Source organism: Nocardia sp. NPDC050793 (assembly GCF_040654065.1).
Lineage (GTDB): Bacteria > Actinomycetota > Actinomycetes > Mycobacteriales > Mycobacteriaceae > Nocardia.
Genome location: NZ_JBFAHG010000004.1, coordinates 1 through 227,586 on the forward strand (window position 1 = coordinate 1; position 227,586 = coordinate 227,586).

Below are 227,586 nucleotides of genomic sequence, written 5' to 3' on the forward strand. Positions count from 1 at the left end.
GTGTACCCCGAAGGGCCTTACCGCTCGACTTGCATGTGTTAAGCACGCCGCCAGCGTTCGTCCTGAGCCAGGATCAAACTCTCCGTTGAAGACTCTCGAAACACCCGAAGGTGAATCAGAAATATCTAACTAGAGTCCGAAAACCTAGCAAAACAATCGCCAGCCGGAAATTAGCTGACTTAAATGTCCAGCCCTCCACACGGGGGGTGAAGAGCCGGAACCAAATGTAAATATTTGGCACTGACATTCATCGACACACTATTGAGTTCTCAAAGAACACACGCACACCCATCCGCGCCGGACTCATCCGGTGCTTCTGAGAGGCAACTTTTCCAGCCTAACCGGCCTCTCTCGCAGAGTCAAGTCTGCTCGATTGTCCTGGTCCTTGCGGGCCGTCAGGCGCTCCTCGTACTACCTCGTGTCCCGGTCCTCGCCCAGCCTCTCGGCTTGGCGTCTCGGCTCCGGGTCGGTGTCCGTGTCGCTCTGACGTTGAATAAGTTACGCGGCGGGGAACGCGGCGTCAAATCCGCACTACACGGATGTAATTCCGCAGGTCAGGGGCTTGCGATCGAGCCGAAAACGGGCTTGGGCCACACGAATGTGACCCAAGACACCAAGATCAACTTGCGGTGGCCCGCCTGACGCCCGCGATATTGCGCTTGCCTCTGCGCACCACCAGCCAGCGTCCGTGCAGGTAGTCGCCCTCGCCGGGGGTCCATTCGAGGTCGGAGATCTTCTGGTTGTTGACCGAAGCGCCGCCCTCGTTCACCGCGCGACGGGCCGCGCCGCGGCTTTCCGACAGGCCGGTGGCGACCAGCAGGTCGACGATCGTGTCCGGCTGACCGGGCCCGACCTCGGCCACCGCACCGTCGATCGCGGCTTCCTGCAGCGCGGAGGAGAGCGTCGCCTCGTCCAGCTCGCGCAGCTCACCGCGACCGAAGAGGGCCTGGCTCGCCAGCTGGACCGCGCGGGTGTGCTCCTCGCCGTGCACCAGGTCCGTCATCTCGGCGGCCAGCCTGCGCTGGGCTTCCCGCGCGTGCGGACGTTCCTCGGTCGCCTGCTCCAGCTCGGCCAGTTCCTCTCGGCTGAGGAAGGTGAACCAGCGCAGGTACCGGACGACGTCGGCGTCGGCGGTGTTGACGAAGTACTGGTACCAGGCGTACGGGCTGGTCATCTCCGGATCCAGCCAGAGGCTGCCGCCGCCGGTGGACTTGCCGAACTTCTTGCCGTCGGCCGAGGTCACCAGCGGCACGGTGAGCGCGTGCACCGACTCGCCGTCCACCCGGCGGTTGAGTTCGACGCCCGCGATGATGTTGCCCCACTGATCCGACCCACCGACCTGCAACCGGCACCCGTGGGAGCGCCGCAGCTGCAAGTAGTCGTTGGCCTGCAGCAGCATGTAGCTGAACTCGGTGTACGAGATGCCCTCGCCGTCGAGGCGGCGCTTGATGGTGTCGCGGGCCAGCATGACGTTGACCGAGAAGTGCTTGCCGATATCGCGCAGGAAGTCGACGGCGGTCAGCTGTCGGGTCCAGTCCATGTTGTTGGCGATGATCGCGCCGGTGGGCGAGTCGTCCAGGTCGACGAACCGCTCCAGCTGCGACCGGATCCGCTGCGCCCACTCGGCGACCGTGTCGGTCGAGTTCATGGCGCGTTCGCCGACGTCGCGCGGGTCGCCGATCAGGCCGGTCGCGCCACCGGCGAGGACGATCGGCCGGTGTCCGGCGCGCTGGAAACGCTTCAGCGCCAGCAGGGGGACCAGGTGTCCGGCGTGCAGGCTGGCCGCGGTCGGGTCGAAACCGGCATACAGCGTCAGCGGCCCGTCGGCCAGCGCAGCGCGCAGGGCGTCGAGGTCGGTGGACTGCGCGATCAGTCCGCGCCAGGTCAGTTCGTCGATGATGTCGCCGCTCACGCCGTCCCATCTTTCCGCACCGCTGTCCTGCGCCGATGCGCAGGTACCGGGGGCGATTCTCCTGGAGGTGCCAACGCCGGGCCAGGGAATTCCCGCGGCATGGGTCCCGTGCCGCGTGCCGGATCGGAATCAGCCCGACCGTCTGCACAACTGCCCACACGAGATCCCGTCATCTGCGGTTCCGCCCACGGAACAAAGTGTGGCCAGATCGTCGAGCACCGACGCGACGGATCGAGCACACACGCCTGCACTGCGGCCGAAGTCCGTGCCGACCGCCACGTTGGAATCGCCGCGATCTATTCGCCCAACTTCCCAGACGGGACCCCCACCTGCCGCCCACGGAAACTAGACGTGCTCAGAACATCGAGCAGATCGAGCCCGCACACCTGCACTGCGGCAAGCGTCCATACCGACCGCCACATCGGAAATCGCCGCGACCTGTTCGCCCACCAGGCAAGATCTCCTCATCTGTCGTTCCGGCCGCGCTGGAACAACCCGGGCCTGCGCAGGATCCGGTCCGAGGCGGCCTTTGTCGGCGTTTTCGACGCCCGCTGCCCCCAGCACGCGAGGCCATCGAGACGCCGCGCCGCATGCGGAGAAGCCGACTTCATCGGGTCGCCGAGGCACCGACAAGTCGAGCCCGCACGCCTGCGGCGAGCTCGCGGGCATGCTGAGCGGGCGAGAACCGCCACCGCCTTTCGCTCGGTCGTCCAGGCGAGGCCGCACACGCGGCGGACCCGGCGATCGGCAGGACGCACCTGCCGATCACCGGGTGGATGTCGAATCGCTCAGCGGGACAAGCGATCCCGCAGCGCGACGAGACCGTCTCGGCGCTGCGAGGCGAGCCAGGCGAACACCGCGGCCAGCACCAGCGGGAAGACGGAGTAGGAGGGGGCGTCGAGGACGAAGGCCTGGGTGGCCGCCGCGAAGACCATGGTGATCGACAGTCCGGCCGCTGCAGCGCCCGCGAGCCGCCCGATCAGCAGGCCGATACCGCCCGCCACCTCGACCAGGCCGGTGAAGTACATGAACCAGTCACCGAAGCCGATGGCGTCGAAGATCCGCACGGCGTCCTCCTGGCCGACGAACTTCGGAATTCCCGAGGCGATGACCATGAACAGGCCGAGCAGGACCTGCAGCGTCCACAGGATGCGATTGCGGATCGCGCCGGGACGGGTGGCGGTGGCCCGGACGGGGGCGGTGGTGGCGGTCATGTCCGTGTCCTTCGGTTCGGTCGCACCGGGCGCGGCGCGTTCTTCCTATATGACGGCGGACACGCGCCTAATTCATCGCACTGCCGCGACTGTTTCGCCGAACACGCCCACCCGCGCCGGGAACGACGGCGGGGGCGGCGGCGAGTGGCGCACGCGGACTCCGCCGGTACGCCGAGACCGCGGGCGAGGACGGCAACCAGAACCGCCACGGCCGATCGGCGGCCGTGCTGACGCCGACGCGCGGGCCGCTGGCGATCTGGGCGGCATCGATGGCGCCGTCCAGCTCCAGCCGGATCGGCGAGGCCGGATCGAACAGCGGCGTACCGTAGTCGGCCAGGGTGATGCCGAGGACGGTCCCCAGGTTCCCGGGGCCCCGGCCGAGATCGGTGTCGGAGCGCGCCGCGGGACGACGCGCACGCGCGACCTCCAGGCCGTCGATCACCTCACCGGCCCGGACAAGCACTGCGCTGGCCGTGCCGTCGGGTCCGCTGGTCACATTGATGCAGGTGTGCGTGCCGTAGCTGAGATACACGTACAGGACGCCTGCGGGACCGAACATCACCGCGTTGCGCGCGGTCCGTCCGCGTCCGGAGTGCGAGGCCGGGTCCGGCCACGGCCCCGCCGGGTCGCCGCCGTACGCCTCGGCCTCGACGATCCGGACGGCCACCGGCCCCGACCGCAGCGTCGCGCCGAGCAGGCGACGAGCGGCGGCGGGCGGTTCGACCACGAGATCATCGAAAGACACGCGGCCATTCTCCCCGGCCGCGCCGACGACCGCTCGACCGCCGCCCACCGCTCCCGCCCGAGACTGTGATCAACCCGGCCTCGAGTGCACGGTGCCGCAACGTCCGCGGGCGCCATTGGGCGCAGCGCCCCGCCGACCATTCAACCCACGCCCAGGTCCCCATCACGCCAGCGCGGAACCGACCATCAATTGGACGCCAAGCTGTCCAGTCAACTCATGGCCCGAGCGCCACCGACCCAGCGCCCGGCAGCCACCGGCGCCCCAGCTCCCACCGACACAGCACCCTGCAACCACCAGCGCCCCGGCACCCGCCGATCCTCAACCCAAAGCTGGAGCGACCCTCATCGACTCGACGCCGAGGCGACCACCAACCCAGCGACTACCAATCCAGCGCCGACGTCTCCATGGACAGTCCCTTCAACTTCCCCGGGTTGACCTGGAAGCGCAGGTTCTCGATACGGCCGTCCACCAGGTCGTAGGTGAACGCCGCGACCGGGGCCTCGCCGATGCGGGCGAGAGCGCCGACTTCGCCGTTGATGTGGGCGAGTTCGAGCACGATGCCCGCCGACTCGGGCTTGGCCAGCACGCCGAGGATCCAGCGGGCGACGTGATCGGGCCCGTGCAGCGGACGCCGGGCCGCGGTGACCACGCCGCCGCCGTCGGACCAGCACGTCACCTCGGGGGCGAGCAGGTCCATCAGCGCGTTCAGGTCGCCGCCCGCGCAGGCCGCCATGAACCGCTCGGTGACCCGCGCGCGTTCGGCGGTGTCGGTGTCGAAGCGCGGGCGGCGGGACTGCACGTGGTCGCGGGCGCGGTGCGCGATCTGCCGGATGGTGGCCTGCGGCCGGTCCAGGGTGTCGGCGATCTCGGCGTGGCTGTAGCCGAACACCTCGCGCAGCAGGAACACCGCCCGCTCGACCGGGGTGAGCGTTTCCAGTACCACCAGCATCGCGGTGGAGACGGTGTCGGCCAGCTCGGCGTCCTCCGCGGAATCGGGTGTGGTGAGCAGGGGTTCGGGTAGCCAGGGCCCCACATAGGTCTCGCGGGTGGCCCTGGCCGAGGTGAGCCGGTTCAGCGACAGGTTGGTGACGGTGCGCACCAGGTAGGACTTGGGATGACGCACCGCGGCCCGATCGGCGTCGTTCCACTTCAGCCAGGCGTCCTGCAGGACGTCCTCCGCGTCGGTGACGGTGCCCAGCATCCGGTAGGCGGTGGCGAACAGCAGCCGCCGGTGTTCGGCGAACGGATCGGATTCCGGGATCTCGGGCATCAGTCCATGCTCCTCGGTGACAGACCGAGTCGGCAAACCATCAGTCACCGACGCGGGTGGCGCGGCCACCGCGCGAAAGCTGCACCGAAACGGTCATCCTCTTGCTGAGCCGGAAGGCCTTCGGGGGCGTGCCGCTGACGGTCTCCTTGTAGAACGCCGCGGCGCGTCCGGTGAGGTGGAACCGGCCCGGGGTGTCGTCGGCACGGGTGAACTGGATGACCCCGTCGCGGCGGCCGAGGCTGACCGGCTGGTGGAAGTAGCCGAAGCGGAACGGGCGAATCTTCTTGCCGCGCAGCTCTTTCGCGATCGTGTCGGCGGTGTGGGCCGCCGTGGGCAGGCCGCTCTGACAGGTGCCGTGGATCGTGCCCCAGGGTTGACGCACCGCCGCGGCGTCGCCGATGGCGCGAATAGTCGGATGCGAGACCGACTTCAGCGTCCGATCGACGACGATCAGCCCGCGCTCGTCGGTCGCGATGCCCGCCCGCGCGGCCAGCGGAGGGACGCGGACACCTGCGGTCCACAGCGTCAGATCGGCGGGAATTAATGTGCCGTCGGCCAATTCGACGGTGTCGGGCAGTACCTTGGTGACCGCGTTGCCGACGCTTCGGGTGATGCGGAGCCGGTCCAGCGCACGGTGCAGATAGGCGCGCGCCCGCTCGCCCATCATCGCGCCGGGCTCGCCGGTGCTGATCAGGGTGACGCGCAGACCGGGGTGCTGTTCGGCGATCTCGGCGGCCGCCTCGATACCGGTGAGCCCGCCACCGCACACCGCGACCGCACCGTGCTGGGCGGCTACCTCTGCGAGACGTCCGGCGAACCGGTGCGCGGCGCGCGGATCGTTCAGGGTCCAGGCGTGCTCGGCGACGCCGGGCACCCGCTCGGTGTCGGTGGCGCTGCCGAGGGCGTAGACGAGTTCGTCGTAGGGCAGCACACGATGGTCGTCGACGGTGACCAGTTGCGCCTCGGGGTCGACGGAAGTGGCCCAGCCACAGATGAATTCGACGCCGGTGCCCGAAAGGATCTCGGGGATTCGGTGGTCGGCCAGCTCCTGCCCCGCGGCGATCTGGTGCATGCGCAGCCGCTCGGTGAACCGCGCGGACGGATTGACCAAGGTGATGCGCACAGGCAGGCGGCGGGTGCGCCGAGCCAGCCGCACGGCGGCCAGCATGCCCGCGTAGCCCGCGCCGAGGATGACGATGCGGTGTTCGGTGTTCATGGCGATTGCTCCGATCACTGGTTGGTGACGACCATGGGACAGACGACCCGCGCCGAACGTGACAGAGAGAGATGTGAGCCGCGTCACGCCGTGCCGTTCGGGTCGTCAGGGCGGGCCCAGGGTCGAAATAGGGGCCGTCCCGGATGTGGCCACCACCGCGAAATTCCCTACTGTCAGTGCATGTCTTCGGTTTCCCGTCCGCGCCGGTTGCGGCGGCTCTTCCTCGTTCTCGTATCGCTCGTCGCGGTGCTGCTCGCCGCGGTGAGCGGCTGCGTCGGCTGGGTTTACGTCGACGCGGCGGTCTCCACCGTCGGTCGCGCGGAGTTTCGCAACGAACTGTCCGTGCCGCCGCTGGCCGAGTCCCGCATCGAACCCGACGGGACGCGCCTGTTCGAGCTCGACATGCGCACCGGCAGCAGGGAATTCCGGCCGGGACAGGTGACGCCGACCTGGGGTTTCAACGGCGATTACCTCGGACCCACACTGCGCGCCCAGCGCGGTGAACAGGTCAGGGTCCGCGTCCGTAACGATCTGCCAGAGGCGTCGACGGTGCACTGGCACGGCATGCATCTCCCGGCGGCGATGGACGGCGGCCCGCACCAGATGGTCGAAGCGGGAGCGACGTGGACGCCCGAATGGACGGTGGATCAGCCGGCCGCGACGCTCTGGTACCACCCGCATCCGCACGGCGAGACGGAGGACCACGTGCGCCGCGGGCTGGCCGGGATGTTCCTACTCGATGACGAGCTGACCGAAACCCTCTCGCTACCAAGGAATTACGGCGTCGACGATCTCCCGGTCATCGTGCAGGACGTGACTTTTCGCGGCGCCGCCTTCGACGGCACGCACAGTATGTTCCGCGATGTCGGTTTCCTCGGCGAGCAGACTATGGTCAACGGCACGCTGACCCCCTATCGCGAGGTCGGCGACGAACTGATCCGGCTGCGGCTGCTCAACGCCTCCACCGCGCGCGTCTACACCTTCGGCTTCGACGACGCACGCGAGTTCGCTCTCGTCGGCACGGACGGCGGCCTGCTCGACCGCCCTGCCACCCTGCACCAGCTGCCGCTCTCGCCCGGCGAGCGCGCGGAGATCGTGGTGCGGATGCGTGCGGGCGAGCGAACCGTGTTGCGCAGCAACAGGTTGTCCGCCGGTCTCGACTTCTGGACCCAGCGCTTCAGCGGCGGCGACGACACCTTCGACCTATTGCAACTGCGCGCGGCCGCGACCCTTCGCCCCTCCCCCGCGCTGCCCGCCGCACTCGCGCCCTCGACCACTCCGGACGGCGCAGGCTCGATGACGGAGCGGCGCTTCGAGCTCGACCTGAGCGGCATCAACGGAGCGCCGATGGCGATGGACCGCATCGATTTCGCCGTCACCCGCGGCACCATGGAGACCTGGATCGTGCACAACCGCGACGGCATGCCGCACAACTTCCACATCCACGACGTGCAGTTCCGTGTGCTCGCGGTCGGCGAGAGCGCACCACCGCCGCACCTGTCCGGTCCCAAGGACACCGTCTTCCTCGCACCGAACGACACGGTGCGCCTGGCGGTGCGCTTCGACGGACCCGCCGATCCGGACACGCCGTACATGTATCACTGCCACCTGCTCTGGCACGAGGACCTCGGCATGATGGGCCAGTTCGTCGTCGTGGAGCCCGGCGGCACGGCCGGGCGGCCGACGCACCGCCACGGGCATTGACACGCCGCCTCTTGTCGCGCGAGGCACGACGCGGTAAATTCATCACGTAGTGAATTCAACACTCGATGAATTGAGGCCGTCATGTCTCATCCGCCGTCGTCCGCCGCGATCGAGATCCGGAATCTGACCGTCCAGCGCGGCAAACGCGAAGTCCTGCACGATATTTCGCTGACCATCCCGCACGGCTCGATCACCGGGCTACTCGGACCGTCCGGCTGCGGCAAGACCACCCTGATGCGCAGCATCGTCGGCACTCAGATCGTGGCGTCCGGCGAGATCACCGCGCTCGGCCTGCCCGCGGGTGCGGCCGAGCTGCGCGGGCGCATCGGCTACGTCACCCAGGCGCCGAGCATCTACCCCGATATCAGCGTGCGCGACAACGTCGCCTACTACGCGGCGCTGTACGGGCGCGACCGGGACGACACCGATATCGCCATCGCCGCGGTCGGCCTGCTCGACCACGCGGGACAGCGCGGCGACGAACTCTCCGGCGGCCAGCAGACCAGGGCGTCGCTGGCCTGCGCGCTGGTCGCGCAGCCGGACCTGCTCGTCCTCGACGAACCGACCGTCGGGCTCGACCCGGTCCTGCGGGTCGACCTGTGGAAGCAGTTCCACGAACTGGCCGCCAACGGAACGACACTGCTGGTCTCCAGCCACGTCATGGACGAGGCCGAGCACTGCGACCAGCTGCTGCTCATGCGCGAGGGGAACGTGCTCGCCCAGCTCAGCCCGGACGAGCTGCGCGAACAGACCGCCGAGCAGAACCTCGAGAAGGCCTTCCTCACCCTCATCACGATGGGACAAGTCGCATGACCACCACCGCCCTGCACCCGAGCGCGCGCCGGTGGACGCTGCGCCCCTACACGGCGACCACCACCCGCATCCTGCGCCAGCTGCGCAACGACCACCGCACCGTCGCCATGATCCTGGTGGTTCCCGCGCTGCTCATGACGCTGCTGTATTTCATCTACGCCGAGGCGCCGACCGCGCCGCACCAACCGCTGACCTTGTTCGACCGGGTCGGCATCAGCATGCTCGGCATTCTGCCGTTCATCGTGATGTTCCTGATCACCGCGATCGCCATGCAGCGCGAACGCACCTCGGGCACCCTCGAACGGCTGCTGACCACACCGCTGACCAAACTGGATCTGCTCGGCGGCTACGGCACCGCGTTCTCGCTGGCCGCGGCCGCGCAGGCGACCGTCGCCTGCCTGGTGTCGTTCGGGCTCCTCGACCTCGAGGCCGCGGGCAATCCGGCATGGGTGGTGCTGATCGCGGTCGTCGACGCCATCTGCGGCGTCGCGCTCGGCCTGTTGGCAAGCGCCTTCGCGCGCACCGAGTTCCAGGCGGTGCAGTTCATGCCGTTGGTCGTCGCGCCGCAGATCTTCCTGTGCGGCTTGCTCGTTCCGCGCGACCAGCTGCCCGGATGGCTGCAGCCGATCAGCGATTTGATGCCGCTGAGCTACGCGGTCGATGCGCTGCAACAGGTTTCGGCCTATCCGGAGGCGACCGCACAGATGTGGCGCGACGTCGCCATCGTCGCCGCCTTCGCCATCGTCTCGCTGGCGCTCGGCGCGGCGACCCTACGGCGGCGGACCGCATGAGCACCGGCGAACGCGCGGCGGCGCATCGCATCGCCGCGGCCTCGAAGCCCCATGCCACGGAAAGGGCTACGGCGCAACGACATTCGGGTCCGGAACACATCGACGCGGCCGGTGTCGCCGAACGGCAAGGTCGTTCAGGACGGCGACCGGGCAGATCCGGCGCGCGAGAGGCGATCCTCGCCGCCGCCCGCGCCCGATTCTCCGAGGCCGGTTTCGACAAGACCTCGATCCGTGCCGTCGCGGCCGACGCGGGCGTGGACCCGGCGCTGGTGCACCACTATTTCGGCAGCAAACAGCAGTTGTTCGCGGCGGTGGTCGAGTTTCCTGTGGACCCTGAGGCGACCCTGCGCGCCATCAGAACAGCGCCGCTAGACCAACTCGGCGCGACGATACTCGCCGCGGTGGTCGGTGTGTGGGACTCTCCCGCCGGGCCCGGCATCGTCGCAATGGTGCGTAGCATCCTCACCGGCGGCGACCCCGCCCTGGCCCGGACATTCTTGCTGGAAGTGGTGGTCGAGCGGGTCCGTCAGCGCATCGCCACCCCGGAGGACGACGGACGCGCCAGGGTCTCGCTGGTCACCTCGCAGATGATGGGCGTGCTGGTGGCCCGCAAGATCATCGGCGTCGAACCGATGGCGTCGATGCCGATCCCGGAACTCGTCGCCGCCGTCGGCCCGACCCTGCAGCGCTACCTGACCGGCGACATCGGCACGGCCGCAAGCGAATCCGGCACGATCCCCGACGCGCACTGACCTGTCGCACGCACTCGCGCGCCGACCCGCGTCGTGCATTCGAGCGCTGCGCCATGCAGTCGAGCGTCGCCTCGCGCCGTGCGTTCGGAAGTCGCCTCGCGCCGTACGCTCGAGCAGTCGACGTGCGCCGTACGTTCAGGCGGTGAATGCCTCGTGCTCGGCGTCGGTGACGTCGCGCGCCTCATCGATCAGCAGCACGGGAATGCCGTTCTCGATCGGGTACGCGCGGCGCAGGCGCGGGTTGTAGAGCAGCGCGGCGCCCGCGGCGTCGCGGACCAGCAGCAGCGGGCCCTTGTCCTGCGGGCAGGCGAGCAGGCTCAGCAGGGTGGCATCCAACGCGGTTTCCTCCGGCATGATCGTGAACCTACCCGACCGTGCCGTCGCTCTCGACGACCGGGCGACGGCGGAACGAGATGTGCCGGTGCCCGAAGAAACTCGCCACGGCGACCAGGCCCATCACGACCACAGCGGACGCCTGCGCGGGCAGATGCAGCACCGTGACGGCCAGATAGAGCAGCGCCGTATTCAGCGCGAGACCGCCGGAGTTCACCGCGACGAAACCCGCGAAATCGCGCAGCACGTGGCCGCGCACCCGGAACACCAGGGTGCGATGCAGCACGAACGCGACGGTGATTCCGAGGGCGTAGGCCAGCGGCACCGCGGCCAGCGGCGCCCAGCCCGCGTCGGGCAGCACGGTCAGCCAGGCCACCGTCAGCGCCATGCCGAAGACCGTGTTGAACGCGCCGATCAGCGCGAAAGCGACCTCTTGCCTGCGCACCAGCCGCAGCAGCAATCCGGACGCGGGCGCCACCTCGGTGGCAGCGTTCGCACGCTGGCCCGTGGTCACGCCCCCACCTCACCGCGCGCGCTCACGAGATCACGTCCGCGAGTTCGCGCTCCGGTTCGCCCGCGGGCCGCTCCTCGACGCCGGCCTCGTCGTCGCGCCGCCGGGACCGCAGGTACATCCACTGCAACACGCCGAGACCGGCGAGCCCGGCCGCCATGGCGGCGATGCCGATCTTCCAGCCCGGCGGACGCCAGGTCAGCACCAATTCGGCGTCCCGGGCGCCCGCGGGGACGTCGACGGCGACGAACGACTTGGCGACGGTGGTGATCGGAACCTGCTCGCCGTTCAAGGTCACCCGGTACCCCGGCCAGCCGAGGCGGGCGAAGACGACGCGTCCGCCCTGCTCGGAAGTCACCCGCACGCGGCTGGTGGTGTCGGTCTCCGAGATCGAGGTGGCGGTGACGTTCTTCGCGTCCGAGACCCGGCCGTTCACCGTGGAGACCGGCCCGCCGACCCGCTCCAGCACGGCGATGTAGCGCTCGTGCCCCGGGTAGTCCACCCACTTCCAGCCTTCGGGCGCGGCCTGCTCGCGCGCGTCGGGGAACAGCGCGCGCTGCAACACCACCCGGTCGAGCTTCATCAGGTCGACCAGCGGACGTCCGGTGCTCTGCTCCGGCGCGAACATCCTGCGGTAGGCGTCCGGGCAGACGCTGCTGTCCCAGCGCATACACAACAGCTCACCGAAGTAGAAGTGGCCGGTGGGCGTGTACCCGTTGACGTACTTCAGTTCCAGCGTCCTGGCGTAGTTGCCGAAGACCAGCGAACCGTAGGCGGCGTCGATGTCCCGGTCGGCGGGCTGCAACAGGCCGCGCTCGCCGAGCTGGAGGGTGGTGCCGGTGAAGTCGGGGAACTTCGCCATCGCTTCCGCGCGGTCGGCGGGCAGGTTCCACGGCATCGGCGTCGGCTGCGCGGCGCTCACCTGGAAGTAGGCGATCGGGAACATGGCGAGGATGGTCAGCGCGGCCGCGGCGGCGATGCCGCGGTCGCGGGCGAGCCACACCACTCCGGCGCCCACCGCCGCGATGCCGAGCGCCGCGACCACGTGCCAGAGCGCGTGATGCGGGTCGGCCGAGAAGGACCGCACCCACAGCGCCAGGATCAGCACACCGGCCGCGATGCCGCGGTTCTTCCAGTTCTGGAATGTGCCGTAGCGGCCGAGCAGCACGCACACCAGCACCAGCAGGCCGATGGCCAGCATCGGCAGCACCCGCACCGGCCAGCGCAGCGGACCGATCGAGCCGGGCCCCGCGGTCCACATCAGCATGATGACGGCGAACAGCGCGACGCCGCTGAGCTCGCGCCACGACTCGCGCGCCCGCTTCCAGTCGATGAACGCCAGCGCGGGGATCAGGAACCAGGCGATGTAGGTCAGCGGCATCGGCTGCACGTAGCCCCACCAGGAGGTGAAGGCGGGCAGCGAACTGGGCAGGCTGGCGTTGAGCGACTCCGACCACGGCACGGTCAGGAACTGATCGTTGTTGATCTGCGCCGTGCCGCGCCAGGTCACCTTGGCCGAGAGCATGCTGGGCAGGAAGGTCAGCAGACCGGCCAGGCCCGCGAACGCCGAGACGACCGTCAGCCGCGCGACGGGCTGCCACTTGCGTTGGTACACAAGCTCGCCGACCGCCACCGCGAGCAGCATCAGCGCGGCCTCGACGGCCGGGAAGATGTATTGGGTGGAGATCGTCAGATACAAGAAGACGAAGACCGGAATCGGGCCGCCCGTGATGATGCGGCGACGCGAGCCGGGCGCGTCACTCGCGCCGGGTCCGCGGGTGTAGTGCACCGCCGACGCCCACGCGTGCACCATCCAGGCGGTGCCGGTGAGCGCGGTCATCCAGCTGGCCTGATCGAAGAACAGGAAGAAGCCCGAGAGCGGGAAAGCCACGCCGGCCACCGCCGACCAGGCCGGGCGCGCGCCGTAGACGAGGCAGATCCGGTAGACACCCGTCGCGGCGATGATGGAGAAGATCAGCTTGACGACGGTCGCGTACAGCGCGACGTTGTCCACCGAGGGCGCGATCAGATCGATCAGCAGCTGCGGCGGATTGAACAGGCCCGCATCGTCCATCGTGTTGTTGCCCGACATCCACTGCTCCGGCACCATCACCGGGAACTGGCCGTCGCGCAGGGCCCTGCCGAGGCCGATCCACAGCGCGGTGTACTGCGATTCGGTGTCATCGGTGAAGTAGTGCCGGACGTTGGCCAGCAGCACCGCCGCGTACCCCGCGATCACCCCGATCACGGTGATGGCGCCCCACCGGTATACGTCCCGTCGCGAGTGCGGCCGCGAGTCGAGTACTGCACTGTCGGTCACGAGTTCCAAACCCTACAGCCCACCGCAGCGCTTGGCATCGGCCGCCGAGGTGTTGATGATGGTCTGATGATCAGCACCGGAAGGCCCTCTACGCGTCATGCTAGAGTTCACCGCGGCTCGGGCTCCGCTGTCCAGCGGGCAATACCGGCACGCACCGTCATCGAAAGTTGATCCAGCTGATGCCGATTCCCTCCGCTCGCCCGCTCCGCTCCGACGTCGTCGCGAGCGGACGCCCCGGCGTCGACCGGCCACACGGCATTTCCGTTGTGGTGCCGGTGTATCGGGGCGAGAACACCATCGGCGCATTGACCGCCGAGCTGCACGCGCTCACCGCGGGCTCCCAGACGCCCGGCGGCACCGCGTTCCGGGTCGAGGAGATCATCCTGGTGCACGACAACGGGCCCGATCGCTCCGACGTCGTCCTCCAGGAACTGGAACGGACCTACCCCGAGGTGCGCACCGTCTGGTTGAGCCGCAATTTCGGTCAGGACGCCGCCACCATCGCCGGAATGTCGGCCGCGCGGGGCGACTGGATCGTCACCATGGACGAGGACGGTCAGCACGATCCCCGCTTCATCGGCGCGTTCCTCGACGCCGCGCTCACCGAACGCGCCGACCTGGTCTATTCCAAGCCGACCAACACCCGCCCGCACGGCTTCCTGCGCAACCTGACCTCGCGCGGAGCCAAGATCGTGCTCGCGACTTTGTTCGCCTTTCCCGACTCGACCAGGTTCGAGAGCTACCGGCTGATCCGCGGCGACATCGGCCGCCAGCTCGCCGAGGTCGCCTCCAACGGCGTGTACCTCGACGTCGCGCTCACCTGGGTGGTCGGCACGGTGGCGCAGGAGCCGGTGGTGCTGCGCGCCGAGGGCCGCGAGGAATCCGGCTACAACTACCGCAGGCTGTTCTCGCTGTTCTGGAAGATGGTGCTGTGCAGCGGAACCCGCGGCCTGCGCCTGGTCAGCATGCTCGGCGTGACGCTGGCGCTGGCGGGCGTGGTGATGGCGGCCGTCGTCGTGTACGAGGCGCTCACCATGGACGGCTGGGCGCCGGAGGGCTGGGCCTCCACCATCGTGGTGCTGCTGCTGTGTTCCGGAGCGATTCTGTTCTCACTGGGCCTCATTGCCGAGTACCTCGGGGTCGCCCTGCACATCCTGGTGGGCAAGCCGCTGTATCTCACCGTCGACTCACCGACGCCGCGCCCAGCGCAGCCGACGGTCGCCGAGGACGTGACCGCGCGGGCGCCCGAGGCGCGGGAACTGACCACGACCACGAGCAGGGGGACCGACCGGGTTGAGCACTGACCGCGTCATCTTCAGCCGTCCGTTCCGGGCGAGCCGGGAACTGGCCAACCTCGAGGCCGTGCTGGCCTCCGACCACAGCCATGGCGACGGGCAGTTCACCGCGTCGGCCACCGCGAAGCTGAAGACCATCACCGGAGCGCCGCACGCGCTGCTGACCACCTCCTGCACCTCCGCACTGGAGATGGCGGGCCTGCTGCTCGAGCTCGGCCCAGAGGACGAGGTGATCGTGCCGAGCTTCGCCTTCACCTCGACGGCCACCTCGATGGCGTTGCGCGGCGCGACCTGCGTCTTCGCCGACATCGACGCGGCCACCGGCAATCTGGACCCGGAATCGGTGGCCGCGGCGGTCACCGAGCGCACCAAGGCCGTCGTGGTCATCCACTACGGCGGCGTCGCCGCGGACATGGACCGGCTGCTTGCGCTGGCCGCGCAGCACGGTTTCGCCGTCGTCGAGGACAACGCGCACGGGCTCGGCGGCAGCTACCGCGGACGCCCGCTCGGCACCATCGGCACGCTGGGCACGCTGAGCTTCCATGACACCAAGAACGTGCACTGCGGCGAGGGCGGCGCGCTGCTGCTCACCGACGAGATCCTGATGGCCCGCGCGGAGATCATCCGGGAGAAGGGCACCGACCGGGCCCGCTTCCTGCGCGGCGCGGTGGACAAGTACTCCTGGCAGGACATCGGTTCCAGCTACCTGCCCAGCGAGCTCAACGCGGCGGTGCTCGACGCGCAGCTCGACGAGTTCGACGCGATCCAGTCCGGCAGGCACCGGGTATGGGACGCCTACTCCGCGGGTCTGGCGGACTGGGCGGCGCGCAACGACGTCCGGCTCATGACGGTGCCCGACGACCGCGCGCACACCGCACACCTGTACTACCTGCGCACGCCCACCGAGCAGCGCCGCGACGACTTGATCGGCCATCTCGGCGGCCTCGGCATCTCGGCCCCGTTCCACTACGTGCCGCTGGACTCCAGTCCGGCGGGCCTGAAGCTCGGCCGCACGCCGCGCCCGTGCGTGCGCAGCGCCGAGTTCTCCGGAACCGTTGTGCGTCTTCCACTCTGGCCGGATCTGCGCGACGACCAGGTGGCCAGGGTGACCGAGGCGGTCACCGCCTTCACCGTCTGATCCACCCCGCGACCCGGGCCCGGCGCCACCCGCACCCGGTCGCGGGACGTTCAGGCGGACAGCACGTACAGCTTCTCGCGGCCGCCCGCGATCAGCGCTCGCTGTGCGACGCGCGACTCGTAGCGGCGGAAGAATTCGTCGAGGGTGGCCTCGGTGAAGCGGTGCGCCTGGCGACCGTCGCCCGCGTTGGTGAAGCGGCGGCCGACGGTGGCGAGCACCCGATTGCGGCTGGTCGCCAGGTTGCGGACCGGTTCGGCGACGATGACCGACTTGCGTGCCGCCGCGAGCATCCGGTCCAGCACCGGAGCGGGCTCGGGCAGGAAGTGATAGAGGCTGGCCTGCATCACCACGTAGTCCGCCTCGGGCAGCGCGGCGTCCGAGCGCATGTTCCAGACCAGTCCGCGCCCGCCCGCGCGGGAGACGTCGGCGACGAAACGCTCGTTCAAGTCCAGCCCGGTGTAGGCGACCGACTTGGCGCGCAGATAGCGGGTGTACAGCGTCGCCGGACCACAGCACACGTCGACCACCTCGGCCCCGTCGGGCACCAGCCCGGCGATCGCGCCGTACCTGGCCGCGTAGTGGCGGCCGTACAGTCCGCGCATCAGCAGCTCGTACACGGCGCGATTGCGATAGATGAGGCTCTGACTCACCAAGTACCCCTGAACGGTTGTCGGACGTCGGGTGCGGCCTCCGGCGCCGCGCGGGCTGACCCCGGGACAAACTATGCCAGCCGACGCCCGTGCGCGAATTGTCCGGGTGCGCGAGCCGGGGCCAATCCGACGGATCTACAACACGTTCCGGTTCAGTCGCCGAGCAGGTCGCGCGCCTCGGCCTCGGTGAGCACCTCGTAGTTCTCGGTCTTCCGGTCGTACCACCAGGTGAGCGGCCCCGGCTCCGGTCGTCCGGCCGCCTGCACCGCGCGGGTGGACGGGCGGTAGCTGGCGCTGCGCGGGATCTCGTCGACCACGTACACCAGGTCAGGGCGTTGATCGGGATCGAGGGCGCGGACCGCCTCGGTGACGTCCTTCGGCTCGAGGGTGAAACCCTTGCGCACCGAGACCGCCGCCACCGCGAGGCATTGACCGCCGACCGGCAGACCGTAGGCCACCTCCAGGTCGACCGCGGTGATGTCGTTGAGCACGTCCACGATCGGCTGTCCGAACACCGGGCCGCGCGCGGTGTGGATCACCGTGTCCTTGCGGTCAACCAGCCAGAAATCGCCGTCGCTGTCGCGGCGGAACAGATTCTCGGTCGGCATCCACGAGTCCCCCGCGCCGAACACGCCGCGCAGGCCGCCCGCGGAGATGTCGACGCCCTCCGAGGCCCTGCCGATCAGCAGGCCGACCTCGTTGTCCGCGCAGCGGCGGGCGAAACCGGACTCGTCGGCCAGGATGCGGCTCGCGACCGGGTCGTAGGCCACCAGTTCGACTTTGGCGGTGCCCGGCACCGGGCGGCCCTTGCAGCCCGCCTTCGCGCCGGTCACGTTGGCCAGCACCACATCGCCCTCGATGGAGGCGTAGAACTCCAGCACCCGCGCGGGCTCGAACTGTTCGGTGGTGCGCCGCCACAGCCCGGCGGGCATGCCGGAGCCGATGAACAGCCGGATCGGATGCCGGTGCCCGGCCGGGAACACGCCCGCGTCGAGGATGTCGCGCAGCATCGTCCAGGTGTAGGTCACCACCGTGACGCCGTAGCGGTGCACCTCCTCGGCGAACTGGGCCGGGTCGAGCGACCTGGCCAGCGCGATGCGGCTGCCGCCCGCGATGGCGCCGCCGAGGCTGACCAGCAGACCCGAAGAATGGTGCAGCGGCGCAAGGCAGTACACGGTGTCCTTGCGGTCCAGGTCGGCGCTGGTCGCGGTGCCGAAGGCCGACAGCGCCCAGCGGTGGTTGGTGATGTACTTGGTCTCCAGCCGATCGCCGGTGCCGGTCACCAGCACGAAGGCGAGTTCCCGCGCCAGGCCGGGATTCGGGCGGTACCAGGCGGGCACCCGCACCTGGGTCGGATCGATCTGCTCCAGATCGATCACGTTGTCGCTGACCGGGATATCCAGTCCGCGCGCGTCGCCGCCGCCGAGCACGAGCACCCGGGCGCCGGTTGCCGCCGCGACGCGGAGGTTCTCCGGATCCGTGATCACCGTCTCGGCGCCGGTCAGCTCGATGGCCTTGCCCAGCTCGCTGCCCGGCGCGAGCAGTACGGCCACCGCGCCGAGACGCGATAGCGCCGCCACCGTCACCAGGGCGCTCGGACGGGTCTCCATCACCACGCCGACCCTGGTCGCGGGGCGGATGCCGATCGAGATCAGGCCGCGCACCACGTTGTCGATGCGGACGCTGACCGCCGCGTTGGTGTGCACGCGATCCTCGAAGAGGAAGCACTCGCGCAGCGGCGCCCGATCGGCCTGCTCGGCGAGCAGCTTGCCGAGCGAGATGCGGGTGTTGGGCTGGATCATGCCCAGCCGGGTCAGCCTTGGCAGCGCCCGCGCCGCCTCGCCCGCGAGCTCGATCGAACCGCGCACGGTGTTGTTCGCGATGCCTTCCAGCGCCTTGCCCATCCCCGCGCCCGCCTCGGCGAGCGTCCCCGCGGTGTGCACCACCCGGGTGGCCGCCGAACGCGGCCGGTTGGCCGGCACGTGCTCGGTCATCCGGAAGATCTCCGCGGGCAGCGGCCTGCCGCCGTCCATCCACTCCACCCACTGCCGCACCAGCGGCCAGGTGTGGTTGGTGGCCATGCTGCCCGCGACGAGACCGAAGTGGCCTGCGACCAGGCTTGCCTCGAACACTTCCGCGTTCGGCGCCGCGCGCACGATGCCGCGCACCGCGGCGGGCTGGCCGATGTCGTCCACCTCGCCGACGAACGCGAGGATCGGGCACTTCAGCTCGGCCAGCGAGATCGGCTGATCGCGGATCACGAAGCCGCCCAGCATCATCCGGTTGTGCGCCACGAACTGCTTGAGCAGATCGGCGGCCGCTGGCCCGGCGTAGGCGATCCAGCCGTCGCTGTTCAGGAAGCGGCGCTGGCGCTCCTTGGGCAGCAGCGCCTCGCGGTCGTGCAGCTGGCGCAGGAAGTCGATCCTGGCCTTCGCGGTCTTGACCGGATCGAGCATCTGGAAGCCGAGACGCACCATCGAGTCGGTGATGGGCAGCCGGGTGACCACGTGGTCGGCCAGGAAGTCGGCCACATCCGAGACCAGCCCGTACGGCAGACCGAACGGGATGCCCGCGACGATGTCGACCGGGCTGCCGAAGGTCACGATGCTCGCCACGCCCTTGCCGTAGCGGTAGGCGGTGGTCTGGTAGGCGAACATGCCGCCCTGCGAGTAGCCCATCAGGTGCACGTCGCCGCCGGTCGCCTCGCACACCGTGTCGATGGCGCTGCTCACCGCGAGGACATGATCGGCGAGGTCGCGCTCCCAGCCGCCCTCCTCGCTCGCCGGAGAACCGAAGTCGACCACCCAGCAATCGATTCCACCGCGATGCAGGATGCCGACGGCGCCGCCTTCCGCGTTCACGTCCCAGATGTCGGCGTTGACCATGAGCGGCGGCACCAGCACCGCGACGGGACGGCCCGGCGTCGCGTCGTCGGGGAAGTAATGCCGCAGACGGTACATCCTGCGGCGCTCGACCACCTCGAAGGGCGACGACTCGACATCATGGGTGAGACCGCCGAAGCGGATCACCTCCAGGCCGTTCTGCGCGGTCGCCATCAACCGCTGCACCGAGCCCACCAATTCCTTACCGAAGTTCACCATCGCTCCTGGCCCTACCCTGCAATGTGCCCACACGACCTCCGCGCACTCGGCGCGAAGAGACCACCCTTCCGGCCCCCGAGAAGCATGCCGTCTATGCGTATAGACGAGCTTCCCACATCGGGTGTCCCCCATGTGTCGGCTGTGGCAGGTTCGATGGCAGGTGAGCGCGGTCATCGGCCCATGACGTTGATATACATGCTCTCGAAAGGATCGGGACTGATACTGAGATCACCGCGGAACGGATAGTCCATGGCGGCGATCAGGAAGATCATCGCGCCGAGGAAGAAGGCGAACAGTCCGCCCAGTAGCAGGTGCGCGTCGCGGTTCAGGCTGAACATGCACAGCAGCACCACGTTGATCGCGCCGCCGACCAGGATCACCCACCACAGCACGTCGGGCATACCGCCCGCGGTGGCGTTGATCCGATGCCTGCGGTCGGAGTCGAAGCGCGCGAACTGTTCGATGGTGGCGGCGTGCACGATCTCCTGCGCGGTGGTCTTCGGCTCGAAGGCAAGCAGGTTCACCTGGAACCGGGTCACCAGCGCGGTTCCGCCCATCGGCTCGCGACCCTCGCGCAGCGCGGGCCACGCCTCGGTGAGCACGTTGTCGGCGTAGTCGACCAGATCCTTCTGGAGCAGGCTGCGCTGCGGTTCCGGATAGGCGCTCACCTCTCGGTAGAGCGTGCCGAGCGAGGCGGCCTCGTCGGCGACCAGGCTCTGCGCCGTGTCGTAGGACTCGTAGGTGGCGGCCGTGATCAGGCCGAGTAGCACGGCGAAAGTTCGGCGAATCCGCGATTCATCCCAGGACGTTACCTGGCGTTATCTGGATCGAACGCATGTCGTAACCATCCGAATCCGATCGCGCCCATTCTGCGAATTCCGCTGCGCCGCAATACTTCCGCCACCTAACATCTATGCCGTCTGGAACGCACTGTCGCGTAACACTTTCCACTCGCTCGAATCGTCTCCTCGCAGGCCTCTTCCGGTCTGCTGATCTGTCGTGCCCAAGAAACACCATCGACCTGTCCCGGTGACCCCTCGAGGTGAGGACCACGCATGACCATAGAAATGCCAGTCCAAGCGGAAACCAACGGTCGCAAGACCCTGAGCACGGGCGCCGCCCATCAGTTGGCGCACACCACCAAATCCGAACCGCAGATGCAGGGCATCAGCTCGCGCTGGCTCACCCGCATGCTGCCCTGGGTGCAGGTCAACGGCGGTATCTACCGGGTGAACCGGCGCCTGACCCACACCATCGGAAACGGTGAGGTCGAATTCGTCGTCGACGGCGGCCAGGCCAGGGTGATTCCGCTGGAGCTGCAAGAACTTCCGCAATTGCGCGGATTCGACGACGAGGAAGCGCTGGCCGCGCTCGCGCAGCGTTTCGAACAGCGCGATCTCGAACCCGGCACTGTCGTAGCGGAATTCGGCAATCCGATGAATCAGGTCATCCTGATCGTGCACGGCAAACTGGCCAAGATCGGCTCGGGAGAATTCGGCGAGCAAACCAAAGTCGGCATGCTCGGCACCGGCGATTACTTCGGCTCCGAAACCCTGATCGATTCCTCCGCGATCTGGCCGGTGACGGTCAAGACGGTCACCAAGACGACCATGCTGGTACTCCCCCGGCAAACTCTCGACGAAATCGTCGAGAACGCGCCCGCGTTGCGCGAGCAACTCGAACGCGTCGCCGCGGCGCCCGCTCATCGGCAGAATTCCAAGGGCGAGGCCGACATCGAGATCTCCTCCGGCCATTCCGGCGAGCCGCTGCTGGAAGGCACCTTCGTCGACTACGACGCCTCCCCGCGCGAATACGAGCTCAGCCTCGCGCAGAGCGTGCTGCGGGTGCATTCCCGTGTCGCCGATCTGTTCAACGACCCGATGAATCAGGTCGAACAGCAGCTGCGCCTGACCGTCGAGGCGCTCTACGAACGCCGGGAAAACGATCTGGTGAACAACCCCGATTTCGGGTTGCTGCACAACTGCGACCTCAAGCAGCGCATCTACACCGAGTCCGGCCCGCCGTCCCCGGACGACATGGACGAGCTGCTGAGCATGCGCCGCAGCACGAAAATGTTTCTGGCGCATCCGAAAGCGATCGCCGCGTTCGGCCGCGAATGCACCAAGCGCGGGATCTACCCCGATCCGGTGGACATCGACGGCCACCGGGTGCCCGCGTGGCGCGGCGTGCCGATCTTCCCGTGCGGCAAGATCCCGGTGAGCGAGAGCGGGACCACCTCGATTCTCGCCATGCGCCTCGGCGAGAAGGACCAAGGCGTGATCGGACTGCACCAGACCGGGATTCCGGACGAGTTCGAGCCCAGCCTGAACGTGCGCTTCAAGGGCATCGACGACCAGTCGATCATCTCGTACCTGGTCAGCTGCTACTACTCGGCCGCCGTGCTGGTCCCGGACGCCCTCGGGGTGCTCGACAATGTCCTGGTCGCCCGGCAGGCGGACTAGCCGGGGTGATGACCGATGTCGGTGCTCTCCCGCGCCGCCGCGCCCGCCGCCACGCACGACCTTGCGGCCGATATCGCGGCGCTGCTCACCAACCCGGACAGCCCGGCGCCCGCCGACCTGTTCACCGAAGCGGCAACGGAAACGCCCGCGCCGCCCGATGATTCGGCTCCTCCCTCGAGAGCGGCCGGCCCGACGCCGGTCCGGCTGCTCGGCCCACGGGGCCTGGGAGCGGCCGCGTTGCGGCTGCCCGTATCGACCGATCACGACACCGGACCGACGACGCCGTATGTCGCGCCGGAGGCCGTGGCGATCGGACCGTCGAAACCCGGCGCCGCTCCGGTAGCGGACGGCGTCGAACAGCCTCCGGCCGCACGGCCGGACGGGAACGTCGCGACCTCCGTCGGCCCGGCGCAGGGGGCCGGCCCGGCGGAGTCGCGGCGCCCGCCGATTCCGTCCGGCCCCGCGGTGCCGGTCGCCGGACGGATCAACGGGCAGGTCGCCACACCGGAGAGCAACGGGCACGCCACCGTCGCCGAACAGGAGGCTGTGACGGGCTCGCTACGCACCCGGATTCCGTTGGGTCCCACCGGTTTGGGCACCGCGTCCACAACGGTACGGCCCGCCGCGTACGCACCGCCGGGTCCGTCCGGGCTCGGCACCGCCTCGGCAGAGATCGGCAGCGGATCGCGCATTCCGCCGCTGTACTGTCCGCCGCCGCTGCGCGACGATCCCGCGCTGGCGGAGGCGGTGAACGAAGGCCTGCTGGCCTGGGCCGAGGACATCGGGCTCTACGAGGGCAGGCTCGACGAGCTGCGCAAGGCCGACTTCGGACGGCTCATCATGCTCGCCCACCCCGACTGTTCCAACGCCGACCAACTACTGGCCGCGGCCAAATGCGCGGTCTCGGAATGGTCCGTGGACGACTACTACTGTGAGCCGGACGCCGACGACCGCGCTCCGGACGGCACCCCGTCCAGTCCGGAAGCCGAGCTGGGCCCGCGGCTCGAACTGTGCATGGCCGTCATGGATCCCGCTCATCTGCCCGCGCGCTACGCCCCGCAACTGGAGCGTGCTTTGCAGGCCGATCCGATCCTGCGGGCCTTCCGCACCTCGTTCGAGCACCTGGCCCGGTACGCGACCCCGGCGCAACTGGCCAGGCTGCGCACCGAGATCGGCGGTTGGTTCATCGCACTCGGCGCCGAGGCGGGCTGGCGCGCCGCGGGCCGGATGCCACCGGTCTGGGAATACCTCACCAACCGCCAGCCGCACAGCTTCCTGCCGTGCATGGCGCCGATCGACACACTCGGCGGTTACGAGGTCCCCGCCGCGGAGTACACCCACCCCGCCGTGCGGCGCGTCACGACCACCGCGGCGCTGGCCGCCCAGATGGTCAACGATCTGTACTCGATGGCACGCGAAGACCTTTCCAACGGAAGGGAATTCAACCTCCCCACGGTGCTCGCCGCCGAAGAGCAGTGTTCCCGCAGGGAGGCGGTGCTGCACACCGCCGCGGTCCACGACGAGCTCGTGCACCGTTTCGAACGCGAGGCCGCGCCGCTGGCCGCCGGCGGTTCGCCGGAACTGCGCCGCTTCCTCGTCGGCCTGTGGGCGTGGATGGGCGGAAATCGCGCCTGGCACGCCGACAGCCGTCGCTACAAAGATGCCGAATAGCCAGTACCGCAACGAGAGAGGATGATCACGCATGACCATGCTCAACCCCAAGGCCGAGGCCGTGCTGCGCACCAACTATCAGAAATCCGTTGCGGCGTACTGGAACGACAACCCCAACGACGACCGGGTCAACACCGTACTGGGCGAGGTCGACGGGCTCTACCACCACCACTACGGCATCGGCGATCCCGATCTCTCGGTGCTCGAGGGCCCCGAGAACACCCGTCAGCAGCGGATCGTCGAGGAACTGCACCGGCTCGAGACCGCGCAGGCCGACCTGCTGCTCGACCACCTCGGCGACGTCCGCCCCGGCGATCGGCTGATGGACGGCGGATCCGGGCGCGGCGGCACCAGTTTCATGGCCAACCAGCGCTTCGGCTGCCAGGTGGACGGGGTGACCATCTCGGAGTACCAGGTCGGCTTCGCCAACGACCAGGCGCAGCACCGCGGCGTCGCGGACAAGGTGCGGTTCCATTTCCGCAACATGCTCGACACCGGCTTCGACAGCGGCGTGATGCGCGGGATCTGGACCAACGAGACCACCATGTACGTCGACCTGTTCGACCTGTTCCGCGAGTTCTCCCGGTTGCTGGAGCCCGGCGGGCGCTACGTCTGCATCACCGGTTGCTCCAACGACGTGACCGGCGGGCGTTCCTCCTCGGTCAGCTGGATCGACGCGCACTACGGCTGCATGATCCATCCGCGCAGCGAGTACTTCCGCGCGATGGCCGAGAACAACTTGGTGCCCATCGACGTGATCGACCTCACGGCGGCCACCATCCCGTACTGGGATCTGCGCACGAAGTCCGAGCTCGCGACGGGTGTGGAAAAGCCATTCCTCACCGCCTACCGGGAGGGCAGCTTCCAGTACCTGCTCATTGCCGCCGATAAGGTGGGGCGGTGACCGAGACCCTCGCCCAGCCGCTGACCGACCGCGAGGCACTGCCCGTCGAGCTCGTGGACGAGGCGGGCCGCGCGGTCGGCGCGTGCCCGGTCTCGGAGGCGCACCAGGCGCCAGGGCGACTCCATCGCGCGTTCTCCGTGCTGCTCTTCGACTCGGCAGGCCGGGTCCTGCTGCAACAGCGGGCCGCCGCGAAGACCCGCTTTCCCCTGCTGTGGGCCAACACCTGCTGCGGGCATCCCGCGCCTGGGGAGCCGGTGCTGGCCGCCGCCGCGGTCCGGCTCGCCGAGGAGATGGGGCTGGCCACCACACTCACCGAGGTCGGCGTCTTCCGCTATCAGGCGCAGGACAACGTCACCGGCCGCGTCGAGCACGAGTGGGACCACGTGATCGTCGGACTGATGGACGCGGGAATGCCGCGGCCCGATCCCGCCGAGGTCGCCGCGTACACCTGGCTCCAGCCGGAGGAACTGCGCGACGCGCTGGCGGACGATCCGGGCAGCTACACGCCGTGGTTGGCGGATGTGCTGGAGATCGCCGACGCGGCACGTCACGCTGGGCATCGGTCCGCGCACTGATTCACGTCTCGGCCCAGCCCAGCGATTCTGCGGGCTGGGCCTTTTCGTCGTCGTCGGTTCAGGGTTGCCGTGTGGGCAGTCCGTTCGGGTAGGCCCATGCCAGGCGGGTCAGGACGAGTGCGGCGGCCATGAGCCCGAAGTCGCGCAGCGCGATGTCGCCGTACCCTCCGACGAGCAGCAGGTTGACGATGATGCCGCCCAGCCATGCCGCGACCAGTGGAGCACCCAGGCGCGGGAAAACGAGGACGGCGATGCCTGCGACGATCTCGATGATGCCGACGAGGTTCATCGCCGTGTGCGCATCGCCGGGGACGAGGTTGTCGAAGAACCCGGCGAGGTAGCGCGTCCAGTCGTCGGTGAGGATGTTGGCGAACTTGTCGAGCCCGAACAGAATGGGCAGGACACCGAAACCGAGCCGCAGCGCCCAGAACGCCTGGTAGCCGGGATCGGTGATGGTCGGCCCCGGCTGGGTGCGATCGGTGTGCACAGTCATCTTTTTCTCCTAGGAAGTGATGCGGGAGTCGATGAGTCCGGTCGGTCGGGGCCTTGACGCGGGTGCGCCGAGCTGCTCGCCGACCTGACCGGTTCACACCTGTTAGTGGCCGTGGCTGCGAAAGTCTTACCGGCGGAAGGAAAAGATTTCGCCTCGCGGTGTCTGTGCTGCTACTCCGACAAGTCGCGGTACTGGTCGAGCAGTTCCCGCAGGGCTTGTGCCTCTTCGGCGCAGGCGCCGCATCCGACCAGGTGCGTCTGCATGGCGAGGTCCTCGTAGCGAGGGTCGGCGATGCGGCGCTCGACGTACTCGTCGAGCCGAGCGAAGCAGTCGTCGCAGGACAGGTACGGGCTGGTGTCGGCCAACAAGCCGGCGATCGTTTCGGCGCTCGAAGCCGGTTTCGGATCGGTCATGAGATGCTCCGGTCAGGGCTGATGTCGAGATGCCCGCTGGCGATGAGCGCGGATCGCAGGCGACGGCGGGCATCGTGCAACGTTTTGTAGAGGGCATTGCGGGTGCTGCCAAGACGATCGGCCAGCACATCGATCGGCACCTGCTCGACCACCAGCGCCAGCAGGATGCGCCGCTGGTGCGGGGTGAGGTCCCGGGCGATCGCGGCCTCGACAGCGCGGGCGAGCTCGGTTGCGCCCACCACGGTTTCCGGAGTCGGTGATCTGTCGGCGAGCGAGGTCAGTGCGTCCGGCAACAGGATTTCCCGGTGCCGCCATGCCTGGCGGCGGACCGCCACACCGGCGTGATGCACCCCGAACTTGTAGGCCCACGTGGTGAAACGACTGCGCCCCTCGAACGTCGGGAGCCGGCGAAGAACAGACAACACGGCGTCGTTGGCACACTGCTGCGCCAAGTCCTCCAGATCACCAGCTCCCGCCCCTGGCAGCAGATCACGCAGGCGCCACACCTGATGCCGAGTGGCCCGCAGCAACACCTCGCGCAAACGCGCAACCGCATCACGACCGGCGGGGCCGTTGTCGGTCAGATCAGCCAGCCACTGCTCGTCGGCCTGCCTGTGCGCCACGCCGGAGGTCGTGGGGTTCACAGTGCTCACAGTAGCGTCTCCTGCTCGGGCATCGGCGCCAGAATGCGCACCGCCAACTCGGGCGGGCAGCCCAGGTCGACGAGCTGTAGCAACGCATGCATATCGAACCCAGGATCGGAGCTCACAGCCTCGGCCAATCGTGTCGGGAAGCCGGACGCCAGGAGCCAGCGTCTACGCCAATCCCGGACATCGGCTGACAACCCGGGTACGCCCGCGGGTGTGGTCCGCTGCCGCAAATGAACCATCATGCACAGTTAGTGTCGCTCGACGAGGGTTTCTTACCCGACGCCGAGCACGACTCGGCCGCGGCCTCCTCCCCGTCCTTGCCGGTCTTTTTGGGTGCTGGACAGGCTCGTCCTAGGTTTCTAACATGCATCAATGCGCATATCCATGTAGCGATATCTGCCAAGCCCGTCCGGAAGCTTGGGGAAATCACAGGATCGGCACAGGCTCAGTCCAGGGGCGGACTCCATGCTGGGTGCGTACGGAAGTCCGGGGGCGATTGCGAGGTGCGCGATGGTGGAGATCGAGGTCACGGGAACGACGGTGACGGTCCGGGTGCTCGGCCCACATCGGCTGCTCGCGCTGCGCGACCAGCTCACCTTCGACCTGCGCGACGTCATCGAAGTGGCCCCGGCGGAGGTCGATCTGCGGCCGCCGTGGGTGCGGGCGCCAGGCACCTTCTTCCCCGGTGTGATCGCCGCGGGCACCTTCCGAGGCAAGGGCCGCAAGGAGTTCTGGGACACTCGCTTCGAGGGCAGCGGCGTGCGCGTCGAGCTGAGAGGCTCCGAGTTCACCCGGCTCGTCATCGATGTCGCCGAACCCGCCGACACCCTCCGCGCGCTGCGCACCGCCGTGATCGCGGCCTGACGTTCCCCGCTCCCCCGCCGGTTCCCGAGCCCGGAACCGGCGGGGTCGACTCTGTCCGCCTCTAGTCTGAGAAGGACAGAAAGGAACCGACGATGCCGACACCTCCGACAACGCAGTTCGTGGATCGTCGCTTCGTCGGCCTGGTCGCCGAATTCGACCGGCTCTTCCGTCGTCCGAGCGACGGCGGCGGCGCGCTCACGGTCTACTTGCACGGCGAGCCGGTGGTCGACGTCTGGGCCGGGTTCGCGCGACCGGGTCTGCCGTGGCAGCACGACACCCTGGCCGTGGCGTACTCCACCGGCAAGGGTGTCGCGGCCACGCTGCTGCATCGTCTCGCCGAACGCGGACTGCTCGACTACGACCACCCCGTCGCGGAGTACTGGCCCGAATTCGCCGCGGCAGGCAAGGAACACATCACCGTGCGCGCGCTGCTGAGCCACCGCGCCGGACTGCACCGGCTGCGCAATCTGCTGCCCGGCCCGCCGGAGCGCTTCTTCGACGACGCCGCGGTCACCGCGGCGCTGGCCGCCGCCACGCCCGATCCGCGGCACCGCACGACCAGCGGCTATCACGGCATCAGCTTCGGGCACCTGGTCGCCGAGCTGGTCCGGCGCGTCGCGGGTGCGGATTTCACCGAGGTGCTGCGCACCGAGATCGCCGAACCGCTCGGCGCCGAGGAACTTTGGTTCCGTGTTCCGGAAGCCGAGCGGACGCGTATCGCCGTGAACTTCCCGAAACTGACGGTCGCCGGGATGAGCTGGGAGCGCGGCGCACGGATCATGGGGCGCAGCCGCCGGCTCGCCGCCGCCGTGGACACGACGCCGAGCGGTTTCGCCGAGCTGATGGAGGACCCGCGGCTGCACGATTCGGTGATGCCCGGCGTGAACGGGGTCTTCTCGGCGCGGGCGCTGGCCAGGCTGTACGGCGCGTTGGCGATCGGCGGCAGCCTCGACGGCTACCGGCTGCTCGGCGCGGAGACCATCGATCGGATGCGGGAGCGCCAAGTCTTCACCCCCGACTACGTGCTCGCCTTCCGCATCCCGTGGGGCCTCGGCTTCCACGGCGTGCCGATGATGCCCTCCAAAGCCGCGCCGATTTCGGCGTTCGGGCATTTCGGGCTCGGCGGTTCCGGCGCCTTCGCGGACCCGGCCACCGGGATGTCGCTCGGGTTCGTCACCAACCGGCTCGGCGGCAAGCTCACCCCGCTCGGTGACGCTCGCCTCGCCCGGCTCGGCGCGCTGGCCCACAACCTCGCGAAGAAAGCGAGCTGACCGCACCTCGCTCGGTGTCGCGCGAAGTCCTGGGATGTATCCGCCCGTGATGGCAGCATGAGCCCATGGATCTGATCGGGCTGGAGCGGATCGAGTCGGCCGCGGCGCTGCTGGCGCCGGTGATCCGGCGCACGCCGGTGGTGGCCTCGCGGGTGCTGTCCGAGCGTGCGGGCGCGGATGTCTGGCTGAAATGCGAGAACCTGCAGCGGACAGGCTCGTTCAAGCCGCGCGGCGCCTACAACCGGATCGCGAACCTGCCGTCCGCGGATCGAGCCCGCGGCGTGGTCGCGGCCAGTGCGGGCAATCACGCGCAGGGCGTCGCCTGGGCGGCCGCCACGCTCGGCATCGAGTCCACGGTGTTCATGCCGATCGGCGCCTCGCTCCCGAAACTGGCCGCCACCAAGGCCTATGGCGCGCGGGTGCGGCAGGTCGGCGACACCATCGACGAATCGCTCGACGCCGCACTGGATTTCGCCGCGCGCACCGGGTCGACGCTGATCCATCCTTTCGACCACGCGGATATCGTCGCCGGGCAGGCGACGGTGGGACTGGAGATTCTGGAGCAACTGCCGCGGGTGGGCACGGTGCTCGTGCCGACCGGCGGCGGCGGATTGCTCGCCGGGATCACGATCGCCCTGCACCGGCTGGCACCGCAGGTCCGAGTGATAGGCGTGCAGGCGGCCGAGGCCGCGGCGTGGCCGGAGTCGCTGGCGGCGGGCAAACCGATACGGGCGGAACGGATGTCGACCATGGCCGACGGCATCGCGGTGGGTCTGCCCGGCGAGGTGCCGTTCGCGCACGTCGCCGCGCACGCGCCGCGCATCGTCACGGTCGACGAGGAGGCGCTGTCCGAGGCTCTGCTGCTCTGCCTGGAGCGCGCGAAGCTGATCGTGGAACCGGCGGGCGCGGCGGCCGTCGCCGCGCTGATGAGTTATGCCCCAACCGAACTCGACCTACGCGGCCCGGTCTGCGCGGTGCTCTCCGGCGGCAACATCGATCCGCTGCTGCTGACCCGGATCGTCAACCACGGTCTCAGCGCCGCGGGCCGCTATCTCGCACTGCGCGTGACGATCTCGGATCGCCCCGGCGGGCTGTCCCGGCTGCTCACCGTGGTCGGCGAAACAGGCGCGAGCGTCGTGGACATCGTGCACTCCCGCACCGGTACCTGGCTCGCCGTCGACGAAGTCGAAGTCGCGCTGACACTGGAGACCCGAGGCCCGGACCACCGTGACGCCGTCCTCGGCGCCCTCACCGACGCGAACTACACAGTGCGCGTCCAGGATTGACCCATTGCTTCGCAGAGCTTCCGCACGCTTCGCAGGGGCTGTACGCGCTGCGAAGCGTGCGGAACGTCTGCGAGGACGTCACGGGTCAGTGGGGGCCGGGCTCAGTGGGCGCCGCCGAGTTCGAGGGCGAGGACGCCGAGGATGACCAGGGCTATGCCGCCGATTTGGGTGAGGGTCAGGCGTTCGTCGAGAAAGAGGACGCCGATTACGGCGATGGCGGCTACGCCGACCGCGGACCAGATGCCGTAGGCGACGCCGATCGACATGCCTCGCTTCAGCGCCTGGGAGAGGAAGAAGAACGCCGCGCCGTACCCGATGACAACCACGATGGAGGGGACCAGCTTGGTGAATCCCTCGGAGAGCTTCAGGGAGACGGTCGCGGTCACTTCGGAGGCGATCGCCAGGGCGAGTAACAGCAAGGTCATGGCGGCAGCCTAGTGATTCGGCGGACAATGGGGAGATCCGTCGTCCGAGGGATGTGATGACCTGTGGTGGAAGCGTTCCGGATCGGTCTCATCGTGTTCGTCGCCGTGCTGCTGACGGCGGGTTTCGGGGTGTTGCTGCCGCTGCGCGTGCGGACCAGACGGGAAACTGGTCAGACGTTCAGCCAGTGGGCCGCGCGGCACGGCTGGCGGTTCGCGCGCGCACCGCACGAGTCGTGGACGGCACGGCTGCCCGGCCACAATCCCGAGGGACTCGGCGTGACGCTCACCGGTGAGCTCGGCGGGCGCCAGGTCACGGTCGCCGAATACTCCTTCACGACCAACGCCTGGACCGGCGAGATCGTCGCCACCACCACACACCGGTACGTGGTGGTGGGGGTGCTGTTGGAACGCCCGTATCCGCCGGTCGCCGTCGTCGACGTCGCGGCGCTGTCGCAGCCGGGCACCGCCTTGTTCTGCGATGCACCCATCACCACCGGCCACCGTGAGTTCGACTACCGCTTCCGGGTCATGGCCGTCGACGCGAACTATGCACGACTGCTCGTCGGCCCCCAAATGATCGTCGCGCACCTCGCGGGCGTCATCCCCCGTTGGAACCTCGCGGGCCACGAACTGCTCACCTACCAGACCGGTCGCCTCGGCGACCCCGACGCGATCCCCGGCCTGGCCGCTCCCCTGCTGCACGTCGCGTCGCTGATCGAGAGCCGGGCCCGCTGAGCTCGAGATACGAGCGCACGCTGCGCAGGCTCGACGACACGCAGCGCACCCGCGTGCCGGAAGACGCGCCGCGCACCGGGCATGTCTCGGGAACCAGCAGCCCGCGAGCTTCGTCCAATACGACGCAGACATCCGTATCGAAAGGAGTTCCCCCATGGCGGTCTTCGTCGGACACGAGTCGCGCTCCGATCGCCCACCACCCCGTTACCCTGGGCACATGGGTATCCAGGACGCCGACGTGAGCCTCGCGGAGTTCGAGGTACTGGAGCGCGCATCGTCGGAGGAGGTATCGATCGAACTGATCAACGGGAGGATCTACGTGGTACCTGTTCCCGACGGCGAGCACGACGAATTCGCCGCGGAGATCCGCAATCAGATACTGCGCGGGTCGACCGGACTCGAGTTCTTTCACGAGCGCGGCCTGCGTGTCCCCGCGTATCGCGAGGGCCGGGCGCGAGCAGACGGCGCGGTGGCCCCACGAGGCTATTTCCGGGCGGAGCCGTCCTGGGCGGACCCTTCCGGCGTCCTGTTGATCCTGGAGATCACTTCCGGCCGCGACCGCGACGCGGAGATCGATCGCGTCGAGAAGCGCGACTCTTACGCGCAGGCAATGATCCCGGCGTACCTCTTGGTCGATCGCCATTACGGCGAGGTGACCGTCTTCTGGGCACCGGGCGAAGGCCGATATACCCAACAAGCCACCGCCAAATTCGGTGCGCCACTGCACCTTCCAGCACCGTTCGGCTTCGAGCTCGACACCGCCGAATTCCTCTGAACAGCAACAGCGGCGGGCCCCGGGGTTGAGAGCCGACGCTGAGTCGGTAGGCGCCGCTGGGTTCCGGGGCAGTCGAGGTCGCGACCAGTCCGTCTAGTACAGCGGCGATTTGGTGAAGTGGGCAGCTGCGGCCGCACGGTGTACCTCTGATAGGACCGTGCGGTGGTGGGAGAGGAATGGTTCGAGCAGCAGTGCTTCGTGCGCCGCCGCTGATCAGCCGGGGCTTCGGTTCAGTTCAGCCAGGTGCGGGCCGCTGCCGCGGCAGCGCGAACCTCGTCGATCTGCACGGCGACCTGGGTGCCCGCGGTGCCGCCGCGGGCGTTGCGGGAGGCGATGGAGCCCTGGACCGTGAGGACCTCGCGGACCTGGGGGGTGAGGGCCGGGTCGATGGTGGCGAATTCCTCGTCGGTGAGTTCGTCGAGGCCGACGCCGCGGACTTCCGCGGCGCGGACGCAGGCGCCCGCCGCCTCGTGCGCGACGCGGAACGGAACACCTTGGCGCACCAGCCATTCGGCGATGTCGGTGGCCAGGGTGAAACCGGCGGGGGCGAGTTCGGCCATCCGGTCGGTGTGGAAGGTGAGGGTGGAGACCAGGCCCGCGATGGCGGGCAGCAGCAGCTCGAGCTGGGCCACCGAATCGAACAGCGGCTCCTTGTCCTCTTGCAGGTCGCGGTTGTAGGCCAGCGGCTGGGCCTTGAGGGTGGCGAGCAGGCCGGTGAGGTTGCCGATCAGGCGTCCCGCCTTACCGCGGGTGAGCTCGGAGACGTCCGGGTTCTTCTTCTGCGGCATGATCGACGAACCGGTTGACCACGCGTCGGCGAGCGTGATGTAGCCGAATTCCGGTGTGCTCCAGATGATCACCTCTTCGGCCATGCGGCTCAGGTCGACGCCGATCATGGCGAGCACGAAGGCGGCCTCGGCGGCGAAATCGCGCGCGGAAGTGGCGTCGATCGAATTGGCCGCGGCCGCGGTGAAATCCAGTTCGGCGGCGATCGCCTCGGGGTCGAGGCCGAGCGAGGAACCGGCCAGCGCGCCGGACCCGTACGGCGATACCGCGGCCCGGCGATCGAAATCGTGGAGCCGGTCGATGTCGCGCAGCAGCGGGTGCGCGTGCGCGAGCAGGTGATGCGCGAGCAGCACGGGTTGCGCGGCCTGCAAATGGGTCTTGCCGGGCATCACCGCGTCAGGATGGGCGGCGGCCTGTGCGACCAGCGCGTCGACCACGTCCAGCACGCCCGCCGCGATCCGGCGCACGCCGTCGCGCAGCCACATCCGGAACAGCGTCGCCACTTGGTCGTTGCGCGACCGGCCCGCGCGCAGCCGCCCGCCGAGCTCGGTGCCGACGCGCTCGATCAGCCCACGCTCGAGCGCTCCGTGCACGTCCTCGTCGGATTCCGCCGGGCCGAAAGCGCCGGACGCGACGTCGGCGGCCAGCCGGTCGAGCCCGGTCAGCATCCCGGCGAGATCGGTCTCCGACAGCAGTCCGGCCTTGTGCAGCACCCGGGCGTGCGCCTTGGACGCGCGGATGTCGTAGGGAGCCAGCGCCCAGTCGAAATGGGTCGACTTGCTCAGCGCCGCCATCGCCTCAGCGGGTCCGGACGCGAAACGTCCACCCCAGAGGGCACCCTTGTTCGTGCTGCCGCTCTGCGTCATCGTGTGCTGTCTCCTCGGTGGGGTCGGTCGGGCGGTGCGGATCTCGAACACGTCGGTCCCTACGGTAGCCGGGGCCCACACCGCCTCGGTAGGTGCGGGTTGCCGGACCGGGCGCGGCACCGGGCCGCCCGCGTCTACGGGTTCGGTGCTGTGTGCGCAACGTCCATCAGACGCGGCATCGGCAGCAGGCGCCTGGGCTCACGACGAACGAGGGCCGACGCGTCGGCGTCGACCCTCGTTGCCGGGATGCTCGCTTACTTCTGGTTCAGGTCGCGCCGCGCGGCGACCTTCGAGGACAGACCGTGGATCTGCACGAAGCCCTTGGCCAGCGACTGGTCGAAGGTGTCGCCCTCGTCGTAGGTCGCCAGGTTGAAGTCGTAGAGCGACTGCTCGGAGCGGCGGCCGTTGACCACGGCGGAGCCACCGTGCAGCACCATCCGGATCTCGCCGGACACGTGCTGCTGGGTGTCCTGCACGAACGCGTCCAGCGCGCGCTTGAGCGGGGAGAACCACAGGCCGTCGTAGGCCAGCTCGCCCCAGCGCTGCTCGACCTGGCGCTTGTAGCGGCCCAGCTCTCGCTCGATGGTGACGTTCTCCAGCGCCTGGTGCGCGGTGATCAGCGCGATGGCGCCGGGCGCCTCGTAGATCTCGCGGCTCTTGATGCCGACGAGACGGTCCTCGACCATGTCCAGGCGGCCGACGCCCTGGCGGCCCGCGCGGTGGTTCAGCTCGATGATCGCCTCGAGCACGCTCACCGGGCGGCCGTCGATGGCCACCGGAACGCCCTTGTCGAAGGTGACGATCAGTTCGTCCGGCGCCTCGAAGTTGACGGTCGGGTCGGCGGTGTAGTCGTAGACGTCCTTCGTCGGCGCGTTCCACAGGTCCTCGAGGAAGCCGGTCTCGACGGCGCGGCCCCACACGTTCTGGTCGATGGAGAACGGCGACTTCTTGGTGACGTTGATCGGAAGGCTGTTCTCCTCGGCGAACGCGATGGCCTTCTCGCGGGTCCACGCGTAGTCGCGAACCGGGGCGATCACGTTCAGGTCGGGAGCGAGCGCGCCGATACCGACCTCGAAGCGCACCTGGTCGTTGCCCTTGCCGGTGCAGCCGTGCGCGACGGTGGTGGCTCCGTGGAACTTGGCCGCCTCCACCAGGTGCTTGACGATCAGCGGGCGGCTGATAGCGGAGACCAGCGGGTACTGGCCCATGTACATGGCGTTGGCCTGGATGGTGGGCAGGCAGTACTCGTCGGCGAACTCGTCGCGGGCGTCGACCACGATCGCCTCGACGGCGCCGCAGTCCAGCGCGCGCTGACGCACCACGTTCATGTCCTCGCCGCCCTGACCGAGGTCGATGGCGACCGCCACGACCTCGGCGCCGGTCTCCTTGCCGATCCAGCTGATCGCGACGGAGGTGTCCAGCCCACCGGAATAGGCGAGTACGACGCGCTCGGACATGTCTGTGTGCTCCTCGGTTCGTGCGGATATGTCTCGGGGCCGCGTTCGGCGGCCCCGGCCGGTCGCGCCGGCGCGCAGGTCAGGCGACCCGCGCCCGTCTGCAAATGATTATGCACGATGATGCAATCCCATTCAGAACCGGGGTGCCTACGCCACACCGGTCCAACATCGGCGGCCACGGCCGACGGTTGACTGGGGCTGTGCCTATCGCGCTCCCCGGCGGGGTGTGCGCCAGCGGTGCGACGCGGCCGGCACGCTTTCCATTGGTGGTTGCCGTTCGTCGGGATGGGACCGGTACCACTGGACGTAGCGGCCGGTCAGCGGGGTGGCTGTCAGGCCGTGGGCGTAGACGGACATGCCGATGGTGGCGGCGGCGGCCAGCAGCAGCGTCCGCTCGTTCGGCAGGTCGGCTTCTTGGACCAGCAGCACGCCGAAGACGATGGTGGCCAAGCCGCGCGGGCCGAACCAACCGACGAATGCCGTCGTCTGTCGCCGCGCTCCGGTCCCGAGCAGGGACAACGCCACCGGCAGCATACGGACGACGGTCAGGCTCAGTACCGCGTACAGCGCGAGCCGCCAAGTCATCTCGTTCAGGACGGGGCCCAGGATCACGGCGCCGAAGATGAGGAAGGTGACAGCGTTGAGCAGTTCGCCGCTTTGGTCGACGAGGTCTGTGACCGGCCCGCCGACGCTTCCCCGGAGCGTGCCGAAGAGCAGGCCGCCGACGAATGCGGCGATGAACATGCTGCCGTGCAGTGTGACGGCGATTCCGGCGCTCAGCAGTGCTGTGGCGACGGTGAGGATTTGCAGCCAGTACGGCTCGATCCAGCCGCGTCTCGCGCCGATCCGCAGCGCGAACGCGCCGAGCGATCCCGCGACGGCGCCGCCGACGATTCCGTAGCCGATTTCCTCGAGGATCATCTGGACCGCGGCATGCTCGGTGAGCGCGCCCTCTTCTGCTTGGGCCACCCCAAGGGCGATGAAGAACAGCGGTACGCACAGCCCGTCGTTGAGCCCGCTTTCGACATTGAGTCCCTGCCGGATTCGGGACGGTATCCGTTCGTCGGTCACCACGGCTTGACCCAGTGCCGCGTCGGTGCACGCGACCATCACCGCGAGCACCAGCGCTTCGACAACACCGACCCCCGGCAGCACCACGAATCCGGCGAGCGTGCCCGCCGCGATGGTCAGCGGCAGGCCGATCCCCAGCAATCGCAGCGGCACGGTGTGCTCGCCGCGAAGTCCGGGCAGCGAGATCCGGGACGCGTCGGAGAACAACACCAGCGTCAAGGTGACCTCGACGAGCAGCTTCAGCGTCGAGGAGCCGAGGTCGAGGTCGACGAGTCCGAAGACGGGTCCGGCGATCAATCCGGCCGTGGTGAAGAAGATCGCGGGAGTGATGGTGACGGCGAGTATGCGGGAAGCCGTCGCGAAGGCGAGCAGCAAGACCGCGATGGTCGCGAGGTCAACGGAATCCACGCGACCTCCTTCGTGCGTGCGTTGCTGGTCCGTGAGCTCGTCGCCACGGTCCGGCTCGACGAGGCTCTCCGACTCTCTGCTCGGAGTCTGACCTCCGCGGCGGCGGAATTCCTCATCCGGCGAGGGTGATAGCGCACGATCCTTCGCGCTTTCGCCGTGCGCCTCACCCGCTAGCGGTCGACCGGACATGAGGATGCGACTTCTCGGTGACGCACCACTTATCACCCGTCGCGGGTGAGGCGATCGTCTTCACTGCTGTTTAGGTTCGCGGCCGGGGGCCTACCTAGGGAGAACACCATGGCAATCCCATTCCGCGGTGTGGTCAACCTCGACATTCGCGACTCGATCCCGGACTGGGGCCCCTACGAACAGCCCAAAGCTCCGCCCGGTTCACCGAATGTGCTGTACATAGTGCTCGACGACGTGGGTTTCGGCGCGATGGGCTGTTACGGCGGCCCGATCGAAACCCCGAACATCGACCGGATCGCCGCGAACGGGTTGCGCTACAGCCAGTGGCACACCACCGCGCTCTGCTCACCGACCCGCTCCTGCCTGCTCACCGGTCGCAACCACACCACCAACGGCATGGCCTGCATCAGCGAGTGCGCGGTCGGCTTCCCCGGCGCCAACGGCCACATCCCGCCGGAGTGCGCCACCCTCGCCGAGATCCTGGTCGAGCGGGGCTTCAGCACGGCGATGGTCGGCAAGTGGCATCTGTGCGCCGAGGACGAGATGAACTTGGCGTCCACCAAGCGAAACTGGCCGATTGGCCGCGGTTTCGAGCGCTTCTACGGCTTCCTCGGCGCGGAGACCAACCAGTGGTATCCGGACCTGGTGCACGACAATCATCCCGTCGAGCAGCCTGCCACGCCCGAGGAGGGCTACCACTTCAGCGTCGACATCACCGACCGGGCCATCCAGTACATCGATGACGTCAAGGCGATCTCGCCCGATCGTCCGGTCTTTCTGTACTACGCGCCAGGTTGCGCACACGCTCCGCACCACGTGCCACGCGAATGGATCGAGCGCTACCGCGGCCGGTTCGACGCCGGGTACGAGGTGATGCGTGAACAGACCCTGGCCAGGCAGAAGGAGATGGGGCTCGTCCCGCAGGACACCGAGCTGCCGCCGCTCAACCCGATCGGCACGCCCGAGACCCGCAGCGGGCCCGACGGTCAGCCGTTCCCGCCGCTGGACTACACCCGCCCATGGGACAGCCTCTCCGCCGACGAGAAACGCCTGTTCGCCCGGATGGCCGAGGTGTACGCGGGCTTCCTCTCCCACTGCGACGACCAGATCGGCCGCCTGCTCGCCTACCTGGAGAAGATCGAGCAGCTGGACAACACCATCATCGTCGTGGTCTCCGACAACGGAGCCAGCGGCGAGGGCGGCCCGGACGGCTCGGTGAACGAGAACAAGATCGCCAACAGCGTCCCGGACGACCTCGCCGAGAACATGGCGAAACTGGACGAGCTCGGCAGCCCCAAGACCTACAACCACTACCCGAACGGGTGGGCGATGGCCTTCAACACCCCGTTCAAGATGTGGAAGCGGTACTCGTTCAACGGCGGCACCTGCGACCCGTGCCTGATCTCCTGGCCCGCCGGGATCGAGGCCCATGGCGAGACCCGCGACCAGTACCACCACGCCGTCGACCTGGTACCCACCTTGCTGGACTGCCTCGGCATGAAGCTCCCGGACACGGTGAAAGGCCATGCCCAGACGCCGATTCAGGGTGTGAGCATGCGGTACAGCTTCGACGCTGCCACCATCCCGACCGCCAAACACACCCAGTTCTATTCGATGCTCGGCGGCCGAGGCATTTGGCACGACGGCTGGAAAGCGGTCACCACCCACCCGACTCTCAGCGGGTGGAGCCACTTCCCCGACGACACCTGGGAGCTCTACCACACCGACCGGGACCGCGCCGAGCTGCACGACCTCGCCGCCGAGGAACCCGGCAAGCTCGCCGAGCTCATCGGCCTGTGGTTCTACGAGGCAGGCGCCAACCAGGCGTTCCCGCTCGACGACCGCTCCGGCGTCGAGATTCTCACCACCCAGCGCCCCCAGCTCGCGCCGCCGCGCAACCGCTACGTCTACCGTCCGGGCGGCGCCGAGGTGCCCGAAGCGGTCGCGGTCAACATCCGCAACCGCTCCTACTCGATCGGCGCCCTCGTCGACCTCCCCGGCCCGGATGCGGCGGGTGTGCTGTTCTCCCACGGTGGCCGGTTCGGCGGACATGCCTTGTACGTCAAGAACAATCGACTGCACTACGTCTACAACTTCCTCGGCAGCGAAGAGCAGAGGATCAGCGCGGACCAGGATCTGCCGACCGGTGAGAACCTCGTACTCGCCGCTTCCTTCGACAAGGAGAGCGAGGATCCACCCGGTACCGCGCGGGGCACCCTCAGCCTCTACTACGGCGACCGCAAGGTCGGTGCGGGCCGGATCAGGACCCAGCCCGGCAAGTTCAGCATCGCGGGTGAGGGCCTGAACGCAGGCCGTGACAGCGCGGAAGCCGTCACCGACGACTACCCCGGAACCTTCCCCTGGGAGTTCACCGGCACACTGCACCGGGTGGCCGTCGATGTCAGCGGCGAACCGTACGTCGACCTCGAACGCGAAGCCGCCGCCATGCTGTCCCGCGAATAACGGCGGGAGACCGCGCCTGCCCGGGCCATCTTTCCCCAGGGCAGGGCGGGCGCGGAGGCCGCCCTCGTCGCTACGGTTGTTCCAGTACGTCGAATGGAATGGTCGCCTCGACCGGGTCGTCGAGGAGCAATACACGTCGGTGGACCGTGTGGGCAGCGTAGCGGCGACCGGACCAGTCGAGACGGTATTCCTCGATCTCTTCGATGCGTTCTTCCTTCTGGTCCAGCCGGACGATCAGGTACCGAGGAATGCCTGCGGTCGCGTATTGAATGCGCTTGTCGTTGATATCTGCATCAATGGTCGATTCGGAGGTGACCTCGACCACCAACAGGATGTGCTCACGCACCGTGTTGATGTCGTAGGGTTCGCAGTCCCGGATCCAGATGTCGGGGTAGCGGATGTTCAACCGCCGATCCGCTGTTGCGGATTCCGCGTCGGCGAATCGTGCGGCAACGTCGGAGTCCACCACCATGCACGGCCCGCCGTCGCGCCGGGCTGCCTCCAGCATTCCTGCCAGCCGCCGGACCACGCGGCTGTGCACTGGGCTCTGAGCTATCAGCCGGACCACGCGCCCGTCGACGATCTCGATGTCACCGAGCTCGGCAGTCGCCCCTTCGGCGAACTCCTCGGCCGTCACACGCAGTACCTGTTGCTCGTCGGGAGCGCTCATGCCGGACATCATTGCAGCTCGAGCCGGACTCGACCACGGACCCGGCTTTCGTGGTGGCCCCGCCCGTTCCACGGTCCTGCCCGATCTGGCCGAGCGGACTCTCGCACACGGAAACGTCCTCGCAGCGCGCCGCATCGGGCCAGGCGGTCGACACCCTTCGGCCGACAGGCTCGCGGCCGCGAGCTCAACCGAGCGCGGCCGGTCGCGGGCGTCACGCCACTGGGCAAGGCACCCAACGATCTTCGCGACGGTTCGATCCGCCGCGCCAACGGCGTGGGCAGCGGCGCTCAGGCGAGTTGTTCGATGCGGGTGGCGAGTTCGGCGCCGGTGAGAGGCTCGCGGGCGATGACGGCGATGGTGTCGTCGCCCGCGATGGTGCCGACGACGTAGGGCAGGGCGGCGCGGTCGAGGGCGCTGGCCAGGTAGTGCGCGGCGCCGGGCGGGGTGCGCAGGACGGCGATGTTGCCGCTGGCGTCGGTGGAGACGAGCAGGTCGCCGAGCAGCTTGGAGAGGCGGTCGGTGCCGCCGGTCACGCCGCGAACGGGGCTGCCGTCCTCGGGCACCACGTAGACGCCCGCGCCGCCGTCGGCCGCACGCAGCTTCACCGCGCCCAGCTCGTCGAGATCACGCGAAAGGGTCGCCTGGGTGGCGTCGATGCCCTCCGCGGCCAGCAGCGCGGCCAGTTCGGTCTGGCTGCGCACCGAATGCGCGGAGAGCAACTCGATGATGCGCGACTGCCGACCTGCGCGGGTGCGGGCGATCGCGGGGCCCTTGCCGGGCACCGTCGCATCGATGCTCATGCCTCCACCTCGCTGGCGCTCGGCTCCGGCATGCGCAAGGCGCGCTGGCACATGATTCGCTCACTACGTTCGCTCATGCCTCCACCTCGCTGACGCTCGGCTCCGGCATGCGCAAAGCGCGCTGGCACATGATTCGCTCACTACATTCGCTCATCGTCGCCTCCCCCGGACCGGCGCGGTGCCTCGCCCGGTCACGCCGCACCGCCGTTTCGTCTGGCCAGCAGCCAGACCAGCAGCGCCTTCTGCGCGTGCAGCCGGTTCTCCGCCTCGTCCCAGACCACGCTGTGTGGTCCGTCGAGCACCTCGTCGGTGATCTCCTCGCCGCGATGCGCCGGAAGGCAGTGCAGCACAACGGCGTCCGGCTGCGCGTTGGCCAGCAGTGCGGCGTCGAGCCGGAACGGCCGGAACGGGCCGACCCGGTCGAGGCCGTCGTGCTCCTGACCCATGGAGGTCCAGGTGTCGGTGACCAGCGCGTCGGCGCCCGCCGCGGCGGCCACCGGGTCGCCGGTGACGGTGATCGTCGCACCGGTCTCGGCGGCCCGCTTGCGCGCGTCTTCCAGGATCCACGGCAGCGGCTCGAAACCCATCGGCGCGGCGATGGTCACGTTCAATCCGGCGGTGACGCCGCCGAGCAACAGCGAGTGCGCCATGTTGTTCGCGCCGTCGCCGAAATACGTGAGGTTGCGCCCGGTCAGATCGCCCTTGCGTTCCCGCAGGGTGAGCAGGTCGGCGAGCACCTGGCAGGGGTGGAACTCGTTGGACAGCGCGTTGACGACCGGAACCGTTGCCGCCGAAGCCATTTCGTCCAAGCGGACCTGCTCGAAGGTGCGCCAGACGATGGCGTCGACGTAGCGGGAGAGCACCCGCCCGGTGTCGGCGAGGGTCTCCTCGCGCCCGAGCTGGGTGTCGCGGCCGTCGACCACCACGGCGTGCCCGCCGAGCTGGGCGATGCCCATCTCGAAGGAGAATCGGGTGCGGGTGGAGTTCTTCTCGAAGATCACCCCGACCCCGCGCGGGCCGTCCAGCGGGCGGTGCGCGAACGGGTTCTTCTTGAGTTCCGCTGCCAGCGTGAGGATTTCGGCCTGCTCGGCGGGCGAGACGTCGTCGTCGCGCAGGAAGTGCCGCAGCTCGGTCATTACCGGGTCTCCTTCGCGTCCGCCGCCGCGCCGTCCAGAATTCCCGGCAGGTCGGCGACGAAATTGTCCGACTGGGTCTCGGTGAGCACCAGCGGTGGCGCCAGCCGGATGATGTTCGGTTTGGGTGCGTTCACGAGGTACCCCGCTTCCCGCGCCCGCGCTTCGACCTGCGCCGAAACGTCTTGGGTCAGTACGACTCCCAGCAGCAGACCGGCGCCGCGCACATGATCGATCAGCGGGTGCTCGAGCAGTTCGATGCCGTCGCTGAGCCGCTTGCCGACCGACTCGACGTGGGCGAGCAGATCGGTCTCGTCGATGGTGCGCAACACCGCGAGCGCCGCCGCGGCGCACACCGGGTTACCGCCGAAGGTGGTGCCGTGCAGGCCGGGGGTGAGCAGCTCGGCCGCCCGGCCGTTGGCCAGCACCGCGCCGATCGGCAGACCGCCGCCGAGGCCCTTGGCCAGGGTGATCACGTCGGGCACGATGCCGACGGACTGGTGCGCGTAGAACTTCCCGGTGCGGCCGATGCCGGTCTGCACCTCGTCGAGCACCAGCAGCGCGCCGTGCCGCGCCGTGATCTCGCGCGCCTTGACCAGGTAGTCGATCGGCGGGACCACCACGCCGCTCTCCCCCATCATGGGTTCGAGGAACACCGCGGCGGTCTCGTCGTCGACCGCCGCCTCCAGCGCGGCCGCGTCACCGTAGGGCACGTGCACCACGCCGGGCGGCATGGGCTCGAACGGCGCCCGCTTGGACGGCTGGCCGGTGAGCGCGAGCGCGCCCATGGTGCGACCGTGGAACGCCTCCTCGCAGGCGACGATCTTGGTCCGTCCGGTCAGCCGCGCGATCTTGAACGCCGCCTCGTTGGCCTCGGTGCCCGAGTTGCAGAAGAACGCCTTGCCCTCGCCGTCGCCGAAGTGCGCGAGCAGCCGCTCGGCCAGTTCGACGACCGGTTCGCTGACATACAGATTCGAGACGTGCCCGAGGGTGCCCAGCTGCTGGGTGACCGCCGCGAGGATCGCCGGGTGGGCGTGGCCGAGGCTGTTGACCGCGATACCGCCGAGGAAATCGACGTAGCGCTTGCCGTCCGCGTCGTAGACCACGGCGCCCGCGCCGCGCACCAGCGCGATCTTCGGCGTGCCGTAGTTGTTCATCATCGCGGCGGACCACCGCTGCTGCAATTCGTCGACAGTACTCATGATTTCGTTCCGTTCGGTGCGCCGGTCCCGGCCGGGACGGGCGTCACCATCGTTCCGATTCCTTCTCCGGTGAACAGCTCCAGCAGGACCGAGTGCGAGACCCGTCCGTCGATCACGTGCGCGGTCGGCACGCCGCCGAGCACGGCGCGCAAGCAGGCTTCCATCTTGGGCACCATGCCCGCATCCAGGCTCGGCAGCAAGGCGGCCAGCTCGTCGGCGTCGATGCGGCTGGTCAGCGAGGAGCGATCGGGCCAGTTGGTGTAGAGGCCCTCCACGTCGGTCAGCACGACGAGTTTCTCCGCGCCGATGCCCTCGGCGAGCGCGGCGGCCGCGGTGTCGGCGTTGATGTTGTGCACCACGCCGTCGGCGTCGGGGGCGATGGTGGAGACGACTGGAATTCGTCCGGCGCCGATCAGGTCGAGCACCGCCTCCGGGTTGACCTCGGTGACGTCGCCGACCAGGCCGATGTCGGTCGCCTCGCCGTCCACGTCGACGGTGCGCCGCGTCGCCGTGAACAGCCCGGCGTCCTCGCCGGAGATGCCGACCGCGTAGGGCCCGTGCGCGTTGATCAGCCCGACCAGCTCGCGACCGACCTGACCGAACAGCACCATCCGCACCACGTCCATCACCTCGGGCGTGGTGACGCGGAAGCCGCCGCGGAATTCCCCTTGCAGGCCGAGCCTTTTCAGCATCGCGCTGATCTGCGGGCCGCCGCCGTGCACCACCACGGGGTGCACGCCGACGGTGCGCAGGAACGCCATGTCCGCGGCGAACGCGCGCTTGAGGTCGTCGTCGATCATGGCGTTGCCGCCGTACTTCACCACGACGATCTTGTCGCGGAACTTCTGCAACCAGGGCAGTGCGTCGGCCAGGACGTGCGCCTTGTCCAGCGCCGAGAGCTCGTGAATCGCCGGACTCGTCATGAGCTGTAGGCCGAGTTCTCTTCGACGTACCCGTGCGACAGGTCGGTGGTGCGGACCACGGCCGTGCCGTCGCCGACGTTCAGCTCGACGAGCACGTCGATGTCCGCGCCGGACAGGTCGACCTGGCGGGCGCCCGGCGCGCCGACGCTGTCGACGCAGACCGGATTCCCGTTGAACGACACCGAGATCCGGTTCGGGTCCAACGTGATCGGCGCGATGCCGACCGCGGCGAGCACCCGGCCCCAGTTCGGGTCCGAGCCGAAAAGGGCCGTCTTGACCAGGCTGTCGCGGGCCACCGCGCGCGCGGCGATCAGCGCCTGTTCCTCGTCGACCGCACCGGTGACGGTGATCGTCACCCGCTTGGTGACGCCCTCGGCGTCGGCCATCAGCTGGGCGGCAAGGTCGTCGCAGACCGCGAGCACCGCGGCGTCGAGCTCCTCCTGCGACGGGGAGACCTCGCTGGCGCCGTTGGCCAGCAGCAGCACGGTGTCGTTGGTGGAGCAGGAGCCGTCCACGTCGAGCCGGTCGAAGGTGAGCCGGGTGGCGTTGCGCAGCGCCTTGTCGAGCTGTTCCGCGCTCACCGCGGCGTCGGTGGTCAGCACGACGAGCATGGTGGCCAGCGAGGGGGCGAGCATGCCAGCACCCTTGGCCATGCCGCCCACGTTCCACTTGTCGCGGTGGTGGAAGGCGGCCTCCTTGGGCACGGTGTCGGTGGTCATGATGGCGTGGGCCGCGTCCGCGCCGCCGGACATGCCGCCGCCCATCTCGTGCACGATCTCGGTGACGCCGGGCAGCAGCTTGTCCATCGGCAGCCGGTCGCCGATCAAACCCGTCGAGCAGACGGCGATTTCGCCGGCGCCGGTCTCGGTGCCCCAGTTGCTCAGCGCCTCGGCGAGCTTCTCGGCGGTCTGGTGGGTGTCCTGGAAGCCGCCGGGACCGGTGCACGCGTTGGCCCCGCCGGAATTCAGGATCACGGCGCGCAGCCTGCCCGACTTCAGCACCTGCTGGGACCACAGCACCGGCGCGGCCTTGACCTGGTTGCGGGTGAACACACCCGCCGCGGCGTATTCCGGGCCTTCGTTGAAGACCAGCGCGAGATCGGGTTTGCCGCTGGCCTTGATGCCCGCGGCGATGCCCGCGGCGCGGAAGCCGAGGGGCGCGGTCACGCCCTGGGTGCGGACCAGCTTGCCGTTCACGCTCTCAGCGGTTGTCGTCACGGTGCCACTCCTACGGTGGTGAGGCCCTCGGTCTCGTCGAATCCGACGGCCAGGTTCATGGATTGGACCGCGGCGCCCGCGGTGCCCTTGGTCAGGTTGTCGATCGCGCCGATCACCACGAGCTGTCCCGCGTCGGCGTCCACCGCGACCTGCAGGGTGACGGCGTTGGAGCCGAGCACCGAACCGGTTTGCGGGAGCACGCCTTCGGGCAGAAGATGCACGAAAGGCTCGTCGGCGTAGGCCTTTTCGTAGACGGCGCGGGCCTGAGCGGCGTCCACCGCGGTCGGCGCGGTGCAGGTGGCCAGGATGCCGCGCGGCATCGGGGCGAGAACCGGGGTGAACGACACCGCGACGTCGACGCCGCCCGCGGCCTTCAGGTTCTGCGCGATCTCCGGGGTGTGCCGGTGCGCGCCCGCGATGTTGTAGGCGCGGGCCGAACCCATCACCTCCGAGCCGAGCAGGCCGACGTCCAGTTTGCGGCCCGCGCCGGAGGTGCCGCTCACCGCGACCACCGTCACCTGCGGCTCGATGATCCCGGCGGCCACGGCAGGCGCCATGGCCAGGCTGGCGACCGTCGGGTAGCAGCCGGGCACCGCGATCCGGGTCGCGCCGCGCAGCGCGTCCCGCCCGCCGGGCAGTTCCGGCAGGCCGTAGGGCCAGCTGCCCGCGTGCGCGCTGCGGTAGTACTTCTCCCAGGCGGCGGCGTCGCGCAGGCGGTAGTCCGCGCCGCAGTCGATGATCACGGTGGATTCGGGCAACGCCTGCGCGATGGCGGCGGACTGACCGTGCGGCAGGCCGAGGAAGACCACGTCGTGGCCCGCCAGCTCCTCGGCGGTGGTCGGGGCGAGCACCCGGTCGGCCAGCGGCAGCAGATGCGGCTGGTGCTCGCCGAGGGTGGTTCCGGCGTTCGAACCCGCGGTCAGCGCCCCGATCTCGAGGCGCCCGGCTCGGTAGCGTGGATGCCCGAGCAGCAGGCGCAGCACCTCGCCGCCCGCGTACCCGCTCGCACCGGCAACAGCAACCCGCAACAGGGGCGCATCCGAATCAGCCATGAAATGATTATGCACGACTATGCAATCCCATTCATGGACGGGGTGCGACAAGCGTTCGAACTCGGGGTGGCGAGCTCCCGATCGACGGCGCGCGCGGCGGGAGGACCGACATCCCCGCCGCCGCGACGGCCAGCACGAACGACACCCACAGCGGTGGGGTTACCCAGCGCGGCGGAAATATCGATCCGATTCCGGAAACCACGATGAAGATCGGATCGGAAAGTCCGGTGCCGATGGCCCCCGGACTCGATCTCGGGACGGTCGCCGGCGCGCCGCCCAGCTGCCCGAGCGACCGGGCGAAGACGAGACCACGATACCGGCGCCTACCGGGTGGCGCACGTACCCGGATCCAGCAGTTATGTCGAACTCGAGACGGCACGGGCCGGTGTGCCGCACATCCCGGTCGTGCACCCCGGCACTAGGTCCCTCTGACGAAAGTGCGCGTGACGCGCTCGCCGCCGCGCCACGCGAAGCGCAGGCGTCGACGGCGAGGCGGAGGGACCGCGTGCCGAGTGTCAGGAACCTGTGCGGCTACGCATGGCGTCGATGGCCGCGATGATGCCCCTCCTGTCGTAGCTGCTGGTGGGCAGCGTGGCGCCGTGGGCGTGGCGGACGATGCCGTCGCGGTCGACGAGGATGCTGCCGGACTGCTGCATCGAACCGAAGACTTTGCGGGTCAGGCCGACCGACTCGTGCGGGGTTCCCGCCGAGCCGACCAGCACAGGGAACGGGATGCCGTGGTCGGTCTTCCACGCGAGCCCGGCGTCGCGGCCCTCGGGTATCGCGATGAGGACACGGATGTCGTCGACGTCGAACTCGTTCCGGCGCGCGACGAGGTCACGAACATGCCGGTTGCAGATCGGGCACGAGGTCGACCGCATGAAATACAGCAGCGCGCCGTGCGCGCCACGGTGGTCGGACAGACGCCAAGCCTGCCCGGCGGTGTCTTCGAGTTCCAGTTCCGGCGCTGGCGATCCGGAGGTGAGCATGGCGGGACTTCCCTTCGATTCAGGAGGGCGGAGTTGTTCTCGGGAGTGGCGGCCGCGGACGATCCGGCGGCGGCCGAGGTCATGGATGGTGGCCGAGGCTGTTCCGGATCGCGGCGCGTGCGCGGTGCAGCTGCGATTTCATCGCCGCGACGCTCAGGCCGAGCATGTCGGCTGTCGTCCGTCCGGGGTAACCCAGCACATCGCGCATGATCAGGACGCTGCGCTGGAGATCGGGCAACGCGGCGATGGCGTGGGCGAGCTCGTCGGCGTCGAGCCTGCGCAAGACCTCGTCCTCGGCGGAGGCGACGGCGTCTTCGGCGGCTACAGCGGTCTCCGGCCTGCTGACGAGCAGGTATCGGGCCCGGCGCAGGCATTCGTTGCGGACTATGCGGAACATCCACGACGCGAGGGCCGTGGTGGCGCGCAGCGTCCCGATCTTGCGATACAGGGTGATCAGTGCCTCTTGGGCGGCCTCTTCGGCGTCGTCGGAGGACGCGCACAAGTGGTACGCGAAGCGCCGCACGTGCGGATGAGCGCCGTACACGATCGCGGAGATCGCTTCCTCGTCACCACGCTTGGCCGCCGCCACGAGCTGTTCACCAGCCCATCCGCGTTCCACTCCATCCACCTCCCCGGCAGTCCGGCGCGGTGGTTGGCGAGTGCGCCGCGGGTAGGACCGCACCGACCTGGAGCGCGGTCCTTCGTCTCGGTTCGATTGTCACGACCATAAGAGCGTCCCCGGCCGAGAAAGGATTCGAACCAAGTCGCGGCGCCGCTCGGCGACGAACGGGATGAGCACACGCACGGCGGTCCCGTCGGTGCAGCCGGTCGGAAACACCGAGGTGGCCGCGTACTCGGCGACCCGCTGTTGTGAGCACGGCCGGTCGAGCGCACCCTGTGATTTCACGAGGGACAGCGTGTCAGGCGTCGGGGGCGACGGCGAATTCCGGCCGGAGCGGCGTTCGAGGGATACCGTCGGCGCTATGGACAAGGCGACGGCATTCCACGATCTGCACCATCGCTCGATCCCGCTGGTGCTGCCGAACGCGTGGGACTTCGCGTCGGCGGCCGTGCTGGCCGCCGAGGGGTTCCCGGCGATCGGCACCACCAGCCTCGGCGTCGCGGCCGCCGCGGGCGTGCCCGACGGCACCGGCGTCACCGGCGCGGAGACCCTTGCGCTGGCACGGCGGCTCTCGCGGCTCGCCGTGCCGGTGACCGTCGACATCGAGAGCGGCTTCAGTGACGAGCCGGGCGAGGTCGCGGAGTTCGTGGCCGAGCTCGACGCGCTCGGCATCGCTGGCGTCAACATCGAGGACGGGCGGGCCGACGCCGAACTGGCCGACCCCGAACACCAGGCCACGCTGATCGCCGCGATCAAGGAGCGCACGCCCGCGGTGTTCGTCAACGCCCGGGTCGACACGCACTGGCTGGGCATCGACCCCGAGTCCACGCTGGAGCGAGCCGACCGGTACGCGCGGGCGGGCGCCGACGGGCTCTTCGTCCCCGGGCTCACCGAACAGGACGCGATCCGGCGGGTGGTCGAGTCCGTGCCGCTGCCGGTCAACATCCTCTACGCCGTCGGCGGCCCCACGGTCGCCGAGCTCGCGGCGCTCGGCGTGCGGCGGATCAGCACCGGCTCCCTGCTCTACCGGGCGGCGCTGGCGGCGGCCGTCGACGTGGCGGACGCGGTGCGCGCGGGACGACCGGTCGCCGCGGGCATCCCGAGCTATCGCGACATTCAGGCCAACTCGCTGCCGTGAGGTGGTGTGCGAACCAATACCGACGGCGGTCGCCGCTCTGTCGATAAAGATGCCCGGCTGGGTTCGGCCTCGGATCGCCGAGGGTCGCTTCTGCGAGATTGCTTGCACCGCAACGTACTCGGCTCGTATCGACGCCCGCCCGCCGGAGTCGGCACAGCCGCGGCCGTTGCCATGAGCCTGCCGTCCACCGGCGCCGTGGGCCGACACAATCGCGCCCGCGCGGGGCGGTCGCAGGTTGTCGGTGCCGGAACACCGCTGACCGGCATCGCGCCGAAACCGACTCCTGTCCCGCTGTGGTCCGCACCGAAATCCACACTCCCCCAACGGCACTCGCCGACGCGAATATCGGCTTCGGCGAAATACCGCTCGCGCCAGGAGATCAGCGCCGATTCACTCGGCGGAAGCCGACCGAATCGAGGAGTCGTGCGCGCTCACATCCCGGCGATCACGACGACCCGACACGATGCCGACCACCCTTCACTGATGCGCGTACATATAAATCTGTGACCCCACTCTCTTTCCGCGACCGCCCGAATCCTCCGGAGGTGCTGTCGAGGCGTAAATGTGGATCTACCTGGCGTTTCATCGCAATTCCTGCGCGCCGATCGGGGGCCGACAGACCCCGCAACAACCCCAAATCTCGCAAATCGTTCCGCTGAACGAGACCGTTACCACATTTATTCTGTGATCCGAACCACATTTTCGTTTGAGAAACACACCGGCGCGATTACCCATTTCACCGGCCTCAACTGCGCGAATGCCGACTCGCACGACCGAGCGTTCTGGCAATTCGGACGTTATTGCCACGTGATCTGCCGAGATTTATTCGTTATCGTCGGTGACGGCCCGATCGAACGCGACGGGCTCGAGCTCGAACCGCCGAACACCGGCAACCCTGTCCCGCGGTTCGAGACCCCCGACATCCACTGGGGACAGGGACTCGACCGATCGCTGGTCGAGCCGGCGGGCGCAGTCAGGAAACCCATATGTCTCAGACCCGCAAGTTCAGCACCCGTGTCGCCGGCCTCACCGTCGCCCTCGGCGCCCTCGTTGCCGTCCCGTTCGGTCTGGCCACGGCCACCGCTTCCGCCTCCGGCCACAACTGGGACGCTGTCGCTCAGTGCGAGAGCAGCGGCAACTGGTCGACCGACACCGGTAACGGCTTCTCCGGCGGCCTGCAGTTCACCGACAGCACCTGGGCCGCCAACGGTGGCACCGGCTCCGCGGCCGACGCGAGCCGCGAGGAGCAGATCCGCGTCGCCGAGAACGTGCTCGCCACGCAGGGCCCCGGCGCTTGGCCGGTCTGCGGCTCCTACCTCTGAGCGTAACGCCGACTTCGACGGCCCTGTCACCCGCCCCGGGTGACAGGGCCGTCGCGTTATTTGCGCACCACGCGCTCGCCCTCGCCCGGTTTCCAGATCGTGATGGCGAGCTGGTCGTCGGTGATCTCCACGCACGACGCACCCGTGATGTCGGCGACATAGAAATGGTCGAACTCTTGGCCCCGGATATCGAAGCCGCTCTCCTCGAACAGGTTCTGCGCGAACCGCGCGTGGAGTTCGCGGTCCGGCAGGTCGGTGACGGCGCCGAACAGTTTCGCGTCGCCGTCACCGACCATCGTGTCCACCGTCGCGGTGTGCAGGCAGAACCGAGGATCGCGGGCGAGGTCCTTGAACTTGGTCGTGCCCGGCATGCCGACGATGACCAGCATGCCCTCGAAGATCCTCGGCTCAACGGGACTGATTCGCGGCGATCCGTCGGCGCGGAGCGTGGCAAGCATGCACAGGTTGCCGGTCGCTTTGTGGCGGCGGCTGAAGACGGTCGAGATCTTCGGCGCTTCTTCGGTGAACTGGGTCCAAAAGGTCATGCCGGGGACGCTACGCCGAAAACCTGACAGATCGCGTCAAGGTTTCCGGCTAGTCTTCTGCACATGCGAGCGAGTCGACTGGTGCAGCTGTTGTTGCTGCTGCAGACCAGGGGCCGGGTCTCCGCGCCCGAGCTGGCGGCCGAGCTCGAGGTGTCGGTCCGGACGGTGTACCGCGACGTCGAGGCGCTCTCCGCGGCGGGCGTCCCCGTGTACAGCGAGCCGGGCCGTGGCGGCGGCGTCCGGCTCGTCGACGGCTACCGGACCCGGCTGACCGGCCTGACCTCGGAGGAAGCCGACGCGGTCCTACTGGCCGGGCTACCCGACGCCGCCGCCGACCTCGGTCTCGGCACCGTGCTGGCCACCGCACAGCTCAAAGTGCTCGCGGCGCTGCCGCCCGAACTGCGCGGCAGGGCGACCAGGATCGCCGAACGGGTGCACATCGACGCGCCGGGCTGGTTCCACCGCCCCGAGGAGACGCCGACCTTGGCGAACATCGCCGACGCGCTGTGGCACGACCGCAGGCTGGACGTCCGCTACGGACGCAAGGACGGCGAGGTGCGCCGGATCCTCGACCCGCTCGGCCTGGTGTCCAAGGCGGGCACCTGGTATCTCGTGGCCCGCCAAGGCGCCGACATTCGCTCCTACCGGGTGAGCCGTATCCTCGATGCCGCACCGACCGGCGAATTCTTCAGCAGGCCAGGCGATTTCGAGCTGGCAACGCACTGGGCCGCGGCGCAGCACGAGTTCGCGCGGTCGATGCTGCGGGTCCGGGCGCGCTGCCGGATCGACGCGAGGCACGTGCGCCTGCTGCGGCTCGGCTTCGAACCCGCCGCGGTCGCCGAGGCGCTTGCCTCGATGAGCGAGCCGGACGCCGCGGGCTGGGTGATCGTCACGCTGGCCGCCGAGTCGTTCCCGGTCCTGGCGCACGGGATCCTGCCGCTCGGCGAGCACGCCGAGATCCTCGACCCACCCGAGCTGCGCGCCCAGCTCGCACGTACCGCGGCGGCGATGGCGGACCGCTACGGCCAGCGCGGATCCAGCGGTGCGATACAGAGCTGACCGGCGCGGCACAACACAGCACAGAGCTGACCGGCACAGCGCGCGGCTCGAACCAGCACAGCACAGGTCTGACCGGGCACCCAGCCCTGACCGCGCAGCGAAGCCGCGCAGTGCGAATACGGCACAGCGCCGATGTAGCGGATCAGCGCACGTCACGGAAGAAGGCGCGCACGTCAGCGGTCAGCAGATCCGGCGCCTCCATAGCCGGGAAGTGACCGCCGCGGTCGAACACGGTTCAACGCACGACAGCGCAGCTCTGACCGGGCGGCGCAGAGCTGGCTGGCGCAGCGCGAATCCGATACAGCGCCGATGGAACGGATCAGCGCACGTCACGGAAGAAGGCGCGCACGTCAGCGGTCAGCAGATCCGGCGCCTCCATAGCCGCGAAGTGACCGCCGCGGTCGAACTCGGTCCAGCGCACGATATTGTGCTGCTCCTCTGCGATCGCGCGGATCGACAAGTCGCCGGGGAAGATCGCCGCGGCGGTCGGGATGCCGGAGTTCTTCGCCGCGCTGCCCCACGCCTCGCCCTCGCCGTACAGCCGGATCGAGGAGGCGAAGGTCTTGGTGAACCAGTAGAGGCTGACGTTGGTGAGCAGCGCGTCGCGGTCTACCGCGTCCTCGGGCAGCTCGATGGCCGGGTTGGTCCAGCGCTGGAACATGTCCACGATCCAGGACAACAGGCCCGCGGGCGAATCGTGCATGCCGATGGCCAGGGTCTGCGGGCGGCCCGCCTGCACCATCGCGTAGCCGAAGCGGGTGAAGCTCGCCTCGCCGGTCAGCTGCGCCAGCTTCGCCTGATCCTCGGGGCTGTACCCGGACTGCTCGGCGCCCCAGGACGCACCGCGGCCCGCCTCCCAGGATTGATCGCCGCCCGCGGTCTTCGCACCACCCCACGACTGCTCGCCACCCTCGCCGCCTGACTGCGAGCCCGCCTCATCGCCCGCCGCCGAGGATTCACCGCCCCACGACCGAGCGTCCACACCGCCGCCCACACCGCCGTCGCCGCCCGCACCCTTCACACTGCCCGACGACTGGTCACCGCCCTCGCCCCAGGACAGCGCGCCCTCGTCACCGCCCGCACCGCCGTCACCGCCCGCGCTCTTTTTATCGCTCGCCGGTTGGTCGTTGCCGACGCCCCACGATGGCGCGCCGACTTCACCGCCCGCCGCCGAGGATTCACCACCCCAGGACTCGCCGCCTTCTCCGCCCCACGACTCGGCGTCCCACGAAGGCATCGTGATCGGTCCGTTGACGTGGATGCCCACGACATGCTCGGTCGCGATGCGGCCGAGTTCGGTCGAGACGAAGTACCCCGCGTCACCACCCTGCGCGCCGTACCGGTCGTAGCCGAGGCGCGCCATCAGCTTCGCGACCACCTGCGCGTAATGCTCGGTGGATCCCTCCCCCACCTTCGGCCCGACGCCGGAGAAGGCGAAGCCGGGCAGCGACGGGACGACCAGGTGGAACGCGTCGGCGGGGTCGCCGCCGTGCGCGCGCGGATCGCTGAGCGGGCCGAGGACGTCGAGGAATTCGACGAAGGTTGCCGGCCACCCGTGGCTGAGCACCAGCGGCAGCGCGTCCGGCTCGGGCGAACGCACGTGCAGGAAGTGCACTTGCTCGCCGTCGATCTCGGTGACGAACTGCGGCAGCTCGTTGAGCCTCGCCTCGACGGCGCGCCAGTCGTAGCCGGTGCGCCAGTACTCGGCCAGCGGCTTCAGGTAGGAGACCGGCATGCCCTTGTCCCAGCCGACGCCGGGCAGCTCCTCGGGCCACAGGGTGTCGGCCAAGCGGGTGTGCAGCTGGTCGAGCTGTGCCTGCGGGATCTCGATGCGGAAGGGGCGGATGTCCTGTTCGGTCGTCATGCGAGTCACGCTAGGAGCTGCTTAGGACAGTTCCATTCCTAAGTTGCTGGCATTCTTTCCTCATGTTGGAGACCTCGGCGCGGCTGCTCAAATTGCTCGCGCTGTTGCAGACCCACCGCGACTGGACCGGCGCCGAACTTGCCGAGCGGCTCGGCGTCACCGGTCGCACGGTTCGCCGCGACGTGGACCGGCTGCGCGAACTCGGCTATCCCGTGCACGCCACGCGCGGAACGGCGGGTTACCGGCTGGGCGCGGGCGCGTCGCTGCCGCCGCTGCTGCTCGACGACGAGGAGGCCATTGCCGTGGCGGTCGGGCTGCGCGGCGCCTCCGACGGGACGGTCGCGGGTATCGAGGAGGCGGCGCTGCGCGCGCTGTCCAAGTTGGAGCAGGTGCTGCCGCCGCGGCTGCGCCACCGCGTGCGCACCTTGCGCGCCGCCACCGTCCGGGTCGGCGCGCCCGCGATGACGGTCGAACCCGACACCCTTATGGCCGTCGCCGACGCCTGTCAGCGCAGGGAGCGGCTGCGCTTCGACTATCGCGCACACGACGGGTCGACGGGGCCGCGAGAAGTGGAACCGTACAGTCTGGTGCATTTCAGCCGCCACTGGTATCTGGTCGCCTGGGACGTGGCTCGCGCCGACTGGCGCACTTTCCGGGTGGATCGGCTGACTCCGCGCACCCCCACCGGCCCGCGCTTCACGCCGCGCGAACTGCCGGAAGGCGATGCGGCGGCCTATCTTTCGATGCGGCTGTCCGACCGCGCCTGGCCTTGGCGCGCGACCGTGTTGTTGCACGCCTCGGCCGAGGACGCCGGTCCCCGAATCTGGCCGGGCATGGGTGTCGTCGAGGCCGTGGACGAACACCGCTGCCGCCTGCACGTCGGCGCGGACACCCCGGAGGCGCTGACCTGGATGATCACTTCCGTCGATCACGACTTCACCTTGCTCGACGGCCCGCCCGAGCTGGTCACCGCCTTGCGCGCCCAAGCGGCGCGATGCACGGCGGCGCTGCGCGACTTTCCCGCCTGAGCAACTCCCGGAGTCATCCGGTCCAGTCCAGGGTCGGACTACACGTCTCGACGCCGACGGCGGTGTTGCCAAGATTCTGGTGGACTACCCCGACGGCGCGGCGCTCCACCAGTTGATCAGCCCCCCAGCAGATTTCGATCCCGACAAGGGCTGCGCCTCCTTCGAGCGCTGTTGTCTTGACGCGTGTGGTCAGAAGAAGGTGTGCACCAAGTCGATCACGCTCGGGCGTGCGGCGTCCGCGTCGTCGACGACCGGGATCAGGCGCCACTTGTCGAACGCCGTGCACGGATGGGAGAGACCGAGCCGCACCACCGAGCCGACCGGCAGGTCGTCGGCAGTGCCGCCGGGCAGGTGCACGAAGGCGTGCTGATCGTTGAGCGCGGTGACTGTCGCGCAGGGCGGCGCGGTACCGGTAACACGTTGCGGCACCGGAAGACCCAGATCGAACGGCAGGTCGCGCTTGCCCGCGTCGAGCAGCGCGAGCTCCGGCTCCGGGCGGGAGACGGTGCGGGCCCACACGTGCATGGCCGAGCGCAGCGGCCGGTCGGCGCGGTCGGTGGCAAGCGGGGAGATTCCCGCGTAGAAACCGTCGTCGTGGATCAGGTAGGCGCCGGAACGCAGCACCACCGTGGTCGGAACGCCTTGTGCCCCTTGCTCGTCCGCGAGCCCTGCCAAATACTCGACGACCAGGTCCTGGTAGGCGCTGCCGCCCGCGGTGACGATCGCGCGCGCCGCGTAGCGTCCGCCGTCCGCGAACGCACGATGCAGCCGGGCGAGCTCGTCGAGGTAGCGGCGGATCGTGGTGATGCCCTCCGCACCGCGATCGTGGGCCAGCGCAGCCTCGTAGCCCCCGACACCGGCGAGTGCCAAGCGGCGCGACCGCTGAACCGCGTCGGCGACCGCGACCGCGTCCGCGCCGGTGCGCGCTCCCGTGCGTCCGTGCGGACCGCCGAGCTCGACGACAACCGGAACACGGACGCCGTCCGGCTCGCCCGCCAGTATCTCGTCCATCAGCGCCACGGCGGCGACGTCGTCCACCCAACAGTAGAACTCGAAACCCGGGTCGCGCGCCAACTCGCCTGCCACCCAACGCAATCCGACGGGATCGACCAGCGAGTTCGCGAGCACGACACATGACACCCCGAACGCGCGCGCCAGCTGCACCTGCCAGACGGTGGCCAGCGTGATGCCCCAGCAGCCGCCCGCCAGCTGCTCCGACCACAGCTGCGGCGCCATGGTGGTCTTGCCGTGCGGGGCCAGCCGCACACCCGCCGCTCGCGCCCAGTCGCCCATGACGGACAGGTTGGTCGTCAGCGCCGCCCGATCCAGGGTCAGCATCGGTGTTTCGAAGCCATCGAGGAACGGCTCGGTCGCCAGGAACTCGCGGACGGTGCGCCCCCACGCGGCGGGCGGCAGCCCCTTGTGCTCCGGCCCGAGTACCCGATCGGACAGTGCGGCAACGGCTTTCTCGTCGATCGCCACGGTGTTCCTTTCCGCGAACCCGCGCCGTCGCGAATCCGCCGTGTTCGGAGCTGTGCTGCGCGGCCGCACCGTCGGCGGCCGCACGAGGCGACGCCGGTCGGATCCGCGCACCTCGCCTCGTCGCCGGACAGCCTCGCGCCGCGGTTCTTCGCGCGGACTGTTCGAGGTCGTCCAGACAGAGGCGGCTCCAGAGCCTCAGCGCCCTTTCGGCGACCCGAGTTACCTATCCCGAGTTTCGCAGCGCCGTGGCCAGGCCGTTCATCGTCAGCAAGATGCCGCGTTTGACCAGCTCCGAGTCGTCGCCCGCGCGCAGCCTGCGCAACAGCTCGACCTGCATCTGGTTCAACGGCTCCAGGTACGGGAAGCGGTTGTGGATCGACTCCGCCAGCGACCGGTTGTCCGCGAGCAGTTCGTCGTAGCCGGTGATGGCGGCGTGCATGCGCAGGGTCCTGGCGTGCTCGTCACGGATCATGCGGAAGATCTGTTCGCGCAGCGCGACGTCGTCGACCAACTCGGCGTAGCGCGCGGCGATGTCGAGATCGCTCTTGGCCATCACCTGCGCCAGATTCGACAGCACCGTCCGGAAGAACGGCCAGCGCCGGTACAGGTCCGACAGCGTCGCCAGCCGGTCCGGATCGCCGCCGACCCACTCCTCCAGCGCGGTCCCGGTGCCGTACCAGCCGGGCAGCATCACCCTGGCCTGGCTCCAGGACATCACCCAGGGGATGGCGCGCAGGTCGGCCACCGAGTTGGTGGGCTTGCGGGAGGCGGGCCTGCTGCCGATGTTGAGGTCGCCGACCTCCGCGACGGGCGTCGACTGCCGGAAGTACTCGACGAAGCCCGGCGTCTCGTGCACCAGCCGCGAGTACGCGGCGCGCGCCCGCCCCGCGAGATCGTCCATCAGCTCGTAGGACGGCTCGGCGTCGGCTCCGAGTCCCTCGACGTCCAACAGCGTCGACTCCAGGGTGCCCGCGATGAGCGACTCCAGATTGCGATGCGCCGCACCGTGTTCGGCGTACTTGGCGGCGATCACCTCGCCCTGCTCGGTGAGCCGCAGCGAGCCGTGCACCGCGCCCGCGGGCTGGGCGAGGATGGCGTCGTAGCTGCGGCCGCCGCCGCGGCCGACGGTGCCGCCGCGACCGTGGAAGAGCCGCAACCGAATTCCCGCCTTGCGGGCCACGTCCACCAGGTCCAGCTCCGCGCGGTACAGCGCCCAGTTCGCGGCCAGATACCCGCCGTCCTTGTTGGAATCGGAGTAGCCGAGCATGACCTCCTGCCGCATTCCCTTGGCGGCCACCAGCTCTCGGTACACCGGCACCTCGAGCGCCGCGGCGAGCGTGTCCGCGCCCGCCCGCAGATCCTCGATGGTCTCGAACAGCGGGACGATGTTCACCGAGCAGTGCGACGGGCCGTCCGGCTCGCCGGGATCGAGCAGGCCGCCCTCCTTCAGCAACAACGCCGCCTCCAGCATGTCGCTGACCGAGGTGCACATGCTGATGATGTAGTTCGGCACGGCCTCCGCGCCGAAGGTGTCGACGACGTCCTTGGCGGCCCGCACGATGGCGACCTCGCCGGCGGCCAGGTCGCTCAACCGGGCGTGCGGGCCGAGCAGCGGCCGCCGGGTGCGCAACTCGGCGGCGAGCAGGTCGACCCGCTCGTGCTCCGGCAGGCTCCGATAGTCGGCGTGCACGCCCGCCCAGGCGAGCAACTCCGCGACGACCTGCTCGTGCACCTCCGAGTTCTGCCGCATGTCCAGGCCCTGGAGGTGGAAGCCGAAGGTCTCGACGGCGTGGCGCAGGGCCGCGAGCCGGTCGTCGGCGAGCAGGCTGTCGCCGGTGGCCCGCATCGAGGCGTCGATGGCGTCCAGGTCGTCGAGCAGGGCGCGCGGTGTGGGGTACGGCGAGGCGTCGGTGTCCGCGATCCCGTCGGCGGGCGGCGCGCCGAGCCCGGCGGTCGCCGTGGCCGTCAGGCGGGCCCGAATGGCATGCAGCGCACGGCGATACGGTTCGTCGGCATGGGGGGCCGGATCCGGATAGCCCGCCTCCGCGAGCGCCGCCACCTCCGGGGTCACCTGGACCAGGCGCGCGGACTGCGCCAGCGTCTTCTCCAGTTCGACCAGGTCACGCAGGTAGCGGCCGAACGCCACCGCCGAGGCCTGCGCGGCCGCGTGCCGGACGACGTCCGCGGTGACGTAGGGGTTGCCGTCCCGGTCACCGCCGATCCAGGAGCCGGGCCGCAGGATCGGGCGGTTCAGCAGGTCGGCGCCCGGCCAGCGGGAGCGCAGCGCGGCGCGCACCTCGGCATTGATCGCGGGGATCACGTCGAGCAGGGTCAGCTCGTAGTAGCGCAGGCCGACGGCGATTTCGTCCTGAATCCGCAAGCGCGCCAATCGGATCAGGGCCGTGCGCCACAGGGAGAGCACCTGGCGGCGGATGCGCAGCTCCAGGTCGGCGCGCTCCGGCTCGGTCTCGGCGTAGCGCTGGCGGCGGCGCATCAGCTCGGTGATCTTGGTCTGGCTGTCGAAGACGGTGCGGCGGCGAGTCTCGGTGGGGTGCGCGGTGATCACCGGCGAGACCAGCGCGTCGGTCAGCAGGTCGGCGACCTCCGCGCGGTTCAACGCGGCGGCGTCCAGCTTGCGGTAGGTGGCGGCCAGCGAGGAGTCCTGCGGCGGTTCCCCTGCGCCCGTGTGCACGGCGCGGCGGCGATCGCGCTGGATGTCCTCGGCCAGATTGGCCAGCAGCACGAAATAGGTGAAGGCTCGGATCAGCGGCAGCGCCACCGCGATGTCCACCCCTCGCAGCATCTCCGCGACGGCGCTGCGCCCGACCTCCTCGCGCCGCACCCGGAACGCCTCGATGCGCACCCGCTCGATCAGGTCGAAGACCTCGGGGCCCTCGTGGTCGCGGATGGTGTCGCCGAGTACGCCACCCAGGAACCGGATGTCGTCGCGCAGCGGCCGGGTCGCGTCCTGTTCGGTCTCGATCCGCGGTTCGGTCATGGCATCGACCCTACTGCCGGGACCGGCCGGACAGCGGTACGAAGGTGCCCGGATCACAGTCACCCGGGCCACCGACGGCGGGCGGCCGAGAGGGGAGACACCGCGGGATCGCCCCGGTAGCCTGGGCGGCACGACGGCGCCGAACCCGAGGGATTCTGATGGCCGATCAGCCCCCGAGCACTCCCGCCCGGCTCAGCCTCAGCGGCCGGGTCACCCACTTCGGCTCCACCAGGTTGAACGCGCTCAGCAGGCTTCAGGGCCGCCTGCACAGCAGGCTCTACGCTCGATTCGGCGGCACCCGGTTCGGCAAGTGGCTGGGGCGGCCGGTGTTCCAGCTGACCATGCCGGGACGCAAGACCGGCGAACCGCGGTCCGTCGTGTTGATGTACGTCCCGGACGGTGACGATCTGCTGGTCAGCGGCTCGTTCGGCGGCCACCCGAAGCCGCCGAGCTGGTGGCGCAATATGGTCGCGGCGGGCGGCGGCCAAGCGCGGTTCGGCCACGAGTCCTGGCCGGTGACCGCGCGGGTGGTAACCGATGAGGACGAGTACGCGGCGCGCTGGCGGGTGCTGGTGGCGCACGTTCCGGACTTCGCCACCTACCAGGCGCTCAGTTCGCGACGGATGCCGATCGCGGTGCTCACCCGCGCTGCAGAGTAACCCGGATCGCCTGGTGTGGGATGGCGAGGACGGGCAGGCGGGCAAGCACTGGGACAGTGGTCGAGCTGGCGCGTCAGCGTGGCGTGCCAGTCGATGCCGTATGGCCGGAAGGCGCCGCACGGAGCGGCTAGAGCGAGCGGATCACCCGCGCCGGGTTGCCCGCCGCGAATACGCCGTCGGGCAGGTCGCGGGTCACCACGCTGCCCGCACCCACCACCGTGTTCGTGCCGACCGTGACGCCGGGGCAGACGATGACGCCGCCGCCGAACCACGCATTGTCGCCGATCGCGATCGGCGCCGCGGACTCCCAGCGCTGCCGACGCGCCTCGTGATCGGTCATCGGGTGCAGGGCGGTGAGCAGCTGGCAGCGCGGCCCGATGGAGACGTCGTCGCCGATGGTGATGGGAGCGCAGTCGAGCAGAATCGCGTCGTAGTTGAGGAAGCTGTTGGCGCCGATCTCGATGAGATAGCCGTAGTCGCACTGGAATCGGGGCATGATCCAGGACCCGTCTCCCAGTTTGCCGAGCAACTGCCGCAGCACCTGCTCGCGCCGCTCGGTCTCCTCGGGACCGGTCCGGTTGAACGCGTCGCACAGCGACTGCGCGCGCCGCCGCTCGGCCACCAGTTCCGGATCGCTGTCCTTGTACAACTCCCCGCGCAGCATCCGCTGCTTGTGCTCGCCCACCCGGACCACGCTAGCCCAGCGGCGCGTCCGGCGACTCAGCCGACTTCGCGCGCCGTCAGGTGCGGCGCCGAAAGACGGTGCAGCAGCACCTGTTCCAGCAGACCGACCAGCACCTCCTTGACCGAATCACGCTGCCGCGCATCGCATTCCAGGATCGGAATCCAGTCGTCGAGCCCCAGCGCCTCGCGCACCTCGTCGAGCTCGAAGCGCGGGCCGTGCTCGAAACGGTTCACCACGACGACGAACGGGGTGCCGTGCTCCTCGAAGTAGTCCAGCACCGGATAGCAGTCCTCGACACGGTCGGTGTCCAGCACGATCACCGCGCCGAGCGCGCCGTCCACCAGGTCGTCCCACAGGAACACGAAGCGGTCCTGGCCCGGCGTGCCGAACAGGTACAGGATGAGCGAGCTGTCCAGCGTGATACGGCCGAAGTCGAGCGCCACGGTGGTCTGCGTCTTGTCCGTGCGGTGGCCGGGATCGTCGACGCCGACCGCCACCTCGGTCATCGCGGCTTCGGTGACCAACGGCTCGATCTCGGAGATGGCCCCGATGAAGGTGGTCTTACCGACGCCGAAGCCGCCGCTGACGACGATCTTCACCGACGAAGGCATCGCCGGGTCGGCGGGCGGAACCCGCAAGTCAGAGTGCCCGTACAAGATCCCTGATCCTCTCGATGGCTGCGGTGGAGAGCTCTGGTGCGTCGCGGACGGTGACGTGGCCCGCGGTCGCGAGATCGCTGACGATCACCGTCGCGACGCCCACCGGCACCCGCAGCGCGGTGCCGATCTCGGCGATGGAATGCGGCCGCTGGCACAGCATCACCACGGTGCGCTGTTCGAAGCGCAGCGGGGCCGAGAGCGCGGCGGGCGGCGCCTGCACCAGGGTTTCGATGCGCAGACCGTCCAGCAGCGGGGTGGTGCGCCCCGCGGTGACGACGAACGGACGCACAAAGGCGTCCGCGTCCGCGATCGGTTCGGCCGGACGGGTCGGTGCGCGACGGCTCGGATCGAACCATCCGAACGACTCGGTCACCGGGATCATCCGCGGGTCCGGCAGGCGCGGCCGGTCCGGATCTCTCATCTGCGCAACGTCTCTCGCAACTCGGAGACGAGGGCGGGATCGAGCAGGGCGCCCGCACGTTCGGCGAGCACCGCCATCTCGTAGCCCACCAGTCCGACGTCGCAGCCGCCCTCGGCGATCACGCCGAGGCAGCTGCCGTCGCCGAGCGCGGAGACCAGCAGGAAGCCGCGCTTCATCTCGATCATGATCAGTTTCAGGCCGTCGAACTCGTAACTGCGCGAGGCGCTTCTGGCCAGGCTGGCCAGACCGGACACCATGGCGGCCAGCCGATCGGCTCCGGTGCGATCCAAGCCCTCCGACATCGCGATGAGCAGGCCGTCGGAGGAGACCGCGACGGTGTCGCGGACGCCGTCGGTGTTGCGGACGAAGTTGGCCAGCAGCCAGTTGAAGGTGTGCGGGTCGGCGGTCTGTTGCAGGTGTGTGGTCACGGGCTCCCCTTCGCGGTGGTCATTGCTCTGCGGTGGTCTGGGCCAGATCGGCCTCGCGCGTGGCGTTCTCGGCCGGGTGTAGGGTGCGCTGCGCGGGCGCGCCGCCGCGCTGGTGCCCGGTGCGGAACGCCGACAGCATGCCGCGCACCTCCTCCGGCGATCGCTCGACGGCCGGGGCGACGGGCGGGCGCGGGGGCGAAGGGTGCTGCGCCGCCGGGGTTTCGGCGGAGCGAGGTCGTTTGGTGCGCTTGACGAGTCCGTTCCGGGTGCGCTGGACCGGCGGCTGCCGGTCGCCTTGTGCGGTGCGGAACCACGGCGATTCGCCTGCGGCGGCGGGGGCCGGGACGGTTTCGATCGGTACGACCGTTGTGCGTGGCGCCTGCGGGACGGCTCGTCGCTCGTTGTCGGTTGCACCGACGCCGTTCGTGCGGAACTCCCCTGTCGCACCGGGCAATTCGCGGGGTGAACCGGATGCGGCCGGCCACTGCGCGGACAACGGATATCCATCTGCCGCCACACCCTCGCGGGATGGACCGAATCGCCCTGGCGCACTGACGAGTTCGCGGGCAGAGCCCGCCGCTTCCAGTTCCGGGCGACGGACACCCTCCCGCGCCATCGCCGCACCGCCGATGCCTGCACCGACAACCGCCAGGGAAGAGCTTGCCGTGTCCGGTTCCGGACGAAGGACGCCGTCCCCTGCTGCCGTCACACCCCCACCGACCGGCGGCGCGGGCGGATTCTGCTGTCCGCCGAGGAGTTCCGTCGGCACCAGTAGCCGGGCCACGATGCCGCTCACCGGCGCGATCGTCAATTCGACGTCGATGCCGAGTCGCCGGGCCAGCCTGCCCACCACGTAGTGCCCGAGATAGCGGGTCGGGGCGACCAGGAAGTCGCGGTCGCCGCGCAGGCGGGCGTTGGCCTCCGCCAGCTGCCCGGGTGGCAGGCCGACGCCGTGGTCGACGACCGCGAGCAGGTAGCCGCCGGGCAGTTTGCGACCATAGATCTCGACTTCCAGATCCGGTGGGGAGAAGGCGAGTCCGTTCTCGATCAGCTCGGCGAGCATGTGCGCGAGTTCGCTGACCACCGCCCCCGCGATCGAGACGTCGTCGATCCGGCGCAGCACGACCCTGCGGTAGTCGTCGACCTCGGACAAGCCAGCGCGGATCACGTCGGTGAGCGCGATCGGTTCGGCCCAGCGGCGCGGGCTGCCCTCGCCGACGAGTACCAGCAGGCTCTCCGCGTTGCGGCGCATGCGGGTGGCGAGGTGGTCGAGCTCGAACAGATTCGACAGCGCCTTGGGATCGAGTTCCTCGCGCTCGAATTCGCTGATCAACCCGAGCTGACGGCGCACCAGATTCTGGTTGCGCCTGGCCAGGTTGGCCATCGACTCCGTGCTGTTGCGGCGCAGCAGCGCCTGTTCCGAGGACAGGTCATAGGCGGTGGCCTGCACTCGGTCCAAAGTGGTTGCGACGGCGGCGATCTCGACTGCGGCACCGGGCGGCGTGCGCACCGGCTGCGGGCGGGGCGGCTGCGTATCGCCACCGGCGTGCCAGGCGGCGATCACCTCGGGCAGCCGCCGCCCCGCCACGTCGTCGGCCTCGGCGGCGAGCGCCGCCAGTGGACGCACGATGGCGCGCACGCCCGCCACCACCAGGGCGATCTCGACCGCGATCGCGAGCAGTGTGGCGATCAGGAATCCGGCCAGGGTCCGCGCCGCCACCTGTCGCAGGTCGGCCGCGCGCTGGCGCACCGCGTCGCCGACCGCCTGCTGCACGGCTCGCTGCTCGTCGATGACGGCCGTCATCTGCGCCCACCACAGGCCGGGATCCACCGACCGCACCAGCGGGCCCGCGCTGGAATCGATGGCGACGCGCTCGGATTCGGCCGCCCGCGTCGCCTCGGCGCCGCGCAGCGCGGTGTCGAGCAGGTCGCGCTGCGCGGCGGTGGCGTCGCGCGCGAAGGCGGCCAGCCCGGCCTGCTTGGCGGCCCTGATATCGAGGAACTGGACGTATTCGCCGGGCTCGAAGCCGTCGGCGGCGAACACGCCGTTGAGGAAGCCGCGCTCACGCGCCGTCTGTTCCTTCGCCTCGCCGAGCGCGTACAGCGCGAGCAGACCGTGCCGCACCTCGGCGTCGCGGGCCTGATCCAGGCCGAGCCTCGGACGGTTCAGCGCGTCGATGGCGTCGGTGTAGAACTGGAACGCGGCCGCCCGGCCGATCCGGCCCGTGTCCACCTGGGCACGGACCGCGGGCAACCCGGCGAGCTGACCGACCGCGGCGCGGATCTCAGCGGAACCCGCCGCGCCGCCGGACAATTCGGCGTCGAGTGCGCGCAGCGCGCGGTCGGTCGCCCCCCGCTGGTCCGCGACGGCCTGGTGCAGCCGGACGTCACCGCCGAGCAGGCCGTTGCTCAGACCGCGCTCACGCTGCGCCTCGTGCAGCAGGTCCTGCACCACCAGGGCGAGCGAGACCGCGTCCACCGTGTCGCCGCTGCGCTGGAACGCCTGGATCTCCCTGGCGAGGGTGATGCCGAGCAGCGTGAGCACCAGGGTCAGCGAAACGACCAGAATTCTGGCCAAACGGCCCCGAATGGTGCGCGGCCGAACTATCCTGCCGACACCGGACGCTTCCGGTGCGACGGCCGAAACCGTTGCCGCGCCGCCCGCTTGCGGCCTCCAACGCACACGCACCACCCCGCTCCTCGCGAACTGCGACCGCGACGGTTCGGGGACGAACGCGCGGAATCAGGAGCAAGCTGTCACAAGGCGCGGGCGGGTGTCAACGCGAAAATCCGGCGAAAAGGACGCGAGCAGGCATTCTAAACATGCTGGTAATCCAGTATTTTCGCGGTTTCCATCCGCTCACACCGCGTCGCGCCCGACGGTGACCGCCAGCGGCTCAGCCGACCGCGTCGGCGAGGATGCCGAGTACGGCGTCCGAGGTGTAGAACGGCTCGAGGCGCTCTCGGATCAGCTTGGCCAGCAATCCGTTTCGCTTCGCGCCCTCGATGACGGCTGGGCCGTAACGCAGGATCTCGGTGGCGATGTCGTCACCGGAGAGGCCGAGCTCCGGCAGCATGGCCGCGAGGGTGTGGTCGCCGTACTTGGCGTAGAACACCTCGACGCACTCGTCGACGAGCAGGCCGAAGTACTCCTTCTCGCGGGTGGTCACCCCGATCTCGTAACAGAGCAGCACCAGCTCGTTGAGCTCCTTCTGGGTCAGGTACTCGCGCAGGCCGCTGACCGGCTCGTCGGCGTGCAGGTCCCAGAACTCCATGGCGGCCGAGTGCACGGGGGCGTCGCGCAGCATCTCGCGGATCGCGTTGTTGGTGCGCTTGAGCGCGAACATGGCGCCCTTGCCCGCGAGGTCGCCGACGAACGTGCCGTCGGCGGCCTTCCTGGCGCGGCTGGCGGCCGACTGGCCCAGCGACATCAGCGAGGAGACGCCGGGGATCTTCTCGGCGCGTTCCCGGTTGGCCTGCATGAAGTCGTTGATCAGCTTGTCCACGAACTTCGAGGCCACGGTGGCCACCAAGGGACTCTCGGTGAGCCGGTCCAGGATGCGCTCCTGCGCCTGGTGCATGCCGAAGAGCTTCTCCAGCAACGCCTCCACCGGTTCCCGCTCCACCACCTCGCCGAGGGTGTAGTCGTTGTTGGCGGCGATATGGTCGTAGATCGAATCGGCGAACACGCCGACCATGTCGGCCAGCACGGGGCTGCCGCCGACCAGGTCGACGACCGTCGCGACCGTCCGCTTCGCCTGGTCGAGCTCCACCACCTCGCGGAACAGCAGCGTATCGGCCACGCCCAGCACCGCCTCGACATCGCGCGCGACCACTTCGGCGAAGCGGTCACCGGTCACCTCGGCCAGCAGGAATTCCACCTGGGCATCCAAGAGCCGTTCGGCGATCTCACGCGGCTCGGTCATCGTTCCACCCACTCATCTCGGTCCGGCACAGTGCTCGACGGCGGCTCCGGACCAGCGCACGTCAGTCGGCGCCCTCGCCGCGCAACGATTTCCGTATCCGATCCAGGCGTTCCCGCGCGGCCTTCTCGCGCGCGGCGAACCGCTCGTCGGCGCTGCGGCCCGCCGGGGTCTGCCGGTCGAGCTCACCTATCCCCTGCGCAGTGCCGAAGCGCCGCTCGACCTTATCGCGAACCGACTCGAAAGTAGGCACCCCGGATGGCGAATATCCGCCAGTCTCGGGCATCGTGGGAATGCCGGTCGGCTGAACCGGTACCGCCGGTACCGGGAAACTACCTCCGACCTGCCCGGATGCCGCCGCGCCTTCGCCGCCGTCATACGCCGAAGCATCGGACGTGGCGGGACTCACATCTGACCCGGGCGTCGCATGAGCCGCCCCCGCCAGCTCGTCCAACGCGGCGCGCACGGCCCAGAGGGCCGAGCGCCCCTCGACCGCGGCGCGCAACACGGGCACCAGCTCCGCGTCCGGCAGGGCAGCGAGCCGCGCCGCGATATCCCTCGTATCGCTCATGCCTGCGCCTCGCTATCGCTCCGCTCCAGCATACGCGATGCGCGCCGGCACACGATTCGCTCACTACGTTCACTCATAAGGCCAGGCTACGCATCCGAACAGACCGCTCGCCCTGTTCGAGTGTTCCGGACTAGCCCGCCAGCACCTCGGTCGCCCAGGCCCGCAGTGTGGCGGGCCATTCGCCGCCGAGCACCGCGATGACGTCGTTGTGCCCGGCGCCGGGCACCACCACCAGCCGCTTCGGTTCGGACGCGGCGGCGTACAGCCGCTCGGCATTGCGCAGTGGCAGCAGTTCGTCGCGGTCGCCGTGCATGATCAGCACCGGTGCGGCGAGCCTGCCGATCCGCCGCAGGTTCGGGTAGGCGTCGGGGATCAGCGGGCGCGGCAGGAACGGATAGATCGACCCGGCCGCGTCACGGATGCCGGTGAAGGTCGACATCAGCACGAGTCCGGCGGGCGGATGCACCTCGGCGAGTTCGAGCAGCACGCCGCCGCCCAGCGACTTGCCCAGGTACAGCACCCGATTCGGGTCCACCTCGGGCCGCGCGAGCAGCCCGGCGCGCGCCGCCCGCGCGTCCAGGTAGGTGCCGTGCTCGCTGGGCCGCCCGGTGCTGCGGCCGTAGCCGCGGTAGTCGAAGGCGAGCACGTCGAAACCCGCGGCGACGAGCAGCGCGTAGATCGCGACCCGGTCGCCGAGGTTGCCCGCGTTGCCGTGCGCGAAGAGCACGTGCCCAATCGACCGCGGCGCGGGCAGCCACCAGGCGTGCAGGGTCTCACCGTCCTCGGTGCTCAGGGACAGATCGGTGTAGTCAAGGCCGACCGCGGCGGGCGTCTGCAGGATCTGCCGCTCCGGCAGATACGTCAGCGCGTTGAGGATCCGGGCGGCGGGGTGTCGCATGCAGACGTTCTTACCCGCCGGACCGTGGTGGCTCGACCCCGCCCCGGCGATGACGCGGTCGTCCCCAGCGTCCGCGCCGACAATTCCGCGTCGGCAAGGCGCATGCGCCCGGTCTGCTCGAGATCGCTGATCCGCGGCCGACGGCAACGGCAGATCCGATCCGTCTTCATGATGGTCAGCGCGCCGCCGATCGCCGGACTGCACGCCGCCACCGCCGACCTCGACCCACCACTGGCCGCGCTCAACCTGACCGCGCTGCGCGCAAACACCGCCGACATGGTCAGCGCGCCGCCGCGGTCGACGCAACCGCCCAACTCGGCGTGGACGCAGGCCAGGCCATGCGGAGCGCTGGCGATCGGCGGCGGCCCGGACGGCTCATCGGCCGAATTCAGTCGACGGCCACGTCGACACCGCGCCAGAACGCGACACGGTCGCGCACCATCTCGGCCTCCGGCTTGGGCGTCGGGTAGTACCAGGCGGCGTCGGGGTTGCGCTCACCGTCGACGGTCACCGTGTAGTAGGAGGCGGTGCCCTTCCACGGACAGATCGTGTGGTGCTCGCTGGACTCGAAGTACTCGCGGCGCACGGCGTCCGCCGGGAAGTAGTGATTGCCCTCCACCACCACGGTGTCGTCGCTCTCGGCGAGCACCGTCTCACGCCATACGGCTCGTACAGTCATTGAAACTCCCGGGTCGTCGGAGGAAAGCTGCCAACCGCCACGCTACTCCCGAGTGCCAGGCGGCCCGGCACGCTGCGCCGAACCCCGGGACGCGCACGGCCGCGATACGACGAGACCCGTACGGCGTTGCGGCCGTACGGGTCTCGATGGGGTTTCGAAGTCAGCCGCGCAGGACCGCGCCCACCGCGTCGGCGGCCGACGCCACCGCGGCGTCGCGGGCGGCGCTCGCCTCGTCCTCGGTCAGCGTGCGGTCCGGCGCGCGGAAACGCAGCGCGTAGGTGAGGGACTTGCGACCCTCGCCCGCTTGGGCGCCCTCGTACACGTCGAACAGGGCGATGTCCTCGAGCAGCTCGCCGCCGCCGGTGCGCAGCGCGGCCTCGACCGAGCCCGCGGACACCGACTTCTCGACGCTGACGGACACGTCCTGCAGCACCGCGGGGAACGGCGACACCACCGGCACCGGGCGCGACTCGCGCAGCGGCAGCGCATCGAGGTTCAGCTCGAGCGCGCAGGTGCGCGGCGGCAGGCCGGAGCGTTCCAGCACGGCAGGGTGCAGCTCACCGGCGTAGCCGACCACCTCGCCGTCCACCACCAGCTCGGCGCAGCGGCCGGGATGCCACGGCAGGTGCGCGGCGGCGCGACGCTCGATGGTCACGCCCGCGGCGTCCGCGATGGCGTCGGCCAGGGCGAATGCGTCGGCGGCCTCGGCGGGACGGCCCTGGCCCCACGGTCCGCGCGGCTCGCGGCGGCCCGTGAGCACGACGCCGACATGCACGGGCTGCGCGGGCAGCGAGTCGATCAGCTCGGCGATCTCCTCCTCGGTCGGGCGCCGATCCACCGGAAACGCCTCGACCGCCCTGGTGTTCGGGCCGGGCAGCACCACTTGGGCGATGCCGTAGACGGTCAGGTCGCGCGCGCCGCGTGAGATGTTGCGTGCGGCCACCTCGAACAGGCCGGGCAGCAGCGTGGTGGCCAGTTCGGCGCGTTCGACATCGAGCGGGTTCAGCACGCGGGTGGTGACGCGGCGCGGGTCGTCGGCGTCCAAGCCCCACGTGTCGAAGACACCCGAGGGCAGGAACATCGGCGGCGGCACCTCGATGCCACCGGCGAAGGCCAGCGCCCGGCTGACCGCGCGGCGGCGGCGCTGCGCGGCGGTGAGCCCGCGTCCGGCCGGCGCGGTCGGCAGCACCGACGGGATCTGCTCCAGACCCTCGAGCCGGAGCACCTCCTCCACCAGGTCGGCGGGCTGGGCCAGGTCGGGCCGCCAGCTCGGCGGGGTGACCACCAGCTGACCGTGCCCGGTCTCCTCGTTCACCGACACCTCGACGGTGCAGCCGATCTGGGCAAGCCTGCGGGCGGACGTGCCGGTCGGGTAGGTGACGCCCGCGACGCGGTCGGCCAGGTCGATGTCGATGCGAATCGGCTCCGCCTGCGGCGTCGGCACCCGCACGTCGGTGAGCGCGGGCTCGATGACGCCGCCCGCGATCTCGGCGAGCAAGGTGGCCGCCCGGTCCAGCGCGGCGACGTTGATCTCGGGATCGACCACGCGCTCGTAGCGCTTGCCCGCCTCGGACACCAGCTTGTGCCTGCGCGCGGTGCGGTAGACCAGCAGCGGGTTCCAGGTGGCCGCCTCGAGCACCACGTCGGTGGTCTCGGGCCCGACCTCGGTGCTGCCGCCGCCCATCACGCCGGCCAGCGAGACCACGCCGGAATCGTCGGCGATCACCACGTCCTCGGCGTCGAGCACACGCTCCACCTCGTCGAGGGTGCGCAGCGTCTCGCCCTTGTTCGCGGTGCGGACCACCAGACCGCCGCTGAGCTTGCTCGCGTCGAACGCGTGCAGCGGCTGGCCCAGCTCGAGCATGACGTAGTTGGTGACGTCGACCGCGGGCGAGATCGGGCGCACGCCCGACAGCAGCAGCCGGCGCTGCAACCACCACGGGCTGACCGCGTTCGGGTCGATGCCGGTGACCCGCCGCACCGCGAACCGGGTGCACTTCGAGGACGGCTCGAGCTGCACGGGCCAGGCGTCGGCCTCGTCGTCGGGCATGGTGCGCACCGCCGGATCGGCGTACTCCAGGTCGAAGCCGCAGGCCAGCTCGCGGGCCAGGCCGCGCACCGAGAAGCAGTAGCCGCGGTCCGGCGTGATGTTCAGCTCGATGACCGTGTCGTTCAGGCCGAGCAGCTCGTTGGCGTCGGTGCCGGGTTCGGCGGTGCCCGGCTCCAGCACCAGGATGCCGGAGTGGTCCTTGCCGATGCCCAGTTCGGCGACCGAGCAGATCATGCCGTTGGAGACGTGGCCGTAGGTCTTGCGCGAGGCGATCGTGAAGCCGCCGGGCAGCTCACCGCCGGGCAGCACCACGACGACCAGGTCGCCGACGGCGAAATTCCGTGCGCCGCAAACGATCTCCTGCAACTCGGGGTTGCCCACGTCGACCTTGCAGAAGCGGATCGGCTTCTTGAACTCGGTCAGCTCGGTGATCTCGGCGACGCGGCCGACGACCAGCGGCTTGTCGATGTCACCGGTCACCCGGTGGAGCTTGTCGACCTCCTCGACTTCCAGCCCCACACGGACGAACCCGGCATCCAGTTCCTCCGGCGTCACCGACCACTCGGGCGTGGTGCGCTGGATGATCTCGGTCAGCCAGGACTGCGCTACTCGCACTTGAGGTTTCGCTCTCTCGATCGAAGGGAGTTCGGGACTCGGGCCGGTTCAGGACCGGATGCCGAAGGGCAGGGTGAACCGCACGTCGCCCTCGACGATGTCGCGCATGTCCGGGATGCCGTTGCGGAACTGCAGGGTGCGCTCCAGGCCCATGCCGAACGCGAACCCGCTGTACACCTCGGGGTCGATGCCGCTGGCGATCAGCACCTTGGGGTTGACCATGCCGCAGCCGCCCCACTCGACCCAGCCCGCGCCGCCCTTCTTGTCCGGGAACCAGACGTCCACCTCGGCGGACGGCTCGGTGAACGGGAAGTAGTTCGGGCGCATCCTGGTACGCGTCTCCGAGCCGAACAGCGCGCGCGCGAACGCGTCAAGGGTGCCGCGCAGGTGCGCCATGGTCAGGCCCTTGTCCACCGCGAGGCCCTCCACCTGGGAGAACACCGGCGTGTGGGTGGCGTCCAGCTCGTCGGTGCGGAAGGTGCGGCCCGGGCACACCACATAGATCGGCAGGTCGCGCTCGAGCATGGAGCGCACCTGCACCGGCGAGGTGTGCGTGCGCAGCACCTGGCGCGAACCCTCCGGCGCGATGTGGAAGGTGTCCTGCATGGTGCGGGCCGGATGGTCGGGCAGGAAGTTGAGCGCGTCGAAGTTGAAGTGCTCGGTCTCCACCTCGGGACCCTCGGCCACCTCCCAGCCCATCGCGACGAACACGTCGGCGATCTGCTCCGAGATGACGGTGATCGGGTGCCGGGCGCCGACCGGCTGGCGGCGGGCGGGCAGCGTGACATCGATCGTCTCGGCCACCAGCACGGCCGCGTCGCGCTCGGCGAGCAGCACCGCACGACGGGACTCGAAGGCCTCGGAGACCCGCGCCCGCGCCACGTTCACCCGCTTGCCCGCGTCGGCCTTCTCCGCCTTGGGCAGCCCGCCCAGCGCGCGTTGCGCGAGGGCCAGTGCCGCCTTACCGCCGAGATGCTCGGTCTTGGCCACCGCGAGAGCGTCCAGATCGGCGGCCGCCGCGAACGCCTTCTCGGCCTCGGCCGCCGCCGCGGCCAGCGCCTCCTCGGTCAGCGCGACGGCTTGCGTCTCGGGGTTCTGCTCGACTCCGGTGTTGTCGTCGGCCACGATCGTTCGTCTCTCCCCTGGGGATCGGTTCGCGGGTCCGGCTTATTGCCTACCCACATTGCTGCTGGTGGAATCCTATTGGATCGGCCATGCCCGATTCACGCGGATTACCCGTCGGCGGGCCGCGCGGCCGCGCCAAGGCCGCGTGTTCACCCCCGCCCGGCACACGGAAAACGGGCATCCGCGCAGGTATCGCGCCTCGTCCGGTCGATCACCAGAGCGGCACGTATACCGCGTCACCCTCCACATCGGGCGCGACAGGCAGGAAATCCGGGACCGTCCGCGCGGCGCTGGCCCGCATCTTGCGCACCGCCTCCGCCACGCCGGGCGCGGCGATGCCGAGCCGGTCGAGCAGTTCGGCGCGCACCTCGAGGAACTCCGGCCGGTCGACGGCGAACTGCTCCTCCAGCTCGGCCACCGGGCGGCCGGTGCCGAGATCGCGCCAGTACGGATATGTCGCTATCAGGGCGACCGCCTCGACCAGATCCGCGGCCAACAGCACCGCGCCCCCTTCGGAGTCGGCGTACAGGACCGGGCGCTCCGTCCCCGCGGCGCCGCACAGAAAGAACGTGCCGCCCGCCCGGTCGCCCGCGATCGGCGCGAGCGGCGTACCGCTCGGCAGCCGCAGGTCCTCGACCGGCTCGCGGCGGGTGATGTCGAAGTCACCCGGCCAGGCGAGCAGCCCGGCCAGCTCGGGATCGCCCTCGATCCGGCGCAGCAGTTCGTCCCCGGCGCTCATGATCGAACCCTAGAACGCCCCCGCGTGTCGCACACGAGAACTGGCATAGAGACAGATGGCCGCGGCGGCGGCGAGGTTGAGGCTCTCGGCGCGGCCGTGGATGGGAATGCGAACGCGGTGGTCGGCGCGCGCTGCGACGGCCGGGTCGAGGCCGTGCGCCTCGTTGCCGAACAGCCAGGCGATCGGGCGCTGGAAGAGCTCGTCGGCCTCGTCCAGGTCGACCTCGCCCGCGGCGGTCGTGGCGAGCAGCGTGATGCCGGCGGCGGCAAGGGAATCCAGGGTCTCCGTGACATCGTGGTGGCGGGCGACGGGCACGTGGAAGAGACTTCCCGCGGTGGCGCGCACGCACTTGCCGTTGTGCGGGTCGACGGTGTCGCCCGCCAGCACCACGCCGTCGGCGCCCACCGCGTCGGCGACCCGGATGAGGGTGCCCGCGTTACCGGGTTCGGCGATCTCGACGGGGACCGCGAGCATCCGCGGACGCTTGCCGAGAATGTCGGTCAGCGGGACGTCGATCAGCTCACACACCGCGACCAGGCCCGGCGCGGTGACGGTCTCGCCGAGATGCTGGGCGGCCCGGTCGCTCACCAGTGTGGTGCGCACGCCCGCGGCGGCCGTACCGGCGATCAGCTCGTGCTCCCGCGTCGCCGCGGCGGCGGAGTAGAACAGTTCCCGCACCCGCCCGGTCTCCAGTGCCGCGGCGACCGAATTGGCCCCCTCGGCGAGGAAGAGCCCGGCCTTGCGGCGCTGCGGTGCGCGGTGCAGCTTGACAGCCGAAACGACCCGCGGATTGCGCTCGGAGAGCGCGTCCGCGGGTCGTTCCGAAAGATGTCCCTTGGTCAACAGGGTCGGCCGGATCAGGCGGCCGGGGCGTTGACGTCCTGCGGGAGGGCGGCCTTGGCGACAGCGACCAGACCGGCGAAGGCCTCGGCGTCGGAGACGGCGAGCTCGGCCAGGATCTTGCGGTCCACCTCGACACCCGCGGCCTTCAGGCCCTGGATGAAGCGGTTGTAGGTGATGTCGTTGATGCGCGCCGCGGCGTTGATGCGGGCGATCCACAGCTTGCGGAAGTCACCCTTGCGCGCCCGGCGGTCCCGGTAGGCGTAGGTGAGCGAGTGCAGCTGCTGTTCCTTGGCCTTGCGGTACAGCCGCGAGCGCTGGCCCCGGTAGCCCTTGGAGGCCTCGAGGATGGAACGGCGCTTCTTCTGAGCGTTGACGGCCCTCTTGACGCGTGCCACTTGGTCAGTCCTTGATCGAATAGGGGGCGCGTGCGGCGCCCGGGAGGTTGGTCGGGGATGGCGTCCGGAATCTCCGGTCGCGGTGCTGCCCTAGGGGACTCAGATACCCAGCAGCTTCTTCACGCGACGGACGTCGGCAGCCGCGACGACCTCCGTGCCGTCCAGACGACGAGTCCGGCGGGTGGGCTTGTGCTCGAACAGGTGGCGACGGTTCGCCTGCTGGCGCAGCAGCTTGCCTTTACCGGACACCTTGAATCGCTTCGAGGCGCCGCTGTGGCTCTTCATCTTCGGCATGGATTCCTCTATCTGGTCGTCCCGGCGGTCGTCGCCGACCGCCGGTGTCTGTTCGTATTACTGCGGGCGTGGCCTACTCGGCCTGCTCCGCGGCCGGGGTCTCACCGGCGGGCGCGGCGCTCGCGGCAGGCCGTCCGGCCGATTCCTGCTGCGCCTTCACGCGGGTCTTCGCTCCCTTGTGGGGTGCGAGGACCATGGTCATGTTCCGGCCGTCCTGCTTGGCCGAGGTCTCCACGAAACCCAGGTCCGCGACGTCGGAGGCCAGCCGCTGCAGCAGCCGGAACCCGAGCTCGGGCCGGGACTGCTCGCGACCCCGGAACATGATCGTCACCTTGACCTTGGACCCGGCTTCGAGGAAGCGAACGACGTTCCGCTTCTTGGTCTCGTAGTCGTGGTCGTCGATCTTGGGCCGGAGCTTCTGCTCCTTGATCACAGTCTGTTGCTGGTTCTTCCGAGACTCGCGCGCCTTCTGCGCCGTCTCGTACTTGAACTTGCCGTAGTCCATGATCTTGCAAACCGGCGGACGGGCATCCGGAGCCACCTCGACAAGGTCGAGATCGGCCTCGAGGGCGACGCGTAGCGCATCTTCAACACGCACGATCCCAACCTGCTCGCCGCCAGGTCCGATGAGTCGAACCTCGGGAACACGGATGCGATCGTTGATGCGGGTCTCAGTGCTGATGGGGCCTCCTAGGTCAAGCGGTGTCGTCAGACGACCGCAGGCAATAACTGCAACCCCTTGTTCAACACAAAGGCCCCGGTGCGGTATTTCACCGCAACGGGGCCCGAGTCGACCGATCGCCGATGTCAGGCATCGACTCTTGCGCGCGAGACGGCTCTCCACGCAAGAAACCCGCCGCGAGGGCGGGCGACCGGACCGTTTTACCAGTACGATTGCTCGTCGGTAACGGTGGGAGTCGGGCTCCACTTATCAGCCCCGGGTCGTGCCACACCAGGCGACGCGGTTCGGGGCGGTCGTCAGCGAAAAGTTTAGCATTGCCGTCCGCTATCGCCGAATCGGTCCGGAAAGCGCCCCCGACGCCACCTCACTGTGACGCACCTCGCCGCCTGGGCGAACGCCGGGCTGATGAAGAACGCCGCGGAGATCGGCCAGCTCCGACTGCTCCGGGCGGCCTCGCTAGCCTGATGGGCATGACTGACGAGCTCGACTCCTCCGTGCGCGACCTGGCCGACATCCCCGCCGTCGAGGTGATCAGCCGCGCCGCCGTGATGCTGATGAGTTCGGCCGCGGAAAAGCTGGGCCTCGCCGACGCGGACCCGGACAGCAGCCCGCACCGCGACCTGGACGAGGCACGCCGCGTCATCACGGCGCTCGCGGGCCTGGTCACGGCATCGGTCGAATACCTCGGGCCACACGCGGGGCCCATCCGCGAGGGTCTGCAGTCCCTGCAGCGGGCGTTCCGCGAGGCTTCCGCCCACCCGGACGAGCCGGGCAAGGGTCCGGGCGAGAAGTACACCGGCCCCGTCCACTGAGCCGGTCCACCCTCGGCGAAAAACCGCGTGCCGTAGGCGACCTGCTTCCGTAGGCTCGGCCCGACGGCTCGAAAGACGGAGGCTCCCATGGCGACTCGGATCGTGCTCGCACCCGGATTCTGGCTCGGCGCGTGGGCGTGGGACGAAGTCGCCGAAGCGCTGCGGCAGCATGGCGACGACGTCGTGGCACTGACCTTGCGCGGCCTCGACACCGGCGACCCCGACCGGCTGGCGGTCACCCTGGAGGAGCAGGCAGCGGGCATTGTCGAGGCGATGGGCTCGGGCGCCCCGGCGGTGCTGGTCGCGCACAGCGGCGCGGGCGTCACCGGATACCTGGCGACCGATCTCGCCGCGGAACGCTTCGCGCGCGTCATCTACGTGGACACGCCTCCCGCCCACGAGGGGTTCGCCGTGAATCCCGGCCTGGATCCGGCACTGCGCGAATGGAAGCTCCCGGAGTGGTCCGAGTTTCGCGAGGTGGCGCCGAATCTGCTCGACGGTCTCGACGACAGGGCGCTGAGCCGGTTTCGCGCGCTGGCCGTCTCCGAACCGGCCACGATCGCCGCCGTTCCCCTGAAACTCAGCGAGCGCACCGAACGTATGCGGGTTCCGAGCACCGTCGTTTGCTGCTCGTTCACCGCCGCGGTCGCGCGCGAACAGGCGACCTCGGACGAGCCGAGCATGTTCGACGAACTCGCCCGCTTGGACGCCGAATACCTCGAGCTGCCGACCGGCCACTGGCCGATGTTCTCCCGCCCGCGCGAACTGGCCGAGCTGATTCACGCCGCCGCCGGACGGTGAACGCGAGAGGTCGATGCGGCATGCTGGCAGTATGTCGACACCGATCTTGCTCGTTCCCGGATTCTGGCTCGGCGCGTGGGCGTGGGACGAGGTGGCCGGGGACCTGCGCGGACGCGGCTTCGAGGTGCACGCGCTGACACTGCCCGGCCTCGATCCCGCCGACGAGGACCGGTTCGCGGCCACCATCGAGGAGCAGGCGGGCGCCATCCTCGCGGCCATCGACCCCGCGGAATCCGCTGTGCTGGTGGCTCATTCGGGCGCGGCGTCGCCGGGCTACCTGGCCACCGATGTCGCGCCGGAGCGCTTCGTGCACGCGGTGTACGTCGACTGCGCGCCGGTGCCGGACGGTTTCGTGCTCAACGATTCACTCGGCGCGGCGCGCGAGTACCCGCTGCCGAGCTGGGAGCAATTGGCGGAGGAGGGTGACAGCCTCGTCGGGCTGGACCCGGCGCAGCTGGCCCGATTCCGGGAGCGCGCGGTGTCGGAGCCCGCGAGCATCGCGAGTGCGCCGCTGCGCCTGAGCGATTCGCCCGCGCGCCTCGCGGTGCCGACGACGGTGGTGTGCACCAGCATCACCGCGGAGCTGGTGCGGCAGTTGAGCACGAGTGGCGAGGCGCCGGTGTTCAGCGAGATCGCCCGCATCGATGCCACGCTGATCGACCTGCCGACCGGCCACTGGCCGATGTGGTCGAAGCCCGCGGAACTCGCGGAGATCATCGCGGGCGCCGCGACGAACTGAGCGCGGCGCGGCGCGGCCGAGACGGGGCGGGCCGACGCTCGACCGGCCCCGCCCGGCGCGATCACTGTCCCGGCGTGACCGAGATCGACGAGCCGGTGGCGATCATGGTGGCGATGGCCTGGAAGAGGCTGGTCAGCCCGGCGCTTCCGCTGTCCATGGAATTTCCTTTCGCTGTCGGGCGCGCTCAGGCGCCCGGGGTGTAGTTGATGGACGATCCACTGCCGAGAAACGTGAGGATCTGCGCGACCAGCGCGGCGATGTCCACGCCTTCCATGGGTGTATTCCTTTCTCTTCCACCGGGTTTCGTGCGCACGAGCGCCACGGTCCGGTGCACTCACCGTTACTGTCCCGGCCACGTCCGGACACGGTGAGCCAGATCTTACACACGCATATTTCACTTTTTCTCACGTTTCCGGGACCAGAAAAACCGGGCATGCCGAAAACGGCGAGTGGCCGCGTCCTGCGACGCGGCCACTCGCCGTTTCTTGCTCGGGATCAACCCGTGCGCTCGAACAATCCCCTGCCCTCCCTCAGCGCAGCGCGGCGGCCTTCCTGGCCAGACGCTTCGCCGCGGCCGTCTCCGCCGGGGCCTTTTTCGCCGCCTTGTCGGCCGGGGCCTTCTTCGCGGCCGCGGGCTCCGCCGGAGCCGCCTTGGCCGTCGTCTTCTTCGCCGCCGCCTTCTTCGCCGGGGCCCGCTTCACCGGAGCCGACGCGGCGGGCTGCGCGAGCACCTCCGCGAGGAACTGGCCGGTGTAGCTGTTCGGCACGGCCGCAACGTCTTCCGGGGTGCCCTCGGCGACCACGGCGCCGCCGCCGGAGCCGCCTTCGGGTCCCATGTCGACGACCCAGTCGGAGGTCTTGATGACGTCCAGGTTGTGCTCGATGACGACGACGGTGTTGCCCTTGTCGACCAGGCCGTTGATGACCCCGAGCAGCTTGCGGATGTCCTCGAAGTGCAGACCGGTGGTCGGCTCGTCCAGGATGTACACGGTGCGGCCGGTGGAGCGCTTCTGCAGTTCCGCCGCCAGCTTCACGCGCTGCGCCTCGCCGCCGGACAGCGTCGGCGCGCTCTGGCCGAGGCGCACGTAGCCGAGGCCGACGTCGACCAGCGTCTTGAGGTAGCGGTGGATCGAGGTGACCGGTTCGAAGAACTCCGCGGCCTCCTCGATGGACATGTCGAGCACCTCGGCGATGGTCTTGCCCTTGTAGTGCACCTCGAGGGTTTCCCGGTTGTAGCGCGCGCCGTGGCAGACCTCGCACGGCACGTACACGTCGGGCAGGAAGTTCATCTCGATCTTCAGGGTGCCGTCGCCGGAGCACGCCTCGCAGCGGCCGCCCTTGACGTTGAACGAGAACCGGCCCGGCTGGTAGCCGCGCACCTTCGCCTCGGTGGTCGCCGCGAACAGCGTCCTGATCTTGTCGAACACGCCGGTGTAGGTGGCCGGGTTGGAGCGCGGCGTCCGGCCGATCGGCGACTGGTCCACCTGCACCAGCTTGTCCAGGTGATCGAGGCCATTGATCCTGGTGTGCCTGCCCGGCACCTGGCGGGCGCCGTTGAGCTTGTTCGCCAGCACGGTGGCCAGGATGTCGTTGACCAGCGTCGACTTGCCCGAGCCCGAGACGCCGGTCACCGAGGTGAGCACGCCGAGCGGGAACGAGACGTCGATGCCCCTCAGGTTGTGCTCGTTCGCGCCGACGACGGTGAGCTTGCGCTTCTTGTCCACCGGGCGGCGCACCATCGGCACCTCGATCCGCTCGCGGCCCGAAAGGTACGCGCCGGTCAGCGAATCGGGGTCGGTGAGCAGTTCCTGATACGGGCCGCTGTGCACCACCCGGCCGCCGTGCTCACCGGCCAGCGGGCCGATGTCGACCACCCAGTCCGAGGCACGGATGGTGTCCTCGTCGTGCTCGACGACGATCAACGTGTTGCCGAGATTCTTCAGCCGCGTGAGGGTTTCGATGAGCCGCCGGTTGTCGCGCTGGTGCAGGCCGATGGACGGCTCGTCCAGCACATACAGCACGCCGACCAGCCCGGAGCCGATCTGGGTGGCCAGCCGGATGCGTTGCGCCTCACCGCCGGACAGGGTCGCGGCGGCACGCGAGAGCGTCAGGTACTCCAGGCCGACGTCGAGCAGGAACCCGAGCCGCGCCTGGACCTCCTTGAGCACCTGCCCGGCGATCGCGGCCTCGCGCTCCCCCAGCGTCAGCGAGTTGAGGAACTTCGAGCAGTCGCCGATCGACAGATCGCTGACGTCGGCGATGGACTTCTTGTCCTCGCCCGCCGAGATGGTGACGGCCAGGATCTCCGGGCGCAGCCGCGCACCCGAGCAGACGGGGCACGGGATGTCGCGCATGTACCCGTCGTAGTGCTCCTTCATCTGCTCGGACTCGGTGTTCTCCATGCGCCGCTGCAGGAACGGCATCACGCCCTCGAAGTCGGCGTAGTAGGAACGCTTGCGTCCGTAGCGGTTGGTGTAGGAGACGTGCACCTGGTCGGGGCTGCCCTCCAGCACGGCCTTGCGCGCCTTGAGCGGCAGATCCTGCCACGGCGTGTCCATGGAGAAGCCGATGGTCTCGGCCAGACCCGACAGCAGCCGGGTGAAGTACTCCGCGGTCTGCCCGCGCGACCATGGCGCGATGGCGCCTTGGGCGAGACTGAGCTCGGGATCGGGGACCACCAGCTCGGGGTCGACCTCCTTGCGGATGCCGAGGCCGGTGCAGTCCGGGCAGGCGCCGTAGGGCGAGTTGAACGAGAACGACCTCGGCTCGAGGTCCTCGATGTCGAGCGGGTGCCCGTTGGGGCAGGCCAAGCGCTCGGAGAAGCGGCGCTCCCGGTCGTGCGCGTGCTCGTCGCGATCGATGAAGTCGAGCACCACGATGCCGTCGGCGAGGCGCAGCGCGGTCTCGATCGAATCGGTGAGGCGCTGCTTGGAACTCGGCTTGACGGCGAGCCGGTCGATGACCACCTCGACGTCGTGCTTCTCCTGCTTCTTCAGCTTCGGCGGGTCGGTGAGCGGATACACCACGCCGTCGACCCGCACCCGGGAGTAACCCTGGGTGTTGAGCTGGTCGAACAGGTCGACGAACTCGCCCTTGCGGGTCCGCACCACCGGCGCGAGCACCTGGAACTTGATGCCCTCCTCCATGGCGAGCACCTGGTCGACGATCTGCTGCGGGGTCTGCTTGGCGATCAGCTCGCCGCAGACCGGGCAGTGCGGTGTGCCCGCGCGCGCGTAGAGCAGACGCAGGTAGTCGTAGACCTCGGTGATGGTGCCCACAGTCGAGCGCGGGTTGCGGTTGGTGGACTTCTGGTCGATGGACACCGCGGGCGAGAGGCCCTCGATGAAGTCGACGTCGGGCTTGTCCATCTGGCCGAGGAACTGCCTGGCGTAGGCCGACAGCGATTCCACGTACCTGCGCTGGCCCTCGGCGAAGATGGTGTCGAAAGCGAGGCTGGATTTGCCCGAGCCGGACAGTCCGGTGAACACGATCAAGCTGTCGCGGGGCAGATCGAGATCGATCCCCTTCAGGTTGTGCTCCCGAGCTCCACGCACGGTGAGGCGTTCCGCCACCAGGTGTGTCCCTTCTCGATCGTGTTGTTGACGTGCAGACAGACCCCCGCTCGCCACTCTAGGCGCGGGCACCGACAAGTTTCGTCCGAGCGGCTGACCAGCTGCGCGGACGACGACCGTCAGCCGGCCCGGCGCGTGCCCTCCGTCCGTCCGGTGACCTGCCATCCGTGCGCGTCCACCGTCACGGTCAACACCTCCGGCCCGACCCGCAGCCCGCTGATCCGCAGCGGCAGATAGCGCTCGGGCACGGCGGGCGCCACCTCCGCGACGCCCGCGCCCGGCTCCAGCCGGACCAGGCTGCGCAGGAACAGCAGCGGGGCCGCGGCGGCCCAGGCCTGCGGCGAGCAGGAAGTCGGGTACGGCACCGGCGCGTCGAACTCGGCGCGGTCGAAACCGCAGAACAGTTCGGGCAGCCGGTGGCCGAACCGCACCGAGGCGTCGAGCACCGCGTCGACGACCCGGGTGGCGTGCTCGGTCAGTCCGTAGCGCATCAGTCCGGCCGCACAGATCGCGTTGTCGTGCGGCCACACCGAACCGTTGTGGTAGCTGACGGGGTTGTAGGCGCCCATGCCGCTGGCCAGGGTTCTGATGCCCCAGCCGGTGAACATGTCGGGAGCGAGCAACCGGTCCGCGACCAGCGCCGCCTTGTCCTCGTCCACGATACCGGTCCACAGACAGTGGCCGATGTTCGAGGTGAGCGCGTCGATCGGCCGCTTGTCGCGATCGAGACCGACGGCGTACCAGCCGCGCTCGGGCAGCCAGAACTTCGCGTTGAACTCGGCCTTGAGCCGGGCGGCCGCGGCGCGCAGCCGGTCCGCGGTGGCGCGGTCACCGAGGTCGGCGGCAAGCTCGGCCCTCGCCAGGTAGGCCGCGTAGACATAGCCCTGCACCTCCGCGAGCGCGATCGGCGGTGCGGGGAGGGTGCCGTCGGCGAAGTTCACCCCGTCCCAGGAGTCCTTCCAGCCCTGGTTGTCCAGCCCGTGCTCGGCGAGGCGCCGGTACTCGACGAACCCGTCGCCGTCGGCGTCGCCGTAGCGCTGGATCCACTCGATGGCGCGGTCGGCGTGCGGGAGCAGTTCGTCGCGGGTGGCGTCGTCGAGTCCCCAGCGGTGCAGCTCGCCGAGCACCATGACGAACAGCGGGGTGGCGTCGACGGTGCCGTAGTACACGGTGTCGCCGCCGAGCAGCCGCGTCGCGGCCCGGCCGAACCTGATCTCGTGCGGTATCCGGCCAGGTTGCTCCTCGGTGGCGGTGTGCTCGCGGACGCCTTGCAGGTCGGCCAGGCTCTGCAGGGTGCCGATGGCCAGCCTGCGATCCACCGGAAGCACCATCCACGAGGTGAGCAGCGAGTCCCTGCCGAACAGCGCCATGAACCACGGCGCGCCCGCGGCGACGACCGCGCGGCCGGGACTGGCCGGATCGAAGATGCGCAGCGCGCCGAGGTCGGCGACCGCGCGGCGCAGCGCCGCGGCCAACGTCGGGTCGCCGGTGTGCACCCGCGGCGAGTTCTCGTACCAGGCGCGCAGCCTGTGGGCTGGCGCGCTGTGCGCGACCGAGCTGCCGCACGTGTGCCGCGGCGTGACCTCGGCCGAGCCGAGCAGCGGCAGGTATTGCACGCACGTCGACCAGGAACCGCGGGCGGGCAGCCGGACGCGCCAGCGCAGCCGGCGGCCGTCGGCAGTCGCCTCGGCGGCGCGCACCGCGACCGCGACACCGAATGCGGGAGAGGCGATTTCGAGGCCGCCGTCGGTCGCGCGGTGCTCGGTGGCACGACCTTCGCCGACCCGGCCGTCCTTGACCTCGAACAGGTCGGCGAAATCCGCGTCGACCTCGAGCGCGATCGCGAAGTCGGCCGTCTCGCCGGAGAGGTTGCGCACCGTCAGGTCCTCGCGCATGCCGTCGCCGACGTGTCGTCCGACGATCACCAGCGCGGTGCTGTCGGCGCGGTCGGGCGGCGGTGCGGTGCGCGCGAGCAGCGTGACGCTGTAGGGGTCGGCGTACTGCACGCTGAGCGGTTGCGGCGTTCGATCGTCGACGGTGAGCCGCCACCGGGAGAGGACCCTGGTGTCGCGAACGAACAGTCCCTGCGCCCGGCTCGGATCGATCGCGCCGCCGGAGTCGCTGAGGCAGAAGGTGGATCCCTCGACGAGCGTCACGGCGCTCGCCGTTCCGTGGTGCGCAGGTCCGCTGCCCCAGGGATCCATTAGGTCACACGCCCTGATGCGGCGGCTCGTCGTGCGGCGGGTCGTCCCGGTGTCGCTGAATAGGTCATCGTTCGACAACTTCCACGCGTTCGGTCCAGAAATCCAGCATACTCGGAACATCAATACGCCCAGCGCCTTTCGGTCCGGCCCGTTCGCCACGCATTCGCTGCGGCGAGTTCCCGCGGCCGGCTCCGCGCTGGGACCGGGTGCGCGAGGAGGGGCCGCGATGATCAAGGTGTTCCTGGTCGACGACCACGAGATCGTCCGGCGTGGCCTGACCGATCTGCTGGAGAGCGATCCCGAGCTCGCGGTGATCGGCGAGGCGGGCGATGTCGCGCAGGCCATGTCGGGCATTCGCGCGGCCCGTCCCGATGTCGCGGTGCTCGACGTGCGGCTGCCCGACGGCAACGGCATCGAGCTGTGCCGTGATCTGCTCGCCGAATTCGACGGGCTGCGTTGCCTGATCCTGACCTCCTACACCGACGAGCACGCCATGCTGGACGCGATCCTCGCGGGCGCTTCCGGATACGTGGTGAAGAACATCAAGGGCATGGAGCTCGCCGCTGCCATCAAGGCGATCGGCGCGGGCCGCTCGCTGCTGGACAACCGGGCGGCGACCGCCTTGAAGGCGCGACTACGCAACAGCGTCGAGGCCGACGGGCCGCTGGCCGGGCTGACCGAACAGGAGCGCAAGCTGCTCGCACTGCTCGGCGAAGGCTTGACGAACCGCCAGATCGCGGCGCGGATGTTCCTCGCGGAGAAGACGGTCAAGAACTATGTCTCGCGGCTGCTGGCCAAGCTGGGCATGGAGCGGCGGACCCAGGCCGCGGTGCTGGCGTCCCGCCTGCGCGAGCCGTGAAGCGGCGCACGAGGACCTCGGCTGCTGGGCGCGAGGCGGGCGGCGCGCCAGGGGAGCCACGCTGCTCCCGCGGGAACCATGCTGGAACTCAAGCGGTTTCGGCAGGCGCGACGATGGTCAGGTCACCGTCGTAGCGACGGTAGAGCAGCTGGCCGCGGCCGGTCGCGCGATCGGTGAAGAACAGGAAGGGCAGGCCGCCGCGGCACAGCGCGGTCGCGGCCTCGGATTCGCGCAGCAGCGGGCTCGGCTCCGAATGCACGGTCATGGGTAGGGAATTCGCGTTGGGCGGCCGTTTCGTCCGCTCCGCCGGTGCGGTCGTTGTCCACTGGCGGACGAGTCGCACGCCGAGCGGGTCCGCCCAGTGCACGATCGCGTCCTCACCGGTGTCGGCGTCGGTGAACAGGTACGCGTCGTAGTCCATCGCGTCCATCACCGCGGTCGCCTCGGCGGGCGTTCCGGTCAGCAGCTCACAGTGCTTGCGGCGGATGATCGGCCGCTGCTCGGTGACCTTGGCCAGCGGCGGCCGCGCCGGATCCGGCCATGCCCGTGACTGATTGGCGACCAACCTGCTGAGCTGACGGTCCAGCCGCTCGACCGCGAAGGTCACCGCGAACCCGCGCGGCCCGGTGACCTGCACCCGGGTCGGTGTGTCGTGCAGCCGCACGTTGGCCTGCACCACCGTGGGTTCCTCCAGATCCCGCGGGGCCGTAACACGCACTCGCGCGGGCACATCCAAGTGGTGGCGGCGCAGCACCCGGCCGATGGCGCGCACGGCCCGTGTCACGTCGGCGGGCGGGACGGCCCCGCGAGTGGTCACGGCGAGCTCCGGATCCGCGGCGCTGGACCAATGTTCCGAGGAGTACAACGATTGCAACGAATTCATAGGACGCCTCTACTCTCAATTCACCCAGTGTCGTTATCCCACCGCCGCAACGTCACCGCGAACAGGGCCAAAAGTCCCTGATCCGCGAATTAGACTGGCCGAGGCGCTGTTCACGCGCCCACCTGAACAGGAACCGAGATGACCGAAGACAGCGGTAACGGCCTGTACTCGGTGCGCGACACGCTCTCGCAACTGCGCCTGCGCGAACTGCTCAGCGAGGTCAAGGAGCGTGTCGAGCTGATCATCGACTCGCGCGACCGGATGGACGGCCTGGTCGAGGCGATGCTCACCGTCACCTCCGGCCTCGATCTGGACGACACGCTGCGCGCCATCGTCCGCACCGCGACCAGCCTGGTCGACGCCCGATACGGCGCGCTCGCGGTGCGCGGGCACGACCGGCAGGTGGTCCAGTTCATCGACGAGGGCATGGACGAGGCGGTCCGGCAGCGCATCGGCCAGCTGCCCGCCGGACACGGCGTGCTCGGCGTGGTGTTCAACCGCCCGAAACCGCTGCGGCTCGACGACCTCACCGAACATGCCGAGTCCGTGGGTTTTCCGCCGGGGCATCCGCCCATGCACACGTTCCTCGGCGTGCCGGTGCGCATCCGCGACGAGGTGTTCGGCAGCCTTTACCTCACCGAAAAGGCAGGCGGACAACCATTCACCGAGGACGACGACGTGCTGGTGCAGGCACTGGCCGCGGCGGCAGGCATCGCGGTCGACAACGCGCGCCTCTACGAGTCGGCCCGCACCAGACAGGCCTGGATCGAGGCCACCCGCGACATCGCCACCGAATTCCTCGCAGGCACCGCATCCGAGCGCGCGCTCGCACACGTGGTCGACCACGCCCGAACCTTGACCGGCTCGCACCGCTGCTTCCTCGCCCGCCTCGACGAACGAGTATCACCCGGCGAGATCGGCGAACTCGTGCTCACCCAGTGGTCGGGTCCCGGCGCCGGGCACGAGGGCTGGCTCGCCTCCACCGAGGGCACCGCGCTCGGCGAGGCGTTCACCCGGCGCACACCGTTGCGCTTCGACGACGCGGCGCGCATCGATCTCGGTGTGCCGCTGGCCGATGTGGGTCCCGCACTGGTCCTGCCGTTGTGCACACCGGACGCCACACTCGGCGTGCTCGTCGCGGTGCGGCCGATCGGGACCGCGCCCTATCCCGACGAACTCGTCGAACTCACCGCCGCATTCACCGACCAGGCCGCGATGGCCATGCAGCTGGCCGACACCCAGCGGCGGATGCGCGAGCTGGACATCCTCGCCGACCGCGACCGCATCGCCCGCGACCTGCACGATCACGTGATCCAGCGGCTGTTCGCCATCGGCCTCACGCTGCAAGGGTCGTTGCCGAAGGCGGTGGTTCCCGAAGTGCGCCAACGGTTGTCGACCTCGATCAACGAGCTGCAGGAAGTGGTGCAGGAGATCCGAACCTCCATCTTCGACCTGCACGGCGGCGACGAGCACAGCGCGGGATTGCAGCAGCGCATCGAGCACGCGGTGCGCCAGCAGACCGCCGAGACCACGCTGAAGGCCACCGTCCAGGTGAGCGGGCCGCTGTCGGTGCTGGAGGCCGAACTCGCGGACCACGCCGAGGCGGTGGTGCGCGAGGCGGTGAGCAACGCGGTGCGGCATTCCGGCGCCGACACGATCGCGGTGGAGATCAGCGTGGCCGACGATCTGACGATCGTGGTCACCGACAACGGCTGGGGCGTGCCGAATCACGTCATCCGCAGCGGCCTGCGGAATCTGGAGCAGCGGGCCGAGAAGTCCGACGGCAGCTTCTCGATCGGTCACGCGGACCAGTTCGCCGACAGCGCGGAACTGCCGGGGACGCGGCTGCGCTGGTCGGTGCCGCTACCCGCGGACTGACGCGAGCCGAATCGTCCCCCGGCCCGGTGAACTCACCTGCCGGACGGGGGCCCGAGCACCAGCATCGAGTTGTGCCCGCCCATGCCGAGCGAGGACTTCAGCGTCAGGCCGCCACAGAACGGCGTCGGGCCGTCCAGCAACCGCGGGTGCGCAGGGGCCACGATCGGCGGGGCGGGCAGCACGCCGCGTTGGTAGGCCATCGCCGCGACGGCCACCTCGACGCCCGCGGCGGCGCCCTGACTGTGCCCGGTGAGCGGTTTCAGCGCGTACACGTGCGGGCGATCGTCGAGCACTCGCGCGACCAGATCGCGCTCGGCCAGCTCGCACTGCCGCGTTCCGGTGCCGTGCGCGTTGAAGTACGCGATCTCGTCCGGGCGCACCCCCGCCTGGGCGAGGGCGCGGCGCGCGCAGTCGATGATCTGCGCGTGCTCCGGTTCCACCGAGACCACGTGGTAGCCGTCGTTGGTCATGCCGCCGCCGAGCACCGCCGCGTACGGCCGATCGACGGCGCGGGTCAGCACGAACGCCACCGAGGCCTCCGCGAAGCCGAAGCCGCGGCTGCCCTCCTGGAAGGGACGGCACGCGTCCAGCGGCTCGGCGTCGGTGATCGCGGCGCCGAGCCGGACGAAGTGCTCGACCATGTCCGGCGTCGCGGACATGTCGGTGGCCACGCAGATGACGTCGTCGGCGATGCCGCTGTCCAGCCAGAGGTTGGCGGTGACGATCGCGACGTTGGCCGAACTGCACGCCGCCGACACGTTCATCGACGGACCGTGGAAACCGAACTCCTGCATCAGCACAGAGATCGGCGTCGAGGGCAGCAGCCGCAGGTAGTCACGAGAGCGGCGGTGGCCCTCGTCGATCTGGTAGAAATCGCGCCAGTTCACCACGTCGCCGAGCACGATCGCGTGCAGCAGGCCCACCGTGCGGCCGGGCCGCCAGCCACGCGTGCAAGCGTCGGCGATCGCCTCACGCGCCGATTCGTGCATGGCACGGCCGTACCGACTAGGGCTCACGGCCTCGTCGCCGCCGTTCGGCACCAGCGTCACCCACGCGTGCTCGTCGCGGCCCGGCCCGTACCCGGGTTGCAGCTGCGCGGCGGACTTGCCGCTGAGCAGGCCCTGCCACAGCGACTCGCGCCCCCACCCGTAGCCGGTCACGGCGCCGACCCCGGCGATGGACATATGATTTCGAGACCGATCTCTGCGCTCCGGAATAGCACCCGGCATGGCATCGCTCCTTCACCGGATCTCCGGACCGGCCACCCCGGTCCGACCTGTTCCCGGAGGAACCGGCGTCTGTCATGATCACCGGACAGGGCCCGATGGAGTGCCCGAACGGTGATCGAAGCAAGTGCGTCGACGCTGGGATCTCGCGCGCGTCGACACCAGAATAATCCCATGTTCCAATGGCCATAGGTCGGTTGACGATCGGGGGTTTGCGAGTGGGTGAGGAGACGACGGGCGTCGCCGTCGACGCCGAGCAGCTGGCGCAGCGCTATCGGTCCCTGGTCGAGCACACGCCGGACGGTATCTGCGTGCACGAGAACGGCGTCATCGTCTACGTCAACAAGGCCACCGTCCGGCTGCTCGCGGCGCACAGCGCCGACGACGTCGTCGGCCAGCCGCTCACCCGCTTCGTGCACCCCGACTCCATCCCGGCGATGCGCGAGCGCATCGAACTGCTGACCAGCAAGGGCACCGCCTCGGTGCCGACCGAGATGCTGCTGCTGCGCGCGAACGGTGAGACGGTGCCGGTCGAGACGGTCTCGGTGCTCACCCCGTGGCACGACCACTTCGCGTATCAGGTGGTCATCCACGATCTGACCGCGCAGCGGGCCGCCGAGGACGCCCAGCGCCGCGCCGAACAGCACTTCACCACGGTGGTCTCCCAGCTGGAGGAGGGCGTGGTCGTCATCGATCGCGGCGGGCGCATCGAATCGGCGAACCCGGCGGCACGGCGCATCTTCGGCACCGGCGAGCGGCACGACGACATCGTCGGCAGCACCATCGACGAGCTGCCGATGGTGCTGCTCGACGCCAACGCCCAGCCGCTGCCGCCGAGCAGGCATCCGATGGCGCGCACGCTGGCCACCGGCGAGACGGTCACCGGCTACGTCTTCGGCGTCGACCGCAGGGACGGCCAGCGCCGCTGGCTCTCCGGCAGCAGCAGGCTGCTCAATCCCGGCGACCCTGACTCCCCCGCGGTCTCCTCCTTCGCCGACATCACCGAATTCCGCGCCAGCCGACGCCAATTGGAGTACCAGGCGACACACGACTCGCTGACCGGACTGGCCAACCGCTCGCTCATCCTGTCCCAGCTGGCCGGCGCGCTGGCCACCAGCGCTGACCTGCCCTACTCGACGGTGCTGTTCATCGACCTCGACGGCTTCAAGTCCATCAACGACACGCTCGGCCACGCCATCGGCGACACCGTGCTGCAGATCGTGGCGCAGCGCCTGCAGCGCGCGCTGCGCGCCGACGACCTGGTCGGACGGCTGGGCGGCGACGAGTTTCTGGTCCTGCTCTCCGGCCGCGGCCGCCACGTCGACGTGGGCGGGCTGGTCCATCGGCTGCGCTCCACCATGTCCGAGCCGATCATCGCGCGCGGGCACCGGATCGCGGTGGACGCCTCCATCGGCGTCACCGAACTCGACCCAGGCGACCGCCGCACGCCCGAAGCCGTGCTGCACGACGCCGACGTCGCCATGTACCGCGCCAAGCCGCCCCACCGCGAGACCGGTGTCGGCAAGGGCCGCACCAACAACACACACGCGTCCTGAAAGTCACCGCATGATCGTCGAACACGCCCTGCTGCCCGTCCGCCCGGAGCTCGCCGCCGCCTTCGAGGCCGCCTTCGCCGAGGCGAGGCCGCTCATCGCAGGCATGCCCGGCTTCCGCTCGCTGTCGCTCTCGCGCTGCGTCGAGTCGCCTGGCGTCTATCTGCTGCTGGTGGAGTGGGAGCGGCTGAGCGACCACGTCGACGGGTTCCGGCGGTCACCGGAGTACCTGCGGTGGAAGGCGCTGCTGCATCACTTCTACGCACCGTTCCCGGTGGTCGAGCACTTCGAACCGGTGCTCACCGACCCGGGTTCCGAGGCCCCACCTGCGGTTACAGCGGGCGTGCCTAACTCGCAGTAGACTCGACAACTCTGTTTTCCGACGCGCGCACGGCATCGGCGCGCGTTCGCCCCATCGCGGTGACAAGGAGTCCAGTTTGCCCGACCGCCTCGCCCACGACCGTGCCGCCACCGACGGCGCGGTCGCGCGGACCCGCGAAATCGAGAAGGAGCAGGCTTACCTGTCGGTGCTCTACGACCGGCTCGACGGGATGCGCGCATACGCCAAGAACCGGCTGCGCACCGTGCTGCTGGAGACCGGAGGCACCCCACAGGCGCGCAGCGAACGCGAGTCGTTCAGCCAGCTGTACTCCGAGGATCTGGCCAAGTACGACGCCGCCGAACACGGCCTGTGCTTCGGTCGCATCGACCTCGACGGCGACGAACCGCGCTACATCGGCCGCCTCGGCATCCTGGACGAGAAGGACGACTACGCCACCCTGCTGCTCGACTGGCGCGCCCCGCTGGCCCGGCCGTTCTACCTGGCCACCACCGCCACGCCGGACGGCGTGACCCGCCGCCGCCACATCCGCACCCGCAACCGGCGGGTCACCGCGGTCAACGACGAGTACCTGGACCTGACGGCCGCCGAACAGGCAGGCACGGTGGAGTCGGACGGCGGCGTCGGCAGCGAGAGCGCGCTGCTCGCGGCCCTCAACGCGGCCCGCACCGGCCACATGAACGACATCGTCGAGACCATCCAGAGCGAGCAGGACGCGATCATCCGCTCCGAGCACAAGAGCGTGCTGGTGGTGCAGGGCGGGCCGGGCACCGGCAAGACCGCCGTGGCGCTGCACCGCGCCGCCTACCTGCTCTACACCTACCGCCAGCAGCTGGCCAAGAGCGGCGTGCTGATCATCGGCCCGAACGCGACCTTCCTCGACTACATCGGCCAGGTGCTGCCCTCGCTCGGCGAGACGGGCGTGCTGCTGTCCACCATCGGCGACCTGTACCCCGGCGTGAAGGCGACCCGCGAGGATTCGCTGCGCGCGGGTGAGATCAAGGGCGCGTTGGGCATTCTCGACGTGCTCAAGCAGGCGGTGCGCGACCGGCAGGAGGTGCCCGCCGAACCGGTCCGCCTGAGTTTCGACGGCTATCCGGTGACGCTGGACAAGAAGATCGCGACCAAGGCCCGCGGCCGCGCGCGCTCGTCGCGCCGCCCGCACAACCTGGCCCGGCCGATCTTCGCCAGTTCGGTGATCGACGCGCTCACCGACCAGCTGGCGCAGACCATGGGCGCCGATCTCTCGGGCGGTCCGAGCCTGCTCAGCCGCACCGATCTCGCCGAGATCCGCGACGAGATGAAATCCGATCCCGGGGTGCAGGCGGCCATCGGGCGGCTGTGGCCGATCCTGTCCCCGCAGGAGGTGCTGGCCGATCTGCTGGCCGACCCGCAGCGGCTGGACCGGGCGGCGGCGAGCCTTTCCCCCGAGGACCGCGCGGAGCTGATCCGCCCCGACGATGGCGAGTTCAGCGCCGCCGACGCGCCCTTGCTCGACGAACTAGCCGAGCTGCTCGGCGTCGACGACACCGAGGAGCGGGGGCGCGCCCGCCGCCGCTGGCGGGCGCAGCTGGCCGAGGCGCAGGACGCGCTGGACATCCTCACCGGCTCGGCGCCGCAGGATCTCGAGGACGAGCTCGATCCCGAGATCCTGATGGCCTACGACCTGATCGACGCGAGCCAGCTGGCCGAGCGCCAGGACGTGCGCGCCAGGCAGACCACCGCCGAACGCGCCGCGGGCGACCGCACCTGGACCTACGGGCACGTCATCGTGGACGAGGCGCAGGAACTCTCGGAGATGGCGTGGCGCATGGTGATGCGGCGCATCCCGAACCGGTGGATCACCGTGGTCGGCGACGTGGCCCAGACCGGCGACCCTGCGGGCGCGTCGTCCTGGCAGCAGATGCTGGAACCCTATGTGGCACAACGGTGGAAGCGCACCGAGCTGACGGTGAACTACCGCACCCCTGCCGAGATCATGGCGGTCGCCGCCGAGGTGCTCGCCGTCATCGACCCGAAGGCCACGACGCCGCGCTCGGTCCGCGCGACCGGGAATCCGCCGCGGGCCAAGCGAGTCGGCGCGGCCGAGTTGCCCGGCGCGGTGGAGAGTTTCGTGGCCGCGGAACAGGGACCTGGCACCACCGCGGTGATCGCGCCGCACCCGCTGGTCGCCGAACTGGCCGAACTGGCCGGGGAAGCGGTGCGGGTGCTGACGGTGCACGACGTGAAGGGTCTGGAGTTCGACGCGGTGATCCTGGTCGAACCGGCGCGGATCCTCGCGGAATCACCGCGCGGGATGAACGACCTGTACGTGGCACTGACGCGGGCCACCCAGCGGCTCACCGTGGTGCACAGCGAGGACCTGCCCGAGGTGCTGGCGACGCTGGAGCGGTCGGTCCAAAGCTGACCGGCACGGGCCGCGACGCCCACGGCCGCAGCCGAATGCGCGAAAGCTCCGCATCGCACCGGACGGGCGATACGGAGCTTTCGCGGGGATTCCTATCGGACGGTGTGCACGATCAGCACGTCCGAGCGGGACTTGCGCGCCACATCGGAGGGCACCGAGCCGAGCAGGCGGCCCGCCAGGGTGTTCAGGCCGCGGTTACCGACGACCAGCAGGTCCGCCTGGGTCTCCTTGATCAGGCCGAGCAGCGAATCCACCGGTTCGCCGACGATGGCGCGCTCGACGATCTCCTCGGCGCCCGCGGCGGCCGCCTTGTCCCTGGCGATGCGCAGGATCTCGTTGGTGGGGGCGGAGCCGCGCACCTGGTAGGCCTCGTCCTTGAGCACATCGGCCGCGGCCGCGACGTCGCGATCGTCGGTCGGATAGTAGGCGCAGGCCACGATCAGGGTGGCGCCGGCGTCGGCGGCCAGCGACGCGGCCTTCTCGACGGCTACGTACGACGACTCCGATCCATCGGTACCGACGACAATGGTCCGGTAGGCGGTCATGCCTCCACCTCGCTGGCGCTCGGCACCGGCATGGCCGCCTGTGGCGCCGCGCCTCTGGTTCGCTCGCTTCGCTCGCTCACGATCTCTCCTCCAACTGTGCGGGTCGAGTGCCTGCGTCCGGCATGTCGGGCACCGGCGCGGCGACTGCGCTCGACCATAGCCGCAATCCAGGCGGAAACAGCAGAAATCGCAACACATCACACTCGCCGATGTCGGGCTTTCCGCCCGGCGTTCGCACACCGAATCCTGCAGGGCCTTACCGACCTGCGCGGATTCTATTTCGCGCCGGTAAACCTGTGACACATCACAACCGCGGTGAACGTTCTTCTGTGCCTGGGATATTCATCACAAGATACCGTTCCCCGTGTGCCGCCGCACCGGGACAACGGTGACGCACGGGCGCGGTTACGGCCCCAATGAGCCCTTGACCAGTTGCGTTGCAGCCTGCCGCGCGGGCTTCCCGCCGCGGAGCCGATATCCGTCCGTTGCCCCACACCTTCCGAATAACGACCGTTTATCGACCGGATTCACCCGGCGGGCCGGGACGCCGCGACCAAATCGGATGCCGCACGCGACGAATGCCGCGCGTACTCCAACGGCGCCATTCCCACCTCCGCCGCGAACTCACGGGAGAAATGCGCCTGATCGAAATAGCCGAGTTCGACGGCCAGCGCGGCCAAATCCGCGTGCCGCCCGTTGGCGAGCAGTTCCGCACCGTCCTGCAACCGGTAGCGGCGCAGCACCCACTTCGGTCCCGCGCCGACATAGCGCCGGAACATCCGCTGCAGGGTGCGGACGGGCACGCCGAATCGCTCGGTGACCTGATCCACCCTGGTGAGCGACCGGTCGTGCTCCATGTCGTGCACGATGCGCGTCACCAGCAGGAACGTGGGGTCGTGACCGCCTGCGCGCGGCGCGAGAAACTCCTCGGCCAGCACGCGGCGGTCCTCGTCGGACGCGGCGGACAGCACCCGGTCGGCGAGGTCGGAGGCATCCGGAAACACGTCGGTGAGCGCCACCGATCGGTCGCGCAGGGACGCGACGTCCAATCCGGTGAAGGCGCCGAACCCACCCGCCCGGAACCGCACGCCGAAGGTCATCCCCAGCCCGGTCAGTTCACGGGTGAACTTGGTGGTGCACACACCGGTGACGAAGCCGCCGGTGCGCTGCGCTGACCGTTCGAAAGTGACGTTCACGCACGGAAATGGCAGCACCTCCGAGACATACGGAGAACGGCCGCGCAGATCCCAGCGCACCGCCCAGTACCACTCCACGAACTCGCCGACCCCCGGCCCCGCAGGGAGCCTGGCCAAGCTCCGGTGGCGGGACTGCTCCCTCGGGTGCAGTATTCCCTTCTCGCTGTCGGGCGGTGTCCGTCCCTCAGTGGCCATCACGCCTTCTCCTCGACGGGTGTCGCTTTCTTACAAGATCGGGCGTGCCCGCCCTGACAGGGTGGAAGCCATGACGACATCGGTGAATCCCATCCCCTCCGGCTACCACTCGATCACCTGTTTCCTCGCGGTCGCCGACGCGAACAAGGCCATCGAGTTCTACTCCGCGGTCTTCGGCGCGAAGGTGGTCAGCCGCAGCGACCTGCCCGACGGCCAGCCCGCGCACGCCGAACTCGAGATCGGCGATTCGACGCTGCAACTCGGTATGCCCATGCCCGCCAACGGTGTCCAGGCCCCGAACGGCGAGTGGGTGCACACCTCGATCGTGCATTACTGCCCCGACGTCGACGCCGTCGTGCAGCGCGCCGTCGAGCACGGCGCACGCAGCGTCGAGGAGCCGCAGACCTTCGTCACCGGCGATCGCTTCGGCGTCGTGATCGACCCGTTCGGCCACCGCTGGGCGGTGATGACGCGGGTCGAGGACATCTCGCGCGAGGAGGCCCAGCGCCGGGTCGACGAGTGGATGGCGACGCAGAGCTGAGGCCACGACGGCGGACGCCACCGCGACTCAGCTCAGTCCGGCGGCGTCCATGCCGCGCAGTTCCTTCTTCAGGTCGGCGATCTCGTCGCGCAGCCTGCCCGCGAGCTCGAATTGGAGTTCGCGGGCCGCGTTCATCATCTGCGCGGTGAGTTCCTTGACCAGATCGGCGAGTTCGGCGCGCGGCATCGCCTTGATGTCGCGGCCCTCGTAGACTCCCGCGCTCACCGCCCGGCCCGGCTCGCCTTGGGCGCGGCGGCCACGGCTGACGTTGCGACCGGAGCCACCGACCTCGACCTCGTCGGCCTCGCGGTACACCTGATCGAGGATGTCGGCGATCTTCTTGCGCAACGGCTTCGGGTCGATCCCCATCTGCTCGTTGTAGGCGATCTGCTTGGCCCGGCGCCGCTCGGTCTCCTCGATCGCGTGGCGCATGGAGTCGGTGACTTTGTCGGCGTACATGTGCACCTCGCCGGAGACATTGCGGGCCGCGCGGCCGATGGTCTGGATGAGGCTGGTGCTGCTGCGCAGGAAGCCTTCCTTGTCGGCGTCCAGGATGGCGACGAGCGAGACCTCGGGCAGGTCGAGGCCCTCGCGCAGCAGGTTGATGCCGACCAGCACGTCGTACTCGCCGAGGCGCAGCTGGCGCAGCAGCTCGACGCGGCGCAGCGTGTCGATCTCCGAGTGCAGGTACCGCACCCGCACGCCGAGCCCGAGCAGGTAATCGGTGAGATCCTCGGCCATCTTCTTCGTGAGCGTGGTGACCAGCACCCGCTCGTCGCGGTCGGTGCGCTGCCGGATCTCGTGCACCAGGTCATCGATCTGGCCCTTGGTCGGCTTCACCACCACCTGCGGGTCGACCAGGCCGGTCGGGCGGATGACCTGCTCGACCACCTCGCCGCCCGCCTGCCCGAGTTCGTACGGGCCGGGAGTCGCGGACAGGTAGACGGTCTGCCCGATGCGTTCGGCGAATTCCTCCCAGGTCAGCGGGCGGTTGTCGACCGCGGACGGCAGCCGGAAGCCGTACTCGACGAGGTTCCGTTTGCGCGACATGTCGCCCTCGTACATGCCGCCGATCTGCGGCACGGTGACGTGCGACTCGTCGATGACGAGCAGGAAGTCCTCGGGGAAGTAATCGAGCAGCGTCGCCGGCGCCGATCCGGCCGGGCGGCCGTCGATGTGGCGCGAGTAGTTCTCGATGCCGGAGCAGAACCCGACCTGCCGGATCATCTCCAGGTCGTACTGGGTGCGCATGCGCAGCCGCTGCGCCTCCAGCAGCTTGCCCTGCCGATCCAGCTCGGCGAGGCGCTCCTCCAGCTCCTGTTCGATGTCGCGGGTGGCCCGCTCCATGCGCTCCGGGCCCGCCACGTAGTGGGTCGCCGGGAAGATGCGCACCGTGTCCACCTTGCGCACCACGTCGCCGGTCAGCGGGTGCAGGTAGTAGAGCGCCTCGATCTCGTCGCCGAAGAACTCGATACGCACCGCGAGCTCCTCGTAGGAGGGGATGATCTCGACGGTATCGCCGCGTACCCGGAACGAGCCGCGGGTGAAGGCCATGTCGTTGCGGGTGTACTGCACGTCGACCAGCAGCCGCAGCAGCGCGTCGCGGTCGACCTCGGCGCCGACCTCCAGCTGCACCGAGCGGTCCAGGTAGGACTGCGGCGTGCCGAGGCCGTAGATGCACGACACCGAGGCGACCACCACCACGTCGCGGCGGGAGAGCAGGCTCGAGGTCGCCGAGTGGCGCAACCGCTCCACGTCGTCGTTGATCGAGCTGTCCTTCTCGATGTAGGTGTCGGTCTGGGCGATGTACGCCTCGGGTTGGTAGTAGTCGTAGTACGAGACGAAGTACTCGACCGCGTTGTGCGGCAACATCTCACGCAGTTCGTTGGCCAGCTGGGCGGCGAGCGTCTTGTTCGGCGCCATCACCAGGGTGGGGCGCTGCAACTTCTCGATGAGCCAGGCCGTGGTGGCCGATTTGCCGGTGCCGGTGGCGCCGAGCAGTACGACGTCGCGCTCCCCCGCCTTGATCCGGCGCTCCAGTTCCGCGATGGCCGCGGGCTGGTCGCCCGCGGGCCGATGCTCGCTGACCACCTGGAACTGCCCGTCGGCGCGCTCGATGGAGCCGACGGGACGGAACTCCGAATGCGCGAGGGGCGTCTCGCCCTCGGCGGGAATCTCGGTAGCGAAAGCCATGACAACCAGCGTAGGCGCAGGCACCGACAGATTTCGCGGCCCGGTGACTGGGTCGGCGACCGGCCCTGTCAGTGGGGCCGAACTCCCCTCCTGCTCGGCCCCACTCCCGGCGGAGCGGAAACCGAACGGAACACTCTTGCCTGGGCCGCGGTCCAGAATATCGACAGTAGCTATCAATTGGCAAATGATGTAATTTCAATTTTCAATTACCTGCCCGCGGTCGCCACGGCCACTGGCGTCCCCGGCGCCACGGAAGCTCCAGGGGGCGCCGCCGACGCACCGCGCGGCGATGTCCGAATTGCCCATCCCCGCAGGGCAATTGGGCATCGAACCGCAACGTTTCGGGCCGCGCCGAGCCGGCAACCCGGGTGTGGGGCCACCGCCGCACTGGACGGGCTCGCGGCGCATGACCACGACGTCGAACGCCGTCTCGCCGCGCACGACATCACGTTGACCTGGCTGTAACCAGCGCGCTCGTCGTCTGCGCTCGACGGAACGGCCGCGACGGTAGATTCTGACTGCATGACACAGGCACCAGCAGTGAACGTGCACCGACCCAAGGTCGAGTACTTCGACGTCGCGAGCCTGACCAACACGGATCCCAAGGGATACGTGCGCGCGGTCGAGCGCTATCGCGTCGAACCGTGGGGCCTGTACATGGCGCGCACCGCCGACCACCCGCAGTTCCACTACGTGGAGTCCTGGCTGCTACCCGAACTCGGCCTGCGCGCAACCGTTTTCCACTACAACCCGGCGCATCGCCGCGATCAGGACTACTACCTCGACCTCGGCGAGTTCACCAGAATCGAACCGAAGAAGTGGCGGTCGGTCGACCACTACCTCGACATCGTGGTGCGCTCCGAGCGCGAGACCGTGCTCCTCGACGTGGACGAACTGCTCGCCGCGCACGCGGCGGGCCTGATCGGCACGAGCGAGGCGCAGGCCGCCATCCAGCACGCCACCGCCGCGATCGATGGGATCGCGGCGCACGGCCACTCGCTGGATCGCTGGCTCGCCACCCGCGACATCGAGCTGACCTGGCTCTGATCGCACCGACCCGGAAAACGCCGATCGCCCGGCGGAGCGCTCCCGCCGGGCGATCGCCCTCGACAACGTAGAGGAGGAATGCCCGGGATTCTGGTACGGCCGTTCGGTCGACTGGGACACACAACGATCGAGGCCGGAAAGAATGGCGGCCGCACCCTGGAATCGGATACAGCGCCGCGGCATCGATACCAACACGCGGACCGATATGACGGCCGCCACTTCTCGGCGCCCGAAAGATGGCTCCCGGCATTTCGGAATATTTCCGGCCAAATCGCCCGAAATGGTCCATCACACCCTTCGACCAACCAATGCGCCATCACACCCTTGGACCAACCATATGGCGACAGGACCCTTGGAGCGACCGGCATCGCGCCCTTGGAGCGGCCATACGAGCCATCGCACCGTCCGGGCGGTCAGTCGAGTACTCGCCGATACACCGCGTCGAACCACGGTTCCTTCACCGCGTAGTACGCCTCCGACGCGGCCTCGCCCGTGAGCCCGGCCGCCTTGGCCTCCGCCTCGCGCTTCACCGCGAGGTACTCCTCGCGCGCCGCCGCGTCGCCGCGCAACCAGTCACGGAAGGCCAGCGCGAACCGCTGGCCGGGCGACCCGTCCACCCGGATGTGCACGTTGGCGGGACGGCCGGGGTCAGCGTTGCCGTGCAGCCGCTTGGCCCAGCGGGCCAGGTCGGTCCCGTCGGGATCGCCCTCGGTCGGCTTCGGATTATCTTGTGTGACATGGGCTTTCGCCGGGAACCCGGCAGCGCCGAGCGCGTCGCGCAGCCCGTCGGCCGCCGCGAGATCGGCCACGGTGATCTGCAGATCGAGCACCTCCTTGGCGGGCAGGCCCGGCACCGCCGTGGAACCGATGTGGTCGATGCGGGAGGCCGCGGCGCCGCAGGCCACCCACAGTCGCGCGATGAGCCGCTGTGCCTGCGCGGCCCATTCCGGATCGTGCGGCGCCAGCCGCGGCTCCCGCGCGGCCGCGGGCGTGCCGGTGCGCAGGTTGCGCTCGAACGGAATGAGGCGCTGCTCCCAGAGCCGGTGCACCGCGGCGTCGATCACGCCCGCCGGGCCGCTGTTGTCCAGTAGCACGTCGGCCACCGCGCGCCGCTGTTCGTCCGTCGCCTGCGCTGAAATTCGGGCTCGCGCATCGGATTCCGGGACACCGCGAAATTCCGCGAGACGGCGAATTCGAGTTTCCGCGTCGACGTCGACGATCACCACCAGATTCATCAACGGCGCCAGTCCGTTTTCCACCAGCAGCGGAATATCCTGCACCACAATGGCGTCCGCCGGAGCCGCCGAAATCAATTCTGCGGTGCGCTTTCCGACGAGCGGATGGGTAATGGAATTCAGGGTTGCGCGGGCCGCGTCGTCGGCGAACGCGACGGCCGCGAGCGCGGGGCGGTCCAGGCTGCCGTCCGCCGCGAGTATGCCGGGGCCGAACGCCTCGACCAAGGCCGCGAGACCCTCGGTGCCCGGCGCGACCACTTCCCTGGCGATCAGGTCGGAATCGACGATCACCCCGCCGCATTCGGCGAGGATCCGCGCCACCGTCGACTTGCCAGCTCCCATGCCTCCGGTGAGGCCGATCCGCAACATTCGTTCAGTTTCGCATCCGCCGTCCCGCGCCGCCCTGCCGCCCGGCGCCTGCGCCCGCGTCCGATCCCCGATCGAAGCGATTACCCAGTCGCCCCTCGAATTCCACGCGGGTCCGCGCCAATTGCCCGTTCCGTGACGCGCCCGAGACCAATTCGCAACATTTACTCCCCGACCGCCGAGCGGCTCGACAAGTTTCCGACACGCCGAGGCAATTACTTCCGCAAAATACTGTGTTCGGCAGTTTCGTTCCGCTAATCTTCGCCGTGGCGATCCAGGCCGATACCAGCAAGCAAAGGAAGACCATTGGGCATCAGAATCAACCAGACGGCCCGCCACCGCCTGGGCATGGCGGGCGGGGTGCACTGCACCCAGATCCCCGCCGTCGCGGCCGCGCTCGCCGAGCACCGCCGTTCATGGTTCACCGCACTGATCAGTCCCGCCCGGCACAGTTTCGCGGCCATGCGAAAACGCTCCAGCATGGCCACGGCCTACTGGGTACCGGCGACCGCCAGCTGAGCTTGCCAGACGACAGTGGCCCAGCCTCTCGGCTGGGCCACTGTCGTGTGCCTGGCACGGCTCAGAGCTGGGCGCTCTCGACGACCGCGGTGAATTCCCGTACCTCGGCACGGAATCGGGCAAGGCCCTCCCTGTCGAGGCCGGTGGCGTCGGCCACCCGCCGCGGGACGTCCCGCGCGCGCTCGCGCAGCACCGCACCCGCTTCGGTCGGTCGCACCAGCACCGACCGCTCGTCCTCCGCGGAGCGCACGCGCGTGAGCAATCCCGTCGTCTCCAGCCGTTTCAGCAAGGGCGACAGCGTTCCCGAGTCGAGGTCGAGCGCCTCACCCAGCTCTTTCACCGTCACGGATTCGCGCTCCCACAGCACCAGCATCACCAAGTACTGCGGATAGGTCAGCCCGAGGTCGTCCAGCATCGGCCGATAGAGCCGCGTGAGCGCCCGCGAGGCGGCGTACAGCGCGAAGCACACCTGGTTGTCGAGCTGGAGCTCGCTCGTCTGTGTCATGGTCACCACCTCTTTTTCGAAGGTAGTAGCCGATTCAGTGGCCTGCAATTCACCCGGCACGATCGGGGGCGGGCGCCAAGGCGATCTTGGCGTTGCGACCGGGGCGTTCGCTGGCGGCCGCGGCCTCGGCCGCACGATCGAGGGGATGGACCGCCGCGACCGTCAGCCGCAGCTCGCCGCTCGCGGCCAGCTCCACCAAGTCGCGCAGCACCCTGGTGCGCTCGGCGGCGCCGATCTCCTCGGCCCGCTTCGCGCCCCAAAAGCCCTTCACCACTACCTGTTTGAAGATGAGCGTGCCCGGAGAGAGCGTCCACGGCTGACCGGAGAGCGCACCGAAGGAGATCAGCTCGCCGTTCGGCGCGAGCAGCTCGAGCAGGTCAGCGCCCGCGCGTCCGCCGACCTGATCCACGGCGCGCACGATCGGCGCGCCCGAGGTGGCCGCGGCGGCCTGCGCGAGCCAGTCGTCGGCCTCGGTGTCGACGACCGGTTCGTAGCCGAGTTCGCGCAGCGCCCGCACCGACGCCTGGCCGCGCACCAGATTCAGCACCCGCACGCCGCGCCGCCGGGCCAGCAGGTTCATCAGCCGTCCCACCGCACCGTTCGCGGCGTTGATCACCACCCAGTCCCCCGCCGCGACGCGCAGATCGTCCAGCAGCACCGCGGCGCTGAACGGCATCGCGAGCAACTGGGCCGCGGTCTCGTCGTCGATCGAGTCGGGCACCGGCAACGCCTGCGCCGCCTTCGCGACGAAGTAATCGGCCCACACCGCGGTCGCGCCGGAGACCGCCACCCGCTGCCCCACCGTCCGGTCGGTCACGCCCGGGCCGACGGCGTCGATCCGCCCGACGCCTTCGGTGCCCGGGATCGCGGGCAGCGACGGCCGGTAGCCGTAGACGCCGCGGATGATCGCGAGATCGTGGTTGTGAATCGGGGCGAGATCGAGGGCGATGCGCACCTCACCGGGTCCCGGCTCGGGCACCGGCCGATCCGCCGTGGTCAGCACGTCCTTCGGCTCTCCGAACTCTTCGATGACGACCGCTCGCATCATGCCTCCTCTGCTTGTTCGACGGCGATACCGCATCCAGGGTAGAACGCAACTTAATTGTGTCCAACTAAATTGGGCGTGCGTTATGTCACGTACGTATGACAGGCCCGCATGCCGTGTCACCCGGGAGCCGGGCCTGGGTGACACGGCAGAGACAGGTCAGTCCCTGGATTCCCCTGCGGCGCGACGCGCGGTCCACGCGTCGACCACCCCGTTCAGCTGGGCCACCAGGGACGCCAGTCCCGACAGATCTCCGCCGAGCTGGTAGGACCGCAGCTCGGCGGGCGCGGGCAGCTTCTCGACGATCTCGGGCAGGCTGGCCACCAGGTTCGCCCGGATACTCGCGTCGTTCTGCGCGTTGGCGGCGGCGACCCGTTCCCGCTCCAACTGCACCACCAGCAGCTCACCCTCGTGCTCGGCCTGTTGCCGCGCCGTCGTCAGCGCCAGTTCGCCGTCCACCTCCTGGCGGCGCAGCTCTTGGCGCAGGCGCAGGTTCTCGAGCTGCTCGGCGTGCTGTTCGCGCTCCAGGCGCGCGGCGTGCAGCGCCGTCTGCTGCGCCAGCTCGGCGACCGCGCGCCGGTCGTCGTGCTCGCGGGTGGTGCGCCGCATCGTCTCCGCGGTCTCGCGGTCGAAGCGCTCCGCCTCGGTCCGGTCGCGCAGCTGCGATAGTTCGCGCTCGTTCTCGATGCGGCGTTCCTCGCTCGACCGCTGCGCGGCCGCCTCCCTGGCCGAAATCGCCTCCTGCGCGGTGAGTTCCGCCAGCCGGGCGACCTGGTTCTGTTCGGTGCGATAGGGCTTCTGCAGGTTCTCCCACAGCGTCGACGAGCTGACCACCGCCTCCTTGATCTGCACGGTGACGATGCGCAGGCCGAGACCGCGGTCACCGCCGCCGGTCGGCGCGTCGCCGCTGCCCTCGGCGACCGCGCGCAACCGGGCGGTGAGCTCCTCGATGATCGGCTGCTTGTCGCTGAGCACGTCGCGCACGCCCATCGTGGATACCTTGTCCTTGATGGCCGCCTCGGCCTGTTCGCGCAGCTGAATGTTGACCAGCCGCATGGGATCTTCGGCGTCGGAGAAGTCCAGCTTGCGATACGCGGTGCCGAAATCCTCGATGATCCACTGCACGTAGCCCTGCACCAGCACGCCCTGCAATTCCCGGCAGATGCAGTACGCGTTGATCAGGATGGTCTGCATCGCGCCGGGCACCACGAGGTAGGAGTCGGTGGCCGGGTTGTACCGGAACGACACGCCGAGCCCGATGTGCAGCGGTTCCGCGCGCCCGCGCCTGGTGTGTACCACGAAAGCGTTGGGCGGCACCAGAACTGTGCACCACCGCCAGAAGCCGGTAACCCGGACCTCCACCGGCCCGGTCCCCTGCCCCTGCCCGCTCGGCCCGACCCGCTGTGCCCGTTTCGCCAGCGCGCCCCGAGGCTGCGGCGGACCGCTGGGAGCCTGGGGTGCCGGGGCGACCGGCTTCCGCGTGCGCAGATCGTCCTCCAACGCGACCGACTGGGCGACGACCTGATCGAGATAAGTGTTCTTGCCCGGATTGCTCCCCATGGCCGGGCACACTACCGGCGAATGCAGCCGCCCCCAACAGTTTTCGCTCACGCGAAGCCGGACTCAACGCGCTGCGAATTCGTGACCTCCCCCACACCTGGTAGTCACTTGCAGAAGCGGGTCTTAGGGTTGAGAGACAAATCTGATAGTGACTTTCAGGTTTCGACGCCACGGAGGGGACATGCCGCTACCGACCCTGACCAAGGAACCGAGCCGCCCCACCGCACCGCCGCCGCTGCGCGCGCTCGGGCGCTGGGGCGCGGCGATGGCCCGGCACCGCCGGATCGTGCTCGGCGTATGGCTGCTGCTCGCGGTGCTCGGCACCGCCGCCTATCCCCTGCTGCACGACCGGCTCGGCGCGCCCGACTACACCGTGCCCGGCTCGGCGTCCAGCGAGGTCGATCGCCTTGCGGCACAACACTTCGCGCAGTTCGGCGCGGAACAGGACCTGCTGGTCTTCCACTCCCCGCGGTTCACCGCGGACGCCCCCGAATTCCGCGCCGCCGTCGATCGGGCGCTCGTCGCCGCACGCGAGACGTCGGGCGTCACCGGCGCGCTGGGCCCGTTCCAGGGCAGCGCCGACGGGCAGATCTCCGCCGACCGGCACACCGCGCTGGGCATCGTCGGCCTCGAGGGCAACATGTCCGAACGGGTCGCGATCGCCACCCGGTTGCAGACGGCCGTTACGGCGGTCTCCGACGCCGACATCCGGGTCGCGGTCACCGGATACGGCGCGGTGCAGGCCGATCTCATGGCCATCGAAACCGCCGATATGCAGCGCGCGGAAGCGATCGGCCTGCCGGTTGCCGCCGCCGTACTGGTCTTCGCGCTCGGCGCGGTGGCCGCGGCGACCCTGCCGATCACGGTGACCGCCGCGGGCATCGCCCTCGCCGTCGGCGGGCTGTTCGGCCTGACCACCTTCCTGACCTTCGACTCGCTGGTGCTCTCGGTCGCCACCATGATCGCCACCGGCACCGCGATCGACTACGCCATGTTCATCGTCAGCCGGTTCAACGAGGAACTGACCCGGCGCGGGGTGCGCGACCGTTCGGCGCGCGCGGAGATCGATGCTGCTGTCGCGGTCGCGCTGGACACCACAGGACGGACCGTGCTCGCCTCCGGCCTCATCGTGCTGATTTCGCTGTGTTCGCTGGCTGCCGTTGGTCTTCCGATGCTCGACGGCGTCGCGATCGGCGTGGTGACGGCCGTGCTCGCCACGCTCGGCGCGGCCGTCACGCTGCTGCCCGCCTTGCTGGCGACCCTCGGCCCCGCGGTGAACCGCGGAGCCCTGCCCGCGCGGTGGCGTCCCGCCGAGACCAGCTCGACCGCGGCGTCGAGCGCGTGGGCGCGCTGGGCGCACCTCGTCATGCGCAGGCCGGTGCTGTTCGGCGTGCTCGGCGTCGCCGCCCTCGCCGTCGCCGCGGCGCCGATCACCGGCATTCGGTACGGCATCGACATGGGTCTCGGTTCGCTCGGCGACCGGCCGAGCGGCGAGGCGACCCGCTTGGTGAACGACAACTTCGGCCCCGGGTTGCTCGCCCCGGTCACGGTGCTCGCCACCGGACCCGACGACGGGCCCCTGCTCAGCGCGGCGCAATCGGAGGTGCACGCGTTCGCCGACGAGCTCTCCAACGACCCGCGCGTCGCGACGGTGCTGCCCCAGCAGTCGGAGGGGCGCATCATGATCGCGGTCGTGCCGCGGGAGTCCTTCGATTCCACCGCCGTCTCCGAGCTCACCGACGAGATCCGGTCCCGCGCAGCGGAAGTCGAGGGCGCGGAAGTACGCGTCGGCGGCACGCCCGCGACCTTCGCCGAGGTCTCCGAACGGATCACCGACCGTTTCCCCTGGGTGATCGCCCTGGTGCTCACGGTCTCGCTGGCCTTCCTGATTCTGGCGTTCCGCAGCATCGTGCTCGCGGTCAAGGCGATCCTGCTGAATCTGCTGGCCACCGGCGCGGCATTGGGCATCACGGTGGCCGTGTTCCAATACGGCATAGGCGATTCCGCGCTCGGCTTCCAAAGCACCGGCTTCCTCCAGGTGTACCTGCCGATGCTGGTGTTCGCGGTGCTCTTCGGCCTCTCGATGGACTACGAAGTGTTCCTCATCCGGCGCATGAAGGAGGCGTGGGACCGCGACCGGGACAACGACGCCGCCGTCGCCGAGGGCTTGCAGCGCACCGCCCGCCCGATCACCGCCGCCGCGGCCATCATGGTCGCCGTGTTCGCGAGCTTCGTGACTGCGGAGGTGTTGGAGCTCAAGCAGATCGGGTTCGCGCTGGCGGTCGCCATCACCATCGACGCGCTCGTCGTGCGGCTGATCCTGGTGCCCGCCTTCATGCGGCTGTTCGGCCGGTGGAACTGGTGGTTGCCGCAATGGCGGGGCACGACCGCGACTGCGCGCGTCAGCGGATGATCGCCTCCAGCGCGTCGATGATCGATTCCACCGCCGGGGTATAGATCTCGCTCAGCCGTCCGGCGAAACCCTTTCCCGCCCAATGGTCGAGCACCGCTACGCCGCCCCAGATCGCGGTGGACGCGGCCATCCGGACCCGCAGGTCGTTGGGATCGCGCCCGCAGCGCTCGGCGAACAGCACGCGGAACTGTTCCTCCAGCTCGCGCATCTGCCGGGTCTGACCGTCCCGCACCTCGGGGAACGCGTGCACGTACCGCATCCGCCGCGCGATGCGGCGTTCGGAGTCCGCGGTGATCAGTGCGCCGATCATCACCGGCACCAGCGGGCGCGCCACCGCGAGAAGCGCTACGGGATCGAGGGTTTCGCCGTCGCCCGCCGTGCGCAGCACCTCCAGGAGCTGCGGGTCCGCCTCGTCGTAGAGGACGAGCATCTCCTTGGTGCCGAAGTAGCGGTAGACCGAGCTCGGCGACACCCCGGCCGCGGCGGCCACTCGCTCGACGGTCACCTCGCGGTATCCGTGCTCGTCGAACAGGTCCAGCGCCACTTGCTGGATCCGGCTCATGGCCTCGATCCTCCTGCGCTCCCACACGGTGGCGGGAATCCGTCCGTGCGTCGCCGTCACAAGCCCACCGCCCGCACCAGATCCAGCATCTCGATGCGGAAAAGCTTTGCCGGGTCCTGCGATTGGGGGCGCAGATGGCCGTACACCTCCAGCGCGATCGGGCCGTGCATGCGGCCCCACATGCGCAGCGCCAGCGCCAGCGCGGCGGGCGGCAAGTCGGGGAAGTCGGCGCGCACGTGCTCGACAAGCGCCGGGTCGAAGTCCGACCACGTCGAATCCCCGAGGGACTGCGTGGCGGCGGCACGAGGCCAGGCGGCCGCGGCGAGGCCGACGAGTCCGTCGCAGGCGCGCAATTCCGCCTCGCGCGCCGGGCCCTCCGGAGGCGGCTGGTAGCCGAGCACCGGGTCGCCGTAGATCAACCGGAACCCTTCGGGATTCGCCACGGCCCACTCTCGGACGGCTTCTCCCCAGGCGACGATGCGCCCGCCGGGGTCGCCCTCGGGCACAGCGTCCCGCGCGGCCTCCACCCGGTCGACCAGGCCGGTGTAGACGTCGGAGATGAGGGTGGTGATCAGCTCGTCGCGGGTGGCGAAATAGCCGTACAGCGCGCCCGCGGTCATGCCCATCTCGCGCGCGATGGCGCGCAGCGAGATCGCGTCCGGACCACCTTCGGCGAGCAGGCGCAACGCGATGGCTTTGATCTCTTCCGTCGCCTCCTGGCGCAATCGTTCCCGACGGCTCTTCACCTCGACCACAGTTGACACTCTACAGCGTTTGACTACTATCAGCCGTGCCTTTACTGAACGGCGTGTAGTAATCGAACAGCGTATAGAAGGTGGGTATCGTGAAGATCGGCATTTTCGGCGCGAGCGGCGTCATCGGCGGCCGGGTGGTCCAGGAGGCGCGGCGGCGCGGGCACGACGTGACCGCGTTCGCGCGGGACTCCGCCCGCTTTCCCGCCGAGCGTGACGAGGCGCGCTGGGTGGTGGCCGACTGGCTCGACGCCGACAGCATCGCGGCGGCCATCGCGGGGCTGGACGTGGTGATCAGCGCGGTGAACGCCGGGCACGGCATCGCCGACACCATCGCCAACGCGAGCGCCTTCGTCACCGGCGCGCACGCCATGGTGGGCGCGCTGGAACGACACCCGGAGATCCGATTGCTCGCGGTCGGCGGCGCGGGGAGCCTGGAGGTCGCGCCGGGACGCCAACTCGTGGACACCGGAACGGAATTCACGCGCATCCTCACCGAGGACCTCGGCGTGCCCGCCGAATACCGCGACGTGGTGCTGGCGCTGCGGGACGCGTTGAACGTCTACCGCCTCTCCAACCGCAACTGGACCTACCTCTGCCCGTCGTCGGGCTTCGTCCAGCCCGGCGTCCGCACCGGCCGCTATCGCGTCGGCGGCGACCAGCTCCTGATCGCCGACACCGACATCTCCGCCGAGGACCTGGCCGTCGCCCTTCTCGACGAAACGGAGAACCCCCGCTTCCCGCAGCGTCGCTTCACCGTCGCCGCCGCCTGAGCGGCGACGGTTTCAGTCCCCGAGCGGCGCGCTGGGGAACCACTCCCGCAGCAGTTCGGCCGCGGTCTTGCCGCCGCGGCCGAACCCCTCTCTACCCGGAAAGGGCGAAGGCCCCGGTCCGTGGGGACCGGGGCCTTCGCGTGTGCTCTACCCGAATCAGGCGTTGCCGGAGAGCTTCTCCCGCAGAGCCGCCAGCTGGGCGTCGCTGGCCAGCGAACCGCCGGCGGGCTCGGCCTGGCTGGAGGTGGTCTGCGCACCGCTCTCGGAGGAGTAGTTCGACGCGCCGCCACCGTTCGCGGCCTCGGCCGCGGCGTCGGCCGCCATCTTCTCCATCTGCGCGGTGTGCATCTTGTGGCGACGCTCCGCCTCGGCGTAGCGGCCTTCCCACTCCTCGCGCTGCTTGTCGAAGCCCTCGAGCCATTCGTTGGTCTCGGGGTCGAAGCCCTCGGGGAAGATGTAGTTGCCCTGCTCGTCGTAGCTGTCGGCCATGCCGTACTTCGACGGGTCGAACTCGGCGTGGTAGTCCTCGTTCGCCTGCTTCAGCGACAGCGAGATCCGGCGACGCTCCAGGTCGATGTCGATGACCTTGACCATCGCGTCGTCGCCGACCGCGACGACCTGGTCCGGGACCTCGACGTGGCGCTCGGCCAGCTCGGAGATGTGCACCAGGCCCTCGATGCCCTCTTCGACGCGCACGAACGCACCGAACGGAACCAGCTTGGTGACCTTGCCCGGCACGATCTGGCCGATCGCGTGGGTGCGGGCGAACTGACGCCACGGGTCTTCCTGAGTCGCCTTGAGCGACAGCGAAACACGCTCGCGGTCCAGATCGACGTCGAGAACCTCGACGGTGACCTCGTTGCCGACCTCGACGACCTCGGACGGGTGGTCGATGTGCTTCCAGGACAGCTCGGAGACGTGCACCAGACCGTCCACACCGCCCAGGTCGACGAAGGCGCCGAAGTTGACGATCGAGGAGACCACACCCTTGCGGACCTGGCCCTTCTGCAGCTGGTGCAGGAACTCGGAGCGCACCTCGGACTGGGTCTGCTCCAGCCACGCGCGGCGGGACAGGACCACGTTGTTGCGGTTCTTGTCCAGCTCGATGATCTTGGCCTCGATCTCCTTGCCGACGTACGGCTGGAGGTCGCGGACGCGACGCATCTCGACGAGCGAGGCGGGCAGGAAGCCGCGCAGGCCGATGTCGAGGATCAGGCCGCCCTTGACGACCTCGATGACGGTGCCCTTGACGGCCTCGTCCTTCTCCTTGAGCTCCTCGATGGTGCCCCACGCACGCTCGTACTGCGCCCGCTTCTTCGACAGGATCAGGCGGCCTTCCTTGTCCTCCTTGGTGAGAACGAGGGCCTCGACCTCATCGCCCACGGAAACGACCTCGTTCGGGTCGACATCGTGCTTGATGGAGAGTTCGCGGGAGGGGATGACGCCTTCGGTCTTGTAACCGATGTCGAGCAGAACCTCGTCGCGATCGACCTTGACGATGGTTCCTTCGACGATGTCGCCGTCGTTGAAGTACTTGATCGTGGCGTCGATGGCGGCGAGGAAGTCCTCGGCGGAGCCGATGTCGTTGACGGCTACCTGCGGCGAGGTGACGGTGGTGGGCATGTGTCGGTTTGCTCCGGACGGATTGTGGTCGGTTGCGGACATTGGAACTTTCGGTACGCTGCGAAATCACCGCGACGATGCGACGACGGACACACAGGAACGTACCGCACTCATCCACTTGTGAAACTCAGCACGGGCGCTCTGTTATTTCAGTACGCTGATACGTCGGTAGATCGTTACTTCGGTACACCGGTACGTCGGCACAGCAGACACTCGCGCGTTCAGCGTACGCGACCTTGGTCCGCACGGGCAAACCGGTCTGCACGCCACGCCGGAGCGCTTCCGGCGCGCCGCGATCGCTAAGCTCACGCGCGTGTCGGAAGATCGCCATGCCCAAGCGAACGCCCTGCTCGGAACCGCCGGAACCGCGCGCGCCCGGCTGAGTTCGGCAGACAGCGAACGAGCCAGCAGGCGCTGGTGGGACGCCGACGCCGATCAGTATCACCAGACTCACGCCGATTTCCTCGGCGTCGACTCTCCCGGCGGCGAGTTCGTGTGGTGCCCGGAGGGGCTGCACGAGGGCGATATGCACTTCCTCGGCGAGGACCTGGCCGGCAAGCGTGTGCTGGAGATCGGTTGCGGTTCGGCGCCGTGCGCGCGCTGGCTGGCCGGGCAGGGCGCGCTGCCGGTCGGCCTGGATCTCTCGATGGGCATGCTGGAGCGCGGACTGTCCGCAATGGCGCGCGGCGGGTCGCGGGTTCCGCTGGTGCAGGCGGGCGCCGAGGCGCTGCCGTTCGCGGACGCGTCCTTCGATCTGGCCTGCTCGGCGTTCGGCGCTGTGCCCTTCGTCGCCGACTCCGCGCTGGTGATGCGCGAGGTGGCCAGGGTGCTGCGGCCCGGCGGACGGTGGGTCTTCTCGGTGAATCATCCGATGCGCTGGATCTTTCCCGACGATCCCGGCCCGGCGGGGCTCACCGCGTCCATTCCTTATTTCGATCGCACGCCCTATGTGGAGGTGGACGCCGACGGCGCGGCGACCTACGTCGAGCACCACCGCACCATCGGCGACCGGGTCCGCGAGATCGTCGCCGCCGGATTGCTGCTGCGCGACATCGTCGAACCCGACTGGCCGGAGTGGCTGGACCGGGAATGGGGTCAGTGGAGCCCGCTGCGCGGCGAGCTCTTCCCCGGCACTGCCATCTTCGTCACCGAGAAGCCCGCCTAGGCCGGCGACCCGAGATCCCGGTGTGCCGACAGGCCCCGGAGCCAGGGCATTTCGCCCTAGACTTGGCCGGTGCCCAGTGCGCGAGAGCTGCTCGATCGTGTCGAGCGCCACTGCCGAGCCGATCACACGGCGAGGCGGCTGCGCGACGTGGTGCTCGCCGATCTCCGCGCGGCCGTCCCCTTCGACGGGCACGTCTTCATGCTCACCGATCCGGTCACCAGGATCGGGACGTCGCCGGTGGCCGATCCGCTCGGTCTGCGCTGGGCACGGTTGCCGGAACTGATCCGCCTGCGCTACCTCACGGTGGCGACCCGCTGGAGCGATCTGCTCGATCGGGGCCTGGCGGCGACTTCTCTGCGCATCGACACCGCCGGCGATCCCGCACGTTCGCGGGTGTGGCGCGAGGTGCTGGTCGAGCTCGGCGTCTTCGACACCGCGACCGTGGTGTTCGGCGACCGCTACGGATGCTGGGGGTTCCTCGAACTCTTGCGCAAGGCCCCGCGCGCCTTCGATCCCGCCCAGATCACCGCGTTGGCGGCGCTGGCGGCGCCGATCGCGCGGGGGCTGCGAGCCGCTCTCGGTCGCACCTTCGTCGCCGAGGAGGGCGGGCTCGCCCCGGCCGGGCCCGCGGCGGTCGTCCTCGGACCGGATCTGCGGATGCGCGGCCAGACCCCGGCCGCGGCGGCGACGCTGCTCCGGCTGAACCCACCGCAGGAGGCCATGCCGCCGATCCCGAACTCGGTCTACAACGCGGGCGCCGCGCTGCTGGCCGCCGAGCACGGCATCCCGGTCGGACCGCCGTGGTCGCGCGTCCACCTGGGCGGAGCCCGCTGGCTCACCGTGCGAGCCGATCGGCTCGGAACCCAGGACATCGCGGTCTCGCTCGCACCGAGCGGCTGGGCCGAGCGGCTGGATCTGTTCGGTCGCGCGCACGCGTTCTCCACCCGCGAGACCCAGGTGCTCGGCCTGCTCGCCGCCGGCCTCGAATCACCCCAGATGGCAAGCGATTTGGGGATCGCCGAGCCCACGGTCAGCGATCACGTGAAGGCGATACTGGCCAAGTCGGGTGTGCGCACCCGGCAGGAGCTGCTGTCGAGAGTATTCGGGATCGCCTGACGGCTCGGCGAGAGCGCCGCGAGTTCCTGGCATCGGCCGCACAGCAACTCGGGCCGTTCCCGCGACGTATCGACGCGGACGCTCGACCCGCGTCGGCGGTGTGAATTCGACCGGTCGCGTCAGCCGCGGGTCGCGCCTAGCTCGGCGAGCAACGCGGTTCTTGCCGCCGTGACGTGGTCGGCGAGCTCGCCGCCGGCGCGCAGCCAGATCTCGAAGCCCGCGAAGAAGCAGGCCATGCCGACCTTCGCCCACAGCAGTGGCCGCACGTCTTCCGCCGGGTCGACGCCCATCTGCCTGGCCAGGTGCCCGGCGAGCAGCGCTTCGACGGCGCCGCGCTTGGCGAGATCGCGGGCTTGGAGGGCGGGGTTGGCGGCTATCAGCGCGTCGCGGGTGCGCAATTCGTCGAGCCGGTCGGCGAAATGTCCCACCATCGGACCGATCACGGCCGCCAGCGTCTGCTCGGGGGTCTCCCCCTGCGGCCGCTCGGCGAGCAGCCGGGACAGTTCGGCGCGGTGCTCGTCGTCCTCGGCGAAGAGCAGTTCGTCCTTGCCGCTGTAGTACCGGTGCAGGGTCCGGGTGCCCACGTCGGCCGCGGCGGCGATGTCGGCGATGGTCACCGCCTCGAACCCGCGCTCGGCGAACAACCCCAGCGCGGCGTCGGCGATCGCGCGCCGAGTGCGTTCCTTCTTCCGATCCCGCAACGACATGGAAGCATTGTCACGCATGGCAAAAAGTGGCATTCTGTGCCATATGACAACAAGTGACAGAACCGTGGTGATCACCGGCGGCACAAGCGGACTCGGTCGCGAATGCGCCAGGGTGCTGGCCGCCGATCCGCGCTGGACCGTGGTCGTGACCGGCCGGGACGCGGCGCGCGCCGAGCGGGAAGCCGCCGAGATCGGCGTCAACGGCATGGTCTTGGACCTGGGCTCGCTCACTTCGGTGCGGGACTTCGCGACGGAACTAGGCGCCGCTGGATTACCCCCACTACGCGGACTGGTCTGCAACGCCGGGCTGCAATTCACCCGCCGCGCCTACACGGCCGACGGCATCGAGGCCACCTTCGGCGTCAACCACCTCGGCCACCTCGCGCTGGTGCGTGAGCTGCGCGCCGATCTGGTCGCGCCGGCACGGATCGTGTTCGTCACCTCGGGAACGCACGACCCGCGCCGCTTCACCGGCATGCCGCACCCGCTGATCGCCTCCGCGCGCGAACTCGCCCACCCGCCCGCCGCGACGGAACCGGCGCACCGGGACGGCCGCCGCCGCTACAGCACCTCGAAACTCGCCAATCTGCAGACCGCCTACGAGCTGGCGCGCAGGCTCGCCGACGACGGCGTCACCGTGAACGCCTTCGACCCGGGCCTGATGCCGGGCACCGGATTGGCAAGGGACGCGGGCCGATTCGCGCGGGCGCTGTGGAGCTCGGTGGCCAAGGCCCTGGTGCTGCTGCCCGGCGTCCACACCCCTGCACGGTCCGGCGCGGATCTCGCCCGCTTGATCACCGACTCGTCGCTCGCCGCGACCACCGGCCGCCACTTCGTCGGCCGCGCCGAGCGCCCGTCCTCGGCCGCCTCCTACGATCTCGAGGCCCAGCGAGCGCTCTACGACGACAGCGTGCGCCTGATCGCCGAGCTCGCCCAATGACATCCCAAAGCACACCGAAAGCAGCGCCTCCCCAGCGGAAGGCGCTGCATCCCAGGTACTTTCGTCTCACTTGGACTTCGGTTTGCGGCCCGCCTGTTCGAGCGCAATGCGCAGTGCGTACTCGATCTGAGCGTTGATGCTGCGCAGGTCGTCGGCCGCCCATTTGGCCAGTGCCTCGTGGACGGCCGGGTCCAAGCGCAGCAGTAGCTTCTTGCGTTCGACCATGAGCGCGGCTCAGCTGTAGAGCGTTCCGGCGTTGACCACGGGCTGGGTCGCGCGATCGCCGCACAGCACCACGAGCAGGTTGGACACCATCGCGGCCCGGCGTTCCTCGTCGAGTTCGACGACGCCCTGCTCGGTCAGGCGGTCAAGCGCCAGGCTCACCATGCCGACCGCGCCCTCCACGATGTGCGTGCGCGCGGCCACCACCTGCGCAGCCTGCTGGCGAACCAGCATGGCCTGGGCGATCTCCGGCGCGTAGGCGAGGTGGGTGATCCTGGCCTCGAGCACCTCGATGCCCGCCATCTCGGTGCGGTCGCGCAGTTCGACGGTCAGTTCCTCGGCGACCTCGGCGCCGTCGCGCAGGCTGGTGCGTCCGGCGTCGTGCGCGTCGTAGGGGTGCGTGGTGGCCAGATGCCGCACCGCGGCCTCGGACTGGGTCTCCACGTACTCCTCGTAATCGTCGACGGCGAACGCGGCCTTGAAGCTGTCCACCACCCGGTAGACGACTACCGCCGCGATCTCCACCGGATTGCCGTCGGCGTCGTTGACCTTCAGCTTCTGCGTCTCGAAGTTGCGCACCCGCAGCGAGATGCTCTTGCGGTCGGTGAGCGGCACCACCGAGAAGAAGCCCGGCTCGCTCACCGAACCGATGTAGCGGCCGAAGAACTGCACCACCTTCGCCTCGTTCGGGTCGACGACCACCAATCCGGTGACCGCCAGCGCGAGCGCCACCACGACCACGGTCGCCGCGATCGCCGCGATCAGCGCGGGCGTATTCCCGTCCTTGGCCGCCGCGACGTACCCCACGGCGGCCGCGCCGCCGAAGACGAGGGTCAGCACCAACCAGGCCAACAGCACCAGAAAGCCGTTGACGTGGAATGCGGGCCTGAGCTTCATGACATCCTCCCGGTATCAGAGTGATATCACGAAGATAGCATGCGAGCGCCCGACGGCCAATCGCCGACGGGCGCCGTCCCGCACTCAGGCCGCGGGCCGGATGTTGCGGTTGAAGCGGAACATGTTGCGCGGGTCGTACTTCGCCTTCAGCGCCGCGAGCCGCGCGTAGGTGTCGGGCGCGTATCCCGCGCGGGTCTGCGCGTCGTCCGCGCCGTCGCCCGCGCCGTAGAGGAAGGCCAGGCTGTGCCCGATCGTCCACGGCGCCAGCACCTCCCGTACCGCGCCATGTTCGGCGGGCACCCCAGCACCCTCGCCCGGCGTCGGCATGGTGATCACGCGGACCACGTAGGCGGCCTCGCGCCGGTCGACCGCGACCCCGGCCGCACCGGGCCTGCCGAGCGCGCCGCCGAGGTGACGGATGTCGACCACGGCCGGAATCGACCCGCCGGGACCGGTGGCGGCGGCCAGCGCGGCCAGCGCGTCGCCGGTGAGTTCGCCGAGAACGGCGTTGGTCGCGGCGTAAGCGTGCGGGTGATCGGGATCGCTGTGGATGGTGTGCGATTCGGTGTAGGACATTTCGCGCAGATCGTCGCGCAGCCGGGCGCCGAACGCGCGCAGTGGCGCGACCAGACGCTCACCCTCCTCGGCCGGGCCGTCGAACGCGATGCGTATCGAGGCGACGTACCGGCCGCGCAGCGCCTCCGGCACCTGCGGGATGTCGGGGTAGGTCAGCGTGGCGACGCTCGAGGTCAGCTGCTCGGGCACCGTCGTGGTCCACCGCCGCCACACCTCCAGCGCGGCGCCTGCCAGCGGCTCGCCGAACACCAGCTGCCCACCGTAGACCGTCCGCACCGGAAACAGGTCGAGCTCCAGCGCCGTCACCACGCCGAAGTTCCCCCCGCTGCCGAGCACCGCGCCGAACAACTCGTCGCCCGGACGCAGCGTGCGCATCCTGCCGTCCGCGCTGACCAGTTCGATCATCCGCACGTGATCGGCCGCGTAGCCGAATTCCCTTGCCAGCAGGCCGAGTCCGCCGCCGAGCGTATAGCCGACCACGCCGACCGACGGGGAGGAGCCGTTCAGCGGCGCCAGCCCGAACCGCGCGGCCGCCTCGACCAGCGCGCCCGCGCGCACCCCCGCCGCGACCCGCGCGGTGCGCGCCTCGGGATCGATCCGAATCCCGGTCATGCGGGCGGTGCTGATCAGCACCCCGTCCTCGGCCGCAACCGAGAGCCCGTGCCCGGTCGCCTGGACGGCCACCGGAAGTCCGTGGCGCGCGGCGTATTCCACCGCGGCGCGCACGTCCTCGGCATGCGCCGCGGCGACCACCAGCGCGGGCCGGTGGGTGTAGGCGGTCTGGAACCCGGCGATCTCCGCTTCGTATCCGGGCTCACCCGGCTGGAAGACCGGGCCGGTGAAGAGGGCGAAATCGGTGGTCTGCGTTGCGTTGTCTGCCATGTCATCGACGATGCCCGACGCGGAGTCATAAGTACAACAGATGGTTTCTATCGATACTAGAATCCACAGTTATGGAACTGCGCCACCTGCGCTACTTCGTCGCTGTGGCGGAGGAAGCCAACTTCACCCGCGCCGCCGCCCGTTTGCACCTCGCCCAGCCCGGCCTGAGCGCGCAGATCCGGCAATTCGAGCGGGAACTCGGGCAACCGCTGTTCGACCGCGGCGGCCGCACCGTGACGCTGACCGAAGTCGGCGCGGCCGTGCTGCCGCACGCCGAAGCGGCCTTGGCCGCGGCTCAGCGCATCGCCGACACGGTGGACGAGTTCACCGGCTTGCTGCGCGGCCACGTGCGCGTCGGACTGATCTCCGGCGCGGCCACCGAGGAATTCGACGTCGCCGCGGTGCTCGCCGATTTCCACATCGACCATCCCGGGGTCGGCATCAGCCTGACCGAGGACACCTCAGAACGCATGCTCGCCGCCCTCGGCCGCGGCGAACTCGACATCGCCCTGGTCGGCCTGACCGGCGCCGACCTCGATCCCGGACTCGGCAGCCACGTGGTGCTGGACACTCCTGTGGTCGCCGCGGTCGCCGCCGACGACCACACCCACGGCGCGACCATCCCGCTCGCCGTGCTGCGCGACCATCCGCTGATCTGCCTGCCTACGGGCACCGGACTGCGCGGTGTGCTCGAACGCGCCTGCGCCGCTGCCGGTTTCGAACCGCGGGTCGCCTTCGAAGCCGCAGCGCCGCCCTTGCTGCTGCGACTCGCGGCACGCGGGCTCGGCGTCGCCGTGGTCCCCGCGCTCACCGAGGACGAGGCCGCGGCGCACGGCGTGCGCGCGCTGCCGATCGTCGAGCCCGATCTGCGCGGACGACTCGCCCTCGTCTGGCGGGCCGATCACCCCGCGCCGCCCGCCACCAAGGTGCTGCTCGGTCAGCTTCGCATCGCGTTCGGCAGCCGCCGATAATCGTCGGCGAGAACATTCCGATACCGGCGAGTAGTCATTTCCCAAGTTAATTGGATCAGACGGTTGCGAGAACTGCGCAATTGGCGAGCGCGCGATTGTCCGGCACCATGGACGACACTGCCCATCGCAGTCGGATTCATCATCGACAATGGTCAAAGCAATTGTCATGACAAGTTGAATCTCGGATCGGCCGATTTACCCGGCAGCCGAAAACAACTCCGATACCGCACGATGACAGGGCGCACCCTATGGACATCGAGTGATTGAAAGGAGCATCATATTTCTATCCGGTGCCGTTCGTCGGGGGAACGTCAAAGGAAATCGGCAAAGGATTGGAAATTCCATGTTTATCAAGAAATTGATGGCTACCGCATTCATAGCCATCGCGGCCACCGGCATAGCCAGCGCGACCGGGCACGGGGAGGCGGGTCTGGCGGATGTCAGCTTCAGCGGTACCGACGGCTCGGTCGGGTACACCGCCAGCCTCGCGGCCGATCACTCGAGCGCCCTGGTGAACCTCGCCTCCGGCACGTTCGCCATCACCCCCGAGGCGGTCACGGTTCTCGCGGCGGACGGCACGGTCGTCGGCTCCATCCCGACGACGTTCGGGCAGTTCGCGGTGGCACCCGCGCTCAACGCCGCGGGTACCCAGCTGTCATTGACACCGATCGGCGGACCGACCACCGAGGCGGTCCTGTCCCAGGATCTGCCCGGCGTGCAGCAGGCCTGGGGACCGATCTCGATCGTCGTCGGCGCCACCATCGGCTGCGCGATCGGCTTCGCGATCGGAATCTGGTTCTTCCTGGTCGGAGCCATCCCCGGATGCCTCATCGGTGCAGCGGTCGGCGCGACCCTCGGCTTCTTCTCACCGTTCCCGTGATCGGTCACCGAGCGGAAGTAGTCGATAGGCCATGACAAGACGGGCCGGGCGTCCCTCGGACGCCCGGCCCATTGCTGTCACCGCTCAGAGCAACCGCGACAGAAATGCCTTGGTACGTTCGTGTTTCGGATTCGCGAGCACCTCACGCGGCGCGCCCGCCTCCACCACCACGCCGCCGTCCATGAACACCAGCTGGTCGGCGACCTCGCGGGCGAAGCCCATTTCGTGCGTCACCACCACCATGGTCATGCCGCTCTCGGCGAGCTCGCGCATCACCTGCAGCACCTCGCCGACCAGTTCCGGATCCAGCGCCGAGGTCGGCTCGTCGAACAACATCAGCTTCGGATCCATGGCCAGCGCCCTGGCGATCGCGACGCGCTGCTGCTGACCGCCGGACAGCTGAGCCGGGTAGGCATTGGCCTTGTCGCCCATGCCGACTCGATCGAGCAGTTCGTGCGCGCGGGCCACCGCGTCGGCCTTGCGCAGCTTCTTCACCTGCGTCGGCGCCTCGATGATGTTCTCCAGCGCCGTCCGATGCGGGAACAGGTTGAAGTGCTGGAACACCATGCCGATATCGCGGCGCTGCCTGGCCGCCTCGCGCGGGTGCAGTTCGTAGAGCTTGTCGCCCTTCTGGCGATACCCGACGAGCTCGCCGTCCACGTACAGCCTGCCCGCGTTCACCTGCTCGAGGTGGTTGATGCAGCGCAGGAAGGTGGACTTGCCGGAACCGGACGGGCCGATCAGGCACAGCACCTCACCGCGCGCCACCTCCAGCGAGATGCCCTTGAGCACTTGCAGCGCGCCGAAGTTCTTGCACACCCGGTCGGCGACGATCATCCGCGGCGCGGCCTGCTCGTCCTTGTTCGTGGAAACCGTCATTTCGCCTTCACCACGCTCTGTGCGTCGGCCAGTTGCTGTAGCTGCTTGGCGGTCAGCTGCCGGGACGCGCCGCGCGAGTAGTACCGCTCCAGGTAGAACTGGCCGACCATCAGCACGCTGGTGATGGCCAGGTACCAGGTCGCGGTGACCAGCAGCAGCGGGATCGGCTGGAAGTTCACGCCGTAGATGTCGCGGGCCCGACCGAACAGGTCGGTGCTCAACGGGATCGCGGTCACCAGCGAGGTGGTCTTCAGCATGCCGATGAGTTCGTTGCCGGTGGGCGGGATGATCACCCGCATGGCCTGCGGGAGCACGGTGCGCCGCATGGTCTGGGTCCAGGACATGCCGAGCGCGGTCGACGCCTCGCGCTGCCCCTCGCCCACGGAATTGATTCCCGCGCGGACGATCTCGGCCATGTAGGCGGCCTCGTTGAGACCGAGGCCGATCACCGCGAAGGTGAACGCGGCCTGCAATTCCTGCACGTCGAGTTCGAAGAACTGCGGCCCGAACGGCACCCCGAGATGAATCTGCTGGTACAGCGAGGGCACCAGGCCCCAGAACACCAGCTGCACGAAAATCGGTGTGCCGCGGAAGATCCAGAGATACACCCAGGCGGCGGAGCGCAGCACCGGGTTGGGCGACAGGCGCATCACCGCGAGCACCGTGCCGAGGATGATCGCGATCGCCATCGCCAGCACGGTCAGCTCGAGGGTGACGACCGCGCCCGCCACGATGCGGCTGTCGAACAGGTACTTCCAGTAGGTGCCCCACTGGTAGGCGTCATTGGTGGCGGCGCCGTAGACGAACAGGCCGAGCAGCACGAGGATGACGGCCGCGGCGATCCATCGGCCCGGCCTGCGCAGCGGAACCGCTTTGATCGGCTCCGGCTCGGCAGGCGCGGGGACGCCGCCGGGCCCGGGATCGCCGGGCACGACGGTGGTGTCGGTGTCGGACATGGGTCAGCTCACGGCGCCGTTGACGACCGACTGGGTGATCGCGCCTTCCTGCACGCCCCAGTTCTCGGTGATCTGCTTGTACTGGCCGTTCTGGATCAGGTGGTTGACCGCGGCCTGCAGGACCTTGGCCAGCGGCGAGCCCTTCGGCACCGCCCAGCCATAGGGCGCGGAGTCGAACACCGGGCCCGCGGTCTCGATCTTGCCGCTGCTCTGCTTGATGGCGTAGGCGGTCACCGGCGAGTCGGCCGACATCGCGTCGACCTGGCCGAGCACCAGCGCGTTGGTCGCGGCGCTCTGCTCGTCGAACGGCTTGATGTCGATGGCGGGCTTGCCCTCCGCGACGCACTTGGCGCTCTTGGCGGGCACCTCGTCGGTGTGCTCGACGGTGGTGGCCTGCACGGCGACCTTCTTGCCGCAGGCGTTGGTCGGGTCGACCGGCTTGCCGCTCTGCTGGGCCCACTGGATGCCCGCGCTGAAGTAAGTGGTGAAGTCGACCTGCTGCTCGCGTTCCTTCGAGTCGGTGATCGAGGACATGCCGACGTCGTAGGTGCCGGCCTGGATCGCCGGAATGATCTTCTCGAAGGCCGACTCGACGTACTCGGCCTCGATACCGAGCACGGAGGCGACCGCGTCCATCAGGTCCACGTCGAAGCCGACGATCTTGCCGCTGGCGTCCTTGTACTCGTTGGGCTGGTACGGGACGTTCACGCCGATGACCAGCTTGCCGGACTGCTTGACCTTGTCGGGCAGTTGATCGGCGATTTCGGTGACCTTGTCCACGTGCACCTTGGCGACCGCCGGTCCGGTCTCCTCGGTGTTGGTGGTACAGCCTGCCAGCACCAGTGCCGCGCCGGTGAGCGCGCACATCGCTCGCAGGGCACGCCTGCCAGGCTTCGATCGATCAGACACAGCAGCCCTCCACATTTCGGTTACGAGAAACCCGGGTGTCACCACCCGTTTGGCAATCTAAGCGACCGAGACGTTTCGTGCTGGACAGTAATGGAATTCCACATCGGCTCGTTGCGAACTCCACCCGGTACCGGCTGCCGGTGCGCCGACCGGACACCATACCCTCGGGTCCGATGACCGCACGCTGCGGGTTGCCGTCTAATTGCCGCCCTATCCCGCATGTCGCGATCGACGCGTCGCTCCGGCGCACGAACGGGAGCGACGCGATGCCCGAACCAGCACCGAAGCGGAGAGGTGCGCCGCGCCGTGCCGAACGGGTCACATCCGCTTTCGCGGGAAACGGCCACCTCACTGCATCGCTGGACATTAGCTATTCGTAGGGTGCTGTCGTCGCTCGTCCGCCACGCGAAGTCCGCGTCGTACGACCGTGCTCAGCGGGCCGTGCAGGACCGCGCAGCTCCTCGGATGCCGCGCAAAAAGCGCTACGGCACAAGAATTTTCGCGCATCTCCCCTGTCGGCTCAGGTCGAGCCGCCCACAGAGGTGTCGAGTTCGACGGCGAATGCCGCGGGTCCCCCCGTGGTGGCCGCCACGGACGCGTCGACCGGGGCGGACGCGGTCGTCGTCGGCGCGGGGGACGGGTCGGCGCCGGGCGCCACCCGCCGCAGGTTCGCCGCCGCGGTCTTGAAGATCGGCTGTTTGGACGCCGGGTCCCAGTCGGTCGGGGTCAGCTCGTTCGCGGCCCGGTCGTGCGCACCGTCGCCGCGGTCCCAGTAGCCGTAGTGGAACGGCAGGAAGAGCACGCCGGGGCGGATCCGCCCGATGCGGGCGCGAGCCCGCACCGACCCGCGCCGCGTCGAGACCTCGACCAGGTCGCCCTCGCCGATCTCCGCGCGGTCGGCGTCGGCGCGCGAGATCTCGACCCAGACCTCCGGCGCAGCCGCGTCCAGCTGCGGTACCCGTGCGGTCTTGGTCCTGGTGTGGAACTGGTACAGCGTTCGCCCGGTGACCAGCGCGAACGGATGGTCGGCGACGGGCGCCTCGCGCGGGTGGACATAGTCGGCGGATTTGATGATCGCCTTGCCGTCCGGGTTCAGCGCGCGGTACTCGGCGGGCTCGACCGGCTTCCCGGAGATCAGGTCCTTGCCGTAGGACCCACAGTCGTCGGGTGCGCTCCAGAAATGCCCGTCGGCGTAGAGGCGCTCGGTACCGTCCGGACGCGCACTGTCGCAAGGCCATTGGATGCCTGAGCCGGCGCGCAACTTCGCATAGGTCAAGCCGCTGTAGTCGCACGGGCGGCCGGCCGAGCACGCCTTCCACGCCTCGAACGCCGACTCCGGATCGTGCCAGTGGATCAGCGGGCCGCCGTCCCGGTCGCGAAAATCCATGCGGCGGGCGTAGTCCAGGAAGATGTCGAGATCGGACCTCGCCGCGCCAGGCGGGTCGACGGCCCGCTCCGACAGGTGAACGGTGCGGTCGGCGTTGGTGAACGCGCCGGTCTTCTCGCCCCACGCCGCGGCGGGCAGCACGACATCGGCCATGGCCGCGGTCTCGGTCGGGAAGATGTCCTGCACCACGAGGAACAGGTCCTCGCGCGCGAGGACCGATCGGACGCGCGCCAGCTCCGGCAGCGACACCGCCGGGTTGGTGGCGCTCACCCACAGCATCCGAATGTCGCCCTGCTCGGCGGACCGGATCATCTTCATCACGTGGGTCGGCGGCCCCGAGTGCGGTATCCGGTCGGGATCGACCCGCCACCGGTCGGCCAGCTCGGCGACGTGCGCGTCGTTGGCCCAGTTGCGAAAGCCGGCCATGTCGCCGTCGGCGCCGCATTCGCGGGTGTTCTGCGCCGTCGGCTGCCCGTTCATCTGCAACACTCCGCAGCCGGGGCGGCCGAGCATTCCGCGGATCAGGTGGACGTTGTTGACCTGCACCGCCGCCGCGGTCGCCTGATGGGATTGATAGAAGCCCTGCAGCACCGTGGACAGCAGCCGCGTCGCGGTGCCGAGCACTCGGGCCGCCGCACGGATCTCCCCTGCATCGACGCCGCAGAGCCGCTCCGCCCGCTCGGGGGTGCATTCGCTTACCCGAGAGCGCAATTCGTCGAAGCCGACGGTGTGCTCGTGGATGTACTCGTGATCCACCCAGCCGTTGGCGACGATCTCGTGCAGCAGCGCGTTCATCAGCGCGACATTGGTGCCGGGCAGCGGCGCGAGGTGGACGGTGGCGTGCGCGGCGACCGGGGTGTGGCGCGGGTCGACGCACACGATCGCGGGCGGGTTCGGTCCGGCCAGCCGGTCCAGGATCCGTGTCCACAGCACCGACTGCGTCTCGGCGACGTTGTGTCCGAACAGCGCGATGACGTCGGCGTGGTCGACGTCGGTGTACGAGCCCGGCTGACCGTCGCAGCCGAAAGATTCCTTCAGCGCTTCGGCGGCCGTCGCCGTGCAGAGCCGGGTGTTGCCGTCGACGTGGTTGGTGCCGATGCCCGCGTGAGCCAGCACGCTCAGCGTGTAGTACTCCTCCAGGAAGAGCTGGCCGGAGGTGTAGAACCCGATCGACTCGGGACCGTGCCGCTCGAGCAGCGTCTTGCTGTGCCGCACCACGCGGTCCATGGCCGTGTCCCAATCGGTCTCGACGAGCTCACCGCCGCGGCGGACCAGCGGGCGGGTCAGGCGGTCGGGCGACGCGTTGGCCTGCCAGCCGAACAGGTCCTTCGGGCCGAGCCTGCCGCGGTTCACCCGGTCCACCGCGCGGCCGCGGACACCGACCATCCTGCCGTCGACGACGGCGATGTCGAACGCGTCGCCGTTGGAGCTCAATATCGACGCCGACGGCACCCACAGCTGCACATCCTCGGGCTCGAGGCCGTCCACCAGATACATGTCGACCCGCTCGGGCCACCGCTGCCCCGCGCCGTAGGGGAGCCGGTGCCCCCACGGTTCCGCTATCCGATCTCGCTTCTCCATATCGCCCGCGTACCCGTCGACCTGCACGGCAACCCCGGACCGCGCGGCCGTTCGATCCGGCAATCGCATGGTACGGCCGACGTACCGACAGCCATGCGTGTCGTCGTAGTCGGTGCCACCGGCAATATCGGCACCTCTGTCGTCCCCTCTTGGCCGGCGAACCGGCGGTCACCTCCGGACCAACCTGCCGTAACCCGGAGCTCCCGCGCGCTCAGGTGCGAGGCGGGTCGATGCGCAGTAGTGCGCCGCAGACGATCCTGGCGGCCGCGTCGATGCCCGCGGACGCGCGCAGATGCGGTGTCGCCGCGATGTCGTTGACGGCGCCGAGCGCCGCGTGCACGCGGATGCGCGCTTCCGTCGGATCCATCTGGGGGTGGTGCCCGCGCAGGAGTCCCACCCATTCGGAGACGTACTCGTGCTGGGTTCCGCGCATTCGATGGCTCTCCTCGGGCCCGAGCTGGTCGGCTTCGGAGGTGATGAGCAACCGGATCAGGGCCGGATTCTCCAGCGAGTACGCGGTGTAGCTGCCGATCAGCCGGTGCAGCGCGTCCGCGGCGCTGGTCGCGCGGGCGAGGTCGCGTTGCAGGTCGGCTTGCAGGATGAGGTTCGCCCGGGCGAACAGGTCGACGAGGATCTCGGCCTTGCTGGCGAAGTGGTTGTAGACGCTGGGCCCGGCGATGCCGACGGCGGCGCCGATGTCCTCGATGCCCACCCCGGCGAAACCGTACCGATCGAACAGCCGGCCCGCCTGGTCGAGAATCGCGGCGCGCCGCGACGGGTACCACCGGTCGGCCGGATCGGCGGCGCCCACCCTGGCGCGTCCCAGCGCCGGGATCTCGGCATCGGACACCGCCGTCATCATCTCGGTGAGCAGCTGGTGGAAGCGATCGCCGGGCAGCCGAAGCCGGTGGAAGGAGATACTGGTCGCCACCGCGAGCGTCGACCAAGCGAGCATGTCGGCCCGGCGCGGATCCAGGGCGGGGCGGCGCGCCCGCACCAGCTCGGCCAGCTTCGCGCCGACGGCACGCAACCGTTCCCGCAGCTCGCGGCGGGCCGCGCCGTCCAGGTGCCGGGACTCGCGCCGCCAGAGCACGCCCATCCGGCGCTGGGCGAGCACCGCGGCCGCCAGCGCCGACATCGCGTCGTCCGGGTGCTCGCGCAGCTCGGCGAGCAGCGTTTCGAAGGTGACCAATGCGTCGGCGACGACCGCGTGCAGCAAATCCTGCTTGTTGCGAAAGTGCCGGTACAGCGCCGACGGGCCGACCGCGACGGCGTCGGCCACCTGACCGACGCCGACGTTGGCGTATCCGTCCCTGGCGAACAGCTCCGCCGCGGCGGACACGACGAGTGCCCGCCGGTTGGTCGGCCGGGTGCCCCTGGCGGGGCGGGTCGGCAGCGGAGAATCGGTGTCGGTCACGGAGTCACATTCTGCAAGGTCCCTGGCTCGAATGCCGCAGGCTCAGATGGTGAAGCCGCCACCGCAGATCAGCGTCTGCGCGCTGACGTAGTCGGATTCCGGCGTGCAGAGCAGATACACAGCGCCCGCCGCCTCGCGCGGGGTGCCCGCCCGGCCGAGCGGGATCATCTGCTCCATGGCGGCGAGCAGGTTCGGGTTGACGCCGACCTTGATCTCCCTGCCCTGCACATCGATCGTGCTCTGCCCGTCGGCGGCGGCCTCGGTCAGCCGGGTCTTGATGAAGCCGAACGCGACGGTGTTGACCGTGACGTTGTAGCGGCCCCACTCCTTGGCGAGCGTCTTGGTCAGACCGGTGATGCCCGCCTTGGCCGCCGAGTAATTCGACTGTCCCGCATTGCCTCCGGTGCCCGCGACCGAGGAGATGTTGACGACCTTGCGACACGGCACCGGTTCGCCCGCCTCCCGCGCTTTCTTCACCTGCCCGGCGATCACCGGCTGCGCGGCGCGCAGAATGCGGAACGGCGCCTTGAGGTGCACGTCGAGGATCGCGTCCCACTGCTCGTCGGTCATCTTCTGGATCACCGAATCCCAGGTGTAGCCCGCGTTGTTGACGATGATGTCCAGCCCGCCGAACGAGTCCACCGCGGTGCTCACGAACCGGTCGGCGAAGTCCTCGTCGGTGACGCTGCCGACGCACGAGATCGCCCGCCCGCCCGCGCCTTCGATCGCGGTGACGGTCTCCTCGGCCGGTTCGGCGTCGAGATCGTTGACAACGACCGCCGCGCCCTCGGAGGCCAGCTTCAGCGCGATCTCGCGGCCGATACCGCGCCCCGAGCCGGAGACGATGGCGACCTTACCGTCGAGAGTTCCCATGGGTATCAGTACCTTTCAGCAGAGGTGTGTGTCAGTACGTCCAGCAGTGGTCAGTGCGTCCAGCAGCGGCGTCACAGCGCGACGACGGCCGTGCCCGTCAGGGTGACGGTTCCGTCCGCGAGGATAACGGCCAGTTCGAGGGTGGCGCGCCGTTCGCCGTCCACGTCGTCGATGGCGACGACGGTGCCGGTGGCCGTCGGCTCCCCGTGCACCGGAGTGATCGCGGCGAAGCGCACCCGGTAGGACCGGATCGCTTCCGGCGCAAACCAATCGGTGAGCAACCGGCCCAGGTAGGCCATCGAGAGCATGCCGTGCGCGAAGACGTCCTCCAGCCCTGCGGACCTGGCGACGTCGATATCGATGTGCATCGGGTTGTGGTCGCCGGACGCGCCGGCGAACAGCGCGAGCGTGGTGCGCGAGATCGGGCGGATGCGCAGCGGCGGGAGTTCGGTGCCGACCCGCACCGCGTCGAGCGTCGTCATCGGGCCACCTCCGGGTTGCGGACGACGACCACCGTGGTCAGTTCCGCGACCAGTGCGCCGTCGGCCCTGGTGACGGTGGCGGTCTTCGTCAGGAGATCGAGGGCGCCGCCCTTCTTGCTGTCCACATCGGTGATGCGCGGCGTCGCGGTCAGCACGTCGCCCGCGACGGCGGTCGAGTGGTAGACGAAGGACTGCTCGCCGTGCAGTACGCGCCGCAGGTCGATGCCGAGCGTCGCGAGCCAGCCGAACGAGTCCGGGTTCTCCAGTTCGATGACGAACAGGAACGTCGGCGGGACCGGAAGATTCTCGTAGCCCGCGGCTTTCGCGGCCGCGAGGTCGGTGAAGATCGGATTGGTCTCGCCGATCGCCTCGGCGAAGAAGCGAAGCCGTCCGGCGTCGATCGTCAGGGTCGACGAGGGCAGTTCCGTCCCGATGACGGCGGGATCGATCGCCACGGTCAGCCCACCTTCTCGTACAGCGTGACGACGGCCGCGCCGCCGAGACCGATGTTGTGCTGCAGGGCGAGGGTCGGATCGCCGTCCACCTGGCGCGCCTCGGCCTGTCCGCGCAACTGCCACACCAGCTCCGCGCACTGCGCCAGACCGGTCGCGCCGAGCGGGTGCCCCTTCGACAGCAGACCGCCGGACGGGTTGGTCACGACGCGGCCGCCGTAGGTGTTGTCGCCGTCCTGGACGAACTTCTCGGCGGTGCCCTCCGGCGTCAGCCCGAGCGCCTCGTAGGTGAGCAGCTCGTTGGCCGTGAAGCAGTCGTGCAGTTCGACCACCCGCAGGTCGGTGGGCGACACTCCGGACGCCTCGTACACCCGCTCGGCCGCGGCCTTCGCCATGTCGTAGCCGACGATCTTCGTCATGTCCTGCTCTTCGAAGGTGGACGGGAAGTCCGTCGTCATCGCCTGCGCCCGGATCACGACCGAGGCGTCGATGCCGTTGGCCTTCGCGAATTCCTCGCTGACCAGCACCGCGGCGGCCGCGCCGCAGGTGGGCGGGCAGCACTGCAACCGGGTGAGCGGTCCGTAGATGTGCGGCGAGGCGAGCACCTGCTCGACCGTGACCGGGTCCTTGAAGACCGCGTACGGGTTGCCCGCGGCGTGCCTGCGCGATTTCACCGAGATCTTGGCGAAGGTCTCCGGCGACGTGCCGTACCGCTCGGCGTACTGGCGCCCCGCGCCGCCGAACATCTGGGCGGCGAACGGCGAGTCGTCGCGCTCCTGGATCCGGTCCATCACCGCGTCGAACCGGTCGAACGGCGTCGGCCTGTCGGTGTAGGCCATGGCGAGCGCGCCGCGCTGCATCTGCTCGAATCCGACCGCGAGCACCGCGTCCACGGCGCCGGACTCGACCGCCTGCCTGGCCAGGAACAGCGCCGACGAGCCCGTCGAACAGTTGTTGTTGACGTTGACCACCGGGATCCCGGTCAGGCCTAGGCCGTAGACGACCGCCTGCCCGCAGGTCGAATCGCCGTATACGTAGCCGGCGTAGGCCTGCTGAATCTTCTCGTACGCCAGGCCCGCGTCGGCCAACGCCGCCCGCGCCGCCTTGGTGCCCATCACGTCGTAGGTCTCGGTCCGGCTCGGCGTGGTGAAGGGAATCATCCCGACACCCGCGACGACTGCTCGTCCAGCCATCTTCTTCTCCTCGATTGTGGCTATCGAAATTTCACTTAGTGAACATCACGGGAAATGACAGCACAAGGGTTGACTTCTGTAAACGATCTTGCCACGGTTGTTTGTCGAGTATCCAGACACCGGAGCGGAGATAGACCCCGGAAGACGTTTCCCGTTCGGCACTATCAGAGGTTCACATACTTGCCGAGGCGTTCGTGGCTGCCGACCAGCCGAGACGTCGACGGCGGCGGTCTCAGCGATATCCGGCCAGCGTGGTGAGGACCGGATCGAGATTGGGCTCCTCGGCGAGAGCGAGCTGGGGTCAGCGGCAGGACGTCCTCGGTGTCGGCCAGTCGCGATGTGTTGCAGGACAACACCTTCGCGCAGCGCCCACGGGCTCACCTCGATGCTGTCGATGTTCAGCGCTGCCATCGTGGCCTCCGCTACCATCGCGCCGGCGAGGATCTGACGGGCACGCGGCTGCGAGGCGCCGCGCGGCTGGGGCCCGTTGCCGCGTGGACAGTTTCGCGAGGCGCCGCACGATCCTGCGAGCCTGCCGGTGCCGCGGTTCGCGAGTGGCGGACCGTGCCGCCGATTCGCCCTACGCCCTACACTGGGCCGATGCGTGTTCGACGGCTGATGATCCTGTCCTCTGTAGCCCTGCTCGTCCCGCTCGGCGCGGCCGCCTGCACCGTGGAGGGGGCCGGTACCAAGTCCGAATGCAATGTCGGCGGGTGCACCGTGACCTTCGACCGCGGCGTGGACGCCAAGGCGAACATTCTCGGCATCGACGCGGAGCTCGTCGCGGTGAACGGGAACACGGTCACCATGAAGGTCGGCGGCCAGCAGGTCGACGTCCCGGTCGGCGAGACCCAGCCCGCCGAGGGCCTGAACGTCACGGTGCAGGAGGTCACCGACCAGAAGGTCGTCGTGAAGCTCGCCACCGGACTGTCCGCGGGCAACTGAGCCACGGGCGGATTCAGCGGCGGTGCACCCGGGCGCACACCTGCTCGGTGAACTCGCCGGTCGAGGCCTGGCCGCCCAGGTCCGCCGTCGCGATACCCGCCGCGAAGGTCGCCGCCACCGCACGATCGATGCGGTCCGCCGCCGCGCGCAGCGCGGCATCCGCATCACGAGTTCCCAACCAGCGCAACAACATCGCCGCCGACAGCTGCAACGCGACCGGATTGGCGCGATTGTGCCCGGCCAGGGTCGGCGCGGCGCCGTGCACCGCCTGCGCCATCGCGCGGGTGGCCGAACAATTCAGCGAGGCGGCCATGCCGAGCGAACCGCTCAGTTCGCCCGCCAGATCGGACAGGATGTCGCCGAACAGATTCTCGGTGACCAGCACGTCGAAATCGCCCGCGGCACGGACCAGATGCGCCGCCGTCGCGTCCACATGCTCGTCGTCCACCTCGACGCCCGGATAGGCGCGCGCCACTTCGTAGCAGACGTCGCGAAACAGACCCATGGTCATCGGCAGCACGTTCGCCTTGTGCACGATGGTGACCCGCTTGCGGCGCGCCGAGGCCAGGCGGAAGGCCTCGTGCGCGATCAGCTCGCAGGCGCGCCGGGTCACCACGCCGACGGACATCGCCGTGTCGCGGGTCGGCTGGAACTCCCCCGAACCGGCGAACATATTGCGATCGGCGTAGAACCCTTCGCTGTTCTCGCGCACGATCACCAGGTCGATGTCCGGCGCCGCCGAGCGCACGCCCGCGAAGGCGCGGGCCGGGCGAATGTTCGCGTACAGGCCGAACTGCTTGCGGATCGCGCCGCCAGGCGCCACCGCGCCGCGATGCTCAGCCGGATAGGACGCATTGTCGTGCGGCCCGAGGATCCAGGCGTCGAGTTCCTCGAGCCCGCGCAGCGTGTGATCCGGCAGCGCGGTGCCGAACTCCTCGATGGCGCGATGCCCCATCGGCAACGGCACCCACTGCACCGCGGCCGCACCCGCCGCCGCCAGCGCCTCGTCGACGACCGCCTTGGTCGCGCGCACCACCTCGGGACCGATCCCGTCACCCTCGATCAGCCCTAGTCGCACCGCTGTCTTCACCTCGTTCACCGGGCAATCCTCTCGCCGCCGCCGCGCCGCACCGGAACCGGCCCGCCATTACCGGCCGTGCGGCTACGTTGAGAAGATCATGGTGCAGTCGGTCGAATTGCTGGTGGACGACGCGGCCGAGGCCGAGATTCGGCGGCAGTGGACGCTGCTCGCCGAGGCCGGGCTGCCCAGTGTCACGGCCAAGGCGATCGAGACCCACCGCCCGCACATCACGATCGCGGTGGCCAGGCAGATCTGGCCGCGCATCGATAGCGCCCTCGACCAGCTGATCTTCCACCCTTTCCCGGTGCGGCTCGGCGGTGTCCTGGTGTTCGGCGCACGACACCCGATCCTGGTGCGGCTGATCGTGCCCACCGAACAGCTGCTCACGCTGCAGAGACGGGTCTACGACATCGTGTCGCCATGTCCCGGCGCGCCCGCCAATCTGCGCCCGGACGCGTGGACGCCGCATATCACGCTGGCCAGGCGGGTACCGATCCGTCTGCTCGGCGACGCGGTGCACGCCGTGGCCGCCGATCGTGATTTCCCCGCCACGATCGCGGGTATCCGTCGGTGGGACGGCGACCAGCGGCGCGAGTGGCCGGTGGGCCGTGGAAGATAAGAGCCGAGCCCGGCGTTACAGCTGGCAACATTCGAACGAGAGGACGTCATGGCCACCCAGACCCTGACCCAGCAGAATTTCGACGAGGTAGTCACCGGAAACGACGTGGTACTCGTCGATTTCTGGGCCGAGTGGTGCGGCCCGTGCAAGAGCTTCGCGCCGACCTTCGAAGCCTCCTCGGCCAAGCACCCGGACGTCGTACACGGCAAGGTCGACACCGAGGCGGAGCAGAACCTCGCCGCTGCCGCGAACATCCGCTCCATCCCGACCATCATGGCGTTTCGTGAGGGCGTTCTGGTCTTCGCGCAGCCGGGCGCGCTGCCGCCGGCCGCGCTCGAGGACCTGGTCACCCAGGTGAAGGCCCTCGACATGAACGAGGTCCGCAAGCAGCTCGCCGAGCAGCAGTCCGCTTCGGAATAAGACGTACGCGTCGGGGCGGGCCCCCCGCGGGGGAGCCCGGCCCGACGTGCGTTTTCGGCCCGTTTCAGGAACCGAGCAGGTTGATCCCGGAAATCATTGCGCGAACGATGGATTCGGCGCCGTCGTCGGCGAACGCCGCGCCCCATCCGCGCTTGCCGTCGAGCTCGCACCGGACGAAGGTCGCGGTGCCGCCCGCGGTGCGGCGCTGGTGGAACTGGAGAATCTCCACCGGGTAGCCCTCGTCGTAGAGAGCCGAGGTGAGCGCCGCGACCGGGCTGCCGGTGGTGGCCACGGTGCGCAGGTGGTCGGCGAACTCGAGCGTCGCGGTGCACTCGGCGCTGTGGTGACCGGCGGCGAACTCGCTGAGCCGGACCGGGCCGGTGTGCCCGCAGTAGTGGTCGTAGAACTCCGCCGGGCTCATGCCCGCGGCTTCCGCGCGCAGCCCCTTGGGCGCGGCGGCAATGAACGTCTGAGTATCAAGGGTGAGCATGGTCATTGTGAGGTAGGTCTTCCCGAAGAAATGTCGGCGGAGGGGACCAGCGTCAACACATCGAAGCCCGCAGCGGAGGGGCCGGTCCGAATCAGACCCCGCTACGGCGGGTTACTACGAGAAGTCGCGCCTGCGCCACCATCGCGGTGAGCGGGAGTAGCACAACGCGGTCGCGGTCTGCGACACGGAGCGCTGCGCTGTGGCGGTCGGCGGGATTCGGCACGGCATCGAGGATAGGCATTCCGAAGCCCGATAGCAACCTTTTCGCACCCCCATTTCGTTTACTCGCGGGTATCATCGCCGCAGCTCACACCGCACGCGGTGCGGGTAGCGTTGTGGCATGGGTCTCCTCGCCATGACCATCCCCGGGCTCGCCCTCCTGCTGATCCTCCTCGCCTTCGCCGAAGTCCTCTGGAACCGCCTCACCGGCAGTCGTTTTCTGCCATGGACCAAACGCCGCTCCGGCCATCCCATGGCGGCCACCGGGTTCGAAGAGGTGACTGCGGCCTTCCAAGGCTCCAAGCACTACGAGTTCGAGCAGCGCCAGACCACCCTGATGCATCGGGAGACGAAGTCGGACGGCGCGCCGCCGCGCGACGAGGTGGACCTGATCACCGGCGCGGCGCGATTGGTCCGCCGGTCACCGTCACACTGACCCATTCGATCCTCGGCGCAGCCGATCCCGCCCACGGGAAAGCTCCCGACACCTGAACGTCAACCGCCGAGATACCCCAAGTTGTCAGCGGCACAACATAATTCGTCGTGCACTCGCAACGCCTCGGCCTCAGCCCGCCGCGACAGGGATCGCGACCGGCGCCGGATCCGACGCGGCGGCGCGGTGCAGTCCGCGACGGTCGTAGAGGTGGGTGGCGACGACGCCGAGGACCAGGCCGATGGCCAGGCCGAGCAGGGTCATCCAGAGGCCCTGCCCGAGACCCGCGGAGGCGCGGGCGTCGAAGAAGAGGATGGCGCGCACGGCCAGGTAGATCTGGTGCATCGGCTCGAAGCCCGCCAGCTTCGAGATGTAGGAGGGCGTGGCCTCCAGCGGGACGGTGGCGGCCGACGAGGGCAGGCCGAGCACCACGAACAGGATCAGGTTCACCAACAGGCCCGCGGTGCCGAAGACGGCGAGCACCGCGAGGGCGGTGATGCCGACGGCGATGATGGCCAGGGTGCCGTACAGCCACAGCAGCGGCCCGTTGCCGAGCGGGATGCCCAATGCCGTTGCGACGCCGAGGAACATCGCCGACAGAATCGGCGCCGCGGTGGCGATGACGCCCCACTTGATCAGCAGGGTGCGCAGGCGCGAGACACCCGTGGCAGGCGGATGCACGAACCAGGGGCCGTACTCGGTGGGCGTGAAGCCGAGCACCGAATCGATGAGCGTGTGGATCATCATGGCGCCGGTGAATCCGGCGAGCAGCAGGATCAGCGTATAGAAGAAGGCGACCAGACCCTGGCCCGCGCCGTCGTCCATCGGCCGGTAGGGAGCGGTGACGATCTGCACCGGGTCGGTCAGCAAAAGCCTTGCCGCGCCGCTCATCTCGACGGGAGTGCCGTTCGCGAGCGCTGCGGTCACCTGATCGGTGAGGTTCTTGCCGACGGTCTCGTCCACCCGCGTCAGCGCGCGGTCCGCGATGCGCTGCATGATGCCGGTGGTGTAGGGCCCGATGCGCGGATTGGTCTGCACCGTGATGACCGGTCGCTCGATCTCGCCGGGCACCACCGCGGCCGCGCCGAGGATGGCGAGGCGCTTGGTGAAGTCCGAGGGGATCACGATGGCGCCGTACACTTCGCCGTTCTGCAGCTGGTTGCGCGCCTCGGCGATGCCGACGACGCGCAGATCGACGGAATCCGAAGGTATTCCGGCCACCAGCGCGTCGGTGACCTGAGCGCCGATGTCGACGGGCTTGCCGTCGAGGGTGTCGCCGACATCCTGGTTGACCAGCGCGACGGGAAAGTCGTGCAGGTTCTTCTCGGTATTGCTTGCGTAGCCGAGGTACATGGTGGCGAGCAGCGCCGCGAACACCATCAGCACGGCGATCGGGGCGGTGAAGGTCCGAACCGTCATACCGAGAAATGTAGGCAGTGCCTACAAAGTAGTCAATGACTACATTTTGTTATCCTGCATACACCATGCCGATCGCCCGAACCCGCGCCTACCATCACGGCGACCTGCGCGCCGAGCTGCTGCAGCGCGCCGAGGCCACGCTGCGTGAGTCCGGCGTCGACGGCCTGTCGCTGCGGCAATTGGCGCGCGACGTCGGCGTCAGCCACGGGGCGCCGACCAGGCATTTCAAGGACAAGCAGGCGCTGCTCGACGCCCTCGCGGTGTCCGGGTTCCAGCAGCTGGGCGTCGCGCTGGAGAGGTCCGCGGCCGACGACTCGGTCGGCGGCCGTATCCGCGAGATGGCGCGGACCTACCTGCGCTTCGCGACCGAGAACTCGGCCCTGCTGGCGCTGATGTTCGCCCGCAGGCACAGCCCCGCAGCAAGCGATGCGATGTCCGAAGCGGTGGACCGGGCCTTCGCGGCGCCGGTCGCGCTGATCGCGGACGCGCAGGCGCGCGGCGAGGTGATCGCGGGCGAACCCCGGCGCATCGCCCTCTCGGCCGTCGCGATCCTGCAAGGTTTGGCCACGTTCGTCGGCTCCGGCGTGATCGCCGCCGAGGCCGCCGACGAGCTACTGGACGAGATGACCGGCCACATGCTGGACGGACTGCGCCCGCGCCGGTGACCCGGTCGGCCCGCCTTCCCACACACCCCTCGCACGCCGCACACAGTCGGTGCCTCTGTGCGGCGTGCGAAAGATGTGTGGGGCCGGCGATCAGTGCGCGGCGGAATCCCAGCTGCGCCCGGTGCCGACCGACACGTCCAGCGGCACGGACAGCTCGATCGCGGCGGACATCTGCTCGCGAGCCAGCCGCTCCAGCGCCTCCCGCTCGCCCTCGGCGACCTCGAAGACGAGCTCGTCGTGGATCTGCAGCAGCATCCGCGAGCGCAGGCCCGCGTCGCGAATCGCGCTGTGCACGTTGATCATCGCCACCTTGATGATGTCGGCGGCGGTGCCCTGGATGGGTGCGTTGAGCGCCATCCGCTCGGCGGCCTCGCGGCGCTGCCGGTTGCTGGAATCCAGGTCGGGCAGGTAGCGGCGGCGACCGAAGAGCGTCTCGGTGTAGCCGACCTTGCGCGCCTGCTCGACGACCTCGTACAGGTAGTCGCGGATGCGGCCGAAGCGGGAGAAGTAGATGTCCATCTGCTCCTTCGCTTCGGTGGTGCTGATCTTCAGCTGCGCCGAAAGGCCGTAGGAACTCAGACCGTAGGCGAGGCCGTACGACATGGCCTTGATGCGCCTGCGCAGTTCCGGGCTCACCTCGGAGATCGAGATGTCGAAGGCCTTGGACGCGACGAAGCTGTGCAGGTCCTCGCCGGAGTTGAACGCCTCGATCAGGCCCTCGTCGCCGGACAGGTGCGCCATGATCCGCATTTCGATCTGGCTGTAATCGGCGGTCATCAGCTCCGCGTACCCGGCGCCGACCACGAAGGTGTCGCGGATCTGGCGTCCGGTATCGGTGCGGATGGGGATGTTCTGCAGGTTCGGCTCGGTCGACGAGAGGCGCCCGGTGGCCGCGATGGTCTGGTTGAACGTGGTGTGGATGCGCCCGTCCTCGGCGACGGACTTCAGCAGCCCGTCCACCGTCACCTTCAACCGGGTGGCGTCGCGGTGCGCGAGCAGATGCTCGAGGAACGGGTGCTGGGTCTTCTCGAACAGCGATTCCAGCGCGTCGGCGTCGGTGGTGTAGCCGGTCTTGGTGCGCTTGGTCTTGGGCATGTCGAGCTCGTCGAACAGCACGACCTGCAGCTGCTTGGGTGAACCGAGGTTGATCTGCTTGCCGATCACGCCGTAGGCCGCCTCGGCCGCCTCGCTCACCTTGTCGGCGAACCGGCGCTGCAGCGTCTCCAACTGCTCGACGTCCACCGCGATGCCCGCGTCCTCCAGGGTGGCGAGCACGCCGAGCAGCGGCAGTTCCATGTCGGTGAGCAGCGCGGTGGACTCGATCTGCTCGAGCTCCTGGTCGAGCGCGGCGGCCAGGTCGAGCACCGCGCGGGCGCGCAGCATCTCGGCCTGCGCCAGTTCGGCGTCGACGGTGTCCTCGTCGTCCAGCAGCGAGAGCTGCGGCGTCGCGTCGGTTTCCGCGCGCAGTTCGCGGTGCAGGTAGCGCAGCGAGAGGTCGTCGAGGTTGAAGCTGCGCTGGCCGGGCCGGACCAGGTAGGCCGCCAGCGCGGTGTCGCTGGTCAGTCCCGCCAGCGTCCAGCCGCGTCCGCGCAGCGCGTGCCCGGCCGACTTGGCCTCGTGCAGCGCCTTGAACACCGCGGCGTCGGCGAACCAGGCGCCCAGCGCCGCCTCGTCCTCGGGCGCCAGCACCGTGACATCGATGTAGCCGCTCTCGCCGTCGGCGGCCGCGATCGCAAGCGCCCGCACGTCGCCGTTACCGGGCGTTCCCGTGCCGACCACCGAAACACCATGTCGAACACCGGCTTTCGCATGCTCGGCGAGCCACTCACCGACCGCGCCGACGGCAAGCGCGCCGCCGGAGATCTCGAAACCGGACTCGGCCTCCGGCTCCGGCGGGGCCAAGGTCTCGAACAGCCGGTCGCGCAGCACCCGGAATTCGAGGTCGTCGAAGAGCTGGTGGATCTTCTCCCGGTCCCACGGCGCCTGCGCCAGCTGGCCGGGGGTGTAGGGCAGCGGCACGTCCTTGACCATCTCGGTGAGCTGCCGATTGAGCACCACGCTGCTGAGGTTGGCGCGCAGCGCGTCGCCCACCTTGCCCTTCACCTGGTCCACCTGCTCCACCAGGGTGGCCAGGTCGCCGTATTCGCGGATCCACTTTGCGGCGGTCTTCTCTCCCACGCCGGGGATGCCGGGCAGGTTGTCGCTCGGGTCGCCGCGCAGCGCCGCGTAGTCCGGGTACTGGTTCGGGGTGAGGCCGTACTTGGTCATCACCTCGTCCGGGGTGAACCGGGTCAGGTCGGAGACGCCCTTGCGCGGATACAGCACGGTGACCTCGTCGTTCACCAGCTGGATCGAGTCGCGGTCACCGGTGACGATGAGGACGCGGAAGCCCTCGGCCTGCGCCTGGGTGGTGACGGTGGCGATCACGTCGTCGGCCTCGAAGCCGTCGATCGCCATCACCGGGATGCCGAGCGCGCCGAGCACGTCCTTGGTGAGCTCCACCTGGCCGCGGAACTCGTCCGGCGTCTGACTGCGATTGGCCTTGTACTCCGGGTACGCCTCGGTGCGGAAGGTCTTGCGTGACACGTCGAAGGCCGCGGCGACGTGGCTCGGCTTCTCGTCGCGCAGCAGGTTGATGAGCATCGCGGTGAACCCGTACACCGCGTTGGTGGTCTGCCCCGTCACCGTCTTGAAGTTCTCCGCGGGTAGCGCGAAGAAGGCGCGATAGGCGAGCGAATGCCCGTCCAGCAACAGCAGTGTCGGCCGGTCGCCGGGGGCGGCGGCGGTGGGACGCGAGGCAGTCGTGGGTGAGCTCACGCCCCAGAGTCTAGGGACCGGCACCGACAAGCCGATACGCCGACACCGGGACACATGTCGCACCGGCGCGCGGCGGCGCGACCAGGACGTAGTGGCGCAGCCCTATTCGACGTTCTCCTGGTCGGCGTACCAGGTGTTGCACTCCCAGGTGTCGCCCTTGTCGGAGCCCCACTTCCACCAGCCCCACGCGTTGTGACGCGCACCGAGCACCCGAGGTGCCCCAGGCCGGTCGCCCACGGCGCGAGCCCGGTCGGCGGCGTCGTCCCAGGTCCGCTGATCGATGTCGCCGCGGCCGTGATTGATGCCGAAGAACATGCCCGCGAAGCACCCGGCTTGCAGCTCCAGCCGCCTGCTCAGCTCCTGGCCCGCCACGGTCTGCCAGCCCGATTCGGTGCGCAGGTCGGTGTAGGCGCGCAGTACGCCGACCACCTGCTGGATGTGATGGCCGTACTCGTGGGCGAGCAGCGCCAGCTGCGCACCCCGGCGCGAATGCGCGGTGGCGGGTCGCGCGGCGTCGTACGGGATGACGATCGTCTCGTCGGTGTCGCAGTACCACGCGGGCCCCCCGTCCTGCGGGCAGGCGCTGCGCACCGCGTCGACGGTGGCGGGCGCGTCCAGCCGCGGCGAGCGGAACGGCAGTCCGGCGCCGCGCAGCGTCGGCTCCCACGCCGCGTCGAGGCAGCGGACCGCGGCGCGATAGAACACCCGCGCGGCCTCGGGCTCGCTATGCCATTCGGGCAGTTCGCAGTCGACCCGACCGAGTCCGACGTGCTGGGCGAACAGCGGATGGTCGATCAACGCGTACACCGGGCGGGTCGCCGAGGCGTTCGGCGAGCCCGCCAGCGGCAGTCCGGCCAGCGGCGCCGGCGCGATCGGCGGAGCGGCGTCGCGCGCCGGATTCGTCTCGTCGCCGACCGATCCCGCGAAACCCGGGCCGGTCGAGACCAGCGATTTCCCGGTCCGCAGCGCGCCCGCGTCCGCAGGCGAGTTGCTCACCGCGGCTATACTCGCCGCCGCGCCTAACAGCACCGCACCACAGAGCAGCGCGATGAGGATCCGTCTTCGGATTCGAGTTGCCAAGAGCCGGTTCATCGTCCCCCCTGACCGTGCTTCGTCAACGCTCCCTCATGGAACCCGACGCGACGGCCACCCGCAACTCGAGTGTTCCGGGCCGCGCCCTCACAGCGTGCAGGCCAGCTCCCTGAGCACCGGCAGGCTCACCGAGCCCGAGCCGAGCACCACATCGTGAAAAGCCTTGATGTCGAAGCGCTCCCCCAACCGCTCGGCGGCCAGCGCCCGCTGCTTCCTGATCTCCAACTGGCCAACCTTGTAGGACACCGCCTGACCGGGAATCGCGATGTAGCGATCGATCTCGACGGTGATCTCGGTCAGCCCGACCGGAGCGTTGGCCACCATGAAATCGATGGCCTGCTGCCTGCTCCAGCCCTTCGCGTGGATGCCGGTGTCCACCACCAGGCGGCAGGAACGCCACGAATCGCCCGCCAGCATGCCGAGCCGGTCGAGATCGTCGGCGTACAAACCCATCTCGTCGGCGAGCCGCTCGGTGTAGAGCGCCCAGCCCTCCACGAACGCGGTGTTGGCGAAGGACTGCCGCTGGAAGCGCGGCAGATGCTCGAGCTCGTTGGCGATGGTGAGCTGCAAATGGTGTCCGGGGATCGCCTCGTGATAGGCCACCGCCGCGGTCTCGAAGCGCCCGCGCCCCTGCGGCTCGTGCTGGTTGACGAAATACGTTCCCGGACGGGAGCCGTCCGCGGCGGGCGGGAAGTAGTACGCCGTCGGGGCGTCGGCGGCCAGGAAGTCAGGCACCGGCACGATGTCGCAGGTCTGGCGGGGCAGCCTGCCGAACCAGTTCCCCATCTCGGCGGTCGCGGCGTCCAGGCAGCGCTTGGCGTCGACCATGATCTGCTCACCGTCGCGATAGCACAGCTCGGGATCGTCGCGCAGCTTGCCGAAGATCTCCGCGAGGTCCGACGTCCCCCACAGCCGCGTACCGACCCGCGCGTATTCCTCACGCAGCAAAGCCAATTCGGAAAGCCCCAGCTCGTGGATCTCCTCCGCGCCCAGATCGGGCAGCGTGGTGTGGTGGCGCAGCAGGCTGCGGTAGATCTCGGCGCCGTCGTCGCCGAGCCAGCACAGACCGCTGCGCTCGTCGGGCCGGGCCGCGGGCAGCAGCTCGCCGGCCAGCGCGTCGCGGTACCGCTGGAACGCGGGCCGGATCACGTCACCGGCGACCTGCGCCAGATCAGCGCGCCACTCGGCCTCGCCGTCCCAGTCCTGCGGTCCGGCGAAAGTGACGAACGGATCGCTCGCCGGATCCGAAGCCAGGTAGCCGTCCAGCTGGTTGAGCGAGCGCTCGATGGTGATCCTGGCCGGCGCCCGGCCCGCGGCCAGACCGTCGCGGAAACGGTCCACCGCCTGACTCACCATGTCGCCGAGCTGTTCGTGTCGCCGCAGCAGCGCTCGCGCGTGCTCCGGCCGCGGCGCGTTGATCTGCGGCGCCGTGGTGAGCAGCGCCGCGTGCACGCCGTCCATCTGGTCGGAGGCCATCTCCAACGGCCGCCACGCCAGATGATCCACCGCCGTGGCCAATTCCGCGCGCAACAGGCTGCGGGTCACCCGGTCGGTGGGCGAGAGCCCGGCCGGGTCGAGTTCGTCGACCCGGCCGAGCAGATCGCGCAAGGAATCGAGCCGACGCCGTTCGGCGTCGAGAGAGAGATCCTCGATGCGATCATCGAAGCGGTGGTCACCCAGCAGCGTCGCCAGGGTGGGCGCCGCCGCCAACGTCTCGTCCCAGTACCGGTCGGCCAGCGCGAGCAGCTCCTCGTCCATGCCAGCACTGTATCTTTGGCGCGCTGGCGCGCGCGGGGTTCGCGGCCCCTTATGTCTCGCTTCCCAGCGGTCGAGACTCGCGACTTCGTCGCATGCGCTTCGACCGCTGGGAAGCGAGACGGCCGCGAACGGGCTCGTAAGACTCGCCCTCGGGGTGGTTGGGAGGGCGAGGAGCGCGCGTCTTCTCCCGGGCGGGCCGGTAGGCGCTGCGCGGGTGTGTTACTTCGCGACCGTCAGCAGAAACGCCACGTCGTCGACCGCTTTCACGCTGTGCCGCGCCCTGGGGATGACGAGCAGGTCACCCGCCGAGCCCTTCCATTCGTTCGCGCCGCTGATCAGGGTCAGGGTGCCGGTCAGAACCAGCAGGGTGGCATCGCCCGCGTTGTCGTGTTCGGCCAGGCTCTGGCCCGCCGTGAGGCCGACGACGGTCTGGCGCAGCGTATGGGCGTGGCCGCCGTAGATGGTCTGGGAGCTTCGCCCGCTGGTGGCAGTTGCGGCCAATTTCAATTGCTGGCGAGCGACCGCGGTCAGGGATTTCTTGTCCATGGACTGCCTTTCGCGTCACATCCGCCGGTGCAGGCTGGTGTCACCGGCTCGGTGCGCTCGGGCGGACGATGGTCCGCACCGCCGCATATCCAGGAGTATGCCCGACCGCGGCCGCTCGCGTGCCGGGTTTGCCGGGCCTGCCCGTCAGCGGCGTGTTGCCACGCGGGTGCGCTCAGACGGCGGCGCGGCGCAGATACCGGCGGATGCGGAAGCGCAGCCCGGTGGCGGACGTGCGCCATTCCTCGGGTTCGTCGGCGTGCCATTCCGGACCGATGGCGGGGGCGTGCGCGTCGCCCTGGACGCTGATCTCCACCTCGGTCACCACCAGCTCGGTCGCGAAATCCATGGCGGCGCGGTAGATTTCGCCGCCGCCCGCGATCCACACCGGATCCGGCGCGCTCAGCTGGAGCGCCTCGGCCAGCGAACCGGCGCGCTCGGCGCCCGGCGCCGACCAGTTCGGCTGCCTGGTGACCACGATGTTGCGCCGTCCGGCCAGCGGGCGGAACTTGGGCGGCAGCGAATCCCAGGTGCGCCTGCCCATGATCACCGGGTGGCCCCAGGTCAGAGTGCGGAAGTTGGCCATGTCCTCGGGAACGCGCCAGGGGATGGTGTTCTCGAAGCCGATCACGCCGTCGGGTGTCTGGGCCCAGATCAGGCCGATGCTGCGGGTGCGCACGGCCGAACTCATACCGCCACCGGCGCCTTGATCGCCGGATGGTGTTGGTAGCCAACCACTTCGATGTCCTCGTAGGTGTAGTCGAACAAACTCGGCGCGCGACGGAGGCGCAGCTCGGGGAACGGGTAGGGCGCGCGGCCGAGTTGCTCGGTGACCTGCTCGACGTGGTTGTCGTAGATGTGGCAGTCGCCGCCGGTCCAGATGAAGTCGCCGAGTTCCAGCCCGGTCTGCTGCGCCACCATGTGGGTGAGCAGCGCGTAGCTGGCGATGTTGAACGGCACGCCGAGGAACAGGTCCGCGCTGCGCTGGTACAGCTGGCAGGACAGTTTGCCGTCGGCCACGTAGAACTGGAAGAACGCGTGGCACGGGGCGAGCGCCATCTTGTTCAGCTCGGCGACGTTCCACGCGGAGACGATGATGCGGCGCGAATCGGGGTCGGTGCGCAAGGTGTCGAGCACCTCGGTGATCTGGTCGATGTGCGCGCCGTCGGGGGTCGGCCATGACCGCCACTGCACGCCGTAGACGGGGCCAAGTTCGCCCCGCGGGTCGGCCCACTCGTCCCAGATCGTGACGCCGTGCTCGCGCAGCCAGCCGACGTTGGAATCGCCGCGCAGGAACCACAACAGTTCGTACACGATCGACTTGAGGTGCACCTTCTTGGTGGTGATCAGCGGGAAGCCCGCCGCCAAGTCGTAGCGCAGCTGGTGGCCGAACACGCTGCGGGTGCCGGTACCGGTGCGGTCCGCCTTCGCGGTCCCGGTCTCCAGCACCAGCCGAAGCAAATCCTCGTACTGCGTATCCGTCGCCACGAATGGCAAGCTTACTGTCCGCTCCAGCACGGACCGCGCCGCCCGGAGTGCCGCGCGGCGGCGGGGTGCTGGCAAGCTCGGGCACATGCGCAAGCTCTTCGTGATCGGTATCGGTGCGGGCGACCCCGACCAGGTGACGGTGCAGGCGATCAAGGCCATGCGGCAGGTCGACACGTTCTTCGTGATCGCCAAAGGCGTCGAGAAACAGGAGCTGTTCGACGTGCGGACCACGATCCTGGCCGAGCACGTCGAGCGGCCCTACCGGGTCGTCGAGATCGCCGACCCGCCGCGTGACCGCGATCCCGCCGACTATCGCGGCGTCGTCGCTGACTGGCACGAGCGCAGGGCCACGCTGCTCGCGGAGGCTTTCGCGGCAGAGGACGGCGTCGGGGGGATCCTCGTCTGGGGCGATCCTTCGCTCTACGACAGCACCCTGCGCATGGTGGAGCTGGTGCTTGACAGCGGGCGGACCACCTTCGACTACGAGGTGATCCCCGGGGTGACCAGCGCGCAGGCGCTGGCCGCGCGGCATCGGATGGTGCTGCACCGGATCGGCGAGCCGGTGCATGTCACCACCGGCCGACGGCTGCGCGAGGACGGGCTGGGCCCCGGCTCGACGCTGGTCATGCTGGACGGCGAGTGCTCCTTCACCGAGGTGCCGGGCGACGACCTGTACATCTGGTGGGGCGCCTACCTCGGCATGCCCGACGAGACGCTCGTCGCGGGTCCGCTGCGCGAGGTGCAGGAGGAGATTCTCCGGCGCCGAGCCCAGTTGCGGGCCGAAAAAGGCTGGATCATGGACATCTACCTTTTGCGGCGCGACTGATCGTTCGTGCCCCGCGAGTGTCGGTGGCCCCGAGTAGCCTGGGACGCGTGCCCGAGCTACCGGAAGTGGAAGCGTTGGCGCAGTTCCTGCGGGAGCACGCGGTCGGCGCCGTGGTGGGGCGTGTCGACGTCGCCGCGCTCAGCGCGGTCAAGACGTTCGATCCGCCGGTGACTGCGCTGTCCGGGCGGGACGTGACCGGCGCCGACCGCTGGGGGAAGTTCCTCGGCATGGACTGCTCGGGACTCTGGCTGATCACCCATCTGTCGCGCGGCGGCTGGCTGCGCTGGATCGACGAGCCGAGCCCGACCCCGCCGAAACCGGGTGGCAAGAGCCCGCTGGCGCTGCGGGTGCACTTCTTCACGCTCGATGGCGCGACCCCCGCGTTCGACCTGACCGAGGCGGGCACCAAGAAGCGGCTCGCGGTGTACATCGTCGAGGATCCGAAAATGGTGCCCGGTATCGCGCGGCTCGGACCCGACGCGCTGGAGGTCACCGAGCCGCAGTTCGCCGAGATCCTGCACGGCGCCTCGCAGCGGATCAAGACGGCGATCGTCGACCAGTCGCTGCTGGCGGGCGTCGGCAACGCCTACTCCGACGAGATCCTGCACACCGCGAAGGTCTCGCCGTTCGCGAACACCAAGACCCTCTCCGCGGAGAAGATCGCGCAGCTGTACGAGTCGATGCGCACCGTGCTCACCGACGCGGTCCAGCGTTCGGTCGGCCAGGACGCGGCGCGGCTCAAGGGCGAGAAGCGTTCGGGCATGCGGGTACACGCCCGCACCGGGCTGCCGTGCCCGGTCTGCGGCGACACCGTCCGCGAGGTCTCCTACGCCGAACGGTCCTTCCAGTACTGCCCGACCTGCCAGACCGGCGGCAAGGTGCTCGCCGACCGCAGGATGTCGCGTCTGTTGAAGTGAGCCGTCAGGTCAGGGTCGGCACGCGAATGCCGTGCCAGGCCAGTCGTTTCGCGCGATCCGGGTCGTGCTCGAGCCGGGTCGGATTGTCGATGATCAGCGTGGTCCGTGCGTCCTCGGTGTAGGCGGGCCAGGACGGCAGCGGCGCGCCGGTGCGGGCGAAGGACAGCCAGTTGTCCTGGAACAGCTCGGTCACCGCGAGCAGGCCGCGACGACCGCCCGCCGCGGTGAAGGCGCGCCCGACCGGGCTGTCGGCGGCGCCGAAAACCGGGATCAAATCGGTGGCGTGGGTCGCGCCGATGCCCGCGAGTCGCAGTGCGCGCGGGGCGAAGTCGTAGCGGTAGGCATAGGTCGGCGCGTAGCGGCTGTGCCCTTCCATCACCGTGACGGACGGACGCCAGAAGACGTAGTCACCGCCCATGCGCACCGCCACCCGAGGCTGCGGGTAACCCGGATAGGCCGCCGTGACCTTGGCCTCGAATTCCCCACCCGCGCGGTCGAACATGGCGTGCAGGCGTCTTGGATTGGTGGGCAGCTTGTCGGCGAAGCGCGCGAACAGCGTCCCCTCCTCGCGATTGGTGCCGATGATGAGCGGAACTCGATGCGCCGCGCCCGCGACGATCGCGTCGACCGGAGACAGCGGCAGGTAGTCGCCGTCCACCACCGGGCAGATGGGGAACAGACCGGGCCGCTCGCTCAGCACCGCGTCGCTCGTGCGGTCGACGGCCCTGCGGATGTCGTTGGCGGGCGCCTCGATCAGCGCGCGGGCCGCGTCGGCGGGATCGGCGCCGAGCGCGTCGAGGCAGCGGCGGGCGAAGGTCGCGGCGTCCTCGGCGTTCAATGCCCAATCGGCGGGCGGACTCTGGGCTATGCCGCGGTGGAACAGTCCGCGCGCGGCGGGGGTGGCGAGCAGCGCGAGCACGGCGTGCGCGCCGGCGGATTCGCCGAAGATCGTGACATTGTCCGGGTCGCCGCCGAATTCGGCGATATTGCGCCGCACCCACTCCAGCGCGGCGACCTGGTCGCGCAGGCCGAGGTTGGCGTCGAAGGGGCGTTGCGGCGTGCCGAAGCCACTGAAATCGACGTAACCGAACGCGCCGAGCCGATAGTTCAGCGACACCACGACCGCGTCGCCGCGCAGCGCGAGCCGCGCGCCCGAATACAGCGCCAGCGCCGAGGTGCCGATCAGGTAGGCGCCACCGTGGATGAACACCAGCACCGGTCGCGGGCCGGTGGACGGCGCCGCGGGCGCGGTGACATTCAGTGTCAGCGAGTCTTCGCTGGTCGGCTGGTACGCCCTCGGGCCGATACGGGCGCCCGCCCTGTGCTGCATGGACGCGAAGCCGAACTCGGTGGCGGTGCGCACCCCGGCCCACGGTCGCACCGGTTGCGGGGCTCGAAATCGCAGGTCTCCCACCGGCGGCGCGGCGTAAGGCAGTGAGCGCCAGCGCACGACGCGGCGGCCACGGCGACCACGGACAACACCGTCGGCGGTCTCGATGTCGATCGTTGCCACCATTGATCGATGGTAGCTACGCGCGGCGGGCCTCCAACAGACGCAACCAGATCTCGCTGACCGTCGGATAGGCGGGCACGGCGTGCCACAGGGTGTCGAGCGGGACCTTGCCGACCACCGCGATGGTCGCGGCGTGCAGCAGCTCGCCGATCTCCGGTCCGACGAAGGTCGCGCCGAGCAGGATGTCGGCGGCGGTGTCGACGACGATCTTGGCTCGGCCGGAATAGTTCTCACGAGCGAGTGACGAACCGGCGACCGCGATGTCGATCTCCACGGTGTCGACGTCGTAGCCCGCGCGGCGGGCCGCCGCCTCGGTGAGACCGACCGAGGCGACCTCGGGGCTGGTGAACACCACCTGCGGGACCTGCTCGTGGTCGGCGGTCGCGGCGTAGCGCGCTGCGTCGAGCGGGCGGCCCTCGGCGCGCGCGGCGATCACGTCGCCGCAGACCCTGCCCTGGTACTTGCCCATATGCGTCAGTGCAGGACCGTGATTCACATCGCCCACCGCGTACAGCCAGTCGCCGGGGACTTCGCGCGCGGACAAGTGATCGTCGACCGCGACGTATCCGTCCGCCAATCCGACTGCGGCGAGCCCGAGTTCCGCGGTCGCCGGTCCCCGGCCTGCCGCGACGACGATCTCGTCGGCCTCGATCGATTCGGTGTATGCGCCGCGCGTCCGCACGGTGACGGCGCCGCCGTGGATACGGCCCTCACCGGTGTCCTTCGGCTCCGCGCGCGTGACGCTCTCCGGTTCGGTCTCGAACAGCACTCGCACGCCCGAGTCGGCGAGCGCGCTCGCGACCCGCTCGCGCGCGAACGGCTCGGCATTGCCGAGCAGTGCCTTACCGCGAACCAGCATGGTGACCTCGGAGCCGAGCGTGGCGAGCCAGGTCGCCGATTCGCAGGCCACTACGCCGCCGCCGACGAGCACCGCGCGCCGCGGGACCTCGTGCAGGTTGGTCGCGTCGCGCGAGGTCCAAGGGAGGGCGTCGGACAGGCCGGGCACGTCGGGGACGCGGGCTCGGGTTCCGGTCGCGAGCACCACCGCGTGCCTGGCCAGCAGCGTGCGGCCGCCGACCTCGACGAGGCGTTCCCCGGCGAGTCGCCCGGCGCCGCGAATCACCTCGATGCGGCTTTGCTGGGCCCAGTCGACCTGGCCGGAGTCGTCATGGTTGTGCACGATCCGGTCGCGGTGGGCGAGCACGGCCTCGACGTCGAGGCCGTTGGCGTCGATGCCGGGCATGGCGAGCGCGGCGGCGAGCAGATGCCCAGGGCGCAGCAGCGCCTTGCTCGGCATGCAGGCCCAATACGAGCATTCGCCGCCGAGCAGTTCGCGCTCGACGATCGCGGCGGTGCGGTCGCTGCCCGCGATGGCGTAGGCGGCGGCGTTCTCCCCTGCGGGCCCGCCGCCGATCACGATGACGTCGTATTCGGCGGACGGCTCGGAGCTCACTGCAGGTAGCCCTCGACCTGGCGCGGCGGGCTGACCTGCGCGTCGTCAGGGGACGCGCCCACATAGATCCTGGCCCTGCGCTGGCGAAGCAGGTCCCAGCACTGGTCGAGCATCACCTCCAGCTCGGCCAGCCGCTGCCGTTCGGTCACCGGGTCGACCTCGCCCGAGGTCGCCTTCGAGCGGAGCTTGTGCTCGTCGTCGACCAGTTGTTTGATGCGTTCCAGGATGTCCTGTTCGGTCATGAGTCACCACTTCGATACTCGGAGGTATGCGGCCAGGCGTGCAGCGACCGGTTGCGGTTACGGACCATGCTACGACCGGGCGGGGGAAGTCGAGAGTCGAGCCGGTTGCCGGGCGGCCACTTCGGCGAGGCACTCGGCGGCTATCGGGACGGCGGCGTGCAGGTCGCGCGAGCTCGGCGCCGCGTAACCGAGCGCGATGCCGAAGCTGCTCGGTGGCGCGGATCTCGTGTCGAGCTGGGAGGAGAGGTGGTGCCGGGCCAGCCCGTCCAGGACGACGCCGCGCCCGGCGGCCGCGGCGACCGCGCGCTGTTCGGCCTCCGCCGTCGGTAGCGGCACCACGACGTGCGAGCCCGCGTCGTCGCCGACCACGGTCAACCCGTGGCGGCGCAACTCCGTGACGACCAGTTCCCGGCGCGGCGGGAGCGCGCGCCGCAGCCGGCGCAGGTGCCTGGCCAGGTCGCCGTGCGCGGCGAGTTCGGCGACAACGCGCTGGCCGGCCGGGCTCGGCGAGGTTCCGGTGTGATCGCGATGCGCGAGCACCGCCGCGGCGACCCACGGCGCCGCGACCAGCCACCCGACGCCGAGCACCGGCGAGAGGATCTTGCTCGTCGTGCCGAGGTGCACGATCACATCGGGCGCCATCGCGGCGAGCAGCGGCAGCGGGGCGGTGTCGTAGCGCAATTCGCCGTCGTAGTCGTCTTCGATGACGAATACGCCGGTGCGCCGGGCGAATTCGACGAGCTGCACGCGACGAGCCGCGGGCATTCGCGCGCCGAGCGGAAACTGGTGCGCCGGTGTGCAATACACCGCCTTGATGTTCGCAGGCAGGTCGTCGACGCGCAGGCCCTCGGCATCGACCGGCACCGGAAGCACTCGGATGCCCGCGGCCAGGAAGGCGCCCGCCGCCCGCTGGTAGCCGGGCTCCTCCATGGCGACGGTGTCGCCTGGCCGCAGCAGGGCGGCGGCGAGTTCGCCCACCGCGGAACTGGTTCCGGCCGTGGCGAGCACGACGGTGTCGCTGCCCGCGCTCAGACCCCGATGGCGCAGCAGATGTTCGGCCACGGCCGCACGGTACTCCGGTTCGCCCGCGCGGTCCTTGCGGATGACCGGCGGCTGATCGGAGGCGGCCCGCCAAGCGCGGCGCCACGCCGGTCGGTCGATGGCCTCGACGCAAGGCGCGCCGGGGGCGAGGTCGTAGCCGACACCCTCGAAATCCGGGGCGGCGGCGACGTGGTGTGGTGCGGGAGTGGTGGCCGGGGCGGTGGTGAGGTACGTGCCCGATCCCCGTTTGCCTTCGAGCCAGCCTTCGGCGTGCAGCTGGTCGTAGGCCGACGCGATGACGGTCCGGCTGACGCCGAGCCGCCGGGCCAGCGCCCGCGACGACGGAAGCCGGTCCGAGGTACGCAGCAAACCCGAGGTGGCCGCGGCGCGCAGGCCGTCGGCCACCTGCACCGACAGCGGCTCGGGCGCGTCGCGATCGAGCGCGAGGGGTAGTTCGTCGAGCACCGGGCACCTCGGATTGGACTCTGGGAATCGGGTCGAATTGGCTATTCAAGAATGCCACTTCTTGCCCGACGCTGGTCTCATGACGCACTCGACCAGCGCCCGCCCGCCCCTGTCCCCGACCCCGCGCAGCACGCTGACGCGGTCGAAAGAACGCGCCCGCAGCGACCGCGCCGAACTGGACGCCGTGCTCGACGCCGGTCTGATCTGCCACGTCGGCGTCGTCCTCGGCGGCAGCCCGGTGGTGCTGCCGACCGCCTACGGTCGCGACGGCGACACCCTCTACCTGCACGGATCGACTGGTTCGGGCAGTATGCGGGCCGCGCTGACCGGTGACATCTCCGTCGCGGTCACGCACGTCGACGGCGTCGTCTACGCCCGCTCCGCCATGCACTTCTCGATGAACTACCGCTCGGCGGTCGTGCACGGCAGGGCGGTGGAGCTGGCCGACCCCGACGCGCGCACGCACGCCCTGCGCGTGATCGTCGAGCACGCCGCCCCCGGCGCGTGGGATCGGGTACGCCCGCCGAACAAGAAGGAGCTGGCGGCCACCATGGTGCTGGCGCTCGACCTGACCGAGGCGTCGGTCAAGGTCCGCGAGGGCGGACCGGTGGACGACCCGGCCGACGCCGGCAGCCCGACGTGGGCGGGCGTGCTGCCGCTGCGCCAGGTGTGGGACGCGCCGATCGATTCGCCGGATCTGGCGGAGGGGATCGCGGTTCCCGTCGATGTGCTGGAGCGGAGTGCGTTGGGAGTTTCGTTGGCGCGGTGAGGGATTCGCCGTGGTCGCTGGGCGGTCACCACGAGGTGCCGTCGAGCCCGAGCCGGGCGGCGGCTTCGACGGCGAGTTCGGCCAGCGCCGAACCGGATTCGATGGCGGGGTCGAGTCCGGCCAGGGAAAGGACGTAGTCATCGCCGCTGCGGCACAGGTAGCCGGACAGGCGGGTGCGGGGGAGGCGGGTGGCGGTGAGGCCGGGGTGGATGGCGCGGGCGGCGACGCCGATGCAGGGGTGGTCGCCGACGGTGCGCAGTGAGTCGGGGAGGGTTCCGATGTTGGAGCACAGAATGTCTCGCTCGCCCGCGCCCTTGGACAGGGCGTAGGCCCAGCGGTCGGGGATCACCTGGAGTAATTCCTCGGGCATGCCGCCGGGGCTGGACATCCGGTGCTCGTACGCGGCGCGGGCCTTCTTGCGCAGTGTGGCGGGTGTGTCGGCGCGGTCGACAACGATCTCGGTCATCGCGAGGTCGTTGTCAACGCGCGGCTCGTCACGGGTGTCGACGGGAAGGCTCGCCTCGATGGTCGGAAGGGGAAAGCCGGTGTCCCACAACACTGTCGCGACCAGGTAGATGAACAGACTGTTCGCGGTGCCGCAGTGTTCTCCGGCCACCCGGTCCCAATCGACGGCGCGGAACTGCACGACCGCACCCTGCACGCGCAGTTCGTCACCGCCCGCCCGCACTGGTTCCTGATGTGCGGGCCGTTCCGGAATGCCATGGCGCAGTGCACGGATCGTGCCACTCACCACGATCGACCATTGACGAATCGCGTCCGCCCACTCGGACCCCGCAGTGCAGCGCGACCGCGCGTCACCCGCGCCTTCGGCTTCGGCCGCGATCGACTCGAGCCGTCCCGCAACGGCCGACACGGCGCGAGTGACAGCCGCCTCGTCGACCACTTCCCGCAACGCGGAATCCACCGCGTGCACCAGTCCCCGGGCGTCGGCCAGCGCATGCGAACAAGTCAGCGCCACAACCGATCCGCCGTCGGCGAGCCACCGGCCAGCGAGCCGCCACCCCGGACCGAATTCCGGGTCCAGGTCCGTGCCCAGGGTGTCCGCCCACGGCAGTAGCTCTTCGAGAGGAAGTGTGCTTTCCGTGAATTCGAGCGGGTGTGCCCGGGTGTTCGGCTGCCATGCGCGACGAGCGCCGGGAACGCGGGGACGAATCACCCTGCGGCCCAAGGGACCTACGCGCAACGCGGCGTGGATGCGTTGCAGCAGCGCGGGTTCGACACGGTCGGCGGTGCGCCACAGTCCCTGGAGAGCGATGGGTGTGCCGAGCCCGCGGTGGGTGCGCAGGAAGATCTCGTCGACGACGCCGAGGCGGTCCATCCTCAGCCGGACGCTCCGTGCCGCCCCGCGCCCGCGGTGAACCGCTGGGCGCCCGCAATCGCGCCGTCGGTGTCGGCGAGGGCGGTGAGTCCGTGCCGGAACTCGTTGCGCAGGGCCGCGGCCTCGTCCATGCCCTCTTGCTCGAGCATCGACATCCGGTCCGAGCGCAGACAGGTCTGCGGCAGCCTGGCGAGTTCGGTCGCGAGTTCCTCGGCGGCGGCGCGCGCCTCGCCGGTGGGTACGACCCGGTTCACCAACCCGATCTGCAGCGCCTCGGGCGCGCTGACGGCCCGGCCGGTCAGCACTAGATCCATGGCGCGGCCCGTGCCGATGATCCGAGGCAGCCGTATCGTGCCGCCGTCGATGAGCGGCACGCCCCAGCGCCGGCAGAAGACGCCGAAGGTGCTGTCCTGCTCGGCGACTCGCAGATCGCACCACAGCGCCAGCTCGAGTCCGCCCGCCACCGCGTAGCCCGAGATCGCGGCGATCACCGGCTTGGACAGCATCATCCTGGTCGGCCCCATCGGGCCGTCGCCGTCCTCGCCTGCGCGGTTGGACCGCTCCGTCCCGAGCGCCTTCAGGTCGGCGCCCGCGCAGAAGGTCCCGCCCTCGCCCCAGAACACCGCGACCGCCGCCGTGGGGTCGGCGTCGAACTCGCGGAAGGCGTCGGCGAGCGCCAGTGCGGTCGGCCCGTCCACCGCGTTGCGTGCCTCGGGACGGTTCAGGATCACCGTCGTCACGGGCCCGTTCTTCTCGACTCGAACGCTCACTGACGCCCCCTTCGTCTCGCCGTCCCTCGCCGCGGCGGGCGGGGCGCTCCTAGCTGGCTCACGTTCTCGACCATACGACGGTCCGGCCCTTGTGTGAAGAAGTGAATTCGTGATTCACTTCTTTCGTGGCGTACCGCAGGACCCCTGCCGTCCAGGCCCGCCTGGACGCTCAGGAGCAGCTCATCGTGCAGGCCGCGACCAAGGTCCTCTCCGAGGCCGGGTTCGCGGGCCTGTCGATGGCCGCGGTGGCGAACCGCGCGGGAGTGGCCACCGGAACCGTGTACAAGCACTTCGACGGCAAGGCGAACCTGGTGACCGCGGTCTTCCGCACCGTCGTCGCCAGGGAGGTCGCCGCCGTCACCGCGGCCGCCGCGAAGGGCAGCGCGGTGGAGCGGGTGACCGCGGCCGTGGAGACCTTCGCCGGGCGCGCCATGAAGAACCCCAAGCTCGCCTACGTGCTGCTCGTCGAGCCGGTGGACACCGTGGTCGACGCCGAGCGCCTGCACTTCCGCCGCGCCTTCGCCGAGGCATTCGAATCCGCGGTGGCCGACGGCGTCGCACACGGCGAACTGCCCGCACAGGACCCGCGAACCAGCGCCGCCGCACTGGTCGGCGCCATCGGCGAAGTGCTTGTCGGCCCGCTCGCCGCCGCGCCGCACGCCGAATCCGTTGTCCCCCAACTCGTTACCTTCGCGATCCGCGCACTGGGCGTGCGGCAGGGGGCGAGCGCCGAGAAAACAGGAGTGTCCGATGCAGACTCATGAGGTCTTCAACCAGGTCCCGAACATCGTGCCCTTCGACGCCGGGCGCAATCCGGCGCTGCTGGAGGGCTTGCACCGCGAGGGCGCGGGCTGGGCCGAGGACGAGGTCCGCGAACTCGGCAGGCTCGCGGGCGGTTTCGCCGCGCAGGAGTGGGGCAGGCTGGCCAACGAGTACCCGCCGGTGCTTCGCACCCACGACCGCTACGGCAACCGCGTCGACGAGGTCGAGTTCCACCCGCACTGGCACGACCTGATGCGGGTGGCGGTCGAGCACGGTCTGCACGGCTCGCCGTGGACCGACGACAGGCCCGGCGCGCACACCGCACGCGCCGCCAAGTTCTACACCTGGGGTGTGGCCGAGGCCGGGCACATGTGTCCCATCTCCATGACCTACGCGATCGTGCCCGCGCTGCGCAACAACCCCGAGCTGGCCGCCCGATACGAGCCGCTACTCGCCTCGCGCACATACGATTTCGGCCTCCGCGAACCGTCCACCAAGGCCGGTCTGATCGCGGGCATGTCGATGACGGAGAAGCAGGGCGGCTCCGACGTGCGGGCCAACACCACCACCGCGACCCCGCAGCCGGACGGCAGCTACCGCATCGTCGGGCACAAGTGGTTCACCTCCGCGCCGATGTCGGACATGTTCCTGACACTGGCCCAGGCGCCGGGTGGCCTGTCCTGCTTCCTGCTGCCCCGTGTGCTGCCGGACGGCGCCCGCAACCCCATCCGGATCCAACGGCTCAAAGACAAGCTGGGCAACAAGTCCAACGCCTCCTCGGAGATCGAGTACGAGAACGCCACCGGCTGGCTGGTCGGCGCGGAAGGCGCGGGCGTCAAGACCATCATCGAGATGGTGAACATGACCCGGCTCGACTGCGTGATCGGCTCCGCCACCAACATGCGAGCGAGCACCGTCTACGCCGTGCACCACGCCAGGCATCGAGCGGCCTTCGGCGCCGAGCTGATCGACCAGCCCGCCATGCGCAACGTGCTCGCCGACCTGGTGATCGAATCCGACGCGGCGACCACCGTCATGATGCGCCTGGCGGGCGCGACGGACCGGGCGAGCGGCGATCCCGCCGAGGCGGCACTGCGCCGCATCGCGCTCGCGGTCACCAAGTACTGGGTGTGCAAGCGGGCTCCGTCGCATGCCGCCGAGGCGCTGGAGTGCCTGGGCGGCAACGGATACGCCGAGGAGTCCGGAATGCCGCGGCTCTATCGCGAGGCGCCGCTGATGTCGATCTGGGAGGGTTCGGGCAACGTGGCCGCGCTGGACGCGCTGCGCGCCATGGGCCGTCAGCCGGAGACCGTCGAGGCCTTCTTCAACGAGCTGACGCAGGCCAAGGGCGCGAACCCGCGCCTGGACGACGCCATCGCCAAGGTCGGCAAGGAACTGGCCGATCTCAGCGACATCGAATACCGCGCCCGCCGCGTCGTGGAACTGATGGCGCTGGTCCTCCAGGGCGCGCAGCTGGTTCGGCATGGTCACCCCGCGGTGGCCGACGCTTTCTGCGCCACCCGGCTCGGCGACGACTGGGGCATCGCCTTCGGGACCCTGCCGACCGGCGTCGACACAGGCGCCATCATCGAACGCGCCTTCGTCGAATGACCGGCGCTCGGTAGTGTCTGCGCGGTGAGCGAGGTCGAGATTCCGCTGCACCGGCTGGTGCGCAGGGTGCTGGATCGAGCCGCCGCGCGTCTGGAGCGGCGGTATCTGCTCGGCATCGCCGGACCGCCCGGCGCGGGGAAATCCACGCTCTCGGTGCTGCTTCGCGACGCGTTCCCGGCCGCGGCGGCCGAGATCGCGCCGATGGACGGTTACCACCTGTCCAACGAGCGGCTTCGCGCGGCGCGCAGCCAGGCACGCAAGGGCGAGCCGGACACCTTCGACGTCGCGGGCTTCGTCGAGAACCTGCGCCGCCTGCGCACCACCCCGCGCGGCACGCCGGTGCCGTGGCCGACGTTCGATCGGGAATTGGACGAGCCGACTCCGGCGGGCGTGGTCTTCCTCGATCAGCCGCTCGCCATCACCGAGGGCAACTACTTGTTGCTGGACGATGTCGACGGCTACGGCTGGTCGGCCGTCCGCCAGGAACTAGACGAATGCTGGTATCTCGACGCCGACCGCGACGTGCTCGAAGAGCGGCTCCTGAAACGGCATCGGCGCGGCGGGAAGTCGGCCGAAGCGGCCAGGACCAAGGTGTCCGAGAGCGACCTGCGCAACGCCGATCGCGTCAGCGCGACGCGAGAACGCGCCGATCTCGTGCTGCGCGAGCGAGACGGGCGCTATTTCCTCGCGTGATCGCCGGGCCCGAAATCGGTGGTCCTGGTCCGCGCTCGCGCAGGCCGTTCGTGCCAGGCCACCGACACCGGCTCGGGGAACGTCGGGCGTTGGTCGCGGGCTGGACCAGCGAATCGCCCGGCGTGGGTGCGGCCACGAGCGCCGCGGCGCGCCGATCATTGATCCATGAAGGAGTCGCGGCGGAAATCAGGAAGTGCGCACATGCTGCGGAACGTCGCCGCGCTGCTGTGCGCGCTCCTGTTCTTCTACGGAGTCCCGCTGGAGTGGAACCTGACCGACAACTGGTCGGGAAGGCTGCTCGGGCTGACCGCTTTCCTCGCGGGTGTCGGCGGGCTCATCTGGCTGGCGGCGCGGCGGATCAATCGCTACCTGCGCGAGCCGCAGGCAACCGGCGGCCGAGTCGACGGCATCCTGCTGCTCTTGTGCGTGGTCGCGATGTTCTTCGCGCTCTACTACTACCGGCTCGCGGTGCAATACCCCGACCAGTTCGAAGGTCTGGTGACCCGTACCGACGCGCTCTACTACACCATCGTCACGCTGGGCACGGTCGGATACGGCGACATCCACGCGGTCGGTCAGGCCGCGCGCATCGCGACCATGGTGCAGATCATCTTCGACCTCGTCGTGATCGGCAGCCTGCTGGCCATCGTCAGCTCGGGGGTCACCCATCGGCTCGAAGCAGCCGCGCGTAGGGCCGCGGCCGCCGACACGCCACCGGAGAAGCGCACCGGGAATACCCGGCCGGACGATCCGGCCGGAGACCACTGACGCCGGTCAGCGGTTGGCGCGATACCAGCGGACGAGCGCGTCGGTGGACGAATCGTCCTGCGGCGCGGGCTCCTCGGCGGCGGTGAGCAGGGGAGCGAGGGCCAACGCCTGTTGTTTGCCGAGCTCGACGCCCCACTGGTCGAAGCTGTCGATGCCCCAGATGCTGCCCTCCACGAAGACCTGGTGTTCGTAGAGCGCGATGAGCTGGCCGACCACCGAGGGGGTCAACTGGGGTGCGAGGATGGTCGTGCTCGGGCGGTTGCCCGGCATCACCTTGTGCGGCACCACCTTCGGATCGGCGCCCTCCGCGGCGATCTCCGCGGCGGTCTTGCCGAAAGCGAGCACCTTGGTCTGGGCGAACAGATTGCTCATCAGGACGTCGTGCATGCTGCCGGTGCCGTCGCGGGTCGCCAGATCACAGGTGGGGCGGGCGAATCCGATGAAGTCGGCGGGAATCAGGCGGGTGCCCTGGTGCAGCAGCTGATAGAAAGCGTGCTGACCGTTGGTGCCCGGCTCGCCCCAGAAGATCTCGCCGGTGGAGGTGGTGACGGGAGTGCCGTCGGCGTGCACCGACTTCCCGTTCGACTCCATCGTGAGCTGCTGCAGGTAGGCGGGGAAGCGCGCCAGGTCGTTCGAATACGGCAGCACCGCACGCGATTCCGCGCCGAAGAAATTCGAGTACCACACGCCGAGCAGACCGAGCAGCACCGGCGCGTTCGCCTCCAGCGGTGCGGACGCGAAATGCACATCAACGGCGTGCATTCCGGCCAGGAATTCCGCGAAGCGCTCCTTGCCGATGGTGGCCATCACCGAAAGTCCGATGGCCGAGTCGACCGAATAGCGGCCGCCGACCCAGTCCCAGAAGCCGAACATGTTCGCGGTGTCGATGCCGAATTCGGCGACCCGCTCGGCATTGGTGGAGACCGCGACGAAATGCTTGGCGACCGCGTCCTCGCCGTGCGCGGCCACCAGCCAGCGGCGCGCGGCGGTGGCGTTGGTCAGGGTCTCGAGCGTCGAGAAGGTCTTGGACGCAACGATGAACAGCGTGGTCGCCGGGTCCAGGCCGGTGAGCTCGGCGACCAGATCGGCGGGGTCGACGTTCGAGACGAAGCGGGCGCCGATGCCTGCGTCGGCGTAGTGGCGCAGGGCCTGATGCACCATCACCGGGCCCAGATCCGAGCCGCCGATGCCGATGTTCACCACGGTGGCGATCCGCTCGCCGGTGGCGCCGCGCCACCGGCCGGAGCGCAGCGCGTCGGTGAATTCACCCATTCGACGCAGCACGTCGTGCACCTCGGCGCCCGCGTCGGCGCCGTCGATGATCATCGACTCGCCCGCGGGCAGGCGCAGGGCCACATGGCCGACCGCGCGGTCCTCGGAGGTGTTGATGTGCGCACCGGCGAACATGGCGTCGCGCCGCTCGGCCACCCCCGCCTCGTGCGCCAATTCGACGAGTAGCTGCACGGTTTCCCGGGTGACCCGGTGCTTGCTGTAGTCGATGTGCAGGTCGCCCACCTGGACGGTCAGCTCACGGCCGCGCTCGGGGTCGTCCGCGAAGATCTCTCGTAGGTGTCGCTCGGACACGGCGCCGTAGTGATCGTGCAGTTTCCGCCATGCCGCCGACGCGGTGATGTCGCTGCTCACGTCCGCCGAGCGTACTCACCGTGCCGCGCAGGCGCACGGCTGAGGCGGGCAATCTCCGGTCGCGTCGGCGCCGTGGGTGGCTGCCGTGGGGGACGGCGCGTCGGGCGCCGCGCGAATCGCGCGTGATCGTGGCGCCGCGAATTTCCCGGTTCGAGTCCGGCGTCATCGACCGGGCCGCGGCCTAGGCTGGCGACATGGTGTCCGAACGCGAATTACTCCAATCCGTACCGACGCAGCTGTGGATCGGCGGGCCCTTCGATGCCGAGGGCGGCGCCACCTTTCCGGTGCACAATCCCGCCAACGGGGAGGTGCTGATCGAGATCGCCGACGCGAGCCCGCAGGACGCGGTGCGTGCGCTCGACGCCGCGGCTGCCGTGCAGGCCGAATGGGCCGCGACGTCGGCGAGAGAGCGGGGCGAGATCCTGCGCGCGGTGTTCGAGCAGATCACCGCGCGAGCCGAGGAATTCGCGCTGCTGATGACCCTGGAGATGGGCAAGGCCCTGCCGGAGAGCCGCAACGAGGTGCGCTACGGCGCCGAGTTCTTCCGCTGGTTCAGCGAGGAGGCGGTGCGCGTGCACGGGCGCTACCTGCACGCGCCCTCCGGCACCGGCCGGATCATGGTGCACAAGCAGCCGGTGGGTCCGTGCCTTGCCATCACGCCGTGGAACTTCCCGCTGGCCATGGGCACCCGCAAGATCGGTCCCGCGCTGGCCGCTGGCTGCACCATGATCGTCAAGCCCGCTTCGGAGACGCCGCTGACGATGCTGCTGCTCGCCGAACTCTGCCACGACGCCGGACTGCCCGACGGAGTGCTCTCGGTCATCACGACCAGCCGTTCCAGCGCCGTGACCGGGCCGCTGTTGGAAGACCCCCGACTGCGCAAGCTCACCTTCACCGGGTCCACCGAGGTCGGCAAGAAACTCGTGCAGCAGTCCGCGCACGGCCTGCTGCGCACCTCGATGGAACTCGGCGGCAATGCGCCGTTCGTGGTCTTCGACGACGCCGATGTCGACGCGGCGGTGCAGGGCGCGATGCTGGCCAAGCTGCGCAACGGCGGCGAGGCGTGCACCGCGGCCAACCGGTTCCACGTGCAGAACGGGGTGCTCGAGGAGTTCACCGCCAAATTCGCCGAGGCAATGACGAACTCGGTCACCATGGGCCCCGGCACCGATCCCGAGACGACCCTCGGCCCGCTGATCAACGAGGACCAGCTCACCACCGTCAGCGAACTCGTCGACGACGCGGTCGCGGCGGGCGCGCGGGTTCGCCTCGGCGGCAAGGCTCCCGGCGGTCCCGGCTGGTTCTACCCGGCCACCATTCTCAGCGATGTGCCGCCGCAGGCCAGGATCCTGCGCGAGGAGGTGTTCGGCCCGGTCGCGCCGATCGTCGGTTTCGAGACCGAGGAGGAAGGTCTCGCCGCCGCCAACGACACCGAGTTCGGCCTGGTCGCCTACGTGTACACCCGGACGCTGGACCGCGCGCTGCGGGTGGCCGAGGGACTGGAGTCGGGCATGGTGGGCGTCAACCGCGGCGTCATCTCCGATCCGGCCGCGCCGTTCGGCGGCGTGAAAGCCTCCGGGTTCGGCCGCGAGGGCGGGATCGAGGGCATCGAGGAGTACCTGTCGACGAAGTACATCGCGCTGACCTGACCGGGCGCGCCGATGTGACCCGAAAACGCGAGGACCGCCCCGAGGTTCGGACACCCGGGGCGGCCTGTGGAGGCGGTGGTCTTGCGATCACCGCAAGGCTCGCGCGCCGCTCGACGCGGCAGGAGAACTAGGGGTCAGTGACCGAGGCGGCCGCGACCGAGACGCAGCAGCAGCATGGCGAGGGTGTGGCCCTCCTGGCCGAGCTCGCTGAAGCGCTCCAGCACCTTCATCTCACGACTGTGCACCAGTCGGGGGCCACCGGAGGCCATCCGAGTCCGTCCGATCAACCGGGAGATCTCGCTGCGGCGCTTGATGGCGGCGAGGATCTCGGCATCGAGCTGGTCGATCTCCTTGCGCAGCTTGTCGATCTCCGCCTCGGTCTGCGGCAGCGCCGCGTCGGACCCGGTGGTCGTGGCAGGGGTGCTCATCATTCATCTCCTCGTGTCAGAACGTGGATCGGCGGGTGCGCGCGGCGCGTTACCGGTCCGGTTCTTTCACCGTGAAACAGACCTGGTGGGCTTCTATAGTCCCCCAGAAGCGTGTGGTCGGCTACAAGACCCCGCGATACCGATTTCCGGCTGGTAACCGAATCGGGTGCATCGCGGTAACGCTGACCATGGGGCCAGTCTGCCACGCGGCCGAACCAATGCAAAACGTCTGATTTTGTGAATCTGCTGAGAACGAGTCGCGCAGTTTTGCAGGGTCCCACGCCGCGAGGTGTTCACTGAAGGTTAGCCGGTGGTCGTCGCACGGTCGGGAGTCCACCCGGGGGCTTCGCTTGTGTCGGTGGCCGCCGGTAGCGTGGATGGGCAATGGACATCACGGTGGCTCCCCAGACGCAGGCCGGTCGGAATCGGCATCAGGACGTGAACCCAGCTCCGCGGCAGGCGGCCGACCCGGCCGCGGCCGCGGGGCAGTCCGACGCGCCTCGGTCGTCGGCCGAACAGGCGGGGTCCTTGGCCGAACAGGCGCAGCGTCGCGCCGACGAGCAGGCCGAGCGTCGCGCCGAACGGGATCGCCAGCGCGCCGAGGAGGCCGAGCGACTCCTCGACGGGCTCAATCCGCAGCAGCGGGCGGCGGTCGTGCACAGCGGTTCGCCCCTGCTCATCGTCGCGGGCGCGGGCTCGGGCAAGACCGCCGTGCTGACCCGTCGCATCGCCTATCTGCTCGCCGCGCGCGGCGTCACGCCGGGCCAGATCCTGGCCATCACGTTCACCAACAAGGCTGCCGCCGAGATGCGGGAGCGGGTGATCGGGCTGGTCGGGCCGCGCGCGAACACCATGTGGGTTTCCACTTTCCACTCCAGCTGTGTGCGAATCCTGCGTATGCAGGCGGCCCTGCTGCCCGGCTTGAATTCCAATTTCTCGATCTACGACGCCGATGATTCGCGGCGATTGCTGACGATGATCAGCCGCGATTTCGACATCGATACGAAGAAATACTCCGCACGACTCCTGTCGACCGCGATCTCGAATCTGAAGAACGAGTTGATCGGGCCGGAGCAGGCCACCGCGGACGCCGAATCGGACGACACCGAACTGCCCGGCTTGGTGGCCCGCGTCTATACCGAATATCAGCGGCGGCTGCGCGCGGCCAACGCGCTCGACTTCGACGACCTGATCGGCGAGACGGTCGCGCTGCTGCAGAACCATCCGCAGGTCGCGGAGTACTACCGCCGCCGCTTCCGGCACGTCCTGGTCGACGAGTACCAGGACACCAACCACGCGCAGTACGTGCTGGTGCGGGAACTGGTCGGCCATCACACCGCCGAGGCGGAGCAGGGCGACGAGGACGACGCGGGTGCGCCGCCGAGCGAATTGTGCGTCGTCGGCGACGCCGACCAGTCCATTTACGCCTTCCGCGGCGCGACCATTCGCAACATCGAGGAATTCGAGCGCGATTTCCCCGACGCGGAGACCATTCTGCTCGAGCAGAACTACCGCTCCACCCAGCACATCCTGTCGGCGGCGAACGCGGTCATCGCGCGCAACGAGGGCAGGCGCGAGAAGCGACTGTGGACCGATTCCGGCGAGGGCGATCTGATCGTCGGTTACGTGGCCGACAACGAGCACGACGAGGCCTCGTTCGTGGCCCGCGAGATCGACCGGCTCGTCGATCAGGGCGAGGCCAACTACGGCGATGTCGCGGTGTTCTATCGCACCAACAACAACTCCCGTGCGCTGGAAGAGATCTTCATCCGGATGGGTCTGCCGTACAAGGTGGTCGGCGGCGTCCGGTTCTACGAGCGCAAAGAGGTTCGCGACATCGTCGCCTACCTGCGCGTGCTGGAGAACCCCGACGACGCGGTGAGCCTGCGCCGCATTCTCAACACCCCGCGCCGCGGCATCGGCGACCGGGCCGAGGCGTGCGTCGCGGTGCACGCCGAACAGCGCGAGATCGGTTTCGCCGCGGCGCTGCGCGATGCCGCCGACGGTAAGGTCGCGCTGCTGAACACCCGTGCGCAGCGGGCGATCTCCGGATTCCTCGAGCTGCTCGAGGAGATCAGGGCGGCGGGCGTGCAGGCCGACGCCGACTTCCCCGACGTGGGCAACGTGGTGGAGGCCGTGCTCGATCGCACCGGATACCGCGCCGAGCTGGAGGCGTCCGACGACCCGCAGGACGGTGCCCGGCTGGACAACCTGAACGAACTGGTCAGCGTGGCGCGCGAGTTCAGCTCCGAGGCGTACAACAACGCCGTCGCGGCTCGCGAGGAGGGCCTCGTGCCCGAACTCGGCGAAGGCGAACCGGATCCGGGCTCGCTCGCGGCGTTCCTGGAGCGCGTGTCGCTGGTGGCCGACACCGATCAGATTCCGGACGAGGGCTCCGGCGTGGTCACCATGATGACGCTGCACACCGCCAAGGGCCTGGAGTTCCCGGTGGTCTTCGTGACCGGTTGGGAGGACGGCCAGTTCCCGCACATGCGCGCGCTCGGCGATCCCACCGAGCTGGCCGAGGAACGCCGCCTCGCGTACGTCGGCATCACCAGGGCCAGGCGCAGGCTCTACCTGACCCGCGCGGTGGTCCGTTCCGGCTGGGGGCAGCCGGTGTCCAACCCGGAGTCGCGCTTCCTGCAGGAGATTCCGGGCCACCTGATGGACTGGCGGCGTCTGGAACCCGCGAATTCCGCGGCGTCAAGGGGCTTCCGCCGGCGCGGCGACGACGAGGGGCTGGAACGGGACTGGACGCGCGGCGACGGCTGGTCCGAGCGTCCCGGCGTGCGTCCCGATCGAGGTCCGCGCCGCCCCGCTCCAGGCGGCCCCGCCCGAAACAACACCAATCTGGTGCTCGCGGTGGGCGACCGAGTCAGCGACGACAAATACGGCCTCGGCCGCGTGATCGCCGCCGAAGGCTTCGGCCCGCTGGCGACGGTGACGATCGACTTCGGCACCGCGGGCAAGATCCGCCTCATCCCGCAGTACAGCCGGACATTGGTGAAGCTCTGACACTCGGGTAGCCGACCCGCGATCCATGTGAAGCCCGCGCGGCCGCAGCGAGGCTCAGGAACACCTTGGTGACGCTGTCGGAGCTTGCCCTTGTGGGCGGTAGCGAAGGGTGGGGGTGCGCCTCGGTGCCGCTGTCGGGACTCGCCCTTGCGGGCGGTAGCGAAGGGCCGGGGGTGTGCCTCGGTGACGCCGTTGGGGCTTGCCCTTGTGGCGGCAGCGAAGGGTGGGGTGCGCCGTGGTGACGCTGTCGGGACTCGCTCTTGCGGGCGGTGTCGAAGGGCGGGGGTGTGCCTTGGTGACGCCGTTGGGGCTCGCTCTTGCAGGGGTAGCGAAGTGCGGGGGTGCGCCTTGGTGATGCCGTTGGGACTTGCCCTTGTGGCGGCAGCGAAGTGCGGGGGTGCGCCTCGGTGACGCTGTCGGGACTCGCTCTTGCGGGGGTAGCGAAGTGCGGGGGTGCGCCTCGGTGACGCTGTCGGGACTTGCCCTTGTGGCGGCAGCGAAGTGCGGGGGTTCGGCTCGGTGACGCTGCTGGAAGCGGTGTGTGGGCCCGCTCCCTTGGATGGCCGCAGGGAAGGGCGGGAGGTGCCGTTCGGCCCTGCCGGACGCCACGGCAACCCGGTAGCGTCCGGCACGTGGAGACCGTCGCGCAACATCTGGTGTGGTTCCTGCCCATGCTGTGGCTGGGCATGGTGCTGGCCATCTCGTTCCTCGAAGCGCCGCTGAAGTTCCGCGCGCCAGGCGTGACGCTTGCGCTGGGACTTGGAATCGGGCGAATCGTATTCCGTGCGTTGAACATCGCGGAAGCCGTACTGGCGGTGGCGCTGGTGCTCTCCTGCGTGCTGCTCGGGCCGAACACGGCGACATGGGTGTGGCTGGGCATCGCCGTGGCGATCCTGGCGGCCCAGATCCTCGTCGTCCGGCCGCCGTTGACCCGCCGATCCGATCGGGTGCTCGCAGGGGAGGAGTTGCCGCGGTCGCATGCGCACTACTGGTACATCGGGTTGGAGGTTGCAAAGGTGGTGGCGTTGGTGGGGTTGGCGATCGTGGCCGCGGCCTAGGGGGCTAGGGCCGGTATCGGCTGTTAGGTGAGGTCCCCGTGGTTATACGGGCCGAAGTGGTTTGGCCGGTGTGGGTTTGCGTTGGAACGTGACCGGCGGGTGCGGTGGTGGGGTACGGCCGGGTTGGTGTGGGTTGCGGTGCGAACGCAAGCCCAGGGTCTGCGGGTCCGAATAGCTTGGCCTACTCAGGTTCTCCTCGAACGGTGCTGGGCACGTCGTGTGCGGTACCCGGCTTGCCTCCCGCCGTCGATTGACGCGGGCTCGGCTCCCTGCGTGGTCGACCGGCTGTGGCTGCGTTTCGAGGGGCCTTGTCGGGGTTGGTCTGTTGCGTTGGGCAGTGTCCAGAGGGCTACCGCCATTTGACTACCGTCGATAGAGATATGGATTCGACGGTAGTCAAATGGTGGTTGGCCAAGATCAACTAACCACCATTTGACTACCGCCGATTTTCAGCACGCGGCAACAAAGACCCCAGCGCATCGTCCAACCGGGGATAGCGGAACCGGAATCCCGCCGCACCGAGCACCGCCGACGTCGCATGCCGCCCCGTCAACCCCAACGCCGGATCGGTCCGCAACAAAACCGCACCGAGCTTCAGCAACGGCCCCGGCGTCGGCGGCGCGGCAGGCCGATGGAGGTGCCGCCGAAGCGCGGCCATGAGCTCCCGATTGCGAACTGGAAAATCGGTGGCCGCCACCAGAATTCCGTCAGGCAGGGTGACCGAGGGAACCAACCCGAGTGCCGCGCGGACGATGGCCAGCCAGTCCTCGATGTGGATCCAACTGAACCACTGATTGCCCGGTCCCACCCGACCACCGAGCCCGGCCTTGGTCAACTGGCAGAGCCGCCGTAGCGCGGGTGCGTGCGGGTCGAGCACGATGGACGTGCGCAGGATGGTGTGGCGTTCAGTGTTCGCACCGTCGAAGGCGCGCTCCCATGGTTCGGCCACGCCGGTCATCTGCGGCAGGCCGACGGGCAGCGGAGTTGTTTCGGTGCAACGGATCTCGCCCGCGTCGGACCAGATCGCCGTGGTGCTGGCCTGCACCCAGTAGTCGACGGGCGCGGGCAGGGCGGCCGCGGCCGCGACCAGGGCGCTGGTGGGATCGACTCGGCTGCTGCGCAATTCGATGACGTTGCGTTCGGTCGGGCGGCAATCCACCAGTTTGCCCGCCAGATTGACGATCGCGGTTTGCCCCGAATTACGGAGGGCCGCAACCCATTTGCCCACCGACTTGCCGTCCCATTCGACTTGATCGAACGGCAGCGCGGCGTCGTGGCGGCGGGTCAGAATGGTGACTCGCTGTCCGCGGCAGACGAGGTCGGCGGCGAGCTGCCTGCCGAGCGCGCCGGTGCCGCCCGCGATCACGACCGTCAGCGCTCCGGGTTCCGGAGCGAGACCGGCCAGCCGGGCCAGCCGCGCGAAGCAGACGCGCGGGTCCTGTTCCAGCAGGCGCGCGACGACGGTGCGCGCCGCCGCGGCCGACGGTCCGGAGAAGGTCAGTTCCTGGGTGAGGTTCGTTCCGCCTTCGGTGGGAGTGAGGCGCCAGGTCAGCCGCATACGCCCGGCCGGTTCCGGCTGTTCGATGGTCAGTTCGCGCTGCGGACGCAGGACGGTGATCGCGAACGGCGGCGCCGTTCGGTCGTGTAGCGCGCCCGCGAAACGTCCGCGTGGTTGATAGTCGCCGGTCGCGCCGACTTCGACGGGGCCGTGCAGCCGGACCGAGACGACAGCCGGATTCCACTCGGGCCACCGAGCGGGATCGCCAACCACCTGCCACACGAGTTCCGCTGGCAGCGCGATGAATTGGGTGTACCTCGTTGTACGAGCCATACCCAGACGCTAGAACGCGGACAACACCTCGGGAAGCGTGCCGTTGCTCACGCGTGCCGATCGGGCGGGCCGGGTCAGTCGCGCCTCGGGCCGAGGCCGATGCCGCGGGTGGCGAGCCAGGGCAGCGGGTCGACCTTGTCGACGCCGTTGAGCCAGACCTCGAAGTGCACGTGCGGGCCGGTGGAGAAACCGCGGTTGCCCATGGTGGCGATCTGGTCGCCCGCCAGCACGCGTTCGCCCTGCGAGACCGTCGCGGTGTCGACGTGGCCGTAGATGGTGACCGTGCCGTCGTCGTGCAACACGCGCACCCACATGCCGAATCCGGCGGCCGGACCGGCCTCGATGACGGTGCCGTCGGCGACCGAGTAGATGGGAGTGCCGATCGGGCCCGCGACATCGATGCCCAGGTGCTGGACGCCCCAGCGGGCGCCGAAGCCGGAGGTGAAGTTGCCCGCGGCGAAGCGCGCGAACAGCGGGCGCAGTTTGGCGGCCTCCGCGGCGGCGAGATCCTCCGCGTACTTGCGGCCCTTCTCCAGGATGTCGTTGAACTGACCGAGGTTCGCCGGGGTGGAGACGTTCAGCACCTGCGGCGAGCCGGGCGCGGAATTCGGGTCGGCCAGGCTGACCGACTGGGCGGCGATCTCGTGGATCTGACCGGCGGCCTCGTAGTCGACGCTCTGCGAAGGCTGCTCGGGCGAGGCCATCGCGGCCTGTCCCGCGGCGACGACCGCGCCCGCGGCGACGGCGACGACCGCGGCGCGGCCCTTGAGCGCGGTGGGCGGCGCAGGCATCCGGTGCGCGCCACCGCCGCGTCTGTTCGGGTCTCGCGCGGGCACGACTTTCGGCGCGGCCTTGTCTTCGGTGGCGTCGGCGAACCAGGGGTTCTCGGAGCCCCAGTCGTCCTCGGCGGCTTCGGAGGTCCACGCGCCGTCGGCCTCCGCGGACCAGCCGTTGTTCGCCTCGGCTCCCCAGGAGTCGTCGGTTTCCTGCGCCCATTCCGCGTCGGGCTGCGGGGTCCACGCGCTGTCGGACGTCCACGCGTCGTCGGCGGCCGGCGTCCACGCCTCGTCCGCGTCCGGCGACCAGGCGTCGTCCGCCGCCCACGCGCCCCCGTCGGACCATGAATCCTGTTCGGTCCATTCGGTATTCGCGGACCAGGCGGACGTGTGCTCGTCGCTGTACGCGCCACTCGCGGCGTATCCGGTCGCGGCACCGCCCGCGGCGGCGGCGTAGTGGTCGTTGGACGACGGGAGGGAGCGTCTGCCGTGATCGCCGGGGGCGAAGGATTCGTTGTCGTCGCGATAACGATGTCCCGAGCGAGCGCGATGATCGGGAACGAGGGTGGAGCGATGGTTCATCGGCGGTGCCACATCGTGAAGCGGGGGATGATGACGGTGCCGAGAGACCGGCAGAAGGTCGACGTCGAAGGCTCGTCCGCAGGCCGACTCACCGTCTGCGGAGCGTTGTGCTGCATCAAGGCTGGCCGTCCTCCTGAATCCTTGGAACAACGGAGTCGTGACATAGTTGTGACATCGACCGCATTTACGGTAACGAAACGATTGCGGGGTCCGCAAGCGTTGCGGGCAATCTGTCCAACCATGTGAGATTGATCACCGTAACAGCACGGATTGACTCACTGTTTTCGGGGCACGCGAGTGAGGTCGAGCGACGACGATTTGTAGTAGATCATCGTCGGATCTCGGGTTCGGTGGCTCTACCTGGCAAACCCACAACAAACTACTCGCCAGTAGCCTTGGCCAGCGGTTTTTCCGACCGGCACCCCCGCCCGTGACCTGCGCCACTTAGGATGAACGTGGCCGATTGGCCCTCCATGTGACTGGTTAGAGTCCGACCCGACCCGCTTCCGACGTCGGGCCGCCAACAAAGACGTTGTCATCACAACGCAGACGAGACGGTGAGTACATGGATCTCTTCGAATATCAGGCGAAGGAGCTCTTCGTTAAGCACGGAGTGCCTTCGTCCGAGGGCCGCGTCACGGACACGGCCGAGGACGCCCGCGCCATCGCGGAGGAAATCGGCAAGCCGGTGATGATCAAGGCCCAGGTCAAGGCCGGTGGCCGCGGTAAGGCGGGTGGCGTCAAGTACGCCGCCACTCCGGAGGACGCGCTCACGCACGCGCAGAACATCATCGGCCTGGACATCAAGGGCCACATCACCAAGAAGATCCTTGTCGCCGAGGCCAAGGACATCGCGGAGGAGTACTACATCTCCTTCCTTCTGGATCGTTCCAACCGCACCTACCTGGCCATGTGCTCGGTGGAAGGCGGCATGGAGATCGAAGAGGTCGCCGCGACCAAGCCCGAGCGCCTCGCCAAGGTCCCCGTCGACGCCGTCAAGGGCGTCGACCTCGCTTTCGCGCGTTCGATCGCCGAGCAGGGCCACCTGCCCGCCGACGTGCTGGACGCCGCCGCGGTGACCATTCAGAAGCTGTGGGAGGTGTTCGTCAACGAGGACGCCACCCTGGTCGAGGTCAACCCGCTGGTGCGCACCCCGCAGAACGAGATCCTCGCCCTCGACGGCAAGGTCACGCTGGACGAGAACGCCGAGTTCCGTCAGCCCGGCCACGAGGCGTTCGCGGACAAGGACGCGACCGACCCGCTGGAGCTGAAGGCCAAGGAGAACGACCTCAACTACGTCAAGCTCGACGGTGAGGTCGGCATCATCGGCAACGGCGCTGGTCTGGTCATGTCGACCCTCGATGTCGTCGCCTACGCGGGCGAGAACCACGGCGGTGTCAAGCCCGCCAACTTCCTCGACATCGGTGGCGGCGCCTCGGCCGAGGTGATGGCGGCCGGGCTCGACGTCATCCTGGGCGACGCGCAGGTCAAGAGCGTGTTCGTGAACGTCTTCGGCGGCATCACCGCCTGTGACGCGGTCGCGAACGGCATCGTGAAGGCGCTGGAGATCCTCGGTTCCGAGGCGAACAAGCCGCTGGTCGTTCGTCTGGACGGCAACAAGGTCGAGGAGGGTCGCAAGATCCTCGTCGACGCCGCGCACCCGCTGATCACGCTTGCGCAGACAATGGACGAAGGCGCCGACAAGGCCGCCGAACTGGCAGCGGCCAAGTAAAGGAAACCGGAAATGTCTATCTTCCTGAACAAGGACTCGAAGGTCATCGTCCAGGGCATCACCGGCGGCGAGGGCACCAAGCACACCGCACTGATGCTCAAGGCGGGCACCCAGGTCGTCGGCGGTGTGAACGCGCGCAAGGCGGGCACCACCGTCGCGCACACCGACAAGGACGGCAACGCGGTCGAGCTGCCGGTGTTCGGCACCGTCGCGGAGGCGATGAAGGAGACCGGCGCGGACGTCTCCATCGCGTTCGTCCCGCCGAAGTTCGCCAAGGACGCCATCATCGAGGCCATCGACGCGGAGATCCCGCTGCTCGTGGTCATCACCGAGGGAATCCCGGTGCAGGACACCGCCTACGCGTGGGCCTACAACGTGGAGAAGGGCAACAAGACCCGGATCATCGGCCCGAACTGCCCCGGCATCATCACCCCCGGCGAGGCGCTGGTCGGCATCACCCCCGCCAACATCACCGGCAAGGGTCCGGTCGGCCTGGTCTCGAAGTCCGGCACGCTGACCTACCAGATGATGTACGAGCTGCGTGATTTCGGCTTCTCCACCGCCATCGGCATCGGCGGCGACCCGGTCATCGGCACCACCCACATCGACGCCATCGAGGCGTTCGAGAAGGACCCGGAGACCGAGCTCATCGTCATGATCGGCGAGATCGGCGGCGACGCCGAGGAGCGGGCCGCGGCCTACATCAAGGCCAACGTCACCAAGCCGGTGGTCGGCTACGTCGCGGGCTTCACCGCCCCCGAGGGCAAGACCATGGGTCACGCGGGCGCGATCGTCTCCGGTTCGGCGGGCACCGCCCAGGCGAAGAAGGACGCGCTGGAGGCCGCGGGCGTGAAGGTCGGCAAGACGCCGTCCGAGACCGCCGCGCTCGCCCGCGAGATCCTGGAGAAGGCCAGCATCAGCGCCTGATTCGGTCCGAAATCGTTACGAGGGCCGCCTTTCCGCAGGAAAGGCGGCCCTCGTCGTCTTCCCGCGAAGGCGTCCGGCCTGCTGCTCGAGGGTGACCCGAACGGTCTGGTGCAGTAGCGTCAAGAGTGATCCAGCCGAACAACGACTCGACGTAGGAGACGACGACATGTCATACCCGACCGGGGGCTCCGGGTACAACACACCCGCGACGCCCTCCGCACCACCCAGCCTCGGCCAGACGGGCAGTGGTGCCAGCACAGGTGCGAGCGCTTCCGGTTCCGATGCCAAGGGCCTGCCGTTCTTCCTGGTGGTCGGTGTCGCTGCGCTCGGCGTGATCAACTTCCTGCTCGGATTCCTGCCGTTCTCGGTGGAGGAGGTCGAGCGCCAAGGCACCACCATCACCGGCGACAGCTACAACGCCTTCACACCGTTCGGCGCGACCGCCGCGCTCGGACTGCTGCTACTCGGCGGTCTGCTGGCGGGATTCTCGGTGCTGCCCAAGCAGAATTGGAAGGGCGCGGCCGCCGCCGCGTCGGCCGCGGGCTTCCTCACCGTGTTGTTCCAGACCATCTCGCTGCCCGATCCGCTCGCCACGGAGTTCGGTGCGTGGGTGCTGATCTTCCTCGCGCTGGTGCAGACCGGTGTCGCGATCGCCGCCGTGCTGTTCGAGGCGGGCATCATCAAGGCACCTGCCCCGAAGCCCGCGCCGGCGCCGGGCGGCTTCGGCGGTCAGGCACCGGGCGGCTACGGCCAGCAGCAGTTCGGCCAGGGCGGCCAGGGCGGCCAGTACGGTCAGCAGAGTCAGCCGAGCCAGCCGGTTTACGGTCAGCAGCCTGGCCAGACCTACGGGCAGCCGGGCTACGGCACCGGCCCGCAGTACCAGCAGCAGCAGCAGCAGCCGTACGGCCAGAGTCAGCCGAGCCAGCCGAGCTACGGTCAGCAGCCTGGCCAGACCTACGGTCAGCCGTCCTACGGCCAGCAGCCCGGTTACGGTGCGCCGCAGCAGGGTTCGCCGTACGGCGCCGCGCCCGCGCCGCAGCAGCCGCGTCCGGACGAGAGCGCCACGCAGCACTTCGGCGGCGCCGCTCAGCCCGGCCAGCAGCAGCAGTACGGCGCGCCCGGCTACGGCCAGAGCCAGCAGGGCCAGCCGTTCGGCGGCGAGACGACGTCCGATCCGGCCAGCGACGCCACCCAGGCCTTCCGTCCGTCGGACGACAACAACAAGTAGTCGACGCAGGTTCCGCGAGCACCTATCCCTCCGGATGGGTGCTCGCGGCGCGCCTGCCCCGCTCACCTCGGGAGAGGTGTCACGCTCAAGTGTCATGAGGGAACGCAACTCACTCATTCGCTGGACCGGCGGGGCCTCCGATACCTCGGAATCACCGATGCGTAGCGATCATTCGCCCGAGGCCGACGAGTCCGGGTTCCTCTCGCTGACCCCGGAACGCGCCAGGGTCCTGCTGCTGGTCGCGGCCCGCCCCGCCACCTTCGCGCTGAGCGCGATCGTGGTGCTCGTGCTGATCACGTTGTTCGCCGCGGACAGCGGAATGGCCGGCGCCGCGGGTGCTGTCGCGGCGAGCTGGCTTGCGGTGCACCAGGTTCCGTTGGTGATCGGAAAGACCGCACTCGGCCTGCTTCCGCTGTTGCCGACAGCGCTGCTGCTCGGCGCGGCAGGCCGGGAGTGCTATCGGGCGGTGGCGCCGAACAGTTCGCGCACCGAGATCGGCTGGGTCATCGGGGCTGCGCTTGGCGGACCGCTGTTGCTCACCGCCGTCTGCCTCGCGGTGGCCGAGGACGCCTCCGCCGTTGTCGCGCTGCAACCACCGGACACCCTCGCCGCTTTCGGCTGGGTCGTCTTCCTGCATTTCGGCGCGGCGGGCGCGGGTATCGCGCTGGGGATGCGACGCCGGATGTTCGATCTGTTCCGTGCGCCGGAATGGGTGATCGCCGGAATCTACGGTGCGGGCAGAACCTTGCTGCGGCTGCTCGGCTGCGCCGCCGCGGTCACGGTCGTGTCGTTCCTCGCGCACTGGGGCGACATCGGCGACACCTACCGCAGCGCGGGAAATGCCTGGGGATTCCTCGGTTTGACGCTGCTCTCGCTGGCTTACCTGCCCAATGTGGTGCTCGGCGCGGTGGGCGTGCTGATGGGTGCGGGCGCGAATTTCGGCGCGGCCTCGATCGGTCTGTTCGGCGTGGTCGGCGGGCCGGTCCCGGCGGTGCCGGTGATGGCGGCGGTGCCGACCGGCCCCGCGTCGGCCTGGTGGGCGGCGCTGCTGGTGATCCCCGCCGCGGTCGGCGTGCTCGGCGGCATCGATGCCGGACGCACCTCGGGCGATCGCCTCACCGCGCCATGGGCGACGCTGATCTCCGCCGGTCTGGCGACCCTGCTGCTCGTCCTGTTCGGCGCGCTCGCGGGCGGTGAATTGGGCACCTTCGGGCGGGTCGGCCTCGAGCTGCCGATCTTCGCGCTGGTGAGCTTCGGGTGGCTGGCAGGCGCGGGCTACGTCGGCCTGGTCTGCGCCCGGTACTTCGTCGCTCCGGTCGGCGCGACGCTTCCGGGTTCGGACTATTACGACGATTACGACGAGGACTACGACACCGACGCGGACTACGACGACGACTACGACTCCGACGACTACCGCGACTACGGGGACGACGACTATCGCGAAGACGACTACCACGACGACTATCGCGACGACGACGACTACGACGACGGGTACGACTCGTACTACGACGACGACCCGGACGCACTCGACGCCGAACTCGTCGACGAACCGCCGACCCGCGCCACCGCCCCGCGCCAGACGCTCCCCGACATCGTCGACGCGGAAGTCGTCGAGACCGATCCGGACTTCGACTCCCGCGCCGGCGGCAGGCGCTAGCGGGCGCTGCCGGGAGATTACGGCGTCGGAAGGTGGGTACTGGCATCCGGTCCGCCTCGGCGCGCCCGCCACCGGTGGAAAGTCGCGCGCAGGCCACCGACTAGGCTTTACTCCGGCGGCGCCCCGATCCGGCCGCCGTCCGGTCGATACGCAGGAGTAGAGCGCTGACGTCTCCGCATGCCGAGTGGGTGCCCGCCGCGGCGCCCGCCACCGTAGTCGTGCTCGCCTCGGGCACCGGATCGCTGCTGCGCTCGCTCCTCGACGCGGCCGGCGCCGCCGACTATCCGGCCAAGATCGTCGCGGTGGGCGTCGACCGTGTCTGCGCCGCCACCGAGCACGCGGATTCCGCGGGCGTTCCGCATTTCCGGGTAGCGCTGAAAGACTTTCCCGATCGCATGGCGTGGGACGCCGCGCTGACCGACGCGGTGGCCGCCTACGAGCCGGACCTGGTGGTCTCGGCCGGTTTCATGAAGATCCTCGGTCCCGCGTTCATGAACCGCTTCGGCGGTCGGATCATCAACACCCACCCCGCGCTGCTGCCGTCCTTCCCGGGCGCGCACGGCGTGCGCGACGCGCTCGCGTACGGGGTGCGAGTCACCGGCTCGACGGTGCACCTGGTCGACTCGGGCGTCGACACCGGACCGATCCTCGCGCAGGAGCCGGTGCCGGTGCTGCCCGACGACGACGAGGACACCCTGCACGAGCGGATCAAAGTTGTCGAGCGACGGTTGCTGGCGGAGGTCGTCGCCGCCGTCGCGACGCGAGGCATTGTCTCCGACGGACGAAAGGCAGTAATTCCAGATGAGCGGGTGCGCCAGTGAGTGAGCGTAGCGAAACGACCGTGGTTCCGGGCGAGCGCAAGGCGATCAGCAGGGCGCTGGTGAGCGTCTACGACAAGACGGGCCTCATCGAGCTCGCGACCGGTCTGCACGCGGCGGGCATCGAGCTGGTCTCCACCGGCTCGACGGCGGGCAAGATCGCCGACGCCGGTATCCCGGTGACCAAGGTCGAAGAGCTGACCGGGTTCCCGGAGACGCTGGACGGCCGGGTCAAGACCCTGCACCCCCGGGTGCACGCGGGCATCCTCGCCGATTCGCGCAAGCAGGAGCACATCGACCAGCTGGCGGAACTCGGCGTCGAGGCGTTCCAGCTGGTCGTGGTGAACCTCTACCCGTTCACCCAGACCGTGGCCAGCGGAGCGAGCCAGGACGAGTGCGTCGAGCAGATCGATATCGGCGGTCCGTCCATGGTGCGCGCGGCCGCGAAGAACCATCCGTCGGTCGCGGTGGTTGTGGACAGCGGCGACTACGGCGACGTGCTCGCCGCGGTGGAGTCCGGTGGCTTCACCCTCGCCGAGCGGACCGCGTTGGCCGCCAAGGCTTTCCAGCACACCGCGAGCTACGACGTCGCGGTGGCGAGCTGGATGACCTCTGTGCTGGCTCCCGGCGTGGCCGAGGAGCAGGCGAGCTCGCCGTTCCCCGGCTGGATCGGCGGCTCCTGGGAGCGCGCGGCGGTGCTGCGCTACGGCGAGAACCCGCACCAGGCCGCAGCGCTGTACACCGACAACGACGGTTCGGTCGGTCTCGCGCAGGCGGAGCAGTTGCACGGCAAGGAGATGTCGTACAACAACTACACCGATGCCGACGCCGCCTGGCGCGCCGCCTACGACCACGAGGCGCCCGCGGTCGCGATCATCAAGCACGCCAACCCCTGCGGCATCGCTATCGGCGACGACATCGCCGAGGCGCACCGCAAGGCGCACGCCTGCGACCCGGTGAGCGCGTTCGGCGGCGTGATCGCGGCCAACCGCGAGGTCACCGTGGAGATGGCCGAGCAGGTCGCCGACATCTTCACCGAGGTCATCGTGGCACCGTCCTACGCCGATGGCGCGGTGGAAGTGTTGCAGCGCAAGAAGAACGTGCGCATCCTGGTCGCCGAGCCGCCGCAGCGGGCGGGCGTCGAGCTGCGCCCGATCAGCGGCGGCGTGCTGTTGCAGCAGCGCGATATTCTCGACGCCGAGGGCGACGACTCGGCCAACTGGACCCTCGCCGCGGGCGAGGCCGTGGACGCGCAGACCCTGGCCGACCTCGAATTCGCTTGGCGCGCTTGCCGCGCGGTGAAGTCCAACGCCATCCTGCTCGCGCACGACGGCGCGTCGGTCGGCGTCGGCATGGGGCAGGTCAACCGCGTCGACGCGGTGCAGCTCGCGGTGCAGCGGGCGGGGGACCGGGCCAAGGGCTCGGTGGCCGCCTCCGACGCGTTCTTCCCGTTCCCGGACGGTCCGCAGCAGCTCATCCAGGCGGGCATCCGCGCCATCGTGCAGCCGGGCGGTTCGGTCCGCGATCAGGAGACCATCGATCTGGCCCGTGCGGCCGGAGTGACGTTGTACCTCACCGGGTCTCGCCACTTCGCGCACTGAGTCGTACGAACGCGGAGGGCGGTCCCGAACGGTAGCGTCCTCCGCGTTTCTTGTGTCCGCGGTAGTTCTTGCCGTCGATGTGCTGGCGCCGCAAGGCTTTTCAGTAAAACATACTGGACGTCTGGATCTCATTATCTGGTATGGAATCCCCGAAACAGTATTTTCATGGTGCAGAATGTACGCATGCGTATCGTGGTCGCTGGGGCATCGGGGTTCCTCGGCAAGTATCTGGTCTCCAAGCTGAACGACAACGGCCACGAAGTGGTCCGCCTGGTGCGCCGGGAAGCTCTACGACCCGACGAAATCAGTTGGGACCCTTACAGTTCCGAATTCGACGGCGGCATCGTCGCCGGCGCGGGCGCGGTGATCAACCTGTGCGGTGCCACCGTCGCGGGCAAGCGCTGGACGCCCGCATACAAGGAGGAGATCCGCGTCAGCCGCATCGTGCCGACCGAGGTCCTCTCGCGTGCGGTGGCCGAGGCCGGCGTCCCCGTGTTGCTCAACGCCTCGGCCGCGGGCTGGTACGGCGACAGCGGGGATCGGGACGTCGACGAGTTCGCGCCGCACGGACCCGACTTCCTCGGCACCATGTGCCGGGATTGGGAGGCCGCGACCGGGGTCGCCTCCGCCGCCGGTGTCCGAGTCGTGACGCTGCGCACCGCGAACGTGCTCTCCGCGGACTCCATGATGGTCGAGCGGCTGCGCCCGCTGTTCCGCCTCGGGCTGGGCGGCAAGTTCGGCACCGGCCGCCAGTACCTGCCGTGGATCACCTTGCACGACTGGCTCGCCGCGGTGGACTGGCTGCTGACCTTCTCGGTCTCGGGCCCGGTCAACCTCTCCGCACCGGAGACCGTCACCAATGCCGAGTTCACCACCGCTTTCGCCGCCGCGCTGAACCGGCGGGCTCGGCTGACGCTGCCCGGTGCGGTGCTGAAGCTGATCGGCGGCGAGGGCGGCGCCGAGCTGCTGCACGGGCACCGGATGGTGCCGAAGGCGTTGGTGGGCAACGGTTTCGAGTTCACCCACGGCACCCTGGATCAGGCCATGAAGTACACCTTCGCCATGCGCTGAGCCGCGCGCGTCCGGTCGACTCGCGCTGCGCGCGGATTCGACCGGGACGCCCGCCGTTCGCATCAGCCCGCGCTGAGCACCGCCCGGTCGCCGAGCGGCGCCTTCAGCGGGATCTCCATCGTGCCGAACACCGCGATCATCACGCACATCCTCCCGACCGCGTCGGCGCGGGTGCCGCCGCGCAATTCCACCGTGACCGTCTTGTCGGTCTCGGTGGTCACCGCGTCCACGCCGTAGCACTCCGGCGCGCCCGTCTGAAAGTTGACGGCGATCTTGTCGTCGGCGACGCGGGCCCACGACATGAACGGAATCGGGTGCGCGCCAACGATCGTCGGGTCGGGGGTGAACGGCTGGCCCTGCGGCTGAGCAACCTCGCTCGGCGTGCTCGGAGCGGACGTCGTCGCGCCGGGGGAAGTGTTCTGTTGTGCGCCATCGTCATTCGAGCCGCCGCAGCCTGCGACGGCGAGACCGAGCAGCAATGCGACGGCGGCGAGGGAGATGCGTCGGCGATTCATGCCGACCACCCTAGGGGACGTCGTCCGTCGAATGCCCGTGCATGGCCGGAGGACGCCTTGCCGGACGTAGCCCGGCGAGGCACAGTGCACGGCCGGAGCGAAGGCGAAGGTGCGCATACAGTGAACGTTCCGCGAAGCCTGCGCGTAATCCGAGTGCCGGTCTCGGCCTGACTGTAGATTCGGCGGCGATGCGCGCCAGTGGCTTTCGGTGCGCGTCGACGTCGAAAGCTCTGCACAGTGATCTTCGAAAGGAACAACGTGGGCGACACGCTGCACGTAGGCGAAGAACTGGGACTCGGCCAGTCCCTGACCGGCGGTGCGTACACCCTTACTCTGCAATCGGACGGCAACCTCGTGCTGTCGGAACCGGATGGAAACGTCGTGTGGGCCACCCAGACTCACGACCAGGGTGTGGAGCGAGCGATTCTACAGCACGACGGTAACTTCGTGCTCTACAAGGGCGAGGGCGCCGCTTGGTCGACCGAGACCAACGACAAGGACGCGGACCGGCTCGTCGTGCAGGCCGATCGCAATGTGGTGCTGTACGGCACCGACGGCAGCGCGCTGTGGGCGTCGGGCACCGACACCGACAACCCGCTGCCCGCACCGGAGCCGGAGCAGCCCGCGGCCGCCCCGGTCGCCGAGGAGGTGCCCCCGCCGCCCGCGCCGGAGCCGCGCACCTACACCGTGGAGCCGGGCGACACCCTGTGGGTCATCGCCGAGCGCTTCTACGGCGACGGCAACCGCTACCAGGAGATCGCCGACGCCAGCGGCATCCCCAACCCGGATGCGATCAACCCCGGCCAGGTGCTGACCATCCCGTAGGCGGCAGACCGCGTAGGCCGGCGAAAAGCAACGTGGGCCCCCGGGACTAGCTCTCGGGGGCCCACGTCTTTCGCGTGATGGTCTGGGGGTGCTTGCGCACCTTGGTCTTTCGTTCGCGTTCAGTACCGCATGGCGTAGGAGACCTTGCGCCACACCGACTTCTTGCGCTGGGCGGCCTTGAACCGGTCGTCGTCCTCCAGCACCTCGGTCGCGGACGCCACCCGGCGTTTGGCCTCGGCGATCGCCTCGTCGACCGGCATCACGGTCTCCAGGTCGAACAGCTCGATGATCCGGGAGACTCGTTCGTGCACGGTCCCGCCCACCACTTCGTAGGGCAGCCCGATGTCCTTGACCACCTGCAGCAGCGTGTCGTCGGACAGCTTGCGGAACGGTTCGGACACCGGGCGGTGACCGTCGGCCTTCATCGGAAACTCTACCGGCAGATGCACATAGGCGTCGTACAGCCTGCCGGCCCTTTCCTTGACCACGTCGCCGATGATGTCGGTGTACTCCCGCAGCGGCGCCTTGCGCCCGATGCCCGCGGCCGCTTTCACGGTGCGCAGCAGCAACCCGGCGCCGGGATTGATGCCTACCGCCATCCGTGCGGTGCCGTACACCCATTCGTGCACCACGGAACCGTCGGAAATGAAAGAGCCTTCACCGGATTCGTTGTGCACCCGTTCCTCGAAACGGCGCAGCCCGAGCTGCAGCAGCTCGATGGAGTTCAGTTCCATCACCGTCTTGCCGGGAGCGAGATCGATCAGCAGCTCACGGGAGGTGAGCGCGTGCGTGCGCGGAATGCCGGTGGCGATCGAGAGCGTCTCGGTCGTCGTGCTCTTGCCGACGCCGTAGGTGCCGGAGATGGCCAACTTCAGGCTGTCGCGGCGCTGTCCGCCGACTAGGTACACAGGTCCTCCGATCGATCGGTGGTCGACACGCTCAATGGTCGTCCCGCAGCACTTCCCAGCCCCGCGCGGCGGCGACCCGCTCCAGCGCGGGGTCGACCGGGACGACCGCCGGATGGCCGACAGTTTCCAGCACGGGGACGTCGCTGAGATGGTCGCCGAAGCCGAAATCGCCCGCAAGATCGTGCTCGGGATATCTGGCCGCGAACGCCTCCACCTCGGCGCGTTTGGCCGCGCCGATGAGGGACTTGCGCACCGCACCGGTGTACACGCCGCCGCGCTCTTCCAGCTCGGTGCACAGCACGCCCGCGCAGTCCAGTTCCCGCTCGATGGGCCGCAGGCAGGCGCGGAAGGAGCCGGACACCAGCACCGTCTCCACACCCTGCGCGCGCAGCTCGCGCAAGCGGCGCACCACGGGCTCGCGGTAGAGCCCGTCGGCGCGCACCCGCTCGTGCCAGGCGCGTGCGGCGTCCTCGACCTCGCGGACCGAGATGTCCGTCCAGAGCAGGTAATAGCTCCGGTTCAGCGTTTCCCGGTCCGCTCCGGTCGCGGCCAGGCGTTGCATCCGCGTCTGATGCATGGCCAGCACCTCCGCACGCCCCGTGCCTTCGAAGAAGTACAGCGCGAAGTGTTGCAGCGTGCTGATCCGCAGCAAGGTGTGGTCCACATCGGTGAACGCGAAGCGCGGCCTGGTCGCCAGCACGGTCAGGCCACCGGCGCTGGCTGGGCGTCGTCGGTCGGCACGCCGGGGGTGGCCAGCGCGGCCTCGTCCAGATCGCGGCTGCGCAGCGTGAAGAACGCGATCGCGCCGGAGATCGCCGCGAGCACCGCGGTCAGCACCATGGCGTTCTCCAGGCCGCTCACGAACGCCGATTCCGCTGCGGCGCGGACCGATTCGGCGACCGATTCGGGTACCTGGGCCGCGACGACGGAGGGACCGCCTGCCGCCACCGCGTCGCCCGCCTCAGCGGCCTTGTCGGCGAAGACCGTGCGCGCCGCCTCGGATTCGGTGAAGGCGCTGCCCACCCGGTTCTGGAAGAACGCGCCGACCGCGGCGATGCCGATGGCCAGGCCCGCCTGCTGGAAGGTCTCGTTCACTCCGGAGGCCATGCCCGCCTTGTCCGGCGTGGTCACCGCGATGGAGAAGGCGGCGCGCGGCGGGTTGAACACGCCCATGCCGAGGCCGATCAGCACCATGCCCGGAATCAGCGCGGTCCACGAGGAGCCGGGCTCGACGAGCAGCACCGCGACCAAGCCCGCGGCGATGAGCAGCTGCGAGGCGCCGACCAGGATCGCGGGCGGCAGCTTGGCGACCATGCTGCCCGCGATCGCCGCGGCGACGAACAGCAGCAGGGTCAGCGGCAGGAAGCGGACGCCGCTGGAGAAGGCCCCGTAGCCGAGCAGATTCTGCACGTAGGAGATGAGCAGGAACAGCGCGGGCATCACCGAGAGCGCGCACAGCGCGGTCACCACGGACAGACCGTTGAAGGTGCGGTTGCGGAACAGGGTGAGGTCGAACATCGCGTGGGACGGCCGGGAGATCTGCAGCCAGGTGAAGACGGCGAGCAGCACCAGCGCCAGCGCGAAGCAGCCGATGATCCGGCCGCTGGTCCAACCGTCCTGCTCGCCGCGCATGAAGCCCAGGACCAGGAAGAACAGACCCGCGGAGAAGGTCACCATGCCCGTCCAGTCCACGGGCGGCGGGGTGTCGCTGCGGGATTCGCGCATCTTCAGGTAACCGACGGCGAGTGCGGCGATGGTCACCGGCACGTTGATCAGGAAGATCCAGCGCCAGCCCAAGGTCTCGGTGAGCCCGCCGCCGATCAGCGGGCCGAACGCGATCGCCAGACCCGCGACACCGCCGAACACGCCGAAGGCCATGCCGCGGTCCTTACCGCGGAACTCGTGCCCGAGCAGCGCCGGGCCGACCGCGAAGAGGATCGCACCGCCGAGACCCTGCACGAGGCGGGCGACGATCAGCACGAAGTCGTTCGGCGCGAGTCCGCAGGCCAGCGACGACAGCACGAAGATCACCAGGCCGACGTCGAAGACCTTCTTGCGGCCGATGCGGTCGGCGAGCGAGCCCGCCGCGAGCAGCACCGCGGCGAGGCCGAGCGCGTAGGCGTCGAGGATCCACTGCAGCGCGGAGAACGTGGAATCGAAGGCCGCCCTGATGTCGGGTAGTGCGACGTTGACGACGGTGAGGTCGAGCATCAGCATGAACGTGGCCAGGGCGACAACGACCAGGGTCCAGATCGCACTGTCCGATCGTTGTGGTGTCTTGGTTAATGCGCCTGCGGATGCCATGGGAATTCCCCTCCAGGTGGTATGCGTCCAGGTGGTATGCGGCGACGGCTGTTGTTCACGCGGCTTGCAACGCTGCGGAGACCGCGTCGGGCACCGGCATCAGCTGTGGTAGCTGATACATGCCGGCCACCCGGGTGACGATTTCTTCGATGGACCCCCCGATCACCAGATAGGGGACGGTCCCGTCGTGCAGGGTGTCGAGCAGGAGTCGATCGATGGTGGTGCGGTATCGGTCATCGCCATCGGTGGCCGATGCGCGGTCCATCCGGAGATGGACGAACCCGTCGTAGGTGACGTTGGCCCGCCGCGTCACGATTCCGCCGTGCGCCAGCAGATACCGCTTCTCGAAGATGCGATAGGGCAGGTCGCGCGGGTTCCACAGCCAGCGCCGAAGCCTGCGGGTCCGCCGCAGCGCCTCGGCCGCCACCCATTCCTGGAGCACCGAACCGTCGGAGATGAAACCCGAGGCCAGCCTGGCTTCGGAATCCACTCGCTGTTCGAAGCCCCGCACCGCGGCGTCGACCGTCGGCGCCAGCCTGCGATCGGCCCCCGGGGTGGCCAGGTGGGTGGAGATGGCCGCGTAGTCCAGACCGGTGGCCAGCGCGAGTGCGGTGCAAACGGTGGTCTTACCCGTTCGCGGTGCGCCGGTCACGGCCAGTCGTAGCGCGGGTGCATCCTTCATCAGGCGTCCTTGTATCGCGGGTGCCCACACCCTCGCGTATCCCCTTGTAGCCAAGTGGAATACGCGAACGCGGAATGCGGTCTCACCGGGTTCATCGAAAATCTAGTAATCGAGTGATAACTTGTCAACATGAGGCCCAGACTGAGCGCGGCCGAGCGCCGCGAGATGATTCTCGAGGCCGCGGGGCGGGCGTTCTCGCGGGGTGGCTACGCGGGTACGAGCACCGACGTCGTCGCGCTGGAGGCCGGGGTGTCGCAGCCGTACGTGGTGCGCATGTTCGGCACCAAGGCCGATCTGTTCCAGGAGGTCTTCGACCGGGCGGTCGCCGCCTTGCTCACCGCGTTCACCGCCGAACTGGAGGATCCGGAGGTGGCCGCATCGCCCGAGGTCTGGGATCGGCTGGGCGGGGTGTACAACCGCCTGGTCGAGAACCGGGACGTCCTGGTGGTCCTGTTGCAGGGCTTCAGCGCGGCCGCCGGTCATCCGCAGATCGCCGCCGCCGCACGGCGTTTCGTCTCCGCGCTGTATACCCTGCTGGTCGAGCGCACCGGGTGCGGTCCCGAGCGCGCGCGGGAATTCATCGCCAACGGCATGCTGCTCAACGCGCTGCTGGCGATGAACGCCACCGAACACGCCGACGACCCCGCGCTGGCCGCGCTCGCGCAATGCGCGCTCGGCGAGGACTGCGGGTTCGATGACGCTCCGTAGCCAGAGCATGCCTAGTCGGGCAGCTGATGGGCGAGCAGGCAGAACCCTGTGACGCCCTGGAACTCCTTGATCAGCAGATCGGCGCTGCGCCAGCGCTGGCCGCCGCGGTCGATGGTCGAGGTGCGGCGGATCTCCACCGTGCCGTCGAACGGCTCGGCGGAGGAGCGGCGCGGCCCCTCGGTGACGAACTCGAGCTTGCGCATCCACAGGGTGTTGCTGCTGCTGCGGTCCAGTCCGTCCATCTGGTAGAGCAGGATCTGGGAGAGCTGCGCCGCGCCGACGATGGCGTCGATCGGCGAGACCGAGTCCCAGTAGGCCGATTCGGCGCCCACGTAGCCGCCCTCGACGCCGGGGTTCACCCGCTGCCTGCTGTTGATGCGGGAGGCGGACTCGTCGACGGTCAGGTCCGTCGCGGTCAGGGTGTGGTCCTTGACGCCGTTCAGGTAGTAATGCGGCGCGGGTCCGTAAAGGTCGCTGAGCTGCGCGATGTGGTCGACGCCTGGCACGTCCAGCGTGCCGGAACCGACCGGATGCACCATGGTCAGCGTGCCGGTCAGGTTGCCGACGCGGAATTTGAAGGCGGTCTCCAGTTCTTCGGCCTCGTCCGCGGCGGTGGTGGTGATCTCCGCTTCGACCGGAATGCGGTCGAGGTCCTCGTGCGGTGCCGCGCCCGCGCGGACGGCCGCCTGGCGGACCCACATGCGCGAGGATTCGGCGGGGCTGAGATCGCGGGCGTGCGTGATCGCGGCGTCGCATAGGGAGGCCGCGAGCATGACCGTGTCGACGCTGCTGACGTGCGGCACGAGCTCGCGGTGCTTCTTGGTCGACCAGGAGACCGGGTAGCTCAGGCGCGCGGTACCGGAGTACTTGGCGCCGAGCTGGGTGGATCGGCGGATTTGGAGGTCGGTCAGTTCCGGGCTGACCTTTTTGTAACCCTCACCGAAGTATCGATCGGACCGGGGTCCGAGGGGCTCGTCGTAGCTGGAAAAAGAAACGGTCATGGCAGAGCAACTTTCGAAGAGCGATCGAGCAAGTCGGTTTCAGGCAACCTGGGGCAGGTCGAAAACCTGTCCCGCATATGAAAGACCGGCGCCGAAAGAAACCTGCAGAGCAAGTTGTCCCGGCTTCGCCCGGCCCGAAGACACCAGGTCGTCGATCGCCAGTGGAAGGGCGGCGGCGGAAGTGTTTCCAGCCCGTCGGACGTCGTCTGCGATCACTACCGATTCGTCCTGCCAGCCGAGCTTGCGAGCAACCCCGTCGATGATTCGCAAATTCGCCTGATGCGGGATGAATACCTCGACGTCGGCGAGCGTGATACCGCCGGCGTCTGCGATTTCGGAAACTATCTTGGGCACCGCGCCGGTCGCCCAGCGGAATACTTCGGTGCCTTCCATGTGCAGGCAGGGAGTGGCCGTGGTGGTCGGCGCGGCGCGCAGTTCCTCCCACGTCGGTTCCTGCCTGATCAGGCGGGCCTGGGTGCCGTCGCTGCCCCATACGGTGCGTCTGATGTGCCCGGATTCGGTGCGGCCGAGGAGCGCGGCGCCCGCGCCGTCACCGAAGATGGGAGCCACCGACCGGTTGTTGGGATCGATGACGTGGCTGAGCTTTTCGGAGCCGATGACCAAAATGTTGTCGGCCTGGCCCGCGTTGATCAGCGCGGCGGCCTGGCCGATGCCGTGCGCGTAGCCGGAGCAGCCCGCAGAAATGTCGAAGGCGGCGGGTCCGGCGCAGCCGAGTTCGGCGGCGACGATGGCCGCGGCGGCCGGAGTCTGGTTGAGATGGGTCGAGGTCGCGAGCATCACGACGTCGAGCTGGCGAGCGGACATTGCGGCGGCGTCGAGCGCTTTCTGAGCGGCTGATGCGGCCATCGAAATTACTGTTTCGTGATTTCCGGCGAATCTACGTTCGGTAATTCCGGTCCGCGATATTATCCACTCTTCGTCGACACCCAATTCGGGGGCCAGGTCGGAATTGGAAACAATTCGATCGGGCCGGTATGATCCGATCATCAAAATTCCGGCTGGTAAGGCCGTCATACTTCCCACCCCCGAGAGGCGAACATGATCAATTCTGTATGAATGAATGTATCACCCGGCTCGAATTCGCGAATTAGATCACATTGCTATAACACCTGTATAACAAGCAACTGTGACGAAGGTCACGTTTTTTCATAGACTGTTGACATGGCTCGATTGTCGACCGTCATAGGTTCCACTGTCGAGAGATTGCCTTCAATTAACTACTAATTGGTAATCGAGTGATGCGCACCCGGTGAAGCGACCGGCGAGCGAGGTGCGGCCGGTGGTGCCGGTTCACTCGATCGATAACTGTGAATTGTCCGCCGTGCGTCCTGGGGCGGCTCGTCGGTAGACGACCCGTGGATACGACAACGGCGGGGGCTCGGATGCGTACTGCACCCGAACCCCCGCCGTCGGGGCAGGAAGAGCTCGCGCTACCGGCTGGTGAACGGCAGCAGGGCCATTTCGCGGGCGTTCTTCACCGCGACGGCGACCTGACGCTGCTGCTGCGGGGTGAGCCCGGTGACGCGCCTGCTGCGAATCTTGCCGCGATCGGAGATGAACGTGCGCAGCAGGTTCACGTCCTTGTAGTCCACCGTCTCGATCCCCGCGGCGATCAGCGGGTTCTTCTTGGGGCGGCGGGCCTGTTCCGCGCGGACCTTCTTCGACGGTGCTCGCTTGACTGCCATATCAGGGGTTCCTTCTACGGGATCGGTGGTTTTTACCAGCTCGATTTGTGCACACCGGGAAGCTCTCCTCGGTGGGCCATCTCGCGCACACGCACACGGGAGAGGCCGAACTTCCGGAGGTGACCGCGCGGACGTCCGTCCGCTGCATCCCGGTTGCGCAATCTTACCGGACTGGCATCGCGCGGCAGTCGCTGCAGTGCCGCCTGTGCTGCGGCGCGGTCGGCCTCGGAAGTGGCTGGTCCGCGGATGAGTTCCTTCAGCTCAGCGCGGCGGGCGGCGTACCGGGCGACGACGGCTTTGCGCTGCTCGTTGCGGGCGATCTTCGACTTCTTCGCCATCTCAGCGCTCCTCGCGGAAGTCGACGTGCTTGCGCACCACCGGGTCGTACTTCTTCAGCACCATGCGGTCCGGATCGTTGCGCCGGTTCTTGCGGGTGACGTAGGTGTAACCGGTTCCCGCCGTGGACTTCAGCTTGATGATCGGCCGGATATCGGTGGACTTCGAGGCCATGGCAGCTCCTTAGATCTTCTCTCCGCGCGATCGGATGCGGGCGACAATCGCCTCGATCCCGTCCCGGTCGATGGTCTTGATGCCCTTGGCCGAGACGTTCAGCGTGATGCGGCGGTCCTCGCTGGGCAGGTAGTAGGTCTTGCGCTGGATGTTGGGGTTCCAGCGGCGGCTGGTCCGCTTGTGTGAGTGCGACACGGACTTGCCGAATCCGGGCTTGCGCCCGGTGACCTGGCAGTGGGCCGACATGCGGGCTCCCTCCATTCGGGGATGGCGGCCGGCGGAGCCGGCGAGGGCGGACAAGGGAAGGTGACAATCATTTTCGACAATGACTGTTCGACACTGTAGCGTTGCTCAACGGTAAATGAAAATCATTATCGAAAGGGGTTCCGGTGGTTGTGCCTGATCCCGCCCTGCTCCCACCCGACCCCGACGGCCGGACGCCGGTCGTGCTGGTCGCAGGCCTGCCGGGACGCGCCGCGGCGGGTGTGGACCGTCTCGCCGACGCGCTGCTCGGCGGCGAGGGCGCCGTCGTCGTGCGCCACGAGTTGAGCGAGCTGCGCGAGGGCATCGTGCGCCGCACGGTCCGGACCGCGACGGACACCAGGACCACCGTGCTCGAACTGGCGCACGGTTGTGTCTCCTGCACACTGCGCGCCGATCTGCTTCCGCTGCTGTGCACGCTGGCCATGCGGAAATCGGTGCGGCGCATCGTGCTTGCGCTCGACCCGGCCTTCGAGGCCGAGGCGGTGTGCCAGGCCATCGATGATGTCGTGGTGACCGGTGTCGTCGGCAGGGTGGACGGACCCGCCGGGCGGGACGTCCGTGTCGAGGCGGTGCTGACCTGTCTGGACAGCGGGCAGTGGCTGGCCGACGCCACCGGTGACGAGACCCTCGCCGAGCGCGGCCTCGCCGCCGCGGACGACGATCGCACTGTCGCGCAAGTAGCCGTCGGCCAGGTCGACTTCGCCGACGCTGTGGTGGCCATCGGCCCCGCGCTCGACGCCTTGGAGCAGATCAGGCTCGGCGCCGTGCTGGCCCGCCTGGTTCCTGACGCGCCCGTCGCGTGGATCGATGACCTGGACGCCCTCGCGACCGCGGACGTCGACGGTCTGCTCGCGCGGGTCCCGGCGCAGGCGCGCCGCGGGCGGATCTTCGACGCGCACGCGCCGCTGCTGCGCGGGCAGCCGCCGCTGGTGGCCGAGCACGGCGTCACCCTGATCGAGTTCGCGGCGAGCAGGCCCTTCCATCCCGGCAGATTGCACGACGCCCTCGACGTGCTTTTCGAGGGCGTGGTGACCGCGCGCGGCAGGATCTGGCTGGCCACCCAGCCCGACGAGGTCGTCTGGCTGGAGTCCGCGGGCGGCGGGCTGCGCGTCGGCGGCGCGGGCCGCTGGCTGGCCGCGATGAGCGAGGACGAGGTGGCGCGGGCGGATCCGGACCGGCGGGCGCTCGCGGCGTTGCGCTGGGACGACCGCTTCGGCGACCGGGACGTCTCGCTGGTGATCCTCGCGCACGACGCCGATCCCGCTGAGATCCGTCAGGCGCTGCACTGGGCGCTCGTCGAGGACGACGAGCTGCGGCTGGTCGAGCGCGCGCCCGAGCGGGTCGCGCTGTGGGAGGACCCGTTCGGCGACTGGCACGCCGACCCGTGCGAGGACGGCCTGGTCGACGAGGTCGTGCAGACCGAAATCCGGAGAGGAGAAGGAAAGTGAAGACAGGTATCCACCCGGACTACCACCCGGTGGTGTTCGAGGACTCGAGCACCGGCAAGCGGTTCCTCACCAGGTCCACCGCCACCAGCGCGCGGACCGTCGAATGGGAGGACGGCAATGCTTACCCGCTGCTGGTGGTCGATGTGACCGCCGACTCGCACCCGTTCTGGACCGGCGCGCACCGCGTGCTGGACACCCAGGGCCGGGTCGAGAAGTTCGAGCGCAAGTACGGCAGGCGCGTGCGCGCCGGAAAGGAGGGCTGAGATGGCGGTGCCGAAGCGGAGGATGTCGCGGTCGAACACCCGCAGTCGTCGCTCCCAGTGGAAGGCGACGCCGCCCGCGCTGGTGCCGGTGACCGTCGGCGGTGTGGTCCACCAGGTGCCGCGCCGGCTGGTGCAGGCCGTGCGACGTGGTCTGATCGACCTGGATCGCCTCTGAGCGTGCGCCGTCGCCGTCGCCGACGGCGAGCAACGAGAAACGCGTCGGGCCCGGCGGTGTGCTCCGCCGAGCCCGACGCGTTGTCGTGTTGCCGCCGAACCGAACTCGGCCTTCCTTGCCTGTGCCAGGTCGGCGAGCGCCGCTGCCGAATCGAGCGCAGGCCCGACCGCGTCGTTCCGCGGTCATAACGCGCACCACTCTCCTGCGGGCGGGAACGCGCCGCGCGATCGGTGTCCCCGTTCGCCGGGGTGGCGAACGAGCCGGGGTTGCTGCGATCGCGATCCTCTGGCAATCAACTGGCTACCGATGTGTTGTGGATCACATGGCGTTATTTACGAATGGTCGCGTGCGACAAGGTAACTGAGCGTGAAAATACATACTGAGAGTTGGTTTTTTGGGGTATTAAAAGTCTCCGCGCAGTGATGATTTCGTGCTCACGCACCGGTACCCTCATCCGAGAGGGCGGGTTCTTCCGATTCTCGGAAGAGCCCGCTCATCGCCAAATTCGGCATACCCTCTCCAAAATCGTTCTCGCGAAAGATGTTCGGCGTCCTACGGCTTGCCGATGCGTGCCGCTGGCTCCGCGTCCGAATGTCCCGGCAATCCAGGCAAATCCGGCAGCAGCGATTCCAGGCGCGCCAGCTGCGCGCCGATCAATTCCGCGGGGCCCTCGATCAAGGAGAGCGGCCACGGCCAGCGATGCCCCTCCAGCCGCTGCACCTCCTCGACCAAGTCCGCGGTCGTGGCCTCCAGTTCGCTGATCTCCGTGCGCAATTCGCCGACCTGGGTGCGCAGGGCCTCGGTGTCGCCCTCCAGCTCGTCGATCCGGCGCTGCATCTCGTCGATGCGGCTCAGCGCCGCGGCCAGCCCGTCGACCAGCGTCAGGTGCCTGCCCTCGGCGTCGGTGCCCAGCTGCGGCCACCCGGCGAGACCGGGCCCGCGCAACTGGGTCTGGATGTCGCGCAGCACCGCATCCTGCTCCGGCGTCATGTCCGGTTCCTCCTGTACGAAATCCCATTGGCCGAAATCCACTGTCTCGGCCACGTTCACATCGCAGAGCACGCCGTTGACCCGGACCTGGCGCAGCGTCTGGTGAATATTGCGCCGAGTCTCCACATTGCCGCCCGACCACGCGTCGGTCTGCCAGACCCAGGCCGCGCTGCCCGCGTCCAGTGCCCTGCTGACCGTCCAGTACCCGCCGTAGATCCCGACATTCGCGGCGCCGAGCACGGTGGCGGCCCCGTCCAGATACGCGTTGATCGGCACCTGGTCCTGCGGGGTGGCGTCGAAATCCGCCGAGAAGTAGATGGGCCGGTCGGGACGGCCGCCGCAGCGCAGCACCTGCGCGAGGCCGGCCCGCGCGTCCACCATGCCCGCGTTGTAGCCGTCCAGCATGCGGGCGGCGGTGGTCTCCCAGTTGGAGACGATGGAAATGCCGTGCGCGCGAAGGTCGTCGGCCTCGGCGGGCGTCAGCTGCTTGCCGGGCAGACTCGGGCCGCCCGGCGTCAGATAGCGCACCACGAAGTCGAAACCAGCCGCCCGGATGGCGGCGCCCCCCGGACGTCCACCGGAGTAGTCCAGGCCGAACCGCATGCGTCCCACTGTAAGACGTCGACGGCGCGGTGCGCCGTGGTTCAGTGCACCAGCTCGGGCTGCTTCGACGGCAGCGACGACGGCGTCCGCCGGTCGGGGGCGACCAGGACCGCGGTGATCGGCACGGCCAGCGACAGCATGCCGATGACGAACATCGGGACCAGGAAGGAGAACAGGTCGTCACCGGTCGGAATTGCGGCGCGCGGGTCGATTCGCACCTCCAGCCCGGCCATTCGCAGATAGTGCACCCCGACGACAGCGCAACCGAACAGGGCGGAGGCGCCGATTACCGCGGACGTCGGCCACGAGCGGAGCACGAACCACAATGTGGCCAGTGCGATCACGATGCTGAGCGCGCCCGCAGCGAGCACCTGCCACAGCCCGAACTCCAGCTCTCCGCGCACCTGCACGGCGCTCATCCCCAGGGCCAGCATCAGACTCGTGCCGACGCCCATCACCGCACCGGCGCCGAGCAGGCGCGGCAGCTGCAGCGTCCGCCCGGCGAGCACCAGTCCGCCGAAGACCGCGAGCACGGCGAGCACCGCCGCTCCGGTGAGCCGGGCGACGTCGTAGCGGATCATGGTGTCGCCCGAGGGCGTGACACCGAGCATCGTCACGAAAATCGCCAACCAGGTACCGATTCCGCCGATCGAGATCGCGGCGGAGGTCAGCCAGACCAGGCGGAACTTGGACGTCACCGATTTGGTCGACTGGCGGATGCAGATCAGACCGATCAGCGCGCCCGCCGTCGCCACCAGGATCGACAGGCCCAGCACCCAATAACCCATGGAGAAGTAGGACAAAGCAGCGAACCTCACACCTGTCCGACCGGCTGCTCGTGCTGTTGGGCGGCGAGCCGCTGGATCGCGTATTCGGTGACAGCGGCGAGGGATTGGCGAACTTCCATGGCATTGCGCGCGTCGATGTCGACGATCGGGACACCCGACCGCACCGAGAGCGCCTCGCGTAGCTCGCCCACCGGGAACCGCGGGGCGTCCGGAAAACGGTTGACCGCCACCAGGAACGGCAGTCCGCGCGCCTCGAAGAAGTCGACGGCGGCGAAGCTGTCCTCGATGCGACGGGTGTCGACGAGCACCACCGCGCCGATCGCGCCGCGGATCAGGTCGTCCCACATGAACCAGAACCGGCGCTGGCCCGGCGTGCCGAACAGGTACAGCGTCAGGTTCCCCGGCAGCACGATGCGGCCGAAATCCATGGCGACCGTTGTGGTTTCCTTGCCCGGCGTGGCGGCGAGGTCGTCGATGCCGTCGGAGAAGCCGGTGACCATCGCCTCGGTGCGCAGCGGGACGATCTCCGACACCGCGCCGACGAAGGTGGTCTTGCCCGCGCCGAAACCCCCTGCGACGACAATTTTCGTCGACGCGGTGCGGTTGTCCATGGGTGCCGAACCGTACGGCTGGGCGTTATAGGGCGCGGAGTCCACGCAAAGTCCTCTCCATCAGGGACCGGCGCTCGTCGTAGCTCGCCTGGTCACTCAGGGTCCAATGCACGCGCAGCGTCCCGGCGACGACGAGATCGCCGATCACGACCCGGACCAGGCCGAGCGGCCGCTGTAGCTGAGCCGAGATCTCGGCCACCGACAGGCGTGCGGTGCCGAGCCGCACGATATCGGTGCGGATATCGCCGACCGGCCATTCGAAATGTGCAGTGTAGGAGATGGTCTCGATGACCGCCTCCAGGGGAAGGTCAACCGCCGGTTCGGTACGCCCCGAGGTCAGGGCGTACGGACGAACGCGGGTGGGTGGTGTGCCCGGCCCCCCGCCGGATGGGGTAGACATCGCACGCTCTACACGGCCGTCCGGGCGGTGGCCTGGACCACCGAACCGACACGATCCACGAGTAGCGCCATCTCATAACCGATCCGGCCGATGTCGTGCGTCTTGTTGGCGAGCACCGCCAAGTGCGAGCCGTTGCCGACGGTCATCACCAGCAGGTAGCCGCGCTGCATGTCGACGATGGACTGCATCACCTTGCCGCCGTTGAACAACTGGGCGGCGCCGGTGGACAGGCTCGCCAGACCGGCGGTGACCGCCGCCAGCTGTTCGGCCCGGTCCGACGGCAGGTGCGGACTGGTCGCCTGCAGCAGGCCGTCGGCCGACACCAGCACCGCGTGCGTGACACCCGGCACGTCCCGCGTGAAGCGGGTCACCAGCCAGTTCAGATTCTCGTCTGTGGTGTTGCCTGGTTTGTCGGTCATGCAAGCCCTCCGTCGTTGTACTGGGCGTCGGCCCGCCCGCTGCGGACCCCGCTGAGATGCCTGGTCAAGCTATTGCGGATCTCGTCAGGATTCCGCGTGTTGGATTCGTTGGTCGGCGCCAGACCGCCCGGGACCAGCTGCGCTCCCGGCTGCCGGATGGGCAGGCCGCCGGAGGTGCGGCCGGAGTTGGTCGGGTTGCTCGCCTCCGCGGCGGCGGCCCAGCCGACGTCGGCGGGGGAAGTCCAGGAGTCGCCGTCGTCCTCGGAACCGGCGGAAGCGGGTTCGACCAGCCACTCCGAGACCATGCGCTGGTAGATGGGCGTCGGGGACTCCGGGTTCACCGGTCGCAGCCCGGTGACCGTGGCCTGCGCCGCGTTCGCGAGTGCCGCTGGCTCGGGCACCTCGAAGGTGGCGGTCTCGGCCCAGACGTCGACGTGCGCGGGTTCCTCGGGCGCGGAGGGCGCGGGCGCGGCGGGCGCGGGCAGCGCCAGCGGCTCCGCCGAACGCGGCGCGCCGTTCTCGTTGCGCATCCGCATCGGCAGCGGGCCGCCGCGGCCGGGATCGGTCGTCTCGGCATCGATCACCGGCGTCCCGCGGTCGGCCGGGGTGGCCACCCGGATCGCCGGGCGGCGCTGCGGCAGGCCGGTGCCGCCGCTCATCTCGAACGACGAGGTGTGCTCTGGCAGCGCCAGGCTCGGCACCGGCACCAGCATGCGCGGCGGCGCCACGGTGGGTTCGGGCCCGTTGTCCTGCGGCTGCGGAGCGGTCAGCTGCGGAGCCTTGTCGCTGATCGGCACCGGGGAGACCAGGGTGCCCGGCAGGTGCACGCTCGCCGTGATGCCAGGCTGCTGTGCCATCGCCGAGGTGCGGCGCAGGTTGACCGTGATGTTGTGCCGCTTGGCGAGCCGGCCGACCACGAAAAGACCCATGCGGCGCGCGGTTTCGACGGTGACCTCACCACCGGAGGCGAGATGCTCGTTGACCGTCTGCAGGTCCTCGGCCGACATGCCGAGGCCGCGGTCGATGATCTCGATCAGGTAGCCGCCGTCCACCGCGCGGGCCACCGAGACCGCCACCGGGGTGGTGGGCGGCGAGTAGCGCAGCGCGTTGTCGATGAGCTCGGCCAGCAGGTGCTCGACGTCGACGGCGGGCTCACCGGGCACGATGCCGTCGGGGGCGCTGCCGATCTCGACGCGCTGGTAGTCCTCGACCTGGGAGACCGCGCTCCACAGCATGTCCGACAGCGGCACCGGCGGCAGGTGGCCGCGGCGCAGCGCGGTGCCCGCGAGCACCAGCAGGTTGTCGCCGTTACGGCGCATGCGGGTGGCGAGGTGGTCGAGGCGGAACAGGCTCTGCAGGCGCTCGGAGTCGTCCTCGTCGTGTTCGAGCTCCTCGATCAGCGTCAGCTGCTGCTCCACGAGCGACTGGCTGCGGCGCGACAGGGTCTCGAACATGCTGCCGATCTGGAGGCGCAGACGCGCCTGCTCGGCGGCGAGGTGGAGCGCGGCGCCGTGGATGTCGTCGACGGCGCGGGCCAGCTGGCCGATCTCCTCGGTGGTGTGCACGTCGACGCGGGTCGGCTCCGGCGTGGCGTTGCCGGAACGCACGACCTCGAGCTCGTTGGGCAGGTCGACGTGCGCGACCTGGAGCGCGCCGTGCCGCAGGCGGCGAATCGGGACGACGAGCGAGCGGGCGACCGCGAGCGCCAGGGCGAGACCGGCGAGCAGCGTCGCGACCACGATCGCGATATCGCGCAACACGATGCCGCGGACTTCGGCGGTCCGGTCGGCCAGTCGCGCGTCGATGGTGTCGACCAGGTTCAGCGTGGTCTGGTCGTAGGCGGTGGCACTGGTGCGCAGCGAATCGATGACCGGCTGGCTGCCCGCGGGGTCGCCGAGGTTCTGGCTGAAGGCGCCGAGGCGGACGTTCACCGCGTCGATCAGCACGCTGGCGTTGAGCGCCGAAGACGGCTGCAGCTGGGCGAACTGGCTCAGCAACACCAGCTCACCACCCGCGGTGATCAAGACCGTCGGGCGCACGGCCGGGTTGCGGTCCGAACCGGGCGAACCGATCAGCAGGTATTGCTGGATGTGCAACCTGCGCGCGTTGGTGATCACACCGAGCTGGAGGAAGTACCGCTGAATGGTGATCTCTTCCAGCGAGGTCGAACGCGCGATCGCGTTGCCGATGCGGGCGGCGACCTCATCGGCCTGCTGGCCGATTGCCACCGGCGAGCTGTTGCGCAGGCCGTTACGCATCGCGCGGCCCGCGGTCAGCGCCGCGTCGAGCTCGTTGGTGACGTCCGTCGGCGCACCCGTCGAGCGCAGGGTGGTCTGGAGATCCGCGGCCGCCTGGTCGAACCGGCCCGCGATGCGGTCCAGGTCGGCGTCGGTGGCGTGTTCCTCCCACGAGATCGCCGTGGTGATGGCGAGTTGTTCGGTGGCCGAGGCGAAACCGAGCATCGGCCTGATGATCCTGGCCTGGTCGGTCGCCGCGTCGAGGTCGCCGATCGTGTTCAACTCGTCGTTGATTCGCAAAACCGCGAACGTCGAGGCGAGCACCACCGGCAGCAGTAGCACGATCCCGACCTTGCGGGTGACGGACCAGTTCGACAGCCTGAATTGCCGGGAACGCGGTACTGCATCCATCCGCTTCCGTCGCCTCCACTCTGCGCGGGGTCCCCGGATGGCTAGTGGCTGTTTCACATAAGTATGGGACCAACCCGCTGAGAACCAACTCGAGGTCTTGTTTTTACCGCTGGGAACATACCGTGCTGGCTGTGTAACGGCAATCTGGGGCGCCCGGCTTGATATTCCTCTAATATGGCTACGCAGAACAAGTTTCGGTTCTGAAGTAGGACTTGCCAGGACCGAAATCCGCGCGCGCCGATAAAAGCCCCTGGTCATCGGTGGTGCTCTGGCGTGCCGACCCGCTGGCGCACTTCGCGGCGTGTCGGGCATCCCTCTCAGTCGGCTCTCAGTCGGTGCGGTCAAACTGGTGGCATGCGCATTCTGGTAGTCGACGACGATCGCGCCGTCCGGGAATCGCTGCGTCGGTCGCTGACCTTCAACGGCTACTCGGTCGATCTCGCGGTGGACGGTGTCGATGCCCTGGAGAAAGCAACCGTGCAACGCCCGGACGCTCTCGTGCTGGACGTGATGATGCCGAGATTGGACGGGCTCGAAGTTTGCCGACGGCTGCGCAGCACCGGTGACGATCTTCCGATTCTGGTTTTGACGGCGCGCGATTCGGTTTCCGAAAGGGTTGCCGGGCTCGATGCCGGAGCAGATGATTATCTGCCGAAGCCATTCGCCCTCGAGGAATTGCTCGCCCGGTTGCGCGCGCTGCTGCGTCGCCGCGCGCCCGAACAAGGCGACACCTCCGAAGCGATGCTCTTCGCGGATCTGTCCCTGGATCCGGTGACCCGCGAGGTGTCCCGCGGCTCCCGCTCGATCAGCCTGACCCGCACCGAGTTCTCGCTGCTGGAAATGCTGATGGCCAACCCGCGCCGGGTGCTCACCCGCAGCCGCATCCTCGAAGAGGTGTGGGGCTACGACTTCCCGACCTCGGGCAACGCGCTCGAGGTCTACATCGGCTACCTGCGCCGCAAGACCGAGGCCGAAGGTGAGCCGCGCCTCATCCACACGGTGCGCGGCGTCGGTTACGTGCTGCGCGAAACTCCTCCGTAGGCCGCGCGACAATGGCTCGAAGTGTTCCCCGGCGACCCGTCATCGCCACCCTGGGCCAGCGCCCGCCCGACCCGAACGAGATGCGGCCGCCGATGCCGCTCACCCGCTCGGTCTCGCTGCGCTGGCGGGTCACCCTGCTCGCCGCCTCGGTGGTGGCCATCGCGGTCGCCTTCACCTCCATCGCCGCCTACGCGATGGTGGCGCGCGCCCTCTACGCCGATGTCGACGCACAATTGCGGGCGCGTGCCTCGACGATGATCGACAACAACTTCGAGAGCATGGGCTTTCAGTCGATCATCCTGGCCGGGCTGTTCTCCAACGACGTCGGTGTCGCGCTGATCTTCGCCGACCACAAGCCGTATATGCCGCCGCAGCAGACGATTCCGCCGGTGGGGGAGCAGGAGTTCGCCGTCGCCGACGGCACGCTGACCTCCTCGTTGCGCACGGTGAGCAATCAGCGCGTGCTCGCGGTGCGCACCAACTCCGGTGCGACGCTGGTCATCTCCCAGCGGCTGGAGCCGACCCGCGAGGTGCTCGACCGGCTGGCGTGGCTGTTGTTCGTGGTCGGCGGCTGCGGCGTCGTGCTCGCCGCGGCGGCGGGCACGGCGGTCGGCCGCACCGGGCTCAGACCCATCGCCAGACTCACGGCCGCGACCGAACGCGTCGCGCGCACCGACGATCTCACGCCCATCCCGGTCACCGGCGACGACGAATTGGCGCGGCTCACCGACAGTTTCAACACCATGCTGCGTGCGCTGGCCGAATCACGCGACCGCCAGCGGCGTCTGGTCGCCGACGCAGGCCACGAGCTGCGCACGCCGCTGACCTCCTTGCGCACCAACATGGAGCTGCTCATCGCCTCCAGCAGGCCGGGCGCGCCGCAGATTCCCGAGGAGGACATGGCCGAGCTGCGCGCGGACGTGATGGCTCAGATCGAGGAGCTGTCCACCTTGGTCGGCGATCTGGTCGACCTGGCCCGCGAGGACGCCCCCGAGACCGTCTACGAGCGGATCGATCTCGGTGAGGTGACCGAGCGCGCGTTGGAGCGCGCCAGGCGCAGGCGCGGGTCCATCGAGTTCGTCGCCGAGCTGCGGCCGTGGTTCGTCTATGGCCACGAGGCCGGACTGGAGCGTGCCGTGCTGAACGTGCTCGACAACGCCGCCAAGTGGAGCCCCGCGGGCGCCCAGGTACTGGTCACCATGCGCGAGACCGGACGGGGCCTGCTGGAACTCGCGGTGGACGACGCGGGGCCCGGCATCCCGTCGGACGAGCGCGAGCTGGTTTTCGAGCGGTTCTACCGGACCACAGCGTCCCGATCGATGCCGGGCTCGGGTCTCGGCCTGGCCATCGTCAAGCAGGTGGTGACCAAGCACGGCGGCACCATCACGATCGACACGTCCGACCGCGGGGGCGCGCAGATCCGTATCGTGTTACCCGGTGAGGGTGATGGCCTCGCGTCCCCTCAGGAGATCTCGGAGAACTGAAAGCACGGTCTCAGTCGGCTCTAAGCCGTCGTCGGCACGCTGGTCGGCAGACGTGAGGAGAAACGAGAAGCCATGACGGAGGATTTCCACTACCAGCCGCAGCATCCCGGCGAGCATCATCGGACGCAACCGCTCTCCGGCCCGGAATCGGGTCACGGATTCGGCGCTCCCGGCTCACCGCCGCCCCCGCCTACCGTGCCCGGCGCGGCCTTCGGCGCGCAGCCGCCGCGGCGCCCGTTCCGCACCGGCCTCGTCGCGGGCGCGGTGGCGCTCGCGCTGGTCAGCGGCGGTATCGGCGGTGCGGTCGGCGCACTGGTCACCCGGTCCGACGATGGCAGGGCACCGGTGACCAACGCGCTGGACGCGCCCAAGCCCAATGTCAGCAACGCGTCCAACGCGCCCGCGGGCTCGACCCAGGCGGTGGCGCAGAAGGTGCTGCCGAGCGTCGTCATGATCAAGGTGGCCAGCAACCGAGCCCAGGGCGAGGGTTCGGGCGTCGTGCTCTCCTCCGACGGCCTGATCCTGACCAACAATCACGTGGCCGCGGGCGGCGGCACGGGCGCCAAGATGGAGGTCATGTTCTCCGACGGGAGCAGCGCGCCCGCCACGCTGGTCGGCGCCGACCCGGTCTCGGATCTCGCGGTGATCAAGGTGCAGGGCAAGAACGACCTGACCCCGATCGAACTGGGCACCTCGGCGAATCTGCAGGTCGGCCAGCCGGTGATCGCCATCGGCTCGCCGCTCGGCCTTGCGGGCACCGTCACCACCGGAATCGTCTCGGCGCTGAACCGGCCGGTGTCGACCAGCGGCGAGGGCGGCCAGAACCCCAACGCGCCGCAGCCGGTGATCGACGCGATCCAGACCGACGCCGCCATCAACCCGGGCAATTCCGGCGGCGCGCTGGTGGACGGCAGCGGCAAGCTGATCGGCATCAACACCGCGATCGCCAGCCTCGGCGTCGGCGAGATGGGCGGCCAGCAGAGCGGTTCGATCGGCCTCGGCTTCGCCATCCCGGTGGACCAGGCCCGCCGGGTGGCCGACCAGCTGATCAAGAGCGGCCACGCCACCTACGCCCAGATCGGCATCAAGCTGCGGCCGCAGGACAGCGCCGCGCTGGTGCTGGAGGCGACGCCGGACGGTCCGGCCGCCAAGGCGGGCATCCCGGCGGGCGTCGTCATCACCAAGCTGGACGACCGCTCCATCGACTCCGGCGAAGCTCTCATCGCAGCCGTCCGTTCGCGCCAACCGGGAGACAAGGTGAAGGTCACCTATACCGACGAACAAGGCAACAACCCGAAGACCGTCGAGGTCACTCTCACCGGCGCGCCCGCGGACGGTGGCCGATGAGGCGGCTCGGTGACGCGGAATTGTCCAGCGCCGCCGCCGGGTTGCTCGGCACAGGCGCTACGGTGAGCACCATGGAAATCGATGCTCCTGTGGCGGGGCGTGCACTGGTGGTGGTCGTCGACGATCGAACGGCGCATGGAGGTGTGGACTCGCTCGGCCCGCTGGTCACCGAGCTGCTCACCGAGGCGGGTTTCCTCGTCGACGCGTCGGTGTCGGTGCAGGCCGATGAGGTGGAGATCCGCAACGCGCTGAACACGGCCGTGATCGGCGGCGTCGACCTGGTCATCTCCGTGGGCGGCACCGGGATGTCGCCGCGCGATGTGACGCCCGAGGCGACCTCGCAGGTGCTGGACCGGGAACTGCCCGGAATCAGCGAGGCGCTGCGCTCCTCCGGCCGGGTGGCCGGCTCGCTGGACGCCGGGCTGTCGCGCGGGCTCGCGGGCGTATCCGGCAGCACCCTGGTGGTGAACCTGCCAGGCACCCGCGCCGCCATCCGCGACGGCATGGCAACCCTCTCGCCCCTCGCCAGCAAAGTGATCGGCGAACTGTCCGGATTGGACGAATAATTCCGGTGGCCGACTCCTCCGACGTCCCTCGTCCCGCCGCGCGCCGGGCGAGGGACGCCGCGCGTCTGGCGCGGATCTTCGGCGACGCCCTCCCCGACACCACCCGCGACGAACGCGGCGACGAGCCGGACGAACGCGGTTCCGGCGACGACTGGTTGCGCTCCCAGGTTCCGCCGCATCACGGCTGAGCGCCTTTCTACTATTTAAGTCCGTACTTAAGGCGATATTCCGCCGTGATCTCCTCACCGTTTTCCATAACGGACTGTGATCTGTGTCATTCGTACGGCCCTGTCCCGTAAGCCGCGGTTGGCGTCATTGCGACTCGGATCGATCGTTTCGGCGAATGCGCGACATTCCCGCCTGCATTTATGCACGTCAAGCGATATTGGCATGTCGGCACCAGTGATCTACATCACATTGTTCTTTACAATTCTTTACGTTGCCAGGCAGTTACCAAGCGTTTAATCTTCGCCTCGAGCCATGCAAACGTAGGTCCCCGTGGGCCCGGAGGCGGCACGTATGTGGTCGATCCGGCGGAGCCAGGCTCGGTTCCGTTGCCAGCAAAGGCGTTGCGCCGAAATAACGGCCGGTTACATATCGGCAACAAAGGAGCGACAAACTGAGCTGGGCCTGAGAGGACCACTGTCCAGCCTCGATGGTCGAGGTTGACTGTTTGAACCTGATGAGGGGAAGTATGAGCGAGAACCGCACCAACGGTCTGCGTCGCGGTGCCCGCGCCGCGGGCGTCGGCGCCGCCGCGGCCGTTGCCATGGGCCTGCTGTCGACCGGTGCTGCCAATGCCGACACCTTCGTACCGTTGCCGGACGGTCAGAAGGTTGCTCCTGGCGTGACCCTGACCCGCACGGGTGAGCACGCCCTGATTTCGCCGTCCCTTGCCGCCAACGGCGCCGGTCGCGTCGTCTGGGTCTCGGGCAACGCGACCGCCGACGTCACCGTCACCCCCGAGGGCGAGGTCGGTCCGAACAACGGTCCCGCGGGCGGCGCAGGCACCAACAACTCCTCGACCCACGGCGCTTCCCAGCTGAGCACCGGCTACATCGTCGGCTGCCAGGTCAGCATCGCCGACGACGCCATCTCCGCGGGCGTGTCGGGCGGCATCGACCTCGAAGGCTTCAGCGCGGGCGGCTCCATCGGCCTGAACCTCGGCCCGGGCGAAGTGAAGTTCGTTCAGATCGACTACAAGGACATCCTGAAGCCGGGTGTGTACTCGGTCGAGTACCAGGATGCCGAGATCGAGATCCAGGGCTGCGCGGGCTACGCCCAGGCGCGCGCCTACACCGTGGTCGAGATCATCGGTGACCACTACTCGAAGACCACCCTCTACGGGATGCCGTTCAGCATCGGCTGACGTCTGTCGAGTCCACCGCGGCGAGCGCGGACCGGGATCGATCGCACGAGCGATCGTCGCCGGTTCGATGCCGTCGATCGAACAACGAACAATCTTCTCGCTGAAGCGAATTCAACCCTCGAGGGGTACAACAAATGATCAACCGTAAGAACGTGGCGCGTGTGGCCGGTGTCGGTGCCGCTGCCACCATCGCCATGGGCCTGTTCTCCACCGGCGCCGCCAACGCCGACACCTTCGTTCCGCTGCCGGGCGGCGAGATCGTCAAGCACCTGTCCGACGGCACCGTCGTGACGGTCCGCCTGGTCGGTGAGTCCGCCAACATCAGCCCGTCCCTCGGCTCCACCCCGGTGCATCGCAACGCGTGGGTCTCCGGTTCGGCTCAGGTCGAGCTGTCCGGCACCGGCTCGGAAGCCGGCGGCAAGATCTTCCCGGGCTACACCGTCGGCTGCCAGGTGAACATCGCGGGCGGCGGCGCCGAGGGCGGCATCGAGGCGGGTAGCGACTGGCAGGGCGAGAGCCCGAGCATCGGCGCCAGCAGCGGCGGCAACCTGTCGCTCGGCCCGGGCCAGGCCACCTCGTTCTACATCCTCGACATCGAGCAGGCCGACGACTTCGGCAACGAGTCGCACAAGAAGCGCAACAAGTTCAAGGGCAGCAACGGCTCGGTCACCTGGGCGGACTCCACCATCGGCCTGTCGGGCTGCGGTGGCTACGCGCAGGCTCGCGCCTTCGTCAGCGTCGAGGTCGAGACCGACAACGTCGTCACCTGGGTGACGCTGTGGGGTCAGCCGTTCAGCCTCGGCTGATGAGCCTCTCCGCCTGCACTCCAGCCATCATCGGGGTGCGGACGGACTTCATCGGCCCGCGCCGACTTGTCGGGTCGCGCGCCTGAACGACCCGAACGGGGCCCGTCGCTTCGGCGACGGGCCCCGTTCTCGTTTTGGTATGGACCTCGTGGTTGGAGATGGCCGCGTGCAGAACTCCGAGTGACATACCGGTGAACGCCGGGTATTTGCTCGGAGTTACGCTAGAGCTGTCGTTCGGAGGGGACAAACCGAACGAACGGACGGAAGCGGGTGTCCCGGAGTCTGCTCGGGCCCGCTTCCAGTTCGGTTCAGTACTCGTGCCGTCCTCCGGCGCTCTCACGCCCCTCGGCGAGCAGATCGCGGATCTGAACCAGAAGCTCGGTATCACTCAAGGGTTCTTCCACGTCGCCGCCGTATCGCTTCTTCATCTGCGTGGCGGGCAGCACGAGCACGAAATACAGCACCGCCGCGATCAGCGCGAAATTGATGATCGCGGTGATGATCGGACCGACCTGAACATAAGTCGCGGGTTTGTCGGCAACCAGATAGAAACCGAGCCCGAGTTCGTTGGTTCCGCCGAAGACGGCGAGCAACGGATTGATGATGCCATTGGTGAACGCGGTGACGATCGCGACGAACGCGGTGCCGATCACCACCGCAACAGCCAGGTCGACGACATTTCCGCGAAGCATGAAGTCTTTGAATCCCTTGAGCATTGCCGATCTCTCCTCTTCGGAAGACGGTCACGGTCGTACTCGGCGGAATCTGCGTGCCGGGTATCGGGGATGCTAGCCGACCATATTGGTTAATGTTCGGCGAACATATTCGCGTCGCGAATAGAACCAGGTCGGCCGGTGCGTCAATGGAAAACCACCGTGAGTGCGGTGTGCAGCGATGCCGCGGCGACCACCGTGGCGCGCTCGGAATCCATCGCGATCAGCACCACCCGGTCGCTCGCGTCGCGCCGCTCGCCGGGCTGAGAAACCAGGACGACAGCAGCGTCGCTCGCCAGCGTGCGGGCCGGACGTGCGCCGGGCCCTTGCTGCTCGTCGCCGCCGATCACGTCGACGCGGTCGCCCGCGCGCAGGATCTCCGCGACCGCGCTGTCGGCCAGCCGGATCGGGACTATGCGCGCGTCACGCGCGCCCGCCGCCACCTCGGCCAGCCGGGGACCGATCACGCGGAGATCGGTGAACACCTCGCCCGCTCGCATCGCGCCCGTCATCGTCGCGCCGTGCAGCGTCACGGGGTCGCGCACCGCCCCGACTGGCAGGGTGCCCGATTCGAGCGGAACGGACTTCAGATCGCCGGGCTCGAGCACCGCGCCGGGCGGAAGATCACGGCCTGCGACGACGACCTCCGCTCGCGCCGCGCCGGGATTGCCGCGCGCGAAGAGGACGATGGCCAGCAATGTCAGCGCCGCCGCGAGCACCCGGCGGGCGAGCAGGCCGTCGGCCCATGGCGGGCGGTTCGACAGCGCGAAGCGTACCGGGCTACCGCGACCGAGATCGGCGAGTGCGCGAGTCATGGCCGGATCCTATGGCCAGAATCACACGGCTCGGCTCACGAAAAGGGTGGGTTGTGGATCGACCGGAGGCTGTGGACAACCCGGAATCGGACTATCGCGGAATCAGCTGGCGACGGCCGTGCTGGTGGTCGAGCTAGCGCTGCTGGAGGAGCTGGAATCGGAGCTCGACGAGCTGGAGCCGCTGTCCGACTTCGCGGGCTCGCTCGCGGTGGACGCGCCGCCGCGGCTGTCGGTGCGGTAGAAACCACTGCCCTTGAACACGATGCCGACCGAGTTGAACAGCTTGCGCAGCTTCCCGGAGCAGTTCTCGCAGACCGTCAGTGCGTCGTCGGTGAAGGACTGCACGATGTCGAAGCGGTTGTCACACTGGGTGCACGCGTATGAATAAGTTGGCACAGGATCCTCCGCAGGGTTCGTCGACTAGCACTCTACAGTCGACAGTGCCAACGCCGCCAATCGGTCGATCATTCCGCGACTGGATCGCCGCCGAGTTGCCGCAATCCGCCGCGCGGCGTGAGAACCCAGCCCATCCGCAGGTCGTGCGGTTCTTCGGGCAGCCGATCCACGAATTCGTCGTCGCGCACCACCGCGACCAGCCTGGCGTCCGGCCTGGCCGCGCCGAGCGTGCGGTCGTAGTGTCCGGCTCCGCGCCCGAGCCGCACCCCGCGCCGGTCCACCGCGAGCGCCGGAATCAGGATCAGCTCGGCCAGCGCGACGGCCTCGGCGCCCAGCGCTGGCCCGCTCGGTTCCAGCAGCCCGTACCTGGCCTTACGCAGGTCGTCGCGGCCGGTGTACTCGGCCCAGCTCAGCGGTTCGGCGCCGCCGGTGAGTGGAAGCAGCACGCGCGCGCCTGCCTCGCGAAGGGCATCCAACTGGGCAGTCGAACCGGGTTCGCCGTGCACCGGGACGTAGGCGCACACCCACTCGGAAACCTCGAGTTCGCCGACCGCCTCCGCCAGGGCCAGCGCCTCGCTCGCGCGCTCGTCGGCGGACACCGCGGCCCGCCGGGCGAGAATTTCGCCACGCCATGCATGTTTGTCCCGCTCGCCGGGCATCTCCATGGGGATCACCATAAGCTCACCGGGTGCCGGGTCGCCGCGACGGCGGTCGGCGGTGTGATGGATGGATAGGGTATGCGTATGACAGCAATGGCAGGACAGTCCGCGGATGGTGCGCTGATGTCGTGTTTCCGTACGGCAGTCGTGCCAGCGGCAGGGCTCGGGACTCGTTTCCTGCCCGCGACCAAGACGGTGCCCAAAGAGTTGCTGCCGGTGGTGGACACTCCTGGCATCGAGCTGGTGGCGAGCGAGGCCGCCGATTCCGGTGCGGACCGGCTCGTGATCGTGACCTCACCCGGCAAGGACGGCGTCGTCGCGCACTTCGTCGAGGACTTGGTGCTGGAGAGCACCCTCGCCGAGCGCGGCAAGTTCCAGCTGCTGGAGAAGGTGCGCAAGGCGCCCGCCCTGCTCGACGTCACCTCGGTGGTGCAGGAGGAGCCGCTCGGCCTCGGCCACGCGGTGGCGCAGGCCGAGCAGGTGCTCGACGACGACGAGGACGCGATCGCGGTCCTGCTCCCGGACGACCTGGTGCTGCCGTGCGGCGTGCTCGACGTGATGAGCCGGGTACGGCGCAAGCGCGGCGGCACCGTGCTGTGCGCCATCGACGTGCCGAAGGAAGAGGTCAGCGCGTACGGCGTCTTCGACGTCGCGCCGGTGCCCGACGCGACCAATCCGAACGTGCTGCGGGTGAACGGAATGGTGGAGAAGCCCGCGCTGGCCGACGCGCCGTCCACCTTCGCGGCCGCGGGCCGATACCTGTTGGACCGCGCCATCTTCGACGCACTGCGGCGGATCGAGCCGGGCGCGGGTGGTGAGCTTCAACTCACCGACGCCATCGCGCTGCTGATCGAGGAGGGACATCCCGTACACGTCGTCGTGCACCGTGGGTCGCGCCACGATTTGGGCAACCCGGGCGGTTATCTTCGTGCTGCGGTCGATTTCGCTTTGGAACGAGAGGAATACGGCCCCGCCCTGCGGGAGTGGCTGCAGCACCGGCTCGGTCCGGACTGGGATCCGCAGCTGGCGACGGACGACTGAGCGAATGCTCGGCTTTCGTCGACAGTGGACCGTCGGGTACGAATGATGGTTCACCGAACGCGGTTGCGTCCGAAGCGCGTGCGGCGGAATCGGTTCGAGGTGCGGAGTAGATCAGGAAGGGCTGGATGCGCTCGGTTGAGGATCAGCAGATCAAGGTGACCGCTGCGGCGGTCGCGCCCCGGCCGGTCCGTGTCGCGATCTCCGAGGCCCAGGGCCTGCTGTGCGCCGAGGACGTGATCACCGAGCGGCCGCTGCCCGGCTTCGACCAGGCGGCCATCGACGGTTACGCGGTGCGCAGCGTCGACGTGTCCGCCGCCGGGTCCGATATCCGTGACGAGGACGGCGAACTCGTCGACCTGACGCTGCCGGTGGTCGGCGAGGTGGTCGCGGGTTCCCGGCAGCCGATCCGGTTGCAGCCGCGTCAGACGGTGCGGGTCGACACCGGCGCCCCGCTGCCGACGCTCGCCGACGCCGTGCTGCCACTGGATTTCACCGACGGCGGCCGGGCCAGGATCAAGGTCTACGAGTCCGTCCGCTCGGGCGATTACGTGCGCCGCATCGGCGACGACGTGCAGCCCGGTGATGTCGCGGTGCGCGCGGGCACCATCATCGGCCCCGCGCAGGTGGGTCTGCTCGCCGCGGTCGGCCAGGACAAGGTGCTCGTGCATCCGCGTCCCCGGCTCTCGGTGATCTCGGTCGGCGGCGAGCTCATCGACATCGATCGCACGCCGGGGCCCGGGCAGGTCTACGACGTCAACTCCTACGCGCTGGCCGCCGCGGCGCGCGACGCGGGCGCGGACGTGAACCGCGTCGGCATCGTCAGCGCCGATCCGCGGCGGCTGCGCGACGTCGTCGAGGGACAGCTGGTGCGTTCGGAAGTCGTCGTGATCGCGGGCGCGGTCGGTGGCTGGGCCTCCGAGCAGGTGCGCGAGGCGCTGGAAGGGCTCGGCGAGCTCGAGATCGCCAGGGTGGCCATGCATCCCGGCTCGGTGCAGGGTTTCGGCAGGCTCGGGCGCGATGAGGTGCCGACCTTCCTGCTGCCGTCCAATCCCGTTGGCGCACTGGTGGTGTTCGAGGTGATGGTGCGTCCGCTGATCCGGATCGCGCTCGGCCGCAGGCACCCGATGCGCCGGATCATCCGGGCCAGGACCATCACCCCGATCAATTCGATGGTGGGCCGTAAAGGCTTCTTGCGGGCGCAGCTCATGCGCGACGAGTCCACCGGGGACTACCTGGTGCAGCCGCTCGGCGGCGGCGCTGGTTCCTCGCATCTGCTGGCGACCATGGCCGAGGCGAACAGCCTCATCATCATCGACTCGGAGGACACCGAGGTCAGGACCGGCGACGAGGTCCAGGTCGCTTTTCTTTCCCAGCGCGGCTGAAGCGTGGAGTCGATGAACGTCTTTCGGGGCACCCAGCATCCGGGGTGGCCCGCGCATCTCGGTCCGGTGCGCGTCGCGGCAGGCCAAGTCACGCTGCGGCCGGTGCGGTTGCGCGACGCGGCGGCCTGGAGCCGCATCCGGCTGCGCGACCGCGAGCATCTGGAGCCGTGGGAGCCGACCGGCCGCGGAGCCTGGGAGGCGCGCAATCACGTGTCGAACTGGCCCTCGCTGTGGTCGAGCCTGAAGGCCGAAGCCCGGCGCGGCGCTATGATTCCGCTCGTCATCGAGGTCGACGGCACCTTCAGCGGCCAGTTGACCGTCGGCAACATCGTGCGCGGCGCGCTGCGCTCGGCGTGGATCGGCTACTGGGTTGCCAAGGATCTCAGCGGGCAAGGCGTCGCCACCGCCGCGCTCGCGCTCGGACTCGACCACTGCTTCGGCCCTGTCGGACTGCACCGCGTCGAAGCGACCGTGCGCCCGGAAAACCTTGCCAGCCAGGCTGTGCTGCGCAATGTCGGCTTCCGTGATGAGGGCCTGCTTCGCCGCTATCTGGACGTGGACGGCGCGTGGCGGGACCATCTGCTCGTCGGCCTCACGGTCGAGGAAATCAGCGGAACCGTGCTCGATCGGCTGGTGCGTGACGGGCGGGTCATCCTGCCCTGACGGCCGAAATTCGTTTGCAAGGCGTTTGCTAGTCGGAATACCCGGAACAAAATCCTGCAATCGATAGACGGGCGGAAGGATACCGTCGTGACATGTCAACTCCCGCGAGCCACGCGGACCGATGGGGGAGCTTGTGACAGGTGTGGCGGATGTGCACGGCGCGCCTGCCGTATTCGCGCGGCGCGCCGAATTAACCTACGGACGTCGGGGCTGCGTCTTGCGGCACCGGCGGGGAGCCTGAGAGGCGTCCCCGGACGATGGATCACGTCCGAGCGCGGGAGCGGTAGCGAACGCACGACGCGGCGCGTCATCCGGGCGCGGGGCCGAACGGAGGAACAGGTGGGGACGGAGGTGACGACCTAGTGCCGAACTCGATTCTGTGGATCGGTCTGGTCGTGCTCTGGGTCTTCGTCCTGTTCCCGATCTTGGCCGACCGGCACCCCAGGATCCGACAGACCACCGACGCGGCACTGGCGACCCGCGTGTTACACCGCGGCGGCTCGAAGCGGCGCATGAAGAAGGGGCCGGCGGCCGGGCACGACAGCGACCCGGACTATCGGCCGACCCGAGTGCAGAGAAAGCGTTTCTATAGCGATGATGCGGAGGACCGGATGAGCGCACCGGCCGACGAGCAAGTCACCGAAGTCGACGAGGACACCGACGCGCGGGACGACCTCCCGGCGCTCGAGGCGGGTCAGGACGCGTCCACCGACCGCTCCGACAGCGCCGATGACGAACCCGCCGAAGCGGATTCGGCCGAGCCGGACGACGACGTGACGAGCGAGGCCGACCGTGCGGCGGATCTCGATTCGGATCTCGATTCGGACGAGAACGACACCGAGACGGCCCGAACGCCTGCGGACCCGGACGCGGCGGCCGATGATGACGACGTGGCCGAAGACGACGAAGAGGTCGCGGCGCACCACGAACCGACCACGGCACGTATTCCGCCCGCCCGTTCCGCCGCACCCGCGCACGTGCCCGACCCCGACTACGAAACCGATTCGACCGAACCGGAATTCGTCCCCACCCGGCGCGGCCGCGGCGGTTTCGATCCGGAAGCCGACGCGATCGCCCGCGCCGCCCGCTACACCTTCCGGCAGCGCGCGGTGCTCGCGCTGCTGCTGTCGAGCATCCTCTGCGGTGCGCTCGCGATCGTCGTCAACCCGCTGGCGTGGTGGGCCTGCGCGGCGTCCGTCCTCGGCCTCGGCACCTACCTGGCGTACCTGCGCAGGCAGGTCCGCATGGAAGAGGACATCCGCCGCCGGCGTGCCGCCCGCCTCACCCGCGGCCACGACCACGACGACGTCCACGACGACCAGCGGCACACCGGCGACACCGCGGCCCGCCGCGGCATGGACCGCGACACCGCCCGCGCCCTGCGCCGCCGTTCCGTCCTCCTGGACGCCGACGACGAAGACCCCATGTTCGAACACCTGGAAACCTTCGACCCCGCCACCGCCCGCGCCCTGCGCGGCCGCACCGGCACCGACATGCGCCGCGCCGTCGGCGAATAACCGCAGCTCAGGCAGGCGATTCGGTATCTCGCCGGGTCGCCTGCTACAGTTGCACAGCGCGGTTCCCCGGGGAACCGCACGGGGCTATAGCGCAGTTGGTAGCGCGTCTCGTTCGCATCGAGAAGGTCAGGGGTTCGATTCCCCTTAGCTCCACTCCATTCGTTGGAAGGCCCGTGCTCATGGAGAGCATGGGCCTTTACTCATTTCGTCGTGTTTTGTGGGGGCGGAGCCCCCACGCCCCACCCGGCGGGGCTTTCGCCCCCCGGACCCCCAATCGTGGTTGATGTCCGGGCGGGTGTTGCGTTTGCCGCTGGAATTCGTTTGGCGTTGCCGGACCCAATGCCTAAGGTGCCGGGACCCCTGTTTCGGCTCGCCTACTCGAGGACACTTCGCCCCCGGAACCTCCACCCAAGGTTCGCCAGCCCCGAAGCCGCGTCCCAGATCCCACCCTTGTTCGCCGGTCCCGGGTGTGCGCCCGGCCGTCGCATGATCGCCAGCGGCGTGGACCTGGTGGCCGTACTCCCGCACAAGAGCGAACACGGCCACATAGCAGCCAACATCTGCCCCGATTAATGCCTGTTCGGCGCCGCTTACGACGCAATCTAGCTACCTGGATTGGTTATACCAGCGCCGAGCGCAACTGTATTTGTCCAGTCGCAGCCAGTCACGCACGTCACCTGCTTCGCACCTGCTTCTCAAAAACGCTTGTCGCGTATGCTGGCCAGTCCCGCGCGAGAGTGGCCGAGAGCTGCGTCCGCAGATCTTCACGCTCGCGCAGCCCAGCCTGCCAGGATCCATTGGGGGTGTGGACAGTGAGGCCGCTGCGCGATGCGTCGCACAGCAGAGCGTGTCCCAGTTGGCTCAATGTCAGAAAGAGCTGCAAGATGGGCGTCTCGGTTAGTTCGAAACAGACTCGTTCGTAATCGATCCCTATGCTGCCCCATGTCCGCTGTTGGGTATCCAGCCACCGCGTAATGTCCGCCAGAAACACTGTCCGCCAGTTGTTCTGCCGGGCAATCGCGGTCGCCAGATCGAGCACGTCGGCTGCGGCCGGACTCAGCACATGGCGTGGCACCGCCGACGGTGCGACCGCGACAGCCGCCTCGGCGGAGTCGGCTTCACCGGCTGGCCACGCCAGCCCATAGATCAACCAGCAGGGTGGATTAACGAGCGATGATGGTGCACGAGTGGACGGATGTGCCATAAACGATAACTTAGGGGGTGGTACCGACAACCGGAAGGTCGACGGCGTCATGGTATCTCGGTTCCTTGAACCTGCTCGCTACGGTAGGGCCGACCGATTTGACGGTGCTGTAACCGACGAGACGTCGTGCCAACGAGTCCGCCGCATAGTCGACCGGGCTCGTATGGACCGGCCCGCACACCTCTACTACCGCAACGTACAACCACAGCCCGCATCGGGAATCGATCACGGCAGCGTCGTCGGTCGGCGCCTGCACGTGAAACCGATTTCGCAGAGAATCAGGATTTCAAATCGGCGGCCCGGGCCGCAGGCTCATCGGCACAATGGTCCCAGGGCCACAAGATGTGGCACGTGGACGCCGACATCCCACACGATGCGATCGCACGCTGGCTCCCGCCGACGGAGCACACCCCCGAGGACCAAACATGAGCTACGACAGCATCATCGCTAGCCTTCGAGAAGAGATCGCCAGGATCCACACTGAGCTCGCGGTGACAGAGTGCGCCGACGATGACGACGCCGTGAACCGCCTGTACAGCGAACTGTCTACCGCCACTTCAGAATTGAGCTATTTCGAGCACATGAGCCACATGGACTACATGGATGAACTCGACCGCCAGGATCATCACGACGATCTCGACTACATAGAGCACTCCAACTACATCGACTCACTCGATGATGTCGAGTAGACCAACTGGTTCGACGGCACGCCAGCCTGATACCTGGCAACGATCGTCGCGGCGGTCGCCTCATCGACGCGCCGGGGCTCGCTCGGCTCGGCCCTATCGTTCGAAATCCGCAGGTCACAGACCTGCGGCTTCGTCTATGTGGACGGTGTGCGAACCTCACGTTGACGAGGTCGCCGTCGAAGTGCTTTGGACTACGTGAGATGTGCTGGCCGTGTAGATGTGTTCGCTTCTCTGGCAAATACGACGGGTTCGTGGTGCGGGTCGGCTATCCAGACCACCGCCGCAGATCTGCCCTGAGCCGCGAATAATGCTTCTGGGCAGACGTTTTCAACCGAAGCCGGTAGCCTGTGCGCTGCGCGGACGTCGAGCCGCCGGCCGTAGCCGGAGCGGTGCGAACCAGGCATGGCACGCTGCCGTTCGGAGGCGAGGGGGGTTGGATGCTTGATCCACGGGTTGTCGCGGTCGTCGTCCGCCGGAAGGAGGACTGGGTCCCGGAGGACAAGACCCTGGAGATCACCGAATACGAACCGCGACCGGAGCGGGTCCGGGTGCGGTTCGGCAGGCCCAAGGACTACCTGTTCGGGTGGGAGCGAGTGATGATTCTCGATCGGCCTGCGTCGGTGTCGCTGGGGTCGCGCATGCTGTTGTTCGTAGACGGATCCGCGGTGGACGCGACCGAGGCCTACCTGTTCACCGGCCCGCCGGAGGTCGGGTCGTGGTGGCATGTGCTGAACGGTAGGGGCGGCTGGAACGCTTACAGCGCGGATCGGGTGGAGGTGTTGTCGAATTCCGCCATCACCCCCCGCTCCCGGGACGTGCTGACGTACTGGCGGACGGTGGCGGAGAAACTGACCGGCGATTCCGGTGTCCTGCTCCGAAACCACCAGAGCCTGGACTTCATTCACCGCGAAAGCGCGTTGACCCGGATTCTCGAGCAGGCACCGATCGAGGCCCGGCCGGACGATGAGATGGCGCTGCCGGTGTACCCGTTCCGCACCAATATCAGCCAGAGCGCGGCCGTGCTCAATGCGTTGCGGTATCCGATCTCGGTGATCGACGGCCCGCCTGGGACCGGGAAGACGCAGACGATCCTCAACATCATCGCCTCGGTGATCTGCCAGCCCGGCGCGACGGTGGGGGTGGTGTCTTTCAGCAACTCCGCCGTCGACAACGTTTTCGAGAAGCTGACCGAGGAGGGCTTCGGGATGGTGGCGGCCAATCTGGGGAACACCAACAAGCGGCAGGAGTTCTTCGACAGCCAGGGGCCACGCAACGCGGCAGTCGATGCGATGCTGCGCGCCGCTACCGCACCCGCCGCGGATACCGCGGACGAACTCGGCAAGGTGAGCCGGCGTCTGGCCGCACTGCAGGAACAGGATCGCCTGCGCGCCCAGCTGCGCCACCGGCTGCACGCCTACCAGCTGGAACAACAGCACTTCCAGTCGTTCTTCGACCGCCACGAGGTACCGGACGCCGACCACCTGCCGCTGCTGCGCCGCTACAGCGCGCGCAAACTGCTCGACTTCATCGCCGACACCGATCCCCGCTGGATCCGCGACCGTGGCTGGGGGCGGATGGTCGACGCGATGAACCGCTATTTCAAGTACCGGGCGCTCCGCAAGGTCGACGCCGGCGACATCGACGTCGTGCTGCGAATTCAGCGCCTGTATTACGAGAAGAAGATCGCTGAACTCGAGCGGCAGGCCGAGCAGCTGACCAAGACACTGGAGAGCAAGAAGTTCGATGCGTTGTTGGCCGACCAGGCGCGGCTATCCCAGCAGTTGCTCCATGGCGCGCTGCGCACCCGATACGGCTCGCTGACCCGGGTGATCCACACGTCGTCAGGGTATCGGCAGAAATTCGGGCAGTTCACCCAGGATTATCCGCTGATCCTGAGCACCTGTCATTCGCTCCAGAACAGCATCGGACGCTCGTCCCTGCTGGACTATCTGATCATTGATGAAGCATCACAGGTGGATCTGGTGACGGTGAGCCCGGCCCTGGCCTGCGCGCGGAACCTCATCGTGGTCGGCGACCTGGAACAGCTACCGCCGGTCACGAAAGACCTCACCGCACTTCCTCCGGCACCTGATCCGGTCTTCGACTACCGGCGCAGCATCCTGTCGTCGATCATCGAACGGTACAGCGCTCAGTTGCCTCGGGTGATGTTGCGTGAACACTATCGATGCGATCCGGACATCATCGAGTTCTGTAACCGGAAGTTCTACCGCAATCAACTGATTCCCTATACGCGCAGCACGCCGGGGTTCTCTCCGATGGCCGTGGTGCGGACCGTTCCCGGCAACCACATGCGCTACACGTATGGCGACGACAACCCGAAGGCGAAGGGACGAAGCAACCAGCGCGAGATCGACGTGATCCGGTACGAGGTCGTCCCGTGGATATCCGCTGATATCCCGCCGCACGAGGTCGGGGTCACCACTCCGTATCGCCGTCAGGCCGACAAGGTGACCGATGCCCTGATCGAGGCCATCGAGTCCGACACCGTGCACAAATTCCAAGGGAGGGAAAAGGACGCGGTCGTCATGACCACGGTGCTGGACGACACCCCCGGCAGCCGGGCAGCATTGGAGTTCGCCGACGATCCCAAATTGATCAATGTGGCCGTAAGCCGGGCGATACGCTTGTTCGTCCTGGTCACCCACCCTTCTGAGCTACCGAAGAGTCGGCACCTGCGCGATCTGATCGGCTACATCCGGTACCGGGACCCGGACAACGCGGTCGTCGACAGCGATGTGGTGTCGATCTTCGACCTGCTGTATACCGACTACACGGAGCGGCGTCGCGCGCACTCGCATATCGGGTGGGGGCGTACCCAATGGCCTTCGGAGGACATCGTTCTCACGATGCTGGAGGGGGTGCTCGCCGAACCCGGCTACCGCCATCTGGCGTTCCACCGGCAGGTCTACCTGCTGAATGTGTTCCCGCGCAATCTGGACCGGCTCGACGATCGGCACCGCGGGTTCGTCCAGCGCCGATCGTCGTTCGACTTCGTCATCTACAACCGGATCACCAACGCGAACCTGGGCGCCGTCGAAGTGGACGGCTTCAGCGCCCATGAAGCAGACCCCGAACAGCTGGCCCGGGATGCGTTGAAGAACGAGATCTGTCGTCGCTACGGCTTCCCGCTGCTGCGCCTGCCGACCACCGGAAGCGGCGAAGCCGCCCAGGTCCGCAGGTTCCTCGATCGGCTGCCCTGAACGAGAACGCAGCCGCACACCGACGGAACGAGCGGTCAGCATGTTCGGCATCAAGCCATCGTCTGAAGGATGCTTGATGTATGCGGACGACGGTGACGCTCGAAGGCGACCTGGCCCCGCGGCGCGAGGAGCTTCGAGCCAGCGATTACCTAGAACGCCATCTGACCAACCACCAAGCGCGACAAGGGTGGTCAAGTAGCGCGTCCAGTTCGAGCTGGTATGCCATCAGCTGCCTGCGACCACGGACAGGACATGAGCGAGCGGTCTCAGCGCTTGCCGATGGCCGTAAAGATGACCGTGCTGAGCGCCTCGTCGACACCCGAGGCGTGCTTATCGGTCATCACCACTTGGTCATAGAGCAGCCCGGTGTTGATGTTCCACTCAGCAGTGATGTCGTCATGTGTTGGCATACCACCCGGCCATGCCAAGCCTGACCCGGGACAGCGCGTTCCGTGGCCGAGCACCCATTCGTATGCGTCGATCTGCCCAGCACAGTAATCCTCAGCGGCGTAGCGGCGGTTCTCTGCGAGCTCACGCTGGATTACCTCGAACGGCGACCGCACTGCGGGAGGGGCGAGAATACGCAGGGCGCGGGAGACCGATACTGGATCTGCGCCGGTTGTACGCATCGTTTCCAAAGCGACGCAGCCGGGCCATGGCAGCGGATGATCGGCCGGGGTGATCCATCGATACGGCTTTTCCGGAAGATCGTTGCGCCACAACTGAAGAAAGTAGTAACCCAACTCCCATCCCCACAGGCTCTGATGGTCCCAACCGTCCAGAAGCACCGCTTCGACGAACTCGTCGCCTGGGTGGTGCAGGAAGTAGTCGTAATCCCTCACAGTCTCCCCTTCCATCTGCCGCTCTGACTCTACGTCCCGGGGAGCGGCAGGGTAGGTGCGTCGGCGTTCCAACCGACAAATCCGGCCGTCTCGGCTGGGTGTTGCTTGAGGGCACCGTCGGCGTCGATCCGGTTGCCCGACGGTCCGCCACCTGGTGTACGGCTCGTGCGTCCTGAGGCAAAGATGTTCGCTACATCGTCAATGTTCAGCAAATTGCCTCTCTCCGTACGGAACGGAATCGGGGTATTATCCGAACATGCCTGCTACGGGGACTGAACCACCACGGAACGAGAGAGAGGCGATCGCCGTTGCCGCGGCCGCCATCCGGGACCGATTACCACCGACCTGGGATCTCTGGGTCGGAGAACCACCACCTGGCCCGAAGGACCAGGGCTACGACGCGGAAATCAGGCTGCACGCGCCGAACGGGCTCGTTATCGTTCTCCTCATCGAGGCCAAGAACGTCTTCCGCGCGCACGATGTCGACCGGCTACGCAAGCACCTCACAGCCGCCACCTCCCGGCAGCCAGGCAGCATCGGCGTGCTGGTCGCGCGCCACCTGTCCGCCTCGACGCAGCAACGCCTCCAGCAGGCAGGGATCTCCTACGTGGACGCGACCGGCAACATGCTGGTGCGCGCCGACGAGTCGGCCCTGTTCTTGTCCGCAATCGGGGCCGACACCGACCCGTGGCGTGGCCCTGGACGTCCACACGGCACCCTCAAAGGGGAACCAGCCGCGAAAGTCGTCCGCGCGCTGCTCGACTTCCAAGGACCGTGGAAGATCCGTCACCTCATCGACGTCGCAGAAGTCGCGACCGGCTCGGCCTATCGAGTGCTGGACTTCCTCGAACGTGAAGCGCTGATCACCCGTGAGCCGGGCGGTGTCGTGGTGGTTCCGGACTGGGTCGCGCTGCTACGCCGTTGGAGCGAGGACTACCAGTTCCTGCACACGAACACGATCACGCGATGGATCGCGCCACGCGGTCTGCCCGCGTTCCTCGATGTCGTCCGCAGTTCCGAGGTCTCCGATTACGCGGCGACCGGTTCGATCGCGGCCGCTGCGTGGGAGTCCTACGCCCCGCCGCGCTCAGCGATGATCTACGCCCCCGCCCCCGAAAACGCCGCCGACGCTTGGGGATTACGTGCGACCGACACCGGCGCCAATGTGCTGATCGCCGTGCCCGCCTATCCTGTCCTCCTCGCCCGAAGCGGGGAAGCTCTCCACGACCTGCGGATCGCAGCGCCGACTCAGGTCGCCGCCGACCTGATGACCGGGCCAGGACGAGCGCCTTCGGAAGCAAAAGAACTGCTCAACTGGATGGAGAAGAATGAACAATCCTGGCGCCGTGCCTGACAGCCCGTTCAACCTGCTCGTCCGGACTCGCACCGTGCTACTCGATGCCCTCGAGGCGCTGGCCGAGCACAGGCGCTCAGTGATCGTCATTGGCGCCCAAGCGGTCTACCTGCACACCGGTGGAGCCCAAGTCGCCATTGCCGAGGCCACCAAAGACAGCGATGTCGCGCTCGACACTCGCAACCTCGGGTCGGACCCGACGATCAACGCGGCCATGGAGAAGGCGAACTTCGTTCCCAACCCACAGCAGCCGCAGCCCGGCGCCTGGATGAGCCCGGACGGAATTCCCGTCGACATCATGGTCCCCGAAGCCCTTGCAGGGAAGAAGAGCCGGCGCAGGGTGCATAAGCCACCGCACGACAAGATGGCGATGCGGCGAGCTCGCGGCCTGGAAGCAGCCGTAGTCGACTACAGCGAAATCGTCGTCCCGTCGCTTGCTCCGGGCGACGACCGGGCCATCACCGCCAATGTCGCTGGACCTGCGGCATTGCTCGTGGCCAAGTGCCACAAGATCGCCGAGCGCATCAACGATCCGAAACCCGATCGCCTCAAAGACAAAGACGCCCACGACATCTACCGGATCCTGGTGAAGTTCCAGACCGCAGAACTGGCCGCCACCTTCACGAACCTGCTCGCCGACGCGGTCAGTGCCGAGGTAACCAACGAGGCGGTCGACCATCTCCACGCGTTGTTCGCAGCCGGGCCCGACGCGACCGGCTCCGACATGGCCGGCCGCGCAGAAGAAGGAGTCGGGGAGCCCGAGCAGGTCGCTACCGCAATCAGCTTCCTGGCTTCGGATCTGGTCGAGGCTATTCGAGCAGCAAGCTGACCAAGCACGTTGACTTCCTTGGCGATCCGTCGCTGGCGTCGGCCGCCGACGCGGGACAGCGCGGCGCGGATCCGACCGTGGAGGCTTTGGCCGCGACTCGGGAACGCGGGGTGCCGCAGTCGCCCGCGACCAGATGGTCACCGAACGTAGCCGGGTTCGGCGCCCGCACCAGCCTCGGGTTCGTCGACTGACGGCGGCAGGCTCGACGGGTGGTTCGGCCGCGTGCCGGCCGGGCTGGGCGCGAGCGGTGAGCATGGCTTCGTGAGCCACTGGTCGGGCTCGTGTCCACCACCGGCCGGCACTGGTGTCGCGCCGACCTCGGAACGACTGGCGGGGACCTACGCGGCGACGGAGGCGAGGCGGAGGTGGTCTTCGATGTCGGCGGGTGAGCCGGTGTAGTGGAGTGTGCGCAGACCGAGGCGGGCGGCGGCTTGGCAGTTGTCGGCACGGTCGTCGATGAACAGGACGCGGCCGGGATCGCGAACGCCGGTCGCGGCGAGCGCGTTTCGGTAGGTGTCGGGGTGGGGTTTGTTCATGCCCAGCCGGGCCGAGTAGAGGGCGTCGGTCATCAGGGTGCGCCAGTCGGAGGCGTCGAGGGCATCGCCCACCGGATGGGGTGCGTTGGAGAGCAACACCATTGGGAGATCCGCTCGTCGGGCCTGGTGCAGGAGTGCGACGACGCGGTCGTCGGTCGAGGTCCACATCGCGGTGTCGACGGCACGCAACCGGGTGAGCAGTTCCGGGTCCGGGCGGTGGCCGAGCACGGCGGTCCAGAAGTCCGCGTCGTCGAACTCGCCCGAGTCGTAGGGTTCGCGGGCGCTCCAGAAAGCAGTCTGGAAGAGTGCGAGCTCGTCAGCGTGCCACCCGGCGAGTTCGGCGAGGCCGCTCCACATGGGAACGGTGGGCTGCAGGCCGATGACGCCGTTGTAGTCGAAGATGACCGCGTCGAGTTCCGCGGGCTGGTGAGATAGTGCGGTTACCATCGGTTCTCCAGTGCTCGATGTGACAGGACAGCCACGCCTGCGGCGAGCAGGGCGGGCAGTATGAGGGCGGTGGGCAGGGTCGTCGCGGTGGCCAGGGCGCCGATGAGCGCCGGGCCCGCGAGGAGACCGAGATAGCCGGTCACGGCTACGGCGGCTACCGCGCGAGGACCACCCGCTCCGGCCGCGCTGAACAGGGCGGGAATGGTGACCGACAGGCCGAGACCGAAAACTGCCCAGCCGGCCAACGCGAACGGCACATCGGCCATCGACAGGCCCGCGATGAGTCCGGCCGAGGCCAGGATCGCGCCTGTCCGAACAACTCTCGGCGCGCCGAAGCGTGCGATGAGTCGATCACCGACGAGACGGCCGGCTGCCATGGCCGCGCTGTATCCGGCGTATGCCGCGGCACCGGCCGCGGGGGACGCGTGCAGCCCACCGAGATGGACCGCCGACCAATCGGCGGCAGCGCCTTCGCCCAGCAGACACGCGGCGGCCAGCAAGCCCAGCAGCCAGACCCGGGACCGGGACAGTTCCGGCACACGGTCTCGCATCACCGTTTCCACCGGATCGAGGTCCGCGGATCCGACCCAGCGGGTAGTCGGTGCCACCGCGGCCGTGGCCACGATCATCACGGCCGCGGTGACGCCGAAGATGTAGGTGTGCGAATCGTGTGCGGTGACAGCGGCGAGCACCGCCCCACCCAGCGCGCCGAGGCTGTAGGCCGCATGCAGGCCCGACATGATCGGGCGACCGTAGGCATCCTGGCACCGAACCGCGGCGGCGTTCACCGCGACGTCCAGCACACCGTGCGCGGCGCCGAAGAGCAGCGCCGCACCGGCGAGCGCGAGCGGATTTCGGCAGGTACCGACCAACGCGAGGCTGATCCCGAGACCGATTGCGCCGCCGGTCAACAGCTGCGAAAGACGGGCGGGTTCGGCGAGTCGGCCACCTACCTGGAGGCCGGCGACCATGCCGACCGCGGCGGCGAGCAGTACCGCGGCCAGCCCCGCGGTGTCCAGCCCGGCGGACGCCTGGACCGCCGGAATCCGCGTTCCCCAGACGGCCATCACGACGCCGAGTCCGGCGAAGTATCCCGTCAACAAACCACGACTCCGCACTGCGGCGTCGGGTATATCTCGCGCGCGTTCCAAAGCCGGCGCGATTGCGCGTGTCATGAAAACTCCATCAGTGCCGCCGCCGGCCTTCACAGTCGAGAACGACCGCGAAATCGGCTGCAGGTGGGTATGACGATTCCCGCCTACCTCCAATACGGAAGAGGCGCACAAACTGTGGATCGGTGGAAGGTTCCGCGAGTCGAAGACCGAGGTTGACGCGCCACGCTGCGCGAACAAGCCGAAACCTACCAAGGGGTACGTCGAGCTACCACTTGGAAAGGGTTACGGTGATCGGCTCCACAACGTGCAGTCCGAAGGTCTTACCGGCACAGCGCATCTCGTTCGGATGGGCGGGAATCACGGCGACTTCAGCGGCCGATTTCTCCTCGGGTTCGGTTTGTGAAACGTTGGGCCAACACAAAATGGCGAGTGCTCGTGAAGAGCACTCCCCTCTTGCGGGTTTCGTGTGTTTTGCGGGCGTCTGGCCTATCGCCACCCTGACACCCGGCCCGATAGGGCAGAACACCGTGACAGGGTCATGACAGCTGGGTGTCAGGCCGGGCGCCGATGGTTGTCGCATGAGTAATTCAGCGATCGCGGTGTCAGGGCTGCGAAAGACATACGGGGACAAGGTCGTGCTCGACGGCATCGATCTGGATGTTCGTGCGGGAACGATCTTTTCCCTGCTCGGTCCGAATGGAGCGGGTAAGACGACGACGGTGAACGTGCTGAGCACGTTGATAGCAGCCGACAGTGGGTCGGTACGCGTTGCGGGCCACGATGTCGCGACCGAGGCCAAGGCGGTGCGCGCGGCGATCGGGGTCACCGGCCAGTTCGCGGCGGTGGACGAGCTGCTGACGGGGCAGGAGAACCTGCAGCTGATGGTGGACCTCAACGGGGTCCCCGCCCGAGACGGTAAGCGGATCGTCACCGAGCTGCTGGAACGCTTCGATCTGACGGAGGCGGCGAAGAAGCCCACGTCGACCTACTCCGGCGGGATGCGCCGGAAGCTCGACCTGGCGATGACGCTCGTCGGCAACCCGCGGATCATCTTCCTGGACGAACCGACGACGGGTCTCGACCCGCGCAGCCGTCGCACGATGTGGTCGATCATCCGCGATCTGGTGGCCGACGGCGTGACCATCTTCCTCACCACCCAGTACCTCGAGGAAGCCGATCAGCTCGCGGACCGGATCGCCGTGCTCGACCAGGGCCGCCTGGTCGCTCAGGGCACTCCCGACGACCTCAAGCGCCAGATCCCCGGGACGCACGTCCGGCTCCGGTTCACCAACGTCTCCCAACTCGACGCGGCCGCACGTCTTTTCCCCGAGTCCACGCGGGACGACGAGACGCTGACCCTGCGGGTGCCGAGCGACGGCGGGACGAAATCGCTTCGGGCTCTGCTGGACAGGCTCGACGAGTACTCCCTCAGCGCCGAAGAGTTCTCCGTGCACACACCCGACCTCGACGATGTCTTCCTCGCCCTGACAGGCCACGCCCCGGAGGTAGTAGCGAAATGAGCGACACCAAGCCCCATTCGATGGTGATGTTGCGCCGCAACTTCAAACACATCACCCGGAACCCGACGTCGGTGTTCAACGCCGTCCTGATGCCGATCATCATCATGTTGATGTTCGTGTACATGTTCGGCGACGCGTTCGACGTGGGTGTCGACTACATCGACTACGCGACGCCGGGACTGATCCTGCTGGCCGTCTGTTACGGACTGGGAGCCACCGCGACGGCGGTGAACTCCGACATGACGACGGGCATCATCAACCGGTTCAAGGTCATGGACGTCTCCCGTGGCGCGGTCCTGACCGGTCACGTCGTCGCCAGCGTGCTGACCAATCTGATCGCCATCGCGGCCCTCATCGGCGTGGCCTTCCTGCTGGGATTCAGCCCGTCGGCGAATGTCCTCGACTGGCTCGGCGTGGTCGGCATGGTCGTGCTGCTCGGTTTCGCGGCAGGCTGGCTCACGATCGCCCTGGGATTGGCGGCGAAGTCTCCGGAAACGGCGGGGATGGCCTCCGTGCCGCTGGTCATGCTGCCGTTCTTCAGCAGCGCGATCGTGCCCGCCGAGAAGATGGGTCCGGGCCTGCGGCAGTTCGCGGAGTACCAGCCCTTCACGCCGATCATCGAAACCATGCGCGGGCTGCTCGACGGCGCACCGGACACCGGCGATGCGCTCACCGCCGTCGCCTGGTGCGTCGGGATCGCTGTCGTCGGTTACCTGTGGGCGCGTTCCACATTCAAGAAGCGAGCGTGATCGAGACCAGCTCGCTCCAGCTCGTCTCCGAACCCTCCCGAACCGCCTCGGCGAACCCCGTGTCGCCGAGGCGGTTTCGCGCGGCCTGCTCGATCCGGGCCACATCCGGGTGGGATCGATCCGGCAGACCACGCACGCCTGCGCTCGCCGCGAGCAGCCGCGCTGCTTGCTCGTACTGTTCGTCACGCAGCGCCAGATCCGCGATCCCGACGAGCACCTGGGCGATCAGGAGTGGGTACCCCGCCTCGGATGCCACTCCGAACGCCGCGACGCGATGTGCACGGGTCTCGTCGAGATCCTCGGCGAGGTAGCCGAGCAGATCATGTTTCAATGCGCGGATACTCGCCCGCTCGGCGTCATCGCCCAGCATCGCGGTCGCGACGTCGAGTTGCCGGTGCACCTGCTCGGCGTCGCCGCTCCAGCGCGCGAGCTCAGCCTTCGACAGCGCCAGCTCGGCCAGCACATTCGGCCAGGAGACTCGTTCCGCGGACCGCTGCGCCTCCGCCATCGCCGCCGCGCTCGACTCCACATCGCCCGACAGCCAGTACAACTGGGCCTGCCGCGACCGCATCGGCACGACATCCTCGAGGGAATCGATCTCGGTGACGACCGCGATCGCCTGCTCGTAATGCTCGCACGCAGCGGCGAACTCGCCGCGCACGGCGATTCGATTCGCCAGCTCGGTCTGGGCGAACGAAATCCCCCACCGTTCGCCGATCGCGCGAAACTCGGTGAGCGCCATCTCGAGACATGTGTCCGCCTCCCGGTCGCCCTGCCCCAGCTGGATACGCATTTTGCCGAGCTGCAGCCGGCCGAGGGCGCGCACCCAGGGGTCCTCGTCGTCCAGCAGTGGTTCCCACGCGGGCAGGAAGGCGTCCGGACCGTGCAACAGGCGTTCCAGTGGAGTGAGCAACCTGAGCACCGGGTGACGGCGCTGAACCCGCCTGCTCAGTTCGTAACCTTTACGGATCCACTCCTCGGCCTGGTACTGGTCACTCTGCGGCCCGGAGGTCACGAACTGTACGACGAACGCGTACACCATGGCCCGCGTCTCGTCGGGCACCTCGCCGGGCATGGCTGTTGCCGCCATGATCAGTTCGTTGGCCTCGGCCTTGTGCCCGCCGAGCCACCAGTACCAGCCCGCCGCAGCGGCGAGCCGCATGGCCCCGTCCGCCTCGTCGGCAGCGAGCGCACCGCGCATCGCGGCGGCGATGTTGTCGTGCTCGGCCTCGAGCGTGGCGAGCCATTCCAGTTGCTCGGCGCGGCGCAGATGCGGATCCGCGGTTTCGGCGAGCTCGGTGAAATACGCGAGATGCGCACGACGCGTCGGCTCCGATTCCCCCGCCTCCGCGAGACGCTGCTCGGCGTACTCCTTGATGGTGCCGAGCATCCGGTAGCGCGGCGCCCGGTCGCCCTCGGTGAGCACCAGCGATTTCTCGGTCAGTGCGGTCAGCAGTTCGAGCACCTGACCCGTCTCGACAGCTGTGCTCTTCCCACCCCCCTGCCCTTCGGGCCCGCCCCCGCAGATCCGCTCGGCTGCTTCCAGACTCGCCCCGCCCGAGAACACCGAGAGCCTGCGCAGAACCATCCGTTCTTCATCGGTGAGCAGCTCCCAGCTCCAGTCGATCACCGCGCGCAATGTCCGGTGGCGTGGCAGCGCGGTACGGCTGCCACCGGTCAGCAAGCGGAACCGGTCGTCGAGCCGATTGGCGAGCTGCTCGAGGGACATGGTGCGCAATCTGGCCGCGGCGAGTTCGATCGCCAGCGGCATCCCGTCCAGCGCCCGGCAGACGCGCGCCAAAGTCGACAATGTGTCGGCGTCGGTCGCGAGGTCCTTGCGCACCGCGCCTGCTCGGTCCCGCAGCAGCCGGACGGCCGGAGAGGACGCGATCTCGCCGGGGCCTGCGTCTCCCTTCGGCAAGGCCAGCGGCACGACCGGCCACAGCGCCTCGCCGGTGATGCCGAGGGGTTCCCTGCTCGTCGCGAGGATCCGCAGCCGCTTGGACTCTCCGAGCACTCGATGGGCGAATGTCGCCGCGGACTCGATCACGTGCTCGCAGTTGTCCAGAATCAGCAACATGGCCCGGTCGCGGACCGCGGCGATGACCCGGTCCGTCGGCTCCGCGTCCGGTGCCTCGCCGTGCAGCGCATCCCGCAGTCCGAGCGCGGCGAGCGTCGCTTGCGCGATGTTCTTCCCGCCCCCCTTGTCACCGTCGGGGCCGATGGCCGCGAGTTCGACCAGCCAGGCGCCGTCGGGCAGGTCGCCGAGCAGCGTGCGCGCGGTTTCCGTGGCCAGTCTGGTCTTTCCCGAGCCGCCCGGCCCGATCAGGGTGGTGAGCCGATGTTCGGCGTTGAGTTCGCGCACCGCGGCGACATCGGTGTCCTTGCCGACGAAGCTGGTCAGCTCGGCACGCAAGTTGGTCTTCCGGTTCTCCTCGCGCCTTCCCAGCTCGCCCCGCAGCAGCGCGACATGCAATTCGGACAGCTCCGGTGACGGGTCGACGCCGAGCTCGTCGGCCAGGGTTTCTCTCGTGCGCTCGTACACGAGCAGCGCCTCGGTGTCGCGACCGGTCGCGACGAGGGCACGCATCAACGCGGCGACAAGCCGTTCTCGCACCGGATGCGCGGCCACCAAGTCGGTCAGCTCCGTGACCTGCTCCGCACCGTGGCCGAGGCTGATCTCCGCATCGAACCGATCCTCCATGGCAGCCAGGCGTAACCCTTCGAGCCGGGTGACCGCGGCGTCGAACGCCGCGCTCTCCTGCAGTCCGACGTCCTGCATGGCCGCACCGCGCCACAATGCGATGGCCTCGCGCAGCCGCTGCACGCCCCGTGGATCCCCGTCATTGCGGGCTTGGGCGACGAGGCGTTCGAACCGCACGGCGTCGACAGCGTCGGGTTCCACCCGCAACCGGTATCCGTCCGTCTGCCCCTCGACCAACCCGTCCGGCAGCACCTTCCGCAGCCGGGAAACCAACTGTTGCAAGGCATTCGCCGCGTCCGCGGGCGGGCGTTCGCCCCAGATCCAGTCGATGAGCGTCGCCTTCGGGACCGCGTGACCCGGTTCGAGTGCGAGAGCGATCAACAGCCCGCGTAGCCGCGCGCCCGGCACGTCGGCGAGAACGCCGTCGTCCGTGCGCATCTCGAATGGTCCAAGTATCCCGATCTGCACTTGGCCGATCTTGCCACGGGCAATCCGCTGAGGCGGCGCCGATAGCTGCCACCGTACCGGCCTCCGGGCTGGTATAGGCGGGTTGTCGTCGATCGTCGGGAAGCCGGCCGATTGCTCTGATCGTCTGCCGTGGTGCTTCGCGGTGTTCCTGGACGACTCAGGCGTCGTCTATCCGGCAACGGTCGGGTCGTCGTCGCACCTAGCCGGGCATGGCGGTGTCAGTCCCGTGACAGTCGTATGTCAGGCCAGTCGCCGAATGTGGGTCGCAACAATCGCCACGAAAGGAAGCCCGATGAATCGAACGGCTCCCATCCCGCACGGCCTCCCCTTGGAGCGCGACGCGGGCCCCTTCGACCCGCCCCGGGACATCACCCTGCTGCGCGAGGCTCGCCCGGTCAGCCCCATGGTCTTCCCCGACGGGCACGAGGGCTGGCTCGTCACCGGCTACGAAGCGGTCCGAAAGCTCATGGCCGACACCCGGTTCAGCTCTCGCCAGGACATCGGCATCGTGCACGCGGCATACGAAACCCCCGGCATGCCCGTCGCCACCGAACCTTCCCCGCAGGTGCCGGGTTTGTTCATCGCCATGGACCCACCGGACCACACCCGGTTGCGGCGCAAGCTCACCGGTGCGTTCACGGTCAGACGGATGAAGCAGCTCGAAGAGCACATCATCGACATAGCCGAGCGGCAACTGGACCAGATGGCGCGCCTGACCCCACCCGTCGACCTGGTCAAGGAATTCGCGCTGCCGGTGCCCTCGCTGGTGATCTGCGAACTGCTCGGCGTCCCCTACGCGGACCGCGAGACCTTCCAGGTCAACTCCGCCCAGTTCCTGGTCAGGGACCAGCCACTGGAGGAGAAGATGGCCGCGTACGGCGCGATGACCACGTACCTGGCCGGGCTGGTCACGCGCAAACGCGCCGAACCCGGCGACGACCTGCTGTCCGACCTCGCCCGCGATGACGACCTCACGATCGAGGAGCTGGTCGGCATCGCCTTCCTGCTGCTGCTCGCGGGCCACGAGACCACCGCCAACATGCTGGCACTGGGCACCTTCGCGCTGCTGGAACACCCCGAGCAGCTGGCGGAACTGCACGCCGACCCGGAGCTGGTCCCCGACGCCGTCGAGGAACTCATGCGCTACCTGTCCGTTGCCGACATCTTCTATCGCTACGCCACAGAGGACATCGAACTCGGCGGTGAAACGATCGGGCAGGGTTCGACCGTCGTCGTCTCGCTGCTGGCCGCCAACCGCGACCCCCAGCGCTTCGACAACCCCGACGCCCTGGACCTCCACCGCAAGGCCCGCGGTCACCTGTCCTTCGGCCACGGCGTGCACCAATGCCTCGGCCAGCAACTGGCCCGCATCGAGATGCGCGCCGGTTTCGCCGGACTGCTGCGTCGCTTCCCGACCCTCGAGCTCGCCATCCCAGCCGGCGAGGTGAAACTCAAGACCGACATGAATATCTATGGCGTCCACGAACTCCCGGTCACCTGGACGGAGTCGGGCCTATGACGAGGATACGAATCTCCGCCGATCGGGAGCGCTGCATCGGCGCGGGCATGTGCGCACTCATCGCGTCGGAGGTCTTCGATCAGGACGAGGACGACGGCCGGGTGCGGTTGCTCGCCCCGGAAACGCAGCGCGGTGACGCCGCAGTGCGGGAGGCCGTGGAGGCTTGCCCGTCCGGGGCACTCGCGCTCGACGAGTCCTGAGACTCGGCGGCGGCGAAGCTCGAGCCCAATTCGCCCATCTCGCCGAGGCTTTCCGTGAGTGGCACGCGTAACGAATGCTGCCCTCGGAAATAAAGGCAAAGGTGGGATGACTGTAGTGGTTGTTCCAGCAACCGATGAGAGGCGAGGTCCGGCATATGTTGTCGCATAAGAAGACTGGGAAGAGGAACAAGGCCGCCAGGGTGGCGATGGCTGCTGCCGCGACGACGGCGGCCGTGCTGTCAGGGGCTGGGACGGCGTCGGCCGACGAAGGTGGGATCGTCACCACTTGCCGGGGCATGAGTCCCAACATCGTCGACTTCCCGTACTCCGGTCAGGTTGTCGTCGGGCAGTACAACTCGCCGGGGCGCGCCTACTTCACCATCCACGCGGGTGGCAGTATCTGGGGCGGGTACGGAACGCAGGTCACGCTCAACTGGACCAACCTGAACACCGGCGCTACGGGTTCGGAAACCCAGAGCGGCTCGGTAGGTTTCGTGATCGGCAACGGCAGCACCATGTATTTCAACCCGCCCACAGGTGCAGGCACGATCCGCACCGACTTCACGGTCGTCAACACCGGTTTCGTGCCCCAGACGATCACCTGCTCCGGCACCGCCGAAGTCTGGTGAACGTCTCGTTTGGTCGAAGCCAGGCGTAGACGGCTCATGCTCACGGAGAGCATGAGCCGTTTTCCTTTGCACACCCGTGCCGGGTGACGGGCGCCACGGCAGCGGAAAGAAGGAGCCGCGTCGAGCTACTCCCTGTGGAACCGGTCGCGGACGACATCCATTCGGGCCCTGAGTTCTTCGGGGCTGATGACGCCGCGGTCCATCAGTGTGTGGGCGGTGACCACCGCTGATCGGGCGCGGACGGGGAAGTCGTGGTAGATGGTTTCGCCGAGCGCGTCTTCGGCGTGGCGACGTTCGAGGTTGTCGAAAGTGCCTCGCCAGGAGAGGCATTCGCAGGTCGCCTGCATGCTCGACTCCCACGGGTCGGGCTTTCGGTCGAGTTCGGGGAGGGTGGATTCGCGGGCGGACCCGGGGGAGAGGGCGTCCAGCAGCACGTCGTAGGGTCCGCTCGTCACGGGCGGGCCTCCCCTCGCATGGCGTCCTCGACTTGGTTCGGTGGTTTCTGGGCGGTCCAGCCGACCTGCGGCAGCGCGACGCCGATCATCGTGTCGCGGGTGACGATGGCGGCGAGTTGTTCCTCGGTCCAGCCCTCGGTGCCCTCCGGCCGCATCGGCATGACCATGAAGCGGGACTTCTGATTCGAATCGTGGACGCGGACCTCGACCTCGGGCGGGAAGTGCAGGCCGAACTCGGCGAGCACCTCGCGCGGCCAACGGACAAGGCGGCGACGGTAATTGGGGGTGCGGTACCAGTCGGGCGACATGCCGAGCACGGGCCGCGGATAGCACGAGCACAGGGTGCACACGATGACGTTGTGCAGTTCGGGAGTGTTCTCCAAGACGTAGAAATAGGTGTAGTCGCTCGGCGTTCCCGAGCCCGTGGGGTCGCGCCAGTCGATGCCGATCTCTTTGCAGGTCTCGGTGCCGTCGGCGAGCAGCCGCGCCTTGAAGTCCGGGTCGAGCCACGCCTTCGCGACCAGTTTCGATCCGCCGTGCGGGCCGACCGCCTCGGCCCATTCGGCGAACCGCCGGTGGTCTTCCTGGGAGAAGAGGCCCTTCTCGATGGCGAGTTCGCGGATCGCCGTTTCCAGCACCTCGAACTCGCTGATCTCCTCGCTCGCCTGGATCGGCGCGTGCGCCCCGTGGTCGTGGGTATGACTCACTGCGAACCTTCCTCCTCTGCGGGCTCGAGCCAGCGCTCGGAGACCTCCGTCTCCAGGGTGTCGGCGTCGAAGCCGGTGTATTTGGGCCACAGATCTTTCTGGCGGAACCGCACCACGTAGAACGGCTCGACACGGCCGTCGTCGCGCCCCCACGCCTCGTCTTCCGGGATGATCCACTCCGGCCGGTATTCGACGACGACGCCGGTGCGCCCGCGGGTGTAGCTCTGGGTGCGGGTGTGGAACATCGATGTGGCGTCGCGGACCGTCACGCGATCGCCGATGCGGTACTTGCGGGTCATGCTCGCTCCTTCAGCCGGGCCCGCACCTCGTCCAACTTGGCCGACAGCTCGTCGGGGGTGATCAAGCCCTTATTGATGAGGACCTTCGCGGCGACGGTCGCCCAGCGCGCGTAGTAGGGCAGCCCGAAGTAGAGGGTCGCGCCGAGGTCGTTTTCGGCCCGCCTGCGTTCCTCGGAGTTCCACACCCCGCGCCAGCCGAGGCATTCGCAGGTGACGTAGGTGCTCATCTCCCAGGGTTCTTCGACCTTTTCCCGGTATTCGATCGGGACGTCCGGTTGGCCGCCCACGTCGTGCAGCACGTGGCGCAAGGCGTCGAACAGCTCGTTCGAGATGTCGTACGGCGAGTCGAGTGGCTTGCGGAACACCGGCGCGATGTCCGCGACCCGGTGCTGGAGCTGGTCGAACCGATTCGGTGAACTCATCATGGCTCCGTTGTTGCGGCTCCGATGTCCCCCGACGCGATGCGGCGCGCACCGGCTGAGGGCAGGCACTGGGGTGACCCCCATCACGATCGCGTAGTCAGGTTGCCAACGATACACGGCGTGTTTGCTGAGATGAAGCTGTCACGCACCGACCGGGGTCGACTTGCCCGTACTGGGGCGATCAGCTCAACAAAATGTCCGCGATCGACCTGCCCTGCGCGATGCCCGGAGGGATCGCGAAGAAGGCGCTGCCAGTGTGCTGGATGAGAGGGTTCAGGCGGTCGCCCGCGGCGAGGGCGCGCTGGGCCGCGATGAACTGCGCGGGTGGGTTGTTCATGTAGGCCGCGAACAGCAGGCCCGCGTCGAGCTGGTTGTGGCCGCCGTGCGTGTGTTCCGGGGTGCCGGGTGCGTGGGCGTGGGGTTCTTCGGTGGCGCCGGCCGCGTTCGCGAGGAGAGTGCCGTAGTCGTAGTTGTAGCTGCGGCGGAGCATGGGTATGTCGTGGACGAGGCGGACGTGCGCGGACGCCGGAATCGCGAGTTCACCGGTCGGGGAGCGGGATTCGAGGTCGACGGGATCGAATTCACGGTTTCCGTGCAGGGGTGCTCCGTCGCTGCGGCGGCGGCCTATGATGGCGTCCTGCTCGGCCAACGGAAGCTGGTCCCAGTCGGCAGTCTTCATGCGGATCTTGCGGAAGACCAGGTAGGTGCCGCCGTGCAGCCAACCGGGTTCGTCGGGGGAGTCGATCCATACGGCGCGATCGAACGCCGCCGTTCCCGATCGAGGGTTGGCGGTTCCGTCCTTGTGGCCGAACATGTTTCGTGGCGTACCGCCGTCGGCGGGGCGGGTGAGGAAGCCGTGCTGGGTCC

Annotated in this window: 212 protein-coding genes, 1 tRNA gene and 1 rRNA gene (1 of these 214 only partly in view); 87 read left to right on the top strand and 127 right to left on the bottom strand. The window is 68.9% G+C overall.

The window, feature by feature from the left end; genetic code table 11:
• The 6 genes from AB0H50_RS14525 to AB0H50_RS14550 all read right to left on the bottom strand — a co-directional run.
• A 16S ribosomal RNA gene (locus AB0H50_RS14525) occupies positions 1–89 on the bottom strand; the annotation flags it as partial.
• 530 nt (positions 90–619) lie between these two features.
• On the bottom strand, positions 620–1,912 hold the full coding sequence (gene tyrS / locus AB0H50_RS14530) for a tyrosine--tRNA ligase (RefSeq protein ID WP_357451594.1): 1,293 nt from the start codon (positions 1,910–1,912) through the stop codon (positions 620–622).
• A gap of 788 nt (positions 1,913–2,700) precedes the next feature.
• Complete coding sequence (locus AB0H50_RS14535) at positions 2,701–3,126, bottom strand: DoxX family protein (protein ID WP_357451597.1); 426 nt, start codon at positions 3,124–3,126, stop codon at positions 2,701–2,703.
• 67 nt (positions 3,127–3,193) lie between these two features.
• Complete coding sequence (locus AB0H50_RS14540) at positions 3,194–3,871, bottom strand: DNA-3-methyladenine glycosylase (protein ID WP_357451600.1); 678 nt, start codon at positions 3,869–3,871, stop codon at positions 3,194–3,196.
• 379 nt (positions 3,872–4,250) lie between these two features.
• Positions 4,251–5,141, bottom strand: a complete 891-nt coding sequence (locus AB0H50_RS14545) for an RNA polymerase sigma-70 factor (RefSeq protein WP_357451603.1) — start codon at positions 5,139–5,141, stop codon at positions 4,251–4,253.
• A gap of 40 nt (positions 5,142–5,181) precedes the next feature.
• Positions 5,182–6,357, bottom strand: a complete 1,176-nt coding sequence (locus tag AB0H50_RS14550) for an FAD-dependent oxidoreductase (protein WP_357451606.1) — start codon at positions 6,355–6,357, stop codon at positions 5,182–5,184.
• 180 nt (positions 6,358–6,537) lie between these two features.
• Here AB0H50_RS14550 and AB0H50_RS14555 point away from each other — a divergent pair, with 180 nt between their 5' ends.
• The 4 genes from AB0H50_RS14555 (at position 6,538) to AB0H50_RS14570 (ending at position 10,417) form a co-directional block, all read left to right on the top strand.
• Positions 6,538–8,061, top strand: coding sequence for a multicopper oxidase domain-containing protein (locus tag AB0H50_RS14555; RefSeq protein ID WP_357451609.1), 1,524 nt, complete (start codon positions 6,538–6,540; stop codon positions 8,059–8,061).
• An 81-nt stretch (positions 8,062–8,142) separates the two neighbouring features.
• The gene (locus AB0H50_RS14560) at positions 8,143–8,874 is read left to right on the top strand and encodes an ABC transporter ATP-binding protein (protein WP_357451612.1); all 732 of its coding nucleotides are present in this window, start codon (positions 8,143–8,145) and stop codon (positions 8,872–8,874) included.
• A complete protein-coding gene (locus AB0H50_RS14565; protein WP_357451615.1) occupies positions 8,871–9,665 on the top strand; it encodes an ABC transporter permease in 795 nt (264 codons plus the stop codon). The genes AB0H50_RS14560 and AB0H50_RS14565 overlap by 4 nt, the downstream gene beginning before the upstream one ends.
• Complete coding sequence (locus tag AB0H50_RS14570) at positions 9,662–10,417, top strand: TetR family transcriptional regulator (RefSeq protein ID WP_357451618.1); 756 nt, start codon at positions 9,662–9,664, stop codon at positions 10,415–10,417. The genes AB0H50_RS14565 and AB0H50_RS14570 overlap by 4 nt, the downstream gene beginning before the upstream one ends.
• 135 nt (positions 10,418–10,552) lie before the next feature.
• Here the strand turns inward: AB0H50_RS14570 and AB0H50_RS14575 are convergent, their stop codons facing one another.
• From AB0H50_RS14575 to AB0H50_RS14585, 3 genes are read right to left on the bottom strand one after another with little or no spacing between them, the layout of a single operon-like run.
• The gene (locus tag AB0H50_RS14575; protein WP_357410849.1) at positions 10,553–10,771 is read right to left on the bottom strand and encodes a Trm112 family protein; all 219 of its coding nucleotides are present in this window, start codon (positions 10,769–10,771) and stop codon (positions 10,553–10,555) included.
• A 10-nt stretch (positions 10,772–10,781) separates the two neighbouring features.
• Positions 10,782–11,264 (bottom strand): GtrA family protein, encoded by a 483-nt coding sequence (locus tag AB0H50_RS14580; RefSeq protein WP_357451621.1) that lies wholly within the window; start codon positions 11,262–11,264, stop codon positions 10,782–10,784.
• Positions 11,265–11,286: 22 nt separating this feature from the next.
• Positions 11,287–13,581 (bottom strand): hypothetical protein, encoded by a 2,295-nt coding sequence (locus AB0H50_RS14585; RefSeq protein WP_357451624.1) that lies wholly within the window; start codon positions 13,579–13,581, stop codon positions 11,287–11,289.
• Positions 13,582–13,760: 179 nt separating this feature from the next.
• Between AB0H50_RS14585 and AB0H50_RS14590 the strand changes: the two genes are divergently transcribed.
• Together AB0H50_RS14590 and rffA are read left to right on the top strand one after the other, a co-directional pair.
• Positions 13,761–14,885: a glycosyltransferase family 2 protein gene (locus tag AB0H50_RS14590; protein ID WP_357451627.1), complete on the top strand. Its 1,125-nt coding sequence runs from the start codon at positions 13,761–13,763 to the stop codon at positions 14,883–14,885.
• The gene (gene rffA / locus AB0H50_RS14595) at positions 14,875–16,014 is read left to right on the top strand and encodes a dTDP-4-amino-4,6-dideoxygalactose transaminase (protein ID WP_357451630.1); all 1,140 of its coding nucleotides are present in this window, start codon (positions 14,875–14,877) and stop codon (positions 16,012–16,014) included. The genes AB0H50_RS14590 and rffA overlap by 11 nt, the downstream gene beginning before the upstream one ends.
• Positions 16,015–16,064: 50 nt before the next feature.
• On the opposite strand, the gene AB0H50_RS14600 is transcribed toward rffA, so the two are convergent.
• The 3 genes from AB0H50_RS14600 to AB0H50_RS14610 all read right to left on the bottom strand — a co-directional run bounded on the left by AB0H50_RS14600 (position 16,065) and on the right by AB0H50_RS14610 (position 20,535).
• A complete protein-coding gene (locus AB0H50_RS14600) occupies positions 16,065–16,664 on the bottom strand; it encodes a methionine biosynthesis protein MetW (protein ID WP_357451633.1) in 600 nt (199 codons plus the stop codon).
• Between the two features lie 152 nt (positions 16,665–16,816).
• A complete protein-coding gene (locus AB0H50_RS14605) occupies positions 16,817–19,762 on the bottom strand; it encodes an acyl-CoA synthetase (protein ID WP_357451636.1) in 2,946 nt (981 codons plus the stop codon).
• A 173-nt stretch (positions 19,763–19,935) separates the two neighbouring features.
• Positions 19,936–20,535 carry a hypothetical protein gene (locus tag AB0H50_RS14610; RefSeq protein WP_357451639.1) on the bottom strand — a complete coding sequence of 200 codons (600 nt, stop codon included), beginning with the start codon at positions 20,533–20,535 and terminating at the stop codon, positions 19,936–19,938.
• A gap of 285 nt (positions 20,536–20,820) precedes the next feature.
• Between AB0H50_RS14610 and AB0H50_RS14615 the strand changes: the two genes are divergently transcribed.
• Genes AB0H50_RS14615 through idi form a run of 4 tightly spaced genes read left to right on the top strand, consistent with a single transcriptional unit; the run spans position 20,821 to position 25,377 of the window.
• The gene (locus AB0H50_RS14615; protein WP_357451642.1) at positions 20,821–22,227 is read left to right on the top strand and encodes a family 2B encapsulin nanocompartment shell protein; all 1,407 of its coding nucleotides are present in this window, start codon (positions 20,821–20,823) and stop codon (positions 22,225–22,227) included.
• Between the two features lie 15 nt (positions 22,228–22,242).
• On the top strand, positions 22,243–23,898 hold the full coding sequence (locus AB0H50_RS14620) for a family 2 encapsulin nanocompartment cargo protein terpene cyclase (RefSeq protein WP_357451645.1): 1,656 nt from the start codon (positions 22,243–22,245) through the stop codon (positions 23,896–23,898).
• A gap of 31 nt (positions 23,899–23,929) precedes the next feature.
• The gene (locus AB0H50_RS14625) at positions 23,930–24,802 is read left to right on the top strand and encodes a geranyl diphosphate 2-C-methyltransferase (protein WP_357451648.1); all 873 of its coding nucleotides are present in this window, start codon (positions 23,930–23,932) and stop codon (positions 24,800–24,802) included.
• Entirely contained in the window at positions 24,799–25,377 is a 579-nt protein-coding gene (gene idi, locus AB0H50_RS14630; protein WP_357451651.1) for an isopentenyl-diphosphate Delta-isomerase, read from the top strand. The genes AB0H50_RS14625 and idi overlap by 4 nt, the downstream gene beginning before the upstream one ends.
• Positions 25,378–25,435: 58 nt before the next feature.
• On the opposite strand, the gene AB0H50_RS14635 is transcribed toward idi, so the two are convergent.
• The 3 genes from AB0H50_RS14635 to AB0H50_RS14645 form a co-directional block, all read right to left on the bottom strand.
• Entirely contained in the window at positions 25,436–25,870 is a 435-nt protein-coding gene (locus tag AB0H50_RS14635; protein WP_357451654.1) for a hypothetical protein, read from the bottom strand.
• A 170-nt stretch (positions 25,871–26,040) separates the two neighbouring features.
• Entirely contained in the window at positions 26,041–26,283 is a 243-nt protein-coding gene (locus AB0H50_RS14640) for a hypothetical protein (protein WP_357451657.1), read from the bottom strand.
• Complete coding sequence (locus AB0H50_RS14645) at positions 26,280–26,927, bottom strand: sigma-70 family RNA polymerase sigma factor (RefSeq protein ID WP_357451660.1); 648 nt, start codon at positions 26,925–26,927, stop codon at positions 26,280–26,282. The genes AB0H50_RS14640 and AB0H50_RS14645 overlap by 4 nt, the downstream gene beginning before the upstream one ends.
• Before the next feature lie 516 nt (positions 26,928–27,443).
• Here AB0H50_RS14645 and AB0H50_RS14650 point away from each other — a divergent pair.
• From AB0H50_RS14650 to ilvA, 3 genes are all read left to right on the top strand, one after another.
• Positions 27,444–27,797 carry a hypothetical protein gene (locus tag AB0H50_RS14650; RefSeq protein WP_357451663.1) on the top strand — a complete coding sequence of 118 codons (354 nt, stop codon included), beginning with the start codon at positions 27,444–27,446 and terminating at the stop codon, positions 27,795–27,797.
• A 92-nt stretch (positions 27,798–27,889) separates the two neighbouring features.
• On the top strand, positions 27,890–29,068 hold the full coding sequence (locus tag AB0H50_RS14655; protein WP_357451666.1) for a serine hydrolase domain-containing protein: 1,179 nt from the start codon (positions 27,890–27,892) through the stop codon (positions 29,066–29,068).
• A gap of 65 nt (positions 29,069–29,133) precedes the next feature.
• The gene (ilvA, locus tag AB0H50_RS14660) at positions 29,134–30,354 is read left to right on the top strand and encodes a threonine ammonia-lyase (RefSeq protein WP_357451669.1); all 1,221 of its coding nucleotides are present in this window, start codon (positions 29,134–29,136) and stop codon (positions 30,352–30,354) included.
• A gap of 101 nt (positions 30,355–30,455) precedes the next feature.
• Here ilvA and AB0H50_RS14665 read toward each other — a convergent pair whose 3' ends face one another.
• Positions 30,456–30,779 carry a multidrug efflux SMR transporter gene (locus tag AB0H50_RS14665; protein WP_357451672.1) on the bottom strand — a complete coding sequence of 108 codons (324 nt, stop codon included), beginning with the start codon at positions 30,777–30,779 and terminating at the stop codon, positions 30,456–30,458.
• A gap of 63 nt (positions 30,780–30,842) precedes the next feature.
• On the opposite strand from AB0H50_RS14665, the gene AB0H50_RS14670 reads away from it, so the two are divergent.
• Both AB0H50_RS14670 and AB0H50_RS14675 read left to right on the top strand, forming a co-directional pair.
• Positions 30,843–31,514, top strand: coding sequence for a hypothetical protein (locus AB0H50_RS14670; RefSeq protein ID WP_357451675.1), 672 nt, complete (start codon positions 30,843–30,845; stop codon positions 31,512–31,514).
• A 217-nt stretch (positions 31,515–31,731) separates the two neighbouring features.
• Complete coding sequence (locus AB0H50_RS14675; RefSeq protein WP_357451678.1) at positions 31,732–32,289, top strand: Uma2 family endonuclease; 558 nt, start codon at positions 31,732–31,734, stop codon at positions 32,287–32,289.
• A gap of 230 nt (positions 32,290–32,519) precedes the next feature.
• Here the strand turns inward: AB0H50_RS14675 and argH are convergent, their stop codons facing one another.
• From argH to AB0H50_RS14690, 3 genes are all read right to left on the bottom strand, one after another.
• The gene (gene argH / locus AB0H50_RS14680; protein ID WP_357451681.1) at positions 32,520–33,941 is read right to left on the bottom strand and encodes an argininosuccinate lyase; all 1,422 of its coding nucleotides are present in this window, start codon (positions 33,939–33,941) and stop codon (positions 32,520–32,522) included.
• A gap of 254 nt (positions 33,942–34,195) precedes the next feature.
• The gene (locus AB0H50_RS14685) at positions 34,196–35,398 is read right to left on the bottom strand and encodes an argininosuccinate synthase (protein WP_357451684.1); all 1,203 of its coding nucleotides are present in this window, start codon (positions 35,396–35,398) and stop codon (positions 34,196–34,198) included.
• 204 nt (positions 35,399–35,602) lie between these two features.
• Positions 35,603–36,877: a cation:proton antiporter gene (locus AB0H50_RS14690; RefSeq protein WP_357451687.1), complete on the bottom strand. Its 1,275-nt coding sequence runs from the start codon at positions 36,875–36,877 to the stop codon at positions 35,603–35,605.
• 297 nt (positions 36,878–37,174) lie between these two features.
• Here AB0H50_RS14690 and AB0H50_RS14695 point away from each other — a divergent pair, with 297 nt between their 5' ends.
• Positions 37,175–39,529 carry an arylsulfatase gene (locus AB0H50_RS14695; protein WP_357451690.1) on the top strand — a complete coding sequence of 785 codons (2,355 nt, stop codon included), beginning with the start codon at positions 37,175–37,177 and terminating at the stop codon, positions 39,527–39,529.
• Between the two features lie 70 nt (positions 39,530–39,599).
• Here AB0H50_RS14695 and AB0H50_RS14700 read toward each other — a convergent pair whose 3' ends face one another.
• The 10 genes from AB0H50_RS14700 to AB0H50_RS14745 form a co-directional block, all read right to left on the bottom strand.
• On the bottom strand, positions 39,600–40,166 hold the full coding sequence (locus AB0H50_RS14700; RefSeq protein WP_357451693.1) for a Uma2 family endonuclease: 567 nt from the start codon (positions 40,164–40,166) through the stop codon (positions 39,600–39,602).
• 320 nt (positions 40,167–40,486) lie between these two features.
• Positions 40,487–40,999: an arginine repressor gene (locus AB0H50_RS14705; protein ID WP_357451696.1), complete on the bottom strand. Its 513-nt coding sequence runs from the start codon at positions 40,997–40,999 to the stop codon at positions 40,487–40,489.
• 191 nt (positions 41,000–41,190) lie between these two features.
• The gene (gene argF / locus AB0H50_RS14710) at positions 41,191–42,135 is read right to left on the bottom strand and encodes an ornithine carbamoyltransferase (RefSeq protein ID WP_357451699.1); all 945 of its coding nucleotides are present in this window, start codon (positions 42,133–42,135) and stop codon (positions 41,191–41,193) included.
• Entirely contained in the window at positions 42,135–43,334 is a 1,200-nt protein-coding gene (locus tag AB0H50_RS14715) for an acetylornithine transaminase (protein ID WP_357451702.1), read from the bottom strand. The genes argF and AB0H50_RS14715 overlap by 1 nt, the downstream gene beginning before the upstream one ends.
• Positions 43,331–44,257 (bottom strand): acetylglutamate kinase, encoded by a 927-nt coding sequence (gene argB, locus AB0H50_RS14720; RefSeq protein WP_357451705.1) that lies wholly within the window; start codon positions 44,255–44,257, stop codon positions 43,331–43,333. Before argB ends, AB0H50_RS14715 begins: the two co-directional genes overlap by 4 nt.
• Positions 44,254–45,453 carry a bifunctional glutamate N-acetyltransferase/amino-acid acetyltransferase ArgJ gene (argJ, locus tag AB0H50_RS14725; RefSeq protein WP_357453368.1) on the bottom strand — a complete coding sequence of 400 codons (1,200 nt, stop codon included), beginning with the start codon at positions 45,451–45,453 and terminating at the stop codon, positions 44,254–44,256. The genes argB and argJ overlap by 4 nt, the downstream gene beginning before the upstream one ends.
• Before the next feature lie 17 nt (positions 45,454–45,470).
• A complete protein-coding gene (argC, locus tag AB0H50_RS14730) occupies positions 45,471–46,526 on the bottom strand; it encodes an N-acetyl-gamma-glutamyl-phosphate reductase (protein ID WP_357451708.1) in 1,056 nt (351 codons plus the stop codon).
• Between the two features lie 515 nt (positions 46,527–47,041).
• Positions 47,042–47,515, bottom strand: coding sequence for a peroxiredoxin family protein (locus AB0H50_RS14735; RefSeq protein WP_357451711.1), 474 nt, complete (start codon positions 47,513–47,515; stop codon positions 47,042–47,044).
• A gap of 79 nt (positions 47,516–47,594) precedes the next feature.
• Positions 47,595–48,134: an RNA polymerase sigma factor gene (locus AB0H50_RS14740; RefSeq protein WP_357451714.1), complete on the bottom strand. Its 540-nt coding sequence runs from the start codon at positions 48,132–48,134 to the stop codon at positions 47,595–47,597.
• Between the two features lie 99 nt (positions 48,135–48,233).
• Positions 48,234–48,422 (bottom strand): hypothetical protein, encoded by a 189-nt coding sequence (locus AB0H50_RS14745; protein ID WP_357451717.1) that lies wholly within the window; start codon positions 48,420–48,422, stop codon positions 48,234–48,236.
• A gap of 76 nt (positions 48,423–48,498) precedes the next feature.
• Between AB0H50_RS14745 and AB0H50_RS14750 the strand changes: the two genes are divergently transcribed.
• Positions 48,499–49,275 (top strand): isocitrate lyase/phosphoenolpyruvate mutase family protein, encoded by a 777-nt coding sequence (locus AB0H50_RS14750; RefSeq protein WP_357451720.1) that lies wholly within the window; start codon positions 48,499–48,501, stop codon positions 49,273–49,275.
• 986 nt (positions 49,276–50,261) lie between these two features.
• A complete protein-coding gene (locus tag AB0H50_RS14755) occupies positions 50,262–50,597 on the top strand; it encodes a transglycosylase family protein (RefSeq protein WP_357451723.1) in 336 nt (111 codons plus the stop codon).
• Between the two features lie 56 nt (positions 50,598–50,653).
• Here AB0H50_RS14755 and AB0H50_RS14760 read toward each other — a convergent pair whose 3' ends face one another.
• A complete protein-coding gene (locus AB0H50_RS14760; protein ID WP_357451725.1) occupies positions 50,654–51,142 on the bottom strand; it encodes a pyridoxamine 5'-phosphate oxidase family protein in 489 nt (162 codons plus the stop codon).
• 63 nt (positions 51,143–51,205) lie between these two features.
• On the opposite strand from AB0H50_RS14760, the gene AB0H50_RS14765 reads away from it, so the two are divergent.
• Positions 51,206–52,201: a YafY family protein gene (locus AB0H50_RS14765; protein ID WP_357451728.1), complete on the top strand. Its 996-nt coding sequence runs from the start codon at positions 51,206–51,208 to the stop codon at positions 52,199–52,201.
• A gap of 319 nt (positions 52,202–52,520) precedes the next feature.
• Here AB0H50_RS14765 and AB0H50_RS14770 read toward each other — a convergent pair whose 3' ends face one another.
• Positions 52,521–54,065, bottom strand: a complete 1,545-nt coding sequence (locus AB0H50_RS14770; protein ID WP_357451731.1) for an epoxide hydrolase — start codon at positions 54,063–54,065, stop codon at positions 52,521–52,523.
• Positions 54,066–54,127: 62 nt separating this feature from the next.
• Here AB0H50_RS14770 and AB0H50_RS14775 point away from each other — a divergent pair, with 62 nt between their 5' ends.
• Positions 54,128–55,093 carry a WYL domain-containing protein gene (locus tag AB0H50_RS14775; RefSeq protein ID WP_357451734.1) on the top strand — a complete coding sequence of 322 codons (966 nt, stop codon included), beginning with the start codon at positions 54,128–54,130 and terminating at the stop codon, positions 55,091–55,093.
• Between the two features lie 189 nt (positions 55,094–55,282).
• On the opposite strand, the gene AB0H50_RS14780 is transcribed toward AB0H50_RS14775, so the two are convergent.
• Together AB0H50_RS14780 and ppc are read right to left on the bottom strand one after the other, a co-directional pair.
• Positions 55,283–56,575 carry an amino acid deaminase gene (locus AB0H50_RS14780; RefSeq protein ID WP_357451737.1) on the bottom strand — a complete coding sequence of 431 codons (1,293 nt, stop codon included), beginning with the start codon at positions 56,573–56,575 and terminating at the stop codon, positions 55,283–55,285.
• 223 nt (positions 56,576–56,798) lie between these two features.
• Entirely contained in the window at positions 56,799–59,573 is a 2,775-nt protein-coding gene (ppc, locus tag AB0H50_RS14785; RefSeq protein ID WP_357451740.1) for a phosphoenolpyruvate carboxylase, read from the bottom strand.
• A gap of 158 nt (positions 59,574–59,731) precedes the next feature.
• On the opposite strand from ppc, the gene AB0H50_RS14790 reads away from it, so the two are divergent.
• The gene (locus tag AB0H50_RS14790) at positions 59,732–60,232 is read left to right on the top strand and encodes a nitroreductase/quinone reductase family protein (protein ID WP_357451743.1); all 501 of its coding nucleotides are present in this window, start codon (positions 59,732–59,734) and stop codon (positions 60,230–60,232) included.
• Between the two features lie 127 nt (positions 60,233–60,359).
• Here AB0H50_RS14790 and AB0H50_RS14795 read toward each other — a convergent pair whose 3' ends face one another.
• The 16 genes from AB0H50_RS14795 to infC all read right to left on the bottom strand — a co-directional run bounded on the left by AB0H50_RS14795 (position 60,360) and on the right by infC (position 75,284).
• Positions 60,360–60,917, bottom strand: coding sequence for a sugar O-acetyltransferase (locus AB0H50_RS14795; RefSeq protein ID WP_357451746.1), 558 nt, complete (start codon positions 60,915–60,917; stop codon positions 60,360–60,362).
• A 35-nt stretch (positions 60,918–60,952) separates the two neighbouring features.
• Positions 60,953–61,528 carry an ATP/GTP-binding protein gene (locus AB0H50_RS14800; protein WP_357453371.1) on the bottom strand — a complete coding sequence of 192 codons (576 nt, stop codon included), beginning with the start codon at positions 61,526–61,528 and terminating at the stop codon, positions 60,953–60,955.
• A 28-nt stretch (positions 61,529–61,556) separates the two neighbouring features.
• Entirely contained in the window at positions 61,557–61,997 is a 441-nt protein-coding gene (locus AB0H50_RS14805) for a DUF742 domain-containing protein (RefSeq protein ID WP_357451749.1), read from the bottom strand.
• The gene (locus AB0H50_RS14810; RefSeq protein WP_357451752.1) at positions 61,994–62,425 is read right to left on the bottom strand and encodes a roadblock/LC7 domain-containing protein; all 432 of its coding nucleotides are present in this window, start codon (positions 62,423–62,425) and stop codon (positions 61,994–61,996) included. Before AB0H50_RS14810 ends, AB0H50_RS14805 begins: the two co-directional genes overlap by 4 nt.
• Positions 62,426–62,444: 19 nt before the next feature.
• On the bottom strand, positions 62,445–65,114 hold the full coding sequence (locus AB0H50_RS14815; protein ID WP_357451755.1) for a nitrate- and nitrite sensing domain-containing protein: 2,670 nt from the start codon (positions 65,112–65,114) through the stop codon (positions 62,445–62,447).
• Between the two features lie 208 nt (positions 65,115–65,322).
• Positions 65,323–66,351: a hypothetical protein gene (locus AB0H50_RS14820; protein WP_357451758.1), complete on the bottom strand. Its 1,029-nt coding sequence runs from the start codon at positions 66,349–66,351 to the stop codon at positions 65,323–65,325.
• Positions 66,352–66,412: 61 nt separating this feature from the next.
• The gene (locus tag AB0H50_RS14825; RefSeq protein WP_357451761.1) at positions 66,413–66,919 is read right to left on the bottom strand and encodes a hypothetical protein; all 507 of its coding nucleotides are present in this window, start codon (positions 66,917–66,919) and stop codon (positions 66,413–66,415) included.
• A gap of 130 nt (positions 66,920–67,049) precedes the next feature.
• The gene (locus tag AB0H50_RS14830) at positions 67,050–67,817 is read right to left on the bottom strand and encodes an alpha/beta hydrolase (RefSeq protein ID WP_357451763.1); all 768 of its coding nucleotides are present in this window, start codon (positions 67,815–67,817) and stop codon (positions 67,050–67,052) included.
• Positions 67,818–68,205: 388 nt separating this feature from the next.
• Positions 68,206–68,496 carry a DUF427 domain-containing protein gene (locus AB0H50_RS14835; protein WP_357451765.1) on the bottom strand — a complete coding sequence of 97 codons (291 nt, stop codon included), beginning with the start codon at positions 68,494–68,496 and terminating at the stop codon, positions 68,206–68,208.
• Positions 68,497–68,656: 160 nt separating this feature from the next.
• On the bottom strand, positions 68,657–71,161 hold the full coding sequence (gene pheT / locus AB0H50_RS14840) for a phenylalanine--tRNA ligase subunit beta (RefSeq protein WP_357451768.1): 2,505 nt from the start codon (positions 71,159–71,161) through the stop codon (positions 68,657–68,659).
• A gap of 48 nt (positions 71,162–71,209) precedes the next feature.
• Entirely contained in the window at positions 71,210–72,286 is a 1,077-nt protein-coding gene (pheS, locus tag AB0H50_RS14845; protein ID WP_357451771.1) for a phenylalanine--tRNA ligase subunit alpha, read from the bottom strand.
• Between the two features lie 211 nt (positions 72,287–72,497).
• On the bottom strand, positions 72,498–73,025 hold the full coding sequence (locus AB0H50_RS14850; protein ID WP_357451774.1) for a hypothetical protein: 528 nt from the start codon (positions 73,023–73,025) through the stop codon (positions 72,498–72,500).
• Positions 73,026–73,034: 9 nt separating this feature from the next.
• Complete coding sequence (locus AB0H50_RS14855; RefSeq protein ID WP_357451777.1) at positions 73,035–73,868, bottom strand: RNA methyltransferase; 834 nt, start codon at positions 73,866–73,868, stop codon at positions 73,035–73,037.
• Between the two features lie 14 nt (positions 73,869–73,882).
• Entirely contained in the window at positions 73,883–74,263 is a 381-nt protein-coding gene (gene rplT / locus AB0H50_RS14860) for a 50S ribosomal protein L20 (protein ID WP_039797323.1), read from the bottom strand.
• A gap of 99 nt (positions 74,264–74,362) precedes the next feature.
• Positions 74,363–74,557 carry a 50S ribosomal protein L35 gene (gene rpmI, locus AB0H50_RS14865; protein WP_040706116.1) on the bottom strand — a complete coding sequence of 65 codons (195 nt, stop codon included), beginning with the start codon at positions 74,555–74,557 and terminating at the stop codon, positions 74,363–74,365.
• A 73-nt stretch (positions 74,558–74,630) separates the two neighbouring features.
• Positions 74,631–75,284 (bottom strand): translation initiation factor IF-3, encoded by a 654-nt coding sequence (gene infC, locus AB0H50_RS14870; protein WP_084501921.1) that lies wholly within the window; start codon positions 75,282–75,284, stop codon positions 74,631–74,633.
• Between the two features lie 425 nt (positions 75,285–75,709).
• Between infC and AB0H50_RS14875 the strand changes: the two genes are divergently transcribed.
• The 3 genes from AB0H50_RS14875 to AB0H50_RS14885 all read left to right on the top strand — a co-directional run bounded on the left by AB0H50_RS14875 (position 75,710) and on the right by AB0H50_RS14885 (position 77,591).
• Positions 75,710–76,051: a DUF1844 domain-containing protein gene (locus AB0H50_RS14875; RefSeq protein ID WP_357451780.1), complete on the top strand. Its 342-nt coding sequence runs from the start codon at positions 75,710–75,712 to the stop codon at positions 76,049–76,051.
• 87 nt (positions 76,052–76,138) lie between these two features.
• Positions 76,139–76,852, top strand: coding sequence for an alpha/beta hydrolase (locus tag AB0H50_RS14880; RefSeq protein ID WP_357451783.1), 714 nt, complete (start codon positions 76,139–76,141; stop codon positions 76,850–76,852).
• A 31-nt stretch (positions 76,853–76,883) separates the two neighbouring features.
• Positions 76,884–77,591, top strand: a complete 708-nt coding sequence (locus AB0H50_RS14885) for an alpha/beta hydrolase (protein WP_357451785.1) — start codon at positions 76,884–76,886, stop codon at positions 77,589–77,591.
• 530 nt (positions 77,592–78,121) lie between these two features.
• On the opposite strand, the gene uvrA is transcribed toward AB0H50_RS14885, so the two are convergent.
• Together uvrA and AB0H50_RS14895 are read right to left on the bottom strand one after the other, a co-directional pair.
• Positions 78,122–81,163, bottom strand: a complete 3,042-nt coding sequence (uvrA, locus tag AB0H50_RS14890) for an excinuclease ABC subunit UvrA (RefSeq protein ID WP_357451788.1) — start codon at positions 81,161–81,163, stop codon at positions 78,122–78,124.
• 119 nt (positions 81,164–81,282) lie between these two features.
• Positions 81,283–83,319: a glycogen debranching N-terminal domain-containing protein gene (locus AB0H50_RS14895; RefSeq protein WP_357451791.1), complete on the bottom strand. Its 2,037-nt coding sequence runs from the start codon at positions 83,317–83,319 to the stop codon at positions 81,283–81,285.
• A 274-nt stretch (positions 83,320–83,593) separates the two neighbouring features.
• Here AB0H50_RS14895 and AB0H50_RS14900 point away from each other — a divergent pair, with 274 nt between their 5' ends.
• On the top strand, positions 83,594–84,226 hold the full coding sequence (locus AB0H50_RS14900; RefSeq protein ID WP_357451793.1) for a response regulator transcription factor: 633 nt from the start codon (positions 83,594–83,596) through the stop codon (positions 84,224–84,226).
• Positions 84,227–84,314: 88 nt separating this feature from the next.
• Here the strand turns inward: AB0H50_RS14900 and AB0H50_RS14905 are convergent, their stop codons facing one another.
• Positions 84,315–85,043, bottom strand: a complete 729-nt coding sequence (locus AB0H50_RS14905) for a sigma 54 modulation/S30EA ribosomal C-terminal domain-containing protein (protein ID WP_357451795.1) — start codon at positions 85,041–85,043, stop codon at positions 84,315–84,317.
• 204 nt (positions 85,044–85,247) lie between these two features.
• Between AB0H50_RS14905 and AB0H50_RS14910 the strand changes: the two genes are divergently transcribed.
• Positions 85,248–86,987, top strand: a complete 1,740-nt coding sequence (locus AB0H50_RS14910) for a GAF domain-containing sensor histidine kinase (RefSeq protein WP_357451798.1) — start codon at positions 85,248–85,250, stop codon at positions 86,985–86,987.
• Between the two features lie 32 nt (positions 86,988–87,019).
• Here AB0H50_RS14910 and AB0H50_RS14915 read toward each other — a convergent pair whose 3' ends face one another.
• Positions 87,020–88,171: a beta-ketoacyl synthase N-terminal-like domain-containing protein gene (locus tag AB0H50_RS14915; protein WP_357451801.1), complete on the bottom strand. Its 1,152-nt coding sequence runs from the start codon at positions 88,169–88,171 to the stop codon at positions 87,020–87,022.
• 260 nt (positions 88,172–88,431) lie between these two features.
• Between AB0H50_RS14915 and AB0H50_RS14920 the strand changes: the two genes are divergently transcribed.
• From AB0H50_RS14920 to AB0H50_RS14930, 3 genes are all read left to right on the top strand, one after another.
• Positions 88,432–89,769, top strand: a complete 1,338-nt coding sequence (locus AB0H50_RS14920) for a diguanylate cyclase (protein WP_357451804.1) — start codon at positions 88,432–88,434, stop codon at positions 89,767–89,769.
• Positions 89,770–89,779: 10 nt separating this feature from the next.
• Complete coding sequence (locus AB0H50_RS14925; protein ID WP_357451807.1) at positions 89,780–90,127, top strand: antibiotic biosynthesis monooxygenase; 348 nt, start codon at positions 89,780–89,782, stop codon at positions 90,125–90,127.
• Between the two features lie 76 nt (positions 90,128–90,203).
• Complete coding sequence (locus tag AB0H50_RS14930; RefSeq protein WP_357451810.1) at positions 90,204–92,513, top strand: ATP-binding domain-containing protein; 2,310 nt, start codon at positions 90,204–90,206, stop codon at positions 92,511–92,513.
• 92 nt (positions 92,514–92,605) lie between these two features.
• Here the strand turns inward: AB0H50_RS14930 and AB0H50_RS14935 are convergent, their stop codons facing one another.
• Entirely contained in the window at positions 92,606–93,058 is a 453-nt protein-coding gene (locus AB0H50_RS14935) for a universal stress protein (protein ID WP_357451813.1), read from the bottom strand.
• A gap of 527 nt (positions 93,059–93,585) precedes the next feature.
• Positions 93,586–94,449: a helix-turn-helix domain-containing protein gene (locus tag AB0H50_RS14940; RefSeq protein ID WP_357451816.1), complete on the bottom strand. Its 864-nt coding sequence runs from the start codon at positions 94,447–94,449 to the stop codon at positions 93,586–93,588.
• A 70-nt stretch (positions 94,450–94,519) separates the two neighbouring features.
• On the opposite strand from AB0H50_RS14940, the gene AB0H50_RS14945 reads away from it, so the two are divergent.
• A complete protein-coding gene (locus AB0H50_RS14945) occupies positions 94,520–94,990 on the top strand; it encodes a VOC family protein (protein ID WP_357451819.1) in 471 nt (156 codons plus the stop codon).
• A 27-nt stretch (positions 94,991–95,017) separates the two neighbouring features.
• On the opposite strand, the gene uvrB is transcribed toward AB0H50_RS14945, so the two are convergent.
• Positions 95,018–97,183 (bottom strand): excinuclease ABC subunit UvrB, encoded by a 2,166-nt coding sequence (gene uvrB / locus AB0H50_RS14950; RefSeq protein ID WP_357451822.1) that lies wholly within the window; start codon positions 97,181–97,183, stop codon positions 95,018–95,020.
• Positions 97,184–97,705: 522 nt separating this feature from the next.
• Here uvrB and AB0H50_RS14955 point away from each other — a divergent pair.
• Positions 97,706–98,230 carry a DUF402 domain-containing protein gene (locus tag AB0H50_RS14955; RefSeq protein ID WP_357451825.1) on the top strand — a complete coding sequence of 175 codons (525 nt, stop codon included), beginning with the start codon at positions 97,706–97,708 and terminating at the stop codon, positions 98,228–98,230.
• Between the two features lie 413 nt (positions 98,231–98,643).
• Here AB0H50_RS14955 and coaE read toward each other — a convergent pair whose 3' ends face one another.
• A complete protein-coding gene (coaE, locus tag AB0H50_RS14960; protein ID WP_357451828.1) occupies positions 98,644–99,834 on the bottom strand; it encodes a dephospho-CoA kinase in 1,191 nt (396 codons plus the stop codon).
• 303 nt (positions 99,835–100,137) lie between these two features.
• Here coaE and AB0H50_RS14965 point away from each other — a divergent pair, with 303 nt between their 5' ends.
• On the top strand, positions 100,138–100,350 hold the full coding sequence (locus AB0H50_RS14965) for a hypothetical protein (protein WP_357453515.1): 213 nt from the start codon (positions 100,138–100,140) through the stop codon (positions 100,348–100,350).
• Between the two features lie 61 nt (positions 100,351–100,411).
• Here the strand turns inward: AB0H50_RS14965 and AB0H50_RS14970 are convergent, their stop codons facing one another.
• The 3 genes from AB0H50_RS14970 to AB0H50_RS14980 all read right to left on the bottom strand — a co-directional run bounded on the left by AB0H50_RS14970 (position 100,412) and on the right by AB0H50_RS14980 (position 103,460).
• Positions 100,412–100,855 carry a MarR family transcriptional regulator gene (locus AB0H50_RS14970; RefSeq protein ID WP_357451831.1) on the bottom strand — a complete coding sequence of 148 codons (444 nt, stop codon included), beginning with the start codon at positions 100,853–100,855 and terminating at the stop codon, positions 100,412–100,414.
• 49 nt (positions 100,856–100,904) lie between these two features.
• The gene (locus AB0H50_RS14975) at positions 100,905–101,900 is read right to left on the bottom strand and encodes a zinc-binding dehydrogenase (protein ID WP_357451834.1); all 996 of its coding nucleotides are present in this window, start codon (positions 101,898–101,900) and stop codon (positions 100,905–100,907) included.
• 159 nt (positions 101,901–102,059) lie between these two features.
• Entirely contained in the window at positions 102,060–103,460 is a 1,401-nt protein-coding gene (locus AB0H50_RS14980) for an SPFH domain-containing protein (RefSeq protein ID WP_357451837.1), read from the bottom strand.
• Positions 103,461–103,641: 181 nt separating this feature from the next.
• Here AB0H50_RS14980 and AB0H50_RS14985 point away from each other — a divergent pair, with 181 nt between their 5' ends.
• Positions 103,642–105,873, top strand: a complete 2,232-nt coding sequence (locus AB0H50_RS14985) for an MMPL family transporter (RefSeq protein WP_357451840.1) — start codon at positions 103,642–103,644, stop codon at positions 105,871–105,873.
• Here the strand turns inward: AB0H50_RS14985 and AB0H50_RS14990 are convergent.
• A complete protein-coding gene (locus AB0H50_RS14990; protein ID WP_357451843.1) occupies positions 105,863–106,495 on the bottom strand; it encodes a helix-turn-helix domain-containing protein in 633 nt (210 codons plus the stop codon). The two genes, AB0H50_RS14985 and AB0H50_RS14990, sit on opposite strands and share 11 nt — an antisense overlap.
• Positions 106,492–107,190: a TetR/AcrR family transcriptional regulator gene (locus tag AB0H50_RS14995; RefSeq protein ID WP_357451846.1), complete on the bottom strand. Its 699-nt coding sequence runs from the start codon at positions 107,188–107,190 to the stop codon at positions 106,492–106,494. The genes AB0H50_RS14990 and AB0H50_RS14995 overlap by 4 nt, the downstream gene beginning before the upstream one ends.
• A gap of 89 nt (positions 107,191–107,279) precedes the next feature.
• On the opposite strand from AB0H50_RS14995, the gene AB0H50_RS15000 reads away from it, so the two are divergent.
• Entirely contained in the window at positions 107,280–107,960 is a 681-nt protein-coding gene (locus AB0H50_RS15000; RefSeq protein WP_357451850.1) for an NAD(P)H-binding protein, read from the top strand.
• Between the two features lie 156 nt (positions 107,961–108,116).
• Here the strand turns inward: AB0H50_RS15000 and rpsA are convergent, their stop codons facing one another.
• Positions 108,117–109,583, bottom strand: coding sequence for a 30S ribosomal protein S1 (gene rpsA / locus AB0H50_RS15005; protein WP_357451853.1), 1,467 nt, complete (start codon positions 109,581–109,583; stop codon positions 108,117–108,119).
• Between the two features lie 313 nt (positions 109,584–109,896).
• On the opposite strand from rpsA, the gene AB0H50_RS15010 reads away from it, so the two are divergent.
• Entirely contained in the window at positions 109,897–110,748 is an 852-nt protein-coding gene (locus AB0H50_RS15010; RefSeq protein WP_357451856.1) for a class I SAM-dependent methyltransferase, read from the top strand.
• A 69-nt stretch (positions 110,749–110,817) separates the two neighbouring features.
• A complete protein-coding gene (locus tag AB0H50_RS15015) occupies positions 110,818–111,864 on the top strand; it encodes a helix-turn-helix transcriptional regulator (protein WP_357451859.1) in 1,047 nt (348 codons plus the stop codon).
• A 119-nt stretch (positions 111,865–111,983) separates the two neighbouring features.
• Here AB0H50_RS15015 and AB0H50_RS15020 read toward each other — a convergent pair whose 3' ends face one another.
• A complete protein-coding gene (locus tag AB0H50_RS15020) occupies positions 111,984–112,571 on the bottom strand; it encodes a TetR family transcriptional regulator (protein ID WP_357451862.1) in 588 nt (195 codons plus the stop codon).
• A 43-nt stretch (positions 112,572–112,614) separates the two neighbouring features.
• On the opposite strand from AB0H50_RS15020, the gene AB0H50_RS15025 reads away from it, so the two are divergent.
• Positions 112,615–113,511 (top strand): SDR family NAD(P)-dependent oxidoreductase, encoded by an 897-nt coding sequence (locus AB0H50_RS15025; RefSeq protein ID WP_357451865.1) that lies wholly within the window; start codon positions 112,615–112,617, stop codon positions 113,509–113,511.
• 66 nt (positions 113,512–113,577) lie between these two features.
• Here AB0H50_RS15025 and AB0H50_RS15030 read toward each other — a convergent pair whose 3' ends face one another.
• The 3 genes from AB0H50_RS15030 to AB0H50_RS15040 form a co-directional block, all read right to left on the bottom strand.
• Positions 113,578–113,736, bottom strand: coding sequence for a toxin-antitoxin system HicB family antitoxin (locus AB0H50_RS15030; RefSeq protein ID WP_357451868.1), 159 nt, complete (start codon positions 113,734–113,736; stop codon positions 113,578–113,580).
• Positions 113,737–113,745: 9 nt separating this feature from the next.
• Entirely contained in the window at positions 113,746–114,630 is an 885-nt protein-coding gene (locus tag AB0H50_RS15035; RefSeq protein WP_357451871.1) for an SPFH domain-containing protein, read from the bottom strand.
• A gap of 84 nt (positions 114,631–114,714) precedes the next feature.
• Positions 114,715–116,088 carry an FAD-binding oxidoreductase gene (locus AB0H50_RS15040; protein ID WP_357451874.1) on the bottom strand — a complete coding sequence of 458 codons (1,374 nt, stop codon included), beginning with the start codon at positions 116,086–116,088 and terminating at the stop codon, positions 114,715–114,717.
• A 71-nt stretch (positions 116,089–116,159) separates the two neighbouring features.
• Between AB0H50_RS15040 and AB0H50_RS15045 the strand changes: the two genes are divergently transcribed.
• A complete protein-coding gene (locus AB0H50_RS15045) occupies positions 116,160–117,059 on the top strand; it encodes a LysR substrate-binding domain-containing protein (protein ID WP_357451877.1) in 900 nt (299 codons plus the stop codon).
• 361 nt (positions 117,060–117,420) lie between these two features.
• Positions 117,421–117,939, top strand: a complete 519-nt coding sequence (locus AB0H50_RS15050; protein ID WP_357451880.1) for a hypothetical protein — start codon at positions 117,421–117,423, stop codon at positions 117,937–117,939.
• A gap of 84 nt (positions 117,940–118,023) precedes the next feature.
• Here AB0H50_RS15050 and AB0H50_RS15055 read toward each other — a convergent pair whose 3' ends face one another.
• The 10 genes from AB0H50_RS15055 to AB0H50_RS15100 form a co-directional block, all read right to left on the bottom strand.
• Positions 118,024–118,776, bottom strand: coding sequence for an amino acid ABC transporter ATP-binding protein (locus AB0H50_RS15055; protein ID WP_357453373.1), 753 nt, complete (start codon positions 118,774–118,776; stop codon positions 118,024–118,026).
• 38 nt (positions 118,777–118,814) lie between these two features.
• On the bottom strand, positions 118,815–119,774 hold the full coding sequence (locus AB0H50_RS15060) for an amino acid ABC transporter permease (protein ID WP_357451882.1): 960 nt from the start codon (positions 119,772–119,774) through the stop codon (positions 118,815–118,817).
• 3 nt (positions 119,775–119,777) lie between these two features.
• On the bottom strand, positions 119,778–120,641 hold the full coding sequence (locus AB0H50_RS15065) for an ABC transporter substrate-binding protein (RefSeq protein ID WP_357453376.1): 864 nt from the start codon (positions 120,639–120,641) through the stop codon (positions 119,778–119,780).
• Positions 120,642–121,203: 562 nt separating this feature from the next.
• On the bottom strand, positions 121,204–123,651 hold the full coding sequence (locus AB0H50_RS15070) for a nitrate reductase (RefSeq protein ID WP_357453378.1): 2,448 nt from the start codon (positions 123,649–123,651) through the stop codon (positions 121,204–121,206).
• Positions 123,652–123,862: 211 nt separating this feature from the next.
• Positions 123,863–125,068 carry a TetR/AcrR family transcriptional regulator gene (locus AB0H50_RS15075; protein ID WP_357451885.1) on the bottom strand — a complete coding sequence of 402 codons (1,206 nt, stop codon included), beginning with the start codon at positions 125,066–125,068 and terminating at the stop codon, positions 123,863–123,865.
• A 42-nt stretch (positions 125,069–125,110) separates the two neighbouring features.
• A complete protein-coding gene (locus AB0H50_RS15080) occupies positions 125,111–125,941 on the bottom strand; it encodes an SDR family oxidoreductase (protein WP_357451888.1) in 831 nt (276 codons plus the stop codon).
• Positions 125,942–126,012: 71 nt separating this feature from the next.
• A complete protein-coding gene (locus tag AB0H50_RS15085; RefSeq protein WP_357451891.1) occupies positions 126,013–126,423 on the bottom strand; it encodes a MaoC/PaaZ C-terminal domain-containing protein in 411 nt (136 codons plus the stop codon).
• The gene (locus AB0H50_RS15090) at positions 126,420–126,878 is read right to left on the bottom strand and encodes a MaoC family dehydratase N-terminal domain-containing protein (RefSeq protein ID WP_357451894.1); all 459 of its coding nucleotides are present in this window, start codon (positions 126,876–126,878) and stop codon (positions 126,420–126,422) included. Before AB0H50_RS15090 ends, AB0H50_RS15085 begins: the two co-directional genes overlap by 4 nt.
• 2 nt (positions 126,879–126,880) lie before the next feature.
• Entirely contained in the window at positions 126,881–128,068 is a 1,188-nt protein-coding gene (locus tag AB0H50_RS15095; protein WP_357451896.1) for a lipid-transfer protein, read from the bottom strand.
• A 45-nt stretch (positions 128,069–128,113) separates the two neighbouring features.
• Positions 128,114–128,773 (bottom strand): hypothetical protein, encoded by a 660-nt coding sequence (locus AB0H50_RS15100; RefSeq protein ID WP_357453381.1) that lies wholly within the window; start codon positions 128,771–128,773, stop codon positions 128,114–128,116.
• Here AB0H50_RS15100 and AB0H50_RS15105 point away from each other — a divergent pair.
• Positions 128,669–129,013, top strand: a complete 345-nt coding sequence (locus AB0H50_RS15105; RefSeq protein WP_357451899.1) for a hypothetical protein — start codon at positions 128,669–128,671, stop codon at positions 129,011–129,013. The genes AB0H50_RS15100 and AB0H50_RS15105 overlap by 105 nt on opposite strands.
• Before the next feature lie 13 nt (positions 129,014–129,026).
• On the opposite strand, the gene AB0H50_RS15110 is transcribed toward AB0H50_RS15105, so the two are convergent.
• A complete protein-coding gene (locus AB0H50_RS15110) occupies positions 129,027–130,112 on the bottom strand; it encodes an isocitrate/isopropylmalate family dehydrogenase (protein WP_357451902.1) in 1,086 nt (361 codons plus the stop codon).
• 79 nt (positions 130,113–130,191) lie between these two features.
• Here AB0H50_RS15110 and AB0H50_RS15115 point away from each other — a divergent pair, with 79 nt between their 5' ends.
• Positions 130,192–130,713, top strand: coding sequence for a 2'-5' RNA ligase family protein (locus AB0H50_RS15115; protein ID WP_357451905.1), 522 nt, complete (start codon positions 130,192–130,194; stop codon positions 130,711–130,713).
• Between the two features lie 48 nt (positions 130,714–130,761).
• Entirely contained in the window at positions 130,762–131,133 is a 372-nt protein-coding gene (gene trxA, locus AB0H50_RS15120; protein WP_357451908.1) for a thioredoxin, read from the top strand.
• Positions 131,134–131,197: 64 nt separating this feature from the next.
• Here trxA and AB0H50_RS15125 read toward each other — a convergent pair whose 3' ends face one another.
• Positions 131,198–131,623 carry a 2-keto-3-deoxygluconate kinase gene (locus AB0H50_RS15125; protein WP_357451911.1) on the bottom strand — a complete coding sequence of 142 codons (426 nt, stop codon included), beginning with the start codon at positions 131,621–131,623 and terminating at the stop codon, positions 131,198–131,200.
• Positions 131,624–131,963: 340 nt separating this feature from the next.
• Here AB0H50_RS15125 and AB0H50_RS15130 point away from each other — a divergent pair, with 340 nt between their 5' ends.
• Entirely contained in the window at positions 131,964–132,278 is a 315-nt protein-coding gene (locus tag AB0H50_RS15130) for a DUF6191 domain-containing protein (RefSeq protein WP_357451914.1), read from the top strand.
• Positions 132,279–132,407: 129 nt separating this feature from the next.
• On the opposite strand, the gene AB0H50_RS15135 is transcribed toward AB0H50_RS15130, so the two are convergent.
• Complete coding sequence (locus AB0H50_RS15135; protein ID WP_357451917.1) at positions 132,408–133,694, bottom strand: DUF3533 domain-containing protein; 1,287 nt, start codon at positions 133,692–133,694, stop codon at positions 132,408–132,410.
• 65 nt (positions 133,695–133,759) lie between these two features.
• Here AB0H50_RS15135 and AB0H50_RS15140 point away from each other — a divergent pair, with 65 nt between their 5' ends.
• Positions 133,760–134,359, top strand: a complete 600-nt coding sequence (locus tag AB0H50_RS15140; RefSeq protein ID WP_357451919.1) for a TetR/AcrR family transcriptional regulator — start codon at positions 133,760–133,762, stop codon at positions 134,357–134,359.
• Positions 134,360–134,449: 90 nt separating this feature from the next.
• Here the strand turns inward: AB0H50_RS15140 and polA are convergent, their stop codons facing one another.
• The 6 genes from polA to AB0H50_RS15170 form a co-directional block, all read right to left on the bottom strand.
• Positions 134,450–137,176, bottom strand: a complete 2,727-nt coding sequence (polA, locus tag AB0H50_RS15145) for a DNA polymerase I (RefSeq protein ID WP_357451922.1) — start codon at positions 137,174–137,176, stop codon at positions 134,450–134,452.
• Positions 137,177–137,278: 102 nt separating this feature from the next.
• A complete protein-coding gene (locus tag AB0H50_RS15150; protein WP_357451925.1) occupies positions 137,279–138,172 on the bottom strand; it encodes a neutral zinc metallopeptidase in 894 nt (297 codons plus the stop codon).
• A gap of 183 nt (positions 138,173–138,355) precedes the next feature.
• Positions 138,356–140,026, bottom strand: a complete 1,671-nt coding sequence (locus tag AB0H50_RS15155; RefSeq protein ID WP_357451928.1) for a DUF885 domain-containing protein — start codon at positions 140,024–140,026, stop codon at positions 138,356–138,358.
• Positions 140,027–140,245: 219 nt separating this feature from the next.
• The gene (locus AB0H50_RS15160; protein WP_357451931.1) at positions 140,246–140,572 is read right to left on the bottom strand and encodes a LuxR family transcriptional regulator; all 327 of its coding nucleotides are present in this window, start codon (positions 140,570–140,572) and stop codon (positions 140,246–140,248) included.
• Positions 140,573–140,744: 172 nt separating this feature from the next.
• The gene (locus AB0H50_RS15165; protein WP_357451934.1) at positions 140,745–141,260 is read right to left on the bottom strand and encodes a dihydrofolate reductase; all 516 of its coding nucleotides are present in this window, start codon (positions 141,258–141,260) and stop codon (positions 140,745–140,747) included.
• Positions 141,257–142,057: a thymidylate synthase gene (locus AB0H50_RS15170; protein ID WP_357451937.1), complete on the bottom strand. Its 801-nt coding sequence runs from the start codon at positions 142,055–142,057 to the stop codon at positions 141,257–141,259. The genes AB0H50_RS15165 and AB0H50_RS15170 overlap by 4 nt, the downstream gene beginning before the upstream one ends.
• 85 nt (positions 142,058–142,142) lie before the next feature.
• On the opposite strand from AB0H50_RS15170, the gene cobF reads away from it, so the two are divergent.
• On the top strand, positions 142,143–142,883 hold the full coding sequence (cobF, locus tag AB0H50_RS15175; RefSeq protein ID WP_357451940.1) for a precorrin-6A synthase (deacetylating): 741 nt from the start codon (positions 142,143–142,145) through the stop codon (positions 142,881–142,883).
• Between the two features lie 47 nt (positions 142,884–142,930).
• Positions 142,931–143,800, top strand: a complete 870-nt coding sequence (locus AB0H50_RS15180; protein ID WP_357451943.1) for a DNA-formamidopyrimidine glycosylase family protein — start codon at positions 142,931–142,933, stop codon at positions 143,798–143,800.
• A 4-nt stretch (positions 143,801–143,804) separates the two neighbouring features.
• Here AB0H50_RS15180 and AB0H50_RS15185 read toward each other — a convergent pair whose 3' ends face one another.
• From AB0H50_RS15185 to AB0H50_RS15200, 4 genes are all read right to left on the bottom strand, one after another.
• Positions 143,805–145,316, bottom strand: a complete 1,512-nt coding sequence (locus tag AB0H50_RS15185) for a carboxylesterase/lipase family protein (RefSeq protein ID WP_357451946.1) — start codon at positions 145,314–145,316, stop codon at positions 143,805–143,807.
• Positions 145,317–145,329: 13 nt separating this feature from the next.
• Entirely contained in the window at positions 145,330–146,766 is a 1,437-nt protein-coding gene (locus tag AB0H50_RS15190) for an NAD(P)/FAD-dependent oxidoreductase (protein ID WP_357451948.1), read from the bottom strand.
• The gene (locus AB0H50_RS15195; RefSeq protein ID WP_357451952.1) at positions 146,763–147,008 is read right to left on the bottom strand and encodes a DUF2630 family protein; all 246 of its coding nucleotides are present in this window, start codon (positions 147,006–147,008) and stop codon (positions 146,763–146,765) included. The genes AB0H50_RS15190 and AB0H50_RS15195 overlap by 4 nt, the downstream gene beginning before the upstream one ends.
• 69 nt (positions 147,009–147,077) lie before the next feature.
• Entirely contained in the window at positions 147,078–148,514 is a 1,437-nt protein-coding gene (locus AB0H50_RS15200) for a PLP-dependent aminotransferase family protein (RefSeq protein ID WP_357451955.1), read from the bottom strand.
• A gap of 79 nt (positions 148,515–148,593) precedes the next feature.
• Between AB0H50_RS15200 and AB0H50_RS15205 the strand changes: the two genes are divergently transcribed.
• A complete protein-coding gene (locus tag AB0H50_RS15205; protein ID WP_357451959.1) occupies positions 148,594–149,283 on the top strand; it encodes a pyridoxamine 5'-phosphate oxidase family protein in 690 nt (229 codons plus the stop codon).
• A gap of 25 nt (positions 149,284–149,308) precedes the next feature.
• On the opposite strand, the gene AB0H50_RS15210 is transcribed toward AB0H50_RS15205, so the two are convergent.
• Positions 149,309–150,622 carry a hypothetical protein gene (locus tag AB0H50_RS15210; protein WP_357451961.1) on the bottom strand — a complete coding sequence of 438 codons (1,314 nt, stop codon included), beginning with the start codon at positions 150,620–150,622 and terminating at the stop codon, positions 149,309–149,311.
• 2 nt (positions 150,623–150,624) lie between these two features.
• Positions 150,625–151,392 (bottom strand): crotonase/enoyl-CoA hydratase family protein, encoded by a 768-nt coding sequence (locus AB0H50_RS15215; RefSeq protein ID WP_357451964.1) that lies wholly within the window; start codon positions 151,390–151,392, stop codon positions 150,625–150,627.
• A gap of 125 nt (positions 151,393–151,517) precedes the next feature.
• Here AB0H50_RS15215 and AB0H50_RS15220 point away from each other — a divergent pair, with 125 nt between their 5' ends.
• The 4 genes from AB0H50_RS15220 (at position 151,518) to AB0H50_RS15235 (ending at position 155,226) form a co-directional block, all read left to right on the top strand.
• Positions 151,518–152,156, top strand: a complete 639-nt coding sequence (locus tag AB0H50_RS15220; RefSeq protein ID WP_357451967.1) for a TetR/AcrR family transcriptional regulator — start codon at positions 151,518–151,520, stop codon at positions 152,154–152,156.
• On the top strand, positions 152,143–153,765 hold the full coding sequence (locus tag AB0H50_RS15225) for an acyl-CoA dehydrogenase family protein (RefSeq protein ID WP_357451969.1): 1,623 nt from the start codon (positions 152,143–152,145) through the stop codon (positions 153,763–153,765). Before AB0H50_RS15220 ends, AB0H50_RS15225 begins: the two co-directional genes overlap by 14 nt.
• A gap of 24 nt (positions 153,766–153,789) precedes the next feature.
• The gene (locus AB0H50_RS15230; RefSeq protein WP_357451971.1) at positions 153,790–154,458 is read left to right on the top strand and encodes a nucleoside/nucleotide kinase family protein; all 669 of its coding nucleotides are present in this window, start codon (positions 153,790–153,792) and stop codon (positions 154,456–154,458) included.
• A gap of 201 nt (positions 154,459–154,659) precedes the next feature.
• Positions 154,660–155,226: an ion channel gene (locus AB0H50_RS15235; protein WP_357451974.1), complete on the top strand. Its 567-nt coding sequence runs from the start codon at positions 154,660–154,662 to the stop codon at positions 155,224–155,226.
• 6 nt (positions 155,227–155,232) lie between these two features.
• On the opposite strand, the gene pgi is transcribed toward AB0H50_RS15235, so the two are convergent.
• A complete protein-coding gene (gene pgi, locus AB0H50_RS15240) occupies positions 155,233–156,870 on the bottom strand; it encodes a glucose-6-phosphate isomerase (RefSeq protein WP_357451976.1) in 1,638 nt (545 codons plus the stop codon).
• Between the two features lie 194 nt (positions 156,871–157,064).
• On the opposite strand from pgi, the gene AB0H50_RS15245 reads away from it, so the two are divergent.
• Complete coding sequence (locus AB0H50_RS15245) at positions 157,065–158,519, top strand: NAD-dependent succinate-semialdehyde dehydrogenase (RefSeq protein WP_357451979.1); 1,455 nt, start codon at positions 157,065–157,067, stop codon at positions 158,517–158,519.
• A gap of 134 nt (positions 158,520–158,653) precedes the next feature.
• Here AB0H50_RS15245 and AB0H50_RS15250 read toward each other — a convergent pair whose 3' ends face one another.
• The gene (locus AB0H50_RS15250; protein WP_357451981.1) at positions 158,654–158,947 is read right to left on the bottom strand and encodes a chorismate mutase; all 294 of its coding nucleotides are present in this window, start codon (positions 158,945–158,947) and stop codon (positions 158,654–158,656) included.
• Positions 158,948–159,331: 384 nt separating this feature from the next.
• Here AB0H50_RS15250 and pcrA point away from each other — a divergent pair, with 384 nt between their 5' ends.
• Together pcrA and AB0H50_RS15260 are read left to right on the top strand one after the other, a co-directional pair.
• Positions 159,332–161,962, top strand: a complete 2,631-nt coding sequence (pcrA, locus tag AB0H50_RS15255) for a DNA helicase PcrA (RefSeq protein ID WP_357451984.1) — start codon at positions 159,332–159,334, stop codon at positions 161,960–161,962.
• Between the two features lie 632 nt (positions 161,963–162,594).
• Positions 162,595–163,020 carry a hypothetical protein gene (locus AB0H50_RS15260; RefSeq protein WP_357451987.1) on the top strand — a complete coding sequence of 142 codons (426 nt, stop codon included), beginning with the start codon at positions 162,595–162,597 and terminating at the stop codon, positions 163,018–163,020.
• A gap of 436 nt (positions 163,021–163,456) precedes the next feature.
• Here AB0H50_RS15260 and AB0H50_RS15265 read toward each other — a convergent pair whose 3' ends face one another.
• On the bottom strand, positions 163,457–164,851 hold the full coding sequence (locus AB0H50_RS15265; protein ID WP_357451990.1) for a DUF1731 domain-containing protein: 1,395 nt from the start codon (positions 164,849–164,851) through the stop codon (positions 163,457–163,459).
• Between the two features lie 74 nt (positions 164,852–164,925).
• The gene (locus tag AB0H50_RS15270; protein WP_357451993.1) at positions 164,926–166,209 is read right to left on the bottom strand and encodes a M23 family metallopeptidase; all 1,284 of its coding nucleotides are present in this window, start codon (positions 166,207–166,209) and stop codon (positions 164,926–164,928) included.
• Positions 166,210–166,774: 565 nt separating this feature from the next.
• Here AB0H50_RS15270 and sucC point away from each other — a divergent pair.
• The 7 genes from sucC (at position 166,775) to AB0H50_RS15305 (ending at position 175,243) form a co-directional block, all read left to right on the top strand.
• Positions 166,775–167,941: an ADP-forming succinate--CoA ligase subunit beta gene (gene sucC / locus AB0H50_RS15275; protein ID WP_357451996.1), complete on the top strand. Its 1,167-nt coding sequence runs from the start codon at positions 166,775–166,777 to the stop codon at positions 167,939–167,941.
• 12 nt (positions 167,942–167,953) lie between these two features.
• Complete coding sequence (sucD, locus tag AB0H50_RS15280) at positions 167,954–168,868, top strand: succinate--CoA ligase subunit alpha (RefSeq protein WP_357451999.1); 915 nt, start codon at positions 167,954–167,956, stop codon at positions 168,866–168,868.
• Positions 168,869–169,034: 166 nt separating this feature from the next.
• The gene (locus AB0H50_RS15285) at positions 169,035–170,096 is read left to right on the top strand and encodes a DUF5336 domain-containing protein (RefSeq protein ID WP_357452002.1); all 1,062 of its coding nucleotides are present in this window, start codon (positions 169,035–169,037) and stop codon (positions 170,094–170,096) included.
• 157 nt (positions 170,097–170,253) lie between these two features.
• Positions 170,254–171,753, top strand: a complete 1,500-nt coding sequence (locus tag AB0H50_RS15290) for a DUF6350 family protein (protein ID WP_357452005.1) — start codon at positions 170,254–170,256, stop codon at positions 171,751–171,753.
• A gap of 188 nt (positions 171,754–171,941) precedes the next feature.
• A complete protein-coding gene (gene purN, locus AB0H50_RS15295) occupies positions 171,942–172,574 on the top strand; it encodes a phosphoribosylglycinamide formyltransferase (RefSeq protein ID WP_357452008.1) in 633 nt (210 codons plus the stop codon).
• 20 nt (positions 172,575–172,594) lie between these two features.
• Positions 172,595–174,172, top strand: a complete 1,578-nt coding sequence (purH, locus tag AB0H50_RS15300; RefSeq protein ID WP_357453384.1) for a bifunctional phosphoribosylaminoimidazolecarboxamide formyltransferase/IMP cyclohydrolase — start codon at positions 172,595–172,597, stop codon at positions 174,170–174,172.
• Positions 174,173–174,355: 183 nt separating this feature from the next.
• On the top strand, positions 174,356–175,243 hold the full coding sequence (locus AB0H50_RS15305; RefSeq protein WP_357452011.1) for a TIGR01777 family oxidoreductase: 888 nt from the start codon (positions 174,356–174,358) through the stop codon (positions 175,241–175,243).
• A gap of 62 nt (positions 175,244–175,305) precedes the next feature.
• Here the strand turns inward: AB0H50_RS15305 and AB0H50_RS15310 are convergent, their stop codons facing one another.
• Entirely contained in the window at positions 175,306–175,758 is a 453-nt protein-coding gene (locus AB0H50_RS15310) for a hypothetical protein (RefSeq protein WP_357452014.1), read from the bottom strand.
• 258 nt (positions 175,759–176,016) lie between these two features.
• Here AB0H50_RS15310 and AB0H50_RS15315 point away from each other — a divergent pair, with 258 nt between their 5' ends.
• Positions 176,017–176,583: a LysM peptidoglycan-binding domain-containing protein gene (locus tag AB0H50_RS15315; protein ID WP_357453387.1), complete on the top strand. Its 567-nt coding sequence runs from the start codon at positions 176,017–176,019 to the stop codon at positions 176,581–176,583.
• A 119-nt stretch (positions 176,584–176,702) separates the two neighbouring features.
• Here AB0H50_RS15315 and AB0H50_RS15320 read toward each other — a convergent pair whose 3' ends face one another.
• The 4 genes from AB0H50_RS15320 to AB0H50_RS15335 are packed head-to-tail and all read right to left on the bottom strand — an operon-like array spanning position 176,703 to position 180,477.
• Positions 176,703–177,491: an AAA family ATPase gene (locus AB0H50_RS15320; protein WP_357452017.1), complete on the bottom strand. Its 789-nt coding sequence runs from the start codon at positions 177,489–177,491 to the stop codon at positions 176,703–176,705.
• A gap of 31 nt (positions 177,492–177,522) precedes the next feature.
• Positions 177,523–178,191: an HAD-IB family hydrolase gene (locus AB0H50_RS15325; protein WP_357452020.1), complete on the bottom strand. Its 669-nt coding sequence runs from the start codon at positions 178,189–178,191 to the stop codon at positions 177,523–177,525.
• A gap of 2 nt (positions 178,192–178,193) precedes the next feature.
• Positions 178,194–179,795, bottom strand: coding sequence for an MFS transporter (locus AB0H50_RS15330; RefSeq protein ID WP_357452022.1), 1,602 nt, complete (start codon positions 179,793–179,795; stop codon positions 178,194–178,196).
• A gap of 55 nt (positions 179,796–179,850) precedes the next feature.
• On the bottom strand, positions 179,851–180,477 hold the full coding sequence (locus tag AB0H50_RS15335) for a hypothetical protein (protein ID WP_357452025.1): 627 nt from the start codon (positions 180,475–180,477) through the stop codon (positions 179,851–179,853).
• Positions 180,478–180,606: 129 nt separating this feature from the next.
• Here AB0H50_RS15335 and AB0H50_RS15340 point away from each other — a divergent pair, with 129 nt between their 5' ends.
• The gene (locus tag AB0H50_RS15340; RefSeq protein ID WP_357452028.1) at positions 180,607–181,185 is read left to right on the top strand and encodes a TetR/AcrR family transcriptional regulator; all 579 of its coding nucleotides are present in this window, start codon (positions 180,607–180,609) and stop codon (positions 181,183–181,185) included.
• A gap of 11 nt (positions 181,186–181,196) precedes the next feature.
• On the opposite strand, the gene AB0H50_RS15345 is transcribed toward AB0H50_RS15340, so the two are convergent.
• From AB0H50_RS15345 to rpmB, 6 genes are all read right to left on the bottom strand, one after another.
• Positions 181,197–182,186 carry an AvrD family protein gene (locus AB0H50_RS15345; RefSeq protein WP_357452031.1) on the bottom strand — a complete coding sequence of 330 codons (990 nt, stop codon included), beginning with the start codon at positions 182,184–182,186 and terminating at the stop codon, positions 181,197–181,199.
• Positions 182,187–182,225: 39 nt separating this feature from the next.
• Complete coding sequence (locus tag AB0H50_RS15350; protein WP_357452033.1) at positions 182,226–183,221, bottom strand: beta-ketoacyl-ACP synthase 3; 996 nt, start codon at positions 183,219–183,221, stop codon at positions 182,226–182,228.
• Between the two features lie 416 nt (positions 183,222–183,637).
• The gene (rpsR, locus tag AB0H50_RS15355; protein WP_011211513.1) at positions 183,638–183,892 is read right to left on the bottom strand and encodes a 30S ribosomal protein S18; all 255 of its coding nucleotides are present in this window, start codon (positions 183,890–183,892) and stop codon (positions 183,638–183,640) included.
• 32 nt (positions 183,893–183,924) lie between these two features.
• Positions 183,925–184,230, bottom strand: a complete 306-nt coding sequence (gene rpsN / locus AB0H50_RS15360) for a 30S ribosomal protein S14 (protein ID WP_357452036.1) — start codon at positions 184,228–184,230, stop codon at positions 183,925–183,927.
• 1 nt (position 184,231) lies between these two features.
• Positions 184,232–184,402: a 50S ribosomal protein L33 gene (gene rpmG, locus AB0H50_RS15365; protein ID WP_357452039.1), complete on the bottom strand. Its 171-nt coding sequence runs from the start codon at positions 184,400–184,402 to the stop codon at positions 184,232–184,234.
• Between the two features lie 9 nt (positions 184,403–184,411).
• Positions 184,412–184,648, bottom strand: coding sequence for a 50S ribosomal protein L28 (gene rpmB, locus AB0H50_RS15370; RefSeq protein ID WP_357452042.1), 237 nt, complete (start codon positions 184,646–184,648; stop codon positions 184,412–184,414).
• A gap of 143 nt (positions 184,649–184,791) precedes the next feature.
• Between rpmB and AB0H50_RS15375 the strand changes: the two genes are divergently transcribed.
• From AB0H50_RS15375 to rpmF, 3 genes are read left to right on the top strand one after another with little or no spacing between them, the layout of a single operon-like run.
• Positions 184,792–186,114, top strand: a complete 1,323-nt coding sequence (locus AB0H50_RS15375; protein WP_357452045.1) for a GTP-binding protein — start codon at positions 184,792–184,794, stop codon at positions 186,112–186,114.
• Positions 186,111–186,377: a type B 50S ribosomal protein L31 gene (locus tag AB0H50_RS15380; protein ID WP_357452048.1), complete on the top strand. Its 267-nt coding sequence runs from the start codon at positions 186,111–186,113 to the stop codon at positions 186,375–186,377. Before AB0H50_RS15375 ends, AB0H50_RS15380 begins: the two co-directional genes overlap by 4 nt.
• A 1-nt stretch (position 186,378) precedes the next feature.
• Entirely contained in the window at positions 186,379–186,552 is a 174-nt protein-coding gene (gene rpmF, locus AB0H50_RS15385) for a 50S ribosomal protein L32 (RefSeq protein ID WP_357452051.1), read from the top strand.
• Positions 186,553–187,104: 552 nt separating this feature from the next.
• On the opposite strand, the gene AB0H50_RS15390 is transcribed toward rpmF, so the two are convergent.
• The 6 genes from AB0H50_RS15390 to AB0H50_RS15415 are packed head-to-tail and all read right to left on the bottom strand — an operon-like array spanning position 187,105 to position 193,011.
• The gene (locus tag AB0H50_RS15390) at positions 187,105–188,145 is read right to left on the bottom strand and encodes a glycoside hydrolase domain-containing protein (protein WP_357452054.1); all 1,041 of its coding nucleotides are present in this window, start codon (positions 188,143–188,145) and stop codon (positions 187,105–187,107) included.
• A gap of 41 nt (positions 188,146–188,186) precedes the next feature.
• The gene (locus AB0H50_RS15395; protein WP_357452057.1) at positions 188,187–188,948 is read right to left on the bottom strand and encodes an MHYT domain-containing protein; all 762 of its coding nucleotides are present in this window, start codon (positions 188,946–188,948) and stop codon (positions 188,187–188,189) included.
• 11 nt (positions 188,949–188,959) lie between these two features.
• Positions 188,960–189,544 (bottom strand): ATP/GTP-binding protein, encoded by a 585-nt coding sequence (locus tag AB0H50_RS15400; RefSeq protein WP_357452060.1) that lies wholly within the window; start codon positions 189,542–189,544, stop codon positions 188,960–188,962.
• A gap of 25 nt (positions 189,545–189,569) precedes the next feature.
• A complete protein-coding gene (locus tag AB0H50_RS15405) occupies positions 189,570–189,944 on the bottom strand; it encodes a DUF742 domain-containing protein (protein WP_357452063.1) in 375 nt (124 codons plus the stop codon).
• 8 nt (positions 189,945–189,952) lie between these two features.
• A complete protein-coding gene (locus AB0H50_RS15410) occupies positions 189,953–190,363 on the bottom strand; it encodes a roadblock/LC7 domain-containing protein (RefSeq protein ID WP_357452066.1) in 411 nt (136 codons plus the stop codon).
• Positions 190,360–193,011, bottom strand: a complete 2,652-nt coding sequence (locus tag AB0H50_RS15415; RefSeq protein WP_357452069.1) for an ATP-binding protein — start codon at positions 193,009–193,011, stop codon at positions 190,360–190,362. The genes AB0H50_RS15410 and AB0H50_RS15415 overlap by 4 nt, the downstream gene beginning before the upstream one ends.
• 354 nt (positions 193,012–193,365) lie before the next feature.
• Between AB0H50_RS15415 and AB0H50_RS15420 the strand changes: the two genes are divergently transcribed.
• The 7 genes from AB0H50_RS15420 (at position 193,366) to AB0H50_RS15450 (ending at position 199,624) form a co-directional block, all read left to right on the top strand.
• Positions 193,366–194,052 carry a response regulator transcription factor gene (locus AB0H50_RS15420; protein WP_067784307.1) on the top strand — a complete coding sequence of 229 codons (687 nt, stop codon included), beginning with the start codon at positions 193,366–193,368 and terminating at the stop codon, positions 194,050–194,052.
• Between the two features lie 11 nt (positions 194,053–194,063).
• A complete protein-coding gene (locus tag AB0H50_RS15425; RefSeq protein WP_357452072.1) occupies positions 194,064–195,536 on the top strand; it encodes a HAMP domain-containing sensor histidine kinase in 1,473 nt (490 codons plus the stop codon).
• Positions 195,537–195,608: 72 nt separating this feature from the next.
• Positions 195,609–196,883 carry a trypsin-like peptidase domain-containing protein gene (locus tag AB0H50_RS15430; RefSeq protein ID WP_357452075.1) on the top strand — a complete coding sequence of 425 codons (1,275 nt, stop codon included), beginning with the start codon at positions 195,609–195,611 and terminating at the stop codon, positions 196,881–196,883.
• Complete coding sequence (locus AB0H50_RS15435; RefSeq protein ID WP_357452078.1) at positions 196,880–197,449, top strand: MogA/MoaB family molybdenum cofactor biosynthesis protein; 570 nt, start codon at positions 196,880–196,882, stop codon at positions 197,447–197,449. The genes AB0H50_RS15430 and AB0H50_RS15435 overlap by 4 nt, the downstream gene beginning before the upstream one ends.
• A 5-nt stretch (positions 197,450–197,454) precedes the next feature.
• Positions 197,455–197,637, top strand: a complete 183-nt coding sequence (locus AB0H50_RS15440; protein ID WP_357452080.1) for a hypothetical protein — start codon at positions 197,455–197,457, stop codon at positions 197,635–197,637.
• Between the two features lie 506 nt (positions 197,638–198,143).
• Positions 198,144–198,818 (top strand): MspA family porin, encoded by a 675-nt coding sequence (locus tag AB0H50_RS15445; protein WP_357452083.1) that lies wholly within the window; start codon positions 198,144–198,146, stop codon positions 198,816–198,818.
• A 134-nt stretch (positions 198,819–198,952) separates the two neighbouring features.
• Positions 198,953–199,624: an MspA family porin gene (locus tag AB0H50_RS15450; protein ID WP_357452086.1), complete on the top strand. Its 672-nt coding sequence runs from the start codon at positions 198,953–198,955 to the stop codon at positions 199,622–199,624.
• Positions 199,625–199,932: 308 nt separating this feature from the next.
• Here the strand turns inward: AB0H50_RS15450 and mscL are convergent, their stop codons facing one another.
• The 4 genes from mscL to AB0H50_RS15470 all read right to left on the bottom strand — a co-directional run bounded on the left by mscL (position 199,933) and on the right by AB0H50_RS15470 (position 202,213).
• The gene (gene mscL, locus AB0H50_RS15455) at positions 199,933–200,340 is read right to left on the bottom strand and encodes a large conductance mechanosensitive channel protein MscL (protein WP_357452089.1); all 408 of its coding nucleotides are present in this window, start codon (positions 200,338–200,340) and stop codon (positions 199,933–199,935) included.
• A 143-nt stretch (positions 200,341–200,483) separates the two neighbouring features.
• The gene (locus tag AB0H50_RS15460) at positions 200,484–201,152 is read right to left on the bottom strand and encodes an SAF domain-containing protein (RefSeq protein ID WP_357452092.1); all 669 of its coding nucleotides are present in this window, start codon (positions 201,150–201,152) and stop codon (positions 200,484–200,486) included.
• Positions 201,153–201,254: 102 nt separating this feature from the next.
• Positions 201,255–201,548, bottom strand: a complete 294-nt coding sequence (locus AB0H50_RS15465) for an FmdB family zinc ribbon protein (RefSeq protein WP_357452095.1) — start codon at positions 201,546–201,548, stop codon at positions 201,255–201,257.
• A 68-nt stretch (positions 201,549–201,616) separates the two neighbouring features.
• The gene (locus tag AB0H50_RS15470) at positions 201,617–202,213 is read right to left on the bottom strand and encodes a 5-formyltetrahydrofolate cyclo-ligase (protein ID WP_357452098.1); all 597 of its coding nucleotides are present in this window, start codon (positions 202,211–202,213) and stop codon (positions 201,617–201,619) included.
• Between the two features lie 78 nt (positions 202,214–202,291).
• Here AB0H50_RS15470 and AB0H50_RS15475 point away from each other — a divergent pair, with 78 nt between their 5' ends.
• From AB0H50_RS15475 to AB0H50_RS15495, 5 genes are all read left to right on the top strand, one after another.
• Positions 202,292–203,248 carry a UTP--glucose-1-phosphate uridylyltransferase gene (locus tag AB0H50_RS15475; RefSeq protein WP_357452101.1) on the top strand — a complete coding sequence of 319 codons (957 nt, stop codon included), beginning with the start codon at positions 202,292–202,294 and terminating at the stop codon, positions 203,246–203,248.
• A gap of 125 nt (positions 203,249–203,373) precedes the next feature.
• Entirely contained in the window at positions 203,374–204,630 is a 1,257-nt protein-coding gene (gene glp, locus AB0H50_RS15480; RefSeq protein ID WP_357452103.1) for a gephyrin-like molybdotransferase Glp, read from the top strand.
• A gap of 12 nt (positions 204,631–204,642) precedes the next feature.
• A complete protein-coding gene (locus AB0H50_RS15485; RefSeq protein WP_357452105.1) occupies positions 204,643–205,293 on the top strand; it encodes a GNAT family protein in 651 nt (216 codons plus the stop codon).
• A 362-nt stretch (positions 205,294–205,655) separates the two neighbouring features.
• A complete protein-coding gene (glpR, locus tag AB0H50_RS15490; protein ID WP_357452108.1) occupies positions 205,656–206,810 on the top strand; it encodes a gephyrin-like molybdotransferase receptor GlpR in 1,155 nt (384 codons plus the stop codon).
• 80 nt (positions 206,811–206,890) lie between these two features.
• A tRNA-Ala gene (locus AB0H50_RS15495) sits at positions 206,891–206,963 on the top strand.
• Between the two features lie 520 nt (positions 206,964–207,483).
• On the opposite strand, the gene AB0H50_RS15500 is transcribed toward AB0H50_RS15495, so the two are convergent.
• Positions 207,484–207,960, bottom strand: coding sequence for a hypothetical protein (locus AB0H50_RS15500; protein WP_357452111.1), 477 nt, complete (start codon positions 207,958–207,960; stop codon positions 207,484–207,486).
• A gap of 479 nt (positions 207,961–208,439) precedes the next feature.
• Between AB0H50_RS15500 and AB0H50_RS15505 the strand changes: the two genes are divergently transcribed.
• Together AB0H50_RS15505 and AB0H50_RS15510 are read left to right on the top strand one after the other, a co-directional pair.
• Positions 208,440–208,703: a hypothetical protein gene (locus AB0H50_RS15505; RefSeq protein WP_357452114.1), complete on the top strand. Its 264-nt coding sequence runs from the start codon at positions 208,440–208,442 to the stop codon at positions 208,701–208,703.
• A gap of 437 nt (positions 208,704–209,140) precedes the next feature.
• Positions 209,141–211,924, top strand: coding sequence for an AAA domain-containing protein (locus AB0H50_RS15510; RefSeq protein WP_357452117.1), 2,784 nt, complete (start codon positions 209,141–209,143; stop codon positions 211,922–211,924).
• Positions 211,925–212,190: 266 nt separating this feature from the next.
• Here AB0H50_RS15510 and AB0H50_RS15515 read toward each other — a convergent pair whose 3' ends face one another.
• A complete protein-coding gene (locus AB0H50_RS15515) occupies positions 212,191–212,766 on the bottom strand; it encodes a hypothetical protein (protein WP_357452120.1) in 576 nt (191 codons plus the stop codon).
• 256 nt (positions 212,767–213,022) lie between these two features.
• On the opposite strand from AB0H50_RS15515, the gene AB0H50_RS15520 reads away from it, so the two are divergent.
• Positions 213,023–214,120: a hypothetical protein gene (locus tag AB0H50_RS15520; protein ID WP_357452123.1), complete on the top strand. Its 1,098-nt coding sequence runs from the start codon at positions 213,023–213,025 to the stop codon at positions 214,118–214,120.
• Entirely contained in the window at positions 214,095–214,949 is an 855-nt protein-coding gene (locus AB0H50_RS15525; protein WP_357452126.1) for a GSU2403 family nucleotidyltransferase fold protein, read from the top strand. Before AB0H50_RS15520 ends, AB0H50_RS15525 begins: the two co-directional genes overlap by 26 nt.
• A 338-nt stretch (positions 214,950–215,287) precedes the next feature.
• Here AB0H50_RS15525 and AB0H50_RS15530 read toward each other — a convergent pair whose 3' ends face one another.
• Positions 215,288–215,932 carry an HAD family phosphatase gene (locus AB0H50_RS15530; RefSeq protein WP_357452129.1) on the bottom strand — a complete coding sequence of 215 codons (645 nt, stop codon included), beginning with the start codon at positions 215,930–215,932 and terminating at the stop codon, positions 215,288–215,290.
• Positions 215,926–217,035 carry an MFS transporter gene (locus tag AB0H50_RS15535; protein WP_357452132.1) on the bottom strand — a complete coding sequence of 370 codons (1,110 nt, stop codon included), beginning with the start codon at positions 217,033–217,035 and terminating at the stop codon, positions 215,926–215,928. Before AB0H50_RS15535 ends, AB0H50_RS15530 begins: the two co-directional genes overlap by 7 nt.
• A gap of 590 nt (positions 217,036–217,625) precedes the next feature.
• On the opposite strand from AB0H50_RS15535, the gene AB0H50_RS15540 reads away from it, so the two are divergent.
• Both AB0H50_RS15540 and AB0H50_RS15545 read left to right on the top strand, forming a co-directional pair.
• Entirely contained in the window at positions 217,626–218,567 is a 942-nt protein-coding gene (locus AB0H50_RS15540; protein WP_357452135.1) for an ATP-binding cassette domain-containing protein, read from the top strand.
• Positions 218,564–219,316: an ABC transporter permease gene (locus tag AB0H50_RS15545; RefSeq protein ID WP_357452137.1), complete on the top strand. Its 753-nt coding sequence runs from the start codon at positions 218,564–218,566 to the stop codon at positions 219,314–219,316. The genes AB0H50_RS15540 and AB0H50_RS15545 overlap by 4 nt, the downstream gene beginning before the upstream one ends.
• Here AB0H50_RS15545 and AB0H50_RS15550 read toward each other — a convergent pair.
• Positions 219,300–222,458, bottom strand: a complete 3,159-nt coding sequence (locus AB0H50_RS15550; RefSeq protein ID WP_357452140.1) for a BTAD domain-containing putative transcriptional regulator — start codon at positions 222,456–222,458, stop codon at positions 219,300–219,302. The two genes, AB0H50_RS15545 and AB0H50_RS15550, sit on opposite strands and share 17 nt — an antisense overlap.
• 322 nt (positions 222,459–222,780) lie before the next feature.
• On the opposite strand from AB0H50_RS15550, the gene AB0H50_RS15555 reads away from it, so the two are divergent.
• The 3 genes from AB0H50_RS15555 (at position 222,781) to AB0H50_RS15565 (ending at position 224,836) form a co-directional block, all read left to right on the top strand.
• Positions 222,781–224,007 (top strand): cytochrome P450, encoded by a 1,227-nt coding sequence (locus AB0H50_RS15555; protein WP_357452143.1) that lies wholly within the window; start codon positions 222,781–222,783, stop codon positions 224,005–224,007.
• A 5-nt stretch (positions 224,008–224,012) separates the two neighbouring features.
• The gene (locus AB0H50_RS15560; protein WP_357453390.1) at positions 224,013–224,207 is read left to right on the top strand and encodes a ferredoxin; all 195 of its coding nucleotides are present in this window, start codon (positions 224,013–224,015) and stop codon (positions 224,205–224,207) included.
• Positions 224,208–224,503: 296 nt separating this feature from the next.
• Entirely contained in the window at positions 224,504–224,836 is a 333-nt protein-coding gene (locus AB0H50_RS15565) for a hypothetical protein (protein ID WP_357452145.1), read from the top strand.
• A 125-nt stretch (positions 224,837–224,961) separates the two neighbouring features.
• Here AB0H50_RS15565 and AB0H50_RS15570 read toward each other — a convergent pair whose 3' ends face one another.
• From AB0H50_RS15570 to AB0H50_RS15590, 5 genes are all read right to left on the bottom strand, one after another.
• On the bottom strand, positions 224,962–225,291 hold the full coding sequence (locus tag AB0H50_RS15570) for a ScnB (protein ID WP_357452148.1): 330 nt from the start codon (positions 225,289–225,291) through the stop codon (positions 224,962–224,964).
• On the bottom strand, positions 225,288–225,998 hold the full coding sequence (gene scnC / locus AB0H50_RS15575) for a thiocyanate hydrolase subunit gamma (protein WP_357452151.1): 711 nt from the start codon (positions 225,996–225,998) through the stop codon (positions 225,288–225,290). The genes AB0H50_RS15570 and scnC overlap by 4 nt, the downstream gene beginning before the upstream one ends.
• Complete coding sequence (locus AB0H50_RS15580; protein WP_357401260.1) at positions 225,995–226,297, bottom strand: SH3-like domain-containing protein; 303 nt, start codon at positions 226,295–226,297, stop codon at positions 225,995–225,997. Before AB0H50_RS15580 ends, scnC begins: the two co-directional genes overlap by 4 nt.
• Positions 226,294–226,719 (bottom strand): hypothetical protein, encoded by a 426-nt coding sequence (locus AB0H50_RS15585; RefSeq protein ID WP_357452154.1) that lies wholly within the window; start codon positions 226,717–226,719, stop codon positions 226,294–226,296. The genes AB0H50_RS15580 and AB0H50_RS15585 overlap by 4 nt, the downstream gene beginning before the upstream one ends.
• 181 nt (positions 226,720–226,900) lie before the next feature.
• Positions 226,901–227,586 carry the 3' portion of a Dyp-type peroxidase gene (locus AB0H50_RS15590; protein ID WP_357452157.1) on the bottom strand. It continues 625 nt past the right edge of the window, so 686 of the gene's 1,311 nt are visible here — the last part of the coding sequence; the start codon falls outside the window, past its right edge — the gene reads right to left on this strand; it ends in the stop codon at positions 226,901–226,903.

Coding starts and splice junctions, on each gene's coding strand:
- AB0H50_RS14805 (WP_357451749.1), bottom strand. CDS start 61,997: ATGAGAGATCCGGACCGGCCGCGCCTGCCGGACCCGCGGATGATCCCG.
- AB0H50_RS15025 (WP_357451865.1), top strand. CDS start 112,615: ATGACAACAAGTGACAGAACCGTGGTGATCACCGGCGGCACAAGCGGA.
- AB0H50_RS15165 (WP_357451934.1), bottom strand. CDS start 141,260: ATGAGTTCGGCCGTGCGCACCCGCAGCATCGGCCTGATCTGGGCCCAG.
- AB0H50_RS15565 (WP_357452145.1), top strand. CDS start 224,504: ATGAGTCCCAACATCGTCGACTTCCCGTACTCCGGTCAGGTTGTCGTC.
- AB0H50_RS14615 (WP_357451642.1), top strand. CDS start 20,821: ATGACCATAGAAATGCCAGTCCAAGCGGAAACCAACGGTCGCAAGACC.
- AB0H50_RS14880 (WP_357451783.1), top strand. CDS start 76,139: ATGGCGACTCGGATCGTGCTCGCACCCGGATTCTGGCTCGGCGCGTGG.
- AB0H50_RS15420 (WP_067784307.1), top strand. CDS start 193,366: ATGCGCATTCTGGTAGTCGACGACGATCGCGCCGTCCGGGAATCGCTG.
- AB0H50_RS15040 (WP_357451874.1), bottom strand. CDS start 116,088: ATGGCAGACAACGCAACGCAGACCACCGATTTCGCCCTCTTCACCGGC.
- AB0H50_RS15125 (WP_357451911.1), bottom strand. CDS start 131,623: ATGCTCACCCTTGATACTCAGACGTTCATTGCCGCCGCGCCCAAGGGG.
- AB0H50_RS15085 (WP_357451891.1), bottom strand. CDS start 126,423: ATGACGACGCTCGACGCGGTGCGGGTCGGCACCGAACTCCCGCCGCTG.
- AB0H50_RS15285 (WP_357452002.1), top strand. CDS start 169,035: ATGTCATACCCGACCGGGGGCTCCGGGTACAACACACCCGCGACGCCC.
- AB0H50_RS14790 (WP_357451743.1), top strand. CDS start 59,732: ATGGCCGATCAGCCCCCGAGCACTCCCGCCCGGCTCAGCCTCAGCGGC.
- cobF (WP_357451940.1), top strand. CDS start 142,143: ATGCGCAAGCTCTTCGTGATCGGTATCGGTGCGGGCGACCCCGACCAG.
- rpmB (WP_357452042.1), bottom strand. CDS start 184,648: ATGTCGGCCCACTGCCAGGTCACCGGGCGCAAGCCCGGATTCGGCAAG.
- AB0H50_RS15445 (WP_357452083.1), top strand. CDS start 198,144: ATGAGCGAGAACCGCACCAACGGTCTGCGTCGCGGTGCCCGCGCCGCG.
- AB0H50_RS15305 (WP_357452011.1), top strand. CDS start 174,356: ATGCGTATCGTGGTCGCTGGGGCATCGGGGTTCCTCGGCAAGTATCTG.
- uvrB (WP_357451822.1), bottom strand. CDS start 97,183: ATGGCTTTCGCTACCGAGATTCCCGCCGAGGGCGAGACGCCCCTCGCG.
- AB0H50_RS15155 (WP_357451928.1), bottom strand. CDS start 140,026: ATGGACGAGGAGCTGCTCGCGCTGGCCGACCGGTACTGGGACGAGACG.
- AB0H50_RS14835 (WP_357451765.1), bottom strand. CDS start 68,496: ATGACTGTACGAGCCGTATGGCGTGAGACGGTGCTCGCCGAGAGCGAC.
- AB0H50_RS14940 (WP_357451816.1), bottom strand. CDS start 94,449: ATGGCCACTGAGGGACGGACACCGCCCGACAGCGAGAAGGGAATACTG.
- AB0H50_RS15065 (WP_357453376.1), bottom strand. CDS start 120,641: ATGTGCGCGCTCACCGGCGCGGCACTGGTGCTGGCAGGCTGTACCACC.
- AB0H50_RS15045 (WP_357451877.1), top strand. CDS start 116,160: ATGGAACTGCGCCACCTGCGCTACTTCGTCGCTGTGGCGGAGGAAGCC.
- AB0H50_RS14635 (WP_357451654.1), bottom strand. CDS start 25,870: ATGACTGTGCACACCGATCGCACCCAGCCGGGGCCGACCATCACCGAT.
- AB0H50_RS14705 (WP_357451696.1), bottom strand. CDS start 40,999: ATGAGCATCGATGCGACGGTGCCCGGCAAGGGCCCCGCGATCGCCCGC.
- AB0H50_RS15245 (WP_357451979.1), top strand. CDS start 157,065: ATGGTGTCCGAACGCGAATTACTCCAATCCGTACCGACGCAGCTGTGG.
- mscL (WP_357452089.1), bottom strand. CDS start 200,340: ATGCTCAAGGGATTCAAAGACTTCATGCTTCGCGGAAATGTCGTCGAC.
- AB0H50_RS15525 (WP_357452126.1), top strand. CDS start 214,095: ATGAACAATCCTGGCGCCGTGCCTGACAGCCCGTTCAACCTGCTCGTC.
- AB0H50_RS14850 (WP_357451774.1), bottom strand. CDS start 73,025: ATGAGCGCCGGGGACGAACTGCTGCGCCGGATCGAGGGCGATCCCGAG.
- AB0H50_RS15115 (WP_357451905.1), top strand. CDS start 130,192: ATGGTGCAGTCGGTCGAATTGCTGGTGGACGACGCGGCCGAGGCCGAG.
- AB0H50_RS15270 (WP_357451993.1), bottom strand. CDS start 166,209: ATGAACCATCGCTCCACCCTCGTTCCCGATCATCGCGCTCGCTCGGGA.
- AB0H50_RS15235 (WP_357451974.1), top strand. CDS start 154,660: ATGCTGCGGAACGTCGCCGCGCTGCTGTGCGCGCTCCTGTTCTTCTAC.
- AB0H50_RS15185 (WP_357451946.1), bottom strand. CDS start 145,316: ATGGTGGCAACGATCGACATCGAGACCGCCGACGGTGTTGTCCGTGGT.
- AB0H50_RS14980 (WP_357451837.1), bottom strand. CDS start 103,460: ATGGGGAGCAATCCGGGCAAGAACACTTATCTCGATCAGGTCGTCGCC.
- AB0H50_RS15160 (WP_357451931.1), bottom strand. CDS start 140,572: ATGGACAAGAAATCCCTGACCGCGGTCGCTCGCCAGCAATTGAAATTG.
- AB0H50_RS15020 (WP_357451862.1), bottom strand. CDS start 112,571: ATGTCGTTGCGGGATCGGAAGAAGGAACGCACTCGGCGCGCGATCGCC.
- argF (WP_357451699.1), bottom strand. CDS start 42,135: ATGACCGAGCTGCGGCACTTCCTGCGCGACGACGACGTCTCGCCCGCC.
- AB0H50_RS15030 (WP_357451868.1), bottom strand. CDS start 113,736: ATGGTCGAACGCAAGAAGCTACTGCTGCGCTTGGACCCGGCCGTCCAC.
- AB0H50_RS14565 (WP_357451615.1), top strand. CDS start 8,871: ATGACCACCACCGCCCTGCACCCGAGCGCGCGCCGGTGGACGCTGCGC.
- AB0H50_RS15550 (WP_357452140.1), bottom strand. CDS start 222,458: ATGCGCACGGACGACGGCGTTCTCGCCGACGTGCCGGGCGCGCGGCTA.
- AB0H50_RS15505 (WP_357452114.1), top strand. CDS start 208,440: ATGAGCTACGACAGCATCATCGCTAGCCTTCGAGAAGAGATCGCCAGG.
- AB0H50_RS14770 (WP_357451731.1), bottom strand. CDS start 54,065: ATGACGACCGAACAGGACATCCGCCCCTTCCGCATCGAGATCCCGCAG.
- AB0H50_RS14970 (WP_357451831.1), bottom strand. CDS start 100,855: ATGACACAGACGAGCGAGCTCCAGCTCGACAACCAGGTGTGCTTCGCG.
- AB0H50_RS14555 (WP_357451609.1), top strand. CDS start 6,538: ATGTCTTCGGTTTCCCGTCCGCGCCGGTTGCGGCGGCTCTTCCTCGTT.
- trxA (WP_357451908.1), top strand. CDS start 130,762: ATGGCCACCCAGACCCTGACCCAGCAGAATTTCGACGAGGTAGTCACC.
- AB0H50_RS14760 (WP_357451725.1), bottom strand. CDS start 51,142: ATGACCTTTTGGACCCAGTTCACCGAAGAAGCGCCGAAGATCTCGACC.
- AB0H50_RS15140 (WP_357451919.1), top strand. CDS start 133,760: ATGCCGATCGCCCGAACCCGCGCCTACCATCACGGCGACCTGCGCGCC.
- AB0H50_RS14620 (WP_357451645.1), top strand. CDS start 22,243: ATGTCGGTGCTCTCCCGCGCCGCCGCGCCCGCCGCCACGCACGACCTT.
- AB0H50_RS14985 (WP_357451840.1), top strand. CDS start 103,642: ATGCCGCTACCGACCCTGACCAAGGAACCGAGCCGCCCCACCGCACCG.
- AB0H50_RS14675 (WP_357451678.1), top strand. CDS start 31,732: ATGGGTATCCAGGACGCCGACGTGAGCCTCGCGGAGTTCGAGGTACTG.
- AB0H50_RS14750 (WP_357451720.1), top strand. CDS start 48,499: ATGGACAAGGCGACGGCATTCCACGATCTGCACCATCGCTCGATCCCG.
- AB0H50_RS15450 (WP_357452086.1), top strand. CDS start 198,953: ATGATCAACCGTAAGAACGTGGCGCGTGTGGCCGGTGTCGGTGCCGCT.
- AB0H50_RS14800 (WP_357453371.1), bottom strand. CDS start 61,528: ATGCCTTCGTCGGTGAAGATCGTCGTCAGCGGCGGCTTCGGCGTCGGT.
- AB0H50_RS14755 (WP_357451723.1), top strand. CDS start 50,262: ATGTCTCAGACCCGCAAGTTCAGCACCCGTGTCGCCGGCCTCACCGTC.
- AB0H50_RS15470 (WP_357452098.1), bottom strand. CDS start 202,213: ATGGAGATGCCCGGCGAGCGGGACAAACATGCATGGCGTGGCGAAATT.
- ppc (WP_357451740.1), bottom strand. CDS start 59,573: ATGACCGAACCGCGGATCGAGACCGAACAGGACGCGACCCGGCCGCTG.
- rpmF (WP_357452051.1), top strand. CDS start 186,379: ATGGCGGTGCCGAAGCGGAGGATGTCGCGGTCGAACACCCGCAGTCGT.
- AB0H50_RS15415 (WP_357452069.1), bottom strand. CDS start 193,011: ATGGATGCAGTACCGCGTTCCCGGCAATTCAGGCTGTCGAACTGGTCC.
- rpmI (WP_040706116.1), bottom strand. CDS start 74,557: ATGCCGAAGATGAAGAGCCACAGCGGCGCCTCGAAGCGATTCAAGGTG.
- sucD (WP_357451999.1), top strand. CDS start 167,954: ATGTCTATCTTCCTGAACAAGGACTCGAAGGTCATCGTCCAGGGCATC.
- AB0H50_RS14655 (WP_357451666.1), top strand. CDS start 27,890: ATGCCGACACCTCCGACAACGCAGTTCGTGGATCGTCGCTTCGTCGGC.
- AB0H50_RS14695 (WP_357451690.1), top strand. CDS start 37,175: ATGGCAATCCCATTCCGCGGTGTGGTCAACCTCGACATTCGCGACTCG.
- AB0H50_RS14535 (WP_357451597.1), bottom strand. CDS start 3,126: ATGACCGCCACCACCGCCCCCGTCCGGGCCACCGCCACCCGTCCCGGC.
- AB0H50_RS15055 (WP_357453373.1), bottom strand. CDS start 118,776: ATGATCGTCGCCGACCGGGTGTGCAAGAACTTCGGCGCGCTGCAAGTG.
- AB0H50_RS15265 (WP_357451990.1), bottom strand. CDS start 164,851: ATGGCTCGTACAACGAGGTACACCCAATTCATCGCGCTGCCAGCGGAA.
- AB0H50_RS14975 (WP_357451834.1), bottom strand. CDS start 101,900: ATGCGAGCGGTCGTCATCGAAGAGTTCGGAGAGCCGAAGGACGTGCTG.
- AB0H50_RS15545 (WP_357452137.1), top strand. CDS start 218,564: ATGAGCGACACCAAGCCCCATTCGATGGTGATGTTGCGCCGCAACTTC.
- AB0H50_RS14825 (WP_357451761.1), bottom strand. CDS start 66,919: ATGAGCGATACGAGGGATATCGCGGCGCGGCTCGCTGCCCTGCCGGAC.
- rpsA (WP_357451853.1), bottom strand. CDS start 109,583: ATGCCCACCACCGTCACCTCGCCGCAGGTAGCCGTCAACGACATCGGC.
- AB0H50_RS15585 (WP_357452154.1), bottom strand. CDS start 226,719: ATGAGTTCACCGAATCGGTTCGACCAGCTCCAGCACCGGGTCGCGGAC.
- AB0H50_RS14820 (WP_357451758.1), bottom strand. CDS start 66,351: ATGACCGAGCCGCGTGAGATCGCCGAACGGCTCTTGGATGCCCAGGTG.
- AB0H50_RS14650 (WP_357451663.1), top strand. CDS start 27,444: ATGGTGGAGATCGAGGTCACGGGAACGACGGTGACGGTCCGGGTGCTC.
- AB0H50_RS15475 (WP_357452101.1), top strand. CDS start 202,292: ATGACAGCAATGGCAGGACAGTCCGCGGATGGTGCGCTGATGTCGTGT.
- AB0H50_RS15340 (WP_357452028.1), top strand. CDS start 180,607: ATGAGGCCCAGACTGAGCGCGGCCGAGCGCCGCGAGATGATTCTCGAG.
- AB0H50_RS15330 (WP_357452022.1), bottom strand. CDS start 179,795: ATGGCATCCGCAGGCGCATTAACCAAGACACCACAACGATCGGACAGT.
- AB0H50_RS14945 (WP_357451819.1), top strand. CDS start 94,520: ATGACGACATCGGTGAATCCCATCCCCTCCGGCTACCACTCGATCACC.
- ilvA (WP_357451669.1), top strand. CDS start 29,134: ATGGATCTGATCGGGCTGGAGCGGATCGAGTCGGCCGCGGCGCTGCTG.
- pcrA (WP_357451984.1), top strand. CDS start 159,332: ATGGACATCACGGTGGCTCCCCAGACGCAGGCCGGTCGGAATCGGCAT.
- AB0H50_RS15095 (WP_357451896.1), bottom strand. CDS start 128,068: ATGGCTGGACGAGCAGTCGTCGCGGGTGTCGGGATGATTCCCTTCACC.
- AB0H50_RS15350 (WP_357452033.1), bottom strand. CDS start 183,221: ATGACGGCCTTACCAGCCGGAATTTTGATGATCGGATCATACCGGCCC.
- AB0H50_RS14765 (WP_357451728.1), top strand. CDS start 51,206: ATGCGAGCGAGTCGACTGGTGCAGCTGTTGTTGCTGCTGCAGACCAGG.
- AB0H50_RS15530 (WP_357452129.1), bottom strand. CDS start 215,932: ATGGTAACCGCACTATCTCACCAGCCCGCGGAACTCGACGCGGTCATC.
- AB0H50_RS14735 (WP_357451711.1), bottom strand. CDS start 47,515: ATGCTCACCTCCGGATCGCCAGCGCCGGAACTGGAACTCGAAGACACC.
- AB0H50_RS15510 (WP_357452117.1), top strand. CDS start 209,141: ATGCTTGATCCACGGGTTGTCGCGGTCGTCGTCCGCCGGAAGGAGGAC.
- argC (WP_357451708.1), bottom strand. CDS start 46,526: ATGGCTGATTCGGATGCGCCCCTGTTGCGGGTTGCTGTTGCCGGTGCG.
- AB0H50_RS14715 (WP_357451702.1), bottom strand. CDS start 43,334: ATGAGTACTGTCGACGAATTGCAGCAGCGGTGGTCCGCCGCGATGATG.
- AB0H50_RS15485 (WP_357452105.1), top strand. CDS start 204,643: ATGAACGTCTTTCGGGGCACCCAGCATCCGGGGTGGCCCGCGCATCTC.
- AB0H50_RS14560 (WP_357451612.1), top strand. CDS start 8,143: ATGTCTCATCCGCCGTCGTCCGCCGCGATCGAGATCCGGAATCTGACC.
- AB0H50_RS15105 (WP_357451899.1), top strand. CDS start 128,669: ATGCGTGTTCGACGGCTGATGATCCTGTCCTCTGTAGCCCTGCTCGTC.
- AB0H50_RS14830 (WP_357451763.1), bottom strand. CDS start 67,817: ATGCGACACCCCGCCGCCCGGATCCTCAACGCGCTGACGTATCTGCCG.
- AB0H50_RS14875 (WP_357451780.1), top strand. CDS start 75,710: ATGACTGACGAGCTCGACTCCTCCGTGCGCGACCTGGCCGACATCCCC.
- AB0H50_RS15390 (WP_357452054.1), bottom strand. CDS start 188,145: ATGCGGTTCGGCCTGGACTACTCCGGTGGACGTCCGGGGGGCGCCGCC.
- AB0H50_RS15195 (WP_357451952.1), bottom strand. CDS start 147,008: ATGACCGAACAGGACATCCTGGAACGCATCAAACAACTGGTCGACGAC.
- argB (WP_357451705.1), bottom strand. CDS start 44,257: ATGACGAGTCCGGCGATTCACGAGCTCTCGGCGCTGGACAAGGCGCAC.
- AB0H50_RS15050 (WP_357451880.1), top strand. CDS start 117,421: ATGGCTACCGCATTCATAGCCATCGCGGCCACCGGCATAGCCAGCGCG.
- sucC (WP_357451996.1), top strand. CDS start 166,775: ATGGATCTCTTCGAATATCAGGCGAAGGAGCTCTTCGTTAAGCACGGA.
- AB0H50_RS15405 (WP_357452063.1), bottom strand. CDS start 189,944: ATGTCTACCCCATCCGGCGGGGGGCCGGGCACACCACCCACCCGCGTT.
- glp (WP_357452103.1), top strand. CDS start 203,374: ATGCGCTCGGTTGAGGATCAGCAGATCAAGGTGACCGCTGCGGCGGTC.
- AB0H50_RS14885 (WP_357451785.1), top strand. CDS start 76,884: ATGTCGACACCGATCTTGCTCGTTCCCGGATTCTGGCTCGGCGCGTGG.
- AB0H50_RS15225 (WP_357451969.1), top strand. CDS start 152,143: ATGCAGACTCATGAGGTCTTCAACCAGGTCCCGAACATCGTGCCCTTC.
- AB0H50_RS14665 (WP_357451672.1), bottom strand. CDS start 30,779: ATGACCTTGCTGTTACTCGCCCTGGCGATCGCCTCCGAAGTGACCGCG.
- AB0H50_RS15410 (WP_357452066.1), bottom strand. CDS start 190,363: ATGACCGACAAACCAGGCAACACCACAGACGAGAATCTGAACTGGCTG.
- rpsN (WP_357452036.1), bottom strand. CDS start 184,230: ATGGCGAAGAAGTCGAAGATCGCCCGCAACGAGCAGCGCAAAGCCGTC.
- AB0H50_RS15400 (WP_357452060.1), bottom strand. CDS start 189,544: ATGGACAACCGCACCGCGTCGACGAAAATTGTCGTCGCAGGGGGTTTC.
- AB0H50_RS14570 (WP_357451618.1), top strand. CDS start 9,662: ATGAGCACCGGCGAACGCGCGGCGGCGCATCGCATCGCCGCGGCCTCG.
- AB0H50_RS15435 (WP_357452078.1), top strand. CDS start 196,880: ATGAGGCGGCTCGGTGACGCGGAATTGTCCAGCGCCGCCGCCGGGTTG.
- AB0H50_RS15135 (WP_357451917.1), bottom strand. CDS start 133,694: ATGACGGTTCGGACCTTCACCGCCCCGATCGCCGTGCTGATGGTGTTC.
- AB0H50_RS14775 (WP_357451734.1), top strand. CDS start 54,128: ATGTTGGAGACCTCGGCGCGGCTGCTCAAATTGCTCGCGCTGTTGCAG.
- AB0H50_RS14575 (WP_357410849.1), bottom strand. CDS start 10,771: ATGCCGGAGGAAACCGCGTTGGATGCCACCCTGCTGAGCCTGCTCGCC.
- argH (WP_357451681.1), bottom strand. CDS start 33,941: ATGACGCAGAGCGGCAGCACGAACAAGGGTGCCCTCTGGGGTGGACGT.
- AB0H50_RS15460 (WP_357452092.1), bottom strand. CDS start 201,152: ATGACTCGCGCACTCGCCGATCTCGGTCGCGGTAGCCCGGTACGCTTC.
- rpmG (WP_357452039.1), bottom strand. CDS start 184,402: ATGGCCTCGAAGTCCACCGATATCCGGCCGATCATCAAGCTGAAGTCC.
- AB0H50_RS14925 (WP_357451807.1), top strand. CDS start 89,780: ATGATCGTCGAACACGCCCTGCTGCCCGTCCGCCCGGAGCTCGCCGCC.
- AB0H50_RS15555 (WP_357452143.1), top strand. CDS start 222,781: ATGAATCGAACGGCTCCCATCCCGCACGGCCTCCCCTTGGAGCGCGAC.
- AB0H50_RS14590 (WP_357451627.1), top strand. CDS start 13,761: ATGCCGATTCCCTCCGCTCGCCCGCTCCGCTCCGACGTCGTCGCGAGC.
- AB0H50_RS14910 (WP_357451798.1), top strand. CDS start 85,248: ATGACCGAAGACAGCGGTAACGGCCTGTACTCGGTGCGCGACACGCTC.
- AB0H50_RS15250 (WP_357451981.1), bottom strand. CDS start 158,947: ATGAGCACCCCTGCCACGACCACCGGGTCCGACGCGGCGCTGCCGCAG.
- AB0H50_RS15035 (WP_357451871.1), bottom strand. CDS start 114,630: ATGAAGCTCAGGCCCGCATTCCACGTCAACGGCTTTCTGGTGCTGTTG.
- AB0H50_RS14545 (WP_357451603.1), bottom strand. CDS start 5,141: ATGCCCGAGATCCCGGAATCCGATCCGTTCGCCGAACACCGGCGGCTG.
- AB0H50_RS15205 (WP_357451959.1), top strand. CDS start 148,594: ATGACGCACTCGACCAGCGCCCGCCCGCCCCTGTCCCCGACCCCGCGC.
- AB0H50_RS14900 (WP_357451793.1), top strand. CDS start 83,594: ATGATCAAGGTGTTCCTGGTCGACGACCACGAGATCGTCCGGCGTGGC.
- AB0H50_RS15345 (WP_357452031.1), bottom strand. CDS start 182,186: ATGACCGTTTCTTTTTCCAGCTACGACGAGCCCCTCGGACCCCGGTCC.
- AB0H50_RS15210 (WP_357451961.1), bottom strand. CDS start 150,622: ATGGACCGCCTCGGCGTCGTCGACGAGATCTTCCTGCGCACCCACCGC.
- AB0H50_RS15540 (WP_357452135.1), top strand. CDS start 217,626: ATGAGTAATTCAGCGATCGCGGTGTCAGGGCTGCGAAAGACATACGGG.
- AB0H50_RS14625 (WP_357451648.1), top strand. CDS start 23,930: ATGACCATGCTCAACCCCAAGGCCGAGGCCGTGCTGCGCACCAACTAT.
- AB0H50_RS15130 (WP_357451914.1), top strand. CDS start 131,964: ATGGGTCTCCTCGCCATGACCATCCCCGGGCTCGCCCTCCTGCTGATC.
- AB0H50_RS14685 (WP_357451684.1), bottom strand. CDS start 35,398: ATGTCCGAGCGCGTCGTACTCGCCTATTCCGGTGGGCTGGACACCTCC.
- AB0H50_RS14935 (WP_357451813.1), bottom strand. CDS start 93,058: ATGACCGCCTACCGGACCATTGTCGTCGGTACCGATGGATCGGAGTCG.
- AB0H50_RS15335 (WP_357452025.1), bottom strand. CDS start 180,477: ATGAAGGATGCACCCGCGCTACGACTGGCCGTGACCGGCGCACCGCGA.
- AB0H50_RS14915 (WP_357451801.1), bottom strand. CDS start 88,171: ATGTCCATCGCCGGGGTCGGCGCCGTGACCGGCTACGGGTGGGGGCGC.
- AB0H50_RS15060 (WP_357451882.1), bottom strand. CDS start 119,774: ATGTCCGACACCGACACCACCGTCGTGCCCGGCGATCCCGGGCCCGGC.
- AB0H50_RS15290 (WP_357452005.1), top strand. CDS start 170,254: ATGCGTAGCGATCATTCGCCCGAGGCCGACGAGTCCGGGTTCCTCTCG.
- AB0H50_RS15425 (WP_357452072.1), top strand. CDS start 194,064: ATGGCTCGAAGTGTTCCCCGGCGACCCGTCATCGCCACCCTGGGCCAG.
- AB0H50_RS15520 (WP_357452123.1), top strand. CDS start 213,023: ATGCCTGCTACGGGGACTGAACCACCACGGAACGAGAGAGAGGCGATC.
- AB0H50_RS15310 (WP_357452014.1), bottom strand. CDS start 175,758: ATGAATCGCCGACGCATCTCCCTCGCCGCCGTCGCATTGCTGCTCGGT.
- AB0H50_RS14550 (WP_357451606.1), bottom strand. CDS start 6,357: ATGAACACCGAACACCGCATCGTCATCCTCGGCGCGGGCTACGCGGGC.
- AB0H50_RS15070 (WP_357453378.1), bottom strand. CDS start 123,651: ATGGAGAAGCGAGATCGGATAGCGGAACCGTGGGGGCACCGGCTCCCC.
- coaE (WP_357451828.1), bottom strand. CDS start 99,834: ATGTTGCGGATCGGCCTCACCGGAGGCATGGGAGCTGGCAAGTCGACG.
- rpsR (WP_011211513.1), bottom strand. CDS start 183,892: ATGGCAGTCAAGCGAGCACCGTCGAAGAAGGTCCGCGCGGAACAGGCC.
- AB0H50_RS15080 (WP_357451888.1), bottom strand. CDS start 125,941: ATGGGAACTCTCGACGGTAAGGTCGCCATCGTCTCCGGCTCGGGGCGC.
- AB0H50_RS15430 (WP_357452075.1), top strand. CDS start 195,609: ATGACGGAGGATTTCCACTACCAGCCGCAGCATCCCGGCGAGCATCAT.
- AB0H50_RS14640 (WP_357451657.1), bottom strand. CDS start 26,283: ATGACCGATCCGAAACCGGCTTCGAGCGCCGAAACGATCGCCGGCTTG.
- AB0H50_RS14955 (WP_357451825.1), top strand. CDS start 97,706: ATGACACAGGCACCAGCAGTGAACGTGCACCGACCCAAGGTCGAGTAC.
- AB0H50_RS15580 (WP_357401260.1), bottom strand. CDS start 226,297: ATGACCCGCAAGTACCGCATCGGCGATCGCGTGACGGTCCGCGACGCC.